This is a genomic window from Verrucomicrobium sp. (assembly GCA_028283855.1).
GTDB lineage: Bacteria > Verrucomicrobiota > Verrucomicrobiia > Methylacidiphilales > GAS474 > GAS474.
In genome coordinates this window covers 778,622-1,009,307 of the sequence record JAPWJX010000003.1, presented here as the reverse complement: position 1 = coordinate 1,009,307, position 230,686 = coordinate 778,622, and the positions used below count along the sequence as shown (strand labels likewise).

Sequence of the window (230,686 nt, the reverse complement as noted above, 5' to 3'; positions counted from 1 at the left end):
CCCGCCTGCCAGATCTCCGTGGCGCCCGCCAGGCGGAGGGCGTAGAGGAGGTGCTGGTTCACCGGCGGCGGCGTGCAGACGGCGATTTCCTTCACCCCCGCCGCCTTCGCCAGGCCGACGGTCATGAGCGCGGTGGAAACCAGCGGCGCGGTGCCGCCCGGCACGTAGACGCCGACGCGGGAAAAGGGGTGGTAGACCTCGCCGACGCGGGCCCCTTCCTTGTTTTTCAGGAAACGGGCCTTCGGACGGCCCGCCTTGGAAAAGGCGGCGATGTTCGCCAACGCGTGGCGGCAGGTCCGCGCGACGGCCGGGGCGACGCGCGGCGCGGGCGTGCGGAGGAGAAGCGTCTTGGGCGTCAGGGCCGTGCGGTCGAACTTCTTCGTCAAACGGCAGAGGGCGGCGTCGCCGCCCGTGCGGACCTCCTCCAGGATCGCGCCGACCGCCTGGGAAAGGGCCCGGGGCGGCTCGGCAAAGCGGTCCAGGTAGCCCTCGGGCAGCCGCGCTGGGGCTTTCTCGATACGCAGCTTCATTCCCACTCGATCGTGGCGGGGGGCTTGGAGGAGATGTCGTAGACGACGCGGTTGACCCCGTCGACCTCGTTGATGATCCGGGTGGAGATGCGGGCCAACAGGTCGTGCGGCAGCGGGACCCAGTCCGCCGTCATGCCGTCCTGGCTGTGGACGACGCGGACGGCGATGGTGTAGTCGTAGGTCCGCTCATCCCCCATGACGCCCACGGAGCGGACGGGGAGCAGCACGGCGAAGGCCTGCCAGACCTTGTAATACCAGCCGGAGTTCATCATCTCCTCGATGATGACAGCGTCGGCCTCCCGCAGCATGGTGAGCTTTTCCTTGTCCAGCGGGCCCAGGCAGCGCACGGCCAGGCCGGGGCCGGGGAAGGGATGGCGCCAGACGACCTCCTTCGGCAGGCCCAGCTGGCGGCCCACCTCGCGCACCTCGTCCTTGAAGAGCTGGCGCAGCGGCTCGACGAGGGCGAAGCGCATCTTCTCCGGCAATCCGCCGACGTTGTGGTGGCTCTTGATGAGGGCGGCGGGATTGTCGCCGATGGCGACGCTCTCGATCACGTCCGGGTAAAGGGTCCCCTGCCCCAGGAAGCGGGCCTTGCCGACTTTCTTGGTGGCCTGCTCGAAGACGCGGATGAACTCGGCGCCGATGATCTTCCGCTTCCGCTCCGGATCGGCGACGCCGTGGAGCTTCTTAAGGAAGCTGGCGGAGGCGTCGACGGTGGTGATCTTCAGCTTCATGTTCCGCCCGTAGAGGGACTCGACGTTCCGCCGCTCGTCCTTCCGCAGGAGGCCGTTGTCGACGAAGATGCACTGGAGCTGGGAGCCGATGGCGCGGTGGAGAAGCGCCGCGGCGACGCTGGAGTCGACGCCGCCGGAAAGGCCCAGGATGACCCGTTCCTTGCCCACCTGGCGGCGGATTTCCTCGCACGCGTGGTCGATGAAGGAGCGCATGGTCCAGTCGGCCTTGGCCTTGCAGACCTTGAAGACGAAGTTGGAGAGGATCTCCTGCCCGCGCGGGGTGTGGACCACTTCCGGGTGGAACTGGAGGCCGTAGAGGTCCCGCCGCAGGTCGGCGATGGCGGCCTGCGGCGCGTTGTGCGTCTTGGCGTAGGTGGCGAAGCCCTTCGGCAGGCGCGTCAGGTGGTCGCCGTGGCTGTTCCAGACGTCGAGCTTCTTAGGCAGGCCGGTGAAGAGCGGGCACTTTCCCGTGACGGAGATCTGGCCGCGGCCGTATTCCCGCCGCTTGCTGCGCTGGACGGAGCCGCCCAGGAACTTCCCCATGAGCTGCAGGCCGTAGCAGATGCCCAGGACCGGCACGCCCATCTCGAAGATGCGTGGGTCGGGCATGGGGGCGTGCGGGGAATAGACGCTGGACGGGCCGCCGGAGAGGATGATGCCCGCCGGCTCCAGGGCCTCCAGCGTCGCCACGGGGGTGTCGTAGCGGACGATGTCCGAGTAGACTTTCATCTCCCGGATGCGCCGGGCGATGAGCTGGGTGTATTGGGAGCCGAAGTCGAGGATGAGGATCCGGGAGGGCATCGCGCGAAAGCCTTACTTGGTGCCCATGCCGACGGACTGGACCATCTGGAAGAGCTTCCCTTCCGACTTGATGGAGGGGGCGATGATGATTTCCGTCTCCTGGAACTCGCGGATGCTGGCCGCGCCGACGTTGCCCATGCAGGTCATGATGGCGCCGACGAGGTTCTGCGAGCCGTCGTCCACCGTGGCGGGGCCGAAGAGGATCTGCTTGAGGGAGCCGGTGACGCCGACCTGGATGCGCGTGCCGCGCGGCAGGTTGGCGTGCGGGGTGGCCATGCCCCAGTGGTTGCCGCGGCCGGGGGCTTCCTCCGCGCGGGCGAAGGCGGAGCCGACCATGACGGCGTCCGAGCCGGCGGCCAGCGCCTTGCACACCTCGCCGCCGCGGGACATGCCGCCGTCGGTGATGATGGGAACGTAGCGGCCGGTCTTCTTGAAGTAGGCGTCGCGGGCGGCGGCGGAGTCGACGGTGGCGGTGACCTGCGGGACCCCGAGGCCCAGGACGCCGCGGGAGGTGCAGGCCGCGCCGGGGCCGACGCCGATGAGGACGCCGGAGACGCCGGCCTCCATCAGCTCCAGGACGACGCCGTAGGTGACGGCGTTGCCGATGATGATCGGCATCTTCACGTCCCGGGTGAAGGCGGCGAGGTCGAGGGACTTGTACTCCGAGGAGACGTGGCGGACGGTGCTGACGGTGGACTGGACGACGAAGACGTCGGCCCCGGCCTCCTGCGCGATGGCGGCGAAGCGCTCCGCCTTCTGCGGGATGGAGGAGACGGCGGCCATGACGCCGGCCTTCTTCAGCTCCTCGACGCGCTTGGAGATGAGGTGTTCCTGGATGGGGGCGGTGTAGAGCTTCTGGATCTTCTCGGTGACGTGGGCCTTGTCCTCCTTGACGATCTGTTCCAGGACCTCGTCCGGGTTCTCGTAGCGGGTCTGGACGCCTTCCAGATTGATGACGCCCAGGCCGCCCAGCTTGCCCATCTCGATGCAGAAGCGGACGTCGGTGACGCCGTCCATGGCGCTGGCCAGGATGGGGATCTTCAGCTTGAGGGGCTCCAGGCCCTGGTTGTGGCGCGGGATCTCGAAGGAGGTGTCGACCTCGTTCGGGTTGATGGTGACGTCGCCGGGGACGAGCGCGATCTCGTCGAAGCCGTAGGTGACGCGCGCCTTGCGATTAAGTCCGATCCACATGCCCATGATTGTTTTCTCCTGGTGAGGGGTTAGATGAGTTGAGTTTTCGCGGCCGGATGCTGACGCCGCAATGCGGGCAGCGGACGCGGAAAAAGGGGTCGCGAAGGACGAGAGTCTCTCCGCAGGAAGGGCACGGCCGCGCGGGAAGGGAGGCTTTTTCGAGTCGGCGGCGTTGCCATCCAAGAAAGAACCACGCGCCAAAAATCCCTGCAAGAAAAACCGCCGGATAGGCGCAAAAAAAGCCTCCCAAAGTGAGGGTCATTGCGCCTCGCCCGTGAAGTTCCAAAAGACGGTGGCCCGCCCCCATGCCAGGGGAGCGCCCGCCTTCGCCTGGAAGCGGAGGCGCCGGGCGGCGTCCAGGGCCAGGGAATCGACTTCCGCCTTCCCCGCGCTCTGCTCCACCAGGGCGTGAACGACGGCGCCGGAGGCGTCGACGGCCAGGGAAAGGACCGTCACCCCCGATTCGGCCAGGAGCCCGCCCGCGGGGGAAGGGAGGTCCCAGTCCTTCGGCGCGCGGGCGGCCAGGGATTCCCCCCAGGCGACGCGGGTTTTTCCCGCCGCCGGGAGGAACGGCACGGGGTGGAGGGAGAAGCGGAAGGAAAGGGCGGCGGGAGAGGAGGCGGCCAGGTCGGCCCGGGCCCGCTCCGGCAGGGGCGGCAGGCGGTCCGGCAGAAACTGGAGCGCCGGAGGCAGCGCCACGGTGGTGGTGCCGCCGGGAGCTTCCTCCGCCCAGATCGGCTGGGCCAGGGCCGGGTGCGTCCCGGCCAGGGAAAGGAAATCGGGCGGGTAGATGACCAGGCTGGGATCGCCGATCCGGCTCCAGAAGCCGGGGTCGCCCCGCGTGGCGGAGGGCGCGGCCTCCGCCGGGGCGATCATGAGGACGTGGCGCACGGGAAAGGCCGCCCCCTGGAGGGAGGCCTCCGGCGGCGCGGCAATGCGGACGCCGAGGAAAAGGAGGAAGTGGACGAGGGCCGCCGCGGCGACCAGGAGGCCCAGCCGGCGGCGCTCTTCCGGAACGGCCTCCAGCGCCTCCCCCAGGAAATGGAAGTACCTGGCCCGGAAGGCGGAGAAGGGCGAGGCGCTCATGAGCCGTCCGGCCGCCGGGTGGCCAGGACGACCGACCACTTCTGCGCCATGGCGCGGTTCATGATCTCGACGAGGACGCCGTTGGGCACGTCGCGGTCGGCCTTGATCATGAGGGCGCGGCCCGGGCCGGGCGCGGCGCCGTGGCCCAGCTTCTCCAGCCGCTCCTCCAGGTCGGGCATCTGGATGATCTCGTCATTGAAAAAGAGCATCGGCCGCCGGGGCTGGGCCACGCCGTTTTCGTCCGGCTGCGGGCTGCTCATGAAGACGGTGACGATCGGGCTCTGCGCGGAGACGCCGCTGCCCCACGGGCTGCGCGGCAGCTCCACCTTGATCCCCGGCTGAAGGACGAAGGAGGTGGAGAGGATGAAAAAGAAAAGAAGCAGCAGGACGACGGTGACCGCCGGGGCGGCCTCCAGAGGGCCGCGCAGGTAAGGGAGGCGACGGGGGAGCCGCATGCCGCTACTCCTGGGCGGGGGCGGGAGCCTTTTCTTCCAGCTCCGGCAGGGGGACGTTGACCCGCGTCAGGACATGGATCACTTCGATAGCGGAGCGTTCCACGTCGGCCACGATGGCGTTCATCCGGGAAACCAGGAAGTTATAGGCGAGGTAGGCCGGGATGGCGACCATGAGGCCCGCCGCGGTGGTGATGAGGGCGGCCCAAATCCCGGCGGCCAGGTCGCTGACGGCGGTGCCGCCGTTGTTGATCTCGATGAACGTCTCGATCATCCCGCTGACCGTGCCCAAAAGGCCCAGGAGCGGAGCAATCTGCCCGACGCTGGCCAGGATGCCCAGGTGGGCCTCCAGCCGGGGCAGCTGCAGATGGGCGACCTCCTTCACCACCTCCCGCAGCTCGGCGGGAGGGAGGTTCCGCGCCAGGACGGCCTGGCGGACGACGCGGACGACGGGGCCGAAGCCCTCCTCGCACCTTTCCAGGGCCTCCTGGTATTGCTGGCGGCGCAGGAGATGGGTGATGCCCAAAAGAAACTCGCCGACGGCGATCTGGCAGCGCCGGTAGTAGAGGAGCCGCTCCACCAGCACTCCGGCGGCCAGGATGCTGCAAAACAGGATCGGCCACATGAGCGGGCCGCCCTTCTGCATGATGGCAAAGAGGCCGACAGTCTCCGTCAGGGAGCCCAGGGTGGCGGGGACAGCCTCGGCCAGGAAAGGAAGGGATGCCATGGCGCCGGTCACCAGACGAAGGACTTTTCCTGCCCGACGACCAGGCCGTTCCGCAGGATGCTTAGGCACCAGCCCTCGACCGGGCCGTCCTTGTGGTATTCGTCGCCGATGACCTGGAAGATGGAGCGGACGTTCCCCTTGGCGCCGCGGTAGGAAAGGGTCTTCACCTTCACCAGGTCGTGGGAATTCTGCTGGCGGTACTCGAAACGGACGACGAAGTCGGAGGCCGGGGCGCCGTTGCGCCAGCTGATCACGTAGATCTGGCCGCGCTTGGCGTTGCGCTGCTCTTTCGTCACCGCGCCGTAGTTCCAGTATTCCTTCTCAAACTCGAGCGCGTCGTTGCGCATCGGATGGAAGTCGTCCTCATTCCGGTGGATGCGGGTGGAGTCGTTCCGCACCTCGTGGATCTTCGTCACCGTCACGTGGGGGTCGAGGGTCGAATGGCGGGCGGGAGCGGAAGCGGACGAGGGTTTCTGGACAACCGGCGCGGCCGAGGCCGGCACCGGCTCCGCCGGCGGGGGGAGAGGCGGGGTCGTGCTGCTGTCGTCGCTGCCCGGCAGCGGCGGCATGAGGGGCGGGGCGATGACGCGGGGCGTCGGCGAGCCGTCATCCTCCGCCGCACGAGCGGCGCCCAGGAAGAGGATCCCCACGGCAAGACTAAGAGAAAGGGCGCGCCAGGACATCGGAAAGGCCACTAGGGAAACGGTTTACGGCCCTTCTTTCCAGCCTTTTTTAGTCCTGGCCCCGAATGACCAGGCAAATTTCCCCCTTGGGGGGATGGGCCGTGTAATGGGCGTGGAGCGCCGCGGGCAGGCCCCGGCGGATTTCCTCGAATTTCTTGGTCAACTCCCGGGCGACGCAGACCTCCCGGTCCGGCAGGGTGCGGGCCGCCTCTTCCAGGGTGCGGACGAGCCGGTGGGGCGACTCGAAGTAGACCGAGGTGCACTCCCGCGCCGCCGCCGCGGCCAATTCCTTCTGCCGACCGCCCGACTTGACCGGCAAAAAGCCGCCGAAGTGGAAGGGCACCATCGGAAACCCCGCGCCGACCAAGGCGTGCAACACCGCCGAGGGGCCGGGGACGACCTCCACCGGCACGCCGTCCTCGATGCAGGCGCGGATGAGCCGCTCGCCCGGATCGGAGACGCCGGGCATGCCCGCGTCGCTCACCAGGGCCACCTTCTGCCCGGCGCGGAAACGCTCGCGGAACTCGGCCGTCCGTTTCGCCTCGTTAAACTGGTGGTAGCTGACCAGCGGCTTCTGGATCTCGAAATGGCGGAGGAGGTGGACGGTGTGGCGGGTGTCCTCCGCCGCGATCACGTCGGCCTCCTTCAGGATCCGCAGGGCGCGCAGCGTCATGTCCTCCAGGTTGCCGATGGGCGTGGCGACGACGTGGAGGCGGCCCGGGGAGGGCGAGGAATCACCTTGGGATTGCATGGGAGCGGACACCCGCCCATCGTGGCAGGCGCGGCGGGTGTTTCAATCCCGGGCTCGTGGCGAAATTGGCAGACGCGCCAGACTTAGGATCTGGTTCCGCAAGGAGTGGGGGTTCAAGTCCCCCCGAGCCCACGTCCGCCTGCGGCGGCGCTGGGACGGACCCGCTCTACGCGCTTTCCGCCTCGGCGCGGAGGGCTTCCAGCTCTTCCCAACGGGCGTAGGCCTGAAGGGTTTTGGCCTCCAGCGCCTCCAAATCGGCCTGGAGTCGGGGCAGGGCGGCGGGGTCTTTCTGGTACAAAACGGGATCGGCCAGCTTTTCGGTCAGCGCGGCCTGTTCGGCCTCCAGCGTGGCGATGGCCTGGGGCATTTCCTCCAGCTCCCGCTTTTCCCGGTTGAGGAATTTGCGCGCGGGCTGCTTCGCGGACGCCGGCGCGGGCGCGGGATCGGCCTTCTTTGCCGGAGCCGCGGCGGCGATCGCCCGCTGGCGCAGCCAGTCGTCGTAGCCGCCGACGTATTCGGTCACCCTCCCCTCCCCTTCAAAGATCAGGGTGCTGGTGACGACGTTATTGAGAAAGGCGCGGTCGTGGGAAACCAGGAGGAGCGTCCCGTCGTACTCGACCAGGAGCTCTTCCAGCAGTTCCAGCGTCTCCGCGTCGAGGTCGTTCGTCGGCTCGTCGAGGACCAGGACGTTGGCGGGCTGGAGGAAGAGGCGGGCCAACAGGAGCCGGTTGCGTTCGCCGCCGGAAAGGACCTTCGCCTGCATGCGGATGCGGTCGGCGGGGAAAAGGAAGTCCTGCAGGTAGCTGTGGATGTGGCGAGAGCGGCCCTGGAAGGTGACGTTTTCCGCGTCGCCCGCGACGTTCTGGGCCACGGTCTTCTCCCCGTCGATCTGCGCGCGGAGCTGGTCCAGGTAGACGACCTGGAGGTTGGTGCCGTGCTTCACCGTCCCGTCCTGGGGCTCCAATTGGCCCCAGGAGGAGCTTGAGCAGCGTGGTCTTCCCCGCGCCGTTCGGCCCGACGATGCCGATCTTGTCCCCCCGGCAAAGGGTGGAGGTGAAGCTCTGGACGACCGGGCTGCCGCCGTAGGAAAAGGAGACGTCCTGCGCCTCGATGACCTTGTAGCCGGAAGGGGTGCCGCCGGAGATGCCCAGGCGGGCGGTGCCCTCCCGCTCCCGGCGCTGGCCCCGCTCCACGCGCATCTTTTCCAGCGCGCGGACGCGGCCCTCGTTGCGGGTGCGGCGGGCCTTGACCCCCTGGCGGAGCCAGGCCTCTTCCTGGGCCAACTTCTTGTCGAAGGCGGCCCGCTGCTTTTCCTCCGCCTCAAGGGCGGCGGCCTTGCGGACTAAAAACTCGTCATACCCGCAGGACCAGCTGGTCAGCTTGCCCCGGTCGAGCTCGACGATGCGGGTGGCCAGCTTCCGCAGGAAGGCGCGGTCGTGGGTGACGAAGAAAAGGGTCGGCTTGAGGGAAAGGAGCGCCTTCTCCAGCCAAAGGATCGAGTCGAGGTCGAGGTGGTTGGTCGGCTCGTCCAAGAGGAGGACGTCGGGCTTGCCCGCCAGGGCCTTGGCCAAAAGGACGCGGCGCTTGAGCCCGCCGGAGAGGGAGGAGAAGGGGACCGTGAGGGGCAGCCCCATCGCCTCGGCCAGCTCCTCGATCCGCACGTCGCTCTCCCACTCCTCCTCGTGCCGGTCGAGGCGGAGGCCGGAGTGGATGACGTCGAAGACGGTGCCGGGGATCCCCTGCGGGACCTCCTGGTCGAGCCGCGCCACGACGGTGCCGGGAGGGCGGATCACCTCGCCCGAGTTGGGCGTCTCCTCCCCGGCCAAAAGGCGCATGAGGCTGGTCTTGCCCGCGCCGTTGCGGCCGACGAGGCAGACCCGCTCCCCCTCCTCCACCTGGAAGTCGGCCCCGTCGAGCAGCGGATGGGCCGCGTAACGGAGGACGATTTGGCGGAGTTGGAGGAGGGGCATGGCCGGAAGAGTCGCGCTGGCGTTTAGTTGCGTCCGGAACGCCCGCCGCCGAAGCGGGAGCGGCCTTGGCCGCCGGGACGCCCGCCGCCGAAGCCGCGGGGGCGCATGCCGCGCCCGCCGCCGCCGCGCTGGATCGGCTCGGCCGGGGCCAGATCGCGCTCCTCCTTGGCGTAGGGGTGGTCCTTCACCACGCGGACGGTGCGGCGGATGACCCGCTCGATGTCGCGCAGCAGGCCGCGCTCGGCGCGGTCGCAGAAGGAGATGGCCAGGCCCTCCGCCCCGGCGCGCGCCGTGCGGCCAATGCGGTGGACGTAGGATTCCGGCTCCTCCGGCAGGTCAAAGTTGACGACGAGGGCCACGCCCTTCACGTCGATGCCGCGGGCGGCGATGTCCGTCGCCACCAGGACGCGGGTCTTGCCGGAGCGGAAGTTGGCCAGCGCGCGCTCGCGGGCGCCCTGGGACTTGTTGCCGTGGATGGCTTCCGCCATCACGCCGCCATGGCCGAGCTGCTCGACGAGGCGGTTGGCCGCGTGCTTCATCCGCACGAAGACCAGGACCAGGCCCTCCGCGTTCTCCTTCAGCACGTGCTGGAGAAGGGGGAGCTTGTCCCCGCGGTCGACGAAGCAGAGCCGCTGCTCCACGCGCTCCGCGGTGGAGGAAACGGGCGCCACTTCCACCTTGCGCGGGTGGTTGAGCATCTTGTTCACCATTTCCTGGATGGCCGGGGGCATGGTGGCGGAGAAGAGGAGGGACTGCCGCTTGGCCGGGATCTGGGCCTGGATGCGCTTCACGTCATGGACAAAGCCCATGTCGAGCATGCGGTCGGCCTCGTCCAGGACGAAGATCTCGATCCCGTCGAAGCGGACGTGCCCCTGCTGCGCCAGGTCCAGGAGGCGGCCCGGCGTGGCGATGACCACGTCGACGCCGCGCTGCATGGCACGGATCTGGTTGCCGAAGCCGACGCCGCCGAAGAGGACGGTGTGGGTCAGGTTCAGGTGCTTGCCGTAGGCGGCAAAGCTCTGGCCGATCTGGCCCGCCAGCTCGCGCGTGGGGGTCAGGATGAGAACCCGCATCCGGTTGCGGCCCGCGGGCTTCGGGCTGGCCGCCAGGCGGTGAAGGATCGGCAGCGCGAAGGCCGCCGTCTTCCCCGTGCCGGTCTGCGCGCAGCCGACCAGGTCATGCCCTTCCAGCAGGATGGGGATGGCCTGCGCCTGGATGGGCGAGGGATGGGTGTAGTTTTTTTCCCGGAGGGCGCGCTGGATCGGCTCGCACAAGGCGAGGTCGGCAAAGCTGGTCTGGATCTGGGACGCGGCGGGAGCCGCGGGAGTTTCGGTCGTCATATGCGTTACTTTCTGTTTTCCAGCCCCTGCATGCGGGCACGGACAGGCTGGGGGCGCGGCGGAGCCGCGCCGGTAATTCCCGCTATTCGGGGAATCCAATGATCTTAAAAAGCCCTGAAGAATCTCTCACTGGTGAAGACAACCAAGGGGGCGGCAACTGCTGGGAACCAGGAGGAAACCGGCGGGCATCTGCCCGCGAACCAGGGTCAACTTATCCGGATTTTTCCACAGAACAAGGGAAAACTTTGAAAAACCTTCCGCTCAGATCGCCGGCCCGTCGAAATCGAGCTCGTACTTGTTGATCGTCTCGTCGTCCTTTCCCTCCTGGTCTTCCTCCCGCCGGACCTCCGGGCGCAGGGGCCGCGCGGCGGCGCGGGCATAGCGCAATCCCGCCGGGACGGCCTCCCGCCTGCCGCCGCGGAGGCGGGGCGGAAACGGAACCGGGTTGTACCCAAAGCTACATTCTGAACCAGACATTGTCAGATTCCTTATTTTCCCTTTAGCTGGCGCGATGACGAAGAAGGCCCAGAAGCCCGGCGCGCCCGCCCCGGAAGCGGCCCGGCACCAGCGCCTGACCCGCCATCAGCACGCCCAGGAGCGGGCCCAGGATTACGTGGAGGTGATCGCCGACTTGATCGAGCGCACGGGGGAAGCCCGCGCCACCGACATTGCCCGCCATTTGGGCGTCTCCCACGTCACCGTGATCCGCACGGTGGCCCGCCTCCAGCGCCGGGGCCTGGTCACCACCCGCCCCTACCGCTCCATTTTCCTGACGGAGGCGGGCCAGACCATGGCCGCCGAGTCCCGGGAGCGGCACCAGACCGTCATCCGCTTCCTCCTGGCCCTGGGCGTCCCCGCCGCAGCCGCACAGGCCGACGCGGAGGGGCTGGAGCACCACGTGAGCGCGGAGACGCTGGCCGCCTTCCGCGCCTTCCTCAAAAAACGCAAAGGGGCCTAGCCGCCCCGCTTCGCCTCCATTCCCGCCGTTCATGCCGATTTGTACTATCGGCTACATTTTGGATTAAAAGCTATTTCTTTATTCCGGTGCGTTCAGGAGCCGGGGCGCGGATGCCGGTAGAGGGTCAGCCTCCCCTCCTGGTCCTCCAGGATCGCCGTGCACGACTCGACCCAGTCCCCGTCATTGCAGTAGGTGACGGCGCCGATCTGGCGGATGCCCGCGTGGTGAATGTGGCCGCAGAGGACGGCGTCGGCCTTCTGTTGCGCGGCGTATTTGGCGATGGCCGCCTCGTAATCGCCCAGGAACTTCACCACATCCTTCACCTGATTCTTGATGTAGGCGGAGAGGGACCAATAAGGACGCCCGAAGAGGCGGCGGAAGAAGTTGAGCGGCCCGTTGAGCCGCAGGAGGACGCCGTAGAGGAAGTCTCCCACGTGGGCCAGCCAGCCCAGGTTCTGCACCACGCCGTCCAGCTCGTGCCCGTGCATGACGAAGAGCCGCCGCCCGTCCGCCAGGACGTGGACGGCCTGCGCGGCGAATTCGACGTTGCCGAAGTGGAACTCCTCCCGCTCGATGAGCGTGCCGACGAACTCGTCGTGGTTTCCCGGGATATAGACGACGCGCGTCCCTTTGCGCGCCTTGCGCAGGAGTTTCTGGATGACGTCGTTGTGCTCCTGGGGCCAGAAGCGGCGGCGGCGGAGCGCCCAGATGTCGACGATGTCGCCGACCAGGAAGAGGGTGTCGAAGTCGTGGTCGCGCAGGAATTCGAGGATGGCCCCCGCCTGACACCCGGGAGTCCCCAGGTGAAGGTCGCTGATGAAGCCGGTGCGCCACTTCATGCCGCTTCCTTATCAAGCCTGCCCGGTTTGGAAACAACAATCCGAGCGGACGGGAAAGAAAGAGAGGCGCCCCGGCCCCTTCCGGGCCCGACGCCCGTCAGGAGCCCGGCCGGTATCGCGTGAAGAGCTTCTGCCCCTGCGGGTAGAGCCCCGGGCAGCAGCCGAAGTGTTCCAGGAAGGCCTTGGTAAAGGAGCTGAGGCTGGAATAGCCGACGGCCATCGCCGCCTCCGTCACGTTCATTTCCCCGGAGCGGAGCAGCTCCCCCGCCTTCTCCACCCGCTTCAGGCGCAGGTATTTCGGGATGCTGCTGCCGGTGTGCTGGGAAAAGATGCGGCTCAGGTAAAACGGGCTGCACCCCACCTCGTCCGCCAGCATCTTGAGGGAGGGAGGATTCTCCAGGTCCCGCTCCAAAAGGAAGAGGACGCGGTCGCACCGCTCGCGGTTGACCCGCTCGTGCCGGTGGCAGAACAGCTCCTCCTGCGCCGCCGGCTCGAAGAACAGGTGGGAGATCAGCTCCGCCGCCTTCCCCTGGTACCAGACCGGCTGCGCGCCGGGAAAGACCGGCGGCTCCAAAAGGTGCATCCGCCCGGCCAGAAGGGTCGGCGGCATCGGCATCACCTCCACGAACGGCTGGGAACGGGCGGGATTTTCCAGGAAACGGCGCAGCGCCGGGCGGACATCTTCCAGCGCCTCGCCCAGCTGCCCGCGCAGGAACGGGGCGGAGAACTCGAAGGTGAAGAAACGGTGCATGGTGTCCGCCTTCCGGCGTGCCTCCACGCGGCGGCGGGTCGTCGTGTAGAAGGCGATCTGCTCCGCCCCCAGGTCGGCCTTGGCCTTGCCGTTGCGGAAGGTCGCCGCGCCGGAGAAGTTAAGGCACACCTCCAGGCTCTCCTCGTGAAAAGTGGCGTCCCAGTCAAATTCCTTGGCGGTGGAAAACTCGTGCCACTCGATGCCGAAGCCCTTTCCGGGGAAGCTGCCGTAGACCGGCTTCCACACGCCGTCGATGGCTTCCCAGCCCTCCTCATGCTCGGCGGGCGGCGGCGGTGTTGGTTCAGCTTTCACGGACAATCGAAGGTAGGCCCGAATCGGAAAAACCGCACTCCAAAAATATGCCGGACAAGAGAAAAAGCCTTGTCCCTCAAGGAGTTCCTGTAATATGGCGGCGTTTCCCGCCCACGTGGTGAAATGGCAGACACACGGGACTTAAAATCCCGAGGAGCTCAAACTCCGTGCCGGTTCGAGTCCGGCCGTGGGCATTCTCCCTACCGGCGCAGCGCGCAGGAGGCCCCTTCCGGCACGGCGGGGGCGGGCAGATGGAGCACGTCGCGCAGGGCTTCCTTCACGATCAGGGTCCGCAGGCCGTCGGTCTCCCGCGGGTTTTGGGCGAAGCCCTCCACCTTTTGCCGGACGGCGACGGCGCCTTCCTTCACCTTGTCCTGCACCCGGCCGATGAGCAGCTCCGAGGTGCCCCACAGGGCGGTGCAGGCTGCCATGATCTCCTTCCCATCCCGGACGGAGAAGAAGAGGGCGGGCAGGCGGGAAAGGGAGGAGGCGCCGCTGACGAAGTACTTCACGTTGTCGGCGTAGTTCTGGAGGCGCTCGGCGGCCTTCGGGCGGCTCTCCTGGAGTTTCTCCGCCAACTTCTCCGCCGGATAGCGCAGGAGGGCCAGGGTCCACATCGCCGTGGTGGCCATGACGGTGGCGCGCAGGGGGTTGCTCCCCGCCGTGGCCTGGGAGCGGAAGATCTCGTAATTGCTGGCCATGAAGAAGAGATAGGAGACGGAGTAGCCCAGGGCGCTCTCCGCCAGGGTCTTCTCATCGCCCTCCTTTGGCCGGAAACCTTCCGGCTTTTGGCCGTGCAGGAGGGCCTTCACATTCCCTTCCTTCAAATTCTGCCAGGCCGCGCGGGCGGCTCCGCGCGGGACCAGATACATCGTTTCCCCCACCAGGCAGATGCCCGTGGCGGCAACGGAATCGGCGTCCCGGGTAAGGGAGACGCCCAGCGTTCCCGCATAGCTAAAGAGCGCCCCCGCCTGCTCCGATCGGAGCGAGCGCAGCTTGAGCCAAGCCTGGGATGCCTTTTCAGCCAAGTCCATGAGGGGAAGCCGCCGATTCTTCCCGCACGGCTAGGACAAGGAAAGCTGAAAAAGCCCGGCGGGACCGGCCTCTCCGGGCGGCTTGGGCCGCTGGCGGACGGGGGGCTGCTCCGGCGCGGCCTCCGGCGTCGCGGAACGCAGGAAGGGGGCGCGCCGCAGTTCCGCCTTGGCTCCCGGCAGGACGGGGCGGGGAATGGGGGCGCGGTCGGCCGGATTTTCCACCGAACGCTCCCACCAACCCCGCAGGGCGGCGAGCTTTTGCAGCACCAGGCGGCCATGGAAAAACCCCTGGTCGATCTTTTCCGCCACGACGGGGTGGACGGTTTTCCCCGCCAGCAGCTCCAGGCCGATCGCGTTGCGCCGCGCCTCCGGGATCTCGTTGTAAAAGTCGCCGATGTTCAGGGACGCCTTCCGCAGGCGGGTGAGAAGGTCGGGGGAGTTCCCCGCCTTCTTTTCCTTGGCGATGCTCTCGTTGAGGATCTGAAGGGAGAGATCCTCCGCCTGGCCGGTGAAGACGGCCTTCACGTTGGCGCGCGCCAGGCGGCCGAAGAACCGGCCCAGCTGCTCCAGCTGCTCCGGCGCGGGATCCTTCCGCGCCATGCCGCCGATGTCGAAGAGCTTCACCCGGTCCGTCGCCACGTCGACCTTGCACTGCTTGCCGTGGCGGTCGTAGTCAAAGGCCTTTCCGGCCAGGATATTCTCCATCTCGAACTTGTAATAGGCCTCGGCCAGCGCCTCCTTGTAGGGGCCGGAGGGGAGGTCCTTGAAGTGGATCCCTTCCGCCTTCTCCTGGACCATGAACTCGTCCCCCACGGCGGGGATGCGCACCGCGTCGAAGGTGAAGGTGACGCCCTGCGCGGCGACCTGCCGCGCGGCGTAGAGGGAGCGGAAGTTGGCCGCCTGCTCCTTCTTCTCCGCCGCGTTGCCCAGCTCCTCGCGGATGAGGCCCTGCGCCTCGCCGACCATCTCCCGCAGCTCCCCCTGGTGGGCGCGGAGGATGGGGTGCTCCACCTTCTCCACCGTGCGGCCCATCTGGACGAAGCCGACGGCCGCCCGGGCCAGCGCCCGGGGCCGTTGCAGGAGCAGCACGCCGGAGAAGGAATCCCCGGCCTGGGGATCTACGGCGCCGCCCTGGTTGTCGAAAGTCGCCTCCATGGCCACGTTGACGGAGGCCGCGCCCAGGGCCTTCCCCAGGTGGACGATCCGCCCCTTGAGGCCCCCCGCCGCCCGGTTGATCTGCTCCCAGATCTCCCAGCGGGGCGGGCGGTCGACATTGGCCTTCAGGCCGACGAGGGCGCCCTTGATGGACGCGGGGGTGAGCGGGTGGCTCTCGATGGCCTGGCCCAGCTTCACATAGGCGGGGCCCATGTCCTGCAGGACGCCGGCCAGCACCTCGCCCGCGCTGCGGCGGGAGACGCCGTGGCTACGCTGCTCGCCCGCCATGAGCGCGCCCAGGACCACGCCGCGCTCCGTGTCGGAGCGGCAGGCCCTGTGGAAGGCCCGCAGGAGGTCCCGGGAGGCCAGCGCCTCCGGGCTCCCGCCGGGGAAGACCTGGGAAAGGATCTGCTCCGTCGCCCGGTTGAAGGCGGCCTCGCTCTTGGCGTGGTCGACCTTCGTCGGCGGGCCGACGATGATATTGCTCAGAAGCACCGCCCGCGCGCTGATGGGCAGGGCCCAGAAGCGCTTGTGCAGGGAGGCCAGGGGCAGGTGGGCGACGCCCATGACGTCCTTGGCCGTCAATTTTCCGCCGCCCAGGCCCACGTGCCCCGCCATCTTCGCCAGCGGATCGAGGCCCCCTTCCTGCAGGAGGACGCCCGCGTAACGGTGGGTGGCCGCGCCGCTGTAGCGGTTGGTGAAGAAGTCGAGCGTGGCGGAGCGGACACGCGGGTTGCGGTCGCACAGGCCGACGAGCTCGTCGACGCCGTTGATGGCCAGCCCCAGCGGGTAGACTTCCCCGCGGCTGAATTCCAGGTGGTCGCGGATGATCTTGCAGGTGGCCTCCTGCGCCTCGACGGCGACGGCCAGCTCCTCGAAAAGCTCCTTCCGGTTCCCCTCATGCCGCACCTGGAATAGGAAGGGGCGGATGCGGTCGACGAAACGGGGATGAGTGTCCAGGCCCAGGTGGCCGCGCAGGTTTTCCGCCCAGCCCTTGATGAGCCCCCCGGACAGGCGGGGATCGGCCACGGAGTTGCCCTGCAGCATGGAAAGGTAGAGCCCGTGCCGCGCGGCGAAGCTCGGCTGCGCCGCGATCGTCTCCAGCGCCGCCGTCCCCATCTTTTCCTGGAGGTGGGGCTTGTCGGCCAATAGGCCCACGCCGTCCAGCCGCCGCACCTGGGCCAGGAAACGCTCCGGGCCGACCTCCGCGAGCCGCCCTTCCGGCGATCCCTGGCGGCGCGCCTCGAACGCGCGGAAACGCTGGTCCAGGTCCTGGAGCAGGCGCGGGCTGGCCACGGAGCGGCCCGTCGGGTTCTGCATGGAAAGGCGGCCGAAGGCTTTAAGGACGCCGTCCACCTGCGGCGCGTAGGGGGAGGCGGGCGCGGTGGCCGGATCGGTCAGCTCGGCGTGCAGGGCTTCCTCCGCGATGGCCGCCGTGGTCGCGGTCGATTCCAGCACGGCCAGGAGGTCTTCCACCGGGCTTTCCGGCGCGGCGGGACCCTTGCCGGGCAGCAGGGGACGGGCCGCGTCCGGCAGCCCTTCCGCCAGGGCCTCCGCGAAGCGCGGGGGCAGCTCCCTCCCCAGGAGGGAAAGGAACTTGGCCCCCTCCCCCGGGCGGGCGGCGTTGTAACGCAGGAAGCGGAGGAACTGGAGGCGGTGCTCCGTGTCGAAGGGGCTCTCCGGCGACATGACGAAGTCGATGTACGGCTGCTGGGCGGCCCGGTATTCCGGGCCGTGATCGCCGCGCAGGTCAAAGGCGGTGCGCCCCTGCCCGCGCAGGTTTTCGGAGAAAAAGGCCAGCGCCTGGTCCTGAAATTCCTCCCGCGCCTCCTCCGGAGCGTCGGCGGGCAGGGCGGCGGAAATCCGTCCCAGCGCGGCGACGACCTGCTGGTGCGCGGCCACCCGTTCCGGAGTGGCTTCCGCCTTCCCCTTCGCCACGGGGACGCTGAAGAGGGAGGGGCGGGCGTTAAGATAATTCTCCAGGTCGCGGAAGGAGGCGACCTCCTCCAGCGGGACCAGGCGGCGGAGCGCCTCCCGGCGCTTGAAGAACGTCCCGGCGCGCAGCGGCTTTTCCCCGGCGTAGAGTTCGGGAAATTCCGGCTTCTCCGGCTGGATGCGCTGCATGGCCTGAAAGACTTCCGAGCTGTGGCGGATGACGGCGCCCTGCTTCATCTCCCCTTCCCCGTATTCCTGGAAGCGGCGGTCGCACAGGAGGCCGGTCAGCAGCGCGGCCTGGAAGACGGCGGCGTGGGCCTCCGGCTCGCCCCGCGTGGCGCGGAGGACTTCCAGCACCGGCTCCCACGGAGCGGGCAGGGGGATGGCCCCGTCGACCAATTCCGGCTTGGGAAACGCCTGGAATCCCGCCAGCTCCAGGGAAAGGCGCTCGTCCTTCTCCTCCGCCTTGAAGCATTGCTCGACTTCCTTCCACGCGGCGCCGACCTGCGCGGCGGCGGCCTTCACCGCCTCCGGGTCGCGGGCCGCCCCCAGCGCGGCGAAGCCCGCCTGCAGGTCCTTGAGCCCGCCGAGCGGCCCCGACTGCAAGCCGAGGGCCCCGAGGGCCTGCTTGTAAAAGAGGTCCTGGTCCGGGGCGGTCTGGCCCGCCTCTTGGGGATTGGTCGAGCGGATGTTCAGGTAATAATCGGCCAGGCTGTCAATGGAGGCGACGTGGGCGGCATTCTGCGGATCGAGGCCGATCTTCGGCAGCTCCTTGAGCGCGGCGTGGCGCAGATGGGCGTTCGGCTGCTCGATGTGGGCGCGGATCAGGGCCAGCTTGGCCTCCGGCGCAAGGGCGTCGAAGCCCTGTTCCTTCTTCGTCAAATCCCAGGTGCTGCGGTGGACGGCGACGGCGTGGTGGCGGAGCGTGGCTTCCGAAACGGGGTGGAGGGGATGCGGCTCCGGATAGCGCCCGGCCTGCTCCCAGTTGCCGTGGATGTGGGCGCGGATCGCCTCCACCCGGCTGGACAAGGGGCTGTGCGGGTCCAGGAAGGAATTGCGGTCCACCTCGTTGCTGTCGGCGTCCTTGTGCTTCTCCCGGTATTTTTGGACCACGGCGGCGTGGAGCCGCTCAAAGAAGACGGCGCCCTGCTCCCCCTGGTAACCGGAGGCGATCATCATGTCGATCGAGTGGAGGTCGGCGTAGTTCTCCTGCGTCCGCTCGTTGAACTTGGGGCGGTATTTCTTTTGGAAAGTGGGGTGGCCCAGCTCGTGCCCCAGGACGAAGGCCAGCTGGTCCTCGTTCTCGAAGAACTCAATCATCTTCTTCGTAAAGGCGATGTGCTGCTGCCCGTTTTCGTCGGCAAAGGTGAAGGCGTTGAGCACCGGCTCGTCGGTGATGTGGAAAATGGGCCGGAAGGAGGTCTCCGGGTCGAGGCGCAGAAGGATCCGCGTCATGTCCTCCTGGAAGGAGGGCCAGGTTTCAGCGTCCCCGGCGAAGCGGAAACGGTCGATCATGGGACGGGAGAGGTGCTCGAGGTTCTGCATGAAATCTGGGCCTGGGCCTTAGTCGCGCCGCAGCGTGCCGGCGTCCAGGAGCGCGCGGAGGACCCGCTCCGGCGGGGCGCCGCCTTCCAAGCCGTGCTCCGCGGCGGTCTGGCCAAGCCAGTCGTCGAAGTCGGGGAAGAGGGCGAAGGCCTCCCCCATCTCGTCCAGGAGCAGGTGGTAGAAATCGCGGAGACAAGCCAGCGGCGAGCGCGCGTAGAGGTCCTTTAACAGGACGGTTCCGTCCTCCAGGACGACGCGCGCACGGTAACGGGCAGCCTGTTCCGGCGTCATGGACGCGGTGGGAAGCAATTACCGCGCCAAGCGTAAAAACTTTTTACGAACCCGCCGCGGCGGCGGCCACCGGGCCGTTCCACTGGCCCGGCGCACCCTGCCGGAAGAGCCGCGCCGCGGGGTACCACGGCGTCTCGGCGCGGCCGATTCCCCAGCGCCAATCGGCGCTGAACGGCAGCAGGAGGGAAAGCGGCCGGCCCAGCGCCCCCGCCAGGTGGGCCACGGCCGAGTCGATCGAGATAACGCGGTCCAGGAGGGAGATCACGGCCGCCGTGTCGTCAAAATCGGCCAAATGCGGGCCGGCCGCCGCCACATTCCCATAGCGGGCCAGGAGGGCGGCCTCCTCCGGCGCGAGGTCCTTTTGCAGCACGACGCACTGGACGTCGGGCCGGGCCAAAAGCGGCAGGAAATCGGCCAGCCGGGCTGAGCGGTTGTGATCGTTGGCGTGTTCCGGGTTTCCCCGCCAGACCAGCCCGACGCGCGGGAAGTCCCCTTCCCCCAGCCGCGCGCGCCAGGCCGCCGCCTTCGCCGGATCGGCGGCCAGGTAAGGCGTGGCGGCGGGAATGCCGCCAAAGGCGCGGGGCAGGCTCATGAACGGGATGCGGCAGTCGGCCTCCGGCGGGTTTTCCCGCGGGCCCAGGAGCTCCATCTCCGGGAAATTGCGCGCCGCCAGCGCCCGGAGCGGCTCCGGCACCTGGAGAAAGCACCGCGCGCCGCGCGCCTGGAGCTGCGGGAAATAGCGGGCCATCTGGAAGAAATCGCCGAAACCCTGCTCGTATTGGATAAGGAGGCGCTTCCCCTCCAGCGGCGTTTCCCCCAGCCAGAGCGGCCAGGGAGAGGGATGAAGGGGGCGGATCTTTTTCCGCTCCCAGCGGCGCTCGTAAATCCGCCACCCCTCCTCCAGGCGGCCCTGGCTTAAAAAAAGGAGGCCGCGGCTCCACGCCGCCTCGACGTGGCCGGGCTGCGCGGCCAGCGCCCGCTCGTAGGAGGCCAGCGCCGCGTCGTGCCGGTTGGTTTCCTCCAGCACGGCGCCCAGATTGTGATGGGCGTCGGCAAAGGAAGGCTGGAGCGCGATGGCGCGGGCGTAGGCCGCCTCCGCTTCCGGGTAGCGGCGCAGGGCTTTGCAGGCGGAGCCCAGGTTGCTCCACGCGTCGACATAGCCCGGCCGCAGCGCCACGGCGCGCCGGCAGGCCTCCGCCGCCTCCCCGTAGCGGCGCAGCTCGTGGAGGGCGGCGCCCAGATTGTTGAGCGCCTCGGGATATTCGGGATTGAGGGCCAGCGCCTTTTGCGCCGCCTCCGCCGCGTCCAGATGGCGGCCCAGCGCCTTGAGCGCGGCGGAGCGGTTGCACCACGCCTCCGCGTAGCGGGGCGTAAAGGAGAGGGCCCGGTCGATGAAGCCCAGGCCCTTTTCCGTCTCCCCTTCCTGAAGATGGGTGACGCCCAGCAGATTGAGCGCCACCGGATGCTGCGGGGCCTGCCGGAGCACCTGCTGGTATTGCACCCGCGCGGCGGAAATCTTCCCCGCCTGATGCGCCTGGACGGCCCGCGCCAGCAGCGATTCGACGGCCTTGTTCATCAAGGCATCCAGCGTGCGCCCTCCGGGCAAAGGAGGCAAACGCGCTTTATGCATTATTTACTTTTATATAAAATGAAATTAGGTTTCCCCCCTCATGCGCCTTTCCCTCCGCTTCATCCTGCCACTGATCCTCGTTTTGGCGGCCATCGCCTACGCGCTCATTCCCGTCGTCGACCATTTCAGCGCCAAGTGGTTCGGACGCGACCTGAACGCCCGCTCCGAGCTGATCTTCAATTCCCTGGAGGACACGATCTCCTCCCTCGTGGAGACCAAGGACGCCGCCCGCATCCAAATGCTCTTCAGCCGCATGGTGCGGGACGAGCGCCTCTACGCGGCGGGCGTCTGCGATCCGGCGGGCCGCCTGCTGTACAAAACGGAAAGCTTCCCCCGGGACCTCCCGCCCGCCGACCTGCTTTCCCCCGTCCCGCACCGCGTCGTCCTGACCAGCGGCCCCCTCTACGTCTCCTCCCGCGCCCTGCAAGGCAACGAAGGGCAGGCCCTGGGCCGCCTCCTCCTGGTCCACGACATGAGCTTCATCCAGCACCGGAGCGACGACACCAAGAAGGGCATCTTCTACCTCTTCGTCGGCATCGGCCTGATCGTCTCCCTCACCACCGTGCTGGTGGCCCAGCTGAGCTGGAAGGGGTGGATCTCCGGCATGCAGGCGCTCATGCGCGGGGAGGGCCTCCTGCGGCCGGTGAGCCAGATCCGCTCCCCCGAGCTGCAGCCGATCGCCAAGGAGCTGCGCGCCCTGGTGAAGGAGCTGGAGGTGAGCCGCCACGTGCGGGACGAGAACCAGATCAACTGGAGCCCGCTGGCCCTCAAGGAAATCCTCCACAAGGAATTGGCCGGGGAGGAGATCCTCACCGTCTCCAACCGGGAGCCCTACATCCACCGGCACGGGAAGGACGGGCAGATCATCGTCCAGGTCCCGGCCAGCGGCCTGGTCACCGCGCTGGAACCGGTCATGCGCGCCTGCTCCGGCACCTGGATCGCCCACGGCAGCGGCGACGCCGACCGGGAGACCGTCGACGCCCGCGACCACGTGCGCGTCCCCCCGGAAGACCCCTTCTACTCCATCCGCCGCATCTGGCTCTCCAAGGAGGAGGAGCAGGGCTACTACTACGGCTTCGCCAACGAGGGGCTCTGGCCGCTCTGCCACATCGCCCACACGCGGCCCATCTTCCGCAGCAGCGACTGGCAGCAATACGTGCGGGTCAACGAGCGCTTTGCCGACGCGGTGGTGGAGGAAGCCCGCACGGAAAACCCCGTCATCCTGGTGCAGGACTACCACTTCGCCCTCCTGCCGGAGATGGTCCGCCGGCGCCTGCCCCGCGCCACCATCATCACCTTCTGGCACATTCCGTGGCCCAACGCCGAGTCCTTCGGCATCTGCCCGTGGCGGGAGGAGATCCTCCGCGGCCTCCTGGGCAGCAGCATCCTGGGCTTCCACACCCGCTACCACTGCAACAACTTCCTGGACTCCGTCGACCGGCTCCTGGAATCCCGCATCGACCGGGAGCACTCCACCGTCACCCTGGGCGGCCAGCTCTGCGCGGTGAACCGCTACCCCATCTCCATCGAGTGGCCGCCCCGCTGGGAGACCGCCGGGCGCTCCGTGCGGGAGTGCCGCCGCCACATCCGCAAGATGAACGGCATGGAGGAGGAACGCCTCCTGGGGATCGGCGTGGAGCGGCTCGACTACACCAAGGGCATCCAGGAGCGCTTCCTGGCCGTGGAACGCCTGCTGGAGCTGCAGCCGGAATGGATCGGCCGCTTCTCCTTCATCCAGATCGCCGCGCCCAGCCGCACCACCATCGGCCAATACCAGGCCCTCGACCAGGAGGTGCGCCAGCTGGCGGAGCGGATCAACGCCCGCTTCGGCCGCCCCGGCTACGACCCCATCGTCCTGAAAGTGGAGCACCACGACGCCCACTCCGTCTTCGAGCACTTCCGGGCCGCGGAGCTCTGCTTCGTCAGCAGCCTGCACGACGGCATGAACCTGGTGGCCAAGGAATTCGTCGCCGCGCGGAACGACGACGAGCAGGGCGTCCTCATCCTCAGCCAGTTCACCGGCGCGGCGCGGGAGCTTTCCGAGGCGCTCATCGTCAACCCCTACGACATCGACCAGTGCGCCGCCGCGCTCCACTTGGCCCTGACCATGCCCCCGCTGGAGCAGCGGGACCGCATGCAGAACATGGCCGCGCTGGTAAAGGAATTCAACGTCTACCGCTGGGCCGGCAAGATGCTCATCGACGCCGCCCGCATGCGCCAGCGCGGCAAGATCCGCACCGCCGGAGGAGAGGCCGCGGCATGATCCCGGTCTTTTCCGAAGCGGGACTGCGCATCCTCGAGTCGCTCAGCTTCACCCGCACCCTCTTCGCCTTCGACTACGACGGGACCCTCTCCCGCATCGTCGACGCCCCGGAGGACGCCGCCATGACCGCCGCCGTCGCGGAGCTGACGGAGGAGCTGGGCCGCCGCGTGCCGCTGGCCGTCGTCTCCGGGCGCAGCGTCGTCGACCTCCGCCGCCGCCTCCCCTTCGAGCCCGCCTACCTGGTGGGCAACCACGGCCTGGAGGGGGCGATGCCCAATCCCGCCCCCCTGCGCCACTTCGCCGAGCTGTGCCGCTCCTGGCGGCTGCAAATGGAGGCGTCCCTGCCGCCGGAAGAGGAGCGGGAAGGCGTGGTCCTGGAAGACAAGGCCCTCTCCCTGGCCCTCCACTACCGCCATTCCCGCCGGAAGAAAGAGGCCAAACAGCGCATCCTGGAACTATCCGCCCGACTCGACCCGCCGCCGCGCGTCATCCTGGGAAAGTGCGTCGTCAACCTGGTGGCCGAAGGAGGTCCGCACAAGGGAATCGCCCTTCAGGAACTCCTTTCCCGCAGCGGGGCCAAGGCGGCCCTCTACGTCGGGGACGACGACACGGACGAGGACGCCTTCTCCCTGGGCGATCCGCGCATCATCGGCGTCCGCATCGGTTACCGGGAATCGTCCCAGGCCCAGTTCTACATCAAGAGCCAGGCCGAAATGGCGCGCTTGCTCAAGACCCTCCTGGGCTTCATCGTGGGCCATGCAACCGGCGAACCCCTCCGGCGATAGCCAGGCCCGCGCCCTGGCGGAAATCGCCCAGGCCATCCAGCGCCTCAACAAGGCGTGCGACCAGCGCCACGGCCTGAGCATCACCCAGTGGCTGGTCCTGCGCGCCCTGGTCGACCGGCCCGCCGCCTCCCCCTTCGTTCTGGCCGCCGCCCTCGACATCCACCCCAGCACCCTCACCCCCATGCTGGCCCGGCTGGAGGGGAAGGGCTTCGTCTTCGTCGCCGAGGACCCCCGCAACCTGCGGCGGAAGATGATCTCCATCACCCGGGAAGGGCGCAGGGCCCTGGGCGCGGCCAGCGACGGGATCTCCGCCTTATTGCGCGCCAACGCCGCGCAATCCCGCCGCCTCCACGCGGTGCGGGACTGGCTCAACGCGATCCCGGGCTAGACTCCCTTGCGGACGCGCTTGGCCTTGTAAAGCTCGCCATCCGCCCGGGCCAGGAGCGTCTCCAGGTCGATCGGGCCCTCCTCCAAATCGGCGCGCTGGAAGCCGATGCTGACGGAAAGAGGGAAGGGCTTCTCCCCCTTGCGGTTGACGCCGTCGACCTCCTTTTGCAGGGAAGCGCGCAGAGCCTCCTCCGCGCCGGGCCGCGGGGAAGGAATAAGGGCGACGAACTCGTCCCCGCCCAGGCGGGCGGCCACCGCCTCGCTATCCAGACAGAGCTTGAGGATCTCCGCCGTCTTGACGATGGCGCGGTCCCCCCAGGCGTGCCCGTGCAGGTCGTTGATCTGCTTCAGCCCGTCCAGGTCGGCAAACAGGGCCAGGAAACGGCCTCCCCCGCGCTCCAACTCCTCGTGCGCCGCGCTGAGAAAGCCCCGGCGATTATATAGACCCGTCATGTCGTCGATGAGGGAGGCCTTCAACAGCACCTGCCGCTCCCGGTGCCGCTCCCGCGCGTAGCGCACGGACCGCCGCAGCAGATAGGCGGTGACGTGCTGCTTCACCAGATAGTCCTGCGCGCCGAGCTGAATCGCCTTGAGGCCCACCGCATCATCGTCCAGGGAGGTCATGACGATGATGGGAATACGGCGGTAAGCCTGGCTGGCCCGCGCCACCGTGGCCACGCCGGTGCTGTCCGGCAGAGAGAGGTCGAGCAGCATCAGCTCGAAAAGGTCGGTCTGGGAAAGCGCCAGGGCGCTCTCCAAATCGGCGCAATGCGTGAGGGCAAAGGGCAGCCGCGTCTCGGCCAGCGTTTCCTTGAGAAGGAGCAGGTCTCCCGGGTTATCCTCCACCAGGAGGATACGAAGGACGCCTTCCGGCGCCAGGGGATCGGCGGTCATGGCTGGGATAGGAACGGCCGCAGCGCCGCAGCCGCCTCCTCCAACGCGGCGCGCAGGGCGGGCCAGAGAGCGGCGGCCTCCGCAGTCCGCTCCGTCCGGGCCTCGTCCTCCAGGCGGGCGGCGGCTTCCGCCACGCGCTTGAGGCTCAGATTCAGGGCTGAGCCCTTCAGCCGGTGGGCGGCCCGCTCCAGCGCCGTCACGTCCCCGGCGGCGCAGGCCGCGTCCAAGACGGCTCCCTGCTGGGCAGCGTCTTCCAGATAAATACGGATCAATTTGGCCAAGAGGCCCTCCTTTCCGCGGCAACGCTCCAGCGCCTCGGCCCGGTCAAAGACAGTCATGCCCGATCATGTATCGCCGCCTCCCACACGCAAGAGTTTGCATTCTTACGCGCTTTCATGTTAAATCCCGGGCGGCATGAATCCCCCTCCAGTGCCGGCCACCGCGCCCGCCGGGCTCCACAATAATCCGCTCTTCCGGAATCTCATCACCATCGTCCAGTCATTGAAGGCGACCGACCTTCACCTGATCGAGGGAGAGCTGCCCGTTTTGCGCCTGGCCCGCTCCTGCCTGAGCATCCCGGAAAAACAGGCCCTGCCGATCCTGGAACACTTCGACATGCTCTGGGAAGACGTCGTCCGCAGCTCGGAGGGGCGCCACGCCTTCTCCCTGGAAAATCCGCCCCACACCATCCGCATCACCCGCTACGGCACCCGCCGACGCCGCGCGGTGGCCTTTCGCTTCCAGCCGATGGAGGTGCCCAGCCTCGACCGCCTCGGCCTCGACCACGACCTGCTCCAAGCCCTCGTCGACCCCAACCCCGGCCTGGTCCTCATCACCGGCGGCCCCTGCGCGGGCAAGACGACGACCCTGGCCAGCATCCTCAACTATCAAAGCTCCCACGGCAGCTTCCACATCCGCACCTTCGAGGACCCGATCGAGTACAAGATCCGCAGCCAGCGCTCCCTGGTCACCCAGCAGGAGCTGGGCATCGACATCGACAACTACGCCGACGCCGTGGAGCGCAGCCTGGGCCAGGACGTCAACGTCATCTCCTTTGGGGAAATCCGGGACCTGGCCACCCTCCGCGCGGCGATCAAGGCGGCCAACCTCAACATGCTCGTCTACGGCACGATCCACGCGCCGGACGTCGCCTCCGCCATCGGCCGCGTCATCGAGGAATTCCCGGAGTCCGACCGCGTCGAGGCCGCCCACAGCCTCAAGCGGTGCCTAAAGCTGGTCCTCTGCCAAAACCTCCTCATCCACTCCCCGAACAGCGACCGCGGCGCGGGCCAGGCTCTCCTGCCCTCCGTGGTCATGACCTACCAGGCCGCCCTCTTCAAGCGCCGCCGCTCCCAGGGAGCCACCCTTCCCTACGCGGCCATGATCCCGGACAAGCGCCTGCGCGAGCTGGCGGAGCTCTTCAGCCGCGGCCACCTGAGCGACGGCCTCTTCCAGCACCCGGAATTCCCCCGGGAGTAAGGGATTGTGGAAGCCGGGGGGGCTTCCGTATAGTCGCGCCGCGCTTGAAAGACTCGCTCGTCCAGCTCACCCGCTATTGGCACATCGTCCGGTTCAAGACCTACGCCAACCTCAAGCGGGACATCGACAAAACCTACCTGGGCACCCTCTGGTGGGTCCTGGAGCCGATCCTCAGCACGGCGGTATTCTACGTCGTCTTCACCCACATCATTCACAACCGGACGCCGAACATGGCGGCCTTCCTCTTCATCGGGAACGTCGTCTACAACCACTTCGCCTCCAGCATCAACGGCGGGGCCAACGCCATCGTCGGCAACGCCGGCCTCATGCAGCAGGTCCAGCTGCCGAAGAGCATCTACCCCATCATCGCCATCGCCAACCTGAGCTGGAAATTCGTCTTCTCCCTCGTCGTCGTCTTCCCGCTCTTTTGGATCCTGCACTGCCCCGTCAGCCTTCCCTACCTGGCTCTGCCGGTCCTGCTGTTCCTCCAGCTCTTCGTCGTCGTCTCCGTCAGCATGCCCCTCTCCATCCTCATGCCCTATTTCCAGGACGGGCGGACCCTCCTTAGCACCCTGCTGGGCATCATGATCTGGGTTTCCGGCGTCTTCTTCCCCCTGACCAAGGTGCCGGAAGCCTTCCGCCCCTGGTTCTACCTCAATCCCGCAGTGCCGCTCATCGAAGGCTACCGCGACATCCTCATGAACCAGAGCTGGCCCCGCTGGAGCCACTTCCTCCCTTCCCTTACCCTCTGCGCGCTGGCCCTGGCCTCCGGATTCTGGCTGATCCGGAAGCTGGGCGGCCAGATCACCAAAAGGGCGCTCTGATGCACCCGCACGACCCGGGCCACCCCGCCATCCTCCGGCTGGAAAACGTCGGCCTCAAATACCGGCTGCGCACCCCGCTGGACGGGAGCCGCGATTTCTGGGCGGTGAAAGACGTCTCCCTGGAACTGCGGCGCGGGGAAACCCTGGGCGTCCTGGGCTCCAACGGCGCGGGAAAGAGCACCCTCATGCGGCTCATCTCCGGCATCGTCGACAAGGACCGGGGTAAGATCTGGAAAGCCAAGGGCCTGCGCGTCATGCTCCTTTCCATCGGCGTCGGCTTTGAGGAAAGCCTCACCGGCCGGGAAAACGCCATCCTGGGCGGCATGCTCCTGGGCCTCCACCACCGCACCATCCTCAAGCGGCTGAAAAAGATCGAGGAGTTCTCCGAGCTGCGGGAATTCTTCGACCAGCCCGTCTACACCTACTCCTCCGGCATGCGGATGCGCCTGGGCTTTTCCGTGGCCATGGAGGTCAATCCCGACGTCCTCCTCCTGGACGAGGTCCTGGGCGTGGGCGACGTCAGCTTCGTGAAAAAATCGACCGACGCGCTGGTGGAGAAGATCCGCTCGGACATGTCGGTCATCCTCATCTCCCATTCCCCGGAGCTGATCCAGCAGCTCTGCACCCGCGCCACCTGGGTGAACCGCGGCGTCACCCAGGCCACCGGCACGGTGGAGGAGATCTCCTCCCGCTACGCCGCCTTCATGCAGCAGGGCGCATGAAGGCGCCCCTGGCGGAGCGGATCCTCTCCCTCCCCAACGCCCGCCTGGCCGGGGACGGCGCGGCCAAGCGCTACGCCTTCAACCCCTCCCTGGCCCGCTGGCGGGGAGACCTTTACCTGGCCTACCGCGCCAACGATTTCCGCGACGACGCCACCGTCCACCTTTGCCGCCTGGGCCCCGATTTTCTGCCCCTCCCCGGCAGCCACCGCCCCTTCCGCCCTGCCCTCCCGCCCGGGCAATTCATCGAGGACCCGCGACTCTTCCTCTTCCGGGAGGAGCTTTACTGCGCCTGCACCCTCCTGGGCATGCAGGGGCAGGTCCAGTCGCAGGCTCTCTGGCGGATCGACGGCGAAGGCCGCCCCCTGGCCCGCGTCCCCCTGCCCTACGGGCGCAACCACAACCTCAACGACTACGCCCCCGGCACCGCGCCCACCGGCGGGGCCTTCCACCCCTTCTCGACAGAAAAGAACTGGCAGTTCTTCGAGCACGCGGGGCAGCTCCACTTCGTCCACGCGCCCCAGCCGCACGCCGTCGTCGCCTGGGACTTGGGGGCTGGGCGGCCCGCCGCCGTCCATAAGACAAAGGCCCGCTTCCCGTGGGCCTTCGGCACGCCGCGCGGCGGCACCCCGCCCGTCCGCGTCGGGGACGAATACTTCTCCTTCCTCCACGCCCGGTACTTTCCAAAGCCGCCGCCCTTTCCCACCTTCACCGGCGCCATCTACGGGGCGACGCTCTACGCCTTCGCCGCCCATCCTCCCTTCCGGCCCACGCGGTGGGTCCCCTTCCCCTTGGTGGAGGGCGACCCTTTCGCCCCCCGCGCCCTCTTCGGCTCCGCCGTCGCCTACCCGGCGGGGGCGCTCTTCGAGGCCGGGCGTTGGATCGTCGCCTGCGGCGTGAACGACCGGGAAAGCGCCCTGGCCTTCTTCGACCACGAACGGCTCTTGCAAAAAAGCGTCCTTCTTTAGAATCTCATGCCCGCCATGAAACCCCGCTCCGCCCCGCACCAGGCCCTCGTCGGCCTCCTCGGCCGCCTCGGCGTCTGGCGGGCCAAGAAACAGCTCCTGCGCATCCGCCACGTCCTCCTCCACGGCAAGGCGGCGATGGACCACCTGCTCCTCCTCGACCGGCGGGTGCGGGAACTGCGCGAGGAACTCGACCAGGTGCGCGCTTCCAACCTGGCCGCCCGCGGCCTACCCTATCCACTCCGCTTTCCGGAAGCGGCGGAAGCCATTCTGGACGGCGGCGCCTACGCGCTCGACCCCAAAGCGGACACCAACGCCCTGCGCGCCTTGGCGGAGGCCCGCGCCTTCCACGGCCCTGGCCATGTCGCCTATGCCGGGAAAATCCCGCCCGATCACCAGGCGCTGCTGGAAGCCCTGCGCGGCCCCGGCGAGGCGATCGTCCCCCTCGACCTTCCCCATGAAATTCCGTCCGGCGGCTTCGCGCTCTTGGCCGCGTATGAAGGGGCCGCGCCCGCCGCTCGGGAAGCGCTGGCCCGGCTCGCCGCCGCCTCTCCCGGCGCGCTCTGCGTCACGGCGGGGGAGGCCCCTTCCTTCGCCCCCCGGCCTCCCTTGCTCCAGGCCGGCGCGCTCTGCGTCGGCGCGGAAGACGGGGAAACCCTGCGGCGCGGCCTGCTCCTTTTGCCAAACTACCGGCAGGACGTCCAAGGCGGGCGCCCCATCCTGCGCCGCGTGGCGGGCCGCCAGCTGGCGGCCCATTACGAGGCCTAGCCCTCCAGCTCGCCCGCGTCGTACGCGTCGATGAGCGCCTGAAAGACCGCGCGCCGCACCCGCTCGACGCCGATTCCCTCCACGCATTCGCAGGGAAGGATCGCCTCCTTCGGGTCGCGGCCGAAAAACCAGAGGCGGCAGGAATTGATGCAGTCGTCGTAGGAGACGACGTCCGCCTCCTTCCGGCCCAGGGGCACGAACTCGACGCGCGCCGTCGGCTGCATGATGTTGATCGCCCGTGCTCCCATCGCCGCGCCCATGTGGGCGGCGGCGCTGTCGGAATTGACCACCACGGCCACCTTGCCCAGGACGGCGGCGGCGGAAAGGAGAGTCGTCTTGCCGCAGAGGTTGAGCGCGCCGAAGCGCTTCTCCATCTCCTCCGCCACTCCGGCCTCCGCCTTGCCGCCGAGCGCCAGGAAGGGAATGCCCCGCTCCTGCAAGGCGGCCGCCAAGGCCAGGAAATTCTCCGAGGGCCAGCGCTTCCCCGGCCAGCCCGCGCCGGGGGCCAGGGCCACCCAGTAACGCTTGCCCCCCAGCAGCGCCTCGGCCTGCGCCGTGTCTTCCGCGGAGGGATAGAGGGCGGGCAGCCCGTCCACCTCGACGCCGATGGCCCGCAGCAGCGCCTTCGCCCGGTCGAGGACGTGCATCCGCTCGTATCGATAGGCGACCGGGTGGCTCACCATGGCCAATTCCGCATGGTCCTTCACATAGGAGAGGAACCAGCGGCCGGTCAGGAGCGCGTTGACGGAAAGGTTCAGGTAGGAGACGGCCTCCCCCTCGTCCCGCAGGTTGATCACCAGATCGAAGGGCTTGGCCGCCAGCCGGGCCAGGGCCTCCTGGTTGCGGCGGTGCTTGGCCAGGTCGAAGCGGACCCGATCCCGGTCAAGCCACTCCGGGGTAAAGGCGACGATTTCGTCGACATGAGGATTGTTCCGCAGCGCTTCGGCCGCCCAGGTCCCGACGACCGCCGTGATGCGGGCTTTCGGGAAACGCCGCCGCAGGGCGGGGAAAACGGGGGTGTGAAGGATCAGGTCGCCGATGTGGTCGGGCTTCACCACCGCGATCGAGCCGACCTCCTCCGCCGGGATCGGTTCCAGCGCGGGAATCTCCAGAACGGGCCGGATCAAGGCTGGGGCTCCCGGCGCACCTTGAGCTCCAATTCATCGATCCTGCGGAAAAGGACCTCCATCTCCCGCTGCCGCACCGCCTCATGCCGGCGGTGGAGGGCCAGGAGCTGCCGCAATCCCCGAATAAGGAGGACGTTGATGCGGTTCTGGTTACGAAGGAAGGGGCGCATCCACTTGGGGAATTTCTTGCCCACGCCGTTGGCCTGCTCGGCTTGCAGGCAGGCCATCTCCACCTTGTGCAGCCCTTCGGGGGAGGCGCCGATCTCCTGCCGGAGGCCATCGATCAGGGTGCGGATGTCGCTCATGCCCGCACGATGGCAGGTGACAAGCTTTGGCAACAAGGCGAAAATAACGGCACGCCCGTGAACGCCGCCGTCCTCCCCCTGGCCCTCATCCTCTGCCTGGCCCCGACTCCCGACTCGACCCGGGGGACGCTCCAGCTTTTCGAGCGCGCCGCGCCGCAGGAAGCCTGGCATCCCGCCGGCCCGCCGGTGCCGGTCCTTTACGGCAAGAACGGCCTGGCCTGGGGCCGTGGACTCCACCCGGAGCAGCCCGGCCTCCAAAAAAAGGAGGGGGACGGACGGACGCCGATGGGCCGCTTCGCCGTCGGCACCATTCTGGGGGACGCGCCCGCGCTCCCTTCCGGCTCCCTCTGGCCGGACTACGTGCAGAAGACGGAGCGGACCGCCTGGGTTGGCGATCCCGCCCTGCCGGGCTACAACCATCTTTATGTCCTGCCGGAGGGGGAAGCCCCGCCACCCTGGTTCGACAAGGAAAAGACCCGCCTCCACGATCCCGCGCACGAGTGGGAGGTCCTGATCGAGCACAACTACCCGGAAAGCGCCCCCGGCCTGGGCAGCGCCATTTTCTTCCATATCCGGCGCGGGCCGGACCGGCCCTCCTACGGCTGCACGGTGATGGCGCGGGAGGAGCTGGAACGGCTGGTCCGCTGGCTCGACCCGGCGAAGCACCCGCAGGTCGTCCAGCTGGACGAGGCCGATTACCGCCGCCTCTGGCAGGCGTGGGATTTGCCCGCGCCTAGGCCCTGAACGCCAGCCGGTAGATCCCGTAGGCCAGCACCGACGTCACGGGCAGGGTGAAGACCCAGGCCCAGACGATCTTGTGGACGATGCCCCACTTCACCGCGCTGAGGCGCTTGGTGGTGCCCACGCCCATGATCGCCGTGGAGATGACGTGGGTCGTGGAGACGGGGATGCCGAAGTGGCTGGCCGCGTGGATGACCGCCGCGGCGGAGGCCTCCGCCGCGAAGCCGTTGGCCGGATGGAGCTTCACCATCCGGTGGCCCAGGGTGCGGATGATCCGCCAGCCGCCGAAGGCGGTCCCCGCCGCCATGGTCAGCGCGCAGGTCAGCACCACCCACGGGGCGATGTGAAACTCCGGCGTGCGCAGGAAGGCCAGGGCGGACGGCAGATCGGCGAAGGTCCCCGCGCCGGTGGCGGCGAAGAGGCAGAGGGCGATGATCCCCATCGTCTTCTGCGCGTCGTTGGAGCCGTGGCTCCAAGCCATCATGGCGGCGCTGGCCAGCTGCGCGCGGCCGAACCACCGCTTGGCCGCCAGGGGCGTGATCCGGTGGAAGAGAAGCAGGATGGCATACATGAGAAGGAGGCCGCCCAGGAAGCCGAGCAGCGGGGAGGTGACCATCGGCACGATGACCTTCGGCCACAGCCCCGAACTCCATTTGAGAACCGACCAATCGAGCCCCGTGGCGGCCAGCGCCGCGCCGCAGAGGCCGCCGATCAGCGCGTGGCTGGAGCTGGAGGGGAGGCCCAGCCACCAGGTGAGGAGCCCCCAGAGCACGGCGGCCAGGAGGGCCGCCAGGACCACGGCGGGGGAGACGGCCCGCGCCTCCACCAGGCCGCCGCCAATCGTCGCCGCCACCGCCGTGCCGGTGAGCGCGCCGACGAGGTTGCCCGCCGCCGCCAGGAGGACGGCCTGCCGCGGGGTGAGGACCTTGGTGGAGACGACGGTGGCGATCGCGTTGGCCGCGTCGTGGAAGCCGTTGATGAACTCGAAGAGGAGCGCGGCGGCCAGGACGGCCAGGACCAGGGTCATGAGCTCTTGAGGACCACCTGGAAGACGGTGTTGCCGACGTCCCGGCAGCGGTCGATCGCCTTTTCCATCAGCTCGCAGACGTCCTTGAGGAGGATCAGCTCCTTGGCGTCGCGGTGGGCGTAGGCCTCCCGCAGCATGGCGGTGAAGAGGCGGTCGGCCTCCCCCTCCAGCTGCTGCAGGCGGCCGTGGAGGTCGCTGGCCTTCTCGATCGCCTCGCCGGAGCGCAGGAGCTGGATGAGGCGGCAGACGACCTGCGTGGCCTGCTCCAGGATCTCCGCCTGGCGCAGGAGCGACTTGTCCTTCAGCAGGCTCTCCGAGCAGAAGAGGAACCGCTCGCCGATCTTCTGCACCGTCTTGGGGATGCGGTAGAGGGATTCGGAAAGGGCCTCGATGTCCTCCCGCTCCAGCGGGGTGACGAAGGTGCGGCACAGCTCACGGGTGATCTTGCGCGTGATCTCCTTGTCCTTGTTCCGGTGGAGGGAGAACTCGGAGAGGTCGGCCTCGCTCAGCCCGCCGTCCCCGGCCTTTTGCAGCAGCTCCCGCAGGCAGCGGGCGGTGATTCCCGCCTCGTGGGCGCTGGCGTCGAGCAGGTCGAAGAACTTCTCGTCCTTCCCCAGGATCTTTTTCCAAAACGAACTCATTCTTTGTCTCCTAAGAGGCCCTTGCGGCGCATTTCCTCGACCTGCCAGGGGGCCGATTGCTGGACCAGGTCGACCATGAATTTGAGGAGGCAGACCTCCCACGCGTCGTCGACGCCCGCGATGACGGCGGCCAGGGGGTCGTCCTTCCCCTCCACGCGGAGGCGCACTTCCTCCAGCACCGCCTCCACCGGGCGGCTCACCTCGTGGGTCTGCAGCTCGTTCTTGCGGAAATGGAAGCCGTGCTGGAGGAAGGTGAAACGGGCGGCGTTCTGGCTAAGGAACGCGGCGAAGGACTCCGCCCGCTCCCCGAAGCCTTCCAGGAAAAGCTTGGAGAAATGGTGCGGGGACATGATCTGCGGGCGTTCCGCCTCGATCCGCCCCTCCCGCACGCGGGAAAGGTCGGGCCGGTCCATGTCGCCGGTGACCAGGTAGTAGTTGAGCAGGGAGCTGCCGAAGGTTTCCAGGCGGCGGCGCGGCGGGAGGACCACCCGGGTGTTCTCCAGCGCGTAGCGGAAGGTGTCTTCCGAGATCATGCGAATTTGCCCGGATTGAGGATCCCCGCCGGGTCGAGGGCCCGCTTGATGCGGGCGTGGAGGGCGCGCACCTCCGGGGAGGCCGCCGTCTTCCACCACGGCAGCTTGGCCAGACCGATGCCGTGCTCCCCCGTGATGGTGCCGTTCCAGGCCAGGATCTGGCGGAACAGCTCGTCGAGCGCCCGGCGGGAGGCCTTCTCCGCGCCGGGGCGGGACATGTCCGCCATGACGTTGACGTGGATGTTCCCGTCCCCCGCGTGGCCGAAGCAGGCCACCGGCATGCCGTAGCGCTTCTGCAGCCCGGCGGCGAAGCGGAAGAGGTCCACCAGGCGGCGGCGCGGCACCACGATATCCTGATTGAGCTTCGTCAGGCCGCTGTTCTTAAGGGAGGCGGAGTAGTTGCGCCGCATCTCCCACAGGGCCTCGCAGCCCGCCTCGTCCGGGGCCAGGCGGAGATGGCCGGGCGGGGTCTTCAGCTTTTGCAGGAGGGCGGCCAGCTCCTTGAGCTCCCCTTGCACGCTCCCCGCGCGGCCGTCGACCTCCACGAGGATCTGCGCGGCGCCGGGGGGCACCACGTCGGCGCCCAGGTAATTGCGCGCCGCCTTCAGGGTGAAGCTGTCGGCCATCTCCAGGCCGCTGGGCAGGAACCCGGCGGCAAAGATCGCCTGCACCGCCTGGGCCGCCGCGGGCGCGGAGGCGAAGGTGGCGGAAAGGCCCGCCCGCGCCTGCGGATGGGGGATGAGGCGGAGGGTCAGCTCCGTGGCGACGCCCAGGAGCCCCTCCGAGCCGACGAAGAGGCCGACCAGGTCGAAGCCCGCCTTGTTCTTCTGCGTCCGCCCGCCGACGCGGGCGACGGTGCCGTCCGCCAGGACGACCTCCAGGCCGGTGACATAATTGCGCGTGACGCCGTATTTCAGGCAGCGGGGGCCGCCCGCGTTGGTGGCGGCGTTGCCGCCCAGGGAACACTCCTTCCGGCTGGCCGGATCGGGCGGGTAGAACCAGCCCTTCTTCTTCACCAGATCCTGGAAGGAAGCCGTGAGGACGCCCGGCTGGACGCGGGCGACGCCGTCGACCAAGTCGATTTCCAAGACCTTGTTCATCCGGATGAGGGAGAGGACGATGCCGCGCCGCTGCGGCACGCACCCGCCGACGTAGCCCCGCCCCGCCCCGCGCGCGGTGACCGGGATCTTCCGCCGGTGCGCGAAGGCCAGGACCTTGGAAACTTCCGCCGTGTCGGCGGGAAAGGCGACAGCCTCCGGCGTGACGGCGGCGAACCAGGCGTCCCCGGCATGGGCGGCGAGGGTTTCGGGATCGGTCGCCACGCGGCCGGCGGGCAAAAGGCGCCGCAGGGCGGCGGTCCAGGAGGAGGAAGCCATCGGGAAGACTGATTAAACCGGAGCGCCAAAGGGGTCGCAACGATGAAAGTTGCCTTTCTCCCCCAACCCCCCATGCTGATGGGCCTTTTCCCCATTATGCCCTTTTTCAAAGCCTTCGGTTTCACTCCCAAAGACCAGCCCCTGCCGGTGGGCGCGCACGTCCCCCCCATTGCCGCCCAGGACGCCGACGGCAACCGCGTGGAGCTGGGCGAGCTGCTCCGCACCGGGATGACCTATCTCTACTTCTTCCCGAAGGCGGGCACCCCCGGCTGCATCCTGCAGGCCTGCGACCTGCGCGACGGCTTCGCCCGCCTCCAGGAAGCGGGCATCCGCGTCATCGGCGTCAGCAAGGACTCGGCGGAAGCGCAGCAGCGCTTCCGCGAAAAGCGGAGCCTCCCCTACCTCCTCCTCCCCGACACGGACGGCAAGGTCGCCCGCGCCTTCGGCGTGCCGATCGTCTTCGGCCTGGCACTGCGGCGCAGCTACCTGATCCGGGACGGCGTGGTCGTCTGGCGCGACCTGCACACCCGCGTCCGCCACCAGGTGGACGACCTCCTGGCCGCCCTGCCGAACCTGACGGCCTAGGGCGCCCCCCTTACCTCCCGGATGAAATCGGAGATCCCGCACCCCTCCTCCACGGCGCGGGTCGGCCTCTGGCTCTTTCTCCGGGGACTGGCGGCGGCCTACCTCTTCGCCTTCGCCGCCCTCATCCCGCAGGTCCTGGGGCTCCTCGGCTCCCGGGGAATCCTTCCCGCCCACGGGCTCTTTTCCTTCCTGCGGGGGGAGCTGGGCGGCTCCTCCTTCTTCGGCCTGCCCACCCTGTTCTGGCTGGGGGACGGGGACGGCCTCCTGCAGGCCGTGCCGTGGATCGGGGCGGCCCTGAGCCTTTTGCTCTTCTTCGACGTCGCCCCCATCCTCCTCCTGCCCCTCCTCTGGTTCCTCTACCTTTCCGTCGTCAACGTGGGGCAGAGCTTCTTCGCCTTCCAATGGGACGGCCTCCTCCTGGAGGCCGGGCTTCTCGCCGTCCTGGCCGTCCCCCTCCGGCTGCGGCCCCGCTTCCTCTCCCTGCCGCCGCAGCCGCCCGCCTTCGCCCTCTTCCTCCTGCGCTGGCTCCTGTTCCGCCTCATACTCCTCTCCGGCCTGGTGAAGCTGGCCAGCGGCGACCCAAGCTGGCGGGACCTCTCCGCCCTTTCCTACCACTACTTCACCCAGCCGCTGCCGACGGTGCCCGCCTGGTTCTTCTTTCACGCCCCGCTCCTCTTCCACCAGGCCTGCGCGGTCTTCGTCTTCGCCGTGGAGCTGCTCTTCGTCTGGGGCGCCTTCGGCCAGCCCTTCCTGCGCCGCCAAGCGGCGGCGGGGATCGCCGCCCTCCAGCTCTTCATCGCGCTGACGGGCAATTACGCCTTCTTCAACTGGCTCACCCTGGCCCTGACCTGCCTGCTGGTCGACGACGCCTGCTTCCTCTCCCTCTCCGGCGCCCTTCGCTCCGCCATCGTCCGCCCCTACAAGGCCATGCCGCTTTCCCCCTTCCGCAAAACCGTCCTCTACGGCCTGGGCGGCTTCCTCCTTTTCTGGAGCCTCGTCTTCTCCCTGGAGGGAGTCGGCATGGGAGGCCTTTTCCCGGACTTCGTCCGGCGGGGGGAGGAAGCGGTCCTCCCCTGGCGGAGCACGAACTTCTACGGCCTCTTCGCCGTCATGACCAAGACGCGCGGCGAGATCCTCCTGGAAGGGAGCGACGACGGCACGGACTGGAAACCCTACCGCTTCCCTGCCAAGCCGGGCGACGTCCGCCGCGCCCCCCGCTGGGTCGCCCCCTACCAGCCCCGGCTCGACTGGCAGATGTGGTTCGCCGCCCTGAGCACGGGGGACAAGACGCCCTGGTTCCGCAACTTCATGGTGCGGCTCCTTCAAGGCTCCCCCGACGTCCTCCGCCTCCTGGACGGCAATCCCTTCCCCGATCACCCGCCCCGCTACGTCCGCGCCCTCTCCTTCGACTACCGCTTCACCTCCGGCGAGGAGCGGAAGGCCACCGGCGCCTGGTGGACCGCCGAGCCGGAGGGCTGGTATTACCCCACCCTGAGCCTGGAGGCGGAGGCGCCGCCGAAATAGCCTTGCGCTCTCCGCTCCGCCCGCTTCCATCAAAGGTCCCCATGCGCCGCCTCCTGCCCCTTTTCTGCCTGCTCCTCCTGGCGGCGCGCGCCGGGGCGGCCGACCCCTTCGCCGACCCCCAGATCCTGGAAGTGCAGCAGCTCCACGACGCCGCCGTCCGGGAGGAAAAGGGCGCCGTGCCTAAGCTCCTCACCCGCCTGGAAACCCTGACCCAGGAACACCCCCAGAACGCCCTGCTCCATGCCTACCTGGGCAGCGCCTATACCTTGAAAAGCCGCGACGCCTTCCCCGGCCCGGGCAAGCTGGCCGCCCTCAAGAAAGGCCTGCAAACCATGGACGCCGCCGTGGCCGGCGCCCCGCGCGACGTCGGCGCGCGCCTCGTCCGGGCGATCAACAACTTCGAGCTGCCCGCCTTCTTCCGCCGCCGCCAGACCGCCCGGGACGACTTCACCTACCTGGTCCAGGAAATCCGGGAACCGGGCATCGGCGACGATCTCGACCTGGCCACCCGCCAGACCATCTACTATTACGCCGGCCTTTCCTTCGCCCAGGAAAAGGACCGGCCGGGCGCCCGCCAAGCCTGGCGGGACGGCCTGCAGCTCGACGCCTCCACCCCCCTCGGCCAAAAGATGGGCAAGGCCCTGGCCAAACTCGACTGACCCTTTATGAAAGCTCCCGGTGATTCCCTCCTCTCCTCCCCCGTCCTGCGCCGCCGCGTCGCCGAACTCGGCAAGGACATCAGCCGCCGCTACCAGGACAAGCCCTTGACCGTCATCGGCCTGATGAACGGGAGCATCTTCTTCCTGGTCGACCTGGTCCGCCGCCTTCCCATCGAAACCCAGGTGGAATGCTGGCGCGTCCAGAGCTACGCGGGCCGCGCCTCCAGCGGCGTCCTCAAGGGGCTGGAACACTGCCAGGCGGAGCTGAAAGGCCGCCACGCCATCATCGTCGACGACATCCTGGACACCGGCCTGACCCTGGACGCCGTCCAGCAGCACGTCCGCGACCTGGGCGCGGAAAGCGTCGAGATCTGCGTCCTCCTGCGCAAAAAGCGCCGCCGCACGGTGAAAATCCGCCCCCGCTGGGTCGGCTTCGACATCCCGGACCGCTTCGTCGTCGGCTACGGCCTGGACGACGACGGCAAATACCGCGGCCTCAACTCGATCCGCGCCCTCGATTAGGCACGGAACCGGCTTCTCTCCAAGGCCATGCCGAACCCCGAGCGCATCGCCTACTACAGCGAGAACGCCGCCCAGCTGGCCGCCCAATACGACGGCCTCGACCGGGCCAAGGTCCACCAGTCGATCCTCCACCTCTTCGAGTCGAAGGAGCCCCTGCGCATCCTCGACATCGGCTCCGGCTCCGGCGCCGACGCCAAGTGGCTGGCGGAACGCTACGGCCACCGCGTCACCGCCGTGGAACCCTCCGACCTCTTCGAGCACGCCCGGACGGCCAACGCCCACACCGGCGTCGCCTACGTCCGCGACCGCCTTCCCTCCCTTTCCAAGCTGAAGGGCCAGGAAGGCGCGTTCGACCTGGTCCTCGGCATCGCCGTCCTGCAGGAGCTGGACGCCGCCGACCGCCGCAAATCGCTCGACCGGATCGTCTCCCTGGCCAAGCCCGGCGGGAAGATCGCCCTCATGTACCCCTCGCCCCCCTCCCGCGCGGGCCAGCACCAGATCCCCGGGGAGGAAATCGACAAGGCCCTCTTCGACATCGCCCACGACCCAAAGGCCGCCCATTCCGGCCACCTCTCCCTTTCCAAATCGAGCCCCGACACGAAAGGCCGCCTGGCCGCCAACGGCGAGCCGCTCCGCTTCGAGGAACGGATCATCACCGTCTCCGCCAAAGGCCCCGGCCCTACGGGCGCCGGCCTGGGCCGCGCCGTGGAGCGGGCCTGGGAGGGGACCTCCCCCTCCAAGCCCGGCTTAGCGCCGGCGCAGGACGCGCCGGGCCGCGAACGCTAGCGGCAGCGCCAGGATCCAGTTGCCCCAGCGCAGGTAGGGCGTCGGCGCGGGACGCGGCGTCCAGCTTACCTCCCCGCTCAGGATCCCGGAGATCTCCACCTCCCGCCCGTCCGCCTCCAGCCGCGAGGCGACGCGCCCCGTCGGCTCCACCAGGGCGCTGATCCCCGTATTCCCCGCGCGGAGGAGCGGGCGGCCCGTCTCGATTGAGCGGAAAACCGCGTTGGCCAGATGCTGCGCCGCGCCGGGCGAGCCCCGGAACCACCCGTCATTGGTGATATTGATGAGAAGGTCCGGCCCCAGCCGCCCCACCCGCCGCACGTAAGCGGGGAGCGTGTCCTCATAGCAAATAAGCGGGGCCGCCGTCGTGCCGTCCGGCAACGTGAAGAGGCCCGGCCCCGGCCCGGCGGAAAAATCGATGTCGAAGGGGACCAGCCTCCGCATCACCGGCAGGTAATCGGCCAAGGGCGCGTATTCGCCGAAGGGGACCAGCCAGTGCTTGTAATAGCGCTGCGCCGGGGCCGCGGCATGCGGCGGGTAGAAGAAGGCGGCGTTAAAAAACTTCCCGTCCACCCGGTCGAGCGAGCCCAGGAGGAGGGAGAAATCGCTCCGCCGCCCCAAATTGGCCAGCGTCTGCGCGTAGACCGGCTCCACCAGCGCGGCCACGCCGACCGGCGTCTCCGGCCAGACCACCAGCTGCGGCCGCAGCGCCGCCGCCGTCTCCGTCAGCACCAGGTGCCGCTCCAGCGATTCCAGCGGCGGGAAGGGATGAACCTCATCCTGGGGCACGTTCGGCTGGATGAGGGCGAAGCGGAGCGTCTTGACCTGCTTCGCCTCCGAGGCGGGCGGCCAGATCTGCCGCGCGCCGTAGGAAAAAAGAAGGGCCACCGCCAGCATCGCCACGCCGAAGTCGGCGTGGGGGGAGAGCTTCTGCCGCTTCCCCACTTCATGATAGAAGCGGACCAGCGTCAGCGCGCCGACGACGTTGACGAAGACGACCAGCCAGGAAAGGAGCAGCACCCCGCCCAGCCGCGCCCCCTGCGCCAAAGGCAGGCTGCGCCAGAGGGCCACGCCCAGGTCGTTCCAGCCAAAGCCCGCGAAGAGCCATCCGCGCAGCCATTCGCAGACGATCCACCAGGAAGCCAGCTCCGCCGCCAGCAAAAGATTGCCCGCCGAGGTATAGGGCGGCTCCCGCCGCCACAGCCGCCGCGCCAGCGCCAGCCAGAGCGCCGGATAGAGGGCGATGTACAGCACCAGCGCCACCGTCCCGGCGACGGTCACTTCCCCGATCCACCAGAACGCCCCGCCGAAATAGAGAAGCCCCACAATGTAGCCGGGCGCCAGCTCCCGCCAGGTGAAGCACCCCGGCTTGGGCAGCCGCCCGGCGGCCAGGAGCGCCGGAATGAGGGCAATCCAAACGAGCCAACCCTGATTCCAGGGCGGAAAGGAGGCAACGAGGGCGAGGCCGCTCAGGAAAACGCCGAGGGAGGTCCAAAGCATGGGAGGTGTTTTATGGCCTGCAAACCGTCCCATTCCAAGCATACTTCCCGGCGTGTCCAAAACCCTCATCCTCGGCTGCGGCTACGTCGGCCTGGCCTTGGCCCGGCTCCTGAAAGAGCGGGGAGAGGCCGTGACCGGCTGGGTCCACCGGCCGGAAAGCGCCCGCGCCCTGGAGGAGGCGGGCATCGCCGCCTGGACCGGCGACCTGGCCGATCCCGAAGCCTGGCGCGGCCTGCCCGCCGACTTCGCCGCCGTCGTCCACTGCGCCGCCACGCGCGGCGGCGGTCCGGAGGCCTACCGCCGCGTCTACCTGGAAGGGATGCGCCGGGCGCTGGCCCACCTGCCCCACGCGCGGCCCGTCATGGTTTCCTCCACCTCCGTCTACGGCCAGAACGACGGCGCGTGGGTGGCGGAGGATTCCCCCGCCGCTCCCGCCGCCGCGACTTCCCAAATCCTCCTGGAAGCGGAAGCCGAGGCGCTGCGGCGACCCGGCGCCGTCATCCTCCGCGCGGCGGGCATCTACGGCCCGGGCCGGGGCGCCCTCCTCGAAAAATTCCGCGCGGGAACCGCCGCGATCGAGGGCGACGGCACCCGCTGGATCAACCAGATCCACCGGGACGACCTGGCGGCCGCCCTCGCCCTTCCCCTGCCCGGCGGCGTCTACAACGCCGCCGACGACGCGCCCGTCACCTACCTGGACTACTACGGCTGGCTGGCCCACCGGCTGGGAAAACCGATGCCCCCCCACGTCCCGCCCAATCCGGGCCGCAAGCGCGGCCTGACGAACAAGCGGGTCTCCAACGCCAGGCTCCGCGCCGCGGGCTGGGCGCCCCGCCACCCGACGTTCCGCGAAGGGCTGGACGCGCTCCTAAAGGACGCTTAAGTGGGGGGCATGCCCGCAGACCTGATCGACGGAAAGAAAATCGCCGAGGCGATCCACGAGGAAACCCGCGCCCGCGCCTCCGCCCTGGCCGCCCGGGGCATCCAGCCGGGCATCACCTTCATCCGCGTGGGGGAAGACCCCGCCTCCCAGGCCTACGTCCGGATGAAGCACAAGAAGGCCGACGAGCTGGGCATCGCCTCCCAGACCGTCGTCCTGCCGGAAACCACCACGGAGGCCGAGCTCCTCGCCCTCCTCGCCCGCCTCAACGGCGACCCGAAGGTCCACGGCATCCTGGTCCAGGCCCCCCTGCCGAAGCATATTTCCGAGACGGCCGTCTTCGCCGCCGTCGACCCGCGCAAGGACGTCGACGGCTTCCACCCGGTCAACGTGGGCAAGCTCCTGCTGGGCGACACGGCGGGCTTCCGCTCCTGCACCCCGGCGGGCATCCACGAGCTGCTCATCCGCAGCGGCGTGCCGACGGCGGGCGCGGAAGTCGTCGTCCTGGGCCGCGGCAACATCGTGGGCAAGCCGATGGCCGCCATCCTCCTCCAGAAAGCCCCCCACGCCGACGCCACGGTGACGGTCGTCCACTCCCGCAGCAAGAACGTGGCGGAAACCTGCCGCCGCGCCGACATCCTCATCGCCGCCATGGGCCAGGCCGAATTCGTGAAGGCCTCCATGGTGAAGCCCGGCGCCGTCGTCATCGACGTGGGCGTCAACCGCGTGGAGGACGCCGCCGACAAGCGGGGCTACCGACTGGTGGGCGACGTCGCCTTCGAGGAAGTCCGCCAGGTGGCGGGGAAAATCACGCCCAATCCCGGCGGCGTCGGCCCCATGACCATCGCCATGCTCCTTTCCAACACCGTCCGCGCGGCGGAGAACCTGGCGGCCTAGCCCCAATCCGGGCACAAAAAAAGCCGCCTCTTCAGGCGGCTCTTTTTTTGAATCCTTAGTCCTGGTACCCGTTCGGGTGCGCCAGGTGCCACTTCCACGCGCTCTCGATGATCGGCTGCAGGCGGGTGAACTTCGGCTTCCAGCCCAGCTCCTTGTTCGCCTTGTGCGCGTTGGCGACCAGGCGGGGCGGATCCCCCGGGCGGCCCTCCCGCACCACGATGGGAATCGGATGGCCGGTGACCTTGCGGGAAACGTCGACGACCTGCTGGACGGAGTAGCCCTCCCCCGTGCCCAGGTTGTAGGAGCCGCTCTTCTCCTGCTTGAGGGCCAGGATGTGGGCGGCGGCCAGGTCGATGATGTGGATGAAGTCCCGGATGCAGGTGCCGTCCGGGGTGGCGTAGTGGTCGCCGTAGATGTCGACCTGTTCCTTCTGCCCCAGGGCCACCTTCAGCACGTTGGGGATGAGGTGCGTCTCAATCCGGTGGTCTTCCCCGAATTTCTCCGAGGCGCCCGCCGCGTTGAAGTAGCGGAGGTTCACGTGGACTAGGCCATGGATCTGCTCGTACCACTTCAGCACCTGCTCAAACATCAGCTTGGAGTGGCCGTAGGGATTGATCGGCTTCTGCGGCGTCCGCTCGTCCATGGGGATCTTCTCCGGCACGCCGTAGGTGGCGCAGGTGGAGGAGAAGACCAGCTTCTTGGTCCCGGCGGCGATCATCGCGTCGATCAGGTTCAGGCCGTTGGCCAGATTGTTGACGAAATACTTGGAAGGATTCGTCATCGACTCGCCGACCAGGGCGAAGGCGGCGAAGTGCATCACGGCGTCCGGCTTGAGCCGCTCCAGGGTCTGGAAGACGAGGGCGCGGTCGCCCAGGTCCCCCTGGATAAACTCCGCCCGGGTGTCGACGGCGGAACGGTGCCCCTCCACCAGGCTGTCGAAGACGGCCACCTGATGGCCCGCGTTGAGAAGTTCTTCCGTGCAGACGCTCCCGATGTAGCCTGCCCCACCCGTGACCAAGACTTTCATAAAAGGACAGGCAGCGTAGGCGGAAAAAACCCGCCCGCCAAAAGAAAAAAGGAGGACCCGGGCGGGGTCCTCCTTTTTGTCGTTTAAGCGAAAGGCGGAAGCTATTCCTTCAGGTTCATCGCCATGAGGAACTCGATGTTGTTCTTCGTCTTCTTCAGGCGCTGCTGGAGGACTTCCATGCTTTCCACCGGAGGCACGGAGCTGAGGGCGCGGCGCAGCATGTGGATGCGCGGCATCTCGTCCGGGTGGTAGAGGAGCTCTTCCTTGCGGGTGCCGGACTTGGGAATGTTGATCGCCGGGTAGACGCGCTTGTCGATGAGGGCGCGGTCCAGGTGGATCTCCATGTTGCCGGTGCCCTTGAACTCCTCGAAGATGACCTCGTCCATCTTGGAGCCGGTGTCGACCAGCGCGGTGGCCAGGATGGTGATGCTGCCGCCTTCTTCCAGGTTGCGGGCCGCGGCGAAGAAGCGCCGGGGCTTGTGCAGCGCGTTGGCGTCGACGCCGCCGGAGAGGATCTTGCCGCTATGGGGCTGCAGGGTGTTGTAGGCGCGGGCCAGGCGGGTGATGGAGTCCAGCAGGATCACCACGTCGACGCCGTTTTCCGCCATGCGCTTGGCGCGCTCGATGGCCATTTCCGCGACCTGCACGTGGCGGTCGGGCGTCTCGTCGAAGGTGGAGGCGATGACCTCTCCCTTCACGGTCCGCTTCATGTCGGTGACTTCCTCGGGACGCTCGTCGATGAGGAGGACGACCAGGTGGGCCTCCGGATGGTTGGCCGTGATCGCGTTGGCGATCTTCTGCATGAGGACGGTCTTGCCCGTGCGCGGCGGGGCGACGATCAGGCCGCGCTGGCCGAAGCCGAGCGGGGTGATGAGGTCGACGGCGCGCATGGACAGCTCCGCGTCCTTCCCTTCCAGGAGGATGCGGCGCGTGGGGAAGAGGGGCGTCAGGTTGTCGAAGAAGATGCGGCTGCGGGACTTCTCCGGGTCGTCCTTCTCCACCTTGTCGACGCGCAGGAGGGAGAAGTAGCGCTCCTTTTCCTTGGGCGTGCGGATGGGGCCGGAGATGAGGTTGCCCCGCTTCAGGCCGTAGCGGCGGATGAGGGAGGGGGAGACGTAGACGTCCTCCGGGCAGGGGAAGTAGTTGTAGCAGGGGGAGCGGAGGAAGCCGTAGCCGTCCGGCAGGATTTCCAAGACGCCCTCGCCGGAAATGGCGCCGTTGCGCTGCGCGTTGCGGCGGAGGATCTCGAAGATCAGCTCATGCTTGCGCATGAGGCCGGGGTTCTCGATCTGGTATTCGGCGGCCTTCTCCTGCACTTCCTTGAAGGTGAGGTTCTGCAGGTCGGAAAGGTCGAGGGAGGGGCCGGGAGGCAGCGGCACGTAGGGTTCCCGCGGGGCGTGGGCATGGCCCTGGCCCTCGTGAGGGGCGGGCTGGCCCTGGCCGGCCTGGCCTTCCTGGCCGCCGCCGCCCTGGCCCTCGATCAGGGAGGGATAGTGGGCGTGCGCGTCGCCGGAGGGCTGCTGCATGGAGGGGTAATTGTCGCCCGGGCGGTAGTCGCCGTGCTGGGCGCGGCCCGGCTCCGGCGGGAGGTCCTCTTCGGCGACGTCCTGGGGGAGTCCTTCCAGCTGGGGGTTTTTGGGGCCGGAAAACTTGTTATTCCGGCGGGAGCGGCGGCGCATCATTCTCATGGAGTGGTTCAGGGTTGGGGGCGAAAGGCTAAAGCAAAGCGATCTGGGCCTTGAGGCTGGAGCGGCTCCCCTCGTTCCAGAGAACGCGGTCGCTGCGCTTGGCCTTTTCCTCGAGCGGCAGCTGGCTTTGCAGCCGCTGCTCGATCTGGAGGGGATTCAGGCCCCTTTGGGCCATCCGCTTCCACTGCGTTCCGGCCGAACAGCCGAGGCAGATGACGCGGGTGAATTCCTTTTCCAGGCCGACTTCAAACAATAGCGGGATGACGACGACGAAGCCCCCGCTGCCTGCCCCCGGGCTCTTTCCAGTGTTTGCCGGGGAGATTGTTTCGAGAAAGCGCTCCCGTTCCTGTTGCCATGCCTTGCGGATGGCGGGATGGGTGAGGGAGTTGAGCTTTTCCCGCAGGCGGGGTTCCCGGAAGACCATGTCTCCTAGGGAGCCTCGGTTAATCGTCTGGTCGGGATTCAACACTTCCCGCCCGAAGGCGTCAACGATATTCCGCCAATTTTCCGCCCCCGGCGCCATGAGCCGGTGGGCGATCTCGTCGCTCTCCACCACGGTCCAGCCGCGCTCGCGCAGGAGGAGCGCGGCGGTCGACTTGCCGCAGGCGATGCCGCCGGTCAGACCGTAGACGGGAAGACTCACGACCGCTTTCTGCCCCGGGGGTGCCCCTCCCGTCAACGCGATTTCGGGATTGCCTGCGCCCGCCGCGGCGCGGAGAATCCCGGCCCCCATGACTGCCGACCAAGCCTACGCCCATTGCACCGCCTTGGCGCGCAGCCATTATGAGAACTTCCCCGTGGGCCGCCTGGTGCCGAAGCGCCTGGCCCCCCACGTCCACGCCGTCTACGCCTTCGCCCGCCACGCCGACGACCTGGCCGACGAGGGCTACGCCGCCGACCACGACTTTGCCGACGGCAAGGCCGCCCGCCGCCTCAACCCGGAAGAGCGCCTCGAGGCCCTCGACCAGTGGGAGCGCGACCTCCTTCGCCCGGGGGAGGAAGGCCTCCACCCCATCCTGCTGGCCACCCGCCGCACCATCCAGACCCTCGACCTGCCGACGAGCCTCTTCACCGACCTCCTGAGCGCCTTCAAGCAGGACGTGGTGAAGCGCCGCTACGCCACCCACGCGGAGATCCTCGACTACTGCCGCCGCAGCGCCAACCCCGTCGGCCGCCTCGTCCTCCTCCTCCACGGCCACCGCGCGCCGGAACAGCTGGAGGCCTCCGACGCCATCTGCACCGCCCTGCAGCTGGCCAACTTCTGGCAGGACGTCTCCGTCGACCTCCTCAAGGACCGCATCTACCTGCCGGAAGAAGACCGCCAGGCCCACGGCGTGAGCGAGGAAGACCTCTTCGCCAAACGCTGCACCCCCGGCTACCGCGCCCTGCTCCGCTTCCAGGTGGAGCGGACCCACGCCCTCTTCCGCCTGGGACGCGGGCTGGCCGCCACCCTCCCCCGGCCCCTGCGCTGGGAGATCGAGCTGACCTGGCTGGGCGGCAGCCGCATCCTGGAAAAGATCGAGACCCTCGACTACGACACCCTCCACACCCGGCCGAAACTGACCAAGGGCGACGTGCCGCTCCTCCTGGGCCGCCTCCTCTTTTACTAGCCCATGAGCGAGACCGCCCAGACCGCCCCCCTCACCGCCCTGCCCGCCAGCGCCGCCATCACGGCCAAGAGCGGCTCCAACCTGGCCCTGGCCTTCCGCTGCCTGCCGCCGGAAGGCCGCCGCGCCATGGGCATCTTCTACGCCTTCTGCCGCGTCGTCGACGACGCCTCCGACTCGGAAACCCTCTCCGCCGCGGAAAAGAAGGCGGAGCTTTCCTTCTGGCGGGAGGAGATCCGCCGCGCCTACGTCGGCGAGCCCCTTTCCCCCCTGGGCCGGGAGATGGCGGAGATCATCAAGACCTACCTCATCCCGCCCGACCCGCTGGAGGAGATCCTCAACGGCGTGGAGACCGACCTGACCGTCTCCCGCCACGCCGACTTCGCCTCCCTGGAACAGTATTGCTACCGGGTGGCCAGCGCCGTGGGCCTGGTCAGCATCGAGATCTTCGGCTGCCGCGAGCCGCGCACGAAGGACTACGCCGTCGCCCTGGGCATGGCCTTCCAGCTCACCAACATCCTGCGCGACGTGAAGAAGGACGCCTCCAACGGCCGCATCTACCTGCCGCTGGACGAGCTGGCCCAATTCGGCCTCACGGAAGCCGACGTCCTCCAGGGGAACTTCACCCCCGCCATGCGGCGCTTCCTGCGCTTCCAGCGCTTCCGCGCCCGCCACTACTACGCCAAGGCCCTGCGCCTCATCGACCCCGCCGACCGCCCCCGCCTGGAGGCCGCCGAGATCATGCGGGAGGTCTACCAGACCATCCTGGACCGGCTCGACGCCGTCGACGGCGACGTCTTCACCCAGGACGTCTCCCTTTCCAAGCTGGGCAAGGCCGCCTGCATCGCCCGCGCCATCCGCCGGGAAAAGAAGGCCGAGCCTCTCCCCCCGCCGCCCAAGCGCGTGCTGGTCCTGGGCGGCGGCTTTGCCGGCATCGCCGCCGCGCTGGAGCTGCTGCGGGAGGGCCACTCCGTCACCCTCCTGGAGAGCAAGCCCGCCCTGGGCGGCCGCGCCTCCAGCTTCCGCGAGGCCCAGTCCGGCGAGGTCCTCGACACCGGCCAGCACCTCCTCATGGGCTGCTACGACGAGACGCTCGACTTCCTGGAAACCCTGGGCAGCCGGGAAAAGCTGGCCCGCCAGGACCGGCTCGACATCCCCTTCGCCAGCCCGCGCGGCTTCTCCCGCCTGCGCGCGCTGCCGCTGCCCGCCCCCTTCCACCTCTTGGGCGCCCTCTGGCGCTACCGGGAACTGGGCTGGGGCGACCGCCTGGCCGCCATCCGCCTGGCCCTGCGCCTGCGCGCCGGCCAGCGCCCCCTGCCGGAGGAAACCGCCGCCGCCTGGCTCCAGCGGTGGAAGCAGCCCGCCCGCCTCGTCACCGCCCTGTGGGAGCCCATGTGCCTGGCCGCCCTCAACCGCGGCCTGGCCGACTCCGCCGCCACCCTCCTGGCCACCGTCCTCCAGCGCGCCCTCCTGGCCTCCGGGGACGGCTCCGTCCTCATCGCCAGCCGCGTCGGCCTTTCCGAGCTGCTGGAACCGGGCGCGGAAATCCTCCACGCCTGGTGCGGGGGAGAGGTCTTCAAGGGAGCCCACGTCCAGAAGCTCCTTTTCCACGACGGCCTCTGCGTCGGCGCCGAGACGCTGGACGGGCGGACCTTCCGCGCCGACCACGTCGTCAGCGCGCTGCCCTGGTCGGCCGTCCGCTCCCTCCTTCCGGCGGCCAGCGCCACCGCGGCCCGCTGCGCCAAGATCCCGGACTCCCCCATCGTCAGCCTCCACTTCTGGCTCGACCGCCCGATCCTGGAGGAGGAGACCCTCCTCCTCGGCTTCCTCGATTCCCCGCTCCACTGGCTCTTCGACCGGCGGGAAATCACGGGGGAAACCTCCAAGCTGGGCCACGCCTACGTGGCCGTCATCAGCGCCGCCACGGCGGAAGCCGCGCAGAGCACCGCCGCCACGGAAGAAGAAGTCTTAAGGGAACTGCGCCGCTTCCTGCCGAAGGCGGTCGACGCCACCGTCACCCACCGTTTCCTCTACAAGGCGCGCGCCGCCACCTTTGCCGCCACCCCGGACGTCGAGCCCCTGCGGCCCGACGCGGCGACGGAATGGCCCGGCCTGTGGCTGGCGGGAGATTGGACCGCCACCGGCCTGCCCGGCACCCTGGAAGGGGCCGTCTGGAGCGGCCGCCGCGCGGCCCGCGCGGTCGACGCGGCTTAGTCGTTACTATTGTCCTGGGAAGCGGGCGTCTTCTTCGGCGCGGCCGCGCCGTCCATGCCCGTCAGCACCACGCGGCTCCGGCCGTCGACTTCCATCCGGTTGGCCGTACGGTAGAGGGTGATGGTGGTGCCCGTGATCGTGTCGTGATTCTGCGTCACCTGCGGGTTGCCGGTCAGGACCATCTTATCGTCGGCCAGCGTGTAGTCGGCCTGCGCGCCGGTGGCGGTGCGGGGACCCGCCTGGATTTGCACGTCGCCGCGGGCCACCAGGCGCTCCACCTTGCTGGCGGGCTGGCCGCCCGCCCCCGCCTTCTCCGTGGCGGTGGCGAAGTAAACGGTCAGCTCCCGCGTGGTCATGCGGAAATCCTTGGAGGTGACCAGGACGTTGCCGGTAAAGACCCCCTCGTGCTTCGTCTGGTCGAGGCGGAAGAGGTCGGAGGTGACGACCGTGGAACCGTCCGGCGCGGGCGCGGGAGCGGGCGCCTGGGCCAGGGCCAGGACCGGGAGAAGAAGGGAAAGAAGGAGGATGCGCATAGGATTAAGGTTGGGAAGGGGCGGGAGTAGGCGTGCCCAGGCTGATCTTGGGCAGGACGACGCGGACGCGCTGGTGCAGGAGGGCGACCTGGGTCTTTAAATCCCAGTCGACGGCGTCGGCGGTGATGCGGGCGTCGGGCCGCTCGATCTCGACCCCCTCGTGCCCGCTCAGGCGGCGCTCCACGGTCCAGAAATCGCAGCGCGGCGCGGTGATGACCGTGCCGACGCGGGTGCCGCCCGCCTCGTAGAGGTCGACCTTCAGGCCCGTGATGACGATGCGGTCCGGGGAGAGGACGCGGGCCTCTTCCCCGTTGAGGGTCGACTGGAGGTCGCCCGTCGGCCCGCGCTGCGGCATGACGAAGCCCTTTACGACCGAGCCGAGGGGCATCGAGTTGAACCCCTCGCCGGGGTTGTTCGGCATGGTGGGATTGGCCGCCCGGACGATGGAAAGGGAGGCCGCCAGGAAAGCGGCAAGGAAGGCGGCTTTTTTAGTCCCGCGCCAATTCATTGATGGCGGTGAGTTTACGCAAAAGCGGCTCCATCTGGGCAAGCGGAATCATGTTCGGCCCGTCAGAGGGGGACTTGAGCGGCTCCGGGTGGGTTTCCAGGAAGAAGCCGTCGACGCCGGCCGCCGCGGCCGCGCGCGCCAGGACGGGGACCATCGGCCCGTCGCCGCCGGTCGCCCGGCCCAGGCCGCCCGGGCGCTGGACGGAGTGGGTCGCGTCGAAGATGACGCGGTGGCCCGCGCCGCGCATCGCGGCCAGGCCGCGCATGTCGACGACGAGGTTGTGGTAGCCGAAGGTGGTGCCCCGCTCGGTGATCCAGTAGTCGGCGCAGCCGGAGCCCTTCAGCTTCTCCGCGATGAGGCCGACGTCCTCCGGGGCGAGGAACTGCCCCTTCTTCACGTTGACCGCGCGGCCGCTCTGCGCGGCGGCGACCAGCAGATCGGTCTGGCGGCAGAGGAAGGCGGGAATCTGGAGAAGGTCGACGACCTGGGCGACGGCGGGGATCTGCGCGGACTCGTGCACGTCGGTCGTCACGCGCAGGCCCAGCTTGTCCTTCACCGCCTGCAGGACGGCCAGGCCCTTTTCCATGCCCAGGCCGCGGAAGGAGTCCCCGGCGGAGCGGTTGGCCTTGTCGTAGGAGGCCTTGAAGATGAAGTCGAGGCCCAGGCGCTCGGCGATTTCCTTCAGCTGCGCGGCGATCTCCAGGGTGAGCGCCTCGCTCTCGATGACGCAGGGGCCGGAGATGAGGCGGAGGGGGGCCTTGCTCACGCGCGGATCCTTTCCAGGGCCGCCTTGACGAAGCCGGAGAAGAGCGGGTGCGGCGCGTTCGGCTGGGACTTGAACTCCGGGTGGAACTGGGAGGCGACGAACCACGGGTGGTCGGCCAGCTCGATCACTTCCACGAGCTTCCCGTCCGGCGAGGTGCCGGCGATGACCAGGCCCTTCTCCTCCATCTCCGGGCGGTATTGGTTGTTCACCTCGTAGCGGTGGCGGTGCCGCTCATGGATGGTGTCGGCGCCGTAGGCGGCGCGGGCCTTCGTCCCCTCCTTCAGCAGGCAGGGGGAGCTGCCCAGGCGCATGGTGCCGCCCTTGGTCACCACGTCCCGCTGCGCGTTCATGAGGCAGATGACGGGATCGGGCGAGCCCTCGTCGAACTCGGTGCTGTGCGCCTTGGCGCGGCCCAGGACGTTGCGGGTGAACTCGACGACGCCGATCTGGAGCCCCAGGCAGAGGCCCAGATAGGGGACCTTGTTCTCCCGGGCGAACTTGGCCGCCAGGATCTTCCCCTCCACCCCGCGCACGCCGAAGCCGCCGGGGACCAGGATGCCGTCCATCCCTTCCAGGAACTTTTCCGCCCCCTCGGACTCGATGTCCTCGGAGTCGACCTTGGTGATCTCCACCCCGCAGTCGTTGGCCGCCCCGGCGTGGACCAGGGACTCGTAGACGCTCTTGTAGGCGTCCTGGTGCTCGATGTATTTGCCGACGACGGCGATGTTCAGCTTGTTCTTCGGCGCGATGAGGCGGGCGATGAAGTTCTGCCAGTCCGTCATGTCGGCGCGGGGCAGGTCCAGCTTCAGGTGGCGGCAGACCAGCTCGTCCAGGCGCTCCCGCTCCAGCATGAGGGGCAGCTCGTAGATGCTGTGGGTGACGTCGATCTCCTCGATGACGGCCTCCTGCGGCACGTTGCAGTACATGGAGAGCTTGTGCCGCATGTCGCGGTCGATCGGGTATTCGGTGCGGCAGACCAGGACGTGGGGCTGCAGGCCGATCTCGCGCAGCTTGGCCACGCTCTGCTGGGTGGGCTTGCTCTTCAGCTCCCCGGCGGCCTTGATGTAGGGCAGCAGGGTGACGTGGAGGAACATGGCGTTCTCCGGCCCCACCTCCAGGGCGAACTGGCGGATCGCCTCCAGGAAGGGCAGCCCCTCGATGTCGCCCGTGGTGCCGCCGATCTCGGTCAGGACCACGTCGCACTTGTGGTGCTCGCCCACCTCGCGGATGCGGCGCTTGATCTCGTCGGTGACGTGGGGGATGACCTGCACCGTCTTGCCCAGGTAGTCGCCGCGGCGCTCCTTGCCCAGGACCGACTCGTAGACCTGGCCGCTGCTCAGGCTGTTGACGCGGGAAAGGCTGGAGGAGGTGAAGCGCTCGTAGTGGCCCAGGTCGAGGTCGGTTTCCGCGCCGTCGTCCAGGACGTAGACCTCCCCGTGCTGGTAGGGGCTCATGGTGCCCGGATCGACGTTCAGGTAGGGGTCGAACTTCTGCAGGGTCACCTTCAGCCCGCGCTTTTCCAGGAGGGTGCCCAGGGCCGCCATGGTGAGGCCTTTGCCCAGGGAGCTGACCACGCCGCCGGTGACGAAAATGTACTTCATGGGGGAACTGTTAGAGGAGTTTTTGGACAAGGCGCAAATCTGCGGGCGTATCGACGCCGTGACAACGCATTTTCGTCTCCACGACGCGGATGGCCATGCCGTTCTCCAGGGCGCGGAGCTGCTCCAGGGATTCGGCCTGTTCCAGGACGCCCGGCGGCAGCTTCACGAAGCGGCGGAGGGCCTCCGCCCGGAAGGCGTAGAGGCCGACGTGCCGCAGATAGCGGGGCTTGGCCTTCCCCCGGGCAAAGGGGATGGGGCTGCGGGAAAAATAGAGGGCCCGGCCCGCCGCGTCGCAGACCACCTTCACCACGTTCGGGTTGGCCAGGTCGGCCGGGTCGGTGACGGCATGCGCCAGGGTGGCGATGGGGGAACGGCCGATCCCCGCGATGAGGCGCTCGATCTCCTTCGGGTCGACGGCGGGCTCGTCCCCCTGGATGTTCACGTAGAGGTCGGCCTTGGCGCGGAGGCGGCGGGCCGCCTCGGCGATCCGGTCGGTGCCCGTCGGATGCTCGGGGGAGGTCATGACCGCCTCCCCGCCGAACCACTCCACGGCGCGGAAGATCCGCTCGTCGTCGGTCGCCACCACCACGCGGTCCGCCCGCTTGCACTTCCGGGCCTTTTCCCAAACCCATTGGATGAGGGGCTTGCCCTTGATGAGGACCAGGGGCTTTCCGGGGAAGCGGGTGGAGGCGTAGCGGGCGGGGATGACGATGACGGTTTTCATTCCTGGGAAAGGATCCATTCCACGGCGGCGCGCAGGCCGGGGGCGTCGTGGTCGGCCAGGCGGGCGGCGCGGTCCCATTCCCGGGCGTTCTCCCCCGTGCGGACCAGGACGGTGCGGCACCCGGCGTTGCGCCCGCAGAGGACGTCCCCCAGCCGGTCGCCGACGAAGTAGGAGCGCCGCAGGTCCAGGCCGTGGTCCCGCGCCGCGCGGTAGACCATCTGCGGGGAGGGCTTCCGGTCGGCGTCGGTCGCGCCGTGGCCGTAGGCGCAGTAGACCTCCTTGAAAACAAAGCCGTCCATCTGGCGGAAAAGCTCCCGGTTGACCGAGGCGACCTGCTCCACCGTGATGAGCCCCCGGCCGACGCCGGACTGGTTCGTCGCCAAAAAAATCTCGAAGCCGCGCTTCTCCAGCTCCCGCACCGCCTCTCCCGCGCCGGGGAAAACGACGACCTGGGCCGGATCCCCCAGGTAGGGAACGTTCCGCATAAGGGTGTCGTCCCGGTCGAAGAAGACCGCGCGCGGGCCGCCGCTCATGGCTGCAGGCTTTCCAGCAGCTCCTGGGGCGTCAGCGTCGCCGTGCCCAGCTTGCCGACGACCACGCCGGAAGCGTGGTTGGAGATCTCCGCCGCCTCAATGCCGGTCGCGCCCGCCGCCAGCGCCAGGGTGAAGAGGGCGATGGCCGTGTCCCCCGCGCCGGAAACGTCGAACACCTTCTGCGCCCGCGTCGGGGTGTGGTAAGGCTCGGCCTTCCCCTTCTCGAAAAGGAACATTCCCTCCTCCCCCAGGGTGATGAGGAGGTAATCGGTCTGCCAGCGCTCCCGCAGGATCGCGGCGGCGCGGTCCACGGCCGTCTTGTCATGGCCGCCCCGGTCGTCCACACCCGCGCAGGCCAAGGCCTCCAGGCGGTTCGGCTTCACCGCCGTGGCCCCCCGCCAGTCCAGCGGGTTCTTCGGATTCAGGTCGACGGTGACGATCTTCTTGTGCTCCCGCGCGGCGGCGATCGCCGCGTCGACGATCTCCTGGTCCAGCAGGCCCTTGCCGTAATCCTCGATGAGGACCGCGTCGCACAGCGGGATCTCCCGGCGCAGCGCGGCGACCACGCGCGCCTTCGCCTCCGCGGGCAGCGCCCCGATCGTCTCCCGGTCCACCCGGACGATCTGCTGCTGGCGGCCGATGATCCGCATCTTGTGCGTCGTGGGCCGGTCGGAAAGCTCCACCAGGCCGGAGACGTCGCAGCCGCCCGCCTCCAGGAGGCCGCGCAGCTGGCCGCCCGCCGGATCGGCGCCGATCGCGCCCACCACGGAAGTCCTGTGCGTGAAGGCGTCCAGGTTGCGGACCACGTTCGCCGCGCCGCCGGGGTAGAAGGAGGAGCTTTGCACCTCCACCACCGGCACCGGGGCCTCCGGCGAGATGCGGGAGACCTGCCCCCAGATGAACTCGTCGAGCATCAAGTCGCCGACGACCAGGACGCGGAGGGAGGAGAACTTCGCCAGGAGCTCCTGGCAGCGGGCAACGGAGAGGGAATTCATTGCAAGGCGTAGGGCTTTAGCATAAAGAGAACGCTTCGTCACCCGGCAGGAACAGGGAAAACAAGGGAGACGAACCGGAGCCCCCCGCCATGACCGACTTCAAAGCCGCCTGGACCCTCGTTGACGCGTCCGCGGAAGAGACCTCTCCGCTTCCCGCCCCCCTCCCGGAAGCCCTTGCCGCCGTCGCCACGCTCTTTCACAAACTGGAAGTCGAAACCGCTTCCTATCTCAATCCCGAACGCGCCCAAGGCTTCGCCAGCTTCGTCCGGGACGTCGAAAGGATCATCGCCCCCTTCCATCCCGGGCCGGAAAGCCTCCGCCAATCGATCGAAGCCGCCGCGGGCCGCCAGGAACAGCGGCGGAAATGGGAAAGCCTCCCCGCCCCCGCCTCCCTGGCCGATTCCCTCCTGGAAATGGAAACCCAGGCCCGGCCCGCCACCCTCCAGGGCGCCGTCGACCTGGCCGCCACCGGCCTGCGCGGCCTCACCGCCCACGCGGCCCGCGCCGCCGCGCCCCGGGAAACGCCCGCCCCCCTCGGCTTCGAGCAGACCTTCTCCCTCCTCCGCCCGGAACGGGAGCCGATAGAACTCTTGGCCGATTTGGATCAGGGCCTGCACGCCGCCAAGGATTCCCAACTGGGCGCCGGCGACCTGGGCGGCCTGCGCGCCCTGCGGAACGTCGGCGCCACGGCCCTGGAGGGCCTGGTCCGCCTGACCGGCACGCCCGCCGCCTCCTGGCATGAGAGGGCTCTGGAATGGCAGGTCTCCGCCGAGGAACAGCGCGCCCGGCACGGCTTCCCCGCGCCGTCCGTGGCCAGCGGCATCCTCCACGCCGCCAGCCGCATCCCCTACGCCAGGGAATACGAGAAAAGCCGCCAGGAAACCCAGGACCCGGACGTCCAGATCGCGCACTTGGGCAAAATAATCGAGGAACTGCAAACCATCTACTTTTACGCGGAGGAAACCCTGGCCCACCACGGCAGCCGGATCGCCCTCGAGCCGGCCCTGGCCCGCGACGCCAGCTTTCCGTTCCACGCCGCCCGCTTCCCCTCCCGCGACCAAATCCTGGCTCGCCCCAACGTCCAGCAATCGCTTAAGCCCCTCCCCGGCGACACCTACCAAGCCTAACCCCGCCATGACCGACTTCACCGCCGCCTGGAACCTGATCGACCAGCCCGACGTCTGGCCCTCCTCCCTGCCCGCCGCCGCGGAAGACCTGCCCCGCGCCGCCGCCGAGCGCTTCCACTACCTGGAGGCCTCCACCCTCACCAACGCCGAGGAATACACCCCCCAGCACCTCGCCCGCTTCGTCCACCAAACGGAAGAGCTGCTCAACGCCTTCTCCCCCGGCGACGTCCGCGCGCGGATCGAGGCCGCCGCCCGCGCCCAGGAGGCGGAGGAAACCCGCCAGGGCCGCCCCGTCCCCACCTCCCCCGCCGCCGCCGTCCTGGGGATGGAGAAACTGGCCGCCCACGCCGCCGGCATGGCGGGCGCGGCGGACGCCGCCCCCCTCGCCGTGGAGGACCTGGTCCAGCTGGCCGCCTCCGGCCTGCGCGCCACCGCCGCGCAGATCGAGCGCGGCCAGCCCGCCCGGCAGCCCGACGCGCTCGACTACCAGGAAACCTACGCCCACCTCCACACCCGGGAGGCGGAGGGCGACCTGGACGCCACCCTCGACGACCTGGCCGCCCTCCTGGCCCGCGCCAAGGAAGCCCAGCTCCGCGAGGGCGACCGGGGCGGCCTGGCCGCCTTGAAGGAAGCGGGCGCCGCCGCCCTGGGCCACCTGGAAAAGCTGACCGGCCAGGACCCCCGGGAACTGCACGAAGAAGCGCTGGAAGGCCACGTCTACCATGACGAGATCGAAAGCCGCTACGGCCTGCCCGCCCCCTCCGTGGCCCAGTCCGTCCTGCGCGCCGCCACCCGCATCCCCTACGCCCGGCAAAAGGAAGCCTACCGCCAGGAAAAAAGCGCGGAAGCCGCCGAGGACCCCTACTTCGCCGAGATGCTGAGGGACCAGGTCGTCAACGAGATCAAGTCGATCTACTTTTACGCCGAGGAAGCCGTGGCCGCCCACGGCCGCCTGCTGGAACCCGCGCCGGAAAAGGAAAAGCTGGCCGCGCCGTTCCCCACCCGCGCGGAACTCCTGGCCCGCCCGGACGTGAAGGAGGCGATCCACGCCTTCGACCACCCCTCCGACCCGGGCAACTTCTAGGCGATCTCGACGATCGGATAGCGGCCCAGGACGGAGAGCGCCGTCGTCGCCGGACGGAGCGCGTCGAGCGCCGCCTCGCCCGTCCCCTCGTATTCCAGGAAAAAGCGGTATTCGTCGAACCGGCCCGGGATCGGCCGGGACTGGATCATCGTCAAATTGAGGCCCTGCGCCGCCACCGCCTGCAGCGCGCCGACGAGGCTGCCCGGCGTGTGCGGCAGCTCGCAGACCAGCGCCGTGTGCGTCGCCGCCGGGCCGCCCGCCACCGGCTTTCCGATCACGTAGAACTTCGTCCGGTTCGGCACGCCCGCCTGGACGTCGGCCCGCACCGTCTCCAGCCCGTAGAGAAGGGCGGCCTGGTCGCCCGCCAGGGCGGCCGCGCCCGGCTCCTCCCACGCGCGCTTGGCCGCCAGGGAAGTGCTTTCCACCGGCACCAGCCGGGCCGCCGGGTAGTGCGCGGCCAGCCACGTCCGGGCGTGGGCCAGGGCGGCGGCGTGGGAATAGACGACGCGCACCTCCTCCCCCGCCTTCCGCGCCAGGAGCGCCAGCGCGATCGGCATCGCCAGGCACTCCCGCACCGCCGCGCCCGCGGGCAGGGCCGTGATGAGATGGTCGATGGTGTCAGGGATGACGCCGCTGGAGGCGTTCTCAATCGGCACGACGATCTGCGCCACTTCCCCAAGGGCGGCGAAGGCCTGGCCGACCAGGGAAAACGGCCGCAAGGCCGCGCCCGGAAAGCGCCGCGCGGCGGCCCGGTGGGAAAAGCTCCCCTCCTCCCCGAAGTAGCCAACCTCCGCGCTCACGCCTTCCGCTCCTTGGCCAACAGCTCGAGCGCCGCGTCGATCACCGCGCGATGGGCTTCCGCCCGCACCGCCAGGTCGAATTCCGACGGCGTCTCCACCGTGAAAACGCGCCGCGTGCCCTGCAGGTAAAGATAGGGCCCCTCCGGCAGGCCGATTTGCGCGAAAAAGGCCCGGAAGAACAGGGCGGAGGCGTCCCGGTAAATGACGCCCCGGTCGCAAGGGAACGACTCGATCGTCCGGCTCGGGTCGGGCGGGCAGTAGGGCCGCGCGGCGCGCAGCAGCCGGTGGCCCCAGCGCGCGCCGCCGGAACCCAGCTCGTAGAGATAGATGCCGCAGCCGTCGTAATCCTCATGGAGCAGCAGCCCCAGGTCAAAGGGGCGGACGCAGAGGCGGCGGAGCGCGGCGATGACCGGAGGCCGCTTGTCGAAACAGCGGTTCAGGTCCCGGCCCGCCGCGTCGGCGCGGCGGTTGGCCCGCAGGCCGGAGGGATTGACGCAGGGGACGATGGTCAGGTGGAAGCGGCGCGCCGCCGCGCGGGCCGCCGGGCTCTCCATCCAGCGCAGCAGCCCCTCCACGCCGCCCGGCTCGTCCCCGTGGATGCCGGCGGAAAGGTAGACGCGGGGGCGGTCCTGCTTGGCGGAAGCGGCGGGGCTTTGCAGCAGCTCCACCACATCCTGCCCCTCGCGGAAAAGGACCGTGCGCCGCAGGCCCAGGCGGCGGGCCGCCTCCCGGGCGCGCCGGGAAACGGTCGCCGGATCGTGGGCCAGGCGCCACCAATCGGCGGACCGGGCGGGCGGGCGCAGGACACGGACGCGCTCCTTTTTCGCCGCCGCTATTTTTGCCGCTGCCACAGCTCCTCCATCTCCTCCAGGGACATCGCGCCCACGGCCTTGCCCGCCGCGCGGGCGGCTTCCTCCACGCCGCGGAAACGGGCCTCGAATTTGGCCGAGGCGTCCCGCAGGGCCGTCTCGGCGTCGACCTTCAGGTGCCGGGCAAAGTTGACGGCGGCGAAAAGCAGGTCGCCGACCTCCTCCGCCACCCGCTCCCGGGCTTCGCCCGCGCGGAGCGCGGCGGCGATCTCCTCCAGCTCCTCGGCGATCTTCGCGCGCGGCCCCTCGGCGTCCGGCCAGTCAAAGCCGACCTGGGCGGCCTTCTTCTGCACCGCCTGGGCGCGCATGAGGGCGGGCAGGTGGCCCGGCACGCCGGCCAGGGCCCCTTCCTGCGCGCGCTCCGGCTTCTCCTGGCGCTTGATCTCCTGCCAATGCTTGAGCACCTCGCCGGAGTCGGCCGCCGCGGCGTCGCCAAAGACGTGGGGGTGGCGGCGGATCAGCTTCTCCGCGATGCCGACGGCCACGTCCCGGAAGGTGAAGTCCCCCCGCTCCGCCGCCATCTGCGCGTGGAAGGCGACATGGAGGAGCAGGTCCCCCAGCTCCTCCTGGAGCAGCGCCGGGTCGCCCGCGTCGATCGCCTCCAGGACCTCGTAGCACTCCTCCACCAGGTGCGGGCGGATGGTGGCGTGCGTCTGCTCGCGGTCCCACGGGCAGCCGTCCGGGCCGCGCAGGGCGGCCATGATCTGGACGAGCCGCTGGACGGGGTCGAGGCCGGAATCGGGAATGGGCAGGGGCATGGGGGAAAACCAGACTACTAAGGAATCTTGATGAGGTCGATCCGGGCCGGATCGGAGGTGCCGAGACCCTGGGCGTCGGCCCCCTTCACGTGGCGGGCCAGGTTGCCGATGGGAACGACCTGCGCCTGCTGCCGCCAGGCCTCCAGGCGGGGCAGGACCAGGGAGTCGATCGCCACCGGATCGGCGCTCAGATAGAGCGCCCCGGGACTGCGGGTGAACTCCGGCGCGCAGGAAGGGCCGCCCGCGTATTGGGCGATCAGCCCCTCCGTGACGTGGAGGACCGTCTTCTTGCGGAAAAGGTCGCGGTCGAGGATCTCCGCGATGGCCGGGTCGCCGTTCACCCCGTCGGCCAGAAAGCGGCGGTTGTTGTCGACGCTGCCCAAGGCCAGGGAGGAAAGGCACCCGCCGAGGCCGACCGACTCGTCGTCGATCATCACCGCCACGTTGACGATTTTCGTGCAGGTCTGGGTCAGGATCTTGGCGAAGTAGGAGCGGTTGCTCGTCTGGTCGGCCAGCTCCTGCTGGACAATCCCCTTCGGCGTCCCGTCGGAGAAGTCGTCCCCCACGGCGCCGCCCCCGGCCATGTCGGCCTGGCGGAGGAGGTCGTCCCGCGTCTTGCCGCGGAAATTAAGGTCGCCCCAGATCAGCTTGCCGGTGATCTCGTTCACGTAAAAGGCGTTCGCGTCGAAACCGGTATCCGGCACCACGTTGCGGACCAGATAGGGCCGCGTCACGTCCCGCACGGCGTAGGCGGTGGGGGCCAGGTTCGGCCCGTCCCGGTCCCAGACGATGATGTGGCCCGGCAACACCCCGGCGGCGATGAGCCCCCGCGCCATGGCGTCCACCAGGAAGGGCGGCGGCGTCACCAGGTCGTTGCCGTGGGCGGCGATCTTGATCCCCACCACGTCATTGGCCGTCACGCCCAGGGAACGCCAGCCATCGGCCTCCGTCTTTTGGCCCGTCAGGCGCAGGAACCCCTCCCGCCACATCTGGACGACGGCGGCGGGGTTCAGGGTAAAATGATTGACCGCGGAGGGCCGCTCCACCAGGACGACGCGGCTGCGGGCCCCCGGGGACGGAGGCGGAGGAGAGGCCGGAGCCGCGCCCGGGCCGGGGGAAATCTGGAGGGTCGACGCCCGCGCCCCCGTCAGGAGCACCGCGCCCAGAAAAGCCGCCCAAAAATGGAGCCCCGGTTTCATCGACGCTTTGCTTTTATGGGGAGCATCCTATCATAGCAAGCCATGGCCGCAGGCACCGATTACGATTTCAAAGCCCTCGTCGAGCAGGTGCGCCAGGCCAGCGACATCGTCGAGATCATCGGCAGCTACGTCCCCCTCAAGCCCGCGGCGGGCCGCTTCAAAGGCCTGAGCCCCTTCAACAAGGAAAAGACCCCCTCCTTCATGGTCGATCCGGGCAAGCAGCTCTTCCACTGCTTCAGCAGCAACCAGGGGGGAGACGTCTTCAACTTCCTGATGCTCTACGAGAACCTCGACTTCATGGGGGCCCTGCGCCGCCTGGGAGAGCGCGCGGGCATCGAGATCCCGGAGCGGACGGGACGCGGCGGAGGCGGCCCCGGCGGCCCCTCCAACCGGACCCTGCGGGAGGAGCTCCTGCGCCTGCACGAGGCCGTCGCCGCCTGGTGGGCGGAACAGCTCCACAAGGCCCCCGCCGCGGAGGCCGCCCGCGCCTACCTGCGGGACCGGGAAATGGGCAGCGCCCTGGCCCGCCAGTTCCAGATCGGCTACGCCCCGCCGGAATGGGACGGCACCCTTTCCTGGGCGCGGAAGAAGGGCTTCAGCCTGGAAGTCTTGGAACAGTCCGGCCTCATCGTCGCCCCGGAGGACAACCCCGGCCGCCGCTACGACCGCTTCCGCGGCCGCCTCATGTTCCCCATCTGCAGCGAGGTGGGAAAAGTCGTCGCCTTCAGCGGCCGCATCCTGGACCCGGACGCCAAGGCGGCCAAATACGTCAACTCCCCGGAAACGCCGATCTTCATGAAGAGCAAGATCCTCTTCGGCCTGGACAAGACGAAGCGGGAGATCCGCGACCAGGGCTTCGCCCTCCTCTGCGAGGGGCAGATCGACCTGATCCGCTGCGTCGAGCGCGGCTTCGGCAACGCCGTCGCCCCGCAGGGAACGGCCTTCACCGAACACCACGCCCGGCTGCTCAAACGCTTCACGGAAAAAGCCGTCATCTGCTTCGACGCCGACCGCGCCGGGGAAAAAGCCGCCTTCGGCAGCGCGGAAAAGCTGTTGGAAGAGGGCTTCGAAGTCCGCATCGCCGCCATGCCGGCGGGCGAGGACCCGGACAGCCTCCTGCGCCGCCCGGAAGGCCCCGGCATCCTCAAGGAACGGATCGCCCAGGCCCGCGACTACGCCCGCCACGTCCTGGAAACCGCCTGCCGGGCGGAGGACGTCACCTCCCCGCGCGGCCGCGGCCGCGTCGCGGAGACCATGGCAGCCGTCGTCGCCAAAGTCCCCAACGCCATCCACCGGGAACGCCTGGCCCTGGAAGTCGCCACCCGGCTGGAAGTCCCCCTGCCCGCCTTCCAGCGGGAACTCGAAAAAGCGGGCAACAAAGCCAAAACCCCGCCCCAGCCCTTCGCCGACGCGGAGGCCGCCCCCGCCGCCGACCTCCCCTTCCTGGCGGACGGGAAAGTCGCCACCCTCGCCTCCCTCTGCCTCCACCATCCGGAACTGGTCCCCACCCTCCAGCGGCAGCTCCACCCCGAATGGCTCTCCCCCTTCGAGGGAGGACGCCTCCTCCTCCAGCTCCTCACCCTCCACGGCGAGCAGGCGTGGGAAGACGAAAACGCCTTCATGACGTCCCTTCCCGGGCCGGAACGCAACTTCGTCGCCCGCCTCCTTTTGGAGCCCCTGGCGCTCCCCGCGGAATCGACGGCGGAAGACCTCCTGCTGGACGTCCTGGCCAAGCTGCGCAAGGAATACAACATCCTGCGCATGAGAACGTTGGAACAGGAGATCAAATCCGGCCTCCTCTCCCCCCCCCAGCTCCTGGAGAAGTCGAAGGAGCTGCTTGACTTGAAGCGGGCCCGCCCGTAGCTTGTCAGGCCCCATCTCCTTTTTTACCTTTTTCCTTTAACACCCCTCCTATGGCCGTCGGCAAATCCAAGAAAAAAACGGTTTCCTCCGCTCCTTCCAAAGCGAAGGCGCCCGCGAAGCCGACGAAGGCCAAGGCTACCGCCAAGCCGGTGAAAGCCGCCGCCAAACCGGCGGCCAAGCCCGCTCCCGCCAAGGCAGCCGCCAAGCCCGCCCCGGAGCCGAAAAAACTTCCCGCAAAGAAAGCCGCCGCGACCGCTCCGGCCGCCGCCTCCAAGAACGGCAAGGGCGCCTTCAAGGCCGCCGCCGCCGCTTCCGCGTCCGCCCCCTCCCACGCCCTCAGCGTCGAAGAACGGGACGCCGCCCACAAGCTGGCCACCGTCTGGGCCCAGCACCCGGAGCGCCAGGACCGCCTGCGCGACCTGGTCAAACTGGCCAAGGAGCAGGGCTACCTCACCTTCGACGACCTCAACGACGCCCTCCCGGAAAGCCTTAACCAGCCGGAGGAGATCGAGGCCGTCCTGGCCTTCCTCCGCAACCTGGAAATCGACATCATCGATTCCTCCGAGGTCGACCGCTACAAGCAGGCCGCCCCGCAGGAAGAAGAGACCCAGGAAGAGGACAAGGAAGCCAAGCTCGACATCCTGGACGACCCCGTCCGGATGTACCTCAAGCAGATGGGGCAGGTCCCCCTTCTCACCCGCGAGCAGGAAGTCGAGATCTCCAAGCGGATCGAGGACGCCGAGCTGATGGTGCAAAAGCACCTCAACCGCTTCGGCTTCATCGCCCGCGAATACCTCAATTTGGCCCGCAAGCTGGAGCACGGCCGCGAACGCTTCGACCGCGTCATCCAGGACAAGAAGATCGAAGGCCGCGAGAAGTACATGAAGGCCCTCAAGGGCCTCACCCGCAACGTGGAGGCCGCCACCGTCAAGCTGGACGCCGCCTACGCCAAGGCCTCCAAGGCCGGCGCCAGCGCCGCCCTGCGCGCCGCCGCCCAGAAGGAAATGGCCAAGCAGCAGGCCGCCCTGGAAAAGCTCTTCGTCAAATTCTTCTACAAACAGAAGGTCATCGAGGACTTCGCCGCCACCTCCGACCTCTTCTTCCAGCAGGTCGGCGAGCTGGAGGCCGAGAAAGGCCCGCCTGGAAAAGAGCCGCTCCAAGAGCAAAGAGACCGCCACCAAGCTCAAGGACATCTCCCAGCGCCTCAAGGAAATGGAAGGGCAGGCCCGCCTCCCCCTGGCCGAGTTCAAGGAACAGCACCTGGAACTCAAGGACTGGCTGCGCAAGGCCCTCCGCGCCAAAACGGAAATGGTGGAGGCCAACCTGCGCCTCGTCATCTCCATCGCCAAAAAATACACCAACCGCGGCCTCTCCTTCCTCGACCTCATCCAGGAAGGCAACATGGGCCTCATGAAGGCGGTCGAGAAATTCGAATACCGCCGCGGCTACAAATTCTCCACCTACGCCACCTGGTGGATCCGCCAGGCCATCACCCGCTCCATCGCCGACCAGGCGCGGACCATCCGCATCCCGGTCCACATGATCGAGACGATCAACAAGCTGATGCGCGTGCAGAAGCAGCTGGTCCAGGAATTCGGCCGCGAGCCGACGCCGGACGAGATCTCCGACGAGATCCAGATGCCCGTCGAGCGCGTGCGCGCCATCCTCAAGATGGCCCAGCAGCCCATTTCCCTCCAGGCCCAGGTCGGCGACAGCGACGACACCACCTTCGGGGACTTCATCGAGGACAAGTCGGCCGAGAACCCCTCGGAAATGACCGCCTACTCCCTCCTCAAGGAGAAGATCAAGCACGTCCTCCACACCCTCACGGAGCGCGAGCGCGCCGTCATCGAGCAGCGCTTCGGCCTGGTCGACGGCTACTCCCGCACCCTGGAAGAAGTCGGCCGCCAGTTCCGCGTCACCCGCGAGCGCATCCGGCAGATCGAGGCCAAGGCGCTCCGCAAGATGCGCCACCCCACCCGCCTCCGCCACCTGCACGGGTTCCTGGAAGCGGAACGCTCCTTCTAAGGCGCAAGGGGAACCCTTGGTTCCCCTTGGAATCCCTCCCGGCTGGCGCCGGACGCCAAGCGCCTATTTGCCCGGGCAGCCGCCGGGCGCGGCCATCTTTAGGCTCGCGGCGATGAGCGGCAAGGCGGCTTCCGTGAACGCCTCGGCTGATTGAGCCCGGTCGCTCCGGCTCCACTCCAGCGCCACGCCGTAGATCGCCCAGCTGGCCACCGTGGCGGCCAGCTCCGGCTTCTCCGTCCGCTTCCGCAAATCCTGCAGCAGGATCTCCCGGACCGTCTCCTTGATCTTCGCCTCCGCCACCGGCATCAGCTGGCGGCTGCCTTCCGGGCAGCGTCCGCCCAGCTCGGCCAAATAATCGCAAACCGCCAGCATCAGCCGCTGCACGCTCCCCGCGCAGCCGGTCGCCACCTCGATTTCCCGCTTCCGCAGCATTTGCCGGAAGGAATCCTCGATCAGTTCCTCCAAAAGGGCCGCCTTATCGACGAAATGGTCATAAAAGGTCGCGCGGTTCACCGTCGCCCGATCGGCGATGTCCTGGACGGTCAGCTCCTCAAACCCCTGCTCTGCCAGCAGCGCCTTCAACGCCTGCCGAAGAAGCTGGCGCGTCCGCTGAATCCGGGGATCAAGAGAGAGAGCCATTTTCCTTAGAATAACACTTGCCCTCCTTCCCGTCGAATGTAGGATAAACGACAAACGTTGCTTAAACTACTATTGTAAATTATATGTCCACCCTCCTCCACATCGATTCCAGCCCGCGCGGCGAACGTTCCATCTCCCGCCATCTGGGGGCCGACTTCGTCGCCTCATGGGAAAAGGCCCATCCCGGCAGCCAAGTGATCTACCGCGACCTGGGCCGGCAGCCCGTCCCGTATGTCGACGAGGCCTGGATCGCCGCCGCCTTCAACCCGGAAGCCACCCCGGAACAAAAGCAGGTCCTGGCCCTGTCCGAGACCCTCATCGGAGAGCTCCTGGCCGCGGACCATTACCTCTTCACCGTCCCGATGTACAATCTCTCCGTCCCCGCCGTCTTCAAGGGGTGGATCGACCAGATCGTCCGCGTCGGCAAGACCTTCTCCTTCGGCGAGAACGGCCTGGAAGGCCTTCTCAAGGGCAAAAAGGCGACCTTCATCACCGCTAGCGGCAGCGTTTTCCGGGAAGGCACCCCGTTTGCCCCCTGGAACTTCCAGGAACCCTATCTGCGGGCCATCTTCGGCTTCATCGGCGTCACCGACCTCCACTTCGTCGTCGCCGACGGGGTGAACGACGTCAATTACGGCAAAGTCGACCGGGAGACCTACCTCCAGCCCGTCCGGGCCAAGGCCCAGGAACTGGCGAGCGCCTAATCCGAATAAAAGGGCGGCGGGCGGGAAAATCCCGCCCCTTTCGGCTCCAAATAGCCGAATTATTTCCATGCCCGCCGCCCTGCCCGTCCTCCTTCTGGGGGAAGCCCACAACCGGCGCCCCCATTACGTGATCGAACGGGACGTGCTGCGCCACGTCCAAGCCGCCGGATACGACACGGTGGCCCTGGAAAAACCCATCGACTTCGAGCCGGCGCTCCATCGTTACCTGGCGTCCCCCCGTTCCGAAAAAGATTACGACGCCGTCCTGGCCTCCTGGCAGGAAATGCGGGAAGACGCCGCCTCCCGCAGCCAAAACCCGGAACAGTACCGGAACGGCTCCAACGCCCAATTCCTGAAATCCCTCTGGCTGGCGGAAGACGCGCACGACCTCGGCTACCGCGTCGCCTGCGTCGACTCTCCCCACCTGGGCCGTCTTCCCCGCCCCGGCGAGACCCAGGACGCCTGGATGCAGCGGCGCAACGAGCACATGGCCGACGCCATCGCCGCCTCCTACCGCCAGGGGCACCCAATGGTCGTGGAAACCGGCCAGATGCACCTCTTTTCCCCTCTCGGCCACTCCCTGGTGCAGGAACTCGTCCTCCGGGAAGTGCCGGTGGAAGGCTTCGACCTTCAGGGCCTTGGCTCCATCAACCCGAAGGCGCACCGCCACCCCGCCGCCCAGGGCCGGGACGTGGCGGAGTTTCTCCAGATACGGGATCTGCTGCAGAAGGCGGCCTTTGAGCGTCCCCGGCCCATCCCCGCCGTTTACCGAGGCCACCTGGAGCCGCCGCGCCGAACCGCTCGACTCCGCCCTCACGCGGGACCAGGCCCTGGGCCATGCGTTCCTCTCCTAAGCCCGTCCTCCTCCTGGGAGAGAATCACCGGAACCCCTTCCATCAGGAGATGGAAGAACGGCTCCTCCTTCCCGCCCGCCGCCAGGGCTACGACACTCTGGCGCTGGAGATGCCGGAGGAATGGGAGGCGCCCCTGCAAGACTACCTTGATTCCCCGCGCTCCGTCCTGGACGCGCGGATTTTGGAAAAGGCGCTCTGGCCGAACGAGCGCCCCCGGCCTCTGCCCGACATGAGCCCCTTCTCCGTCGCCGCCCGCGCCTTCGACCTGGGCTACCGGGTCCTCTGCGTCGATCTGCCCGACTTCCAACACCTCCCCGCCCCCTCCCGGGAGAAAGGGGAGAACCTGGCGCAGATGAACCGGCGCAACCGGCACATGGCCGGGCGCGTGGCGCGGGAAATCCGGGAAAACGGCGCCCGCGTCGTTTTCCCCACGGGGCGCTCCCATATTTTGACCCACTGGCCGGGCCGCGAACGGGAAAAAGGAACCTATGTGCCGCTGCCCGCCGCTCTGAAGGCGCTGGGCGTACCCGTCCGCGCCGCCGTCTTTCCCGGCCCCGCGGCGGAGGAAAGCCTGGCGAAGTCCCGCACCCGCGCGCAGCTCCTTTCCACGCTGGAGGAGGCGGAGGCCTTTCCCCGATTCCGCCGGGCTTCCGCGCCGCCCGCGCCGACGCGGCGGGAATCGCGCGTCCGCTAGCGGCTCACCGCGTCGACGCCCTTCGGCTCAAAGTCGTGGCCAAAGGCCTTGATGAAGGCGTTGCGGAAGACGTTCAGGAGAGACTGGATAATCGCCATTTTCGGCTGGTGGACATTGCCGCTCACGGGAATCACGGTGGCCAGCCGGTCGTGGGACTGGTTCTTGAGCAGCTCGATGAATCCGCTGACAATGCTTTCCCAGACCAGGTGGATCGGATCGCCGCTCTTGAAGTCGAGGATCTGGAGATGCTCGATCAGGGGCTTGAGATAGCCGTGGAACTCGCCGTCCTCCGACTCGATGTTGCTGTAGAGGGAGAATTTGCCCGAGTTGGCCGTGATGTTCGCGTAGGCCTTCAGAAAGTCGTTCAGCTCCGTGATGTCCAGGCTGTCGACGGAAAGCTCCATGGTGAAGCTGGGCGGCTTCGACAGAATGTTGGAGTGGACGATGGCATGAAGCCGCCCGCTCCCCTGCAGCCGCCCGTCGGCGTCGATCGTCGTCACCAGTTTCTTGGAAAGGCGCTGGCTGTTGGTCAGATTCCGCGCCTCCGCCTGCAGCTGGTCGAGCTTCATGTTCACCGGCGGATGGCTGGTATAGTTGTGGAACCAGACCTCGCCGTTGCGGAGGGTGATTTGGTCGAAGTTAAGCGGGAAGAGCTTGCTGAACTTCTCCTGCCAGGAGCCGGAGATCTCCGTCTGGTCGCCCCCCTCCGGCGTCGCCGCGACGAAGTTTATCTTCGGCCGGACGACGAGAACCTTTGCCACCAGCTTCCCGTGGAGCAGAGCCGCCCAGCGCACGGCCAAGTCGATCCGGTCGGCGGCGAAGAACGGCACGTCGACCTTGCCGTCCCGCTTCACCAGCTGGAGGTTCTCGATCGAATACGCGCCGCGCCACAGGTGGATGCCGATGTCCCCCACCACGCCGTGATAGGGGGGAATATTGTCCAGGACGTTGCTGACATACCGGTGAACGATCGTCGGCAGCGCCAGGCGGAAACCGACAAGGAGGACGACAAAAATTCCCAACGCAATCCACCACCCGCGTCCATGGCGGCGGGAACGGAACGGCGAGGCGACGGGACGTGAAAGCGTGGCGACCATGGGGGATGGCGGTTCCGTTTAAAGTCAGGGCGTGCGGCCCGCTCCCGTGATGCCGTCCGCGGGCGCCGCCGCCCCGCCGGGAGAGGCGAAGTGGTGCTCGCTCAGGGAAGGCAGGGGCGGCAATGCCGTCTGCTGCTGCCACCGGGCCACGCAGAAAAAGAAAATCAGGCCCGCGGCCAGGATCGTCCAAAAAAGGACCCGGCGCGTTTGGTAATCGAGGGGATTGCGATGGTAGATCATAAATGTCTCTCTTTTCCTTAGAGGTGCCCGAATCGTGCCAAATCCGCCGCGCCCCCGCGCAAGCCGTTTGACACAAGACAGATCCGCTCCTTTTTCTCCAAAGAGCCTCCGCTAAAAACGAATGCAAAACGCCTGATTGCGCGGCCGCTGTCAGGCATTTGCCAATTGGTTAAGGCCCATCTGGAAGAGGCTTCCCTCCGCCAAGCAGGTCAATTCCCGGTCCGCCTCGACCTCCTCCGTCAGGCTTTGCTGGAGCAATTCAGGGATGTCGCTAAAGCCAAGCCTCCGGGCAAAGGTCCGGGCCGTGCCGTAGGCGGCGATTTCATGATGCTCGATGCATTGGGCGGCGGCGATGAGCGCGGCATCGCGCACCGGCCCCGGCGCCGTTCCGGAAACCAGCTCCTCACACTCGGCGACGAGGCCCTCCATCGTCGCGCAGGGCTCGCAGGATTGCTCGATGCCCAGCTGGTGGAAGATCTCCTGGAGGCGCACCACCTGGCGGCGGGTTTCCTCTATGTGCAGCGCCAGGAAGTCCCGCAACTCCGGCGCAGTCGCCCCGGCCGCCAGCAGCGGCAGCACCGCGCAATGCTGGAGTTCGATGTCCTCCAGCTTGCGCAGCTGCCTCATGAAGAGGTCAGCCAGGGAGTGCGGCGTCACAGCCATCATAAGCTGGAGGGAGGCAGGCGGCGGCCGAACAGCAGCGAGAGGACGAAGAGCACCAGAAACACGAGGAAGAGTATCTGGGCGATCGAAACCGCCGACCCGGCGATCCCGCCGAATCCGAACACTGCCGCGACAAGCGCGATGACAAGAAAGGTGGCAGCCCATCCTAACATAAGTTTCTCCGGTTGAAGGGTTGGTTGGTGTTCCGCAAAAGGGGGGGATTAAATGTCCCCCTCCACTTCGTTTTCCCAAACAGGCTTGGTGCGGCGCTTGTCGGCTTGAGCCTCGGCCTGCTTGTCCTGTTTTTCCTGATAATCGCCGATCTTTTCCTGAACCTTGCCGGCGACGTTCTCAGCCTTGCCTTTAAAGGTCAGTCCAGGCTTCCCCGCGACTTGCCCGGCGACGTCCTTCGCCTTGCCGATAACCTGCTTCACTTGTCCTTTAAGTTGGGTGGTATTCATGGATAGGAGGGAGCCGCCATCGTGCCAGCGCCATAACCCGCTTATAATCAACAAGCGCAGGTCCCCCTCTCTCACGCAAAATGCACGGGTAGCCCCCTTGTTCTAACGAATCTGCAAGAGCGCGATCGCCGCCAAGCGGCAAGCCGCGCTCTCCCGGCGCGCGCCGACCCCGCAGCCTTTTCAAAGAGCGGAACAGGGTCTACCTTCGCGCCATGCCGGTGCAGTTCCGCGATTACTACAAGACGCTGGGCGTCTCCAAGACCGCTTCCGAGGACGAGATCAAGAGCGCCTTCCGCAAGCTGGCCCGCAAATACCACCCCGACGTAGCCAAAGACAAAACGGCCGCCGAGGAGAAGTTCAAGGAAATCAACGAGGCCTACGAGGTCCTGGGCGATGCCGAGAAGCGGCGCAAATACGACCAGCTGGGCGCCGACTGGGACCAGCCCGGCGGCGGCGTGCCGCCCCGCTACCACTACGCCCGGCCCGGCCAGGGCGGCGGCGCGGAGCACTTCGAGTTCAACTTCGGCGGCACCGGCTTCAGCGACTTCTTCGAGGCCTTCTTCGGCCGCGCCGGGGGCGGCATGCCCGGCGGCTTCGGCCGCGGCGGCGCGCAGTTCCACCCGGAGCGCGGGGAAGACATCGAGGGGGACATCCTGGTCACCCTGGAGGAGGCGATGCGCGGTTCCACCCGCCCCGTCACCGTCCGCCGCACCGATCCGCGCACCGGCGCGGAGACGACCCAGACGTTCCAGGTCCGCATCCCGCCCGGCATCCGGGAGGGGCAGCGGATCCGCCTGGCCGGCCAGGGCGACGCCGGTTCCGGCGGCGCGGGCGACCTCTACCTGAACGTCCGCCTGGCCCGCCACCCCGATTTCCGCGTCTCCGGCGACGACCTCTATTACGAGCTGCCGCTGGCCCCGTGGGAAGCCGTCCTGGGCGCCTCCGTCACCGTGCCGACGCTGGAGGGGACCGCCGCCCTCCGCATCCCGCCCGGCGCGGGCGCCGGGCAAAAGCTGCGCCTGCGCGGCCAGGGCCTGCCGAAGCGGGAGGGGAAGCGGGGCGACCTCTACGCCGTCCTGGCCATCGAGGTGCCCACGAAGGTCGACGAGGCCGAGCAGGCCCTCTGGCAGCAGCTGGCGGAACGCTCCAGCTTCCGGCCCCGGGATTAAAATCCCAGCGCGCGGAGCATCTCCGCGTGAGTGACGGGGGCTTCCTCCGGCAGGCGGTTCTTCCGCGCCTGGTAGGAAAGGCCCACGTTCGCCGCCGCCAGGACAACCAGCGCCGCCAGCACCGCGCCGCGCGCCCACGGCCTCTCCCGCAGCCGCCACAGGAGCCAGGCCGTCCCCAGCATGAAGAAGAGGACGCACCCCTCAAACCCCCGCGCGCCATACGCCGCGCCGAACCACCAGGCCCACCAGGAGGCGTTCACATACCAAGCGGCGACCAGGGAGGCGCCCCAGAGCCGCCGCACCGCGCCGCCCGTCCGCCGCGCCCACCAAAGGAACCCCGCCAAGCCCAGCAGGAGCGCCGGGGACCAGTAGAAGAGCCCGTGGAAGGGGGAAACCAGGATTTCCCACGAATGGGGGTGAAGCCAATCGAACGCCTCGCCCCGGTAGCTGTAGACCACCCAGCTGCCGAATTCCCGGCGCCACGCCCACGCCTGAAGGGCCACCGGCGCCAGGCCGCAGAGCCAGCCCGGATGAAGGGCCCGGCGGCGGCGCACGTCCCGCAGCGCCGCCCAGGCGGGAAAGAAGAGGTAGACCGCCGCCTGATAGCGGGTGATGAGCGCCAGCCCGGCAAAGAAACTCACCCCCGCGGGCAGCCAGCCGCTGGCGGAGCCTTCCTCCACCTTCAGCGCGCAGAGCGTGCAGGCCGCCAGGGCGAAGAAAAGCGTGTTGTGCGCCATGGAGAGGATCGACGTCTGATAGAGGAAAAGGAACGACCCCAGCCAGCACAGGAGGACGCCCCAGAGCGCCTCCGGATCGGGCACCCAGCGGCGGACGATCCGCCAGGAAAGCGCCAACCCCGCCAGCCCGTAGAAGAGCTGCCCCAGGTGGAGGAGGAATTGGTACAGCGGCCCGTAACCGTCGCGCGGCTGGCCGGAGACCCAGGCCAGGCCGTCAGCCAGCCGGTAGAAGGGATATTCAGCCACCGCCCAGCCCAGCCCGTATTTGTTGAGGGGATGGTCCGGCGTGCCGCGCGGGGCGGCCAGGTAACGCAGGCGCTGCGCTTCCGGCAGCGTGTGGGTCTCCGCCATGTCGCGGGAAAAGTCGAAATCCCCGCGCACCAGGGGGCCGCGCAGCCAAAAATAGTAGAAGGTATTGTCCCATCCCCAGATGGCGCTCTTGTAGGGCTTCTGAAAGAGGCAGGCCACCCGGTCCGCGAAGAAAAACAGGGCCAGAGCCAGGGAAATTCCCAAGAGAAAGCAGGTGCCCGCGCGGCGCATTGCTCCCTCGTCTAGCAGGGTTGCGCCCGGAGGGGAATTTCCTATCGTGGCTTTCGTGAAGCCGCTCGAGGTCCTCATCTTCATCATTCTCCTCCTCATGGGGGTGCCCGATCTTTGCCGCCTCCTGCGCCGCCCGGCGCTGGTCTATCCGGTCTACTTCGTCGTCGGCATGCTCCTGGGCGGCCTCTTCAGCCCGTCGACGGAGGGGCTCATCCTCCAGGTCGGCCAGTTCGGCTTCATCCTGCTGCTCTTCCTCATCGGCCTGGAGATCGACCTGCCGAAGCGCAACGAGAGCCTCGTCGCCCTCCGGCGGGCGGGACTCTGGATCGCGCTCCAATTCCCGCTCCTGGTCCTCATCGGCTGGCTCTTGAAAGGCACCATCGCGCAGAGCGCCCTCACCGCCAGCGCGCTCTGCGGCTGCTCCGTGGGCATGGCCTTCTTCGCCTGGAAAGAGTTTCCCCACCGGGACGAGGAAACGGGCCGCGGCATCCTCCTGTGGATGGTGGGGCTGGAAATCCTCTCCATCTTCCTCATCACCGGCGCCGATATCGCGGTGGAGCAGGGCTTTTCCTGGTGGGGGCTTCTCCACCTGCTGGGCACGGCCATCGCCTTCGTCCTCGTCGCCCTGACCGCGGACCACATCACGCGCGGCCTCAGCCGCCTGCTGGACTTCACCACCCGCTGGCGCGTCCACTTCATCGTGCTGCTCATCTTCACCGTCGCCGCCGTGGGGGAACGGCTGGGCCTTTCCGCGCCGAAGACGGCGTTCTGCCTGGGCCTCTTCGTCAGCCGCGCCACCCACCAGGGCCTCCAATTGGAGGATCACCTGCGCCCGATCGGGGAAAAGCTCCTCATCCCCGTCTTCTTCGTCAGCCTCGGCGCTCTCCTGCCGCCGCTGGCGTTCTTTAGCTGGACGGGGCTGTGGGCCCTCCTCTCCGCCGTCTTTCTCCTGGGCCTGCGGGAGGTCCTCTACCGCCGCGCCTGGAAGCGCGGCCTGCCCGGCGGCGGACGGAGCTTTCTCCTCGTCTGCCCCAACCTGACCCTGGCGGGCGTCGCCGCCGAAACCCTGCGGGAAACGGGGACCAGCGGGGAGCTGCTCAAGTGGCTCCTCATGACCAGCCTCCTCATGACCGTCGCCGCCATCATGCTCCTGCCCGCCGGGGAAAAGCCCGCCGCCCCGCCCCCGGAAGAGGAGGAGGAGCCCTCCATCTTCGCCATCCGCAGTTTTTGGCACCGGCGCCATCTTCCGCCTCCACCGACGCCCCTGCCTTGACGCCCGGCGGGCGGGCGGGCCATCATCCGGCCCCATGACCGTCCCCCCCGACGCGGCCGCCTCCCTGCCGCAGATCGCCCTCCTCGGCCTCGTCCAGGGCCTGGCCGAGCTCCTGCCGGTCTCCAGCTCAGCCCACGTCATCATCGCGGAAAAGCTCCTGCGCCTCGATCCCTCCAGCCCGGAGCTGACCTTCCTCCTGGTCATGCTCCACACCGGCACCATGGGCGCGGTCATCGTCTACTTCTGGAACGCCTGGCGGGAAAACTACTTCGCCAGCGCCTACCGCTTCGGCACCACGCTGGCCAACGTCTTCGTGGCCACCGCCGTCACCGGCGTCATCGGCTTCGCCCTGAAGCTCCTTATCGAAAAGGTCTTCCTCCACGCCGGGCCGGAGGGGAAGGCGGAGGTGGAGCAGCTCTTTTCCCGCCTCCCGCTCATCGCCGGGGCGCTGGCCCTGGGCGGCGTCTGGATCCTCCTTGCCGGGCTCAACCAGCGGCAGGAACGGGGCCGGGGCAAGCCCGTCGACGGCTTTTCCGCCACCTGGATCGGCGCGGCGCAGGGCCTCTGCCTGCCCTTCCGCGGCCTCTCCCGCTCCGGCGTCACCATCTCCACCGCCACCCTCGCGGGCGCGGGCAAGCGGCACGCGGAAGAATTCAGCTTCGCCCTGGCCGTGGTTCTCACCCCGCTGGCCATCGCCCACGAGCTGCGGCGGCTCCTTGCCGCGCAGGGACCGGGCCACCACCATCTGGGCCACCTGGGCAAGCTCCTCCTCCCCGGCGCCTTCGGGATGGGATGCAGCTTCATCGCCGGGCTCTTCGCCCTCTGGCTCCTCTCCCGCTGGCTTCAGGCAGGGAAATGGCACTACTTCGGCCTCTACTCCCTGACCCTCGCCGTCATCGTCGCCGGGCTGGCCGCCGCCGGCTACTAAAGGGAAACTCCAGGCGATGCCGGTTCCCTCCGCCCTCGACCTTCTCTTCCACGTCCCCTCCCTGCACGGGAACCGCATCGACGAGCCCGGCTACTGCGAGGAAAACCCCCTGGGCGGGAGCGAGACGGCCGTCGTCCGCCTGGCCGCGGCCCTGCGGCAGCTGGGCCACCGGGTGCGGGTGGAGACCGATCCCCGCGCGCTGCGCGGCGCCGCCTGCGACGCCCTGGTCTGCTGCCGGGACTGGCGCCCCGTCATGGCGGAGGACATCTCCGCCCGCCTCCGCTACTACTGGGCCCAGGACGATGCCGACCAGCCCATCCTTCTCCCCCTCAAGGAAAAACCCGAGCTGGCCGCCGCCTTCTACCGGCGCTGCAACGGCGTCGCGCTGGTCTCCGCCTACCAATTCGGCCGCTGGGTGCACGAGCTGAAGCTGCCCCCCGTGCTGGGCCCCTCCGGCCCGGCCTTCCTCACCGCCAACGGCGTCGACGGGGCCTCCGTGCTTCCCGCGGAAGCCGTCACCCCGGACCGGCCCCGCCGCGCCTATTACGCCTCCACGCCGTTCCGCGGCCTGGACCGCCTGGTCGAATCCTGGCCTCACATCCGCGCCGCCGTGCCCGACGCCGAGCTGTGGATCTTCGGCTCCCGCCGCGTCTACAAGATGGACGACACTCCGGAAGAGGCCGCCCTTTACGAGCAGGCCGCCGCCCTGCCCGGCGTCACCTGCCACGGACCCGTCGGCCAGCGCGCCCTGCGGGAAGCGGCCCGGCAGTGCCGCGTCCTGGCCTATCCCTGCACCTTCCCTGAAACCAGCTGCATCGCCGCCATGGAGGCGATGGCGGCGGGCTGCGCCGTGGTCGCCACCCACCTGGGCGCGCTGCCGGAAACCGCCTGGCGCAATCCCCTGGTCTTCCCCACGGAAGACTGGCAGGCCGCCTGGACCTTCGAAGTCTGCCGGGCCCTGGCGGACGACACCTATTACTGCGACCTGGCCATCCAGAACGTCACCACCGCCCGCTCCTTCGGCTACGGGCGCCTGGCCCGCCAGTGGGACCGCCGCATCCGCCTGGACCACGCCTTAGGCCAAATCCCTAGGTAACATTTGGGAGTTTCTCTTTCCCCCGTTCTAGCTAGTTATTGAGGATGCGGTCCTTCCGTTCCTGGAAGCATGCCTGGCCCGCGGCCACGGCGGGGACCATCGTCGTCCTCATCCTCTTTGCCGCCTATCTGGGGCAGCGCCTCGTCTGGAAGGAAAACCTCCACCGGACCGTGGCCACCCAGATGAACACCCTGGGCCGGGAAGGAACCCTGCTCTCCATCCGCCTGCGCACGAAGGCGAACGACCTCTACCTCCTCAAGTCGGTCCTGGAGGAAAGCCTGCGGCAAAAGAAAGACCCCTTCGACGCCCTGCGCCTGCCTGCGGACAAGCTCCTCTGCTCCCGCGGCTACTACGACTCGATCCGCCTGCTCAACCCGGCCGGCAAGGAAATCTTCCGCCTGAACCTGGCCCCCCGCGAAGGCCGCCCCCCGGACGCCGTCGAAGTCCCGACCTCCGGCCTGCAGGATAAGTCCTCCCGCCCCTTCTACCACGACACCCTCTCCGCGCCGCCCGGAGCGGCCGTCTACTCCACCTTCGACCTGGTGATGGAGGGCGGAAAGATCGTCCAGCCGCCCAAGCCGGCCATCCGGGTCAGCTGCCAGATCCGCCGCCCGGACGGCACCCTGCACTCCATCCTGGTGATGAATTACATGGGATCGTACATCATCCAGAATTTCGCCCACCAATCCTGGGTCCCTTTCCTGCTAAGCCCCGACGGCCAGTGGCTCCTAAGCCCCTTCAAGGACACGCCCGGCCTTCTCCTCGACCCCGCGCACCCGGCCCCCTCCGCCGCCAACTCCCACCCCGACCTGTGGGAACGCCTCCAGGAACCCGCCAACTCCGGCTGGATCTTCGCCCACGGCCGCCTTCTCTGCTACCAGCGCGTCGACCCGCTGGCCGAGCCGCTCGAATACCCCCTCATCAGCATGCCCACGGCGGGCGGCGAGCGCCTGCGCCTGACCCTCGTGGAGCAAGTCCCCGCCTCCGCCCTTTGGGAAAGCGTGGCCCCCCTGCTCCGCTCCATCTGGATCGGCGGCATCCTGGCCTGCCTGACCTTCGCCCCCCTGGGCTGGATCGGGGTCGCCTCCCTGCAGGACGCCGCCCGCACCCGGCGGCGGCTCGACCGCATCGTGCAGAACGTGCCGCACGGCATCGTCGCCCTGCGGGCGGAGCGCGACGCCGCCCGCCGCATCACCGGCCTGCGCATCATGTTCACCAACGCGGCCACCTCCCCCTTCATCGGCATGAACAACCAGGAGGCGACCGGCCGCCTGTTCACCGACGTCTTCGCGACCCCGGAATGCGCGGAGACCCAGCGCCGCTACATCGAAACGCTGGAAACGGGCGCCCCGCTTTCCTTCGAACGCCGGTATCCCACCACGCAGGGGGAGCCCCGCTGGCTCAGCGTCACCGCCGGGCGCCTGGACGCGGACAACCTCCTCATCGGCTTCGTCGACATCACCGAGCGCCGGCAGGCCGAGGAAAACCTGCGGCACAGCCGCCACCTCCTGCAGATGGCGGAATCGATCTCCAAGATCGGCGCCTGGTCCGTCGAATTTCCCGAGCAGAAGGTCAAGTGGAGCCGCCAGCTCTGCCAGATCCATGAAGTGCCGGAAAACTACGAGCCGAAGCTGGAGGAAGCCCTCGATTTCTACGCGCCGGAGCACCGGGAAACGCTCCGCGCCGCCTTCGACGCCTGCGCCATCCAGGGAAAGCCCTACCAGCTGGACCTGGAGATGGTCACCGCCGCCAAGCGCCGCATCTGGGTCCGCACCGTGGGCGAGGCCGAGTTCCACGAAGGCCGCCTGCGCCGCGTCACCGGCACCCTTCAGGACATCACGGAAAGCCGCCGCGCCCGCGCCCAGGAACAGGAGCTCATGCGCCAGGCCTTGGCCGCCGAACGGGCCAAGAGCGACTTCCTGGCCGTCATGAGCCACGAGATCCGCACCCCCATGAACGGCATCCTCGGCTTCGCCGACCAGCTGGCGGAAAAGCCCCTGGAAACGGAAGAACGGGAATACGTCCAGACAATCCAACAATGCGGCCAGGCCCTCCTGCGCATCCTGGACGACGTGCTCGACTACAGCCGCATCGAGTCCGGCCGCATGGAGATTGACCGCAACGTCTTCTCCCCCTTCGAGCTGCTGGAGGGAGTCCGCACCCTTCTTTCCTCCACCCACCGCAATCCCGACGTCCACCTGCAGCTGGAGATTGAGCCCGGCCTCCCCGCGCGCGTCTTGGGAGACAGCGGACGGCTGCGGCAAATCCTGGTCAACCTCAGCGGCAACTCCCTCAAATTCACCGAAAAGGGCTCCGTCACCCTGGGCCTCAAGCGCGCCTGCGCCCAGGAAGGGGCGCCCCCGCGCCTCATCTTCTACGTGCGGGACACCGGCATCGGCATCTCCCCGGAAAAGCTCCGCCGCATCTTCGAGCCCTTCGTGCAGGCCGATTCCAGCATCTCCCGCCGCTACGGAGGCACCGGCCTGGGGCTGGCCATCTCCGAACGGCTGGCCCGCCTCATGGGCGGCACGCTGGAAGTCGAAAGCAGCCCCGGCCATGGCTCCCTCTTCCGCTGCACCCTTCCGTTCGAGGAAGCGCCCGCCGAAAGCGACGCCCCTTCCCCGCGCCCGCTGGAGGGCCCGCTGGCGGAACAGCACCCCCTCAACATCCTGGTGGCGGAGGACGACGCCATCAACGTGAAGGTCATCAGCCTCCTCCTGCGCAAGCTCGGCTACGGCTTCCGCGTCGCCCGCAACGGGCGGGAGGCCGTGGCGCTCCACCGGGAGGAAGCGGCCGACTGCATCCTGATGGATCTCCACATGCCGGAGCAGGACGGCTTGGAAGCCGCGCTGCAAATCCGCCAGGGGGAGGAAGAGGCGGGCGGCGAGCGCCGCGCCTACATTTCCGCCCTCACCGCCGCCGTCCTTCCCGCCGAACGGGAGCGGTGCCTGCAGCAGGGTTTCGACGAATACCTGACCAAGCCCCTGCGCCAGGACATCCTGGCCGAGACGCTCCGGCGGGCCCACGCCGCCCTTTCCCGCCCCGAGGGGATGCCGGTCTAGCGGCGAGTCAGAAAGAAGAGGGCGATGCCCAGGGAGGCCACCGCAAGGAGGCCGCCCATCAGCACGACGAGGGTGACGTCCCGCGCCATCTTGTTCGGCAGGAACATCAGCTTGTGGAAATTGCTGAAGACCGACGCCTCGAACTGCTTTGCATCGTCCGTCGCCCGGGTGACGCTCTCCGTGGTCGTCGAGACGTAGACGCGGGTGTGCCGCGCGTCGTCCGCGTCAAACCGGTAGACCGGCAGGATGCGGAAGATATTGAGATACTCCCCGTTAAAGGCCGTCAGGTAATCGCTCTTCCGCAACCCCTCCCGATTCAGGAAGCGGCGGGCGATCTCGCGGGCAAAGATTTCATCCTCCCCCGGCTCCGCCTTTCCCGTGACGGCGCTGACGTAAAAACCGGCGGCCTCCCCGCGGCGGTAGAAGACGTACCAGGGCTGGCCGCCGATCATCCGCAGGTTGGCCCCGGAAAGAACCTTCCCGTCGCGCGGCAGCGCCGCCTCCGCCTGCGCGATGCCGACTTTCACCTGCCCCAGGTCGAGCGGCGGTCCGGCCGGGCCCGCCTTGGGCGGCGGCGGCTGGGTCCAGGTCATCACGGTGTGCAGGATTCCGCTGCCCGCGGAAGTGAAGACGATCAGGCTGAAAACAAGGCCGACCCAGCGGTGGAGGCGGCGGACAAGGCGGGAGTTCATAGGAAAAAGGGGCTCACCCCCGCAGCACGAAGCGGACGGGAACGTTGACGCGGTCGGAAACGGCCAGCCCGCCAAGGACGGCGGGCTGGAATTTCCAGGCACGGACGGCCTTCAGCGCCGCGCCGTCCAGGAGCGGGAAGCCGGAGGAACAGCAGACGGCGGCCTCCTTCACGCCGCCCTTCTCGTCAACCCACACGGTCAACAAGACGGTCCCCTGCTGGCGGGCGCGCCGCGCCGCCTCCGGGTAGACGGGGGGAGGATTGGAGGCGTAATCCGGGGCGGCCTGGCGGACGCCGCGCGAGGCCCGGGCCGCCTCCTTCATCCGGGGCGGCGGAGGGGCGGGCCGCTCGGCGGAAGGCATTTCATTTTCCGGCGTCGGCGGCGGGACCGGTTCCGGGGCGGCCACCAGGTCGACCTCCGCGGAGGTCGGCGCCGACCGCACGCTGTAAACGGGATGCCGCACCATCCACAGGCCCGCCCCGCAGAAGAGAAGGAGGTGCGCGGCCAGGGAAACCCCCCAGCCCGCGCGGCGGAGAAAGGCGTCGGTCATGGCCGGGGCTTCTCCGTTTCGATGGCGATTTTCGAGAGCCCCGCCTGGCGCGCGCGGTCCAGGACGGAGACGACGGCGCCGAACGGCGCGGCGGCGTCCCCGTGCAGGAAAATGCGCCCGTCCGGGTGCTCCGCCTTCATCCGGGCCAGGTTGGCGGCCAGCTCCTCCGGCGTCACGAGCCGGCGGTTCCAGGCGCAGGCCCCCTCCTTCGTGATGGAGAGAGTGACCGAGTCGTCCCGCTCCTGCGGCACGGCGGTGGCCGCGCCGGGAAGGCGGACCGGCAGCCCCTCATTCTTCACCATGGACAGGGAGACCATCATGAAGGTGGCCAGCAGGAAGAAGATGATGTCGATGAGGGGGATGATCTCGATGCGCGCGCGGCGCTGGGAGCGCAGGGGGGGCAGGTGCATGGGCTACTCCTTTCCCTGCCGCCCCAGCAGCAGCTCCAGCTGCGTGGCGGCGTCCTGCAGCTCGTGGCGGGCCTCCTCCTGGCGCGCATTCAAATAATTGAACGGGATCAAGGCCAGGATGGCGATGCCCAGGCCGAAGGCGGTGGCGATGAGCGCCTGGGCGATGCCCCCGGTGATCGCCGCCGGGGCGCTCAGCTCCTGGTTCCCCAGAAGGGCGAAGGCGTGGATCATCCCGGTGACCGTGCCCAGAAGGCCGAGGAGCGGCGCCAGCGTGATGACCGTGTCCAGGGTGGAAAGGCCCCGGTTGAAACGCTGCAGCTCCCCGTTGGCCGCGCGCAGAAGGGCGCCGGCGAGCGACTCACCGCGGTGCCGGAGCCCGTAGGCCAGGACGCGGGCGACGAAGTCGCCGCTGGCCGCGCCGCCCTCCTGCGCCTCCCCCGGCTGGTTGCGCTCCACGGCGCGGAAGAAGGCCTCGACGTCCTGCGGACGGCGCCTGCGCCTTTCCTGCCAGATGAAGAGGAGCCGGTCGGCCACCACAGCGACGGTGATGAGAGAAGTGAGAAGGAGCGGCCACATCATGGGGCCGCCTTTGAGGAAGAGGTCGATCATCGGTTTTGTTTCTGGGGGTTTTTAGAAGGCGAGCTTCACCTGGGCGGAGTAGGTCCGCTGCGGGAAGGGATGGTAGAGGTAGTATTTGTCATTGTTCAGGTTGTCGATCCCGAACGCGGCGGAAAGCTGGTCGGTGATCTTGTACTCCGCCCGCACGTCGACGACGAAGAAGCTGTCGAAGGCGCCGAAGACGTTTTCCGTGTTGTCCGTGTTGTCCAGGGTCGAGTACTGCCTGCCGCTGTACCGCAGGGCGGAGGTGAGGGCCAGCCGCTTCACCGGATGGTAGGTGACGCCCACCGTGGCCCGCCAATCGGGGACGTAGGGGACGCGCTTGCCCGCGGCGGTGGTACCCGTCGAGCTGGCGAAAGAGGGATCACTGAGGATCTCTGAGTCGACGTAGGTGACGCTTCCGAAGACGTCGACCCCCTTCACCACGTTGTCCTTCTGCACCGCCAGCTCCACACCGGTGTTGCGGATCGAATCGACGTTGGAGGTGTAGGTGTAGGGCGTCTGGCCCGCGCCGGGAAGATACCCGGTCTGGGAAATGAGCGCGTCGAAGACGTTCTCGTTGAAGAAGGAGAGGCGGACGCTCCCGTCCTTGAACTTGCGCTGCAGGGAGACTTCCTCGCTCAGCACGTTCTCCGGCTTCAGGTTTGGATTAGGCGTCGCAAAGGTCGTGCCGGTGGAGACGATCTGGTAGAGCTCCGTCACCGTGGGAAAGCGGTAGCCCTGGCCAAAGGAACTGGTCAGCTCCCACTCGTCCGACGGCGTCCAGTCCAGGGAGACTTTCGGGGAGAAGCGGACGTCCTCGATGCCCGGCTGGTTCTGCGCCGTGGAGCTGGTGACCACGCCCAGCGTGTTCTGCCGGCTGGAGAAGTTGTACCCGTTGGAGGCCTCCCAGAATTCCAGGCGGCCGCCGTAGGTCAGCTTCAGCTTCGGCGCGAAACTCCAGGCGTCCTGGGCCCAAAGGGCCTGGGTCATGGTGGAGCCCTCGCTGGAGGTGTAGAGGGCGTTGCCGGAATCCGAGCCGGTGTTCCAGGAAGACGTGCCGTAGACGGGGTTGTCCAGGCTGTATTGGTCGGCGTGGACGCCGAAGCTCACCTCGTGCGTCCCGTCGAAGAAGTCGGGGCGGTAGATCCCCTTCACATCCCCGTTGCTCCACTCCGTGCCGTCCATGCGGGTGATGGTGCCGTAGGGGGTGAAGCTTCCGCCCGTCACGCCGAAGGGATTCCGCTGGATGTCCTCCAGGTAGTAGTAGTTGGAGGCCACGACCTCCCAGTCGAACGTGTCCTTCGTGTCGGTCTTGAGGGAGATCGAGTTGGCCAGGTGGCTCTGGTCCAGCGTGTAGTTGCTCCCGGCAAACCCGCTGGCCCCGCCGAAGGTGGGCGTTCCGGCGGCGGTGTGCAGGTAGCTCTGCGCGGTCGACTGGGCGTCGTTGTTCCAAAAGTCGATCTGGTAGGTCGCCTTCACCTCCGGGGAGACGTCCCACTGCGCCTTGCCGCTGATGTCGTTCATCTGGGTGTGGAGCAGGCCTCCCGCGCCCAGGACATTGGCGGCGGCGCCCAGCTTGTTCTGGGCGGCGTAGGCGCCCGTCGTCCCCGCCGGAATCGTCGCGGAGGTGATGAAGGTGAGCGGCTGGCTGTAGCTGTTCTGGAAATTCTCCGAGACGAGCCAGGAGACCGGGCCGTTCTTGTCGCCGAAGACGACGTTGCTCTGGTCGGTCTGGTAGGTTCCCTTCGTCCCGTAGAGGCTGAAGTCCTGGAAGGCCTCCGTCTGGCTCATGTCCAGGGTCGGCTTATCCGGCATCTTCGTGGTGATGAGGAGGACGCCGCCCATCGAATTGCCCGGATACTGCGCCGCGAAGGGGCCGTAGAGAAAGTCGACGCGCTCGATCTGGTCCGGGGAGACCATTCCCCACCGGGGCGCGCCCATGGTGTTGTTGTTCGCCACCAGGGCGGAGAGCAGCACGTCGTCCCCGTAGACCAGGCTGCGGGCGCTCGAGTTGACCCCCCAGGTGCGGGTGGCCAGCGTCGGCTGCGTGTCGCCGAAGTTGCGCTTCCGCACGAAGAGGCTGGGCATGTATTTGACCGCGTCCTCCGTGTCGACGACGTTGATCCGCTCCTCCATGACGTCGCTGGCGATGCTGGCGGTCGTCTGGGGCAGGTCGTACCTTTCCTTCACGGGCGGGACGCCCGGATCGGCCGGGGCGCTCGCGTTGACGGTCACCTCGGAAAGGGTCGTGCCCGCGTTCGTTTCCGTCTGCGCGGGCTCCGGGGCATCGGCGCCCCGCGCGCTCATCACGCAGGCGCCCAGCAGGAGCGACGCTCCCAGGGCTCTGCAAAATCGGTTCCAATTCATTTCTTTCTCCCCGCGCCACTGCAAGGCGCGGTCCGGGTTGGGGGGAATATTCCGAAACGCCGCCTCAAGGCGGGCTCCGGCTTAGGGGGATCGGCGGGCGCGCGAAAACGCGCCGCTTAGGAGAAAAGGGATAAAGGAGGCGGAACCGGAGGCCGGTTCGCCCGGACCGCCGCCGCAACGGCCGCGCCACGCGGCCAGGCGAACGCCGTTCCCGGCACGGCGGGGGAAACCCCGTCCAGGCTCAGGGGAAAGGAGTCGGCCTTCTTCTTGGCGTCGGCGAAGTCGGCGGGGGCTTTCTCCTCCGCCTTCTTCGCCTGCTGCACTTTCATGCAGAGGGGGCAGAGGTGCGCGCCGTCAAAAGTCTGGGCCACGCCGCGCTCCAGGCCGCCTTCATGCGAGTATTCGACCACCATGCGCGCCCACGCGACCGACTGAAGGACGGCCCAATGGCCGCCCGCCAGCACGAAAAGCGCGAGGAAGGCGAAAGTGAATCCGAAACGGCGCAGCACGGCGCGGGAGTATTCCCCCCTTCCCGAAAAAAGGGCAAGCACTTTGATCCCCCTCAAGAGAGCGCGAGGTGGTTTTCCAGCGGGCCGCGATGGGGCTTCCAGCCAAGGAAGAGGCGCGCCTTGTCCGCGCTGATGCGGCAGTCCGATCCCAGGGCCACCGTCGCCATGAGCTCCCCCCATTCGGCCTTCGCCTCGGCCGGCGTGAGCGAGGCGGGCGCGCCCGCCAGGCCCAGCTCCCGGTGGATCGCCCGGGCGATTTCCAAGAAGGAGGAACTCCCGTTTTCCGCGAAGAAAACGGACCCGGGCTTGGCCTCCCGCAGCGCGGCGAGATACAGGTCCGCCAAGTCCTCCACGTGGACATGGCTCCAGCGATGGGCGCCGTCCCCGATATAGGAAGCCTTCCCCATCTTGCGGGCCGACCGGATCAGAAAGGGAATCTGCTTGCTCTCCTTGGCGATAAAAAGGCCGGTCCCGTAGACCATGCCGGGAACCATGACAACGCTCCGCACGCCGTCCACCGCCGCACGGAGGATGGCCGCATGGATGGCCGCGCGATTCTCGAACGGGGACCGGCTTTCAAAAGGGTAATCCTCCGTGAAGACGAACTCCCCCGCCCGCCGGTCGGCCCAATTGGCCACGATGGCGGAGCCGGACGTGTGGATGAAGGCCTTCCCGGTTCCCCTTAGAAAGGAAAGAAACATTTCGGTGACGGCCGGAGCGTCGGAGTCCGCCGTGTGGACCACCGCATCGGACTGCCCGATGGCCCCGCCGATCGCCTCCGCGGCCTGGAGATCCCCCCGCACCGGGATCATGCCCGCGGCGCGCAGCCGGGTTTCGTCCTCCTCCTTCCGCACCAGCCCCAGGACCCGGTGTCCCGCCTCCCGCAGCTTGATCGCGACGGTGCCCCCGATGTAGCCGGAGATGCCGGTGACGAACACGGTTTTCATGCGGCTGCGCCGAGCTCCAAAAGGCCGCCCTTGATTTTTCCAAGGAGGCGCGCGACCTCCCGGCGCTCCTTCGCGCCCAGGCCCGAGACGGCCGCCTCGGAAAGCCGCTTCAGCCTGCGCCGCAGGGAAAGATGGATGGCCCGCCCCTCCGGCGTCGCCCGCAGGCGCACGCTGCGGCGGTCGCTCGGATCGGCCTGCTCCGCCAGGAGCCCCTGCCCCTTCAGGGTGCGGATGATGCGGGCCAGCTGCCCCTTATCCCGCCCGGACCAGAGGACGGCGTCCCGCAGCATGGCTCCGGGCCTTTCGGCAAAGAAACCCAGCACCTTGCCCTCCATATGGCTCAGGTCGTGCGGCCCGCCGCGCAGGGCGCGGTACTGCTCGGCGCGGAAAAGATGCATCAGGGAGTGGATCAATTCAAAGACCTCCACCGCCTCGGCGCCGGCAGTTTCTTTGACATTATCAACATTAATGCTATCCATAGTGGATATTGTCAACATTATGCCCTCCCCAATGAAAGGAAATTCTCCCGCCCGCCAGCCCCGCCGCGTCGCCCACGACATTGTCGCCCGGGAAGTCCAGGTCGCCCGGGTCGAGGCCGTCAGCCCCCGCTTCCGCGCCGTCACCTTCACCGGCGAATCCCTTTCCGGCTTCGCCTCCCCCTCCTTCGACGACCACGTGAAATTCATGTTCCAGGACGCCTCCGGCCAGACCGTCCGCCGCGATTACACGCCGCGCCGCTTCGATCCGGCCTCGCGGGAGCTGACCCTGGAATTCGGCCTGCACGGGGGCGGCCTCTCCTCGTCATGGGCGCGCCAGGCGCAGCCCGGCCAGGCCGCCGTCATCGCGGGCCCCAAAGGCTCCCTCATCATTCCCGCCGATTACGAGTGGCACGTACTGGCCGGGGATTGCAGCGCCCTGCCCGCCATCAGCCGGCGCCTGGAGGAGCTGCCCCCGGGCGTCCTGACCTACGCGGTCGTGCAGCTGGACGATCCCCGCGACCAGCGCGCCTTCGCTCCCAAGGCCGGACAGATCGTCCAATGGACTTTTTCAACGGAGGAGTTCCTCTCCACGCTGCGCTCCATTCCCGCCTCCCTCCCGGGGGAGGGCTTCGTCTGGTGCGCGGGCGAGGCCTCCGCCATGCTCGCGGCGCGGCACCTCTTCCTGGAGGAGAGGGGCCTTCCGCCGGCTTCGGCGCGCATCGCCGCCTATTGGAAAAAAGACTCCGCCGGGTATCACGAGAACCTCGTCGCCCACTGACCAGCGGATGCTGGAGTTTCCAAGGTTTTCTGCCTTAATGGCCCGGGAAGGGACCACTTCAGGTAATGAAAACCAAAACGTCGCTTAAGTCCGCAGTCCTCTTTCTAATCTTACTGAGCGGAACGGCCCTCCCGGCCGCCGCCGCCCCTCCGCCGAGCGCGGAGGAAATCCTCGCCGCCTGCTCCGCGTTCTACGGGAAGCTGGAAGGATTCCAGGTTCACGTCGAATCGGCCCAGAATACGCAAAGCCCCGATCCCACGCTCGGGATCATGGCCGTCGACCGGGACAGGGGGTTCTTTTGCGCGATGGCCCGCCCCAACAAAATTGCCCTAATCGGCGCAAACGGCGCCGCCCAAGGCAACTTTTTCATCAGCGACGGCAAAACCGTCGCCACCTACAGGGCCTTCAACCACGAGTACACCTCCCATCCCGCGCCGCCGAAGCTCTCCCCCCTCGTGACAGATCACGACACCGCGGCCGTCATCAGCACCTTTCCCAACTACCTTCCTCTCCTAACCGGCGCCGATATCGCCCATGAATCCCCGCATCGCCCCGGGTGGACATACATCGGCGATGAAACGGTGGCCGGGCAGCCGGCACACCACCTGCGCGCCGTCCACGACTTTTTTACGCAGGACCTCTGGATCGCCGCAGGGGAAAAACCCCTCCTTCTCAAGGCGGCGCAGACCTCTTCGACCCCGCAGAAAGGAGCGTCCACGCCCCACACCAGCGTTTCCACCGATACGTTCTCCGGCTGGGAAACCGATCTCCCTCCTCCCGAAACCTTCGCGATTCACCGGCCCGCCGACGCGGTCGAGGGCGCCCTCTTTCCCGGCACGGAAACCGAGCCGCCCCCCGACCTGCTAAACCAGCCCGCTCCGGCCTTCGCGCTGAAAGACCTGGACGGCAACGCCGTTTCCCTCGCCTCGCTGAAAGGCCGGGTCGTCGTCCTCGACTTCGGGCCCATCCGCCATCCCATCTTCCACAAGGCGCTTCCCTACATCTACGAAAAAGCGGGCGCGCTGCAGGACAAAGGCGTCGTCTTTTACGCCGTCAACGGCTGGTTCGAGGCCGACAAGATCCGCCCCTTTCTCGAGGACAACGGGTTTTCCGTCCCCTTCCTGATCGACGCCAATCAAGCCGTCACCAAAAGCTACCTGGCGATCCCGCAGTCCCAGGTTTTCCTGATCGACCGCGAAGGAGTGATCCGGGCCATCTACAGCAACTCCCGCGCCGCCACGGAGCCCCGCTTTGAAAGCGACCTTGAAGACCTCCTTGCGGGCAAAACCCTTCCTCCACCACTGCCGCCTCGCCCCGTCCACTTCCCGGCGGACCGCGTCGTGCGCGAGGAACACAAAACATCGGTCCAGTTTCTGCCTCCAGGGAAAACCCCCGGCACCTTCGCCTTCTCTTATTCCGGCGCAGTCGCCACCCAACAGCCGGTTTTCCCCGTCACCGCCAGGGTGATAATTCCCGGCGGGAAAGCCGTCGCGACCCTTTCCGTTCCGGACGCGAATCCCTACACCCTCACCGCCGACCTGGCCCCCGGCAGCTACTGGTTTGAGCTGCTTCCCGACAAGAACTCCCCATATCTGGACGTCATCGTAAACCAGCTCTTCATCGACGGAAAAGGCGCCGCGACGACGACTCCGAACGGGCTGCCTTGGAAGGGCCAGTTCGACAGAAAAATCATCCCGCTGAATCCCGCCCCTTCAACTGTCGTGTCCGAAACGCGGCCCGTCCTGAAGTGGGAAGCGGTTCCCGGCGCCGTTCGCTACGACGTCAGCGCCTTTGCGGTCGAGCCCGGCCACTCCGAGCATCTGTTCCACCACATCAGCGCGAACGCGGCTCCGGAATACGCCTTTCCGGTCGACGTGCTGCCGAATAGAAAATACGAATGGAGCGTATGGGCCTCCGATGCGGGCCAGCGCCCGATCGCCCAGCTTACAGACTATTTCTTCACCCCCGGCGGCCCGGAGCGCTTCGCCCAGGCCAAGCCGGCCGGGCCGCAGGCCATGGTCGGGCTCCATTGCAGCCCGACCGCCCAAGGATGGCAGGTCGATATGGTTACGCCCGGCGGTCCGGCGATCACCGCAGGCGTTCTTCCCCAAGACATCCTCACTCGGGTCAACGACCAGCCCCTTCTAAACGTAAAAGCCTGGCAGGAGTTCACCGACATGATCCACAAGCTGCCGATCGGCCAGCCCGCGGCCTTTGTCCTTCTCCGGGATGGCGTAGAGAAGACCGTCCAAATTACGCCGGTGGCCAGCCTATAGGCCGGAAGGCCTGAAAAAGGGGCGACTTCCCCCTGTGAAAAAGGAAAATCGGGCTGCAGGGATTTGAACCCTGGACCTCTTGGTCCCGAACCAAGCGCGCTACCAGGCTGCGCTACAACCCGAAGGAGGGGTCAGAGTGCCCGAAGTGCGGACCGGACGCAACTAAATCTGAATGGGCAGGCCCATTTCGATGATTTGGTTGGCTGGGATGCCGAAGTAGTCCCGCGCGGGCCGGGCGTTTTGGGAGAGGATCCGGTAGAGCTCCTTCTGCCAGGGATGCATCTTCGTCTTGCCGCTCACCAGCACGGTTTCCCGGTTGAAGTAGTAGGTGGTCGCCTGCGGGTTGATCGGGATCCCCCGCCCGATGAGGGCTTGGATGAGCGCCGGGGCCTGCGGCGATTCCATGTAACCGTAGGAGGCGACGGCGCGCCAGATGCCGCCGCCCAGGTCTTCCGTGCGGAGGAAGTCGCCCGTGACGCGGGGCACCCCCTCTGTCTGGATGGTCAGGAGGATGACGGTCTTGTGCAGGCAGCGGTTGGCCTTGAGATGGTGGAGGAGGGCGATGGGCGTCCCTTTCCCCAGCGCGGACATGAAGACGGCGGTGCCGGGCACGCGCACCAGGTTGCTCTCCTGCACGTCCTGGACGATGTCCTCAATGTCCGCTCCCTGGCGCAGGATCTGGCCGACGATCTCCTGCCGCCCGCGCTTCCAGGTGATCATGATGAGGAAGACGAAGCCGCCCAGGATGAGAGGGAGCCAGCCGCCTTCCGTCAGCTTCGGCAGGTTGGAGGCAAAGAAAAGAAGGTCGACGGCGGCGAAGAAGCCGCAGAGGGAGAGGGCCTTCCAACGCGCCCATTCCCAACGGAAACGGACGACGCGGTAAAAGGCCACCGTCGTCGCCACCATGGTGCCGGTCACGGCGATGCCGTAGGCCGCCGCCAGGGCGTCGCTGGAGCCGAAGCCGATGACGATGAGGATGCAGCCGACGCCCATAAGGAAGTTGAGCATGGGCATGAAGATCTGCCCCTCCTGCTCCGCGCTGGTGTGGATGACGCCCAGGCGCGGGAAGTAGCCGAGCTGGACGGCCTGCTTCGTCAGGGAGTAGGTGCCGGAGATGAGGGCCTGGCTGGCGATGATCGTGGCGGCGATGGAAAGGAGGACCAGGAGCAGCTTCCAGTGTCCCGCCGGGACGAGGGCGAAGAAGGGGTTGGCGCCCGAGTCCGGGTGGCCGACGACCCAGGCCGCCTGGCCGAAGTAGTTCAGCGCCAGCCCGGGAAAGACGACCCAATGCCAGCCGGAGGCGATGGCGCGGCGGCCGAAGTGGCCCATGTCGGCATAGAGGGCTTCCGCGCCGGTTACCGAGAGGACGACGGCGCCGAGGAGCCCGGCCACGGGGTGATGGGCCAGGAGGGCCAACCCTTTGAGCGGATTGAGGGCGGTGAGGACGATGGGGTGGCGGACGATCTGGACCAGGCCCGTCACCGCCAGGACACCGAACCAGACGACCATGATCGGCCCGAAGTAGCCGCCGATCCGCCCCGTCCCATGCCGCTGCGCCCAAAAGAGGGTGGCCAGGATGATCACGGCGATCGGCACCGTCAGGTGCTCGAAGCCCGGACGCACGTCCTTCAGCCCCTCCGCCGCGCTCAAGACGGAGATAGCCGGGGTGATCATGCCGTCTCCGTAGAGGAGGGCCGCCCCGGCCAGGATGACCAGGACGGTCAGGGAAAGGGTCTTCACATGCTCCGGAGGCTTCGGCCGCAGGGCCAGGAGGGCAAAGATGCCGCCCTCCCCGTGATTGTCCGCCCGGGTGATGAAGGCGATGTATTTGACGTTCACGATCAGGAAAAGCGCCCAGAAGATGAGGGAGGCGCATCCCAACGCGGCCTCGATCCGGCTCTCCCCGCCCGCATGGGCCAGGCACTCCTTCATGGTATAGAGGGGGCTGGTGCCGATGTCGCCGTAGACGACGCCGAGGGCCCCGACCAGCAGGGGCCACAGACGGAAGGTCCGGTGGGGATGGGAGGACATGGGAAAGAGGTGTGCCAGAGGCGGGAATCGAACCCGCGACCAAGGGCTTATGAGTCCCCTGCTCTACCGCTGAGCTACCCTGGCATTCGGAGAACCTTAAGTGCTAAAGGGGGGCCCCTCCCCGGGCAAGCAAAAAGGGGGCGCGTTCCCGGCCAATTTTTAACGGGATTTGCGTCATTTTCCGTGTAACAAGAAAGGCCCTTCGGCGTCTTCCAAGTACTTCACCCCCTTGAATAATCCGCCGCCACCCCCGCAAGCCCTCCCCGCTCCGCCGCCGCCCAAGCGGCGGGGATGGATCTGGATCGTCCTGCTCCTCCTTTTGGGAGGCGGGGCGGCCTGGTATTTTCTGCACGGCTCCGACGCCCCCGCCAAACGCCGCCGCCACAAAATGAGCGCGGAGACTCCCTCCGTCGTCGGCATGAAGGTGACGAAGGGGGACGTTCACGTCTACCAGAACGGCCTCGGCGCGGTGACGCCCCTCTACACCGTCACCGTGCGGAGCCGCGTCGACGGGCAGCTGATGAAGATCTTCTACACGGAGGGTCAGTCCGTGAAGGAAGGCGATCCCCTGGCGGAGATCGACACCCGCCCCTACCAGGCCGCTCTGGACCAGGCCAAGGGGCAGCTGGAGCGGGACAAGGCCCTCTTGGCCAACGCCAAAGTCGACCTGGAGCGGTACAAGACCCTGTGGGCGCAGGACTCGATTCCCCAGCAGACGCTGGCCACCCAGCAGGCCACCGTGGCCCAGGACGTGGCCACCATCGCCAGCGACGAGGCCGCCGTCGAAACGGCGCAGCTCAACCTCACCTACTGCCACATCATCGCGCCGATCACCGGCCGCGTCGGCCTGCGCCTCGTCGATCCGGGCAACATGGTCCACTCCAGCGACACCAGCGGTCTTTTGGTCATCACCCAGGTGCAGCCGATCACCGTCATCTTCCCCCTGGCGGAGGACGTGCTGCCGCCCATCCTGCGCCGCTTCAACGCGCATGAGAAGCTGGTCGTCGACGCCTTCGACCGGGAGATGCGGCGGAAGCTGGCCCAGGGCTCCCTCCTCTCCATCGACAACCAGATCGACACCACCACCGGCACGCTCAAGCTGCGCGCGCTCTTTCCCAACGAGGACAACGCCCTCTTCCCCAACCAGTTCGTCAACGCCCGCCTCCTGGTGGAGCAGCATGCGGGCGCCACCCTGGCCCCCACGGCCGCCGTGCAGCGCGGGCCGCAGGGTCTCTTCGTCTACCTGGCGCAGCCGGACGGCACCGTCACCCTCCGCCCGGTCAAGACGGGCGTGACGGAGGGCGAGAACGTCGAGGTCCTCGACGGCCTCTCCCCCGGCGACACCGTGGTGACAGAGGGCGTGGACCAGCTCAAGGACGGCGGCAAGGTCAACCTGCAGCTGAAGTGAACCCCTCCCGCTTCTTCATCGAGCGGCCGGTGGCCACCACCCTGCTGATGGTGGCGGTGCTCCTGGCCGGCGGCCTCGGCTTCACCCAGCTGCCGGTCTCCGCCCTCCCGCAGGTCGACTACCCCACCATCCAGGTCCTCACGTTCTATCCCGGCGCCAGCCCGGAAGTGATGGCCTCCTCCGTCACCGCGCCGCTGGAGCGGCAATTCGGCCAGGTGCCCGGGCTCCAGCAGATGACCTCCATCAGCTCCTTCGGCAGCTCCGTCATCACCCTCCAGTTCAACCTGAACCTGAACGTCGACGTGGCTGAGCAGCAGATCCAGCAGTCGATCAACAGCGCCGGCACCTACCTCCCCGCCAACCTTCCCAACCCGCCCATCTACAGCAAGAGCAACCCCGCCGACGCGCCGATCCTCACCCTGGCCCTCACCTCCGACGTGCTGCCGCTCTCCAAGGTGGAGGATCTGGTCGACACCCGCCTCGCGCAAAAGATCTCCCAGATCTCCGGCGTGGGCCTGGTGACGCTCAGCGGCGGGCAGAAACCCGCCGTCCGCGTCCAGCTCAACCCCACCCAGCTGGCCTTCTACCGCCTGAACCTGGAAGACGTCCGCAACGCCATCTCCGCGGCCAACGTGAACGCGGCCAAGGGCAGCTTCGACGGCCCCTCCCAGACCTACCAGATCGGCGCCAACGACCAGCTCCTGGACGCCCAGAGCTACGCCGACCTGGTCATCGCCTACCGGAACAGCGCCCCCGTCCGCCTCTCCGACGTGGCGGAGGTGAAGATGGGCGCGCAGGACGTGCGGCAGGCCGCCTGGATGGACCGCACCCCGGCGGTCATCGTCAACATCCAGCGCCAGCCGGGGGCCAACGTCATCGCCGTCGTCGACCGGATCAAGCAGCTCCTGCCCAAGCTGCGCCAGACCCTCCCCGCCTCCGTCAACCTGCAGGTCCTCATCGACCGCACGACGACCATCCGCGCCTCCGTCCACGACGTCGAGTTCGAGCTCTTCCTCACCATCACCCTCGTCGTCCTCGTCATCTTCCTCTTCCTGCGCAGCGTGGCCGCCACGATCATCCCCAGCGTGGCGGTGCCCCTCTCCCTCGTCGGCACCTTCGGAGTCATGTACCTCTGCGGCTTCTCCCTCAACAACCTCTCCCTCATGGCCCTGACCATCTCCACCGGCTTCGTGGTGGACGACGCCATCGTCATGATCGAGAACATCTCCCGCTACATCGAAGAGGGGGAGTCCCCCTTCCAGGCGGCGCTGAAGGGCTCGGCGCAGATCGGCTTCACCATCGTCTCCCTGACCGTCTCCCTCATCGCCGTCCTCATCCCCCTCCTCTTCATGGGGGACATCGTCGGCCGCCTCTTCCGGGAATTCGCCATCACCCTTTCCGTCACCATCCTCGTCTCCGCCGTCGTCTCCCTCACCCTCACGCCGATGATGTGCGCCCGGCTCCTGCGCCGCGTGCCGGAGGAAAAGCAGAGCCGCTTCTACCATTGGTCGGAGCAGGCCTTCGAGCGGGTCATCGCCGCCTACGGACGGACGCTGCAATGGGTGCTGGCCCGCCAGCCCCTCACCCTCCTCGTCGCCCTGGCCACCCTGGTCCTCACCGTCGCCCTCTACGCCGTCGCGCCGAAGAGCTTCTTCCCCCTCCAGGACACCGGCGTCATCCAGGGCATCTCGGAGGCGCCCCAGTCCGTCTCCTTCCCCGCCATGACGGAGCGCCAAAAGGCCCTGGCCGACGTCATCCTGCAGGACCCCGCCGTGGAGAGCCTCTCCTCCTTCATTGGCATCGACGGCCTCAACCTGACCCTCAACAGCGGGCGCTTCCAGATCAACCTCAAGCCCCTGGACCAGCGGGACGCCTCCGCCGCGGACGTGATCGCCCGCCTGCAGGAAAAGGCCGCCCGCGTGCCCGGCATCTCCCTCTACATGCAGCCCGTGCAGGACCTGACCGTCGACGACCGGGTCAGCCGCACCGCCTACCAATACACCCTGGAAGACCCCGATCAAAAGGAGCTGAACGTCTGGGCCCCCAAGCTCCTGGCCCGCCTCCGCCAATGCCCGGAACTGCGCGACGTGGCCAGCGACCAGCTGACCGACGGGCTGCGCGCCTCCATCCAGTTCGACCGCGACACCGCCTCCCGCCTGGGGGTGAGCGCCACCACGCTGGACAACACCCTCTACGACGCCTTCGGCCAACGGCTCGTCTCCACCATGTTCACCCAGCTCAACCAATACTACGTGGTCATGGAGGTGAAGCCCGAGTTTCGCCGCGACCCCGCCGCCCTCAACCAAATTTACATCAATTCCTCCAGCTCCTCCTCCACCGGCCAGGCGGCGCAGCAGACCGGCGCCTCCTCCACCAACCCCACCGCCAACCTCTCCTCCGCCACCGCGCCCTCCCTGGCCAACCAGGCCCCCGCCTCCCTGGGCATCCCGCTGGGAGCCTTCGCCCGCTGGGACGTCCTCTCCGGTCCGCTCACCGTCAACCACCAGGGGCAATTCCCCGTCGTCACCCTTTCCTTCAACCTGGCCCCCGGCGCCGCCCTGGGCGAGGCGGTGGAGGCCATCAAGAAAGCGGAGAAGGAGATCCGCATGCCCGGCAGCATCGACGCCGCCTTCCAGGGCACCGCGCAGGCCTTCCAAAACTCCCTCAAGAACGAGCCCCTCCTCATCCTGGCCGCGCTCATCACCGTCTACATCGTCCTGGGCGTCCTCTACGAAAGCTACATCCACCCCATCACCATCCTCTCCACCCTCCCCTCCGCGGGCGTCGGCGCGATCCTGGCCCTCCTCCTCTTCCGCACGCCGCTGGGCCTGGTCGCCTTGATCGGCATCATCCTCCTCATCGGCATCGTGAAGAAGAACGCCATCATGATGGTCGACTTCGCCCTCGACGCGCAGCGCAAGGAGGGGAAATCCCCGGAGGAAGCCATCTACCAGGGCTGCCTCCTGCGCTTCCGCCCCATCATGATGACCACCCTGGCCGCCCTCTTCGGCGCGCTGCCGCTGGCCCTGGGCGGCGGCATGGGCTCCGAGCTGCGCCGCCCCCTGGGCATCACCATCATCGGCGGCCTCCTCGTCAGCCAAGTCCTGACCCTCTACACCACCCCGGTCATCTACCTCTGGTTCGACCGCCTGGCCCGCCGCCGGAAGGGGGGCGCGGCATGAACATCTCCGAGCCGTTCCTGCGGCGGCCGATCGGCACCGTCCTCCTGACCGTCGCCGCCACGCTGGCGGGGGCCGTCGCCTTCGCCACCTTGCCGGTGGCGCCGATGCCCCAGGTCGACTTCCCCACCATCAGCGTGAACGCCGGCCTTCCCGGCGCCAGCCCGGAGATCATGGCCTCCTCCGTCGCTGCGCCGTTGGAGCGCACCTTCGGCCGCATCGCGGGGGTGACGGAGATGACCTCGGACAGCTCCCTGGGCTCCTCCCGCGTCACCCTCCAGTTCGACCTGGACCGGAACATCGACGCCGCCGCGCGGGACGTCATGGCGGCGATCAACGCCGCCCGCGCCCAGCTCCCCACCAACCTCCCGAACAACCCCAGCTACCGGAAGGTCAACCCGGCCGACGCGCCGATCATGGTCCTGGCCCTCACCTCCGACACCTACACGAAGGGCCGCCTCTACGACCTGGCCTCCACCGTCCTGGCGCAGAAAATCTCCCAGCTGGAGGGCGTGGGCCAGGTGACGGTGGGCGGCAGCTCCCTGCCCGCCGTCCGCATCGAGCTGAATCCCGCCGCCCTCTACAAATACGGCATCGGCCTGGACCAGGCGCGCTCCACCCTGGCCTCCGCCAACGCGAACATCCCCAAGGGCGCCTTCGAGAACGGGAACCTCAACATGGCCATAGAGGCCAACGACCAGATCTTCCAGGCGGAGGACTACGCCCGGCTGATCCTGGCCTACACCAACGGCGCCCCCGTCCGCGTGGGAGACGTGGCGGAGGTTGTCGACTCGGTGGAAAACGTCCGCAACGCGGGCTTCGCCAACGGGAAGCCCTCCATCCTCCTCATCGTCTCCCGGGAGCCGAACGCCAACATCATCGAGACGGTCGACCGCATCCGCGCCGTCATCCCCCAGCTGAAGGCCTCCATCCCGCAGGGCATCCGCTTCGACGTCCTCATGGACCAGACGACGACCATCCGCGCCTCCGTGCACGACGTGGAGGTGACGCTCCTCCTCTCCATCCTGCTGGTCATCCTCGTCGTCTTCGTCTTCCTGCGGGACTGGCGCTCCACCCTGATCCCGGGGGTCGCGGTGCCGGTCTCCCTCGTCGCCACCTTCGGCGTGATGAAAATCCTGGGCTTCAGCCTGAACAACATCTCCCTCATGGCCCTGACCATCTCCACCGGCTTCGTGGTGGACGACGCCATCGTGGTCCTGGAAAACGTGACCCGGCACATGGAAGAAGGCCTCTCCCCTCTGGAAGCCGCCCGGAAAGGGGCCAAGGAAATCGGCTTCACCGTCCTTTCCATGAGCCTTTCCCTCGTCGCCGTCTTCATCCCGCTCCTGCTCATGGGCGGGCTGGTGGGGCGGATGTTCCGGGAATTCGCCGTCACCCTCTCCGTCGCCGTCCTCATCTCCCTCCTGGTCTCCCTGACCACCACGCCGATGATGTGCTCCCGCCTCCTCCGCCGCCCGGAGGAGGAGAAGCGGGGGCGCTTCTACCACGGGTCGGAAAGGGCCTTCACCCGCGTGGCCGACGCCTACCGCCGCTCCCTGGCCGCCGTCCTGCGGCACCCGGGCCTGACCCTCCTTTCCCTGGCCGCCACCATCGCGCTGAACTTCTACCTCTTCGGCCACCTGCCAAAGGGCTTCTTCCCGGAGCAGGACATCGGGCGGCTCTCCGGCTCGGTCGTCGCCGACCAGGGGACCTCCTTCCGCGTCATGCAGCGGATACCTGCGGCAGCTCATCGAAATCGTCAGCGCCGACCCGGCCGTCGCCTCCGTGGCGGGATTCACCGGGGGCGGCGCGGGGAACAGCGCCAACATCTTCATCACGCTCAAGCCGCGCAGCGAGCGGCCCTCGGCGGAGGAAGTCATCGACCGCCTGCGCCCCAAGCTGCAGACCATCTCCGGAGCCTCCCTCTACCTCCAGCCGCAACAGGACATCCGCGTGGGGGGACGCGGGGGAAACTCCCTCTACCAATACACCCTGGTGAGCGACGAGGTCGGCGAAGTGACCGCCTGGGCCCCGAAACTGCTGGCCGAACTCAAGCAGTCCCCCGTCCTGACCGACCCGAACAGCGACCAGCAGATCGGCGGCCGGCAGACCTACCTCACCTTCGACCGGGACACCGCCGCCCGCCTGGGCATCACGGCCAAGCAAATCGACAACACCCTCTACGGCGCCTACGGCCAGGCCCTGGTCTCCACCATGTACGCGGACAACAACCAATACCACGTGGTGATGGAAGTGGCCCCGCAATACGCCGGGGAGCCGGAAACGCTGCGCGACCTCTACGTCCGCTCTCCCGGCGGCCAGATGGTGCCCCTTTCCTCCTTCGCCCGCTATGAGACAAGCGTCGCCCCTCTGGCCATCCGGCACCAGGGGCCCTTCCCCTCCGTCACCCTTTCCTTCGGCGTCACGCGGGGGAAGTCCCTGGGCGACGCCGTGAAGGTCCTGGAAAATGCCAAGGCGAAGATCGGCTTCCCCGCCACCATCCGCGCGGGCTTCGCCGGGACGGCCCAGGCCTTCCAAAGCTCCCTGAAGGACGAGCCGATCCTCATCCTCGCCTCCCTGGGGGTCATCTACATCGTCCTGGGCATGCTCTACGAAAACACCTTCCATCCCCTCACCATCCTCTCCACCCTGCCCTCCGCCGGCGTCGGCGCTTGCCTGGCCCTCTGGGTGACGCATACCGAGCTGAGCCTCATCGCCATCATCGGCGTCATCCTCCTCATCGGCATCGTGAAGAAGAACGCCATCCTCATGATCGACTTCGCCATCACGGCGGAGCGCGACCACGGCCGCTCCCCGCGGGAGGCGATCGAGGAAGCCTGCCACCTCCGCTTCCGCCCCATCCTGATGACGACGATGGCCGCCATGCTCGGCGCCGTCCCCCTGGCCTGCGCGGCGGGCATCGGTTCCGAGCTGCGGCGGCCCCTGGGCATCGCCATCATCGGCGGCCTGGCCCTGAGCCAGCTTTTGACCCTGTACACCACCCCCGTCGTCTATCTGGCGCTCGACCGGCTGCGGCTGAGCTGGCGGCGGCGCCTGGGCCTCTCCCTGAAACCCGCGGAGGCCGCGGCATGAAGGCGCGCCTTCTTTTCCTAAGCGCCCTCCTCCTGGCGGGCTGCATGGTGGGGCCGGACTACCGCCGCCCGGATCCCCTGCCACCCGGCGCGCCGCTGCCGGAGGGGTATAAGGAAGTTCCCCCCCAGGGACAGGCCGGAGAGATCCCCTGGAAACCCGCCGCCCCCCGCGACGCCCAGCCGCGCGGAAAATGGTGGGAAATCTACGGCGATTCCGAGCTGAACGCCCTGGAGGAAAAGGTCACCCTCAACAACCAGAACATCGCCGCGGCGGAGGCCCAATACCGGCAGGCCCGCGCCGCCGTCCGCGTGGCGAACAGCGCCCTCTACCCGACGGTCAACTTCGGCCCCAGCCTGACGAACTCGCGCGGCTCCACCACCATCGGCAAGGGCGCCGCGGACAACTCCGCCCCCTCCAACACCGTCTACAACCTCCCGGTCCAGCTCACCTACGTCGTCGACGTCTGGGGCCAGGTCCGCCGCCAGGCGGAAGAAGGCGTGGCCAACGCCCAGAACGCCGCCGCCCTCCTGGAAAACGCCCGCCTCTCCTACCAGGCGGAACTGGCGCAGGACTGGTTCAGCCTCCACGGGAGCGATTCCCAGATCGCTCTCCTGCAGGACACCATCTCCTCCTACGAAAAATACCTCGTTCTGACGGAAAACCTCTACAAGAGCGGCGTCGACTCCGCCCAATCCGTCGCCCAGGCCAAGGCCCAGCTGGAGCAGGCCCGCGTCACCCTGCTGGACACGCAGCTGGCCCGGGCGCAGTACGAGCACGCCATCGCCATCCTCGTCGGCGTGCCGCCCGCGCAATTCGCCCTGCCCGCCGCCCTGTTGGCCGGCAAGCCTCCCGCCCTGCCGCCGGGCGTCCCCGCCGCGCTCCTGGAGCGCCGCCCGGACATCGCCGCGCAGGAACGGTCCGTGGCCTCCGCCAACGCCGCCATCGGCGTGGCCACCGCCGGCTACTACCCGCAGATCAACCTCAACGGCAGCGTCGGCCCGCAAAGCTCCTACGCGGAAAAACTCTTCACCTGGCCCAGCTTGGTCTGGTCGGTCGGTCCCTCCCTCCTTCAGCCCCTCTACAACGCGGGGCTAAACCACGCCCAGGTCGTCCAGGCCCGCGCCGCCTATGACGCCTCCGTGGCCACCTACCGCCAGACCGTCCTCACCGCCTTCCAGCAGGTGGAGGACGACCTGGTCGGCCTCCGCTTCCTGGAGGCGGAGGAAACGGCGGAGATGAAGGCCGTCGAGGCGGCCAACAAGTCCCTCCAGATCGCCACCAACGCCTACAAGGCGGGCACCCAGAGCTACCTGGACGTCATCGTCGCGCAGAACGTCGCCCTGACCAACCAGCAGAACGCCATCACCATCCGCAACCGGCGGATGAACACCAGCGTCCTCCTCATCCAGGCCCTGGGCGGCGGCTGGGACGCCGGGCAGCTCCCCTCCCGGCAGGAGGTCTCCACCTTGCCGAAGGAACCGGCCAAGCCTTGATGCCTGCGGGGAGATGGCCCTAAAATGGCCGGGTGTCCTTCCAGCTTACCGACCAGGAATACGAAACCGTCCGACGGCTGGTCTATGAATACAGCCGGATCGACCTGGGAGAGAAGCGCCGCGAGTTGGTCGCCGCCCGCCTGGGCAAGCGGCTAAAGGCCACCGGCCTGCCCGATTACGCCTCCTACTGCGCCTTCCTCACCTCCCCCCAGGGCGCGCAGGAGCTGACCCACCTGGTCGACGCCATCTCCACCAACCACACCTTCTTCTTCCGGGAGCTGAAGCACTTCGAGTTCCTGCGGGAGACGATCCTCCCCGCCTACGTCCAAAACGCCGCGCGGGAGGGCCTGCCTCCCGTCTTCCGCACCTGGAGCGCGGGCTGCGCCTCCGGGGAGGAGCCCTACTCCATCGCCATCTTCCTCGACCTCTTCTTCCGCAGCCACCCCCAATGGAGCTGGCAGGTGGAGGCGACCGACATCTCCACCCGCATCCTCGGCCAGGCCCTTCAGGGCATCTACCCCGCCGACCGCCTGCGGGAAGTCCAGCCGGATTGGCTCCCCGCCTATTTTCAAAAAGGAATCGGCAGCCGGGAGGGGCAATTCCGCGTGAAGGAATCTGTCCGCCGCCACGTCCTCTTCCAGCACCTAAACCTCCTGCAGGGCCCGCCTCCCTTCCCCGGCGGCCTGCCCCTCATCTGGTGCCGGAACGTGATGATCTACTTCGACCAGGCCACGCAGCAGCAGCTCCTGGAAAAGCTCTCCGACCTCCTCATGCCGGGCGGCTACCTCTTCATCGGCCACTCGGAAAGCCTGGCCGGCGTCCGGCACAACCTGCGGCCCGTCCGGCCCGCCATCTACCGGAAGGCCTAAGAAGTGAAAGTCCGCGTCCTGGTCGTCGACGACTCCGCCCTGACCCGCCGCATGGTGGCGGAGGTGCTGGAAAAGGACCCGGAGATCGAGGTCGTAGGCGCCGCCGCCGACGCCTACGAGGCGCGGGAAAAGATCGTCTCCCTGCGGCCCGACGTCCTCACCCTCGACCTGGAAATGCCGAAGATGGACGGCCTCACCTTCCTCAAGGCGCTCATGGAACACCAGCCGATGCCGGTCGTCGTCCTAAGCTCCTTCACGAAGGGGGGCTCCCAGCACGCCCTCCAGGCCCTCCAGCTCGGCGCGGTCGACGCCCTGGGCAAGCCGGGCGATCCCGCCGCCCTGGCGGAGATGGCCCCCCAGCTGGCCCGCGCCGTCCGGGACGCCGCCCTCGTCCACGTCGAAAACCTCCTGCCCCACCCCGACCGCCCCCGCATCGCCGCCCCGGCGGCGGAACCGGCGGCCTTCGACCCGCGGCAGGTCGTCCTCCTGGGCGCCTCCACCGGCGGCACGGAGGCGCTGCGGGAGATCCTCACCCGGCTGCCCCGCCGGATGCCGGGCCTCTGCGTCGTCCAGCACATCCCGGGCGGCTTCAGCCGCTCCTTCGCCGAGCGGCTCAACGGCCTCTGCGACCTCGACGTCCGCGAGGCGGCCGACGGGGACTGGGTCGAGCCCGGCGTGGCCCTTCTGGCCCCCGGCGGCTGGCACATGGAACTGCGCCGGGAAGAGGAGCGCCACCGCGTCCGCCTGACCCAGGCCGATCCGGTCTGGTACCAGCGCCCCGCCGTCGACGTCCTCTTCCACTCCGCCGCCGCCTGCGGCGCCGCGCCCCACGCCGTGGCGGCGCTCCTCACCGGCATGGGCCGGGACGGGGCGGACGGCCTCCTGGCCCTGCGGAAGGCGGGCGCCCGCACCTTCGCCCAGGACGAGGCCTCCTGCGTCGTCTTCGGCATGCCGAAGGCGGCCCTCGACCTCGGCGCGGCGGAGGAGGCCGTCTCCCTCGACGCCTTCCCCGCCCGCCTCTTCGAGGCCGTCCACCGCTCCTCCCCGCTTTCATGAGCCGGGCGGTCGTGATCGGGTCGGGCTTCGGCGGGCTGGCCGCCGCCATCCGGCTCCAGGCGCGGGGCTACCGCGTCACCCTCCTGGAAATGCGGGACCAGCCGGGCGGCCGCGCCGCCGTCTACCGGCAGGACGGCTTCACCTTCGACGCCGGGCCCACGATCCTCACCGCCCCCTTCCTGGTCGACGAGCTCTTCGCCCTGGCCGGGAAGAAAATAGCCGACCGCCTGTCCATCGTCCCCTGCGACCCGTTCTACCGGATCGTCTTTCCCGACGGCCGCCACTTCGACTACTCCGGGGACCCGGCCCGGATCGAGGCGGAGATCGCCCGCTTCGAGCCGCGCGACGTGGCGGGCTACCGCGCCTTCGTCCGCCGGGCGGAGGCGATCTTCCGGCGCGCCTTCGTCGACCTGGCCGACCAGCCCTTCACCACCTTCGGCGACATGGCGCGCGTCGCCCCCGACCTGGTGCGCCTCCGCTCCTTCGAGACGGTCCACGCCCTCGTCGCCCGGCACATCCGGCATCCCTACCTGCGGCAGGTCTTCAGCTTCCATCCCCTCCTGGTCGGCGGGAACCCCTTCCGCGTCACCTCCATCTACGCGATGATCCATTTCCTGGAACGGAAGTGGGGCGTCCACTTCGTCATGGGCGGAACCGGCGCGCTGGTGGCGGAGCTGGTCCGGCTCTTCGAGGAAATGGGCGGCGTCCTGCGGCTGGGCGCGCGCGTGGAGGAGATCCTGGTGGAAAACGGCCGCGCCGCGGGCGTCCGCCTGGCGGGCGGGGAGCGGCTCCCCGCGGAAATCGTCGTCTCCAACGCCGACGTGGCGAACACCTACCGCAAGCTCCTTCCCGCCGTCTCCCGCCGCCGCTGGACCAACCGGAAGCTGGAAAAGATGCGCTACTCCATGGGCCTCTTCGTCCTCTACTTCGGCACCGACCGGACCTACCCGGACCTGGCCCACCACACCATCGTGCTGACCCGGCGCTACCGGGAGCTATTGGAAGACATCTTCGAAAAGAAGATCCTGGCCGACGACTTTTCCCTCTACCTCCACGCGCCGACGCGGACCGACCCCTCCCTGGCCCCGCCGGGGCACGAGGCCTTCTACGTCCTCTCCCCCGTCCCCCACCTGGGCGGCAACGTCGACTGGCGGGAAAAGGCGGAGCCCTACGCGGAGGCGATCCTGGCCTCCCTGGAAACGCTCTGCCCGGACCTGCGCCGCCACGTGGTGACGCGGCGGATCGTCACGCCGCTCGACTTTGAAAAGGATTGGGACGCCTACCTGGGCTCCGCCTTCCAGTTCGAGCCGGTATTGACGCAAAGCGCCTGGTTCCGGCCGCAGAACGTCAGCCGGGAAGTGCCCGGCCTCTACTTCGCGGGCGCGGGGACCCACCCCGGCGCGGGCGTGCCGGGGGTCCTCTCCAGCGCCAAGCTGCTGGACCGCGTTATCCCGCCGCCGGCGTCGGCGCCTCTAATTTGAGGCGGGGATCGGTCTCGACCAGCTTCTCCAGGCCGTCCCACTGGACGCCGTCGATGTCGTTGAACGTCCGCAGATAGATGGCGACGAGCCGGGGCTCGAACTGGGCCAGCACCGCGTCGGCGGCCTTCTTCAGCGCCTCGGTCGAAGGCTCCGGCGGGAAATCCTCCACCATCCCCTTGCCGTCGTGCGCGATGCCCAGGGCGTCGAGCCAGGCGACGAGCAGCGGCGCGTTGCCCTCCACCAGCCAGTGGCACAGGAAGTTGAAGCCCACCTCCTCCATCTGGGGATGGGCCAGGATCCGGCCGAAGGCGGCGTGGCGCTCCGTCTTCGGCATCTCCAGCAGGAGGTTCGGGCGGAGGCCCAGGGGCTTGGAAAAGGTGTCGATGGCGCTGCGGTAGAGCTTCTTTTGCGTCTCCTGGACGCAGAGGAAAATAGCGTGCGCCTCCTCGGGGGTGAGGGCGGCCCAGGTGGAATAGGACGGCATAGGCCCCCCACTTTCCCAGGAACGGCCCCCGGCGCAATTCCTTTCGGGATTTACGGCCACCCCCTTTTGGGCCATCCTTTTCCCATGGCGGTCTGGGCTCCTTCCGACGACGACCCGCTCTTCCGGGTACAGGGACATCCCGTCCGCGTCACGGAATCCCTCCTCTTTCTTTACGTCGCCATGTGGGTGGCGCTGGCCCTCTGCCGCAGCGCCCACACGGAAGGATGGCTCGTCACCTACCTGCCCCTCTCCACCCCCGCCGTCCTGGGCCGCGGCCAGGTCTGGCAAACCCTCACCTACCCCTTCATCAACCCCCTGAGCCTTGGCTTCGCCATCGAGATGCTGATGCTCTTCTGGTTCGGCCGGGAGGTGGAGCGGGCGGTGGGCCGCCGCGCCTTCGCCTTCCTCTACGGGGGCCTGGTCTTCTTCCCTGCTCTGCTCCTCCTGGGCGCCTCCCTGGCGCTGCGTCAGCCGATCTACTACGCGGGCTCCTACAACGTCCACTTCGCCCTCTTCATCTCCTACGCCCTGCTTTTCCCGAACGGGCCCGTCTTCTTCGGCCTGGCGGCAAAGTGGGTCGCCCTCATCACCTTCTCCCTCATCGCCCTCATCGACGTGGCCGACCACCGCTGGGTCGACCTGGCCGCCCTCTCCGCGGGCGTCGGCGCGGCGGCCTTCGCCATCAAGGTCCCCTTCGTCAGCGAAATCCTGGAATGGTTCCGCCTGCGCCGCGACCGCCGCGCCTTCGCCGCGCAGCAAAAAAAGCAGGCGGAACAAAAGCTCCTGGAAGACCGCCGCCACCAGTCGATCGACCCGATCTTGGAAAAGATTTCCCGGCACGGCATCCAAAGCCTGACGCGGGAAGAGCGGCTGGTGCTGGAGCGCGCCCGGCTGGAACTGATCAAGCGGGACGCCAAGCGCTAGAACCGGCTAGTCGAAGGGCAGCAGCTCCGGCCTGCGCGGCGGCAGCGGCGCGCGCCCCGGCGCGGGCGGCTCGTAGGAGCGCAACTCCGCCCCGTCCAGCCAGACGAAGGCGAAGCCCCGCGCGTCCTTCTTCCCCAGCGCCGTGTAGGCGTACCAGCTCTTGGTGGCCAGGAAGACCGTGCCCGGAGGATCGGAGGGGTCGAGGTTGGCCACCAGCCAGTTCTTGAAGAAGAGCCGGTCCCCCGGCGCCAGGACGCCCGCGCGGATGAGCAGCTCCAGGTACGCCTGCGTCGTCTGAAGGCCGCTGCGGGCCGGATAGGGCACGCGCCCCTCCGCCAGGGCGGCGCGGATCCGGGCCACCTCCCCGCCCATCTCCCGGTAGCGGACGTGCCCCATCCGCTCCACCAGCCGGGGCATCCCCCACACGCCGGTCCCGATCAGGGCGGCGACGATGCCCAGCACCAGAAAGCGGCGGCCCAGGGGAGTCATCCTTCCACCCTTGCTCCGGCGGGCGGACGGGCCAAGCAAAATCAGCCCAGCCTCCGCAGCAGCCGCGCGCGGGCCCGGCGCGCCCGGTTCTCCACCGCCCGCGCGCTCAGGCCCAGGCGGCGGCCCGCCTCCTCCTGGGAAAGCCCCTCCAGAGCGGTGAGGACCAGCGGCTCCCGCAGCCCGGCGGGCAGGGCGGCGATCGCCGCGCGGAGGGCTTCCAGCTCCGGCTTTTCCTCCTCCATGCGGGCGGGCACCTCCCGGCCTTCCGGCAGGGCTTCGGTCCGCCGCGCCTGGCGGTAGGCCTTGCTGCGGGCGCGGTCCCGGCACAGGTTCGCCGCGATGCGGAAGAGCCAGGAAAGAAACGGCGCGCGCGGCCGGAAGCGGCCGATGTGGAAGTAGGCCCGGACAAAGGTTTCCTGCGCCAGCTCCCGCGCGTCGGCCTCGTTCCAAACGGAGCGGCGGATGAAGCGGAAGACCGCCTCCTGGTGCCGCTCCATGAGGAGGTCGAGCGCCTCGTCCCGGCCCGCCTGGAGGGCCTGGACCAGGGGCAGGTCCGGATCGCCGCTCACGGGGCGCAACAGGAAGAAAGGCCGGAGGCCGTCAGCCGGAGCAGCGCGTCATACTGCTCCGGCGTCAGCACCCCCTTCATGGCGAAGAGGTGGTCCAAGGTCGCCTGTTGCAGGTCGCCCATGGCGGCGTGGATCTTCCCCACCGCCGCGCGGACGCGCGGGGAATCCCCCCGGTCCTCCAACAGCGCGCGGGCCAGTTCCCGGTTGGCCGCCGCGATGGCCGCCGCGCCGCTTTCCCGTTGGACGGCAAAGCGGGACTCCACCGGCTCCAGCCGCCTCTCCTGCTCCGGGGTCACGTGAAGCCGCCGGTGCAGGGCGGCGTGGGAATCAGAAGCCGCCTCCCTCTGGCAGCGCCCGGTCAGCCACGCGCTGCCCGCCGCCACCAGGGCCACCAAAACCAGCAGCAGGGCGATGCGCCCGAAAACCTTCCCATTCATCGCACCCCTCCCATCCAGCCGGAAACGTCCCCCCGAAAAACCCGCAGCGCCTCGTCCGGCCCGGAAACGGGCAGAGCGGTGAGAACGCCCAACGCCGCCGCGCCCAGGAGCGCCAGCGCCGCCAAGCGGGGACGCAGGAGAGAAAGCCATCCCTCCTCCCCCCGCCGGAGCCGGATGGCCCGCCAGACGGCGGGGGAAAGAGAGGCCGGAACGGGCGCGGATTCTTCCGCCAGCTCCCGCAGGAGGGAATCGAGTTGTGCAGGATCCATGAAGGGCATTCTAAAGGAATAAACGGAATAGAAAGAGCCCAGCCCTCATTTCATTTTCACACAAATCCGCAAATCATTTGCATATTTGTTTGCAAATAAGTTGTATGTGGCCAACCCTGCGTGATGCAAGCGATTTGCGCGATTCTCACCCTCCTCCTCCTGGTCCCCGCCCTGCGCGCCGCGCAGGAAGCGGCCCCGGCCGACGCCGCCGCGGCCGGAAGCCCCACGAACGCGCCGCAGCTGGAGACGGTCACCGTCGTCGGCACGCTGGACGAGGCCCGGCAGCGGATCGTCCCCAACACCGGGGCCACGGTCTACACCGTCACCCAGGACCAGATCCAGAACCAGTCCCGCGGGGACAACGTCTCCCTAAACCAGCTCCTCCTGCGCTTCCCCGGCGTGACGCAGGACACCTCCTCCGACGGCGGGCTCCACGTCCGCGACGAGCACGGCAACGTCCAATACCGAATCAACGACGTCCTCATCCCGGAGGGAATCACCGGCTTCGGCTCGGAGTTCGACACCCGCTTCGCCGACCGCGTCGACCTCATCACCGGCTCCCTCCCCGCCCAATACGGCTTCCGCACCACCGGCATCATCGACATCCACACGAAGAGCGGCGCCTTCGACCCCGGCGGCGACGTGGAAATGTACGGCGGCAGCCATGAAACAACCCGCCCCAGCTTCGAATACGGCGGCACGCAGGGAAAATGGGACTACTACGTCTCCGGCAGCTACCTGCAGAACACCATGGGCATCGAAAACCCCTCCAACGGCACCAGCAACCCCCACGACGACACCGACCAATACCGCGGCTTCCTCTACGCCTCCTACCTCATCGACTCGACCAGCCGCCTCAGCTTCCTGGCCGGGGAATCCTACAACCACTACCAGATCCCCAGCGCCGCCGGGCAGGCCGCGGCGACCGACGGCGCGGGAAACCCCTTCCCCGGGCTCCCCGCCTTCGTCGACTCCTCCCGCCTGCAGAACACCCAGGACGAGCAGAACAACTACGAAGTCGTCGCCTACCAGAAAACGGACGGGGACTTTGACTACCAGCTGGCCCTCTTCAACCGCTACAGCAACATCTTCTACCGCCCGGACACCACCGGGAACCTCTACGTCAACGGCGTCTCCGGCAGCCAGGACCGCAGCCTCATGTCCCAGGGCCTCCAGTTCGACGGCAGCTGGCAGGTGGCGGACGACCACACCCTGCGCAGCGGCCTGATGCTCGACGCCCAGGGAGCGCAGCAGAGCAGCACCACCTACGTCTTCCCCGTCGACGGCTCCGGGGCGGCCACCGGCGGCGCCTTCGGCGTCCCCGCGGGCGACTACGAGGCGGCCTACATGTACGGCTTCTACCTGCAGGACGAATGGCGCATCACCAAGGAGCTGACCCTCAACTACGGCGGCCGCTTCGACCTCTACCAAAACGGGGAAATCCACCAGAACCAGATCAGCCCCCGCATAAACGGCACCTACCAGCTGGACACGGACACCGCCTTCCACGCCGGCTACGCCAGCTACTTCACCCCGCCCTCCCTGGAAAACGCCCCGCCGTCCGCCTCCGCCCTCTTCGCCGGGACGGACAACGCCGCCACCGACGGCCTGCCGAACGACCCCGTCAAGGCGGAGCGGGACCACTACTTCGACATCGGCGTCACCCACCGCTTCACGAAGGAATACCAGGTCGGCCTCGACGCCTACTACAAGATCGCCCAGAACCAGCTGGACGACGGCCAGTTCGGCGCCGCCCCCATCCTCACCCAGTTCAACTACCGCCGCGCGGAAATCACCGGCGTGGAACTGAGCCAGACCTACGAGCAGAAGGGCTTCTCCGCCTTCGCCAACCTGGCGGTGGAACAGGCGCGCGGCACCGGGGTCAACTCCGCCCAATCCCTCCTCTTCAGCGCGGACGACTACAACTACATCAACGCCAACTCCATCTACCTGGACCACAACCAGACCTTCACCGGCTCCGTCGGCGCCTCCTACCTCATCAACGAAACGCGCCCCTACGTCGAGATCGTCTGCGGCAGCGGCCTGCGCGCCGACCGCGTCTACGCGGACGGCTCCACCATCCCCAACGGGGACAGCATCCCCGCCTACGACAACGTCAACATCGGCTTCACCCAGACCTTCGGCTTCCTGGGCTGCAAGAACCTCAAGGCCCGCTTCGACATCGTGAACCTCTTCGACCAGGTCTACTACCTGCGGGGAGACAGCGGCGTGGGCGTCTTCAACGCCGAATACGGCGCGCGGCGCACCTTCTACGCCGGGGTCACCTACTCTTTCTAAAAAGAAGAGGGGCGCGGGGAGGGGATTTCGTTTACCCTCATGGACGGGCGCAACCCCCCGCCCGCCCAAAACGATGACCCGCCTCAAAACCCTCGCCTGGTGCAGCCTCTGCGCCTTCCTCACCCTCGCCGCCGCCCATGCCGCGCCGACCGACCAGGAACAGATCGACGCGCTCAAGAAAACCTACCCCCTGACCACCTGCCCCATTTCCGGGGAAAAGCTCGGCGGGCAGATGGGCACACCCGTCGACTACCTCTACAAGACGACCGACGCCAAGGGAAAAGAGACCGCCCGCCTGGTCCGCTTCTGCTGCAAGGGCTGCGTCTCCCAGTTCAAGGCCGACCCGAAGCCCGCGCTGGAAAAGATCGACCGGGAAGCCGCCGCCCAGGCCGCCGCCGCGACGCCCCATCCCACGCCGTGGGCCATCGGCGGGCGCGCCCCGTGCTGCGTCTCCGCCGCCGCCTGCTGCGTCCGGGACAACGGCTGCTGCCCCGGCGCCCACTAACTCCGGCACTCCCGCCGCCATGCGCGCGATGCCCCTCCTTGCGGGGGCGGCGCTGGCCTTCCTTCTGGCCGGCTGCGCCTCCGTCGATCCCGCTCCCGCCCGCCGCGCGGTGGAGGCCGACGTTTCCGCCCGCCTGGACCGGCCCATCGCCTGGGAGCAGGGCGGCCCGGACGACCGCCGGGCCGACGCCGCCTTCTCCCGCCTCCTGGCGGGCCCCCTGACCGCCGACGCGGCGGTGGAAGTCGCCCTCCTGCACAATCCGGGGCTGCGCGCCGCTTTCGAGGAGATCGGCGTCTCCCAGGCCGACCTCGTCCAGGCGGGCCTCCTCAGAAATCCCGTCTTCTTCGCCAGCGCCCGCTTCCCCGACCGTCCCCCCCTGGCGGGAGATATCGAGCTGGCCGTTACGCAGGACTTCCTCGACCTCCTCATGAAGCCCCTGCAGAAGCGCATGGCGTCCCTGGAATTGGCGGAGACCAAGGCCCGCGTCGGCCACGAGGCCCTCCAGCTCGCCGCCGACGTCCGGGCCGCCAGCGCCCGCTACCAGGCCCGCCTCCAGCAGCTCCGGCGCGTCCGCCTGGCCGCCGAAACGCTGGAAGCCGCGGGCGACCTGGCCGCCGCGCAGGAAAAGGCCGGGACGCTCAGCGAGCTGGACGCCGCCCTGCGCGCCGCCGCCGGCCAGCAGGCCGCCGCCGAGACGGCCGAGGCGGAGATCGACGCCGCGCGGGACCGGGAAGCCCTCAACCGCCTCATGGGCCTGGAGCCGGAGCGCACCGGCTGGACGATGGCCGAAACCCTGCCGCCCTTGCCCCCCACCGATCCTCCCGTGACGGCGCTGGAAGCGCGGGCCCTGCGCGAGCGGCTCGACCTGGAAGCGGCAGGCCTCCGCGTCGCCCTCCTGGAAAAGGCCCTCTCCCTCAAGAAAGGGACCGCCCTCTTGCCCGCGGGCGTCAACGTCGGCGTCGACTCGGAGCGCAACCCGGACGGCTCCCGCGTCACCGGCCCGACCCTGGAACTCCAGCTCCCCCTCTTCGACCAGGGCCAGGCCTCCGTGGCGCGGCTGGAGGCGCTCCTGCGCCAGGCGGAAGACCGGCGCGAGCGCCTCCGCGTCGACGCCGCCTCCGCCGTACGGGAGGCCTGGACGGCGATGCGGGCCAAGCGGCGGCTGGCCGAAACCTACCGCCGCACCCTCCTGCCCCAGCGGGAAAAAATCCTCCGCCTCTCCCAGGCCCAGTACAACTACATGCTGAAGAGCCCCTACGACCTCCTGGAAGCCCGGCGGGCCGAAGCGGAGACGGAGCGCCGCGCCCTGGAGCTGGAGCGGGACTACTGGATCGAGCGCGCCCGGCTCCAAGCCGCCGTGGGCGGCGGCCTGAACCCCACCCCGAAAGCCCGCTCATGAAAATGACCCGCCGCGACCTCCTGTCCGCCGCCGCCCTTTCCGGCGCGGCGGGCGCCCTGGCCTGGATGGGAAGGACGCCCCCCGCCCGCGCCGCCGCGCTGGCCGGGGAACCCGCGCCCCACGTGCCGGTCGAGACCCTCAACGGCACCTCCCTCCCCTGGACCTGGGAAGACGGCGTGAAAGTCTTCCGCCTGACCGCCGAGCCGGTCGAGCACGAGTTCGCCCCCGGCATGAAGGCCCACTGCTGGGGCTACAACGGCCGGACTCCCGGCCCCACCCTGGAGGCGGTGGAGGGCGACCGCGTCCGCATCCTGGTCACCAACCGCCTGCCGGAGCCGACGACGATCCATTGGCACGGCCTCCTGGTCCCCAACGGCATGGACGGCGTCGGCGGACTCACCCAGCCCCACATCGCGCCGGGGGAGACCTACGCCTACGAGTTCACCCTGCGGCAGCACGGCACCTTCATGTACCACCCCCACTCGGACGAGATGGTCCAGATGGCCCTGGGCATGATGGGCTTCTTCATCGTCCACCCGCAGGCTTCTCCCGAGCCTCCGGCTGACCGCGACTTCGCCTTCTTCCTCATGGAATGGGCCGTGGAGCCCGGCACCTTCACGCCCAACCCGAACGTGATGACCGACTTCAACCTCTTCACCCTCAACAGCCGCGCCTATCCCGGCACCGCGCCGATGGTCGTGCGCAAGGGCCAGCGCGTCCGCATCCGCCTGGCCAACCTGAGCATGGACAGCCACCCCCTCCACATCCACGGCCACAACTATTGGGTGACGGCCACGGACGCCGGACCCATCCCGCCCGGCGCCCGCTGGCCGGAGACCTCCGTCAGCGTCCCCGTCGGCACCACGCGCACCGTCGAGTTCACCGCCGACAATCCCGGCGACTGGGCCTTCCACTGCCACAAGGCCCACCACACCATGAACGCCATGCGGCACGACCTGCCGAACCTCATCGGCGTCGACCAGGGGGCGGTCCGGAACCTCCAGCGGCTCCTGCCGGGCTACATGCCGATGGGAAAGGACGGCATGGCCGAAATGGCCGAGATGGGCATGCCCGGCCCCGCCAACACCCTGCCGATGATGGCGGGGGAAGGGCCCTTCGGCCCCATCCAGATGGGAGGGATGTTCACCCTGCTCAAGGTGCGGGAAAACCTGGAAAGCTACGCCGACCCCGGTTGGTACGCCCACCCGCCGGGCACCGTCGCCCGAAAGGTCGGCTAAAAAAGGAAAATCGGACCGGCGAGATTTGAACTCGCGACCCCTTCCACCCCAAGGAAGTGCGCTACCAGACTGCGCTACGGCCCGTTTTTAGGAGAGGCGACCGTAGAAGATTCCCGCGCGGAGAACAAGGCGTTTCCGATTTTTTTCATATCGTGGTAGAAGAGGCCCCATGTCCGTCCGCCGATTTCGCCTGGGCCTCTATGGAGGCAGCTTCGATCCCGTCCACCAAGGCCATCTGATCCAGGCCCAGGACGCCCTGGAACAGGCCTCCCTGGACGCCGTCGTCTGGATTCCCTGCGCCCAGTCCCCCCACAAGAAGAGCGCCACGGAAGCCACCGCCGCCCAGCGCCTCACCCTCCTGGAAAAGGCGCTGGAAGACCACCCCCACTTCTGGATCTCCCGCGCGGAGATCGACCGCAAGGGGCCGTCCTACACCATCGACACCGTGGAACTCTTCCGCGACGCCCTGCCGCGCGCCGAGCTTTTCCTCCTCATCGGGGCCGACCAGCTCCCCCTCCTGGATGCCTGGCATCGCGCCAAGGAGCTGCGCCGCCTGGTCACCTTCCTCGTCTTCTCCCGGCCCGGGCACCCGCTGCGGCGGAAGCGGCGCGGCGTTATCTCCTTGCCTCGCCCCCGCGCGGTCGATATATCGGCCACAGAGATTCGCGCCCGCGTGAAGAAAGATTTGCCCATCAACCACTTGGTGCCGCCCGCCGTCGCCGCCCACATTGCCCGCCGCAGGCTCTATCGTTAGGACTCAAAATGCCTGCCACCCCTTCCGGCCTCAAACTGGCCAAGCTCTGCCGCACTTTCGCCGAGGAAAAAAAAGCCCTCGACCCCGTCCTCCTGGACCTGCGCAAGGTCTCCAGCGTCGCCGACTTCTTCCTCATCTGCTCCGCCGAGTCGGAGCCCCAGCTCAAAGCCATCGGCAACGGCCTGGAACTGATGCTGAAGAACGACTACGGCCTGCGCCCCAACGCCGTCGACGGCTTCCCCCGCAGCCACTGGGTCGTCGTCGACTACGGCGACGTCATGGTCCACGTCTTCCACGCCAATACCCGCGGCTTTTACAGCCTGGAAAAGCTCTGGGGAGACGCCCCCCGGATCGCCTAGGCTAAAGGGCCCATGGCCCGCCCCTTGTCCGAAAAATCGAGCGTGGAGCAGATCCGCGCCCGCTTCGACGCCGACGTCGAGCGCTTCTCCAACCTGGAAACCGGCCAGCAGGCCATCCCGGACGCGCCCCTGGCCATGGAGCTGATCGCCCGCGCGGCCCTGGCCGCCACGCCCCGCGCGCGGCGCGTCCTGGACATCGGCTGCGGCGCGGGAAACAACACCCTAAAACTCCTCTCCCTGCTGCCGCCGGAACGGGCCGCGGAAATGGAAATCGATCTCCTGGACCTCAGCGCCCCCATGCTGGCCCGCGCGGCAGAACGCGTCGGCCCCGCCGTGGCCCGCGTCCGCACCCACCAGGCCGACCTGCGCGCCGCCGCCCTGCCCGAGGAAGGCTTCGACGTCATCCTGGCCGCCGCCGTCCTCCACCACCTGCGGGACGACGCCGACTGGGAGGCGGCCTTCGCCCGGCTCCACCGGCTCCTGGCCCCGGGCGGCTCCCTCTGGATCACCGACATGGTTTCCCACGAAATCCCCGCCATCCAGGCCCTCATGTGGGAGCGCTACGGCGCCTATCTGGAAGGATTGGGCGGGCCCGCCTACCGGGAAAAAGTCTTCGCCTACATCGAGCAGGAAGACTCCCCCCGCCCCCTCACCTACCAGCTGGACCTGCTACGGCGCGCCGGGTTTTCCGGCGTCGAAGTCCTGCACAAAACCTCCGCCTTCGCCGCCTACGGCGCGGTCAAGAGCGGCGGCTCCTCGCCTTCTTCTTAGAAACGGGGGCCTTCCCCGCCCGCTTCTCCACACAGGCGTAGGCGGCGTGGTTATGGATGCTCTCCATATTCTCCGCCTCCACCCGGTACCAGGCGATGCGCGGGTCCCGGTTGCAGCGGACCGCCACGTTCCGCACTAGGTCCTCGACGAAAACCGGGTTGTCATACGCCTGCTCCGTCACGAACTTCTCGTCCGGCCGCTTCAACAGCGAATAAAGCGGCGCGCTGGCGGAAGCCTCCACCAACTCGATCAGCTCCTCGATCCAGACCCGCTTGGCGAAGCGGATCGTCAGCGTCACATAGCCCCGCTGATTGTGCGCCCCGCGCGCGCTGATCGCCTTGGAACAGGGGCAGAGCGTCGAGACCGGCACCACCACCGTCAGGAGGAAATCGGTCTTCTTCCCGGAAGCCGTCGCGTCAAAGCGGACGCCGTAATCGACCTGCCCCAGGGAACCCGTCACCGGCGCCTCCTTCTCCACGAAATAGGGAAACTCCACGCTCAGCCGCGCCACCTGCGCGTGCAGCCGCGCCTGCAGCTCCCGCAGCATGGGGGCGATGCTCTCCACATGGATCAGCCGCCCGTGAGCCTGGAGAATCTCCACAAAACGGCTCATGTGCGTCCCCTTGAACTCCCGCGGCAGGTCGACCGTCATCGCAAACGTGCCCACCGTGTGCTGCACGGCAAACTTCCGGTCCCGCACCTCGATCGGGTGGCGCAGCCCCTTGATTCCCACCTGGTCGATGGGGATATTCCGGTCGTCACGCTCGCCCTGGCGGTCGGTAAGAGAGGAAACGGAAGCTTTTTTCATGAAGAAAACAGGTGGGGCCGTGAAGCATCGCCAAACGCCCCCGTTTGTGCCAAGAGAATAAGCCTCCCGTGCGCCGATTCCTTTGGCTGATCCTGCTGCTGTGCTACACCGCGCCCCTCCAGGCCGCGCACGCCCCCTCGCCCGCGAGCCAAACCGTCCACATCGTCCACCGGGGAGAAACCCTCTACAGCATCGCCAAACGCTACGGCGTCCCCGTCCAAACCCTCCGCAAGGCCAACCACCTCTCCTCCAACCGCCTCCGCGTCGGCGCCCGCCTGGTCATCCCCGGCCGCCACGCCTCCGCCGCCCCCCTTCCGCCGCCCAAGGTCTATCCCCCCCTGGCCTCCTCCACCCCCGCGCCGCCCCCCGTCGCGGCAGCCGCCCCTGCGCCCCCCTTGGAAATGCGGGACAGCCCCTCGGCCCCCCACCTCCTCTTCGTCACCGGAAAAACCAAACAGCTCATCGACTCCGCCGCCGTCCGGCGCGGACGCTGGCGCTACATCGTCTTCCACCACAGCGGCACCCCCAACGGCAACGCCAAGATCTTCGACTACTTCCACAAAAACGTGCGCGGGATGCCCAACGGCCTGGCCTACCACTTCGTCATCGGCAACGGGAACGGCTCCGGCGACGGGGAGATCGAGGTCGGCAACCGCTGGCTCAAACAGCTCCAGGGAGGCCACCTGCACAGCGACGCCCTGAACGAGATCGCCATCGGCGTCTGCTTCGTCGGCGATTTCAACCGCAACCGGCCGACCAAAAAACAGATCGCGGCGGCCATCGAGCTGACCAGCTACCTAAGGGAAAAATGCGGGCCGCCCACCCTCGTCTTCAAAGCCCACCGGGAAATCAACCCCCGCCCCACCGAGTGCCCGGGAAAGCTCTTCCCCGTCGCGGCCTTCCACCGCCTCTTCGACAACGAGCAATAGGGAGAAAAAAGGAAAAGAGTGGGCGGAGAGGGATTCGAACCCACAACCAAGTGCTTAAAAGGCACCTGCTCTACCGTTGAGCTATCCGCCCGATCTGCAGCGCGGAATCCTATGCCCCTCCCGACGCCGGAGCAAATCCAAAACAAGGAGTTTGCTTGGCAGCCGCATACCTGCCGGACATGATCCCTTCCCGGAAAGCGCGCCCCCCATGTCCCGCATCCTCATCCTCCGGACCGATCACCTGGGGGACGCCATCCTGACCACCCCCCTAATCCGCTCCCTGGCCAAAGCGGGCCATGCCGTTGAGCTGGTTCTCCCGGATGCCTGGCTTCCGCTTTTTTCCGGCAACCCCCATTTGGCGGCGCTTCACGGCCTGCAAGCCGTTGCCGGAGACTGGAAGCGGCATTGGCTGCGGCTGGCCCGGTGGATCCGCTCCGGCCGTTACGACGTCCTGATTCTTCCCCATGCCCGGCCTTGGCAGCTGCCCTTGGTCTCCCTCTTCTCCGGCGTATCGTGCCGCGTGGCTATGTGGGGCGGAGTCTGGGGACGGCTTACCTTTCACCACTGCCTGCGCTCCGGCATCCTTGATCGCCCCCGCCCGTATGCCGATATTCTCCTGGATTGCGCCCGCCTCCTAGGAGCCCCCCCCCAAGGCCTTGAGAGCGAAATCTATCCCCAAAGCCCCCCGCTCGAGACGCCGCACCGCATCGCCCTTCACCCCGGCTCCGGCGGCAACGCCTGCAACTTTGGCCCCATGGATTATCAGACATTGGCGCGATGGTTCTTGGACGAAACCGATTGGGACATCGTCCTGACCGGAACAGATTCCGAGAAGAACCTCCTGGCGGAGTGGGATCCCAAACTCCTGACCCACCCCCGCCTCTCCAATCAAGTCGGCGCCCTCAGCCTGGAGGAAATGGCGCGGCTTTTGCCGACCCTCGCCCTCTTCATTTCTCCCAGCACCGGCCCCCTGCACATGGCGGCTTCCCTGGGCGTCCCCACCCTGACTCCTTTTTGCTCCCGCCCCGATGTTTCTCCCCGCGTTTGGGGCAATCCCCGCCCGAACGGCTTCTCCATGGAAGCGCCATCCGGAGCCTGCCAAGCCGTGCCCGCCGGAAGCCATTGCCGCTTTGCGGGGAAAATCGATCTGCGAGATTTCTTTGAGGCGGCCCTGCGCGCCGCAAGCCGCACGCCGGGAGCCGCATGTTAAGAAAGCTTCTGCGCTCCGCGGTGGCGTGGGGAACCCTCTCCCTGGGATTGCGGGCTCTCAACGCGCTGATCGTCCTTCCGCTTTTGGTGCGATTGACCCCCTCCACCCTGGGTATTTGGTATCTCTTCCTCAACATCCTTCCCCTCACCATCCTTTTCGACTTGGGATTCGGCCCCATCTTTGGCCGTGCCCTGACTCAAAGCGCCCACCCCGACACCCCGGGCTTCTTCGGCCACACTCCGGCCGATCTCATCCATACCGCCCGGGTCTTCTACCGCTGGATGGCCGCCGGCTGCTTCCTGAGCCTTTCGCTAGGGGGCGGCGCGTGGCTGGCATGGAAAACCGTCCCGCTCGCCCACTCCCGCACCGTTCTGCTTGCCTGGAGCCTCTTCTGCCCGGTTTTTGCCTTCACGGTCGCGCTCAATTTCCGCCGCGCGCTCTTCTTCGGCCTCAATGCGGTGCGCTCCGTGCAGCTGGCGCTGGCCGCGGGCCAAGGGATTCAAATCATCGTAACATGGTATGGGCTTTTGCACGGTTGGGGGCTCTATGCCCTGGCTGGGGGGAACACCTTGATGACCGCCACCTCCCTTCTCGTGCTGCTCTTGCTTTCCCGGCAACAGCCCGACGTCCGGAAAGCCGCCGCCCAGCCGGGCCGCTTTGAAGGCCGCATCTTTTTTTCCCTCTGGAGCGCCTCCTGGCGGGTTTTCCTCAACCTAACCGGCATTTACCTGGGATTGAACGCCTTGGTTCTGGCCGGCTCCGCCTCGCTCCCCCTGTCGACCATCGCCTCCTATGGATTGACCATGCAAATCCTCCTCCTGGGCTCCCAGGCCGCCGGGCTTTGGATGGAGGTCAAGCAACCCCTTTACGCCCCGCTTTACGCCTCCGATCTGCCCGCCCTGCGCCGCCTCTTTTTCTCCAGGCTGCGGCTTCTCCTGGCCACGATGATTTTGTTCACAACGGCACTCGCGGCGGCCGGCCCTCCCCTGCTTACCCTCATTCACGCTAAAACACCCCTCCTATCCCTCGCCCCCCTGGGGACGCTGGCGCTTTATCTTCTGCTCTATCTGCACCAATCCCAGTTTGAAAGCCTGGGCGTCTGCCTCAATCGGAACTCCTTCTTTCTTCCCCTGCTCCTCTCCGGCGCGATCAGTTGCGGGGCCGCGTTCATGCTAGCCTCCCGCTTCGGCGTTTGGGGGCTTATCCTGGGGCCATTGGCCGTCCAAGCCGCCTTCAATAACTGGTGGATCGTCGCCCAAGGCATGCGAATCATGGGCCTTGCCCCGCACCGCTATTTTCCCTGCCTCTTTTCCAACGCGGCCCTGCTTAAACCCTGATTTTTCGCCGCTACCCCAGGACGGAGACAAGCCGCTCCGCCGCCCGCGCATGGTCAAAGCTAAGCACGGCGGGCGTCAACGCCCTGCGGGGAATGCTTCCCCCAGGCGGCGCAACATCCTCTTCCGTGCGGCAATAGGGGCCAGCCTCGACCTCCTGCACGTTGCGGCTGCGGGCGAAAATCACCGGGATGGCAGCGGCATTGGCTAGATGGCGCACACCGGAATCCATCGTGAAAGCGGCGGAGCATCGCCGCAGAAAGCAATAGAGCGCCCGCAATCCCAGCTCCCCCGCTATCACGCTGTATTCCACCCCGCACCCCTTCACCACCTCGCACAGCGCCTCCCGCTCCTCCGCCGCACCGACAAAAACGGCGTGAAAACGCCGCCGATGCCGGGCCAGGCGCAGGGATTGCAGGTAATGCTCCGCCGCATATGCCTCATAAGGCCTGCGAGAAAACATGGAGCAAACAACGATCGGCGTTTTTTCCTCCAATCCAAGCCGGTGGAAAAGGGCCGCGGCGGCTTCCTCGTCGCCCGGGGCGGGAAACACTTGCGGCCGCCCGTCATGCCCCAGCGCTCGGTCCGTCAGCTGGGAAACCAGATCGCGAAAGCTCCACGCGTAGGGAGTGGGGAAGCGCATTTGGATCGGGCGGGTCAAAAGACTGGAGAATCCCTTATGAGAAAAGCCGACACGGTTCGGAACGCCCGCCGCGCAAGCGGCCAACAGATGCCGCCAATAGCTCCCCCCGTCATAGCCGATCACCACATCGGGCTCTTCCGCGCGGATTAAGTCGACCAGCTCCCGCCATGGCAGGCGGGACAATTCATCCCGCAGGGGAACCACGCCGGCCAAGAAGGGGTTGCCCCCCAAAACCTCCCGAGCGGGCCAAGGCGCGGCAAAAAACCACCGGCATTGGGGAAACGCCCGCGCCAAGTCGGGCAGGGAACCCGTGCGGTAGAGAACGTCGCCGATATGGCCGGCTCCCAGCAGCAGGCCCTTGCGCCAGCTCTCCGGCGCGGAGGGGGCTCCCGCACGCGTCTCAGCCCAGGCACGTAAAACCGGCCCCAGCGCCTCCGACGCGGCGGCCAGCCAATAGTTGCCTTTACGCTGAAAGGATTTCTTGATTAAGTGGCTCACTCCGCCGAGGAGAAGAGGATGCTCCCCTTCCGGTTTATAACGGGCCTTATTTATGCCTGCGGCGCGGCCCTGACAATCTATTTTGCCGACACGGTGGGAGAGAGCGGCCTTTCCGGATTCCTCTACTTCTCCCTCTTCGCCGGCGGCCTGCTCTGGATGATCCTGGGCTACCGGTTTTGGTGGCTGCCGCTTTTCTTCGGCCTCGGCTTTGGCGGGGTCTTCTACTTCGGGTTCAAAGTAAACACTTATGAGGCGGGCCTGGCCGCCGGAATCGCGGCCATCATTCCGGCCCTGGCCCTCAACCGCGCCCCGTTTTTTCATGGGCGCCGGGCCCCCTTCTTCCTTCTGCTGGGATTCCTCCTTTATTTGGGCGGGCACGCCTGCTGGTCCCTGCTCCGCTCCCCGCATCACGACCTTGTCTCCCTAGGCTCCATCGCCCGCTCTTATTTCAAGGCCGCCTGGGGCCCCCTATTCGTCCTGCTCTTCTACCGCTTCGGCAACACGACTCACTTCCGCTGGACCCTGTACGCCGTGGAGGCCGCCTACACATTGCGTGTCTTTTTCGGTTTGGCCGCCTTTTTCTGGCCCACCATCCTCTATCTGCCGGGCGTCAACTTCGTCTTCGCCGGTTCCGCAGGCTTAGGGGACAGCTTCGACCTGCGCTGGTCCGGCCTGGGGCTGGTGCAATTCTCCTTAGCCCTGCTCATGGAGCGACGGCGCCCCCTTCTTTTGCCGCTGCACAATTTGCTCCTTCTTTTAGGCACAGTCGCGGTCGTCGTCGGCGGCGGCCGCGTGGTCATGGCTTGCGCGCTCCTCTCCTTTCTTTTTGCCGCCTTGTATGCCCGGCGCTGGATCCTCCTCGGATTGGCCGGCTGCGTCATTGCGGGGGGCCTCCTTTGGATCAACCTCAACCCCCACATCATCGACTCCCTTCCGGAGCGCGCCCGCCGCTCCGCCTCCGGGCTCATCGTCAAGAAAGCCGCCAGCTGGGCCCAGCGGGAAAACCAAAGCAGCGACGAATGGCACCTCGGACTCCAGCAAATCGGCTATCAGCGCTGGACTCACGATCCCCGCTCCTTCCTCTTCGGCGAGGGGGCCCGCCCTTACGACTGGACCGTCTTCAAGGAGGCCGATTCCACCTGGCGCCTGCATCGCATGCTCTACGCCGCCGCCGATTCCGGCAACTACGAGTCGGGCCTCTGGAACGCTTTGGGCGTCCTGGGGCTGGTTGGAGCACTGTGCGAGCTGACCCTCTTCGGCTGGTGCTTTGTGCAGCTTTGGCGCTTGTCCGCGATCGCGTGGAGGGATGACCTGGGACGTCCCCTCGCTTTCCTCGGCTTCTGCCTGCCGCTGCAATGGTTCCTCATCTGCTACTTCCAGGGCGACCCTCCCTCTCCGGAATTGGCAGTGGCCGCCGTGGCTGTTTTTTACCTGCAGGACCGGGCGCGGGAGAGGAAGCAAAGCACGGCCTCGAGCTAACCCCCCCCATGCGCCTCCTCCTGCTCCTGCCCGATCATCCAGCCAATCCCAGGCTAGGCGGAGGAGGCGCCCTGCGCATGCAGCGCCTGGCGCGATTCCTGACCTCTCGCGGCCACTCCGTCCATTGGGTAGCCGGCTGGTTTCCCGGCTGCGAAGGGCTTCCGCCCGAACTCGGCCTGCGCATGACCTTCGTCGGCAAAGCGTCCCTCCTGCGCTCCGCGCGCTATGCGCTGGTCGTCCTGAGCCGTCTGGCTGAATTCTCCAGCGATGCGGATGTGATCGTGGAGGACTTTTCCCCTTACGCGCCCACGTTTTCTTTCTTGGCCCGGCCACCCGCGGCCCTGCAAATCCAAAACCACTTCGGCACGGCATTCCTGAGGCGCCACCCTCTTTTAAGCCCGGCGCTCTGGCTGATCGAAAAGATATACCCGCGCTTTTTCCGCCACCGGATCTTCGTCGGCACGGCGCTTCTGCGCCGCCATAAAAATCGCGGCGCCCTCATCCCTCAAGGGGTCGAAAGCACCGCCCTAACCCTGCCCTCCACTTCCGGCGACTACATCGCTTTCCTTGGGCGGCTCGACTTCAACCAAAAGGGCCTCGACCTCCTCCTGAAGGCCGCGGCGCTCACCGGACTGCCCGTGCGCATCGCCGGGCAGGGCCCCGGCCTGGAGCGCCTGCAGGCGGCGCTGTCCGGCCTACCCCACGTAAAGCACGTGGGGCACCTGGACGAGGAATCAAAGTTTCGGTTCCTCGCGGAAAGCCGCTTTGTCGTGCTCCCCTCGCGCTTTGAAGGCGAGCCCGTTTCCATGACAGAAGCGGCGGCCTGCGGCAAAGGGGTCCTCGTTTCCAACATTCCCGAGCTGGCCTACACGGTCCAAAACGGATTTGGCCAAGCCTTTCAAAAGGGGAACGCCGCGGACTTGGCCCGCCGAATGGAAGCGCTCTGGAAAAATCCGGAAATCCTGCGGGACATGGGGAAGCACGGGCGGGCATTTGCGAAAACGCGAACATGGGAGGAGATCGGCCACCAATTCGAAAGCCACCTTCTCAACCTCATTTCCCCAACCACCCCCTGGCGCCGGACGTGGCGCGGCTGGCGGCGCCTGCTTTTTCCCCGCCTGATCCTGCCCCGGCGCGGGCAGCTGCCCCTGGGGTGGGCGATCCATTACGCGCTGGCGGTTCTAGTGCTGCTTCTTTTCCCGCTGAAGGCCCTCCTGCGCGCCTGGAGGCGCAAGGACAGCGCGCCCGTTTCCCGGCGCGCCGTCTTCGTCAGCCGCGCCCACCTCGGGGACTTTCTCATGAGCGTGCCCGCGCTCCTCGCCTTCCGCGACGCCTTTCCCGGCTGCCACGTGACGGTGGCCCTCCAGCAGCGCTATCACGACTCCCTCGACCTCCACGCGGCGCTCGACGCCGTCCTGGAGCCGCCGGAGGAAAGCCTCCCCTTCCTCTCCCAGGTCCGCGCCTGGACAGCGCTCTTCCGCGCCGGGGGCTATGACACCGCCATCTTCCACCGCATCACCCGGCCCGACCTGCCCGCCCTCCTGGCCGCCTTCCTCTGCGGCATCCCGCGCCGCGTCGGCGGCGCGGACAAGGGGACCCAGGCGCTCCTGACCCACGCCTATTTTCCGGAGGGCCGGGGGCGGGTGGCCCAATACCATTTGAACCTCATCGCCGCCTTCGCGGGGACCACCGCCGGCCCCCTCCGCTGGCCGGAGCTCGTCGCGCCGGTGCCGCCGCCCCGACGCTATGACGTGGTGCTGGTTCCCTTCGCCCAGCACAGCAAGGTCTGGACGGAGGAAGGCTGGCGCGCGCTCTTTGACCACCTCCGGGCCCGGGGCCTTTCCGCCGCCCTCGTCGGCTCGGCCGGGCAGCGGGAAGCCGCCGAGGCGCTGCGCGCCGCCCACCCGGAAATCGCCAACCTCGCGGGCAAGACCGATTTGCCCGGGCTCTTCCGCCTGATCGGGGCCGCCCGGGCGGTGGCGGGCGTCGACACCGGCGCGCGGCACGTCGCCGCCGCGCTGGGCGTCCCCTGCGTCGTCCTGGGCCACGGGCGGGAACACCGCCAGCTCATGGGAGCCTATGCGCCGGGAGAGCGCTACCTGGTGACGGAGGTCCCCTGCGCCCCCTGCGGCGCGGAGCCGTGCCCGCTGGGCCACGTCGGCTGCATTCGCCGCACGCCCGCGGCGGCGGTCGTCGCGGCGCTCGACTCGCTACTGCCGCTCTGACTTCTGGAAGCCCGGCGCCGCGGCGGCGATGAATTGGCGGAGCATTTCCAGCGTCTGCACGGCGTCCTTCCCGCCGGGACGGATGGTGGAGTAGACGGAGACATAGGCCCAGCGGTGGTTGACGTGGTGAAGGATACGGTCCCAGCTGGTCAGCCAGATGCGGCGCCAGTGGCTCGGGGTTGTCACGCCGTCGCCCACGAACCAGTAAAGGTAATAGGCCGGGATTTCGATTTTCCGCCCGTCGGACAAGGCGGCGGGGTGCGTCATGGTCAGGCACATGACGCGCAGCGTCCGGCCGGAACGGAGCGGCACGGGGACGACCTGGCTGGCCCGCACGGTCCAGCCCTGGCCGGGCAGGCAGATTTCCGGCCGGTGGATGCTCCGCTTCTCCGCGCCGGCCAGGACGATGGAGCAGACGATCGAGTCCCCGGCGCCGGAGAGGTATTCCTTCCGCGCGAAGCCGGTGTCGGCGGGCAGGATGGAGAGTTCGGAGGGCGAAATGGCCTGGTCGAGGCCGAGCCAGGAGCCGACGCGGTAGGGCAGGTCGAGGACGACGCCCGCGACCGTCTGCCCGTGGGAGGCGGGAGCGAGAAGGCAAAGCGCCAGCGCCGCCGCGCCCAGGAGGGCGGCGGCGGCGATGCGCCAGAGGGGAATCGGCTCTTGGTTCATTTTTTGCGGTACCGGCGCAGCGCCCAGGCAAGGCGGGGCAGCTCCACCAAATAGCGATGCCAGACGACGCGGGGCTCCAGCAGCAGGCGGAAGACCCCCTCCAAGCCCCGGCCGGTGGCCCACCGGGGACCTCGGCGGCGGGAGCCGGTGTGGAAGGCCATGCTGGCCCCGATCATGACGACGGAGGCGCAGGACAGGGCGGCCTGATGGTCTTCCGCCCAATATTCCTGCCGGGGCATCCCCATGCCGAGGAGAAGGGCGTGGGGCCGGGCCGCCGCGATCCGCGCAAGGAGGGCCGCTTCCTCCTCCCCGCCGCGCGGGAAGAAGCCGGAATGCCAGCCGCAGACCAGGCCGGGATGGCGCGCTTCCAATTGGCGGGCGTAGGCCGCGGCGACCGCCTCCGTGTCGCCCAGGAGGAAGACCGTTTTCTTTTCCGCCGCCAGCCGCTCCAGGAGGGCGGGCAGGAAATCGGTGGGGGTGTTCCGGTGGCGGGGCGCGCCGAAGCCCCAGAGGCGGCAGAAGAGGAGGATGCCGAAACCGTCGCAAAAACAAAGGTGGCTCCGGTTAAGCAGGTCCCGGAAGCGGGGCTGCTGGAGCGCCAGGGAGAGGGCGTGCGCGTTGAGCGCGGTGAAAAGGCGCGGGGCGGGCCCGGCGGGCCGCGCAACCTCGGCGACGATCTCCGCCGCCGTCACGTCCCGGAAGGCGACCGGCCCGCAGGCAAAGGCGGGGAAAGGGATATCTTGGCCCCGGGCGGCGGAGGCCATAGGATCAAGGGATGGCGGCGCGGGATCGCTCACTGGCGGGACTCCGGGTGGCGGCATGGACGGCCTTGGGCCTGGTCCTGACCGCGCTGTTCGCCGTCTTTCCGTACACGACCAGCCACCTTAATCACCTGGTCCCCCTGGCACAAGCCGCATGGTACATGTGGACCCACTTCCCCGACTTCGAGCACGGCCTGCTCGTCGCCCCGCTGGCGGCCTTCCTGGTCTGGCAGAAGCGGGCCGTCCTGGCCGCGCTGCCCCGGCGCGGCTCCGGCTGGGGGCTGGCGGTCCTCCTTCTGGGTTTCCTGGCCTATCTTCTGGGCTACCTGGCCGACATCCAATACGTCGGCTTCTTTTCCCTGAACCTGGTGCTGGCCGGGGCGATCCTCTGGCTGGGGGGCGTCGCCTGGATGCGCGCGCTGGCCTTCCCCTGGGCGTTCCTCTTCTTCATGTGGCCGATGCCCTTTTTGGACAACCTGCTGGCCTTCCCGCTGCGGCTGGCGATGGCCCAGGCCTCCCACCTGGTGCTGGCCGCCGTGGGCGTCGACAACCTCTGCCTGGGCACGGCGATCCTTTCCGCGCCCGCGCCGGGGCATCCGGCGGGGGAACGCTTCGCCGTCGACGTGGCCGACCCGTGCAGCGGCATCCGCTCCCTCTTCGCCCTCCTCATGCTGGCGGCGCTCTACGGGCATTACGCCCTGGACCGGACGTGGAAAAAGTGGGCGCTCTTCCTGGCCGCCATCCCGCTGGCGGTGGCGGGGAACATGGCCCGCATCGTGGTCCTGGCCTTCGGCATCCTGCTGTGGGGCGCGCCCTTCGCGGTGGGGACGCTCGACCAGCCCACCTGGTTCCACATGCTGGCGGGCTACGTCGTCTTCGCCGTCGCCCTGGCGGGCATGGCGGCCTGCGCCAAGGCGCTGGCCCTTAAGGGTTCCAATCGGGCCGGAGCGCCAGGGGCGGCTGAAGCACCTCGCTCAGCACGATAGCCCGCTGCCAGGCTTCCCGCCCCTCCACCCGCAGGCGGAGGCGGGCCGGAGCGGGCGCATCGACCGTGACGGCTTCCGCCGCTTCCATCCGGCGGGCGGCCTCCTCCCATCCCTCCGGAAGCGGCGGCGCGGGCGCAGGAACGAAAACGGGCGGCGGGACCACCGCGACGCTGGAACGGACCTCCTCCCAAATCTCCCTCGCCCGGGACGGGGCGGGAGGAACCGGCCGCGCGGGGGCGGGACGGGGCGGGGGCGGCGTGGCGATCTTCCCCCGGCGCAGCCCGTTCAGGAGCTGGACCACGATGGCCACCACCAGAAAGAGGAGGCCGCCCAGCCCCCCCACATCAGCCCGCAATGGCGCGCCGCCCATGGCCTACGCCGCTCCGGGCTCCTGGGGCTTTTCCTCCCCGGCGATGCTGGCGCGCATCTGCGTGTCGGCCTGGAGGTTCTTCATCCGGTAATAGTCCATGAGGCCGAGGTTGCCGGCGCGGAAGGCCTCCGCCATGGCCAGCGGGACCTGGGCCTCCGCCTCCACGACCTTGGAGCGCATCTCCTGGACCTTGGCCCGGTTCTCCTGCTCCAGCGCCACGGCGGCGGCGCGGCGCACCTCGGCGCGGGCCTGGGCCACGCGCTTGTCGGCGTCGGCCTGCTCCGCCTGGAGCTTCGCGCCGATGTTGTCGCCCACGCTCAGGTCGGCGATGTCGATGGAGAGGATCTCGAAGGCGGTGCCGGAATCAAGGCCCTTGGCCAGCACCGTCTTGGAGATGCGGTCGGGATATTCCAGGACCTCCTTGTAGGACTCGGAGGCGCCGATGGTGGCCACGATCCCCTCGCCCACGCGGGCGATGATCGTCTCCTCCGTGGCGCCGCCGACGAAGCGGTCCAGGTTCGTGCGGACGGTGACGCGCGCCTTGGCGTTGACGGCGATGCCGTCCTTGGCCACGCCCGCGATGGCGGCGAGGCCGGAGGCGGGGTTGGGGCAGTCGATCACCTTCGGGTTCACGCTGGTGCGGACCGCCTCGAAGACGTTCTTGCCCGATCCGGCGGTGGCCAGGTCGATGGCGCAGGCCAGGTTGAAGTCGAGGGGGATGCCCGCCTTCGTCGCGGCGATGAGGGCGCGGACGACCGCCTCGATGTTTCCCCCGGCCAGGTAGTGGGTCTCCAGCTGCGCGGTGCTGATGTCGAGGCCGGAGCGGACGGCGGTGATCCGCTGGTTCACCACCAGGGAGGGCGAAATGCGCCGCAACCGCATGCCGATCAGGTTGCCGAAGGAGACGCTGGCGCCGGAGATCCAGGCGCGGATCCAGATGCCCAGGAAATTGACCAGGACGAAGGCGACGACGAGCGCCGCGACGATGGCCGCGATGAGAAGGAGGAACGTGAGGGTATCCATGAGGGGTGTTTTCTAGGGGGGTTAAAAAGTTAAACGGGCCGGACGATGACGCGGATCCCTTCCACCTGGGCGACGCGGACGCGCGCCCCGGCGGGGACGAAGGCGCCGTCGGAGACGACGTCGATCCGGCGGCCGCCGAACTGCGCGGTGCCCGCCGGGCGGAGCAAGGTCACGGCCTCCCCTTCCTCGCCCACGGCGACGTGGGCGGCCGGGCGGTCCAGCACCGGCGCGCCGACGATCGTGGCCCGTTCCAGCGAGCGGGTGAAGCCCGCGCGCGGCAGGTAACGGGCCAGGAGCGCGATGGCGCCGACGGAGAGCGCCAGGGCGGCGGTCAGCTTCCAGAGCGGGAGGCGGAGCTGCGCCAGGGTGGGGAGGGAATGGGAAGCGGGGGGCAGATCGGCCATCGCCGTCAGGATGGCGGCCAGGATGAGGAGGAGCCCCGTGGCGACGGGCACCACCAGCCCCGGCAGGAGGAACAGCTCCACGCCGACGAGCGCCGCTCCCAGGAGGAAGAACGCCGCCGGCTCATAGCCGCTGAGGCCCGCGACGTATTGGCCGAAGAAAAAGAGGAGAAAGCAGAGCGCGGAAAGGATGCCGCAGACCATCGTCCCCGGGGCCTTGAACTCCAGGTAGGCCAGGATCATCCCCGCGGAGAGGAGGATCGGCGCGATGGAAACGAGGAAGCGGGCGATCCGCTCGAAGCCGGTCGGCTTCAGCTCCACGATTTCCGCTTCCGTCCCGCCCGCCAGGGCGGCGACGGCGGCCAGGCTCGGCACCGTCCCCTCGGAAAGGAGAGGCCGGGGCGGCTGGCCGTAGCGCTTTTCCGCCTCCGTGTTGGTGAGGGTCAGGATCTTCCCCTTCGGCAGGATCTCCGTCCCGCCCACGCGCAGCCCCTCGCCCCGGTCGATCATCGCGGTGAAGACGTCGGGGTTGTGGCCGTGGCGCGCGGCGGTCGCCCGGCCCATGCCGTCCATGAAGGAGAGCATCTTCTTCTCGTAGCTCTCCGGCAGCGCCTTCACCTCGCCCGAGTCGGTGGCCAGGATCGGCGTCGCCGCGCCGATGACGGCGCCGGGCGCCATGACGATGTGCCGCGCGGAGGAGGCGATGAGGGCGCCGGCGGAGCCCGCCTTCGGGTCGACGTAGGCGTAGGTCTTTTCCTGCTGAGGGAAGCTTTCCACGGCGCGGATGACCTCCTCCATCGCATCGGCGCGGCCGCCGTAGGTGTCGAGCGCCAGGACCAGGGCGGCGGCGTGGCGGGCGGAGGCCTCCCGGACTCCCCGGCGGACCAGGGCGGCGGTCGTCGGCCCGATCTCCTCCCGCACCGGGATGACGTAGACGACCGGCGGCGCGGCCTGCGCCACCGCCAGGAGGGAAAAGAACGCCAGGAAAAGCGCGCGCAGGCCCATGTTCCCTAAATATAGGATTCCTTTCCCCGATAGACAAGGGCGACCCGCCGACCTACCGTCGTTCCCGTGACCCCGCTTTACGGCAAGCTGGCCCCGACTCTCCATCGCATTGCCGCCCAGGCACATAAGGGCGACTTTGACGACCAGGGGAAACCCTACGTGGAGCACTACGAGCGGGCCTGCAGCCACATCCGCCGCCTGGCGGCGGAGCGGGGCGTCGACAACCGGACGCTCGACCTGGCCCTCTGCGCCGCGGCGATCCACGACGTCGCCGAGGACCACGGCCTCGACCGGGGCTTCAACCTGACCTACCTGCGCCGCCGCGGCCTGCCGGAGGAGGTCCTGGAAGTCGTCACTCTCCTGACCCACGCGCCCGGCGAATCCTACGCCGACTACGCGGTGAAACTCTCCCGGCACCCTGCCGCCGCCCTGGCCAAGCTGGGCGACCTGGCCGACAACTCCGATCCCGCCCGCTCCTCCGCCAGCCCGGCGCGGCGGGAGATCTACCGCCTCACCACCGCCTTCCTGGGCGGGGAACTTTCCGAGGAAGCCTACCGTGCCGCGATGGCCCCGGCGGAAAAGCAGCGCGCCCTGGAAAAACGGGCCTTCCAGCGCGCGGCCGATGCCGGGCCGGAGGCCGCCGGAGGCCTGCCCCGGGTGCGGTAGCCAGCTTGACTTCCTTTTTCGGGCGGCCCATCTTTCCCCCCTCATGCAGCGGCTCCTTCGACTTACCGGGCCCGGCCTTCAGGCTCGGGAGTAAATCGGGGCATCCACTTTTCAGGGCCGCCGCCGCATCTCCCTTCCTCGAAGCGACCGGGTATCGCTCCCCCGTCTCTTCCACCCTTCACCCCCTTTAACACCATGATCTCCGACCCTTCCAAGAAATACCGCCCCTTCCCGCCGATCGACCTGCCGGACCGGCAATGGCCCGCGCGCACCCTCACCAAGGCCCCGCAATGGTGCAGCGTCGACCTGCGCGACGGCAACCAGGCCCTGGCCATCCCCATGGACGTGCCGCGGAAGCTGGAGCTCTTCGAGACCCTGGTGAAGATCGGCTTCAAGGAGATCGAGGTCGGCTTCCCCTCCGCCTCCCAGACGGAATACGAGTTCATGCGCCGCCTGATCGAGGAGAACCGCATCCCGGACGACGTCTCCATCCAGGTCCTCACCCAGGCGCGGGAAGACCTGATCGACCGCACCGTCCAGTCCCTCAAGGGAGCCAAGAAGGCGATCATCCACCTCTACAACTCGACCTCCCCCGCGCAGCGGAAAATCGTCTTCGGCCTGGAGAAGGCGGACATCGTGAAGATCGCCGTGCAGGGGACCCGCTTCGTCAAGGAGCGGCTGGGCGAGCTGGCGGGGACCGACGTCACCTTCCAGTATTCCCCGGAGAGCTTCTCCGCCACGGAAGTCGACTTCGCCCTGGAGGTCTGCGAGGCCGTCATGGACGTCTGGCAGCCGACACCGGAGAAGAAGATGATCCTCAACCTCCCCGACACGGTGGAGGTGGCGATGCCCAACGTCCACGCCGACCAGATCGAGTGGTTCATCCGCCACATGAAGCCGGCCAACCGCGCCGCCGCGATCATCAGCCTGCACACCCACAACGACCGGGGCACCGGCGTCGCCGCCACGGAGCTGGGCCTCCTGGCCGGGGCGCAGCGGGTGGAGGGCACCCTCTTCGGCAACGGGGAGCGGACCGGCAACCTCGACATCGTCACCGTGGCGCTGAACCTCTACATGCAGGGGATCGATCCCCGCCTCGACCTGGGCAACCTGCCGGAAGTCCGCGAGGTCTACGAGCGCTGCACCCGCATGGAGGTGCCGCCGCGCCATCCCTACAGCGGCGACCTGGTCTTCACCGCCTTCTCCGGCTCCCACCAGGACGCCATCAACAAGGGGATGAAGCTCCAGCGGGAACAGAAATTCCAGGGCTTCTGGGACGTCCCCTACCTCACCCTCGACCCGAAGGACATCGGCCGCGAATACGCCGAGATCATCCGCATCAACAGCCAGTCCGGAAAGGGCGGCGTGGCCTACGTGCTGGAGGCCGAGTTCGGCCTGGCCCTGCCGAAGCTCATGCACCGGGAATTCGGCCCCATCGCCAACGACACCGCCGACCGCCTCCAGCGGGAGATCACCCCGCAGGAGATCCACGACCTCTTCCACCAGGTCTACCTGGCGCAGCCGCAGGGCCGCCACCGGCTGGCCGAGTTCTTCGCCGAGACCGACCGCGCCACCGGCGAGACCCGGTGCGAGGCCGTCGTCGAGATCGACGGGCAGAAGAAGAGCGTCGCCGCCCGGGGCAACGGCCCCATCGCCGCCTTCATCGCCGCCCTGCCCCAGGCCGGGCTGCCCGCCGTGGAGCTGACCCACTACTCGGAGCACGCCGTCGGCCAGGGGGCCAAGGCGGAAGCGATCGCCTACATCGAGCTGAAGGTGGGGACGCGGAAGTTCTTCGGCGCGGGCCGCTCCACCAGCATCGAGCAGGCCTCCATCAAGGCCATCGTCAGCGCGCTGAACCGGGCGCTGCCGTAGAAAAAGTGCCGCGGGAGGGCCACTCCCTCCCGCCGCTACTTCAATTCGTCCTGGTCCGGCATCACCAGCGCCAGGATGCCGTAGGCGACGGCGCCGGAAAAGACGGTGAAGAGGGTCACGACGACCCACAGGATGCGCACGACCGTCGGGTCCATGTCGAAGTATTCGGCCAGGCCGCCGCAGACGCCGCAAAGCTTGCGGTCGCGGCTCTTGTACAGACGCTTGGACGGAGCGGAAGGAGTTTCTTCCATAGGTCCTACCTTATCACACCGCGTGCCGTCCCGCCAGGGCATAGCCCAGGGTGACGCTGTCGGCGAATTCCAGGCCGCCCCCGGCGGGCAGCCCCATGGCCAGCCGCGTCACGCCGACCCCGCGTTCCTTGAGGAGCGGGGCCAGGTAAAGGGCGGTGGTCTCCCCCTCCACGTCGGTGCCCAGCGCCAGGATGATCTCCTTCGGCGGAGCGGCCTCGATGCGGGAAAGAAGGGGGGCGATGCGGAGTTCCTCCGGCCCGATGCCCTCCAGCGGGGAGAGCTTCCCGCCCAGGACGTGATAGAGGCCCCGGAACGCGCCGGGCCCGGCGGCCTTCTCGAACTTCACCACGTCGTCCGCCCGCTCGACGAGGCACCAGAGGGAGGCGTCCCGCGCGGGGTCGAGGCAGATGGGGCAGAGGACCTCGCCGCCCTCTTCTTCCCGCTCCGCATAAAAGCCGCAACGGGCGCAGGGGACGATCTTTTCCGCCGCCTCCTGGATGGCGTGGGCCAGGCGCTGGCTGACGGCGGGCTTTTCCCCCAGGAGGAAGAGGGCCAGCCGCTCCGCGCTGCGCGCCCCCACGGAGGGAAGCTGCCGGAGCGCGCCGACCAGCTCCTGGAAGGTGGGCGGGTAATCGGCCAAAATTAGAACCCGGGCAAGCCCAGGCCGCCGGTCAATTTGCCCATCTCGGACGCGGCGTCCTTGCGGCCCTGCTCCAGCGCGTCGCGGACGGCGGAGAGGACCAGGTCCTCGACGATCTCGGCGTCGCCGTCTTTCAGGATGGCCGGGTCGATCTTGAGCTTGAGCAACTGGCCGTCGCCGCTGGCCGTGGCGCTCACCGCGCCGCCGCCGCTGGTACCCTGATATTCCTTGGCGGCCAGGTCAGCCTGGATCTTCTGGGCCTGGGCCTGCATCTGCTGGGCCTGCTTCATCAGTTTGGCGATATTCATAGATTTGAAATTACTTGGCGGAGACGACGCGGGCCTGGAAGAGCTCCAGCGCCTTCTTGATCTGGGGGTCGTGGAGGAATTCCTTATCCGTCAGCTTCGCCGGTTCGGCGGGTTCGGCGGCCTTGGCCGGGCCTGCCGCGGCGGCGGGAGCGGCAACGGCCTCCGTCGGCGGATCCCCGGCCAAAAAGACGAGTTTCACCGGGCGGCCCATCTCCTGCCGCAACGTGTCCTCCAGGAGCGGCAGGTTCCGGGGAGCGCAAAAGGCGGCGATCTTATGCTTCAGGTTGGAAGGCAGGGCGATTTCGACCTCGTCCCCCCGCAGAGTGACGAAGCGGGCCGTCTGGATGGCGGAAGCTTCCAGCGGGCGCTCCTGGGCGAAACGGGCGGCGGCCTTCGCCCAAGCTTGGGGCGCGTTGGCGGCGGGAGCGGGAGCCGCCGGGGCGGCCGACGCCGTGGAAGCTGGAGCCGGAACCGAAACGGCCGGCGCCCCCTCCCCCGCCAGCTGGTGCAGAAGGGTTTCCAGGGAAACCTTTTCCCGCAGCTGGGAGAGCTGGAGAAGCGCCACCTCAAAGATGACTTCCTTGCTCACCGCGTAGCGGAGGCGGCCTTCCAGGAAGGCCAGCTCCTCCAGGAGGGCCAGGACGCCGCGCGGCGTGAGGGCCTGGGAAAGCTCGGCGAAGGCGGCCTTCTCGGCGGGGGTCAAGTCGGCCTCGACAGTCGCCGGGGCGGCCTGCCAGAGGGCGAAATCGCGGAAGAAGCCGAGGAGGTCGGCGGCCAGCTTGCCCAGGTCCTTCCCGGCGGCGGCCAAGCCGCGGCCCTGTTCCAGGACGCGGCCCGCGTCCCCGGCGGCGATGGCGCGGGCCAGCTCGATGACCGGGCCCCGGCCGATGAGGCCGAACATCTCCAGGACGGCGGCCTCCGTGACGTTCTGGCCGAAGAAGCCGATAACCTGGTCGAGGGCCACCTCCGCGTCGCGCAGGCCGCCTTCGGCATAGCGGGCAATAACCTGGAGGGCGGCGTCCTCCGCCTGGGCCCCTTCCTTTTGGCAGATATGGGCCAGGTGGGCGGCGATGGCGGCGTCCGGGATGCGGCGGAAGTCGAAGCGCTGGCAGCGGGAGAGGACGGTGGCGGGGACCTTGTGCGCCTCCGTGGTGGCGAAGATGAACTTCACGTGGGCCGGGGGCTCTTCCAGCGTCTTCAGCAGGGCGTTGAAGGCCGCCTGGCTGAGCATGTGGACTTCGTCGATGATATAGACCTTGAAGTTCCCGCGCACGGGGGCGAAGCGGACGTTGTCCCGCAGATCGCGCACCTGCTCGACGCCGTTGTTGGAGGCGCCGTCGATTTCCAGCACGTCCAGGGAGCGCCCCTCGGCGATCTCCCGGCAGACTTCGTCGTTCGGGTCGAAATCGACCTTGGGGCCGCCGGGAACGTTGAGCGCCTTGGCGATGATGCGGGCGGTGGAGGTCTTTCCGGTGCCCCGGGGGCCGACCAGGAGATAGGCCTGGGCCAGGCGGCCCTGGGCGATGGCGTTGGCCAGGCTGCGGGTGATGTGCTCCTGCCCGATCACCTCCGCGAAGGTCTGCGGGCGGTACTTGCGGGCAAAGACTTGGTAGGAAGGCATGGCGGGGAAAAAGAGACCAGAAGCGGCAACAACGTCGGTCACGGTACCGTTGCTTCCTTTCGGACCTGGCGGGGTTAGCGTGCCAAGCGCTTTGCCGCTCCTGGCAAAAGACATCCTACGATCCGGGGGGCGTTTGGCAATGCCCCGCCGTTTTCTTAAGAAAAAAACGTCAGAAGGTGATGCGGAGGCCGCCGGTGATGCTTTGGGCCAGGTAATCGTCCACGCCGACCTGGGCGTCATAGCGCAGGAAGAGGACGGAACCGTTGTCGAAGACCGCGCTCAGGCCGCCGCCGACCACGGCGGAATCCCGCTGGAGCTGGCCGGTGTTCACCACCACGGAGGAGGAGCTATTGTTGGCGAAGGCCACGCCGACCACCTGGTTGTCGTCCATGATCTCATGCTGCCAGGTCACGTCGATTTCCGGCCGCAGGATCATCCGCCGCCACGTCGTCTTGATGTCATAGGCGACACGGCCGCCCAGGCTGCCGATGAGAGAGTCGACCTTTTGGTCGCCCACCGTCAGGTTAAGCGTGCCCGCGCCGGTCTGGTCGTAGCCGTTGATATTGATGTGGGTGTATTGGAGCCCGCCGATCGGGCCGTAAGTCCAGTTGCCCGCGTGGAACTTGTAGCCGGTGTCGAAGGCGACGCCGTATTGGTCTCCGTCCGGAGTGCCGTTCGCCACCAGGCCGGTGCCGGGGAGGACCGACTGGGAGGTGGCGCTGGAGAAGCCGTAGTAGCCGCGGCCGTTCACGTACCAGTCGCCATGGGTGTAGCTGCCGTAGGGGCCCATGCGGTAGCTGTTCTCGCTCAGGCGGCTGCCGTAGCTGTCCAGGCTGGCGGTGGTCCGCCCGTAGGAGCCGAAGAGACCCAGCGTCCACTCCTTCGTCAGGCGGTAATCGACGCCTGCGGTGAAGTTGAGGGTCGTCGCGTCGACGTCGGGCTGGCTGGCGTTGCCGCTCTGGCTGGCCAGGATCGCGTTGCCGGTCAGGAAGACGCCCCACCGCTGCTGCTTCTCGAACTCGATCTCGTTCACATAGTCGGGCACGTCGGCCAGGGTGGCCTCCTGCGGGATGGTGGAGTTGAAGGCGTAGAGCTGGCCCGCCACCTGGGAGAGGAGCGGGTCGTCGGCGTCGACCAGGTTCAGCCCGCTCCAGTCGATCCGGCCCCCGGCCAGCCCCATGCGGACCATGTCCAGGCGGTTGGCCAGCGTGATGCCCTGGAAGGTCAGGTCGGTCAGGGCGGTGCGGCTGATGGTCTTCACCACGTCCTGGAGCTGCGGATTGATCACCGGCACGGCGGCGTTCGTGTTCACCCCGGCTCCGGTGAAGTTCTCGTAGGAATAGGTGGCCCCGTTGATGACCAGGGTGCCGCTGTTCGGGTGGTCCTTCAGGTAGGCGTTGGCCACGGCGGCCTGCTCCGTGGTGATGCCGGTGAGATTGAGCTGCAGGTAGCTGGACGTCGGGACCTGGCCCGCCGTCACGGAGGTGTTGCCGTTGATGATGCCGTTGATCGTCGGCGAGCCGCTGATGATGACGGTGATCGCGGAATCGACCGAGCCGCCCGCCGCGATGGCGATGCCGCCGGAAGCCACGCTGATGTTGCCGCTGGTGTAGATGCTGATCGCCCCGGTAGAGCTGGCGTACATGCCGTAGAGCGTGCCGGTTCCGTCGACGTTGATCGTGCCGGTGTTGACCAGGCTGATGGTGCCGCCGCCGCCCGAATAGGCATACATGCCGTAGGCGGTGCCGCCCCGGCCGTAGACGTTCAGGGCGCCCTGGTTGCTCAGGTTGATCGGGGCCGTCCCCGCCGCCTGCGCGGCAAGGCCGTAGACCGTGCCGGTGGAGGCGGCGCTCAGGGCGCTGCCCACCGTGATGGTCCCGGTGTTCAGGACATCGATGCCGCCCGCGGATTGCGTGGCCGCGTCGACGCCGTAAAGGGTTACCGCCGCCGCGCTGGAGTCGTCCACCGCCACCTGCCCCTCATTGGTCACGCTGACAAGGGCCGCGCTCAGGCCGCCGTAGGAGCGGAGGCCCGCCGCGCCGCCTCCGTTGCCCAGGACGGTGACGGTGCCGGCCGGGGCGTTGACGGCCTGCGCCTGGCCCGTGCCGGTGCTTTGGGCCACCAGGCCCGCCGCCTCGCCCGCGCCTGCGTTGGTGACTGTCACGGCGCCCGCGTTGGTCGCCGCAACCGCCCCGCTGTCGGAGCCGAAGGCGCCCAGGCCGACGGCCCCGTCCGTGCCGGAACCGGAGCCGGTGACCGCCAGCGTCGCCGCGTTGTAAAGGCTGCCCAGGCCCGCCCCGGAGGAAACCGCGCGCATGCCGAAGGCGACGCCGCCGTTCGTGTCGAGGACCGTGACCGCGCCCAGGTTGGTCGCCACGACCGTGCCCGCGCCGCTGCCTCCGACCAGGATGCCGTCGGCCCCTCCGCCCAAACCGGCAACCTCGATCCGGCCGCCCGCCTGGTTGACGACCAGGACACTGCCCGCCCCCGCGCCCTGCGCGCTCACGCCCTGGACCAGGACCGCGCCGGCGGCGGAGGAAGAAATCACGCCGCCATTGAGAATCTGGGAGTTGCCCGTGGCCGAGGAGTGGCTCAGCGTGACACCCGCGCCGTTCGTCACGGTGATCGTGCCGCCGTTCGTCGCCCACAGGGTGCCCGCGCCGCTTAGGGCCAAGCCGTCGCTCGTGCCCGCGCCGGAAATCGTGCCGAAGTTGGTCGCCACCGCGCTGCCCCCGACGTTGGAGGAGACGACGGAGACCGCCTGGCCGTTGCTGACGGAGATGCTGGCGCCCAGGTCGTTGAGGGCCACGGCGCCGTCCGCGCCCGTGGCGGTCAGGGCGATGCCCCGGGCCGTGCCGCCGTTGGTATCGGCGGCCGTGATCGTTCCCTGGTTCTCGGCGAAGACCATGCCGCCCGCACTGCCGGCCTGGATGCCGATGGCGGAGGCCCCTGCCGAGGTGGCGGAAATAGTGCCGGTGTTGAGAATGCCCACCGTGCCGGAACCCGCCTGCTGGGCCAGGATGCCCAGGGCGCTGCCGCCGTCCGGATCGCCCGCCGAGATGGAGGCGGCGTTCGTCACCACGATATTTCCTCCGGCGCCGCTCTCCACCGCCTTGATGCCGATGCCGCCCCCGCCGCCGCCGATCGAGACGATGGCGTTGGTGGAGATAACGACCACGCCGCCCGTGCCGCTGTTCTCCGCGTCGATGCCGATGGAGACGGCGCCCGGGTCCTCCGCGGTGATGGTGCCCCCGTTGAAGACGCTCACCACGCCCGTCGCGCTGGCGTTGGTATTGTAGGCCAGGATGCCCGCCGCGCCCTGGCCCTGGACGTGAATCGTGCCCAGGTTGACCGCGCTGACGTAGCCCAGGCCGCCGTTGAGCGCCTGGATGCCATAGGAGGCGCCGTAGCCGTTGGCCCCCGTCGCCTCGTTGACCAGGTCGATGGTGCCGTTATTCGTCACCGCCACGCCGCCCGTGCCGCCCTGATTATAGGCGGAAAGGCCGTAGAGCGTCCCGTTGGTCGCCGTCACGCTGGAGGTGTTGGTCCCCTGCACGGTGCCGTTGTTGACCAGGAGGACGCCGCCCGTACCCTTGTTGATCGCCTGGATGCCGTAGGCGGCGGCAGTGGCATTGGTTTCCACCAGGGTGACGGTGTTGTCGTTGGTGAAGGCGATCTGGTTGGCGTTGTTCGTCGCGGACTGCAGGAGGTAGATGCCCGTGGCCCCGCCCGCGTTGGTCGCGCCCGCGCTGGTGACGGTGATGGCCGCGCTGTTGGCGAAGAGGAGGCCGCCCGTACCCGCGTTCTCCATGTAGACGCCGATGGTCGCGCCGCCGTCGATATCCAGGGCGCTCACGGCGGCCGTGTTGGTCACGTCGACCAGGGCCGTCGCCCCGGTGTTGCTGTCCAGGGCGCGGATGCCGATGGCCCCGCCCCCGCCGCCAATGGCGTCGACGGTGTTGGTGTTCAGCAGGTAGACGCCGCCCGTGCCGGTGGTTTCCGAATTGATGCCGACCGAGCTTTCGCCCGGGTCGGAGGCGACGATCGAGCCGGTGTTCGTCACCCGGACAGGATCGACGCTGGCCACGTAGATGCCGTAGGTGGTCTGGCCGTTGATCGTGATGGTGGAGGTGGTCTGGATGTCGCCCGCGCCCGCGCTGGCCACATAGATGCCGTAGGCTCCCGCGCCGCTGGAATTGATGTTCCCCGTGTTGACGATGTTAATGGCGCCGTAGGCGTAGACCTCGATGCCGACCGCCCCGGAGCCGGTGGAAGCCGTGGTGATGGTGCCGCTGTTGGAGAGAGTCACCGCCCCGTCGCCCATATTGGTGATGCTCAGGGCCACCGCCGAGCCGCCATTGGAATCGGTGGCCGTCAGCGCGCCGGAGTTGGTGACAAAGATGGAGCCCGTCCCCGTCGTGTTCGTGTTTTGGGCCAGAATGCCGACCGCGCCCGCGCCGCTGCCGGTGACGTTGACGGCGGCCCCGTTCGTGATGACGATGTCGCCGCCCGCCGTATCGGCGGTGGTCAGGGAGACGCCGTAGACGGCGTTGGTGGAGCCCGTCGCGGCGGCCACGACGATCGCCCCCTGGTTATTCAGAGTGATCGAGCCGTTGCCGCTGGCGTAGATGCCCGCGCCGCCGTTGCCGGTGATCGCCGCCCCGGCCTGGCCGATCTGGCCGGTGTTGAGGATGTCGATGTCGCCCGTGCCGGTGTTCTTGGCGTAGATACCGTAGGCCGCGCCGCCGTTCGTGTCGGAGGCCAGGATGGTGCCGCTGTTCGTCACGGCCACGTTGCCCGTCAGGCCGGTTTCCACCGCCTGAATGCCGATCGCGCCCGCGCCCGCGCCCCGCACGGCCAGGACGCTGGAATTGGTCACGCTCACCCCGCCGGTGCCGCGGTTTTCCGCGTCGATGGCCACGGAGGCCGCGCCGTAGTTGCTCGTCCCCGCGCCAACGGCGGCCAGGGAGATCGTGCCGCCGTTGCTCACCGCCACCGCGCCGGAGCCGCCCGCGTTCGTGGCGGAGAGGCCGTAGAGCGTGGCGCCCGCCGCGTCCGCCGTCACCACGTTGGTGCCGGTGATCGTGCCGGTGTTGGCCAGGCTGACCCCGCCCGTGCCCTGATTCGTGGCGACGACGCCGTAGCCGTTGGCGGCGGCGTTGGTCTCCACCAGGGTGATGACGTTGGCGTTCGTGTAAGAGAGAAGATTCCCGTTGGCGGCGTTACGCTGAACCAGGCGGATACCCGTGGCGCCGCCCACCGCACCGCCGCTGGAAAGGCTGCGGACGGTCAGGTCGGTGTTGTTGACCACGCTGATCGTGCCCAAGCCGCCGTTCTCCGCGTCGATGGCGACGGCGCCGGAGCCGTCGGTCGCCGTGACGCCGATCGCGCCGTCGTTGGTCACGGCCACCGCGCCCGCCGCGCTGGCGTCATAGGCCTTGATGCCGGTGACTGTCCCGCCCGTGCTGGAAACCGTGATGGCCCCGGCGGCCGCGTTGACCACCTGGACGCCGCCCGTGCCCATCCCCTCCGCGTCGATGCCGACGACCTGGTCGCTGCCCGTGCCGGTGACGGTGCTGCTATTGGTGAAGACGAGCTGGACGGCGTTGTTCGTGCTGTGCTGGACGATCTTCACCGCCGTGACCGAGCCTCCGCCAATGCCGGTGGAGGAGACGGTAATGTTCGTGCTCAGGACGCTGACTGCGCCCAGGCCCCAGCTTTCGGCGTCGATGCCGATGGCCTCGCCCCCGGCGGCGGCCACCGTGATGGCGCCCAGGTTGCTGACGGCCAGGGAGGCATCGCCCAGCTCGTAGGCGCGGATGCCGATGCCGTTGGTCACGCTCAGCGCGCCGTCGACCGTGTTCAAAATGGTGATCTGGCCCGTGCTGGCCACGCCGATGCCGACACCGCCGGCCAGGACGTTGATCGTCCCGGCGTTGGTCACCGCCGTCGAAGCCGACGCCACCGTGTTGGTGGCCAGGATGCCTGTGCCCGCGGCGTTGCTGACCGTCACGGTCCCCAGGTTGGTCGCCGCAAGCGGACCAACGCCATTCGTGTTCGCCACCTCCATGCCGACGCCGCCGCCGGAGACGGCCACCACGCCGCCCGCCCCGTTAAGCAGGGAGGCTCCGGCGGAACCGTCATTGCGGGCATAAAGGCCAATGGCGCCCGAACCCGATCCGGCCACCAGACCCAGGTTGGTCACCGTCAAGGTCCCGGAGGCGCTCTCCACGGCCCGGACGCCGATGCCGGAGCCGGTAACGGAGATAGTTCCCGAGGCCGCGTTGCTGACGCTGCCGCTGCCGGCGGAGGCGACATCGACGCCCACCCCGTCGGAAATCTGGATCAGGCCGCCGTTGGTCACCGCCACGGCGGAACCGCTGGTCGTGTTGGACACCAGCACGCCGGTGCCATTGTTGGAAGCCCCCGCCAGGAGGGAGCCTTCGTTGTCCACCAGAAGCTGCGGGGCGTTCGTGCTGTTGACGATCTTGATGCCGACACCGTTCGTGGTGAAGTTGACCGTGCCGCCCGCCGCGTTGACGACGCTGGCGTTGCCGGTCGTCCCGTTGAGCACGGCCATGCCGGTGGCGCCCGTGGCGGCGTTGATCGTCCCCGCGTTGGTCAGGAAGACGCTGTGGGCGCCAGTGTTGATCCCAGCCACGCCAATGCCCGTCCCGGTGACATTGATGACGCCGCCGGCCAGGTTCTGCGCGTAGGCCGGATTGCCCGAGCTGGCGCTATAGAGGCCCATGCCGTCGACCACGGTGATCGTCCCCGCGTTGCTCGCGTAGGCGCTGATGCCCGCCGCGGCGTTCGTCGCATAAATGCCGGTGCCGGCGCCGGACATCGTGATCGTCCCGTAATTGATGCCGACCGGGGAATTGTTCCCGGTAAAGTTCACCACCTCAATGCCGTAGCCGGTCGACTGGATCGTGCCCCCGGCGTAGTTCGCCGCCCGGACCCCCGCGCCGCCCTCGTTCTCCGCGTAGAGACCCACCGCCGTGCCGCCGTTGGTGTCGCTCACCACGATCGTGCCGCTGTTGCTGGCCTGCACGCTGTTTGTCCCGGCGGAGCCCGTGTTCACCGCCGCCACGCCGTAGGCGCCCGCCCCGCTGCCGGTCACCACGATCGAGCCCCCGTTGCTGGCCCACAGGATGCCCGCGATGGAGAGGGCCCGCAGGTTGATGCCGTAGGCCGCCTGGGTGCTGCCCGCCAGATCCTGGACGATGATCGAGCCGGTCGTTTGGTTGAGGACATAGCCGCTGCCCTGGCTGACTCCCAGGTAAATGCCGGTGGCGTTGACGCCCGCAATGGCGTTGGAGGCGGTGCCAATGAAACCCCCGTTGGTGACCGTGCTCGCCCCCGTGTAGTAGGCGCTGTTAAGGCCCTTGTTGGCCTCGATGCCATATGCCGCACCGCCGGTATTGCTGGAAAGGAGCGTGCCTTGATTGACCAGGGAGACCACCGGCCCGTTGCTTATGTCGCTCTGGCCAAAGCCGAAAAACGCGGCGCTTTCGCCCGTTCCGGCGGCCTGGACGGAGATCGTTCCGTAATTGGACTGGAGCGACGACCCATTCCAGCCGTTAAGATAGAGCCCGTAGGCGTTGCCCGCATTCGTCGCGGAAACCGTGATGCTGCCCCCGGCCAGATTCACCAGCGGCGAGCCTGTCATGCCGATCGCGCTGCCGCCGCCGATGTCCTTCACCGTGATGGCCTGGCCGTTCGTCGCGCCCGCGAGGCTGCTGCCGTTGTAATTGACGCTGGAAATGCCCGTCGCCCCGCCGCCGTTGGCCACGACGGTCAGCGCATTCGTGGCGCCCAAGTTTTCCACGTCGCTGCCACCGCCGCCGAAGTTGTAGGACGTGATGCCGATCGCCGAGCCCCCCACCTTCGTGTTGGTGACGGTGACGTTGGCCATATTCGTGACGACCTGGAGGCCCGTGCCCCCGTTCGTCGGCGCATTGGCGTAAAGGCCGATCGCCGAGGCGCCGTTGGCCGTCACCGTCACCGCGCCGTAGTTGTAGAGGGAGGCGTGGCTGCCCGCCCCATGCTCTCCGTAGATGCCGATCGCGGAACCTCCGTTGGTGTCGATCACCAGGACCGTGCCCGTGTTGGTGATCGAGGTCGCCGCATAGCCAACGGGATTGGAATTCCGGGCATAGAGGCCGTAGGCCCCGCCGCCGCTGCCGATCACCGTCACCGTCCCCGCGTTGGTGATCGCCGTGTAGCGGGTGCCGCTGTTGTCCGAAGTCTCCGCCCGCAGGCCATAGGCGGCGTTGGTGCTGCCCGCCGCGTTCTGGACGTAGACCGAGCCACCCGCCTGGTTAGTGATGGTGGCCGTTCCCGGCCCGCTGACATAGATGCCCGCGCTGCCGCTGCCGGAAATCGCATTGGTGGCAAGGCCGACCTGGCCGCTATTGACCGCGCTCAGAACGGCCGATTGGGTGCCGGAAACCTGGATGCCGTAGGCCACGCCGCCGTTCGTGTCGGAAGCCAGGATCGTCCCGGTGTTGGTGGCCTGGGCCGTCCCCCCGGCGCCCGTGGAGCTCACCCGGATGCCGATGCCCCCGCCGCCGTCGCCGATGGCCGTGATCAGGTTGGTGTTGACCGCCAGGGCAGCGCCGCCGGCGGCCGTCTCCGCGCTGATATCGATGCCGACGGAGGCCGCCCCGGGATCGGTCGCCAGGATCGTCCCGTAATTGAAGACCTTCACCGTGCTGTTGTTGGAAACGTTGGAGAGGATCGCCTGGATGCCGGTCGCCCCCGTGCCGTCGGCGACGATGGAGGCCGCGTTCGTGATGGCCAGGGAGCCCAGGCCGTCCTGCTCGCCCCGGATGCCGATGGCCGTGCCGCCGTTGCTGTCGCTGGCGGTCAGCGTGCCGGCGTTGGAGATGTTGACCAGATCGGTCCCCGCCGCGTTCGTGTTCCGCGCGTCGATGCCGACGGCGCCGACGCCGCTGCCCGTCGCCACCAGCGTGCCGCTGTTGGTCACCTGGACAGCGGCCCCGTTCGCGGCGTCCGCCGTGATGGCGGAGATGCCCACCGCCGCCGTCGTGCTGCCCGCCAGGTCCTGGACATAGATGGAGGAGCCGTTCCGCACCGTCAGAGCGCCGTTGGCCACCGCGTCGATGCCGTAGATGCCCTGACCGGCCAGCGGCGCGGCGGAAGAGCCGATCGCGTTGACGTTCACCACCGTCACCCCTCCGGAGCCGGTGCCGTCGCTGGCATAGATCCCGTAGGCCACCCCGGCCGCGTTGGTCAGAGCAATCGTGCCGCTGTTGAGGACGGAAACCCCCGCGCTGTCGTTATTCACGGCGTAGATGCCGTAATTGGCTGTGTTCGTGATCGTGCCGGTGTTCGTCGTGCCGTCGGAGCCGCCGGTGCCGGTATAGAGATTGGTGGTCAGGATGCCGGTGCCCCCCGTGCCGGTCAGAACGATGCTGCCCGCATTCGTCACGCTCATGACGCCGGTTCCCGTCTCGATGATATGGATGCCGACGCCGCTGCCCGTCACGTTGATGACGCCGCCGGCCGCATTGGTCGCCCCGACGTCGCCCGCGGAGACGACCCGGATGCCGTCGCCACTTCCCACCGTGATGACGCCGCCGTTGGTCACCGCCACCGTCGCCCCGGCCACCGTATTGGTCGCCACGATGCCGCTGCCCGATCCGGTCGTGATAATCTGGCCCTGGTTTTCCACCGTGATCGCGCGGGCCCCGTTCGTATTGATCAGGTAAATGCCCGATCCGTTGACCACGTTAAGCACGCCGGTGGATGCGTTGAGCATGCTGATCGCTCCGGTGCCGCCGTAGCTGTCCGCATACATGCCGTTGGCCCCGCTCAAAGCCGTGATGGTCCCGAAGTTGGTCATCGTCAGCGTTCCGGCGCCCGATTCCCACGCGCGCATGCCGATACCCGCGCCCGTCACGGTGATCGAACCGGTGGCCAGGTTGACCATGTTGATATCGCCCGCGGAAGTCACCGTCATCCCCGCCCCGCCGCCGCCGTCCAACGTCGAGCCGTTGGTCATCTGAATGGAAGCGGCGGCGACCGTGTTGGAGATGAAGAGGCTGCTGCCGCCCGTGCCGGTCCGGACGATGCTCCCTTCGTTATCGAGAGTCAGGACGCCGGTGCCGGAGGTGTTGTAGATCTCCATGCCGTTGCCGTTGGCCGCGGTGATCGAGGCCCCGGCCAAGTTGACCAAGCTGACGCCGCCGGTGCCGTTATTGGTTCCGGACATGCCCGCCAGCGCTCCGGAGATGCTGATCGTTCCCGCGTTCGTCGCGGAGACGAGGCCGTTGGTGCCGGTGGAGTTATTGATGACCTTGATTCCCGCGCCGCTCGATCCAGAGGCGACAATAGAAGCGGCCGCCGCATTACTCGCAGTCACAGTCCCAGAACCGGATCCGGCAAGACCAATGCCATATGCGCTAGGACCGTATACGCCCAAAGTCCCCGCATTCAGGGCATACTCATTCACCGTCCCGCTGCCGGATTCATAAATGCCAACCGTGGAATAATTGCCCGCGTTACTCACCGTCACAGTCCCCGTATTGGTCACGGAAACCAGGCCGCTGGTGCCGCCCGTCGCCCTTAAGCCCACCGTGTCCCCGAGCGCCGCGGTTTCCTGGACGAAGACCGTGCCCGCATTGCTGATCGTGACTGCGGCGCCGCTGCCGGAGGCCTCGATGCCTCGCGTGTTGCCTCCCGCGTTTTGCACCACGCTGATCGTCTGCCCGGCCTGGTTGACAACGGACACCGCGCCGGCCGACACCGCATAGATGCCGCGCACGAAATTATTCGTGTTCGTCGTACCCGCCAGATTCGTCACAGAGAGAGAGGCGCCATTGACGACCTGGGCCGTGCCCGAGCCGCCGTTGGTGGCAAAGATGCCGACGGCATCGCCGGCCATGCCATTGGTGGTGTTCGTGTTCAGCACGTTGAGAACCCCCGTGTTGCTGACCAGCACCGCGCCGGAACCGGCGCCCGTGGCGTAAATACCGTAAGCGGCGCCGCTATCGATGGCGGAGAGGTTACTCACCCCGATCGCCGCTCCGTTCGTCACATAGACGCCGCCGGAGCCGCCATTGGTGGCCTCGATGCCGTAGACGGCGTTGGTGACGTTGTTTGTCAGGACCCGCAGCGCCCCCGTGTTGGTCACGCCCACCTGGCCGGTGGCGCCCGTGCCGCGATTCAGCGCCAGGATGCCCGCGAGGCCCGAGTTCGTGCTGATGGTGGAGGGGGCGGTAACGTAGCTGTTCGTGTTCAAATAAATCGCGCCGCTGTTGGTCACATTGACCGCGCCCGCCCCGACGTTTTCCGCGTCGATGGCGGATTGGACGCCGCCAGAGCCGACAAGCTGGTTGGTGTTCAAAATCGTGACGGCACCCGCCCCGGAGTTCTGGGCCATGATGATGCCCCCGGTAGCCACGAACCAAATCTGCCCGTAATTGGTAATCACGATCGGGGCGCCGGAGGAAAGCACCCGGATGCCGGCCCCTTGCGTAGAGCCATTGGTCAGCGTGCCGGTGTTCCAGACCAGCACCCCCGGCCCCGCGGCATTCGTCGCCGCGTCGATCACGTTGATGCCCCCGAATACAGAACCGTAATTCGTGCCGATGCTCCCCGTGTTGCTTACCGTCACGGCGCCCGCGTTGCTGCTGCTGGCCCCCACATAAATGCCCCAGCGATTATAGCCCATGCCGTTCATCAGGCCGCTGTTGAAGACGCTGATCGCATTCGTTCCCGCGGCGTTGACCTGGATCCCATTTCCTGGACCGGCGATCTCGCCCGTGTTGCTGACCGTGATGGTTCCGCTCGCCGCGCCTCCGACGACCGACAGGCCCATGCTGGAGTTGCCGACCGAGGTCAGCTTCCCGCTATTGGTCACGAAGACCGTGCCGGACCCCATGTTGGAAACGCCGATTATGGAGGCGCTGTTGAAGATCGCGTTGGTGCTGACGATCGCGTTGCTCTGGCTCAACTGGGCCGTGTTGGTCAGGACGATGCCGCCCGTTCCGGAGCTATAGGCTCCCACGACCGCCGTGCTGTTATTCGTGAAGGCGTTGCTGAACGTCAGGGAGATGTTCCCCGCGTTGCTCACGGAAACCAGGCCTCCCGCGGCGTTGCTCGACGCCCCGTAGATGCCGTAGGCGTTGCCCGTATTCGTCCCCCCGGAAGCGGGCGCACTGACAACGCTGACGTTCGTCGTGTTGACCACGCTGACCGCGCCCGTGCCGGTCGTTTCCGCGTCGATGCCGGCCGCGCCCGCCACGCTGGTGTTCGTGACATTGATCAGGCCCTCGTTGCTCACCGTCACCGTGCCGGAGCCCGTTTCCTTCGCATAGACGCCGGCCGCGGAACCGCTGCCCGCGCTCACGTTGACCAGGATATTTCCGGCCGCCTGGTTATCCAGGAAGATGCCGCCCGTCCCGGCGTTGCTCGCATACATGCCCACCCCGGCGAGAGCGCTTCCACCCCAGGAAGCGGCCACGCTCAAGCTCCCCTGGTTGATGATGCGGACCAGGCCGTTAGTCCCGCTCAGGCTGCTTTGAGCATAAAGAGCGTAGCTGGAGGCATTCGGGTTGACCAGGCTGTTGGTGATGGAGCCGGTGTTGAGAAGGTCGATCGCGCCGCTGCCGGAAGCCAGGGCCTGGATGCCGTTGCCGGAGGCGTCGTTGATGACGCCGCTATTGACCACCTGGATATTGCCCGCCCCGGCGTTCTCCGCGTCGATGCCGAAGGTGACGCCGCTGCCCACCGTCAGCGGCGCCTGGATGGTGCCGGCATTGGTGACCACCACATTGCCCGTCGCCGAGCTTTGCTTGGCGATGATGCCGTAGCTGCCGTTGCCGCTGGCGGCCAGCGTGCCCGCGTTCACCACGGTCACATTGCCCGTGCCCGCGTGCTCCGCGTCGATCGCCGCGGCGCCGCCGCCCGTATTAAGGGCGGCCACACTCCCCAGGTTGCTCACCGTCAGGGCGCCGTTGCCTCCCGCCGCGTAAATGCCGTCGATGACGACGGCGCCGCTGCCCCGATTCGTGTTGGAAATCGACGCCCCGGACTGGTTGACGATCGACACGCCGCCCGTGCCCGCGTTGGAGACATAGAGGCCGTAGCCCGCCGCGGTGATATTGGTGGAAACCACGCTGAGCGCCGCCCCGTTGGTGAAGGAGAGCTGATTCGTGTTGGCCGCGTTCAGCTGCGCCAGCTGCACCGCCGCGCCAAAGACACCGGTGTTGGTGGCGTTGGAAACCGTGACGGAAATATCGGTGGTGACCACGCTGACCCCCCCCAGGCCCGCCGTCCGCGCGTCCAGGCCGATGGCGGCGCCATTCGTGTCGGATACCGCCAGGGCGGCGGCATTGCTGACCGTCACGCCGTCCACGCCGGACGCGTTGGTGTTCGCAGCGGAGATGCCGTAGGCGCTCCCGCCCTGGCCCGCCACGGAAACGGTCCCGGCATTGCTCACCAGAATGCCGCCCCCGGCCAGGGTGTCGCCGCCGACCGCCTGGATGCCGTAGATCGCGCCGGTTCCCCCGGTCACGCCCTTTAGATAGAGGGTGGAACCCGCCAGGTTGAACACGTTCACCGCGCCCGCGCCCGCGGCGTAGATCGCCGCTCCGACGCTGCTGGCCAGGGCGTTCGTCGCCACGCCGATCTTGCCCGCGTTGGTCACCGTGACCGCGCCCGTGCTGCTGGCGTTGATACCGTAGAAAGTGATGCCCGCCACGCTGCTCCCGCCGTACACGGCGCCGGACGCGCCGTTATAGACGTTCACCGCGGCGCCGGACGCGGAGATGGCGCTGCCGCCGTTGAGGCTGATGCTGGAGGTGACGGTCCCATTATTGGTCACGGTCGCCGTGCCGGAGGCGCTGCTGATCGTGATCGCCGAGCCGCCTTTCCCGGTGAAGGTGAGCGTCCCCTCATTATCGACGAAGAAACTGTTCGTCGAATTGCCCGCGATGCCGCCGCCATACCAATTGGCATAGGAGGTCATCGTTCCCGAATTGGTGATGGAAGCCGTCTGCGCGTTGACCGCATTGATTGCGTATCCGTAAGCGCCGCCATAGGCCGAAACGGTGCCCGCATTGGAGATCGTGACATCGGCCCCCGACCCGATCGCGTTATAGACGATTCCGCTCCCGGAATTGGCGCCCGCTCCGCCCCCGGAAATCGTGCCGGTATTGAGAATGGCCAGCGCCCCGGCGGCCTTGTCCACCTCCAACGCCACGCTGTTGCTTGAGCCCCAGCTCGAAATGGTCCCCGCATTGGTGACAGCCGCCGCCGCGCCGCTGGCGGAGGAGACAATATACGCGCCATACACCACCGCCGTACCGGTGTTCGACGCCGTGATCGTCGCCCCCGCCTGGTTGACGAAGGAAACCCCGCCGGTTCCCGCGTTGGAGGCGTAGAGGCCGTAACCCGTGGCCGTCCCGTTGGTTTCCAGGACGGAAAGCGTCGTCCCCGCCGTGTTGGTAAAGGCCAGCTGGTTCGTATTGGCGGCGTTGGACTGGGCCAGGCGGATGGCCGTGGCGGAGGCGGTGTTGCTCGTCTGGCCATTGGCCCCGGCGGAGATGTTGGTCGTCAAGACCAGGGTCTGGCCCAGGCCCGCGTTCTCCGCATCGATGCCGATGATCGTGGAACTGTATCCGTAGCTGGTCTGCCCCACCGCGAGCGCCGCCAGATTGCTGACCACCACGGAGCCGGTCGCTCCGGCTAGGCTCTCTTGGGCGAGAATGCCGATGTGGTTGGCGCCCGCGTTGGTATTCGCCAAGGCCGCCGTGTTGTAGACGAGCACGCCGCCCGCACCGGCGTTGATCGCCGCGATGTTCGTGCCTCCGAAGTAGCTGCCCAGGCTGAAGGCCCCGCTGTTGCTCACCTGCACGGAGGCCGTGGAGGCGGTGCTGGACTCCCAGGCGTAGATGCCGTAGCCGCTGCCGCCGCCGCCCGTGACGATATCCCCCTGATTGCTCACCCAAACGCCGCCCGAGCCGCGGTTGGCGGCGAAGATGCCGTACGTGGCCCCCGAGCCGCTGCCCGCCGTGTTCGTCAGCGCGCCGGTGTTCACCACGCTCACCAGGCCCGTCGTCCCCGTGGAGCCGTTGGTCGCCGCCAGGGCCGCCGTGTTCGTCATCGTGCTGGCGGAGTTGAAGTTGGTCGAGGCGACCTGGACCGTCCCCGTATTGCTCAGCGTGGTCGCGCCGGAACCGTTGTTGAGCGCGTAGATGCCGTAAATGCCGCCCGCCGTGTTCGTGACCGAGTTGGTGGTCGCCTGCATGAGCATGGTGACCGCGCCCGCGTTGCTGACCGCCAGGACGCCACTGCCCGTTTGCGTGGCGTAGATCCCGTACAAGGCCCCCAGCGTCAGGCTGGTGTTCGCCGTATTGGTGCCGGAAATGCCGCCTAGATTGACCAGGCTGACGCCGCCGCTTCCCGCGTTGGTCGCGTAGACGCCGTAGCCGGTCGCCGTCCCGTTCGTCTCCAGGACCGTGAGCGCGGCGCCAGCGCCGTTGGTGAAAGACAGCTGGTTCGTGTTCGCCGCGTTGGATTGCGCCAGCCTCACCGCCGTGGCGGAGTTGCTGTCGGCGCCCACGACGCTGTAAGCCGCCACCGTCACGTTAGTCGTCAGGACGCTCAGGGTTCCCAACCCCGCCGTGCTGGCATCGATGCCGACGGCGATGGTGCCGCCCGCCCCCGTATCCGTCATGGCCAGGGCGCTCGCGTTGGAGACAGAAACCGCGCTCGTGGAGGTCGTCGCACTATTGTAGGCCCTCAATCCGGTGATCGAGTCGGCATAGAAGGAGGAATCGACGAGGGTGGTGGAGCCACCCGCCAGCACCACCAAGCTGACGCCGCCGGCGCCCGCGTTGCCCGCCAGAATGCCGTAGGAAGAAAGGGTATTGCTGCGGTTGCTCACCGTCACCGTCCCGCCATTGGTGACGGAGACCAGGCCCGTGGCGCCCGTGTTGTTCTGGAGGGCGGCGATGCCGTTTCCTGATTCGCTATTGATCGAGATGCTTCCGTTATTCAGCACGGAAACGCCGCCCGTTCCCCACGTCTCCGCATCGATGCCGGATTCCACCCCGTGACCGGCGGAGGTGAGGGAGATGCTCCCGCCATTAAAAACCTGAACGGCGTTTGTGTTGTTCGTCAGGGAGCTCCACGCCTGAATGCCGGCGAAAGCCGCGCCCACAGAGTAGATGCTTTGATTGATCTGGACCGTCCCCGTGTTGCTCACCGTCAGGGTGCCGAGCCCGGCATTTTGGGCGGAGATCCCGACCATGCCGTACTGCGTGTAATTCTGGCTTTGCCCCGCCGTGAGGGTGATTGTCCCCCCGTTGCTGACGAAAAGGGCGCCCGCCCCGGAATTGTAGGCATAGAGGCCGGCCAGGTATCCGCCGGAGGTCCCCGTTCCCAGGGTGCTGTATTGGCTCAAGGAAACCGTTCCCCCGTTGACCAGGCTGATGCCGCCCGTGCCCGCGTTGGTCGCGTAGACGCCGTAGCCAGCCCCTGTGGCGTTGGTTTCCACGACGGAGAGCGTCGTCCCCGCCCCGTTGGTAAAGGCCAGCTGGTTGGTGTTGGCCGCATTGGACTGGGCCAGGCGGATGACGCTGGCGCCGCCCACCGTGTTGGTGGAGACAAAGGGGCTGATCGTGACCGTGATCGACGAGGTGTTCACCAAGCTGATCGCGCCCAAGCCCGCCGTCTTCACATCAATGGCGATGGCGCTGCCGTTAAGGAGGTTGTTGGAGGCGGTGATCGCCCCATAGTTGGTCACATTGAGGGCGGCCGTGGAGTTGGTCGCCAAATTATAGGCCTGGATCGCCGTGGCCGTCCCCGTCCCGCCCGCGGCGGTCACGCTGGCGCCGGCCGCATTCAGCACCGTGGTCGAATTCGTGCCGCGGTTCAGAACCTGGATGGCCATGCTGTTACTGCTGGCCGACGCGGTCACCGTCCCGCTATTGGTTACCGCGATGATCCCGTTGCCCGCGCCGCCCGCGTAAATGCCGACGCTTTCGATTCCGCCGGAAACCGCCACACTCCCGCCCGCCTGATTGTAGACGGCCACGCCGCCGTCTCCGGCATTCTCCGCGTCGATGCCGGTCACCGCCGCCAAATCGAGCCCGCCGACGGTGTTGGTTGCGGCATAGCTGCCCCCACCGGAAACCACCGCAATCACGCCGCTGTTGGTCACTGAAACAAGGCCGGAGGCGCCTGACTTCTTACCCAGCGCCGCGACACCATAGGCCCCCTGGTCCGTCCCGGAAGAATAGAGCGTGCCGGTATTGAGCACCGCCACGCCACCCGTGCCATAGTTCTCCGCGTCGAGGGCCAGACCGCTGTTGATATTCGTCACCACCCCGGAGTTGGTGACGGAAACCAGCCCCGTGGTGCCCGTTCCCGTGCTCGCCGCCCGGATGGCATAGCTGTGATTGGCCCCGATGACGGTCAGCGCGTTGGTGGTCTGGATGGTGACGGCGCCCGTGCCCGCCGTCTCCGCGTCCAGCCCCAGGGACAGCCCGGACGCGTTCGTCGCGTAGATGGCCGCCGCGTTGTACAGCGTCACCGCGTCCGCGCCCGCCGCATTGGTATTGAGGGCCACGATGCCGTAGGCGGTCGCGCCGTAGCCCTGGTTCGTGATGGTGCCCGTGTTGCTCACCGTCAGGCTGGCGCCGTTCGTCGCGTCCCCCGTCACCGCCAGGATTCCGTAGGAAGGCGTGGTCATGTGGACGCCGGGCCCGTTACTTACGGTGATCGCCGCCGCATTGCTCACCGTCACCGCGCCCCGGCCGATGGCGTAGATACCCACGGCGGCATTGCCGGAATTCGTCAAACCGGAATAGACGCTTAGCGCGCCCGTGTTGACCACCGCCACTCCGCCCGTGCCGTCATTCTCCGCCCAGATGCCGACGGCGGAAGCGTTGTTCGTGTCGCTCGCCGCGATGGCCCCGCTGTTGCTCACGGATACCGTGCCCGTCGCGCCCGTATTGCTGGCTCGGGCGTAAATTCCGTAGCCGCCCCCGCCGTCGCCGATGGCCGTGATCGAGTTGGTGTTGAGCACGCTCACGCCGCCCGTGCCCGCGGTCTCCGCGTCGATGCCGATGGACTGGGCCCCCGGATCGGTCGCCCTCAGGGTCCCGTAATTGAGGACCGTCACCGTGTTCGTGTTCGTCGCGCTGGTGGCCAGAGCGCGGATCGCGGTGGCGCCAGTGCCATCGACGCTGATGGAGCCGCGATTGGTGACGGCCAGAGCGCCGGATCCCAGCACGGAAGCGTCCACGCCGTAGGCGGCCGCACCAGAAAAATTGGTAACGGTCATGACGCCGCGATTGGTCACAGCCACGCTGCCGCCGTTTTGCGCGGCGGCGTAGATGCCGGTGGCCACCCCAGGAGCATTGGAATAGAGCACCAGGGTCACGGGGGTGGCCGCGTCGACCTGCACACCCCCGCTACCCGCGTTTTCGGCATCGATTCCGGTCAAGGAGGATGTGTTCAGGCCGCCCCAAGTATTGGTGACCCCGGAGCTGCCGAAGTTTGCCAGACTGATCCCCGCACCTCCCTGGGAGACGACGGAGACCAGCCCGTTGGAACCCGTGGAGGTGCTCAGGGCCATCACGCCGTAGGAGGGGTTTTTGCCGTTGGCGCCAATGGAGAGGGAGCCGCTGTTGCTGATGGTGACGGCGCCGGAGCCCTTGTTGACGGCCAGAATGGCGGTGGATGCAGGAATGCCGCTGGGAATGAGGATGGTTCCGCCCGCATTGACGATGAGGATGCCGCCGTTGCCGTCGTTCTCCGCGCTGATCCCCACGGCGCGGACGGCGGCGCCAATGCTGATGGCGCCCGTATTGCTGACGACCAGCTGCGCCGTGGAGCCCGTATTGCTTTCCAGGGCCTTGATGCCGGTGACATTGTTGCCGGTCAGCGCGATGGTCCCGGAATTATAGGCGATGACGGCCCCCAGGCCAGCGCTCTCCGCGTCGATGCCGGTGACCAGCCCGCCCGCGTTGCTTGCGACCAAGCCGCCGCTATTGCTCACGGTCAGGAGGCCCGCGTTGCTCACCGTCACCCCGTCAGCGCCCGCGGCGTTCGTGTTGAAAAGGGCGATGCCATAGGTGCTGTTGCTCGCCAGGCCCGTCACGGTGATCGTGCCGCCGTTGGATGCCTGGACCGTCCCGCCCGCGCCCGCATCGGCGGTCACCGCATAGATGCCATAGACCGCATTGGCCGCGCCCGCCTGATTCTGCACGTAGATCCCGCTGTTCGTCAGCACGCTGGCCGTCACCGCCCCGTTCCCGGAGGCGTAGATGCCATAGGCGCCGTTGCCGGAAATCGCCGCCCCGTTCGTGCCCAGCCATCCCCCGTCAATCACCGCGACCGGACCGCTGCCGGCGCCGCTGGAGGCGTAGACGCCGTAGGCCGCCCCGTTCGTGCTGGAGACGGAGGCCGTTCCCGTGTTGCTCACCGTGACCCCGTTGGTGTCGTTATTCGCCGCGTAGATGGCGTAGGTGGCGCTGAGGGTGTTGGTGATGGAGCCGGTGTTGGTGACGGTTTCCGTGCCGCCGCCGGTGGTCAGGTTGGTGGCCAGGATGCCGGTGCCGCCGGTGCCGGTCAGGATAATGGTGCCGGCGTTGGTGACCGTCATCGCCCCCGAACCGTTTTCGACGATGTGGATGCCGATGCCGATGCCCGTCACCGTGATGGTGCCGCCCGCGCTGTTCCGCGCGTCCACCGCGCCCGCGGTGACGACGGAGATGCCGTCGCCGTTCGCCACCGTGATGGCGCCGCCGTTGGTCACCGTGAGGGCGGCATTGGTCACGGAGTTGGTGACGTAGATGCCCGTGCCGCTTCCGGTGCCGGTCAGGGTGCCGTCATTGTAGGCGTAAAGGAGGCCGGAGGTGTTCGTATTGATCACCTCCATGCCGATGCCGCTGGTGAAGTCGATCAGCCCGCCCGCAATGTTCCAGGCGCCGATGGCCACACTGCTCGTCCGCTCCACCAGGATGCCGACGCCCGCCCCCGCGTGGATCGTCCCGTAATTCCGGGCCCACAGGCCGGTGGCGCCCGAATCGACCAGGCGCATGCCGACGCCCGCGCCCGTCACCGTGATGACGCCGCCCACGCCGTTGTCCAGATTCCCGCCCGTCCCGGCGTTGGTCAGCAGCATGCCGGTTCCGTTGGACACCGTGATGGAGCCCAGATTCGTCAAATTCATGGTGGCCCCCGCGACGGAATTGGAGCCATACATGCCCACGCCGTCGCCTCCGGCCAGGGTGCCCTGGTTGGTGAGATAGACGTTGGCGTTGGTATCGGTGTTGATCGCCTTTATCCCGGCGCCATTCGCGAAATTGATCGTGGCGCCGTTGCTGTTGAGGACCCGGATCGCCTGCGTGCCGGTGGTCTGGACCAGGATGCCGGTGGAGGTCCCCTGGGCGTTGACCGTGCCCAGATTGGTGATGGAGACAGGGGAGCTGCTAGTCCCGCTGCCCAGCACGTTGATGCCTGCCCCCCCGTTGGTAACGGTGATGCTGCCCGCCGCCGCATTGGTCACGCCGACGACGCCATTACCCGCCACCTGGATGCCGTTTCCGCTGCCGACCAGGATAGTCCCGCCGTTTGTGACGACCGTGCTAGCCGTCGCCCCCATGGAATTCGTCGCGTAAATTGCCGTCCCGGAACCGGAAGCCGTAATGCTGCCGTTGTTGCTGATGTAGCGCGCCGCCGCCGCGCCGCCGTTGGTGGTCAGGCTTTTGATGCCGTAGCCGCTGTCGATGGCGATCACGCCGTTGACCCCGTTTTCGACGAAGGTGTTCAGATTGCTGTTTTGACTATCCACCACAATGCCGGCCGCGCCCACGGAGGCGTTGATCGCGCCCGCGTTGCTGATGAGGAGGCTGTGCGCGCCGTTCTCCAGGGCGTTGATGCCGCTCCCGCTCCCTGCCACGGTGATGACGCCGTTGGTGTCGTTGAGTATATAGAGATAGCCCGTGCTGGTCGCGTTCATGCCCACGCCGTTGTTGGTCGCCACGATCGTGCCCAAGTTCGTCAGGACCCCGTTGGCCGCGGCCACGGTGTTGCTCAGGTAAATGCCGCTTCCGCCCGATCCCAACGCCGCCAGCGATCCGGCGTTGCGGAATGTGGCGTAACCCGTCCCCGAGGTGTTGATCACCTGGATGGCCGCTCCGTTGGAGCTGACGATGCTGCCCCCGGAACCGTTAAACACCACGCTGATGCCCGACCCCGCATTGGAAATCTGGATGCCGTTGCCTTGGGACGTGATCGCACCCCAGTTGGTCGCGGTGACGGCGCCGCTCGCTGCGGTGTTGCTATTATAAAGATAGACCGCGTAGCCCGCGGTCCCCGCGTTGGTGAGGATGCCTCCCGCCAAGTTGAAGAACGTGGAGGCCCCCGTGCCGTTGTTCTGCATGTAGACGTTGCCCGCGCCCGGGGTCAACTCGCTGACGAAGAGGGTTCCCGTGTTGCTCACCGTCACCGCGCCGGTATTGGACGCCGACGTGATCTGCGCGTTGATGGCCGTCACCCGGCTGTTGCTGCCGCCGACCGCCTGCACGTAGCCCGCGTTGGAAACTATCACGCTGCCGCTCGAACCCTGGCTCAGAGCCGTGATCGCGTGGCCCTGGTTGGTCCCCGTCCCCGTGTTTTGCACGTAGATGGAGCCGGAGGCCCCGTTCGTCACACTCACAAAAGCGTTCCCCTGGGCCAGGATGCCGGTCGCCGCCGCGCCGGAAACGGGATTGGAAGCCGTGCCGATCGACCCCCCGTTGCTCACGGAAACACCCCCCGTTCCCGCCGCCGCCGCAAAGATGCCATAGGCGTTGCCCCCGGGCGTCTGGACCAGGAGGGTGCCGGTATTATTCACGGCCAGGTTATTGGTCGAGGCGGCATTGGTATCCGCCAGGGAGATCGCGTAGCCCCCCGTGTCGCCGCCTGCCACGGAAATGGTCCCGGCGTTGGTGACCAGGTCGGTCTGGCCCGCGTTGGCGCCGCCGCTGACCGCGTTGATGCCGTAGGCCGCCGCCGTGCCGCCCGCCAGGTCCTGGACGTAAATCGCGCCGCCCGCGCGGTTGGTGACGGAGACATAGCCCGCCGCCCCGGCGTAGATGCCGCTGACGTTGACGCCGGAAAGGGCGTTGGTCGCCGTGCCGATCGACCCGGCATTGTCGACCAGGACCCCCTTGCTCCCGCCGAACTTGGCCGCGTAGATGCCCACCATCGACCCGCCCGCGCTGGATCCCAGGATCGTGCCGGAGTTGAAGGCGGAAACCGCTATCGTTCCGCCAAACACGTCGGCATCCTCCACGTCGATGCCGGTCGCCGCCGCGGTGTTCGAGCCGCTGATGAAGCCGGCGGTCTGGCCGGTCGCCGACCATTGGTTGGTCGTCGTCCAATCGGCGCCCGTGGCGTTGACCGTGATGGTGCCTGTGTTGCTCACCGTGGAGATGAGGTTGGCCGTGGAGGCGTAGATGCCCGTCGCCCGGCTGCCGCTCACGGTGAGAGCGCCCCAGTTCGTCGTATAATTACCCGCCAGCCCGACGCTCAAATTGACGATGCCGGAGGCGTTCCCCGTCGTGGAGACCACGGAAACCGCCCCGCCGTTGTAGACATTTGCCCCCGCGTAGCCGTTGGTCGCGTAGAGGCCGGTCGCCGTGGCCGTGCCCGTCACGTTGACGTTGGTATAGTTGGCCAGCGTGATGGCCCCGCCGGAAACATAATTCTGGGCGTCGAGACCGGTGACGGACTGGCCGTTGATCGTCACCACGCCGCTGTTGAGCAGCGTGGCGGCCCCGGAATAGTTCGAAGTCATCGCCTGGATCACCCGGATCGCGGAGCCGTTGGTGGAATTCACCGTCACCGCCCCGCCGTTGCTGACCCAAACCGCCCCTTGGTAGGCGGCGTTCTGCGCGTCGATGCCGTAGGCGGCGCCGCCCTGGGTATTCGTCACGTTGACCGCCCCCAGGTTCGTCACGTTCACCGCGGAATTCGTCGCCGTAGCGGAAGACTCGTACGCCTTGATGCCGGTCGTCCCGTTGGTGCCGGTGGCATTGACCACGCTGGCCGCGGAGCCGAAGAGGGCGATGCCCCCCGTGCCGTAGGTCACGGCGTTGATGCCGGTCGACGCGCCGCTGGCGTCCGTGGCCGTGACGCTCCCCGTATTCGAGATGGTGATGCCGGAGGTCCCCGCCGTGTTCGTGTTCGCCGCGTAGAGGCCGATCGCCCCGCCCGCGCCCTGGCCGGTGGCCGTGACCGTCCCCGCGTTGGAGATGAAGATGGTCCCCGTGTTGGTGTCGCTCTCCATGACGTAGATGCCCGTGGCGGGAGTGAGGCTGGTGGCTAAGGAATTGCTGGCCACGATCGTGCCCGCCGCCTGGTTGGTCACCGCCACAGCCCCTCCACTCGTGACGTAGATGCCATACATTCCCCGTCCCACCACGTTGATCTGGCCGCTGTTGAGAATGTTCAAGGCGGACTGGGCGGAAGCCTGGATGCCGTAGCCCTGGTAGGCGCTGAGGACGGAAATGGTCCCCGTATTCGTGATAAAGCCGGCATGGCTTCCCACGAAGGTTCCCAGGATGCCGGTGGGGTTGGCCAAGGTGCCGGTGTTGGTCAGGGAAATCGTCCCGGAATTCAGGACATAGGCGCTGTCCGCGCCGTTCGTGGCCAGACTTTGGGCGAGAATGCCGCGCAGCACCTCCGCGCCGGCGGAGCCGGTGATCGAGCCGGCGTTGGTGACGTTCAGGCTGTTGCTCGTGCCGCTGTCGTAGCTATAGGCCCCGATGCCGTAGAGATAGCCGTTGGTCGATGTGGAGGAGGCATCCTGGACCAGGGAAATGGTCGCTCCGTTTGAGTTGAGCACGGAGATCCCCCCGTTCCCCTGCGCGTAAACGCCGTAGCTGCCCACGCTGCCGGCGGTGAAATTCGTCAGCATGTTCGTGACCGCCACCGCGCCCTGGTTGACTACCTGGACGGCGCCCGTGCTCGACGCGACCGCGGAGAGGCCGATGGCCGTCGCGCCGCCCGTCACCGTCACGCTGCCCACCGCGCCGTTGCTGACCGTAAGCGCGTTCGTGCCGGAGCTGGCGGCCATCACCCCATAGGCAAAGGCCGCCGCATTCGACGCGGAAGCCTGGATCGTCCCCCCGTTAAAGGCGGTGAGAGAGGCGTTCCCGTTGCTCACCGCCATGCCATAGGCCGATCCGCCGGCGGAAGAGGCCGACAGGGCGCCCGTGTTGCTTGCCGTGATCGCCCCGCCGTCTCCCGTATTCGTCACGCCCAGCGCCATGGCCAATCCGGCGCCACTGCCGTTGGTGGCGGAGATCGTTCCCCCGTTGAGGATCGATTGGACGCCGCCCGTGCTGTAGGTGTCGAGCAGGTAGAGGCCGTAGGACCCGTTGGTCCCGTTCGCCGTAATGGAGGCCCCCGCCTGGTTGGTGACGGCGTCAGAAGTGTGAAAAGCCACAATGGTGACGCCGAAAGCCGGCCCCGCCGTGGCGGCGGCGGAAATGGCGCCCCCCGTCATATTCAGCATGGATACGGTCCCATTCCCGGCAGCGACGATATAGAATCCATAAGCCCCCCCGCCGGTGCTATTTGCGGAAATAGAGCCGGTGCCCAGGTTATAAATGTTCAGACTCCCCTCCAGGGAGGCGCCGACGGCGGTGCCGCCGTTGGTGGCAACCGCCGCAATCGTCCCCGCATTGCTCAATGTTCCGCCATTATTTCCCGCAAGCCACACGCCGACGGCCCCCCCGGCGCCGCTGCTTGCGCTTACAGTGGCGCCCGCCAGGTTGTTCACCAGATCGGAAATGACACCCGCATTTTTGATAGCGATGCCGTAAGCCGCGCCGGAGCCGGCCGCCACAGCCTGGATCACACCGGCATTGGTCGCCCGCATGTCGCCGTAGCTGAAGTTGTCCGTCTCGTAGACGCCATAGGCGTTTCCATTGGTGGAGAGCGCCGTCACCGTGTTGGAGGTGTAGACGGTGATGGAGGAGGTGTTGCCGAAGTAAGAGCCCGCCGGGTTGTTTTCCGCGTCGATGCCGTAGGCCGCCCCCGTCCCGATATCCTGCGCGACGATCGCCCCCAGGTTCGTGATCACCGTGGCGTCGGAATTGAGAAGGTCGGCGGTCTTGATGCCCACGGCCCCGGCGTTGGAGCTGGTCACCGCCAGGCTGCCGGCATTGCTCACCAGGATGCCGCCCCGCCCGTCGTTCTCGGCGAAAATGCCCCGGGCGGAGCCGCCCAAGACGTCCCCGGCCACGATCGCGCCGGTGTTCGTCACCGCCACCGCCGCCCCGTTCGTCGTATCCGTGTTGCTGGAGAGGGCGTAAATACCGACCCCGCCCGCGCCACCGCCCTCCGCGGTCACCGTGTTGGTATTTAGCACCACGACCCCGCCGGTGCCCGCCGTCTCCGCGTCGATGCCGTAGGCCACCGCTCCGGGGTCGAGCGCCGTGATCGTCCCGTAATTGGTCACCTTCAGCGCGCCCGTCGCGGCGCTGTTCGTCAGCAGGGCGCGGATGCCGTAGACGCCCGTCCCCTTGGCCGTCAGCGCGCCGGCATTATAGATAGTAACGGCGGCGGTTCCCCCGCTCTCCACGTCGATGGCGTAGGCCGCGCCGATGGCGTTGGTCGTCGTCGCCCGGTTGACCGCGCTGACGGCGGCCGTATTGCTCACGCTGACCGCGCCGCCTCCCGAAGCGGCGTAAAGGCCGTAAACAGCCCCATTAGTGGTCACCAAGCCGGAAACATTGGTCGCCGACAAGGCGGCCGCATTGCTCAGGCTGAGGCCCCCCGTTCCGGCATTGGACAGGTAGAGCGCGTAGCCGTTGGCCGTCCCGTTCGTCTCCATCACGGACAAGGAGCTGCCCGCCGCATTAGTGAAAGCCAGCTGGTTGGTGTTGGCCGCGTTCGACTGAGTCAAGCGGACCGCCGTGGCGGAGATATTGTAGGCATTCGTGGTGCCAATCGCGGTCACCGACACGTTGGTCGTCACGACGCTGAGCGTCCCCAGGCCCGCCGTGCCGGCATCGATGCCGACAGCCGAGGTGGCCAGGCCGCCACCGTCTGTCAGGGTCAGGGCACCCGCATTGGAAACCACCACGGACCCCGTGGAATTGGTGGCGCTGTTATAAGCCTGAATGCCGGTGATCGCGTCGGCGAAGTAAGAGGCGTCGTTGATTAATAAGGAGCTCCCGGCCAGCGTGACCACACTGACCCCGCCGGTCCCCACATTTCCTCCCACAATACCGACGGTAGAGGCGGAAGTATTGCGAACGCTGATCGCAATGCTTCCGCCGTTCGTCGCCGCGGCGAGGCCGGTGGTGCCCGCATTGCCGTTGTAGGCGAAGATGCCGTAGCTCCCCTCGCTATTGATGGAGATAGTGCCGTCATTCCGGGCGGAGGCCGCACCGGTGCCGACGCTCTCCGCGTCGACGCCGTAGAGAATGCCATGGCCGGTGGAGACCAGAGAAATGGATCCGCCATTGTAAGCTTGCGCCGCACTGGCGTTCGTTGTCGCGCTGATCTGCGCACGGACGCCATACACGTCGGCGTTGTACACGCTGGGGGTGATTTGAATCGATCCCGTGTTGCTCGCCGTCACCGCCCCCGTGCCGGAGCTCTGCCCAAAAACGCCCATCATTCCCGTCGGCTGCAGCGCGCCCGTCCCCTGCTGCGTGGCAGAAACTGAGATCGTCCCCGCATTGCTCATAAACACATTTCCCGCACCGCTATTGGTCGCGTACACACCGCTCATCAAACCGACCGTGATATTAGTGGCCAGCGTGCTGACATTGGTCACCGCAATCGCCCCGGCGTTGACGAAGCTGGTCGTGCCGGAGCCGGCATTCGTCATATAGACGCCGTAGCCCGCCTGTACCGCGTTCGTCTCCAGGGCGGAGAGGGAGCTGCCCGCCATATTGGTGAGGGCCAGCTGGTTCGTATTGGCCGTATTGGCCATGACCATCTTCACCGCCACGGCGGAACCGCCCAAGGAAGCGCCGCCGCTCTTGGCCGTCACGTTTGTCGTGAACAGGCTCAAGGCGCCCGTCCCCGCCGTCTCCGCGTCGAGGCCGATCGCCGAGCCGCCGTTGGTCGCCTGGGCCAGGACCGCGCCCAAGTTCGTCAGCGTGACCGCCGTGGTCGTATTTGTCGCTTGGTTCAGCGCCACGACGCCGGTCGCCGTGCCGCTCCCGGCCGTCACCGTCACCGCGCCTGCCGCCGTGTTCAGCACGTTCAGATACTCGTTGCCGTACTGGATGGTGCCGGAAAGGCCCGTCGCGCTGGAGCCGCTGACGGTGATCGTCCCGCTGTTCGTGAGTGTGACGCCGTTGGTGGTGGAGAGCGGGGGATAAGACTGCAATGCCGTCAGCCCGCCCGCCGCCCCCGTGCCGGAGATGATGATGGTGCCCGCATTGGTCCCCGTCATGCCCCCCAGCCCCGCGTTGGCCATGTAGATGCCCTGCACCGCGCCGCCGGTGACGGAAATGGAGCCGCTGTTGTAGGCGGCGGTATTGCCGCCGCCGTTGTTGTAGGTTTCCATCCCCTTGGCCGCCCCGCTGGTGCTGGCCACCGTGATCGTGCCGAGGTTGCTGACGGAATTAAGCCCGACGTCGCCGAAGGAGTAGATCCCCTCGACCGCGCCGGACGTGCTGGCAACATTGATGGCGCCGCCGTTCACCACGGTGCTCACCGCGTGGTTGGTCAGATACACGCCATACACCGCGCCCTGCGCGCCCACGGCGGAAAGCGAGCCCGCGTTACTGATCGTGATCGTCCCAACGGAGCGCCCCATCACGGCGATATCGGCGATCGAGCCCGTGGCGCTGCTCCCCACGTTCGTCGCCGCGATCGCCCCCGCATTGGAGACGAAGGCGCCGCCCGCCCCGTAATTGCTGACGTAAAGCCCGTAGCCGGAAGCCGTGCCGTTCGTCTCCAGAACGGAGAGCGTGCTGCCGGAAGCGTTGGTGAAGGCCATCTGACTGGCGTTAGTCATGTTCCCCAGCACCATTTTCACCGCCGTGGCGGAACTGCCGCTATTCGTCGAATTGCTGGTGGTGACGGAGACATTCGTCGTCGTTACCGTCACGGCGCCCACGCCCGCATTCTCCGCGTCGATGCCGTAAACCGCGCCCCCGTTCGTGTCGCGCACGGTCAGAACGCCGGCGTTGCTGACCGCCACGGCGCTCGTCGCCGCCGTGTTGCTTTGGATGGCCACGATGCCCCACGCGCCGCTGCCGCTGCCCGTGGCGGCGATGGCGGCGGTGTTCGTGACCGCGATGGCGCCCAGGCCCGAGCCGACCGCGTCGATGCCGTAGGAGTAGAGGCCGCTCACCGTGATCCCGCCGTCGTTATACACATTCATCGCGCCCGCCCCGCGATTCCCGGCGTAAACGCCGAAGACGCTCCCCAGCGAGGCGTCCACCGTGGAGATGGAGGCCCCGTTGGTGACCAGCACGCCGCCGCTGCCGTAGTTCTCCGCGTCAATGCCGTAAACGGTGCCGGCGGCGCTGGCGTGCCGCAGCGTGATCGCCCCGGTATTGGTGACCGCCACCAGCCCCGTCGTCCCGGTCAGATAGTCGATGGCGCGGATGCCCATGGTGCTGTAGGGAGAGCCGATGGTCTGAACGGTGTTGGTGTTGAGCACCGTCACGCCGCCGCTGCCGTAGTTGAGGGCATCGATGTCCGGCAGCGCGTTGTTCCCGGCCAAAACCGAGATGGCCCCGTAATTGGTAATGCTGACCAGCCCCGTGGAAGCGGCGTTGGTGTTGGAGGCGCGGATGGCCGCCTCATTCCCCCCGCCGCCGGTGACGCCCAGCGCGCCGCTATTCCACACGGAGACCGCGCCCTTTCCTCCGGAAACCGCCGTGATGGCGACCGAGCCCAGCCCCGTATTGCTGATCGCCCCGCTGTTGAAGACGGAAAGCGTGGCCGTGTTGCTCGCATTGTTTTCCGAAACGCGGATGCCGAAGCCGCCCGCTCCATAGGCGGTGGCCAGGGCCCAGGCATTGATCGCCGCCGTGTTGCTGACAGAAACCGCCCCCAGCCCGGAGTCGTCGGCGCTGATGCCCATCACCGACTCGAAGTTAGACGTGGCCCCGCTGCTGACCTGCCGCACGTCGATCGTCCCGCCGTTGCTGACGAAGAGGCCGGCCGAGCCGCCGCCGTTAGTAACCGCAATGGCCGTCAGGACATTGGTGCCCGTGGTATTCGTCGTCTGGACATTGGTGGCGCCAATGGCCGATCCGTTGACCAGGGAAACGCCCCCCGTCCCCGCGTTGGAAAGGTAAAGGCCGTAGCCATTGCCTGTGGCGTTGGTTTCCAGGACGCTGAGCGCGCCCCCGTTCGTGAAAGCCAGCTGGTTGGTGTTGGCCGCGCTGGACTGCACCATCTTCACCGCCGTGGCGGAGTTCGTGTAGGTGGAGGCGCCGCTGGTCACGGAAAGATTGGTGGTCAGGACCAGCACCGCCCGGCCTCCCCCGGTCTGCTCCAGATCGATGCCGACGCTGGTCGCCGTATTGGAGCCCGCCACGGAAAGCGCCCCCGTGTTGCTCACCACGATGTCGCCCGCGCTGGAATTAACGGCCGCATAGATGCCCGTTTGCCCGGAGCTCAAATTATTCGCCTGCACGGAAAGCGTGCCCGCATTGGTGATCGTGATGCCGCCCGCGCCGTTTTGTTGCGCGTAGAGGCCGTGATACCCGCCCGTGGTGATCGTGATGGTGCCGCCATTGTAAAGGGAGAGCGCGCCGCCCTGGGCGACGCCCACCACGCCCCGGACCGAGCCCGAGGCGGCCGCAATCGTGATGGCGCCGGTATTGCTCACCGCCACCGCGCCGCTCCCGCTCTCCACCGCCTGAACGCCGATTCCGCCGCTGCCGCCCGCCCCGTTCGTAATGAGAATCGTGCCGGAATTCAGCACGTTGATGCCGCCCGCCGACACGCTGGTAAGATTCACCGCATAGGGATTTCCCGCATTGACCAGGCTGATGGTGCCCGAATTGGTCACCGCCAGCGCGCCGGCCGTGCTATTCTGGTTGGCGTAAAGCGCCGTCACGTAGGTCCCATTCGTGCCTGAAATCAGATTGGTGTTCAGCACGCTGATGCCGCCCGAAGCGTAGGACGTGATGTCGACCACGTTCATCCCGCCCGCCGGCAGCGTCGCATTGACCGTCCCGTAGTTGGTGAAGGCCACCTGCCCGGAAGCCCCGCTGTCACTCAGCACCACCGCCTTCACCGCCATGGAGCCGATCTGGTTGGCCACGGACCAGGAAGGCGTCCCCGCCGACGAGGCCGTGATGGCGCCCGCGTTGGTCACCGCGACGCCGCCCGTCCCGCCGTTGGTGGCCCAGAGGCCGACGGCGCTTCCGAGGTAGTTGCCCTTGTCGATCGCGGTGATCGTCCCCGCATTGCTCACGTTCACCGCGCCGGAGGCGGCCTGCGCCAGGACGCCGGTGAGCACGCCGTTGTTGGAAAGGGTCAGCTGATTGACGCCGGTGAAGTTGGTGACCGAGCTGTTCGTCACGTCCATCGTCAGCGTGTTCGTGGTGGCGACGGTGCCCGCGTTGACCAAGGTAATCCCGCCCGTGCCCGCATTGGTCATCTGGACGCCGTAGCTGGCGCCGATCGCGTTGGTCTCCTGCACCGCCAGCGACGTGCCGGAAGCGTTCGTGAAGGCAAGCAGGTTCGTGTTGGAGGCGCTCGTCTGCGCCATGCGGACGGCGATGCCGCCGCTGTTCGTGTTCGCCGCGCTGGCGTTGGTGGAGCCCACCGTGATGCCCGCCGTCGTCACGCTCACCGAGCCCAGGCCCGCCGTGGAAGCGTCGATGCCGACGACCTTGCTGCCGGCCACCCCGCTGGCAACCAAGCTCGCCGCATTGCTCACGAAGACGGAATTGGCGGCCGCCGTTGCCCCCCCGTAGGCCTTGATGCCGGTGACCGTGATCGCCGAGCCGCCCCCATAGGTAACCGATAGCGGCCCCGCCGCCCCTTGAATGACCGACACCCCGCCGCTGCCCGCGTTCTCCGCGTCGATTCCCGTGACCCCGCCTCCCGTGATCCCGCCCGCCGCCGTCAGGCCGCCCAAATTGGCAACGGAAACCAGCCCCGTCGCCCCCGTGTTGTTGTTCTTGGCGACAATGCCGTAGACCGTCTCGCCGTTCACCGCCACGGAATTGGTGCTCAGCACCGTGACGGCGCCCGTCCCCGCCGTTTCCGCATCGATGCCGTAGGCGGCCCCGTGGGACTGGGTGTTGCTGACCTTGGTCGTGCCGTAGTTGGTCACCGTCACGGCGTTGCCGCCGGAGGCGTTCGATTCCAGCGCCAGGATGCCATAGATCGGCGTCGACAAATTGTAGACGCTGTTCCCCAGATTCGTGACGGAACCGGTATTCACCACGGAAACCGCGCCCGTGCCGGAATTGACCGCCGCCAGGGCGGCGCCCCCGTTGAAGAAGGCATCGACCCCCTGCGCGCTCACCACGGTGATCGACCCGGAATTGCTCAGGGAAACCCCCCCCGCTCCGGCCGCGTTGGTCGCATAGAGTCCGTTCACGCCGCCGAAATTCGTGCCCGAATTCGTCACCGTGCTGATGTTGGTCACCGCGATCGTCCCCGCGTTAAGGGCGCTGATGCCGCCGCCGCCCGCCGAGGAAAGATAAACGCCGTAGCCCGCCGCCGTGGCATTCGTCTCCAGAACGGAGAGCGTCGTTCCCGCCGCGTTCGTGAAGGCCAGCTGGTTGGTGTTGGCCGCATTGAGCTGCGCCAGCCGCACCGCCGTGGCGGAAAGCTTGTTCGTAATCGACGTGTTGTCCATCAATACCGCGGAGACGTTGGTCGTCGTCAGAAACGTGCTTCCCAGACCCGCGTTCTGGACGTCGATGCCGGTGGCGGCCACGTAAGAGGAGGAATTTAACACCCCCGCATTGGTAACCGTCACCGCCCCCGTCGCGTTAGTCGCAGTGCTCCAAGCCTGGATGCCGGTGGAGTTTGTTTGGGATCCAATAACGGTGAGGGCCGCACCGTTGCTCAAATTGAGCGCCCCGGTGCCCGCTTGGATAACCTGAAGCCCCGCGCCCGAATGCGTGCCGCTGACACTCAAGGCCCCCCTATTCGTGACGCTCGCAATTCCGCTGCCGCCGCCGTTAGTCACCACGATGCCGTAAGCAATGCCGTTGATGCTGGAAGTCAGCGCGGAATTATTTTCAACCGCCACATTGCCGGACGCGCCGATCGCCGAAATGGCGGCGCCCACTCCGCTTCCGTTCAATTGCAGCGTGTTGGAATTGACCACCTGCACGCCGCCGGTGCCCGCGTTGGTCGCCTGGATTCCGAATGTCCCATACACCGAAATCAGGCCCGTATTCGTGACCGTGACGGCGCCCGTCGCCGCCGCGTTCAACTCCCGGGCCAAGATCGCCGCCGCCACCGTGCTGATATTGTTCGTGCCCGAATTGACAACGGTGACGCCTCCCAGGCCGTAGTTCTCCGCGTAGATGCCGTAAGTCGCTCCGTCCCCGGAATTGGTCCCGTAGGTCAGCGTGCCGCTGTTGATGACGGAAACCAGCCCCGTGGACGCCGCGTTGCTGTTCACCGCCAGGATGTCGTAGTTGTAGGTGAAGAAGGGGTGAACGTTGCCAAGGAGCGAGCCGGTGAGGACGCCCGCGTTGGTCACGGTCGTCGCTCCGGTGCCAAAGTTCTGCGCGTAGATGCCTATCGTCCCGGCAATGCCGTTGCTAATCAGGGTCGTCTGCCCCGTGACGGTAATCGCGCCGGCGTTGCTGATGTAGACAGTCCCTCCGTTGGTATTCCCGCCCGTCCCGTAAAGGCCGACGGGGCTCTGGCTGGTTCCCGACAGGCTCGCCACCTGGCTGGCCTGGATGACTCCGGCATTCGCGATGCTGACGCCGCCCGTCCCCGCGTTGGAGGCGTAGATGCCATAGCCAACGGCGGAAGCGTTGGTTTCCATGACGGTAATGTCCCCCGTATTGGAGACGGACACCGCGGCGGAGCTAGAGCCGTTCGTATTGCTCGCCAGGATGCCGCGCAGGACGCTGGTGGCACCGCCGACCGATATCGCGGCTCCGTTGTTGATCGTGATCCCCGCGGCGCTGACGGCGTTGATTCCGCTGGCGCCCCCGCTGACGACAATCGAGGTGCCGGAAGCCGTGGTGATCGTAACCCCGTTCGTCCCGAGGCTCAGGATCGCCGCGCTGTTCGTCGAGCCGCTGTAGGAGATCGACGCCGTGCCGGTCAGGAAAATATTCGTCGTGCTGCCGTCGCCCGCGCCCTGGATGGCGTCGATGGTGCCGCTGGTCGTCGTATTCGTCGTCGATCCCGCACCGCTGTTCACCGTCTCCGTGCCGGTGCCGGTGGCGTTGCTCCAATCGGCCGCGCGCGCGTTTGTACCGCGCGCGTACATAAGGAAAATGGAGACAAGCAAGAGCATCCCCGCAAAACGCGCGCGTTTGCAGATGCGCCGAACTTCCACCGAGGCCCCTGTGTTGGAAGAAAAAGGCAGCACCTTTTTCTCAACGTAACTCACTGATTTAATGACTGTTAATGAACTTAACGGGGGGATTTAGATAAAATCTATGAAAAAGGGTGATTCTAAAGCGGTTATGATTCGAAAAGCCTATCGTATTTCCAGCGTTCCAAAAGCGATAAACGCCTTCTAAGTAATTTCCCTATAAGTGAGGAGTGAGGCAAATAAAAACATTATTTAATATTTCTCGTTAATGAAAATTAAGCAAGTGTTGTTTCGATTGCTCTTTTGATTTTTTTGGCAGATCATTTTTCTCCCCTATGACGACTAATTCTCCCCTCACGCGCACCGCCGATCGCCTTTCCAAAGAAATCCGGGCTTTTTTGGCCAAGCCGAAGCAGCTTTTGATCGGCGGGAAATGGGTTCCGGCCTCCACCGGCAAGACTTTTGCCGTCCATGACCCGGCCACGGGCGAGGAAATCGCCCAGGTCGCCGAAGGCACCGCGCCTGACGTTGACAAGGCGGTTCTCGCCGCCCGCCAAGCCTTCGAGTCCGGTCCCTGGCGGCAGATGACCGCCTCCGAGCGGGGGAAGGTGCTTTGGCGGATCGGCGATCTTATCCTCAAGCACCAGAAGGAGTTAGCCGAGTTGGAGTCCCTCGACAACGGCAAGCCCATCGCCATCTCCACCGTGGCCGACGTGCCCCTGGCCGCCGACCTCTTCCATTATATGGCGGGCTGGACGACGAAGCTGGAAGGCAGCACCATTTCCATCAGCGTCCCCTACGCGCCCGGCGCCAAATTCCACGCCTACACCCTGCGGGAGCCGGTCGGCGTCATCGCCCAGGTCATCCCCTGGAACTTCCCCCTTCTCATGGCGGCCTGGAAGCTGGGGCCGGCCTTGGCGACGGGCAACTGCGTCGTCCTCAAACCCGCCGAGCAGACCCCCCTTTCCGCCCTCTACCTGGCGGAACTGGCCCTGGAAGCGGGCCTGCCCCCGGGCGTCCTGAACGTCATCACCGGCTTCGGCGAAGCGGCCGGCGGCCCGATGGCGAGCCATCCGGGCATCGACAAGATCGCCTTTACCGGCTCCACGGAAGTCGGAAAAATCATCGTCCGCGCCGCGGCGGGCAACTTGAAGAAAGTGACCCTGGAACTGGGCGGCAAGTCCCCCGCCATCGTCTTCCCCGACGTGGCCGACGTCGACGCCGCCATCGCCGGAGCGGCCAACGCGATCTTCTTCAACCACGGCCAGTGCTGCTGCGCGGGGTCCCGCCTCTACGTGCACAAGGACCTCTTCGACCGCGTCGTCGAGGGAGTCGCGGAGCGCGCGCGGAACATCCGCCTGGGCCACGGCCTGGATCCGCAGACGGAAATGGGCCCGCTCGTGTCCAAGGAACAGCACGCGCGCGTCAACGGCTTCATCAACTCCGGCCTCAAGCAGGGCGCCTGCGCCGTCGCCGGGGCCAAGTCCCCGGAAGGGCGCGGCTACTTCGTCGCCCCCACCGTCTTCACCGACATCCGGCCCGACATGCAGATCGTGCGGGAGGAAATCTTCGGCCCCGTCGTCGTCGCCCAGCCCTTCCAGGACTTTGACGAGGTCATCGCCCAGGCCAACGACTCCGAGTTCGGCCTGGCCGCCAGCGTCTGGACGCGGGACATCTCCAAGGCCCACCGCGCCGCCGCCGCGCTCCGCGCGGGAACCGTCTGGGTGAACTGCCACAACGTCTTCGACGCGGCCATGCCCTTCGGCGGCTACAAGCAGTCCGGCTGGGGTCGGGAAATGGGGAAGGAAGTCCTTGAGCTCTACACGGAGACCAAGGCGGTCTGCGTGGCGCTCTGATCCCTTCGGAGCTGCTTGAATACAAGGGCGGCGGGCCTCCGGGTCCGCCGCCCTTTTGCTTGGAAGACTAACCCCAGATCTGCCGGTCCAGGGAGCGGAACTGGACCGCCTCGGCGATCGCCGCCTCCCCCACCGCCTCCTCGCCGCCCAGGTCGGCGATGGTGCGGGCCACCTTCAAAATCCGGTCGTAGGCGCGGGCGGAGAGCTTCAGGTCGTCCAGCGCCATGCGGAGAAACTCGCGGGAGGCCTCGTCCAGCACGCAGAATTTCTTTAGCTCCGCCGGGCCCATCTGCGCGTTGCACGCCACGCGGCGGCGGCCCTTTTCAAAGCGCCCGCGCTGCACCTCACGCGCCGCCAGGATGCGCGCGCGGATGGCGGAGGAGGGCTCCGCCGCGCCGCGCTGCTCCAGCAGCTGCTCGTGCTTCAGGGCGGGGACCTCGATGTGCAGGTCGATGCGGTCCAGAAGCGGCCCGGAAATCTTGTTGAGGTATTTCTGCACCTGCAGCGGCGTGCACTTGCCCCGCTGCGCGTCGCCGAAGCCGCCCGTGGGCGTCGGATTCATCGCCGCCACCAGCATGAACTGGGCGGGAAAGGTGAGCGTGCCCGCCGCGCGGGAGATGGTGACGTGGCCGTCCTCCAGCGGCTGCCGCAGGACTTCCAGCGCGCTCCGCTTGAACTCCGGCAGCTCGTCCAGGAAGAGAACGCCGTGGTGGGCCAGGCTCACTTCCCCCGGGGAAGGGTTGGAGGAGCCGCCGATCAGCCCCACGTCGGAAATGGTGTGGTGCGGCGCGCGGAAGGCCCGGCGGCGCAGGACCGGCTGCCCCGGCGGGAGGAGCCCGGCGACGGAGTGGATCTTCGTCGCCTCGATCGCCTCCTCCAGGGAGAGCGGGGGGAAGATGGAGGGGATCCGCTTGGCCAGCATCGACTTACCGCTGCCCGGCGGGCCGATCATGAGCAGGTTGTGCCCGCCCGCCACGGCGATCTCGATCGCCCGCTTGGCACTCTCCTGTCCCTTCACCTCGGCGAAATCGAACTCGTGCCATTCCTCTCCCGCGGCGGCGTCCGCCGGCAGGGCGGCCGGCGCGGGCGCGGCCGTCCCCGCCAGAAGCTCCGCCGCCTGGCGCAGCGTGCCCACGGGATAGATCTCCACGCCGGAGACGAGGGCCGCCTCCGCCGCGTTGGCCAGGGGGACCATGACCGCCCGGCGTCCCTGGCGGCGCGCCTCCAGGACGGTGGGCAGCACGCCGCGCACCTGGCGGACCTCCCCGGAAAGGGCCAGCTCGCCGACGATGAGAAAGGCGTCCAGGTCGGGCGGCGCCGCCGTCCCCAGCTGGTCGGTGGCGGCCAGGAGGCCCAGGGCCATCGGCAGGTCAAAGCTGGGGCCCTCCTTGCGGATGTCGGCGGGGGCCAGGTTGATCGTCGTGCGGCCCAGGGGGTTCTTGTAGCCCGAGTTTTGCAGGGCGGTGTAGACCCGGTGGCAGCTCTCGCGGACCGCCGCGTCCGGCAGGCCGACGACCTTCGTGTCGTAGTCGCCCCAGGTGTTGTTGACCTCCACCTCGACGCCCACGGCCTCCACGCCCCAGACGGCGGCGGAATGAATCTTGGCCAGCACGGTGCCGAAATTAGTGCTTTGCCGCAAAAAAGCGAGGGCGCGTTGCGCCCCGCTTTGCTACGCTCCTCCCCTTCCATGACCGCCGCCGCCCCCATCCCCGCCCTGACGATCAACGAGATCTTCCACAGCATCCAGGGGGAAAGCACCTTCGCCGGGCGGCCCTGCGTCTTCATCCGCCTCACCGCGTGCGACCTGCGCTGCACCTACTGCGACACCGAGTACGCCTTCTACGAGGGGAAGAAGCAGCCCCTCGCCGCCATCCTGGAAAAGGTCGCCGCCTACGGCTGTCCGCTGGTGGAGGTGACCGGCGGGGAGCCGCTCCTGCAAAAGAACGTCCACCCCCTCATGACCGCCCTGGCCGACGCGGGCTACACCGTCCTCCTGGAAACGAGCGGCGCGCATGACATCGCCCCCGTCGACCCCCGCGTCCACCGGATCATGGACCTCAAATGCCCCTCCAGCGGCGAATCGGGCCGGAACCTGGCCGCCAACCTCGCCCACCTCGGCCCCCGGGACGAGGTGAAATTCGTCGTCGGCACGATGGAGGACTACGCCTGGGCGAAGGAGCAGCTCGCCGCGGGCGACTGGCCGGGCCGCGTCGCCTCCGTCCTCTTTTCCCCCGTCTGGGGGAAGATCGACCTGCAGGCGCTGGCGGAAACGATCGTGGCCGACAACCTGGCCGCCCTCTACCCGGTCCGCCTCCAGGTGCAGCTTCACAAGATCATTTGGGATCCCAGCACCCGGGGCGTCTAAATGCGTCTCCGCGTCATCTACACCCCCGCCCAGATCGCCGCCTTCCGCCCGGGGTCGGAAGAGGCCTGCGCCGTCGTCGACCAGCTCCGCGCCACCTCCACCCAGGTCACCGCGCTGGCCGCCGGGGCCGCCTCCATCCTGGCCGTGCGGACCGTGGAGGAAGCCCGCGCCCTCCGGCAGCGGCTGCCCGGCGCCCTCCTGGCGGGGGAGCGCAAGGGCATCCCCCTGGAAGGCTTCGACCTGGGCAACTCCCCGCGGGAGATGACGGCGGAACGCGTCGCGGGCCGCACGATCGTCCACACCACCACCAACGGCACCGTCGCCCTCCTGGCCTGCGCCGGGGCGCGGGCGATCCACGCCGCCAGCTTCCTGAACCTCTCCGCCGTCGCCGCCGCGCTGGCGGGAGAAGAGGAAGTCGCCCTCCTCTGCGCGGGGACGGAGGCTGACTTCTCCCTGGAAGACGCCCTCGTCGTCTCTGCCCTGGCGGAGCGGCTCCAGCCCGCCCACCCCGCCGCCGCGCTCTGGCGCGCGTGGGGCGCCGATCCGGCCGCCTTCCTGCGCCGCACGGTCAACGGCCGCCGTCTTCAAACCCTCGGCCTGGGGGAGGACATCGGCGCCACCCTGCCCATCGACCGCTTCGCCCTTGTCCCCCGGGGCGAGGTCGAGGACCATGCCGGGCTGCGCGCCGTCCGCCTCACCGCATGAAAAAGACCCTTTCCCCCGCGGCCGACCGCGTCTTCCTGGAACCCGACATCCTCCGCCCCCTTTCCTGGGAGGAACTTTTCCGCAACCCGGAGCAGGTCATCCTCGACCTCGGGGCCGGGGACGGCGGCTTCACCCTGGCCTACGCGCGCCAGCGGCCCGCGGCGGGCGTCCTGGCCGTGGAGCGCCTCCTAGGCCGGGCGCGGAAGATCGCCCGCCGCGCCGCGCGGCCGGGGGAGGAGACGCCGAACGTCCGCGTCCTGCGGCTGGAATCGGCCTACGTCCTGGAACGGCTCTGCCCGCCCGCGTCGGTCGACGAGATCCACCTCCTCTTCCCCGATCCCTGGCCGAAACGCCGCCACCACGAGCGGCGCACCCTGCAGCTTCCCTTCCTGGCCGCCGCCGCGCGCGTGCTGAAGCCGGGCGGCCTCTTCCGCTTCGTCACGGACGATCCGCCCTACGCCGAGCACGGCCGGGAGGTCTGCGCCGCCGCGCCCGGCTACGCGCCGGGGGCGTCCGATTGGGATTTCCCGCAGACCGACTTCGAGGCGGCCTTCCGCGCCGAAGGGAAGCCGATCCACACCGTCCTGCTGCGGAAGGCCTAAGGCCGGCAGCTATTCGGAATCAGGCCGGCGGGGCGGGCGGCTTCTGGTGGGCCGTCGGGTTGATGTTGATCTGCCGGGCCTGGGGCAGTGCGTCGGGATAGTTGTCCCGCAGGTAGGTCAAGAGCCGCTCCCGGATCCAGTATTGCAGGTCGGCCCCATTCGCCACCGGGCCGCTGGCGATGACGCGCAGCTCCATGCTCACCGCGTCCGAGCCCGTCACGTGCATGGCGTAGGTCTGGCCGTCCCACCACTTGGCCTCCTTCAGCCACTCCCCCATCAGCCGCCGCAGCTCCTCCACCGGCGCGGTGAAGTCGACGCGGATAAACACCGTGGCCAACTGGGTATCGCCCCGGCTCCAATTCTGGAAGGGCTGCTGGATGAAAAAGTTGATCGGCACGACCAGGCGTCGCAGATCCCAGGTGCGGACGACGACGAAGGTAAAGGTGATCTCCTCGATGAAGCCGAATTCCCCCTGCACGATCACGCGGTCCCCCAGGCGGATCGGCTGGGTGAAGGCGATCTGCAGGCCCGCGAAAAGCGTGGACAGGCTCTGGTTGGCCGCGAAGGTCAGCGCCAGCGCGCCCAGGCCCGCGGAGGCCAGGAGCGACTTGCCCACCGTCCGCACCTCCTGGAAAAGCATGAGGATGCCGGCCAGGACGAGCAGCCAGACGAAGACGACGGCGAACTTCCGCAGGATGCGGACGCGCGTCTGCACGCCCGCCGAGTCGTAGCTGGCCGGATCCTGCAGGTCGACGCGGGCCAGGATCGTCTTTTCCCCGACCAGGATGGCGCGGTTGCAGATCACGCCCACGGCCAGGATGGAGCCCATGGCCAACGCCAGGCGCAGCAGGGAAAGGACGTGCGGCGGCACCGCCGTCACCTGCAGGAGCACCGCCAGCCCGATGAGCGGGATGAAGGTGCGCAGCGACATGATGACCACGGGGAAGAGGAAGTCGTCCAGCGCGCTGGGCGTGTGGGCGGCGCGATGGGCCAGCCGGTCCTCCACCAGGGAAACCATCCGGTAAAGGAACCAGAAGAAGGAGATGATGAGCCCCAGGTGCCAGAAATAGCCGCGCAGGTGGGGCGACATCGCCGCCTCCCACTGCGGCGCAATCCAATGCAGCAGCAGGGGCAGGCCGAAGAAAGCCCCGTAATACCAAATGGCGAACTGGAGCGGCGCGGAGACGGCGGAAAGGAGGTAATTCCAGATCGTCCGCTCCCCCGGCTCCGCCACCACGGCGGGCTTGGCGCGGCGGTTGATCGTCCAGACAAGGAGGGAAACCAGGACCGTTCCGGCCAGCAGGATAAGGCCCAGGACGGTTTGGGAGGGATGCCAATGATTCATAACAGACTCTTGAAAAAGATTTACCCCGCGATGTCGTGTGAATGGGATCTTTCGACCATTTTATGTTTAGGAATGAAGCGGCTGTTTGAAGTCCGCCTTCCAGTGAAGGCCCGGCGTCGGTTCAACCACGCTAAGGCTTCTTCATTTGTTAACTTATCGGCAGAGAGACATGCACTCCAAGCACGGGCACCGCAGGGTAAAGGGTGCGGCGGCGGGAAGGGCGACGCCTTCCCGGGCCAAAGTTTCCGAAAACTGGTAAAGAACGGGGTGCCCGGCTATTCGCGAAATTCGCAACCCAAGGCGCCGCGCAAGGAGGCGCGCAGGGTCTCCTGCCAGCCGTTCACTTCCTTGTCCGTCAACGTTCGGTCCTTGAGGCGATAAGTCAAGGCGTAGGCCAAAGATTTTTTGTCGGCGGCGATCTTCTCCCCCTTCGCGTCCTCGAAGACGTCGAAGAGGCGGAGGTCCTCCAGCGCCCCGGCGGCGGAAGAGGCGTCCAGGATCGCGCGGCGGACCGCCTCCTGGGGCACATCCCGCTTCACCACCACCGCCACGTCCCGCCGGACGGCGGGGAAGGTGGGCAGGCCTTGGAAGAGGCGCGGCGCCTCGGCGTGGCGCAGCCAGCCCTCCGCGTGATATTCGGCGTAGAAGGCCTTCGCCTTCAAATCGTGCCGCTTCGCGGCGGCCGTGGGGACGGGGCCGCGCTCCAGGCGCGTGGCGTCGCCCAGGCCCGCCTCGGCCTCCAGGAAATCGCCGATGCCCTTCAGGTCATAGAAATCGGCCGCGCGCTCCCGCGCCGTCCAGGTGGCGGGCTCCGCCCCCAGGCAGAGAAGGCCCAGCCGGGTCTCCTCCACGATCTTCCCCTCCCGCCGGACGTAGACGCGGCCCAGCTCGAAGAGGCGCAGGGAGGCGTTCCCCTTCGCCACGTTCCGCGCGGCGACGGCCAGGAGGCCCTCCCGCAGATTCGGGCGCAGGTGGGTGAACTGCGCGTTGATCGGGTTGGCCACCTCCAGCGCCTCCGGCGCGTCGGCGTAGTGGGCGGCCTCGCCCATCGCCTCCGTCAGGCACTCCTGCCAGCCGCGCGCGGCCAGGGCGGCGCGCAGGCGGGCGGCCTTGTCGTGGACGCGGTCGGCCTCGCTCTCCGGCACCCAGCCCAGGCTGACCCGGCCCGGCAGGTCGGCCAGGCCGCGCAGGCGGGCGACTTCCTCGATCAAATCGATTTCCGCTTCCAGGTCGTGCCGGAAGGAGGGCGGCTGCCAGCCCTCCGCCCGCTTCTCCACGCCCAGGCTGCCCAGGAGCCGCTCCGTCTCCGCCGCCGCCACCGGCGCGCCGAGAACGCGGTCCAGCCGCTCCGCGCGGAGCGTGATGGGGACGCGCCCGGCGGGCGGATTGCCCGCCACGACGGAAGCCCCGGCGATGCGCGCCCCGCACAGTTCCTGCAGGAGGGCGATCGCCCGGTCCCGCGCGGCGAAGACCCCGGCGGGATCGACCCGGCGCTCATAGCGGTAGGCGGCGTCGGTCAGGATGCCCAGGCGGCGGCCGCTGGCGCGGACCCGGCCCGGCACGAACCAGGCGGCCTCCAGGGCGACGGTCGTCGTCGCGTCGGAAACACCGCTCTCCTTCCCGCCGATCACGCCCGCGAGGGCGTGGGGCTTCGCCTCATCGGCGATGACGAGGTCCCCGGCGGCCAAAGCGTAGGTCTGGTCGTCCAGGGCGGCCAAAATCTCTCCCGCCCGCGCGGAGCGGACGGCAATCTTCTTGCCGGAAAGCTTCGCCGCGTCGAACGCGTGGAGCGGCTGCCCCATTTCCCAGAGGACGAAGTTGGTGATGTCGACGACGTTGTTGATCGGCCGGTGGCCGGTGGCGGCGATCTTCTCCTGGAGCCACGCCGGGCTGGGGCCGACCTTGACCCCTTCCAGCACCGTGACCGAATAGAGCGGGCAGCCTTCGTCTTCCAGCGCCACCGCCCAGCCGGAGGCCTCCTGCGGCCAGGAAAGGGCGGGAGCGGCGGGCGGCGCCTTTAGCGTGCCGCACCCCAGCGCGGCCAATTCCCGCGCCAGGCCGCGGTAGGAAAGGAGGTCGGGCCGGTTCGGCGTCACCTCGACATCGATGAACGTGTCGGGCGGACAGACGGCGGAAAAAGGCCCGAAGGGCGTGCCCGCGGGAAGAATGAAGAGCCCCTCGGCGTCCTCCGCCAGGTTCAGCTCCTTGGCCGAGCACATCATGCCCTGGGAAAGCTCGCCGCGCAGCTTGCTCTCCTTGATGACGAAGTCGCCGGGCAGGCGCGCGCCGGGGAGGGCCAGCGGCACCCGGTCGCCCACGTTGAAATTCTTGGCCCCGCAGACGATCTGCCGCTCTTCCGTGCCGGTGGAAACCTTGCAAAGCCGGAGCCGGTCGGCGTTCGGGTGCTGGACGAAGCTCAAGACCTCGCCGACGACGAGGTTCGGGTCGTCGACGCCGTGCTTCTCGATCCCCTCCACCTCCGTGCCGCCCTGCGTGAGGCGCTCGGCGAGCGCGTCGACCGGGAGGGCGATCTCGATGTAGTCCTGGAGCCAGCGGAGCGAGAATTTCATGGGAGCCGCCTAGAATAAGGCGGCCCCATCGGGAATCAAGCCCGTCAACCGGAGGGCGGGAGTCCAGAGGGAGGGCCTTCCCTCCCTCTGCGTCTTGATCAGTCCTCGATCCCCCGCAGCTTGGAAAGGCTGTGGAAGTCGTCCAGGGCGGTGACGTCCCCCTTCACCTCGCCGCCGGCGGCGATTTCCTTGAGGAGGCGGCGCATGATCTTGCCGGAGCGGGTCTTCGGCAGCGCCTCGGCGAAGCGGACCTCGTCCGGGCGGGCAATGGGGCCGATCTGCCGGCCCACGTGCTGCCGCAGCGCGTCGGCCAGATCGGGCGCCGGGACGATGCCCGACTTCACGGTGACGAAGACGACGACGCCCTGCCCCTTCAGCGGGTCGGGACGGCCGACGGCCGCCGCCTCCGCCACCTGGGGATGGGTGACCAGGGCGCTCTCGATCTCCGAGGTGCCCAGCCGGTGGCCGGAGACGTTCAGTACGTCGTCGATCCGGCCGACGATCCAGAAGTAGCCGTCCTTGTCCCGCCGCGCGCCGTCGCCGGTGAAGTAGGCGCCGGGCACTTCCTTCCAGTAGGCGTCGGCGTAGCGCTGGTCGTCGCCGTGGATGGTGCGGAGCATGGAGGGCCAGGGGCGGCGGATGACGAGCTTGCCGCCCTTGCCGGGGGGCACGTCCTTGCCCTGCTCGTCGACGACGGCGGCCTCCACGCCGAAGAAGGGGAGGCCCGCCGCGCCCGGTTTCATCGGCACGCCGGGCAGGGGCAGGATCATGTGGCTGCCGGTCTCCGTCTGCCACCAGGTGTCGACGATCGGGCAGCGCTTGCCGCCGATCTTCTCGTAGAACCAGATCCAGGCCTCGGGATTGATCGGCTCGCCGACGGTGCCCAGGACGCGCAGGGAGGAGAGGTCGTGCTTCGCCGGCCACTCGTCCCCCCACTTGATGCAGGCGCGGATGGCGGTGGGGGCGGTGTAGAGGATGTCGACTTGGTATTTCTCGACGATTTCCCAGAAGCGGTCGGGCTGGGGATGGTTGGGCGCCCCTTCGTAGAGGAGGGAGGTGCCGCCGTTGGCCAAAATGCCGTAGACGACGTAGCTGTGCCCGGTGATCCAGCCGACGTCGGCGGTGCAGAAGAAGAGGTCCCCTTCCCGCAGGTCGAAGGCCCAGCGGGTGGTGAGCAGCGCCCCCAGGAGGTAGCCGCCGGTGGTGTGGAGGATCCCCTTCGGCTTCCCGGTGGAGCCGCTGGTGTAGAGGATGAAGAGGGGGTGCTCGCTGTCCAGGGGCACGGGCGGGCAATCGGCGGAGACGGTCTTCGCCTCCTCATGCCACCAGAGGTCGCGGCCCGGCTGCATGGCCATCTCCGCGCCGGTCCGGCGGACGACGAGGACGGTCTTCACCCCCGTCTGGCCGGAAGCGAGGGCCTGGTCCACGGTCCCCTTAAGGCCGACGGCCGCGCCGCGCCGGTAGCCGCCGTCGGCGGTGACGACGATCTTGGCCCCGCAGTCGGCGATGCGGTCCCGCACCGCCTCCGCGCTGAAGCCGCCGAAGACGACGCTGTGGACCGCGCCGATGCGGGCGCAGGCCAGCATGGCCACGGCCGCCTCCGGGATCATGGGCAGGTAGATGACGACGCGGTCCCCCGCGCGGACGCCGTGCTTCTTCAGCACGTTGGCGAAGAAGCAGACCTCCCGGTGGAGCTGGCGGTAGGTGAGGGTGCGGGAATCGCCCGGCTCCCCTTCCCAGATGAGGGCGGCCTGCTGGCCGCGGCCCGCCTCGATATGGCGGTCGATGCAGTTGTAGGAGACGTTCAGCTTGCCGCCGACGAACCATTTGGCGTGCGGCGCCTTCCACTGGAGGACCTTCTTGAAAGGCTTTGCCCAGGAAAGCTCAGCGGCCTGCTTTTTCCAGAACTTCTCCGGGTCGCGGAGGGACTGCTTGTAGAGTTTTTCGTATGCGGCGCGGCCGGAGAGGCGCGCTTTCTTGAGGAAGGGGGCGGCAGGGCGGAAAACCCGCTTTTCCTGGAGCACCGAGTCGATGGAGGACGACATAGTCGTCCCTCGAATCTGCGCCACCCAGGCGATTCTGACAATTAAAACTAGTTGTTTCCCGCTCCAGGCACGAAAAAACCGGCGAGACCGAAGTCCTGCCGGTTTTTTTGTGCTTCAGGCCGTGCCCTTAACTCAGAGGCTCTCGCCCAGCTGGAAGCGGGAGAAGCGGCGGACGACGATGTTTTCACCCAATTCCGCGATCTTGGCGGCGATCAGGTCGCGGACCACCACGTTGGGGTCCTTGATGAAGCCCTGCTCCAGGAGGCAGACCGTGGCGAAGTATTTGTCGAGCTTGCCGGAGACGATTTTCTCGACGACGTTCTCGGGCTTGCCTTTGACGGTCTCGGCGGCGACTTCCTTTTCCTTGTCGATCTCCGCCTGGGGCACCTCTTCCCGGCTGACGTAGCGGGGGGAGGCGGCGGCGACTTGCAGGGTCAGGTCCTTGACCAGCTCGCGGAAGGCCGGGGTGCGGGCGACGAAGTCGGTCTCGCAATTGATCTCGATGAGGACGCCGACCTTCTCGCCGGCGTGGATGTAGGAGCCGATGACGCCGTCCTTGGCCTCGCGGCCGGCCTTCTTGGCGGCTCCGGCGGAGCCCTTCTTGCGCAGCCAGACTTCGGCCGCTTCCAGGTCGCCCTTGGTTTCCAGCAGGGCCTTCTTGCAGTCCATCATGCCGGCGCCGGTCTGGTCACGCAGCTTCTTGACGAGTTCGGGGGCGATTTCAACAGCGCTCATAGGGAAAAGATAGGGGTGGGGGTTTGGAAAACGAACGGCGGGCGGCCCACTTTTTGGGGACGCCCGCCGAGGTCTAGAGGGTTACAGACTTAGGCGGAGACGCCGGTCATGGCCACTTCGTCGGCGGGGGCCGCGGAGCGGGCCAGATCCTGGTCCTTCTCCTCGGAGCCGGCGGGGGTCACGCCGCGGCGGGCCTTGCCTTCGATGATGGCGTCGTTGAGGGACTCCAGCATCACGCGGATGGAGCGGATGGCGTCGTCATTACCCGCGATGGGATAGTCGGCCAGTTCCGGATCGGCATTGGTGTCGACGATGGCGACGATGGGAATCTTCAGACGGCGGGCTTCCTGGACGGCGATGCCTTCATGGACCATGTCGACGATGACGAGGGCCGCGGGCGGCTTGTCGAGATCCTTGAGGCCGTCGAGGTTGCGGTGGAGCTTGACGCTCTCGCGCTTGAGGGCGGCCAGCTCCTTCTTGTGCATCTTGTCGAAGCCGCCGCTCTTCTCCAGCTCGTCGATGGCGCGCATGCGGGCGACCGACTTGCGGATGGTGGTCAGATTGGTCAGGGTGCCGCCGAGCCAGCGCTCCGCGACGTAGCAGGAACCGCTGCGCTGGGCCAGGTCCTGGACGACCTGCTGGGCCTGCTTCTTGCAGCCGACGAAGAGGACTTTCTTCCCCTCGGCGGAGAGCTCGCGCAGGAAATTGGCGGCGACTTCCAGCTGCTTGGCCGACTGGTTGAGGTCGATCACGTAGATGCCGTTGCGGGCCTCGAAGATGAAGGGCTTCATCTTGGGGTTCCACCGCTGCGTGCGGTGGCCGAAGTGCACCCCGGCTTCCATTAACTCTTTGACGTCGACCTTTGCCATATCCAGTAATCCTGCCATTTGTTTTAGCGGTTCATTTCCTATATCGAAAGCTTGTTTCCTACGCCGATTCGGGGCGCGGAAAGGTTGACCGTAGGGACTTTGTACGCATTGGCAAGGAGAAATTCGCGAGCCGATCGGCCCGGGCGATCGGGAATTGACTCCCGGGTGGCCTGGATTAAGCTTCCCCCTGATTTGAACCCCGCCCGATGACGCCGCACCCCCCGACGCCTTCCGCCTTTCTGCGGGTATTTTTTACGCTTTTTGCCTTATATTCAGGAGTTTGCGTTGCCCGCGCCGACGTTTCCGAGCCGGACGCGGCGGCCCCCGCCTTCCCCTGGCATCGCCACATCGTCACCACCGTTTTCTGGATCGGCGCCGACCCAAACCACCTGACCGCCACGCAGAATTTCTCCAGCGCCTGGGATGCCCAGTGGATCAAGACCTACGGCGGCACCGACGCCCCCGACCGCCACGCCGGGCTCCTGCCGAAGCGCTTTGCCCCCACGGAGAACCCCTTCTACGTCGCCCTCCCCTTCAACGACGTCTCCAACCCCGACCTGGCCCGGAAATACGTCCCCTGGTACTCGGCCGTCCTGCATAACGACCACCCTTACGTCTCCCAGTGCAAGGGCCGCTGGGTCCAGATCCGCGGCGGCGACGGGCACATCGCCTACGCCCAATGGCAGGACGTCGGCCCCCTGCGGACCGACCACGCCGCCTACGTCTTCGGTTCCGACCGGCCCCGGGACTTTACCCGCGCGGGCCTCGACATCTCCCCCGCCGTCCGCGACTACCTGGGCCTCTCCGACAAGGAAGAGACCGACTGGCGCTTCGTCGAGGACGCCGACGTCCCCGCCGGCCCCTGGCGGACCTATGCCGAGCAAGCCGTCATCTACGCCGCCCTGAAGGCCAAGGAACGCCAGCTGGCGACCGACTGGCGCCCCGCCCCGAAACAGCCGCAGGCGGTGGAGCTGGACACGGCGGAGTAGCCGCTCCCCCCCCTCCGGCTCTCTCCGGGCTTCGCCGCGGTTTTTACAGACGCAAAGGGGGCCTCAGCCCCCTTTGGATCCCGGAAAGTTAGGCCTCCGGCTGTCTTTAGACTGTTTTGGGATTGCCATTGCCATGGCCGCCGCCTAAAGGTTTCGTCCCCTTATTGGGAATTCCTATGTTTCTTGCCGCTGTTGCCGCCGCCTCGACCTCCGCGCCCGAGCACGCCGGGGGCCTGCCGATGGCCGCCCCCATCCTGTTCCACCTTGGCCCCCTGGTCATCACCAACTCGATGCTGGTGGCCTGGATCGTCGCCGCGCTCCTGATCATCGGCGCGCAGCTGGCCACCCGCAAGATCAAGGCCGTCCCCTCCGGCGCGCAGAACCTGGCCGAGTGGGTCGTCGAAAGCCTCCTTTCCTTCCTGACCGACATCCTGGGCGCCGCCCTGGCCAAGCGCACCTTCTGGTTCCTGGCCACCCTCTTCGTCTTCATCCTGGGGCTCAACTGGTTCGGCCTCCTGCCGGGCGTCGGCACCATCGGCTACGGCGAGGGGGAGCACTGGTACCACCTGGAAATGGTCCGCCCCTTCCTGCGCGGCGCCAACGCCGACCTGAACCTCCCCCTGGCCATGTCCCTGGTCTTCTTCGTCCTCTGGACCTACTGGGCATTCGCCACCAACGGCCCCGCCGGCGTGGCCAAGCACATCTTCGGCTCCAAGGGCGACTTCGCCGGCATCGTGGGCCTCCTCATGGCCCTCGTCTTCCTGGCCGTCGGCGTGCTGGAAGTCATCTCCATCCTGATCCGCCCCATCGCCCTGACCTTCCGTCTCTACGGCAACGTCTACGGCGGCGAGGTCATGATCGACGCCATGATGAGCGTCGTCCCCTGGCTCTCCTGGCTGATCCCCCTGCCCTTCTATTTCTACGAGCTGCTGGTCGGCGCCGTCCAGGCGCTGGTCTTCTGCCTCCTCTGCGCCGTCTTCATCGCCATGATGTGCCGGCACGACGACGAGCACGCCACCGAGGAGGGCGGCCACCACTAAGAGAACCCCTTTGTCCTCCCCGGACTGCGTAAAAGCCGCGGCGGGAAGGCCAACCCCAAACAACCATCCAACACAGAAACCCATGATCGCTCCCTTCCTCTCGGAAATCACCGGCAACCTCCACGCGGGCCTCGCCCTTCTCGGCGTCGCCATCGGCATCGGCCTCGTCGGCGCCAAGTTCGTCGAGTCCGTCGGCCGCAATCCCGGCGCCCGCAACACCGTCCTCGTCTTCGCGATCCTTTCCATCGCGCTCGTCGAGTCCATCTTCTTCTACGCGCTCTTCCTCGTTAAGTAACCAAGAGTAACTAGAACCCGGGCGGCCCGGCTCATCCGGGCTTGGGCCGCCCTCTTCTTCCCCTCCTCCTCACCCATGATCCCCACCTCCCTCTTCCTGGCCCAGGCCCAGGCCGAGCCCGGCATCGTCAGCGGCCTCGCCGGCACCTTCTACAGCATGGGCGTCGACGGACCGCGCCTCCTCTCCCAGATTTTCCTCTTCGTCATCGTCGCGCTCTGCCTCAAGCGCTTCGCCTACCAGCCCATCCTCGCCATCCTCGAGCAGCGCCAGGCCACCATCAAGGAAAGCCTGGAGAACGCCGCCCGCGTGAAGGAAGAGCTGGCCGCCGCCCAGACCCAGCGCGCCGCCCTGCTGGCCGAAGCCAACGAGAAAGCCAACGCCATCGTCGCCGAGGCCAAGCAGATCGCCGACCTCCAGTCCCAGAAACAGCAGCAGGAAACCGCCCGCCAAATCGAGGCGAGCCTGGCCGCCGCCCGCGCCGCCACCGAGCAGGAGCGCGAGCGCATGCTGCGCGAGCTGCGCGGCGAAGTCCTGCGCCTGGTCGTCGACGCCACCGGCCGCGCCACCGGCAAAGTCCTCACCGCCGACGACCAGAAGCGCATCCAGGACGAGACCCTGGCCGCCACGTCCCGGAACTAAAGACCCCCACCCCGACCTTCCCATGCGCATCGACCGCGAAGCCCGCCGCGAGGCCCGCAAGCTCTACCGCTCCTGCCTGGAGAACGGGCGGCTCTCCGAGGCCCTCCTGCGCGCCGTCATCGGCAAGGTCGCGGAAGAAAAGCCCCGCGGCTACCTGGCCATCCTCCACCGGCTCAAGAAACTGGCGGAGATCGAAGTCGCCCAGCGCACCCACACCGTCGAGTCCGCCGTCGAGCTGCCGGACAAAGGCGCCTCCCTCCTCAAAGGCCTGGAAGAGCGCTTCGGCGCCCCCCTGGCCGTCGAATACAAGGTCGATCCCACCCTCCTGGGCGGCGTCCGCCTCCGCGTGGGCAGCCAGCTGTGGGACGGCTCCGTCCGCCAGCGCCTCCGCGCCCTCACCCTTTCCTAAACCCCTTTTAATCTAACCGAACCCTACTCCTCCCTATGAGCTCCCTCCTCCAAGACATCGAAGCGCAGATCGCCGGCCTGAAGACCGACGTGGCCCCAAGGCTCCGTCGGCACCATCCGGGAAGTGATGGACGGCGTGCTCAAGATCGAAGGCCTCGGCAACGTGGCCATGAACGAGCTGATCGAATTCACCGGCGCCAAGCGCAACGAGGACGGCGCCCAATACGCCGTCGTGCTCAACATGGAAGAGACCGAAGTCGGCGCCATCGTCCTGGGCGACTTCAGCGGCATCCGCGCGGGCGACGAAGTCCGCGCCACCGGCAAGCTCCTCCAGGTCCCCGTGGGCAAGGAACTCCTCGGCCGCGTCGTCGACTCCCTGGGCCAGCCCATCGACGGCAAGGGCCCCATCGCCGCCGGCGCCGCCTACCCGGTGGAAAAAATCGCCCCCGGCATCATCAAGCGCCGCTCCGTCTCCCAGCCCGTGCAGACCGGCATCATGGCCATCGACGCCATGATCCCCATCGGCCGCGGCCAGCGCGAGCTCATCATCGGCGACCGCGCCACCGGCAAGACCACCATCGCCATCGACACGATGATCAACCAGGCGCAGATCAACCGCGCCCAGGAGGGCAAGCCCGGCTTCCGCCCCATCTACTCCATCTACGTCGGCGTCGGCCAGAAAAACTCCAACATCGCCCGCGTCATCGAGGCCCTCACCAAGGCCGACGCGCTGAAATACACCATCATCGTCTCCGCCTCCGCCTCGGAAAGCGCCACCAACCAGTATCTGGCCCCCTTCGCCGGCGCCGCCATGGGCGAATGGTTCATGGATAACGGGATGGACGCCCTCATCGTCTTCGACGACCTCTCCAAGCACGCCGTGGCCTACCGCCAGGTCTCCCTGGTCCTGAAGCGCCCCTCCGGCCGCGAAGCCTACCCGGGCGACGTCTTCTACCTCCACTCCCGCCTCCTGGAGCGCTCCGCGCGCCTCTCCGAGAAAGCCGGCGACGGCTCCCTCACCGCCCTGCCCATCATCGAGACGCAGGCCGGCGACGTCTCCGCCTACATCCCGACGAACGTCATCTCCATCACCGACGGCCAGATCTACCTGGAAACCGACCTCTTCTACCAAGGCATCCGCCCGGCCGTCTCCGTCGGCCTCTCCGTCTCCCGCGTCGGTTCCGCCGCGCAGATCAAGGCCATCAAGCAGGTCGCCGGCAAGCTCAAGCTCGACCTGGCCCAGTTCCGCGAGCTGGCCGCCTTCGCCCAGTTCGGCAGCGACCTGGACGCCGCCACCAAGGCCAAACTCGACCGCGGCGCCCGCATCGTCGAAATCTTCAAGCAGCCCGCCTACAGCCCCTACCCCGTCGAGGTGCAGGTGGCCATCCTCTGGGCCGTGCAGAACAACTACTTCGACGCCGTCCCCGTCGACAAGGTGAAGGACGCCCAGAACAAGCTCGCCGAACAGCTCAAGCTGCGCCACGAGACCCTCCTGGCCGCCATCCGCGACAAGGCCGCCATCGACGACGCCACCGCCGCCCAGCTGAAGGAAGCCGTCTCCGCCTGGGCGGAGAGCGTCAAAGCCTGACCTCAAGCCCAATCCCCTCCCGGTCTAACCCCGCCCCATGGCCAACACCCGCGACATCCGCCGGCGCATCAAGTCGGTCAAGAACACCGCCCAGATCACCAAGGCGATGCAGATGGTCGCCGCCACCAAGATGCGGCGGTCCCAGACGCGCGCCTTGGCCGGCCGCCCCTACGCCGAGCGGCTGGAGCGCGTCGCCTCCCACCTGAGCGAGCAGGTCATCGGGGTTTCCCACCCCCTGCTAACCCCCCGCCCGGTCAAGAAGCGCGCCGTCCTCCTCCTCTCCACCGACCGCGGCCTCTGCGGCTCCCTCAACACAAACCTCTTCCGCGAAGTCATCCACCACGACAAGGCGGAGAACGTCTACGTCACCATCGGCCGCAAGGGGCGCCAGCTCGTCCCCCGCCTGAAGCACTCCGGCGGGCAGGGCAAGGCCAACCTCCTGGCCGACTTCGAGGTCAAAGACAACTTCGCCTTCGCGGAGACCAAGGCCGTCGCCCAATTCCTCATCGACCGCTACCTGGCCGGGGAGATCGACGCCGTCGACGTCGCCTACAACCACTTCGTCAACGCCCTGACGCAGAAGCCCGTCATCGCGCCGCTCCTGCCCATCGGCCGCCTCCCTGAGGCCGAACCGGCCCCCGTCTCCGGCGAGCACGCCGTCTACCTGTGCGAGCCCCCGGCGGAAGACCTCCTCCACGGGTTCCTGCCCTTCGTCGTCCACTTCCAGGTCTACCAGTATCTGCTGGACGCCCGCGCTTCCGAGCACAGCGCCCGCATGGTCGCCATGAAAAACGCCACGGAAAACGCCAAGACCCTGGTAAAGGACCTGACCCTGGAATACAACAAGGCCCGCCAGGCCGCCATCACCACCGAGCTGCTGGAAATCACCACCGCCCAGCTCGCCATCAGTTAACCCCTTTCCAACACACAGCCCCCTCCACTTCATGAACAAAGGTAAAATCGTCCAGATCATCGGCCCGGTGGTCGACGTCGAATTCAGCGACAGCCAAATCCCCGGCATCTACGAAGCGCTCGAAATCCAGCACGGCCCCGAGGGCAAGCTCGTCTTCGAAGTGCAGCAGCACATCGGCGAAGGCTGGGTCCGCGCCATCGCCATGTCCTCCACGGAAGGCCTCAAGCGCGGCATGGAAGTGACCGCCACCGGCGCCCCCATCAGCGTCCCCGTGGGCGAGGGGATCCTGGGCCGCATCTTCAACGTTTTAGGTGATCCCATTGATGAGCGCGGCCCCATCCAGGCCACCAAACGCTACCCCATCCACCGCGCCGCCCCCAAGCTGGTCGACCAGAACACCAGCGCCTCCATCCTGGAAACGGGCATCAAGGTCATCGACCTCATCTGCCCCTTCACCAAGGGCGGCAAAGTCGGCGCCTTCGGCGGCGCGGGCGTCGGCAAGACCGTCGTCATCATGGAGCTGATCAACAACATCGCCAAGGGGCACGGCGGCTACTCCGTCTTCGCCGGCGTCGGCGAGCGCACCCGCGAGGGCAACGATCTTTATCATGAAATGGCCGAGTCAAAGGTCATCAACCTCGACAAGATCGAGGAATCGAAGGTCGCCCTGGTCTACGGCCAGATGAACGAGCCGCCGGGCGCCCGCCTCCGCGTCGCCCTCTCCGGCCTGGCCATGGCGGAATACTTCCGCGACGAAAAAAACCAGGACGTCCTCCTCTTCGTCGACAACATCTTCCGCTTCTCCCAGGCGGGCGCGGAAGTCTCCGCGCTGCTGGGCCGCACCCCCAGCGCCGTCGGCTACCAGCCCACCCTGGCGTCCGAGATGGGCGACCTGCAGGAGCGCATCACCTCCACGAAGAACGGCTCCATCACCTCCTTCCAGGCGGTCTACGTGCCGGCGGACGACTTGACCGACCCCGCGCCGGCCAACACCTTCGCCCACCTGGACTCCACCATCGTGCTGGAGCGCTCCATCGCCGAGCTGGGCATCTACCCGGCCGTCGACCCGCTGGCCTCCACCTCCAAGGCGCTCTCCCCCGACATCGTCGGCGAGGAACACTACGCGGTCGCCCGCGGCGTGCAGAAGATCCTTCAGCGCTACAAGGAACTGCAGGACATCATCGCCATCCTGGGCATGGACGAGCTTTCCGCCGAGGACAAGCTCCTGGTCTACCGCGCGCGCAAGATCCAGCGCTTCCTCTCCCAGCCGTTCCACGTGGCCGAAATCTTCACCGGCACCAAGGGCGAGTACGTGCCCATCTCCGAGACCGTCCGCGGCTTCAAGGAGATCCTCGAGGGCAAGCACGACGACGTGCCGGAGAGCAACTTCTACATGAAGGGCAAGATCGACGCGATCCGGGCCTAAGCCCCGGATCCCGTCCCTTCCCTCCATCTGGATATGGCCACCCTCCGCCTGGAAATCGTGACCCCGGAAACCCGCGTCTTCGCGGGCGACGTGGAGAGCGTCCTCCTCCCCGGCGTGGAAGGGGACCTGGGCATCCTGCCCCAGCACGCCCCCCTCCTCACCCAGCTGGCCCCCGGCGAGCTGGCCTACGTGGAAAAGGGCGTCTCCCACACCCTGGCCGTCGGCCACGGGTTCGCGGAAGTGACCGGCACGGAAGTCTCCATCCTGACCGACCTGGCCGTCCGGGAGGCCGACATCGACGAAAAGCTCGTCGCCGAGGCCCTCCAGCGCGCCGAGGAAGCCCTCCGCAACCGCTCCCTGGTCGGCGAGGAACTGGAAGCCACCGAGGCCTCCATCGCCCGCTCCCTGGCCCAGCTCAAGCTCAAGCGCCGCCGCCACCCGGGCAACGCCGCCATCCGCTAAGGCCTCGTCACCCTTCAAAAAGGCCCGCCCGGCACCCGCCGCGCGGGCCTTTTCTTTGCCCGCGCCGCCCTTCAATAGCCGAATTACTGGTACCGCCATGACCTTTAAAGAACTCGAAGCCGCCCTGGGCGAACCCCTCGTCCGGAAGGACTGGAAACAATTCGTCCATGAGGACGGCCAGCCCGGCGGCTGGTTTGAAAAAGGCCAGGGCGTCACCGTCGACCCCACGGCGGAAATCGACCTCACCGCCGTCGTCCGCGGACCGGGCACCACCATCGGCCGCTTCGTCATCCTCGGCCCCGGCGTCCTCGTCGAGGACCGCGCCCGGATCGAGCACGGCCCCGTCCTTTCCGAAGGCGCCCAAGTCAGCGGCCCCTTCTACATCACCGGCCGGAAGACCGAGCTGGTCGGCCCCGACGTGAAAGTCTGGTGGAACGCGGCGCCGGAATTACGCGCGGAAGACGCCGACACCGCCAAGCTCACAAACGTCACCGCCCGGGACAGCGCCCACATCTCCGGCCGCGTCCTTTTGACCGAAGTCCTCGCCCAGGACGGCTCCACCATTTCCGGCCCGCACGGGGAAGGCACCGCCACCCGCCTCTACGGGGCCAACCTGACCCAGGGCTCCACCGCCGGCGAGGGGGCCACCGTGATCAATTCCGACCTCGTGGCCTCCACCGCCTCCGGTTTCGGCACCCAGGTCATCGAGTCCCATCTAAACCAGGCCGTCGCCCCCGTCGGCCAGCAGACGAAGGACGCCGTCCTCGACAACTCTCCCAAGCCGCCCGCGCCCCGTCCCACCGTCCTCATCCTGGCCCAGCGCCCGGGAGCGGAAGGGGAGGAAGGCTTTGAGGAAGGCGGCTACGCCCAGAATGGCGAGGAAGAAGAGGCCGCCCCGTCCTTCGTCCCGCGCCGCCGCGCGCGCCCCCACCTTTCCCATACCGGCTTCCGCCGGTGCAGCCACCGCCCCACCGCCCACCCCGAAACCCCCGGCCAGGAAAAGACATGACCTTCCGGGAACTCGAAGCCGCCTGCGGCGAATCCCTCGCCCCCGCCCAGTGGCGGGAACACGCCAACGCCGACGGCACCCGCGGCTGGTACGGGGAAGGCGCCGCCGTCGATCCCACCGCCCATATTGACCCCTCCTCCATCGTGCGCGGAGAGGGGACCGAAATCGGCCGCCGCGCCGTCATCGGCCCGGACGTCGTCGTCGAAAACGGCGCGCGGATCGCGGACGGAGCCGTCCTGCGGGACGGCGTGGAAATCGCCGGCCCCGTGACCATCAGCGGCGCGGAAACCCTCATCACCGGCCCGGACACCCGCGTCTGGTGGCTGGCCGCCCTGGCCGCCCGCCAGGATGAGAACGAGCGCGCCGAGATCATCGACTCGGAAATCTCCGGCGGCACCCACATCTCCGGCCGCGTCGCCATCGGCATCTCCACGATCAAGGACGGCTCCCGCATCAAAGGGGACCACGACTTCGGCACCGAGCGGACCGAGATCGTCGACTGCCGCCTGGCCGACGCCACCGTCCCTCCCGGCCTCCATCTCCTGAGCGAAGAATACGGCCCCAGCCACGCGGGCGGGGAAAACGAGCCCGCGCCCCAGCCCGCGCAGGTCTTCCTCCTTCTCCGCCGGGACGGGAGCGAGGAGGCGGTCACGCCGCCCCCGCGCCGCCACGCCCCGCACGCCGGATTCCAGCGCTGCAGCCATCGCGGGGACGTGCTGCCCTTCCGCCGCGACGGGCAGGAAAAGCACTAGGCCTGCGCCAGCGCCGCCTCGAAATCGGCCAGCAGGTCCTCCCAGTCCTCGATCCCCAGGGAGATCCGGACCAGCCCCTCCGTCACGCCGCCCCGGTCCAGGTCTTCCGCCTTCCAGGCGGAGTGCGTCGTGCTGCGCGGGTGGCAGGCCAGCGTCTCCACGCCGCCCAGAGAGACGGCGTTGCGCGCCAATTTGAGCGCGCGCAGGAAGTCGAACGCCGCCCGCTTTCCCCCCTTCAGGTCGATGGAGAAGACGCCGCCCGGATGGCCGCACTGCGCGGCGGCGATCCGCTTCTGCTCCGCCTCGTCGAAATAAAGGGGGTAGTAGACGCGCGCGATCTTCGCGTGGCCGTGGAGCGCCCGCGCGATCTTCTCCGCGTTCTCCGCCTGCCGCTGCATGCGCAGGGAAACCGTCGGCAGCCGGGTTTCCAAAATCCAGCACTCGTCCGGCTGCAGAATCGTGCCGAAGAGGCTCCGCTTGGACCGGATCTTCGCCATGAGGGCCGGGTCCTTCGCCAACGCCACGCCGCCGATCAGGTCGCTGAAGCCGCCCAGGTACTTCGTCGCCGAATAGAGCGCCAGGTCGGCCCCCAGCGCCAGCGGATGCTGGAAAGTCGGGCCCAGGAAGGTGTTGTCCACCATGACGAGGGGGCGGTCCTCCCGGGCCGCCGCCGCGCGCGCCGCCGCGGCGATGTCGGTCATGACCAGGGTCGGGTTGGCCGGGGTCTCGATGAGGACGACCTTCAGCCGGGGCGTCTCCGCGATCGCCCGCGCCAGCTCCTCCGTCCGGCCCGCCTCCACCGCCGTGCTCCCCACGCCAAAGGGGGCCAGGAAGCCGCTCAGCAGCGTCTGCGTCGCCCCGTAGAGGGGGACGGTGTAGAGAATGTGGCCCCCCGGCTGCACGACGGCCAGGAGCGCCGTCACGATCGCCGACATGCCGGAATTGAAGACCGCCGCCGCCCGCGCCTCCGGCTCCAGGGAGATGACCCGCTCCTCCAGGATCTGCGCGTTGGGATGGTTGAAGCGGGAATAAATAAGGTCGAGGTTCTCCCCCGGCTCCGGCTGGACGCGCCCCCCTTGGACGGCAAAAGCCCGCTCCGCCGCCTCCGGGCTGGAAAAGACGTAGGTGGAGCTGCGGAAGACCGCGGGCCGGGCCGAGCCGACGGAGAGCTTCGGGTCGAAACCCCGCGTCACCACGTCGGTCTCCGGGCGCAGGGGGGAAGAGGAACTCATTGGGAGCGAAGATGCTCCTAAACGGCAACGGGTGCAACCTTGCAGCGCTCCATGGAAATGGTATGTTCCTACACCTCTTACTATGGCCTTCGAACTACCTCCCCTGCCTTACCCGAAAGAAGCGCTCGAACCCCACATCGACGCGCAGACGATGGAAATCCATCACGACAAGCACCACGGGACTTACGTCACCAACTTGAACAAGGCCCTGGCGGGCCGCGGCGACCTGGAAAACCGCCCCTTGGAGTGGCTCCTGGGCAACCTGGATTCCCTCCCCGCCGAGATCCGCACCGCCGTCCGCAACAACGGCGGCGGCCACTCCAACCACAGCATTTTCTGGAAAACCCTGGCCCCCAAGGCGGGCGGCGAGCCGACGGGCAAGATCGGCGAGGAGATCCGCAGCACCTTCGGCAGCTTCGACGCCTTCAAGGAAAAGATGGAAACCGCCGGCCTGGGCCGCTTCGGCAGCGGCTGGTCGTGGCTGGCGTTGAAAGGCTCCCAGCTGGAAGTCTTCTCCCTCCCCAACCAAGACAGCCCCTACATGGAAAGCGCCGTCCCCCTCTTCGGCATCGACGTGTGGGAACACGCCTACTACCTGAAATACCAGAACCGCCGCGCCGATTACCTCAAGGGCATCTGGAACGTGGTGAACTGGACCGCCGTGGGCGAGCTTTACGCCCAGGCCCGCACCGCCGCCGGACACTAACCGGCCCCCGGAAAAAGACGTAAAAAAACCCGGCCTGGAAAACCAGGCCGGGTTTTTTCGTAGCAGTCGAGGGAAAGGGGCTACTTCCGCTCCCGGTGCAGGGTGTGGCGGCCCAGGAAGCGGTTATACTTCTTGAGCTCGATCTTCTCCTGCGTCAGCTTCTTGTTCTTCGTCGAACAATAGCGGGAGGCGGGCTTGCCTTCAGCTTTCGCCTCGGTGCATTCTAGGATGATATGTTCCCTGGGCATTTGGGAGAACGTAGGGACTTCGACCGAAAGGTCAAGTACACCTTCCTGGCCTTCCTTTTAGCCTTTCCCCTCTCCCTGCGGGCCGCCGAGCCCTCCGTCCTGGCCCGTCCGCCCCTTTCGGACACAGGCCTGATCCGGGAGGATATCCTGGCCGGCGACGGATCAGAAGTATCTGATGGAAAACTAGTTGAGGCCACCTACATCGGCCGCTATCCCGACGGGAAATCCTTCGACCGCGCCCACGCCAAAGAGCCCTTCCGCTTTGTCCAGGGAGTCAGCCGCCTGCTGCCCGGGTGGACATTGGGGATCGCCGGGATGCGGGAAGGCGGGCGGCGGATCGTCACCGTTCCGCCCATCCTGGCCTACGGGAAAGACGGCGTGGAAGGCCTCATCCCCCCGGAAAGCACCCTGGTCTACGAGATCCGCATCCTTTCCGTGAAATAGGCGGACGCTTGCCAAGCGGATGCGGGATTCTACCATGACCCGATGTCTCGATCGCCGGCCACCGCTCTGCAGGAGCAGACCAAAATCACCCTGACGCAGGAACAGCAGACCGACCTCGACCAGAAGGTCCTGCACGCCATCGCCCAATCCCAAAAACACCTCCTGGGCCTCCAGAAAGAAGACGGCCACTGGCGGGGGGAACTAGTCGTCGATATCACCCTGACGGCCAACTACATCCTCTACATGCACTGGATGGGGGAGGTCGACTACGAGAAACAGGCCAAGTGCGTCCGCCACATCCTGAAAGACCGGCTCCCGGACGGCGGCTGGAATATCTACCCCGGCGGCCCGGCGGAAGTAAACGCCACCGTCGTCGGCTACCTGGCCCTCAAACTCTCCGGGTTCACCCCGGACGAGCCGGAAATGGAGCGCGCCCGCAACGTCATCCTCCGCCTGGGCGGCATCCCCGCCTGCAACACCTACACCAAGCTGAACCTGGCCATCCTGGGCCTCTTCCCCTGGCACCACCTGCCGATCATCCCCGCGGAGATCATCCTCCTGCCCAACTGGCTCTACTTCAACATCTACGAGATGTCCTCCTGGAGCCGGGCCATGGTCGTCCCCCTCTCCCTCATCAACCATTACAAGCCCACGCGCCACCTGCCGGAAGACAAGCAGCTCCACGAGCTCTTCCCTTACGGCACGGAACACCGCAACTTCCGCCTGCCCTGGAGCAAGAAAGTCGTCTCCTGGCAGAACTTCTTCCTGGCCTGGGACGTCTTCCTAAAATTCGTCGACTCCCTGCCCTGGCGCCCCTTCCGCAACGCCGCCCTCAAGAAAGCGGAGGCATGGCTCCTCGCCCGCAACCAGGAAGGCTCCGACGGCCTGGCCGCCATCTACCCGGCCATGATGTACACCATCATCGCCCTGAAGGCCATGGGCTACACCGACGAAAACTCCCTCATCAAGCGGGTCAAGCACGAGTTCGACCGCCTCCACGTCAGCGACAAGGAGAAGAACGACTTCCGCATCGAGCCCTGCTTCTCCCCCGTCTGGGACACGGCGATCACCGCCGTCGCCCTGGCCGAGTCCGGCATCCCCGCCGACGCCCCCGAGCTGCGCAAAGCCGCCCAATGGCTCCTGGCCCGCGAAGTCCGCCACCGCGGCGACTGGGCCGTGAAAAACCCCCACCCGGAAAACAGCGGCTGGGCCTTCGAATACAACAACGTCTACTACCCCGACGTCGACGACACCTTCAAAGTCCTCCTGGCCCTCAGCCACATCGAGACGGAAGACGAAGCCGCCAAGAAAAAGGTCATCGACCGCGCCCTGCGCTGGGCCATCAGCTTCCAGTGCAAGAGCGGCGGCTGGGCCTCCTTCGACAAAGACGTCACCAAGCGCTGGCTGGAAGACGTCCCCTTCTCCGACCACAACGCCATCCTCGACCCCCCGTGCAGCGACATCACCTGCCGCGGCCTGGAACTCTTCGGCCGCCTGGGCCTGAAGCGCAGCGAGAAATTCATCCGCCGCGCCATCGAATTCGTCCGCAACACCCAGGACGGGGACGGCTCCTGGTACGGCCGCTGGGGCGTCAACTACATCTACGGCACCTGGCTCGTCCTGCGCGGCCTCCACGCCATCGGCGAGGACATGAACCAGGACTGGATCCTGCGCGGCCGGGACTGGATGGAATCCTGCCAGAACCCCGACGGCGGCTGGGGCGAAACCCCCGCCTCCTACGACGACCCCCACCTCAAAGGCCAAGGCCCCAGCACCGCCTCCCAGACCGCCTGGGCCCTCATGGCCATCCTCGCCTGCGGCGACGCCAACCGCGCCAGCATCAAGCGCGGCTTGGAATACCTGGCCTCCACCCAGCAGCCCAACGGCGAGTGGAAGGAAGAACTCATCACCGGCACCGGCTTCCCCCGCGTCTTCTACCTCCGCTACGACATGTACCGGAACAACTGGCCCCTCCTAGCCCTGGCCACCTACAAAAAACTGCGCGGCGAACAGATCAAGAAAGCCGAGGCATGGGCCGCCTCCGCCCTCTCCCTGGCCGAATACCGCCGCCAGCGCGACCTCAACCTGGAAACCGAGGCGGCATGATCGGCGTCGCCTTCGCCCTGGAACACGAGGCCGCCGGCGTCCACGCCCGCATGAAGCGCGTGGAAAAATTCCGCCTGGGAGAAGTCCCCTGCCGCACCGGCACCCTCGGCGGCGTCCCCATCCTCACCGCCATCCTGGGCATGGGAGCGGAAACCGCCGTCCGGCGCGCCGGCATCCTTTTGGACGAAATGAGCCTGCGCCTCCTCATCCTCCCCGGCTACGGCGGCGCCCTCTCCCCCGAACTGCGGCGCCCCTCCGTCCACATCGCCACCAACTACCTCTCCCCCCAGGTCTCCGACTGGGCCTCCAAACTCCCCCAGGCCACCCCGGCCAAACTCTACAGCTCCGCCGAAGTCGTCTGCACCCCGCAGGAACGCCAGGCCCTCGTCGACCAGGGCTACCAGGTCGTCGACATGGAAACGGCCGTCGTCGCCGGCGTCTGCGCCGCCCACAACGTCCCCCTCCTCCCCTTCCGCGTCATCTCCGACGAAGCCGCCGAAGTCCTCCCCAGCGGCGCCCTGGCCGCCTCCTTCGACCTGGAAACGCAAAAACCCCGCGTCCTGCGCCTCCTGGCCTACCTGGCCCGCCACCCCGGGGAAGCCAAGCCCTTCTTCCAACTCGTCGGCCACCTGGGCGTCGCCCGCAAGGCCCTCACCGAAGCCGTCGAGCAGGTGCTCGCTTAACCGAACCTTTTGAGGTAACGTAACTCCATGTCCGCGCCTGAAGTCCTCCTCACCGAAGCCGCCGCCGCCCAGATCCGGGAACGCGTCGGCGCCGACGCCGCCAAAGGCCTCCGCCTCTTCGTCACCGGCGGCGGCTGCTCCGGCATGCAGTATGAGATGGCCCTGGCCTCCAAGGAGCCCGGCGACAAGGAATTCGACCAGCACGGCACCAAGCTCTTCGTCGACGAAAAGAGCCTCCTGTGGCTGGAAGGCTCCACCATCGACTATCAAGGCGGCCTGAGCGGCGCCGGGTTCCGCATCCAGAACCCGAACGCCAAAGCCACCTGCGGCTGCGGCACCTCCTTCTCCGCGTAAGGCCTTCAAGGGCCAGGCGGAGATTCCTCCTTTCCTCCCCGCGCGCCGTGGGCTAAGAACGGCCCATGACTTTTGACGACGTGCTGCTCGATGCGGAGGAAAAGATGACGAAGGCCATCGAATTCGTGAAGACCGAGTTCAACGGCGTCCGCACCGGCAAGGCCTCCCCCGACCTGGTCAACAACCTGACCGTCAACGCCTACGGCTCCCACATGAAGCTGAAGGAAGTCGCCGCCGTCACCACGCCCGACGCCCGCCTGGTCCTCATCCAGCCCTGGGACGCCGGCACGGTCGACGCCATCCGCCAAGCCATCGAGGAATCGAAGCTCGGCATCATGCCGCTGGTCGACGGGAAGGTCATCCGCCTCCCCATCCCGCCCCTTTCAGAGGAGCGCCGCCAGGACCTGGTGAAGTCGATCGGCAAGATGGCGGAAGAAGGCCGCGTCGCCCTGCGCGGCGTCCGCCGCCACGCCCTGGACGAGCTGAAGAAGCTCCAGAAGGACGGCAAGCTGACCGAGGACGACCTGAAGTCCGGCGAAAAAGAAGTCCAGAAGCTCACCGACCAATACGGCGAGGAGATCGAAAAGGCCTTCTCCGCCAAGGAAGCCGAGCTGCTGAAGGTCTAGCCGCCCGGCTCAGGCAAAGTGGTCGAGCAGGTCGTGCCCGCCGTGCCGGAATCCCCCGGCGATGGCGCGGGTGACGTAGCGCTTGGCCTCCGCCACCGCCTCCTTTAACTCCATCCCCAACGCCAGCTGCGCCGCGATCGCGGCGGAGAGGGTGCAGCCGGTCCCGTGCGGATCCCGACCCGGCACGCGGGGCTGGGAAAAGAGGGTGATCTCCCCGCCCGCGCAGAGGACGTCGACCGCCTCCTCCCCCTGAAAGTGCCCCCCCTTCACCAGGAAGGGGACGCCGTATTTCTCCGCCAGGCGCTCCGCGGCCTCCCGCAGCGCGTCGGCATCGGCGATTTCCGTGCCCAACAGCCGCTCCGCTTCCTTCCGGTTGGGGGTCACCAGGGCGGCGCGGGGCAGAATGGCCGCCTCCAGCGCGGCCACCGCGTCCGGCTCCAAAAGAGCGGTGCCGCTGCTGGAAACCATGACGGGATCGACGACCAGGGGCTTGGAGGAAAGGTAGATTTCCAGGGTCCCGGCCACCGCCTCGATGATGGCGCGGGAATAGAGCATGCCGGTCTTCACGGCGCGCAGGGGCAGCCCTTCGGCGGCCAGCTGGGCCTGCTCCGCCACGCGCTCCGGCGGCAGGGGGGCGATGGAGGCCACGCGCCCCGCGTGCTCCGCCACGGCGCAGGTGATGGCGGTGGCTCCGTAGACCCCGCAGGCGGCAAAGGTTTTCAGGTCGGCTTGGATTCCCGCCCCTCCGCTGGAGTCGGAACCGGCGATAGTGAGGGCGGCGGGGGGGAGCGTGCGGGTCTTGATCATTTTAGGATAAGAGATTTATAATCCGCCGCGTGATGACGGCAATCCGGGAACTCGCCGACCTGCGGGTCACGCTCGACAAGCTTGAGCGCAGCCCCATGGGCCATTTGCCCGGCACGCCGGAGGGCTCCTTCGCCTTCACCTACCATATCACGATCCACAACGACACGGCCGAGACGGTGACGATCAAGGCGCGCAAGTGGGTCCTGCAGGACGGGGAGGGGCGGATCTCCGCCTACGAGGGGGACGGCGTCGTGGGGGCTTTCCCCAAGCTGGAGCCCGGGGAGCGGTTCCACTATCACAGCTATCACCTGGTCACCGCCAGCAGCAGCGCCGAGGGGGCCTACCTGGGCGTCAACGAACAGGGAGAGCCGGTCCTGGCCCGCATTCCCCGTTTTCAGATGGACGTTCCGGACGCCGTTTAAACGGCTCCGAAAAACGTACTAAGTACTTGCCGGGCGCGGACTTTGCGCTAATTATCAATATCCGTTAACTGATGAAGGCTTCTCTGGCCACGATCCCCGGCACCCTCGCCCCCAATTTTACCGTCTTGGGGGCGATTCTGAACCGAACCCACGCGCTTTGAAAAAGAGCGCCCGCCGCCGCCCGCTCCCCTAGGGGCCCGGCCGCCGGGATCCGAACCGAGACACCAGGCCCCCCTCCCTCCATGAAGGGGCCCTGTTCCCGAAAAAGGCCTCCCTCCGTTAACGCCCAAAGAAAATGAACTCAGACTACTCCCCCCGCTCCGGTTCGCGCCGTCCGCGCCGCCGTGGCGGTCGGTCCAATGGCGGCCGCCCCCGTAGCGGCGAGCGCCGTGGCGAACGCAGCAACCGCGAAGAGACCCACAACGGCCAGGCCCGCCCCTCCGGCGGCCTCTTTGACAAGATCAAAGGGTTCTTCGGCCTCGGCAAAGGAAAGAAGCAGAGCCAAAGCCAGGGCGAACAGCGCCCCAGCGGCGAGCGCTCCACCCACCCGACCGTCCGGCGCGCCGAAGAGCAGCGCAACGGCCAGCGGGCGGAACGCGCCGAGCGCCCGGCCCGCCAGCACGCCCCCAAGCCGGAGCTGGAAGCCGCCAACCCGGACGCGGTGACCAACCCCCGCCTCTACATCGGCAACCTCTCCTATGACACGGCGGAGAGCGACCTCTTCGACCTCTTCGGGAAGAGCGGCACGGTGAAGAACGTGGAGCTGGTCCGCGACCGCCGCACGAACCGCTCGAAGGGCTTCGGCTTCGTCGAGATGGCCGACATCGAGACGGCCAAGAAGGCCGTGGTGGCGATCCACCGCTCCGAGTTCATGGGCCGCCAGATCGTCGTCAGCGGCGCCAAGAGCGAGCGCCGGGAAACCCCCGCCGTCGAGCCCGAGCCGCAGCAGCCCGAGGAGCCCCAGGCTCCCCAGGCCGAGTAAGGCTTCCCGCCCGCAAAGCGGAAAAGGCCGCGTCCCGAAAGGGGCGCGGCCTTTTTTCTTGGGGCACCCAGCCCCTGACTACTGGGCCGAGCGGCGGGTGAGAAAGTCGGGCGTCTTGCAGCCGGGCTGGCGGGCGCGGGCGCCGAACCAATCGGAAAAGAGGGCCTCCCGCTTATCCTCCAGAGCGCGGCGCTCCATCTGCGGGCGCAGGGAGACGGCCAGGGCGGAGGCGGCCGGGTCCCGCTTTTCCAGGAAGAGGAGGAAGCCCCCCTCCGGCGTCGGCACCCAGGGGCTGACCTGGCCGGGGGCCATGGAAAGGGAGACGGTCAGGGCGTTGAGGAAGGCGAAGTCGCCGCTCTTGCGGGCGGCCTCCACGGGGACGAAGGCGGGCAGCGCCTCCACGGCGGGCCGGGGGCCGGGGCTCAGGCTCTTCTCCGCCTTCTCCAGCGCGGTGGACCAGGGCTGGCCGGCGGCCAAATTGGCCCGCAGGGCGGCGGAAAGGGCCTGGCCGCGGGCCTGGGCCAGCTCCAGCGCGCGGCGCTCGCGCAGGGCCTTCTCCGCGATCAGGCGGCTCTTCTCCGGCGGCAGCGGCACGCTCGGCTCCAGGCGGACGAGCTGAAGGACGTAGTAGCCGTGGTCGGTCTCCACGGCGTCGCTCACCGGCACGTCGGCGGTCAGGTCGAAGGCGGCGCGGTTGAAGGAGAGGCTGGGCGGGAACCCGGCGGGCGCCTCGGAGCGGGCGAAGGGCTGCGTCGCCGTCACGGAAAGCTTTTGCGCGGCGGCCAGGGCGCGGAAGGCCGCCGGATCGCCCTTGGCCTTGTCGAGGGCGGCGACGGAGAATTCCGACGCGCGGGCGCCCAGCTGCCGCTTGGCCGCATCCTTCTCCTTGCCGGAAAGGCGCTCCTCCGCCGGAGTAAGGAGGAAGGGCGCCACCGCCACGACGCGCCGCTCCAGCGTGCGGTAGGCGGGATTGGCCTCATGATCCTGCGCTTCGCGGTCGGCGTCGGCCAGGGTGACGGAGACCTGCCCGGCGAAGTCGGCGGCGCGGAAGCGGACGGCGACGGCGTGGGCCGCGCCCAGGCGGGAGGAGACCAGCCGGTCCACCTCGCCCGGCGTCAGGGCGGCGGGCGCGGAGACGGACTGGATCACCTTGTCGATGAGGAGGTTCTCCCGGAGGATTTCCTGGAAGCGGTCCTCAGTGATGCCCCGGCTGGCGGCCAAGCCCTTGGCGAAGGCGTCGTAGGCGGCGGGATCGTATTTGCCGTCCTTGCGCAGGAAGGGAAGGCTCTGGATGAAGTCCCCCAGCTCCGCGTCGGTCACCGCAATGTGCATCCGCTCCGCGGAGGCCAGGAGGAGCAGGCGCTGCCAGGCCATCCGATCGACGACGGCGGTCGTCTCCTCGCCGCCGGGCAGGTCGGCGCCCCGCTGGAACATAAGGAGGAGGTAGGCTCCCTCCTGCGCCTGGCGGAATTCGTCGACGCCGACGCCGTGGCCGTCGATCCGGCCCAGCGTGCTGTGCCCCAGCCCCTGCAAGGTGGGCAGCTGGAAGAAGACGAGGAAGGAAAGGCTGATGAGGCCCAGGATGATCGCCATGAGAACCGGCGACTGGCGGCGGAGAATCGTGAGCATGGGAGGCGTAGGTTGGCAAAGCCCTCCGGAGTTGTAAATGGTTCCCCGCCCCTTTAATAAAGACGGATGGGCACCCTGGTTCAGCGGCTTTTCCGGATCAAAAGCGTCACCTCCCTCCAGGCGGAAGCCTCCGGAGAGCACCCCCTGAAGCGCGCCCTGGGGCCGCTCCACCTTATTTTCCTGGGCGTCGGCTGCGCCATCGGCACCGGCATCTTCGTCCTCACCGGCACGGTGGCGGCGCAGAACGCGGGGCCGGGCATCATCCTCTCCTTCGTCCTGGCGGGCACCGCCTCCCTCTTCGCCGCCCTCTGCTACAGCGAGTTCGCCTCCCTGGTCCCCGTGGCCGGGAGCGCCTACACCTACAGCTACGCCACACTGGGGGAGATCGTGGCCTGGATCATCGGCTGGAACCTGATCCTGGAATACGCGGTGGGCGGCATCTGCGTCTCCATCGGCTGGTCCGGCTACGTCGTCTCCCTCCTGGACCAGCTGGGCCTCCATCTGCCCGCCACCCTCACCGCCGCGCGCGGCACGCCCGTCGTCCTGGCGGATGGCACCCACGCCGCCGCCCTCCTCAACATCCCGGCCGTCTTCATCACCGCCGCCGTCACCGCCATCCTCATCGTGGGGATCAAGGAATCGGCCCGCTTCAACAACGCCATCGTGCTGGTGAAGCTGGCCGTCATCCTCCTCTTCATCTTCGGCGCGGCGCACGCCGTCGTCCCGGCCCACTGGCACCCCTTCATCCCGCCAAACACCGGCCTGCCGGAACACTTCGGCTGGACGGGCGTCGTCGCCGGGGCGGGAATCGTCTTCTTCGCCTACGTCGGCTTCGACGCCGTCACCACCGCCGCGCAGGAGTCGAAGAACCCGCAGCGGGACATGCCGATCGGGCTCCTGGGCTCGCTCCTGGTCATCACCGTCCTCTACATCGCGGTGGCGGCGGTCGCCACCGGCGTCGTTCCCTACCAGGACCTGGACGTCCCCGCCCCCATCGCCGACGCGGCCAGCCGCGCGGGCATCGGCTGGATGGCCACCCTCATCAAGATCGGCGCCATCGCGGGCCTTTCCTCCGTCATCCTGGTCCTCCTCCTGGGCCAATCCCGCGTCCTCTGGAACATGGCGCGGGACGGGCTGCTCCCCCCCTTCGTCAGCCGGGTTCACCCGCGCTTCCAGACCCCCTGGATCACCACGCTGCTCACCGGCCTGGGCGTCGCCGTCTTCTCCGCCCTCTTCACCGTGCGGGAAGCCGGGGCGCTCTGCTCCATCGGCACGCTGCTGGCCTTCACCATCGTGAACGTCGCCGTCCTGGTCCTGCGGATCAAGGAGCCCCACCACAAGCGGGCCTTCAAGACGCCGCTGGTCTGGATCGTCGCGCCGCTCGGCGCGCTCTCCTCCCTCTATCTGATGATCGCCCTGCCCTGGGTGACGTGGATGCGGCTGATCGTCTGGAGCGCCGTCGGCGTGGCCATCTACCTGGCCTACGGCATCCGCCACAGCAAGCTGGCCAAAAAAACCTAAATGGAAAGGGCCTTGCCGTTGTCCTTCGGCCCCAGGTCCAGGAGGAACGGCGCCGCGCGCTTCACCCACTCCTCCGGCGAAGGATAGGAGCCGGCTCCGCCGCCCCAGCAGGAACGGAGCATCTCCGTGTCGATGACCCCCGGATTGACCGCCACGGCGGCCACGCCCTTGGAACAACCTTGCAGCTCCTGCGCCAAGGCGCGGGTCAGCCCTTCGATCGCCCACTTCGTCGCGCAATAGGGGGCGACCTCCGGCGAGGTGGAACGGCCCCAGCCGGAACTGAAATTGGCCACCACGCCCTTCCCCGCCTTCAGCATCGCCGGGACGGCGTGGCGGATGACGTTGGCCGTGCCGTTGACATTCACGCGCGTGAGCGCCTCGAACTCCGCCGCGCTGACCTCCCAGAGCGGCGCGGGCTGGTTCATGAGGGCGGCGTTGTTGAGGACCAGGTCGGGCGCGCCGTGTTCCGCCAGCGCCCGCCGGATCCAGGAGGAAACCTGCGTGTCGTCCCCCACATCGACGCCGGCGACGGAATGAGGCGCGCCCAGCTCCCCCGCCAACTCGGCGACTTTGGCCTGGTCCCGCCCGCAGCCGGCCACGGTGTGGCCCAGCGTGGCGAAAGCCCCCGCCAAGGCGCGGCCCAGGCCGCGCGTGGCGCCGGTAAGGAAGATGACCTTCGCCATGACGCTACGCTTTGGCGTAGACCTCGGCGCCGGTTTCCTGGAACTCGCCCGCCTTTTCGGCCAGGCCCTTTTGCAGGGCTTCCTCGGCGGTGTAGCCGTTTTCCTCCGCGTAGCGGCGGACATCCTCCGTGATCTTCATCGAGCAGAACTGCGGGCCGCACATGGAGCAGAAGTGGGCCTGCTTGGCCCCATCCTGGGGCAGCGTCTCGTCGTGATAGGAACGGGCCGTGACGGGATCGAGGGAAAGGTTGAACTGGTCCTCCCAGCGGAACTCGAAGCGGGCCTTGGAGAGGGCGTTGTCCCGCTCCTGGGCGCCGGGGAAGCCCTTGGCCAGATCGGCGGCATGGGCGGCGATCTTGTAGGCGATGACGCCGGCCTTCACGTCCTCCTTGTCCGGCAGGCCCAGGTGCTCCTTCGGCGTGACGTAGCAGAGCATCGCGCAGCCGAACCAGCCGATCATCGCCGCGCCGATGGCGCTGGTGAGATGGTCGTAGCCGGGGGCGATGTCCGTGGTGAGCGGTCCCAGGGTGTAGAAGGGCGCCTCATGGCAGTGCTTGAGCTGCAGGTCCATGTTCTCCTTGATAAGCTGCATGGAGACATGGCCCGGGCCCTCGATCATGGTCTGGACATCGTGCTTCCAGGCGATCTGGGTCAGCTCGCCCAGGGTTTCCAGCTCGCCCAGCTGCGCGTCGTCGTTGGCGTCGGCCACCGCGCCCGGACGCAGGCCGTCGCCCAGGGAGAAGCTGACGTCGTAGGCCTTCATGATCTCGCAAATCTCCTCGAAATGGGTGTAGAGGAAGTTCTCCTTGTGGTGGGCCAGGCACCACTTGGCCAAAATCGAGCCGCCGCGGCTGACGATGCCGCACTGGCGGCGGGCCGTCCACGGCACGTAGCGCAGAAGGACGCCCGCGTGGATGGTGAAGTAGTCGACGCCCTGCTCCGCCTGCTCGATCAAGGTGTCCCGGTAGATTTCCCAGGTCAGCTCCTCCGCCTTGCCGCCAACCTTTTCCAAGGCCTGGTAGATCGGCACGGTGCCGATGGGCACGGGGCTGTTGCGCAGGATCCATTCCCGGGTCTCATGGATGTTCTTCCCGGTGGAGAGGTCCATGGTGGTGTCCGCGCCCCAGAGGATGCCCCAGGTGAGCTTTTCCACCTCTTCCTCGATGGAGGAGGCGACGGCGGAGTTGCCGATGTTGGCGTTGATCTTCACGCGGAAGTTGCGGCCGATGATCATCGGCTCGCTCTCCGGGTGGTTGATGTTCGCCGGGATGATGGCGCGGCCCCGGGCCACCTCGTCCCGGACGAATTCCGGGGTGATGACCTTCGGGATGGAGGCGCCCCAGGACTGGCCGGCGTGGGCCAAGTTCAGGCTGCGGCGGTCGCCGCTCTGGGTGGCCTGGACGGCCTTGAATTCCCGGCCCAGGTTCTCCCGGATGGCGATGTATTCCATCTCCGGGGTGATGATCCCCTTCCGGGCATAGTGCATCTGGCTGACGTTGGCGCCCGCCTTGGCGCGGCGGGGCTGGCGATGGCCCTGGAAGATGTCCAGGCGGCCCCGGCCTTCCTTCGCCTGCGCGCCGGCCGCGTGGGTTTCGGAGAGGTAGCCGTTGTCGCGCGGCTGGACGCGGCGGCCCTCGTAGACCTCGGTGTCGCCCCGGGCCTCGATCCACCGCTGGCGCAGGGAGGGGAGCCCCTTGCGGACATCGACCGCCGCGTCGGCGTCGGTATAGAGGCCGGAAGTGTCGTAGACGCGGACAGCGGCGTTCGGCTCCAGCTCGCCCTTGAAGTTGCGGGTGGCGGAAAGGGAGACCTCGCGCAGCGGGACGCGGATGTCGGGCGCGCTGCCGGTGACGTAGATCTTCTTGGAATTGGGGAGGAGCCCCGCGTAGGAGGTGCCGTTTTGCTTGCTCATGTCGTCGTTTCCTTTTTTTGCGGCGCAAGGAAAAGACGGGGACGCAGGGCGTCTTCTTCTCCCTCCGCCGGCATTATCCGGATCAGGTTCTCGGGTCGCAGCACACGCCGCCTCTCAGCCTTTTGGGCTCCCCGTCTTTCCAGGCTAGCACACGGGGGAACGGGAGCGAGGAATTTATGAACCGGCGGGAGGCTCGTACCGGGTCGAATAGCCCTGGTTGGCCGGGGGACGGAGAGCGTTGGGGTAATTCCAATCGGTCTTGATGTCGACCGTGACCTGCTTGATGCGCTTATAGACCCCATACGGATCTTCGATGCCGATGAAGCGGTCGTAGACCGGCACGCCCTTTGCGTTCGTCTGGCCGGAAAAAGCCCGAATCGATCCCACGCCGAGAATCTTTTCGACAGGATTCACGGTCACGTCCAGTTCCTGAATGCGGTCGTAATCGAGCGCCTTGAAATCGATGCCAAAGACGCCGGAGCGGATCAAGAGTCGCCGGTTCGTAAAGGCATAGCGGACGTTTCCCACCACCAGGCAAAGCCAGGCCATATAGCCGATGCTTCCCCAACAGGGGAAAAGGTGCAGGGCAAAGAACGGGATCGCCGCCCCCGCCATCGCCCCGGTCCCTCCAGACATATGGCGGATAAAACCAAAGTAATCAAAAGCCCCCCAGGCAAGCCCGATGAGCAGAAAGGGAACGCCCTGCAGGAGAAAGGGAAGCGCCGTGGGAGCACCCGTCCACAGCACCTCCTCCTTTTCATCGATGATTTTCGAAAAATCCGGATCGCCCAACATTCGCCCTCCTTTTCTTGTTCGCCTCAGCGTAGGGAACCCATCGCGATCAGGGCAAACCCTGGGCACGAAAAAAGCGCGCCCTCTTGCGGGGACGCGCTTTCTTGTGGCGAGCCTTCGGTTACCCGAGGGCCTGGGCCAGCTCCAGCTTGGAGCGCTCGGCGGCGGCCGCCTCGTCCCCTTCGCGCTTCTCGCGGAAGATGACGGGCTCGCCGACCGGCTCGCCCAGCTCGATCAGGTTGATCGAGCGGTGGGTGATGAAGCCCGTGCCGGCCGGGATCAGGTGGCCCATGATGATGTTCTCCTTGAAGCCGCGGAGGTTGTCGATCTTGCCCAGGGTGGCCGCATCAGTGAGGACGCGGGTGGTGTCCTGGAAGCTGGCGGCGGAGATGAAGCTCTCCGTCTCCAGCGAGGCCTTGGTGATGCCCAGGAGGACGGGGGACGCCTCCGCGGGCTTGCCGCCCTTCTCCTCGATCTCGCGGTTCTCCTCCTCGAAGTCGAGGCGGTCGATCTGCTCGCCCCAGAGGAAGCCGGTGTCGCCCGGATCGGTGATCTTCACCTTGCGCAGCATCTGGCGGACGATGATCTCGATGTGCTTGTCGTTGATCTCGACGCCCTGGAGGCGGTAGACCTCCTGCACCTCGTTGAGCAGGTATTCCTGCAGGTCCTGCGGCCCGCAGACTTCCAGCACTTCGTGCGGGACGACGGGGCCTTCGGTGAGCTGCTGGCCCTTCTTGACCGAGTCGCCCTTGTAGACGATGAGGTGCTTGGAGAGCGGGATGAGGTGCTCTTCTTCCGCGCCGGTCTGGGGATCGCGGATGATGAGGCGCTTCTTGCCGCGGGCGATGCCGGCGTCCTCGATGACGCCGTCGATCTTGGCGATCTCGGCGGCATCCTTCGGACGGCGCGCCTCGAACAGCTCGGCGACGCGGGGCAGACCACCGGTGATGTCCTTGGTCTTGACGACCTTGCGCGGGGTCTTGGCCAAACGCTGGCCGGCCTCGACCTTCTGGCCCGCCTTCACCTCGACGTGGGCGCCGGAGGGGATGGAGTAGGAGGCCAGGATCTCCTTCTTGTCGCCCAGGACGACGATCTGCGGGTGCAGGTCTTCCTTGTGGTCGATGATGACGGTGCCGACCTGCTTGGTGGCGTCGTCCAGCTCGCGCTTCATCGTGACCCCTTCGATGATGTCGTGGAACTCGATGGTTCCCGCCTTCTCGGTGAGGATGGGGACGTTGTAGGGATCCCATTGGACGAAGATCTGGCCCTTCTTCACCTTCTCGCCTTCGGCGACGGAGATGATGGAGCCGATCGCCACGGTGTAGCTTTCCAGCTCGCGGCCTTCCTCGTCCTGGACCATGACGGTGCCGTTCTTGTTCAGAACGACGTACTGGCCTTCGGTGGAGCGGACGACGCGCAGCTCGTTGAACTTGAGCGCGCCGTCGTTCTTCGCCTTGATCTGGGGCTGCTTGAAGATCTGGGACGCGGTGCCGCCGATGTGGAAGGTACGCATCGTCAGCTGGGTGCCGGGCTCGCCGATGGACTGGGCGGCAATGACGCCCACGGCCTCGCCGAGCTTGGAAACCTGGTTGGTGGCCAGGTTCAAGCCGTAGCAGAGGGCGCAGATGCCGGCCTTCGTCTCGCAGGTGAGGACGGAGCGGATCTTGACCCGCTCGGTCCCGATGCGCTCGATGGCATTGGCCTTGGCCTCGTCGATCAGCTCGTTGGCGCGGACGATCGGCTTGCGGCTGACGGGGTCGTTGATGTCGTCGCAGGAGACGCGGCCGTAGATACGGTCGGCCAGGCGGACGATTTCCTCGTCGCCCTCGTAGATCGCCTTGACCCAGATGCCGTTGACGGTGCCGCAATCGGGCTCGGTGACGATGACGTCCTGCGCCACGTCGTGGAGCTTGCGGGTCATGTAACCGGCGTCGGCGGTCTTCAGCGCGGTGTCGGCCAGACCCTTGCGGGCGCCGTGCGTGCTGATGAAGTACTCGAGCACCGAGAGGCCTTCGCGGAAGTTCGAGACGATCGGACGCTCGATGATGTCGCCGGAGGGCTTGGCCATGAGGCCGCGGATGCCCGCGAGCTGGCGGACCTGCTGGCGGTTACCACGGGCGCCGGAGTCGACCATCATGTAGAGGGGGTTGTACTCCTTGCGGCCCAGGTTGTAGTCCAGGGTGCGGAACATGACGCTGGCGATTTCGTCGGTCGCCTGGGTCCAGAGGTCGACGATCTTGTTGTAGCGCTCGCCGTCCGTGATGGCGCCGGAGCGGTACTGTTTCTCGACGACGCTGATCTGCTCGTAGGCGCGCCCGATGACCTTGTTCTTCTCCTCGGGGATGATCATGTCATCGATGCCGATGGAGATGCCGGCGCGGGTGGCCTGGGTGAAGCCGAGTTCCTTGAGCTTGTCGAGGCTCTCGACGGTCGCCTCCCGGCCGCCCACCTGGTAGGCGCGCAGGATGATCTCGGAGAGCTGCTTCTTGCCCGCCGTCTTGTTGTAGTAGCCAAGACCCTGGGGCCAGATCTGGTTGAAGAGGACGCGACCGGCGGTGGTCTCGATCATCTTCTTCTCCTTGTCGCCGTAGACGGTGCCTTCGACGCCGTAGTCCGGGTTCTTGAGGAGGATCAGCTCGTGGGTGCCGATGACCTTGTCGGCATGGGCGAAGAGGACTTCGTCGATGTCGCCGAAGAGGGGCAGGCGCTTCTTTTCCTTGTCCTTGTCCGCGGCCTGCTGGCCGGGGATGCGGCGCGGGCCCTGCGTCAGGTAGTAGCAGCCCAGGGTGATGTCCTGGGACGGCGTGGTGATCGGGCGGCCGCTGGAGGGGGAGAAGATGTTGTTGGTCGCCAGCATGAGGAGGCGGGCCTCCAGCTGGGCCTCGACCGACAACGGGACGTGCACGGCCATCTGGTCGCCGTCGAAGTCGGCGTTGTAGGCGGTACAGACCAGCGGGTGAACGCGGATCGCCTCGCCTTCGATGAGCTTCGGCTCGAACGCCTGGATGGAGAGGCGGTGGAGCGTGGGGGCGCGGTTGAGGAGGACCGAGTGGCCCTTGGTGACGTCCTCAAGGATGTCCCAGACCACGGATTCCTGGCGCTCGATCATCTTCTTGGCGCTGCGGACGGTGTGGACGTAGCCCATCTCGCGCAGGCGGCGGATGATGAACGGCTCGAAGAGGACGAGGGCCATCTTCTTCGGCAGGCCGCACTGGGAGAGCTTCAGGTCGGGCCCGATGACGATGACGGAGCGGCCGGAGTAGTCGACGCGCTTTCCGAGCAGGTTCATGCGGAAACGGCCGGTCTTGCCCTTGAGCATGTCGGAAAGGGACTTCAAGGGGCGGTTGCCGGCGCCCGTGACGGCGCGGCCGTGGCGGCCGTTGTCGAAGAGGGCGTCGACGGCCTCCTGCAGCATGCGCTTCTCATTCCGGATGATGACGTCGGGGGTCTTCAGCTGGAGAAGGTTCCGCAGACGGTTGTTCCGGTTGATGACGCGGCGGTAGAGGTCGTTCAGGTCGGAGGTGGCGAAGCGGCCGCCTTCGAGGGGAACGAGGGGACGCAGGTCGGGCGGAATGACGGGGAGGACTTCCAGGATCATCCACTCCGGACGCGCGCCGGAGCTGATGAAGCCCTGCAGCAGCTTGAGGCGCTTGGCCAGCTTCTTGCGGGTCTGCTTGCTCTTGGTCGCGGTCAAAGCCTCGGCGATCTCCTGGGTCAGGGAGCCCAGGTCGATGCTCTTGAGGACGTCGCGGATGGCCTCGGCGCCCATGCGGGCGGTGAAGCTGCCCTCGCCGTATTGCTGCAGGGCCTCGCGGTACTGCTGCTCGGAGAGGAGCTGCTTGGCCTCCAGCGGGGTGGAGCCGGCCTCGATGACGAGGTAGTCCTCGTAATAGATCACGCGCTCCAGCTCGCGGGCGGTCATGTCCATGACCAGGCCCAGGCGGCTGGGCATGCACTTGAAGAACCAAATGTGGGAGACGGGCACGGCCAGCTCGATGTGGCCCATGCGCTCGCGGCGGACGCGGACGAGGGTGACCTCAACGCCGCAACGGTCGCAGATGACGCCCTTGTACTTGATGCGCTTGTATTTGCCGCAGGCGCACTCGTAATCCTTGGTCGGGCCGAAGATCCGCTCGCAGAACAGGCCGCCTTTTTCCGGCTTGAAGGTGCGGTAGTTGATCGTTTCGGGGTTCTTGACCTCGCCGCGGCTCCAGGCGCTGATCGTCTCCGGGGAGGCGATGGAAATGCCGACCTGGTCAAAGCCGATGGCGCGCTCCAAACCGAGGACTTCGCGTGCTGCTACAGTCTCTTTGCTCATTTAGTTAGGTCTCTTGTGTAGAGGTGAATGTGTCTTGTGTAATTTGCTTTGCTTAGGCTAGGCGGCGGCGGGCTCTTCTCCCAGAAGGGGACGCGGAGCGGGCGCCTCGGGCTCGGCCAGGCCGCCCGAACGGGCGCCGACCTTCACGTCGAGGCAGAGGCTCTGCATTTCCTTGATGAGAACGTTGAACGACTCCGGCGTGCCCGCTTCCAGGGTGTTGTCACCCTTGACGATGCTCTCGTAGATGCGGGTGCGGCCCGTGACGTCGTCCGACTTGACGGTGAGCAGCTCCTGGAGGGTGTAGGCGGCGCCGTAGGCTTCCATGGCCCAGACCTCCATTTCGCCGAAGCGCTGGCCGCCGTATTGGGCCTTGCCGCCCAGCGGCTGCTGGGTGACGAGGGAATACGGCCCGACGGCGCGGGCGTGGATCTTGTCCGCCACCATGTGGCCCAGCTTGAGCATGTAGATGATGCCCACGACGACGCGCTGGTCAAAGCGCTCGCCGCTGCGGCCGTCGTAGAGGTAGCTCTTGCCGTCCTCGTCGTAGCCGGCCTCCTTCAGGTAGGCGCGGATCTGCTTTTCCTTGATGCCGTCGAAGACCGGGGTGGCCACCTTGAAGCCGAGCGCGCGCGCGGCGATGCCGAGGTGGGTTTCCAGAACCTGTCCGACGTTCATGCGGGAAGGCACGCCGAGGGGGTTGAGAACGATCTCGACCGGGGTGCCGTCCGGCAGGAAGGGCATGTCCTCTTCCGGCACGATGCGGGCGACGACGCCCTTGTTGCCGTGGCGGCCCGCCATCTTGTCGCCGACGGAGATCTTGCGCTTGCTGGCGACGTAGACCTTCACCTGCTTGATGATGCCGGGATCGACTTCGTCGCCGCTCTCGACCTGGTCGAGCTCGACGTCCTTGTCGTTCTTGAGCTGCTCGAACTTGCTCTCGAAGCTCTGGATGATCTCCATGATCTTGATGCGGATCGGGCTCGGATCGATCTCGATGTGGTCGTAGACCGAGGCGAGCTTGCGCAGCAGCGTCTTGGTGATCTTGCGGTTGGCCGGGATGATGATCTCGCCCGTCTCCGCGTTGACGACGTCGAGGGGGATCTTCTCGTTAAGCAGGATGTTGGAGAGGGCCTGGGTGAGCTCTTCGAGCAGCTCGGCCTCCTTGGTGACGTAGCGGCCTTCGATCTCCTTGCCCTTCTGCTTGGCTTCCGTGGGCGTCATCTTCTGGCGCTGCACGGTGACGTTGCCGCTGGTCACCTTGATGTCCATGACGATGCCGTAGGTGCCGGAGGGGACGCGCAGGGAGGAATCCTTCACGTCGGCCGCCTTGTCGCCGAAGATGGCGCGCAGGAGGCGCTCCTCGGGAGCCAGCTCGGTCTCGCTCTTGGGGGTGATCTTGCCGACGAGGATGTCGCCCGGCTTCACTTCCGCGCCGATGCGGATGACGCCGTCCGGCCCGAGGTTCTTCAGGGCCTCGTCGCCGACGTTGGGGATGTCCCGGGTGATTTCCTCGGGCCCCAGCTTCGTGTCGCGGGCGCTGATCTCGAACTCGTCGATGTGGATGGAGGTGTAGCCGTCTTCCTTGACCACCTTCTCGGAGATCAGGATGGCGTCCTCGAAGTTGTAGCCGTTCCACGGCATGAACGCGACGAGGACGTTGCGGCCCAGGGCCAGCTCACCCTTGTCGGTGCAGGGACCGTCGGCCAGGACCTGGCCGGCGGCGACCTTGTCGCCGCTGCGGACGATGGGCTTCTGGTTGACGCAGGTGCCGGCGTTCGAGCGCATGAACTTGCGCAGCTCGTAGACGCAGACGCCGTTCTCGGGGTCGTGCTTGAGCTTCTTCTTGCCCTCGGGCATCTCGCCGTCGCGGGTGACGACGATCTGGTGGCCGGAGGCCGAGGCGACCTTGCCGGAAATGTCGGAGACGATGACGGCCTGGGTGTCGCGGGCCACCTTGGCTTCCATGCCCGTGCCGACCACGGGGGAGTCGGTCACGATTAATGGAACACCTTGCCTCTGCATGTTGGAGCCCATGAGCGCGCGGTTCGCGTCGTCATGCTCCAGGAAGGGGATCAGGCTGGCCGCCACGGAGACGAGCTGCTTGGGCGAGACGTCCATGTAGCTGACGCGCTCCGGCTCGACCTCGAGGAACTCGCCCTTGAAGCGGACGGAGACTTTCTTCTCGGTGAGGTGGCCCTTCTCGTCGAGGCCGGAATTGGCCATCGCGACGATGTAGTTTTCCTCCTGGTCGGCGGCGAGGTAGTCGACCTGGCCGGTGACGCGGCCGTTGGTGACCTTCCGGTAGGGAGTCTCGATGAAGCCGAACTCGTTGACGCGCGCGAAGCACGACATGGAGGCGATGAGGCCGATGTTCGGGCCTTCCGGCGTCTCGATCGGACAGATGCGGCCGTAGTGGGACGGGTGAACGTCACGCACCTCGAAGCCGGCGCGGTCGCGGGAGAGACCGCCGGGCCCAAGGGCCGAGAGACGCCGCTTGTGCGTCAGCTCGGAGAGCGGATTCGTCTGGTCCATCAGCTGGGAGAGCTGGCTGCGGGAGAAGAAGTCGCGGATGGTCGCGGAGAGCGCCTTCGGGTTGATGAGCTTCTGCGGCGTCATGCCCTCGGTGTTCACGTCGAAGAGGGTCATGCGCTCCTTCACCAGGCGCTCGGTGCGGGCCAGGCCTGTCCTGCACTGGTTGGCCAGCAGCTCGCCCACGGTGCGGACGCGGCGGCTGCCCAGGTGATCGATGTCGTCGATCGCGCCGTCGCCGCGGCGCAGCTTGATGATGTACTGGGTGGCGGCGATGACGTCCTCATTGGCCAGGACGCGGGTGTCCAGGTCGACGGTGAGGCCGAGCTTCTGGTTGATCTTGTAGCGGCCGACGCGGGAAAGATCGTAGCGCTTGTTGTCGAAGAAGAGGCGCTTGAGCAGGATCTTGGCGTTGGGGACGGTCGGCGGATCGCCGGGGCGGAGGCGGCGGTAGATTTCCTTCAGCGCCTCGTCGGTGTCGCGCGCGGTGTCCTTCTTGAGGCACTTGATGATGGTGTCGTCGTCCTTGATGTCGACGGCGCGGACGGTCTTGGTGCCCAGCTCCAGGATCTGGCGCACGACGCCCTTGGTCAGCGGCTCGAAGGCGCGGGCGACGACCTGGTCCTGGTTCGCGCTGTCGCGGATCTCCGCGATGAGCACCTTGGTGCCGATGCGGGAGTCGTCGATGTCGGCAGTGAGCTTCAGGTCCTCGATGGGGTAGAAGAGGGAGATGATCTCCTCGTCCGTGTTGTAGCCGAGGGCGCGCAGGAGGGTGGTGATGAGGAATTTCCGGCGGCGCTTGCGGCGGTCCAGGTGGACGTAGAGCAGGTCGGTGGTGTCGAAGGTGACCTCCATCCAGGTGCCGCGGTCGGGAATGATGCGGTAGGAGTAGAGGAGCTTGCCGTTGGTGTGGACGCTCGACTCGAAGCAGATGCCGGGGGAGCGGTGCAGCTGGCTGACGATGACGCGCTCGGCGCCGTTGATGATGAAGTTGCCCTGCGTGGTCATCATGGGCAGCTCGCCCATGTAAACGCGCTCTTCTTTGGCGGAGCTCTCCTCGCGGAGGCGGAAAGTGATGTAGAGAGGGGCGGCGAAGGTCTGGCTCTCGCGGATGCACTCCAGCGCGGGCATCTTCGGCTCACCGATCTCGTAGGAGGCGAATTCCAGCTTGATCTTCCCGTCGTAGCTTTCAATGGGGAAAACCTCGGCGAAGACGGCCTGCAGGCCTTCGGAACGGCGCTTGTTGGGGGCGACTTCGGTCTGGAGGAAATCGGCGTAGGACTTGAGCTGGTGCTCGATGAGGTTGGGGATGTCGATGGTTTCGTCGATCTTCCCGAAATTGATCCGCTCTACCGCTTTCTTGCTGCTCATGTTTTTTAAAAACTGCTTTGTCGTTTAATTCTAGGTTAACGAATCCGTCAACACCGCCCGCCACCCCTTGAGGAAAAGGCTCCCCCGCCTCTGGGGCGGGGGAGCTTTTCTTTCAGGTCAATCCCGGGGGAACCTGCCCCCGAATCGGGATTACTTGATTTCGACCTTGGCGCCGGCCGCCTCGATCTTCTTCTTGATCTCGTCGGCTTCTTCCTTGGTCACGCCCTCTTTGAGGGGCTTGGGAGCGCTCTCAACGAGAGCCTTGGCCTCGGCGAGGCCCAGGCCCGCGACGGCGGCGCGGACTTCCTTGATGACGCCAATCTTATTGGCGCCGGCGTCGGTCAGGATGACGTCGAAGGAGGTCTTGGCCTCGGCGGGAGCCGCGGCGGCGCCGGCGGCGGGAGCGGCCGCGACGGCCACGGGGGCCGCGGCGGAGACGCCCCACTTCTCTTCGAGCTGCTTGACGAGGTCAGCGGCTTCCAGAACGGTGAGGCCGCTGAGCTGATCGACGATCGTAGCGAGATTTGCTGCCATAATCTTATTTTCCTTTTTTCTTTTTGTTGTCCCGCCTAGCGCCACGCACCCGCGCGGCAATTACCCCCGAAGGGCTTCGGGGCTAGGACTGAGAACGTTTTTCTTTGCCCTTGCCGGAGGAAGGGGAAAGGCGAACGCCCTCCCCGTCTTCCATCCGGAAATCTTAGTTGCCCTCCTTGTCGGCGTGGGCCTTGAGGACCTGCGCCAGCTGCTGGGCGGGCGTGTTGAGCACGCGCGCCAGCTGCGTGGCGGGAGTCTGGAGGAGCGCCAGAAGCTGGGCCAGGAGGACTTCCCGGGAGGGGAGGTCGGCCAGGGCCAGGATCTGCTTGGCGTCCAGCACGTTGCGGTCCAGGATGCCGGCCTTGATGGCGGGCAGCTTGAACTCGGCGCTGAAGTTCTTGATCAGCTTGGCGGCGCCGGCCACGTCGCCGTCGCCGAAGACGATGGCGGTCTGGCCCTTGAGGGCGCCTTCCAGGCCGGTCACGCCGGCGTCCTTCAGGACACGGGTCAGGAAGGTGTTCTTGACGACGCGGCATTCCGCGCCGGCCTGGCGCAGGCGGCCGCGGAGGTCGCTGAACTGGGAAACCTTCAGCCCGGTGTAGTCGGTGACGATGAGGTAAGGCGTGGCGTCGACCTTCGTCTTGAGCTCATCGACGATGAATTGCTTTTCGGTGCGCATGGTGGGGACTCTGGTTTGTTGGGGATTAACCGCGCAGGAACGGGGTGATGTCCACGGTGATGCCCGGGGAGAACGTGGTGGCCAGGGTGGCGCGCTGGATGTAGCGGCCCTTGGCGCTGCTGGGGCGGGCCTTGGCGACGGCGTCGATGACGGCTTTGCCGTTGGCTTCCAGCTGCTCCGGGGTGAAGGAGGACTTGCCCACGATGGAGTGGACGTTGCCGGACTTATCGAGCTTGAACTCGATGCGGCCCGCCTTGCACTCGCGGACGGCCTTGGCCGTGTCGTCGGTGACGGTGCCGGTGCGCGGGTTGGGCATCAGGCCGCGGGGCCCGAGGACCTTGCCGAGCTTGCGGACTTCACCCATGGCGTCCGGGGTGGCGACGGCGACGTCGAAATCCTGGAAGCCCTCGGCGACCTTCTTGACCAGCTCCTCGAAGCCGACGATGTCGGCGCCGGCTTCCTTGGCCGCTTCGGCCGCCGCGCCTTTGGCGAAGACGAGGACGCGGACGTTCTTGCCGGAGCCGTGGGGCAGGGCGACGGTGCCGCGCACCATCTGGTCGCTCTGTTTCGGGTCGACGCCCAGACGGAAGGCGAGGTCGACGGTCTCGTCGGTCTTGCCCTTCGGGAGGGACTTGATGAGTTCGACCGCTTCCGTCAGGGAGTAGGTCTTCGTCGCGTCGACGAGCTTCGCCGCCGCTTCATAACGCTTGCTGCGCTTGTTGGCCATGTGTGTGTTTTCCTGGTGGTGCGAGCGGACCCCGGTGACGGGGCCCTCCCACGGGTTGTTTTCTTAAATTCTAGTCGTTGTCGATGATCTCGATGCCCATGTTGCGGGCGGTGCCGGCGATCATGCGGAAGGCCGCCTCGTCGCTGTTCGCGTTGAGGTCCTTGCGCTTGATCTTGACGATCTCCATCACCTGCTTGCGGGTCACCTTGCCGACCTTGACGCGGTTCGGCTCCTTGGAGCCGCTGGCCAGGTTGGCCAGCTTCTTGAGGAGGACCGCGGCGGGCGGGCTCTTCGTGATGAAGGTGAAGGACTTGTCCTTGTAGATGGAGATGACGACCGGGAGGATGTTCCCGGCGTCCTTCTGCGTGGCGGCGTTGAACTCCTTGCAGAAGCCCATGATGTTGACGCCGTGCTGGCCGAGGGCCGGACCGACGGGGGGGGCGGGATTGGCCTGACCGGCCGGGATTTGGAGGCGAACGATCGCCGTGACTTCTTTACCCATAAGATACTCTGTGTGTGTTGTGTTGGATTAAGCGGACTTTTCGACCTGCCAGTATTCGAGTTCCACGGGGGTGGAACGGCCGAACATGCTGACGGAGACGCGCAGCTTGCCGCGCTCGGGATCGATCTCCTCGATGATGCCCTCGGAATTGAGGAAGGGGCCGTCGCCGACCTTGACCTTGTCGCCCACGTTGAAGGCGACGCGGGGCTGGACCTTCTCCTCCCGCTCGCGCATCTGGCGCAGCATGGCCTCGATCTGCTCGGAGGGCATGGGGAGGGGATTGTCACCGTCGGCAAAGCCGATGATGCCGGGGGTCTCGCGGACGAAGTACCAGGAGCGGTCGATCAGCTTGGATTCGCCGTCGCGCAGGGCCATGTTGAGGAAAACGTAGCCGGGATAGAGCTTCCGCTCGGTCTCCACGCGCTTGCCGCGGCGGACTTCCGAGACGCGCTCGATGGGGATGACAACCTCGAAGATGAGGTCGGAGATCTCCTCCGTCTTGATGCGCTGCTCAATGTTCTTCTTCACCTTCCCCTCCTGGCCGGAGAGGCAGTGCAGGGCGTACCACTGGCCCTGAGTGGCCGGGGTCTGGTCCGTGCCGGATTCGGAAGAGGGGATCGCCGTGTCGTTCATGAAAGGGTTAGGCGTGAGAGTGGGTGAAGAGGCCGATGACGTGAACCAGGAGGAAATCCCAGCTGGTCACGAAGGCGGCCAGGAAAAGGGCGGAAATGGCGACGATCATGGTGGCGTCGATCAGTTCCTTGTATTTCCGCGGGCCCTGCTCCTGGGGGTTCCAGGGCCAGCTGCACTTTTGCAGCTCGGCCTTCGTCTCCCCGGCGAAGCGGACGATGCCCGCGCCGTGGCGCACCAAAATCCAGAGAGCGAGCCCCAGGCCGATGGCCAGGAGCCCCCACTGGAAGAACGTGAGCCCGGAGAGGGGGGAAAGCAGGTCGCGGAACATGTTAAGTCAGAGAAGAAAAGCCTTCAGAAAGCCAACCAAAGCCGGAAACGCGCTCCCCAGGGCAGGAGGGACTCGAACCCCCAACCGACGGTTTTGGAGACCGCTACTCTACCAATTGAGCTACTGCCCTAAAGGGGCGCGCGCTCCGGCTTCGGATGATTTGGACCGATCTAAAGGCTTAGTGAGTTCTCCGGTTTAGGCGATGATCTCGGAGACGCGGCCCGCACCGACGGTGCGGCCACCCTCGCGGATCGCGAAGCGGACGGTCTTCTCGAGCGCGATGGGGGAGATCAGCTCCACCTCGATCTCGATGTTGTCGCCGGGCATGACCATCTCCACGCCTTCCTTCAGCTTCACGCTGCCGGTCACGTCCGTGGTGCGGAAGTAGAACTGCGGGCGGTAGTTGGCGAAGAACGGAGTGTGGCGGCCGCCTTCTTCCTTGGTCAGGATGTAGACGTTGGCCTTGAACTTCGTGTGCGGGGTGATGGAGCCGACCTTGGCGATGACCTGGCCGCGCTCGATGTCTTCCTTCTTGACGCCGCGGAGGAGCAGGCCGACGTTGTCGCCCGCTTCGGCGGTGTCGAGGAGCTTGCGGAACATTTCAATGTCGGTGACGGTGGTCTTGGCCGTCGGCTTCAGGCCGACGATCTCGACTTCCTCCATCTTCTTGAGGATGCCGCGCTCGACACGGCCGGTGGCGACGGTGCCGCGGCCTTCGATGTTGAACACGTCTTCCACGGACATCAGGAAGGGCTGATCTTTCGGACGCTCGGGGATGGGGATGTAGCTGTCGACGGCTTCCATGAGGGCCATGATCTGGGCTTCGCCTTCGGCGTCGCCTTCCAGGGCCTTGAGGGCGGAACCGCGGACGATGGGGATCTTGTCGCCGGGGAACTCGTACTGGGTGAGCAGCTCGCGGACTTCGAGCTCGACGAGGTCGAGGAGCTCCTTGTCGTCGACCATGTCACACTTGTTCAGGAAGACGACCAGGGAGGGAACGCCGACCTGGCGGGCCAGGAGGATGTGCTCACGGGTCTGGGGCATCGGGCCGTCCGCGGCGGAGACGACGAGGATCGCGCCGTCCATCTGCGCGGCGCCGGTGATCATGTTCTTGACGTAGTCGGCGTGGCCGGGGCAGTCGACGTGCGCGTAGTGGCGCTTCTCGGTCTGGTACTCCTGGTGGGAGGTGTTGATGGTGATGCCGCGCTCCTTTTCTTCGGGAGCGTTGTCGATGTCGTCGTATTTGCGCGCTTCGGCCAGGCCCTTCTTGGCCAGGACGGTGGTGATAGCGGCGGTGAGGGTGGTCTTGCCGTGGTCAACGTGGCCGATCGTGCCGATGTTGACGTGCGGTTTCGTGCGAGCGAAGGCTTCTTTAGCCATTTTTGCTTACTCCTGAGTTTTAGGTTATTGGAAGGGCGGTCACCCGCTCTTCCGGTTTCGTTTCTCTTTTTTCTGCTGTTTTCTTTTTTCTCCCGCTCGCGCGGGCCGACACTGACTACTGCAAAATTCTTTTTGCCGGGCCGAGCCCATGACCGGGCTTGAACCGGTGACCTCGTCCTTACCAAGGACGTGCTCTGCCAACTGAGCTACATGGGCGGCGCGGGCACTTCCCCCGAACGGCAAGCGGCGCTTCGTTTTATCTTCCTTCCCGGCCGAGACCGAAAAAGACGACGAAGCCCCGCTCCTTGGTCCATCCATTCTGGACCCTTGAAAAGGGCCCGCACCAGAGTACCAAGAATTCAGGGGAGCCATCGATTTCAGCAAAAACCCCCGTACAGTCAACGGATTTTTGAAAATTTATTAGAAAAATACGTACAAAGTCGAAAAGCCGCCGTCCCGTCACCTCCCGTACACCCCGAAATCACAAGGCCGCCCCGGCAGCGCCACATGTCTCCGATAGGCTCCATTCCGACCCCAAAACCATGAAATCGACCTCCGGACTGAAAAACGTCGCCCTTGGCCGCCTTCCCCTGCTCCTGGAGGCGGACGTCCGCCCCCTCGCCTTCCCCCCGGCTCCTTGCCGGGCGCGGCAGCCCCATCGGGCGCTCACGCGGCCATCGCCCGGCCTGGAGCAGGCCTTAGCAGCTCACTATCAACGGGATATCTAATCCCGCTTCTTTTCCGCCCGCACCTCCACCGTGCCGTCCGCCAGGCGGACGGTGAGCGGCTGCGGGGGCCGGACCTCGGCGGCCTTGCGGACGAGCTTCCCCTTTTCGTCGAACACCAGCGCGTAGCCGCGCGCCAGCGTCGCCTCCGGGCCCAGGGCGCGGAGGCGCGCCTCCCAGAGGGCCAGCTCCCGCCGCTTGCGCGCGACGACAGCCTTGGGCGAGGCGGCCTTTTGCCGCGCGGCCAGGACGGCCAGGCGCTGCCGCCGCTCCGCCGCCGTCCGGCGCAGCACGGCGGCCAGCTCTTCCCGCAGGTCGTCAAGCCGCTGGCTGAGGCGGGCCAGGATCCGGCCCGGCTCGCGGAAGAGCGGGCTTTCCTTCAGCCGCCGCCACCGCTCCCGCTCCCAGGCCAGACGCTGGCGGACGGCCCGCTCCAGGCGGCGCTGGTGGAGTTCCACCTCGTCCCGCCACTCCTTCCACTCGCGGACCAGCAGCTCGGCCGCCGCGCTGGGCGTCGGCGCGCGCAGGTCGGCGACGAAGTCGGCGATGGTGAAGTCCGTCTCGTGGCCCACGGCGGAGATCGTCGGCAGGGCGCAGGCGGCCAGCGCGCGGGCGACCGCCTCCTCGTTGAACGCCCACAGATCTTCCAGGCTCCCGCCGCCGCGCGCGACGACGAGGAGGTCGACCGCGCCCTCCGCCGAGAAGGCGGCGACGGCGGCGGCGATCTCCTCCGCCGCGCCCTCCCCCTGCACGCGGACGCCCCGCACCACGATGCGGACGCCCGGCGCGCGGCGCTTCAAGATGCGGCAAAAATCCTGGATCACCGCGCCCTGGAGGGAGGTGACGAGGCCGACCGACTCCGGAAAAACGGGCAGCGGCTTCTTCCGCTCCGCCTCGAAAAGGCCCTCCGCCAAAAGGCGCGCCTTCAGCGCCTCGAACCGCTCCTGCAGGGTGCCCCGGCCTTCGGGCCGGACCTCGAAGACCTGGATCTGGTATTGGCCGCGCGCCTCGTAAACGGTGATGCGGCCCCGGACGCGGACGGCCTGGCCGTCCCGCAGCGGCGCGGCCAGGCGGAGCGCGTCGGTGCGGAAGAGGACGGCGGCGATCATCCCCTCCTCGTCCTTCAACGTGAAATAGAGGTGGCCGGAGCCGGGATTGCGGAGGTTGGAAATCTCCCCCCGCACCCAGACCTCCCCCAGCTCCGCTTCCAACGCGGCGCGGATGCGGCGGGTGACCTGGCCGACGGTGAGCGCCGCCATCTCCTTCGGCGGGGGCGGCGTGGGGAGCGCGCTGGACCAGAGATCGAGTTCGTCGCTCATGACGCGGCGGCCAATTGCGCCAGCACGGCGGGGTAGAGGCGGTGCTCCGCCTCCTGGATGCGGGCGTGGAGAGTCTCCGCCGTGTCGCCGGGCAGGACGGGAACCCGCTCCTGGCCCAGGATCGCGCCGCCGTCGATCTCCGCGTTCACCTCGTGAACGGTGCAGCCCGCCTCCGGAACGCCGGCGGCCAGGGCCTGCTTCCAGGCTTCCAGCCCCTTGAACGCGGGCAAAAGGGAGGGGTGAATATTGACGATCCGCTTCGGGAAAGCGCGCAAGAGGGGCTCCTTCACCACCCGCATGTAACCGGCCAGGACGACCCACTCCACCTCGTACCGGCGCAGGAGGGCGACGAGGGCCTCTTCCAGCTCCGGCTCCAGCTTCGTCTTGAAGCGGCTGGGAGGCAGCGCCTCCGCGGGGAGGCCGAAGGCGCGGGCGTGGTCGAGGATGCCCGCCTCCGCCCTGTCGGAAACGACGACGGCGACCTCCGCCGGCAGGCGCCCGTCCAGGATCGCCCGCTGGACGGCGACGAAGTTGCTCCCTTTGCCGGAACCGAGGACGCCAAGCCGCATTCCCTTGGAGTTAACGGCCCCGGGGCGATTTGGCAACGCCCCCCGCGTTTTCCCCTCGCCTCGTCTCTTAAACGGATTAAATTGCATTGATGTCCTTTCGCCGTTCCCGCGCCTTCACCCTCATCGAACTCCTCATCGTCATAACGATCATCGCCATCCTGGCGGGCCTCGCCTTCCCGGCGATGGAGACGGCGATGACCGGGGCGAAGAAGACCCAGGCGGGCGCGATGATCGCCAACCTGAAGACCGCCCTGACCGCCTTCTACACGGAATACGGCTACTGGCCGAGCAGCACCCAGAACGCCTCCTCCGACAGCCAGCTCCTCCCCACCGACGCCTACCTCATCCTGGCCGCCAAGGAAGGCAACGCCGACCCGCAAAACACCCGCCAGATCCCCTTCCTGACCTTCAGCGCGCGCGACGTCTACCCCAACCCCCTCCCCGCCGGAGGCCGCGCCAAGGGCCTGGCCGACCCGTGGTCGGCCGCCCTCCACAACTACACGGCGCAGAACTACCAGATCTGGATCGACACCTCCTACGACAACCAAGTCGCCGTGCCCGCCCCGTGGAGCCAGTCCCTGGACACCGGCGTGGCCATCTGGGATCCGGGTCCGCCGCGCAGCGGCCAGGTGAACACGAACACCAACACCATGATCAAGAGCTGGTGAAGACGCTTCCCCTTTCCTCGCGGCGCAGCTTCACCCTGGTGGAGCTGCTGGTGGTCATGGGCCTCATCGGCATCCTCGCCGCCATGACGCTGGGAGCGGCCGACTACCTCGACACGAAGGGCAAGTCGACCCGCGCCCAGGGGGAGATCGCGGCTTTCGAAGCGGCGCTGGAACGCTACAAGAACGACAACGGCACCTACCCCCCGACCGACCCGATCGCCTCGTCCGACAACCACTACGTGACGAACCAGACGTCCTATCTGCCCAACGCGCGGGCGCTCTACCAGAGCCTCTCCGGCGTCACCAACGACGCCACGAACAGCCCGCCCGCCGGCCCCGTCTACTTCGAGTTCAAGGCCAGCCAGATCCGCACCGCGCCGCGCCCCTTCTACGCCGCCGACCCGTGGGGGGAACCCTACGGCTTCGCCACCGCCGCCGCGCCGAACGGGGGGACGAACAACCTCCTCTACAATATCGGCTTCTGCGACATCTGGAGCGCCGCCGGACAGACCCGCAAGGGGGCCAAGCTCGACACGAATTCCTGGATCAACAATTGGTCCCGCCGCTAGCGGACCCGTTCCCGCCCCCTCTCCGGCTCCGCCCCGGCGCGGCGGCCGCGGGAGAGGGAGGCCAGCGCCTCCCGCCCTTCCCTTTGCCGCAGCGCGTGGACCTGCGGCTCCATCGCGTCCCAGACCGGCGGCTGGCCCACGTTGCGGCCCCACATGTTGTCCCCCAGGTCGAAGTGCCACCACTCGTCCTTGTTGTTGGTGAAGCCCGCCTCCCGCATGAGGTGAAAGAGCGCGCGCCGATTCTCCCGCACCCGCTCCCAGCGCTGCGGCGTGAAGCCGGAGGCCGGGTCGTGTGCCGCCTCGAAGTGGCGGGTGACGGAGACGTCATCCGGCTGGTCGAAGCGGGAGCCGAAGTCCCAGAGCTTCCCGTCCGGCCCGGCGATCCCCAGGTCGACCGCGCCGCCGCTGTTGTGCGGCAGGACGCGGGAGTAATCGTAGGGATTGGCGACGAACTGCCGCGTCGCGCGAAAGAGGGCCTCGTCGTCATAGCCGGGATTGGCCTCCGCGATCTCCCCCCAGATGCGGGAGAAGAGCGCGCGCTGCGTCTCCCGGCTGCGGAAGGCGTCGAAGATGACCAAGCGGCACCCTTCCGGCAGCCGTGCGGCGACGCCTTCCAGCCGGATCTTGAGCGCCTCCCGGATGTAGGCGCGGTCCTGATGCCCGGCCAGGTCCTGCTCCCGGTAGGCGTTGACGATTTGAAAGCCCGGTCCCTCCTCCAAGACGGCGACGCCCGCATGGCGCCGGAGGAACTCCGGCGTGGCGGGGTCGAGCGAGTAAACCGTTTCGATCGGCGTTTCGATCGGCGTTTCGATCGGCTTCTGGGGGGCGCTCATCTCTCTTCCTCTCCCAAGCAGGACCCGTGCCTCGAGACCTGGGGCCTGAGGCCTATTGCCTAGGCCCCGGCGAAGCTGGTCAGCTCGAACTCGTTTCCCGCCGGATCGGCCAGGACGCAGCTTTGTCCGTCCGGATGGTCAGGCAGGTCGACGACGAGACGGGCACCCAGCGCCAAGGCCTTCTCCTTCAACCGATCCCGCTCGGCCGCCGCGACCTGGAAGACCGGGACCCCGTTGGCCGCGTCCGGCGCGCAGGCGAAACCCTCCATCCGCAGCAGGCCGAAGTTGAGCCCGCCCACGCGGAATTCGACCCAGGCCGGAGACTCCTTGTGCGGCGCGACGCCAAGCAGCGTGGCCCAAAAAGCGGATGCCCGCTCCAGGTCGGCGATCTTGAAGTAGACGGTGCGGACCTTCACGAAACGAGCCACTCCAGGATCGCCTTCTGGACGTGGAGGCGGTTCTCCGCCTGGTCGAAGATGTCCTGGGCGCGCGCTTCCAGCACCTCCTCCGTGATCTCCTTGCCCCGGTAGGCGGGCAGGCAGTGGAGGACGAGGGCGTCCGGCTTGGCCGCGGCGAGCAGCGCCGCGTTGATCTGGTAGGGGGCGAAGTCGCGCAGCCGCTTTTCCGCCTCCGCCTCCATGCCCATGGAGATCCAGACGTCGGTGTAAAGGAGGTCGGCCCCGGCGGCGGCCTCCTGCGGGGAGGCGGTGGAGAAGACGCGCGGGTTCTGCACCGGGCACTCGTACCCGGCGGGCGCGGCGCAAACCAGGTCGAAGCCGAACAGCTCCGCCGCGTAGGCCCAGGAGCGGCCCATGTTGCACGCGGCGTCGCCGATGAAGGCGACGCGCTTGCCCGCGATGGAACCCCGCTTTTCCTCGAAGGTGAAGATGTCGGTCAAGACCTGGCAGGGATGCTCGTCGTCCGTCAGGGCGTTGACGGTGGGGATCTTTCCGTAGGCGGCAAAGTCCTCCACGTCCGCCTGGGCGAAGGTGCGGATGACCGCGCCGTGGACCATCCGGCCCAGGACGCGCGCGGTGTCGCGGATCGGCTCGCCCCGGCCCAGCTGGATGTCGTTGGCGGAAAGGAAGAGGGAAGTGCCGCCCAGCTCCCGGATGGCCGACCTCGAAGGAGACGCGCGTGCGCGTCGACGACTTGGAGAAGAGGAGCGCCCAGGTCTGGCCCAGGAGCGGCCCGGAGGGGGCGGCCCCGGCGGCGCGGACCGCCTTGTGGTGGGCGGCGCGCTGGACGATGTGGCGCGCGGCCGCGCCGGAGAAACCCTGGAGGCCGAGGAGATGCTTCATAGGTGGAATTCGGTGCCGATGCCGGCGTCGGTGAAGATTTCGAGGAGGAGGGCATGGGGCGTCCCGCCGTTGAGGAAGTGGACCTTGCCGACGCCGCGCTCCAGTGCGCCGACCGCGCCGTCGACCTTGGGGATCATCCCGCCGGCGATGACGCCCTCCGCCTTTAGCCGGGCGACGGCGGCGGGGTCGAGGGCGGGAATCGTGGATGCCGGGTCGGCGGCGTCGCGCAGGACGCCGTTGACGTCGGTCAGGTAGATCAGCTTTTCCGCGCGGAGGGCCACGGCGACCTCGCACGCCGCCGTGTCGGCGTTGATATTGTAGATCCCCCCCTTCCGGCCCACGGCCAGGGGGGAGATGACGGGGACGACCTCCGCCGCCACGCGGCGGCGCAGCGGCGGGGCGACGACGCGCGTCACGTCGCCGACGAAGCCGAGGTCGACCGCCTTGCCGTCCTTCCGGTAGGCGAGCTTCCTGGCGCGGAGCACTTCCTTGCCGGAGAGGGCTTCCGCCTTGCCGCCCAGGGCCTGGATGCGGCGGGCGATGCCCGGGCCGATCTCCCGCGCCAGGGTGCGGTCGATCGCGGCGATGGCGTCCGCGCCGGTGACGCGCAGGCCGTCGATGAAATGGGAGCCGACCCCCTCCTGCTGGAGGGCGCGGGTGATCGCCTTGCCGCCGCCGTGGACCAGGACGGGATTGATGCCGACCGCCTCCAGGAGGACGACGTCCCGCAGGACGGCGTCGACGCGCGCCTCGTCCTCCATGGCGGAGCCGCCGTATTTGATGACGAAGGTGGAGCCGCGGAAACGCTGAAGGTAGGGGAGCGCCTCCTGGAAGGCCGAGACCCGGTCGGCGGGGTTCATCTACTCGCCCTTGTTCAGGGTGACGTATTCCTCGGTCAGGTCGGTGGTGAGGAAGGTGTGCTCCCCGGGACCGAGGTGGAGATGGATGGTGATGGCGAAGCGGGGCCGGGAGACGACCTTCTTGAGCCGCGCCGGGGAGACGCGGCTGCGCTGGCCGTTCACGGCGGCCTGGACGCCGTCGTAGAAGATCTCGACCATTTCCTCCCGCACCTTGGCGCCGGAGTAGCCCAGGGCGTCCATGATGCGGCCCCAGTTGGGGTCCTCGCCGCACCAGGAGCACTTCACCAGGGTGGAGGTGCCCACGGCGACGGCGGCGCGCTGCGCGTCGTGCGCGCTGGCCGCCCCCTTGACGATGATCTCGACGACCTTGCTGGTCCCCTCCCCGTCCTCGACGATGAGGCGGGCGAGTTCCCGCATGACGTGGCGCAGGGCCTGGCGAAAGAGGGAATACTGCGGGTGGTGGCGCGTCAGCTTGGCGTTGCGGGCCCGGCCGTTGGCCAGGAGGATGACGGTGTCGTTGGTGGAGGTGTCGCCGTCGACGGAGATGCGGTTGAACGACTGCCCGGCGCAGTCCTCCAGGCAGCGGCGGAGGGCCTGCCGCTCGATCCGCGCGTCGGTGGTGAGGAAGCAGAGCATCGTCGCCATGTCGGGATGGATCATCCCGGCGCCCTTGGCCATGCCGCCGATGGTGACGGGGTGGCCGTCGATCTCGACGCGGACGGCGCAGTGCTTGGCAAAGGTGTCGGTGGTCATGATCGCCTCCGCCGCCTTCAGCGCGGTGCGGGGGGAGGCGTCCAGCTTGGCGGCGGCGGCCTTCACGCCGCGCCGCAGGGCGGGCATGGGCAGCGGCACGCCGATGCGGCCGGTGGAGCAGACCAGGATTTCCCGCGCCTTGCAGCCCAGGGCGGCGGCCACGGCTTCCGTGGTCTCCTTGGCGTCCCGCAGGCCGGCGATGCCGGTGCAGGCGTTGGCGCAGCCCGCGTTGGCGACGATGGCGCGGATCTTCCCGGAGCGGGCGTGGGCCATGGAGACTTTCACCGGCGCGGCTTTCACCTGGTTGGTGGTGAAGAGGGCGGCGGCCTCCGCCGGCTCGTCGGAGACGACGAGGGCGACGTCCCGGTTGCGGCCCTTCTTGATGCCTGCGGCGACGCCCGCCGCGCGGAATCCGGCGGCCGAGGTGACGCCGCCGCCGGGGATGGAAACGATCGGAGAAACCATGGGAAGCTTTCCGTACTAACTGCGCCGCCCGCTAAAGCAATCCCTCTTCCTCCGGGAAGCCGAGCCGCAGGTTGAGGGCCTGGATGCCCTGGCCCGCGGTTCCCTTCACCAGGTTGTCGATGGCGGAGAAGAGGAGGAGGCGGCCGGTCCGCGCGTCAACGCGCACGGCGACCTCGGCGAAGTTGGTCCCCGCCACGCGGCGCACTTCCGGCAGCGCGCCGCCCGGCAACACGCGGACGAAGGGCTTGCCCGCGTAGAAGGCCTCGTAGAGGGACTGGGCGCCGGCCTGGGAAAGCGGCTTGGCCAGCCGCGCGGAGACGGTCGCCGCGATGCCGCGCCGCAGCGGGGCCAGGTGGGGGGTGAAGGTGAGCGCGACGGAGCGGCCCGCCAGGAGGCCGAGTTCCTGCTCGATCTCGCTCAGGTGCCGGTGGCCGGTGACGCCGTAGGGGCGGAGGTTCTCGTCGATCTCCCCGAAGAGGTAGGGCAGCTCGACTTTCTTTCCCGCCCCGGTGACGCCGCTGATCGCGCTGGCGGCCAGGGTGTCGAGGTCGAGGAGCCCGGCCTGCACCGCCGGGGCCAGGGCCAGGAGGAGCGCGGTGGGGTAGCAGCCGGGCGCGGCGAAGAAATCGGCCTTGGCGCACGCCTCCGCGTGCAGCTCCGGCAGGGCGTAGACGGCCTGGCCGAGCAGCTCCGGCGCGGGATGGTCCTGGCCGTAGAACTCCTTGTAAACGGCGGCGTCCCGCAGGCGGAAGTCGGCGGAAAGGTCGACGACCGTCTTCCCCGCGCGGCGCAGGGGCACGGCGTAGGAGGCGGAGACGCCGTGAGGCAGGGCCAGGAAGAAAATCTCGGCGCGCCCGGCGACCGCCTCGGGGGAAAGGTCCTCGAAGAGGAGGTCGCGGGAGCGGGTGAGGCCGCCGACCACGTCCCCCGCCCGTTGCCCGGCGAATTGCCGGGACGTGAGGGCGGCGAGACGGAGCCGCGGATGGCGGGCCAGGAGACGGACGGCCTCTTCCCCGGCGTAACCGGAGGCGCCGATGATGGCTGTGTCCATGGCCCTTCGAATAACCCTAAGGGACGCCCCCGAAATGGGCGCGCCCCAAATTGGCAAAGCGCGGGATTAGCGCTTGGAGAACTGGAACCGCTTGCGCGCGCCGGGCTGGCCGGACTTCTTGCGCTCCTTCATGCGGGAGTCGCGGCTGAGGGCGCCGGCCTTCTTCAGGACGGGGCGGTACTCGGCGTTGAACTCGACGAGGGCGCGGGCGATCGCCAGGGCGAGGGCTCCGGCCTGGCCGTTGATGCCGCCGCCGGCAGCCTTGACCACGATGTCGAACTTCTTGGCGACGCCTTCAACCAGATTGAGGGGCTTCACCGCCTCGATGCGGGAGGTGGTGGTGGTAAAGTAGTCGTTCAGCTCGCGGCCGTTGATCTGGATGAGGCCCGTGCCGGGGGTGAGCTTGATGGTGGCCATGGCGGTCTTGCGACGGCCCGTGGTCTGGATAGGGGAGGCGGAGGCCATAAATTTCTTTGTATTAAGGCTTTATTAAGGCTTTGGTAGATTAGCTGACGGAGGTCGAAACGGGCTGCTGCGCGGCGTGCGGGTGCTCCGCGCCGGCGTAGACCTTCAACTTCTTGATGACGGCGCGGCCCAGGCGGTTGTGCGGGATCATGCCGCGGACGGCGGTCTCGATCAGCAGCTCGGGGCGGCGCTCGCGGCGGCGCTGGGGCGTCTCGGACTTGTGGCCGCCCATGTAGCCGGAGAAGCTGGTGTACTGCTTCTGGGTTTCCTTGTTGCCGGTGAAGCGGGCCTGCTTGGCGTTGATGACGACGACGAAGTCGCCGGTGTCGACGTGGGGCGTGAAGGCAGCCTTGTGCTTGCCGCGGAGGAGAACGGCGGCTTTCTCGGCGACGCGGCCGACGACCTGATTGGAGGCGTCGATGACATACCACTTGCGCTGGATTTCGGACGCCTTAGCACTGAACGTTTTCATAAATGGGAAGGGCGAAACTATGGAGATGACCCCCTCCTGTCAACGAATTTGTACGTATCCCGATGGAAAAAGGCTTGGGGCAGGCTCTTAGGACTCGCCCCGGCGCCTTCCCCCTGCTTAACTGACCCTCCTTTATGAGCACCCGGACCAAGCCCCGCGCGGCCGCCGCCGCCCCCAAGCGCCTTTCCCCCCGCATGAGCGGGGCCGACGTCCTGGTCGCCGCGCTGGAACGGGAAGGGGTCGACACCCTCTTCGCCTACCCCGGCGGGGCCAGCATGCTCCTCCACCAGTCCCTGACGCGCTCCAAGAAGATCCGCACCATCCTGCCCCGGCACGAGCAGGGCGGCGTCTTCATGGCGGGCGGCTACGCCCGCGCCACGGGCAAGGTCGGCGTCTGCATGGCCACCTCCGGCCCCGGCGCCACGAACCTGCTCACCGGCATCGCCGACGCCTACATGGATTCCGTCCCCCTCGTCGCCATCACCGGGCAGGTGAAGCGGGACATGATCGGCAAGGGCGCCTTCCAGGAAACCGACGTCTTCGGCATGACGCTGCCGATCGTGAAGCACAACTACCTGGTGATGGACGTGCACGACATCCCCCGCGTGGTGAAGGAGGCCTTCCACATCGCCTCCACCGGGCGGCCCGGCCCCGTCCTCATCGACATGCCGAAGGACGTCCAGCAGGCCCTCTGCCAGCCCGTCTTCCCGGACACCCTGACCCTGCGCGGCTTCCCGAAGCCGCCCCAGGCGGACAAGCTGGCCCTGCAGGAGATCCTGGGCCTGATCGAGCAGGCGGAGCGCCCCGTCCTCTACGTCGGCGGCGGCATCATCACCTCCAACGCGGCGGCCGATCTCAAGAAATTCGCCGAGGCGACGCACATCCCCGTCACCACCACGCTGATGGGCATCGGCGCCTTCCCGGAGACCCATCCCCTTTCCCTCAAATGGCTGGGCATGCACGGCACCGTCTACGCCAACTACGCCGTGGACGAGTGCGACCTGCTCCTCTCCCTGGGCGTCCGCTTTGACGACCGCGTCACCGGCAACGTGGAGGCCTTCGCCAAGCGCGCCACCATCGTCCACCTGGACGTGGACAATTCCGAGATCAACAAGAACAAGCACGTCCAGCTCCCCATCCTCAGCGACGTCCGCTACGCCCTGCGCACGCTCAACCAGATGATCGCCCGCGAGGGCCGCAAGCGGAAGACCTTCCCCGCCTGGCAGAAGAAGATCGACGGCTGGAAGAAGAAATATCCCCTCCGCTACCGCCGCCCGGAGACGAAGACCATCATGCCCCAGCAAGTGCTGCAGGAGCTTTACATCCTCACCAAGGGGGAGGCCATCGTCACCACCGGCGTCGGCCAGCACCAGATGTGGGCCGGGCAGTTCTACGACTTCGCCCACCCGCGCAGCTTCCTCACCTCGGCGGGCCTCGGCTCCATGGGCTTCGGCTACCCGGCGGCCCTGGGCGCCAAGGTCGCCTTCCCGAAGCGGGAAGTCATCGACGTCGACGGCGACGGCAGCTTCCTCATGAACGTGCAGGAGCTGGCCACCGCCGTGGCGGAGAACATCCCGGCCAAGGCCATCATCCTCAACAACCAGCACCTGGGCATGGTCGTGCAGTGGGAGGACCGCTTTTTCTCCAGCAACCGCGGCCACACCTTCCTGGGCGACCCGGCCGACCCGCAAAAAATCTACCCCGACTATCTCCCCATCTGCGCGGGCTTCGGCGTCCCCGCCGAGCGCGTCAGCAAGCCGGAAGAGCTGCGCCCCGCCCTCAAGCGGATGCTGGCGGCAAAGGGCCCCTACCTCCTGGACGTCATGGTCCCCTACACGGAGCACGTCCTGCCCATGATTCCGGCCGGCGGCACCGCGCGGGACATCATCATCGAGCCGATGGTCGACGGGAAGGGCGCGCTGGAAGGCGACATCCCGGGCTAGGGCGCCCGGTTTGGAATTTTACTTCGTCCGGTCGGGAGAGCGGTCGGCGTCTTTCCCGCCGTCCAAAGAAAGGCGCTGCACGCCACCCTCGGCAAAAATGCTGAGGGTCTGCGCCTTCTCGGCCGAGCGCGCGGGCGCCTCGATCGCGGCGATGGCCTGGTGGACGATGGCGTCAAAGGCCTGGTCCAGCTCGCTCCCCTGGCGGTAATCGGCGGGGACGACGGTTTCCGTAAGCCCGGCGGCGCGGAGCGTTTCCGCCTTCTTCTTGGCCGGCTCGCTGCCCGGCTCGTGGACGGCGATGAACTTGCCCCCCTTCAAAAGCGTCTCCTGCGCGGCCCAGTCGTCCGTGTTCCCGTCGCCAAAGGTGATGAGGAGGACCTTCCGCTTCGCGTGCTGCCCCTCGGCGCGGGCGGCGACGAAGTCGTTCGCCCCCGTCGGCGAGGCGGCAAAGGGATTCTGCGCCAGGGCGTGGGGCATCACGCCCCGCTCGATGGCGGCCAGCACCTCCACCTTCTGCAGCGGCTCCAGCGGCTTGCGGAAGCCGACCAGGGCGTCCTGCGGCTTGGAAGGATCGGGCGGGACCACCCCCTCGTCGTTAAAATTGAACTGGGAAGCGTAGATCGCGTCGGCCACGCGGCCGGAAGGCGTCTGGGCCAAAAGCTCCCGGATGCCGGTGGAGGCGATGGCGTTGCGGACGTGGACAGTGCCGGGATAGGCCGCCTCCAGCTCCGCCTTCTTGCGGAGGACAAACTCCGCCGCGCCAGGGTATTCCGGGTGCTGGGGCCCGTAAGCCTCCAGGAGCGTGCGGGTAATCGGCGCTTCCAGCCGGTTGGAGAAATCGGTGACCGTCTTGCAGAAGGAGACGCCGACGCCGTAACCCTTCTTCCCGTTCTCGACGTAGGAGGGGTAGAGCTCCTTGGCGGGCTCCCGCCCCAAAAACTTGGTGAAACTGTCCGTCGTATCGGGACCGATCGTCTTGTCGTAATCCCGGACGATCCAGACTTCCAAGGGAATGGGGGCGCTGCTCATTCCCAAATAATTCGGCTATTGCC

At 67.6% G+C, this 230,686-nt stretch carries 188 protein-coding genes, 8 tRNA genes, 1 other RNA gene, 4 pseudogenes and 1 riboswitch (1 of these 202 only partly in view); of the genes and pseudogenes, 87 read left to right on the top strand and 114 right to left on the bottom strand.

What is annotated here, in order from left to right; translation table 11 throughout:
- The 8 genes from hisD to rsmI form a co-directional block, all read right to left on the bottom strand.
- Positions 1-530, bottom strand: partial view of a histidinol dehydrogenase gene (gene hisD / locus PW734_06085; GenBank protein ID MDE1170764.1) — the beginning only. The gene continues 727 nt to the left of window position 1, outside the view; only the first 530 of its 1,257 coding nucleotides appear in the window; its start codon is at positions 528-530; its stop codon lies beyond the left edge, outside the window.
- Entirely contained in the window at positions 527-2,065 is a 1,539-nt protein-coding gene (guaA, locus tag PW734_06080) for a glutamine-hydrolyzing GMP synthase (GenBank protein MDE1170763.1), read from the bottom strand. Before guaA ends, hisD begins: the two co-directional genes overlap by 4 nt.
- 12 nt (positions 2,066-2,077) lie before the next feature.
- The gene (locus PW734_06075) at positions 2,078-3,262 is read right to left on the bottom strand and encodes a GuaB3 family IMP dehydrogenase-related protein (GenBank protein ID MDE1170762.1); all 1,185 of its coding nucleotides are present in this window, start codon (positions 3,260-3,262) and stop codon (positions 2,078-2,080) included.
- A gap of 252 nt (positions 3,263-3,514) precedes the next feature.
- Complete coding sequence (locus PW734_06070; GenBank protein ID MDE1170761.1) at positions 3,515-4,342, bottom strand: energy transducer TonB; 828 nt, start codon at positions 4,340-4,342, stop codon at positions 3,515-3,517.
- Entirely contained in the window at positions 4,339-4,797 is a 459-nt protein-coding gene (locus PW734_06065) for a biopolymer transporter ExbD (GenBank protein MDE1170760.1), read from the bottom strand. The genes PW734_06070 and PW734_06065 overlap by 4 nt, the downstream gene beginning before the upstream one ends.
- A 4-nt stretch (positions 4,798-4,801) precedes the next feature.
- Complete coding sequence (locus tag PW734_06060; protein ID MDE1170759.1) at positions 4,802-5,521, bottom strand: MotA/TolQ/ExbB proton channel family protein; 720 nt, start codon at positions 5,519-5,521, stop codon at positions 4,802-4,804.
- Between the two features lie 8 nt (positions 5,522-5,529).
- On the bottom strand, positions 5,530-6,171 hold the full coding sequence (locus PW734_06055) for a hypothetical protein (GenBank protein MDE1170758.1): 642 nt from the start codon (positions 6,169-6,171) through the stop codon (positions 5,530-5,532).
- 82 nt (positions 6,172-6,253) lie between these two features.
- Positions 6,254-6,955, bottom strand: a complete 702-nt coding sequence (rsmI, locus tag PW734_06050) for a 16S rRNA (cytidine(1402)-2'-O)-methyltransferase (GenBank protein ID MDE1170757.1) — start codon at positions 6,953-6,955, stop codon at positions 6,254-6,256.
- A 50-nt stretch (positions 6,956-7,005) separates the two neighbouring features.
- Here rsmI and PW734_06045 point away from each other — a divergent pair.
- A tRNA-Leu gene (locus PW734_06045) sits at positions 7,006-7,087 on the top strand.
- Positions 7,088-7,121: 34 nt separating this feature from the next.
- Here the strand turns inward: PW734_06045 and PW734_06040 are convergent.
- The 4 genes from PW734_06040 to PW734_06025 form a co-directional block, all read right to left on the bottom strand.
- Complete coding sequence (locus tag PW734_06040) at positions 7,122-7,478, bottom strand: hypothetical protein (GenBank protein MDE1170756.1); 357 nt, start codon at positions 7,476-7,478, stop codon at positions 7,122-7,124.
- Positions 7,479-7,518: 40 nt separating this feature from the next.
- Positions 7,519-8,925, bottom strand: coding sequence for an ATP-binding cassette domain-containing protein (locus PW734_06035; GenBank protein ID MDE1170755.1), 1,407 nt, complete (start codon positions 8,923-8,925; stop codon positions 7,519-7,521).
- 23 nt (positions 8,926-8,948) lie between these two features.
- On the bottom strand, positions 8,949-10,265 hold the full coding sequence (locus tag PW734_06030) for a DEAD/DEAH box helicase (GenBank protein ID MDE1170754.1): 1,317 nt from the start codon (positions 10,263-10,265) through the stop codon (positions 8,949-8,951).
- Positions 10,266-10,526: 261 nt separating this feature from the next.
- Positions 10,527-10,652, bottom strand: a complete 126-nt coding sequence (locus PW734_06025) for a hypothetical protein (protein ID MDE1170753.1) — start codon at positions 10,650-10,652, stop codon at positions 10,527-10,529.
- Positions 10,653-10,776: 124 nt separating this feature from the next.
- Here PW734_06025 and mntR point away from each other — a divergent pair, with 124 nt between their 5' ends.
- Positions 10,777-11,223 (top strand): manganese-binding transcriptional regulator MntR, encoded by a 447-nt coding sequence (gene mntR / locus PW734_06020; GenBank protein MDE1170752.1) that lies wholly within the window; start codon positions 10,777-10,779, stop codon positions 11,221-11,223.
- A 92-nt stretch (positions 11,224-11,315) separates the two neighbouring features.
- Here mntR and PW734_06015 read toward each other — a convergent pair whose 3' ends face one another.
- Positions 11,316-12,062: a UDP-2,3-diacylglucosamine diphosphatase gene (locus tag PW734_06015; protein ID MDE1170751.1), complete on the bottom strand. Its 747-nt coding sequence runs from the start codon at positions 12,060-12,062 to the stop codon at positions 11,316-11,318.
- Between the two features lie 97 nt (positions 12,063-12,159).
- The gene (locus PW734_06010; GenBank protein MDE1170750.1) at positions 12,160-13,125 is read right to left on the bottom strand and encodes an AraC family transcriptional regulator; all 966 of its coding nucleotides are present in this window, start codon (positions 13,123-13,125) and stop codon (positions 12,160-12,162) included.
- Between the two features lie 109 nt (positions 13,126-13,234).
- Between PW734_06010 and PW734_06005 the strand changes: the two genes are divergently transcribed.
- Positions 13,235-13,319 (top strand) — tRNA-Leu (locus PW734_06005).
- 6 nt (positions 13,320-13,325) lie between these two features.
- On the opposite strand, the gene PW734_06000 is transcribed toward PW734_06005, so the two are convergent.
- The 4 genes from PW734_06000 to PW734_05985 are packed head-to-tail and all read right to left on the bottom strand — an operon-like array spanning position 13,326 to position 20,661.
- Positions 13,326-14,159: a hypothetical protein gene (locus PW734_06000; protein ID MDE1170749.1), complete on the bottom strand. Its 834-nt coding sequence runs from the start codon at positions 14,157-14,159 to the stop codon at positions 13,326-13,328.
- A 30-nt stretch (positions 14,160-14,189) separates the two neighbouring features.
- Positions 14,190-18,794: a M48 family metallopeptidase gene (locus tag PW734_05995; GenBank protein ID MDE1170748.1), complete on the bottom strand. Its 4,605-nt coding sequence runs from the start codon at positions 18,792-18,794 to the stop codon at positions 14,190-14,192.
- A gap of 18 nt (positions 18,795-18,812) precedes the next feature.
- Positions 18,813-19,085 (bottom strand): hypothetical protein, encoded by a 273-nt coding sequence (locus tag PW734_05990; GenBank protein ID MDE1170747.1) that lies wholly within the window; start codon positions 19,083-19,085, stop codon positions 18,813-18,815.
- A gap of 43 nt (positions 19,086-19,128) precedes the next feature.
- A complete protein-coding gene (locus PW734_05985) occupies positions 19,129-20,661 on the bottom strand; it encodes a tetratricopeptide repeat-containing glycosyltransferase family protein (protein ID MDE1170746.1) in 1,533 nt (510 codons plus the stop codon).
- A gap of 94 nt (positions 20,662-20,755) precedes the next feature.
- On the opposite strand from PW734_05985, the gene PW734_05980 reads away from it, so the two are divergent.
- From PW734_05980 to PW734_05970, 3 genes are read left to right on the top strand one after another with little or no spacing between them, the layout of a single operon-like run.
- Positions 20,756-22,978, top strand: coding sequence for a trehalose-6-phosphate synthase (locus PW734_05980; GenBank protein MDE1170745.1), 2,223 nt, complete (start codon positions 20,756-20,758; stop codon positions 22,976-22,978).
- Positions 22,975-23,763 carry a trehalose-phosphatase gene (otsB, locus tag PW734_05975; protein ID MDE1170744.1) on the top strand — a complete coding sequence of 263 codons (789 nt, stop codon included), beginning with the start codon at positions 22,975-22,977 and terminating at the stop codon, positions 23,761-23,763. Before PW734_05980 ends, otsB begins: the two co-directional genes overlap by 4 nt.
- Entirely contained in the window at positions 23,735-24,151 is a 417-nt protein-coding gene (locus PW734_05970) for a MarR family transcriptional regulator (protein ID MDE1170743.1), read from the top strand. The genes otsB and PW734_05970 overlap by 29 nt, the downstream gene beginning before the upstream one ends.
- Here the strand turns inward: PW734_05970 and PW734_05965 are convergent.
- Both PW734_05965 and PW734_05960 read right to left on the bottom strand, forming a co-directional pair.
- The gene (locus PW734_05965; protein ID MDE1170742.1) at positions 24,148-25,044 is read right to left on the bottom strand and encodes a GGDEF domain-containing response regulator; all 897 of its coding nucleotides are present in this window, start codon (positions 25,042-25,044) and stop codon (positions 24,148-24,150) included. The genes PW734_05970 and PW734_05965 overlap by 4 nt on opposite strands.
- A complete protein-coding gene (locus PW734_05960; GenBank protein MDE1170741.1) occupies positions 25,041-25,382 on the bottom strand; it encodes an Hpt domain-containing protein in 342 nt (113 codons plus the stop codon). Before PW734_05960 ends, PW734_05965 begins: the two co-directional genes overlap by 4 nt.
- 76 nt (positions 25,383-25,458) lie before the next feature.
- Between PW734_05960 and PW734_05955 the strand changes: the two genes are divergently transcribed.
- From PW734_05955 to PW734_05935, 5 genes are read left to right on the top strand one after another with little or no spacing between them, the layout of a single operon-like run.
- On the top strand, positions 25,459-26,523 hold the full coding sequence (locus PW734_05955) for an ATPase, T2SS/T4P/T4SS family (GenBank protein ID MDE1170740.1): 1,065 nt from the start codon (positions 25,459-25,461) through the stop codon (positions 26,521-26,523).
- A 44-nt stretch (positions 26,524-26,567) separates the two neighbouring features.
- The gene (locus tag PW734_05950; GenBank protein MDE1170739.1) at positions 26,568-27,347 is read left to right on the top strand and encodes an ABC transporter permease; all 780 of its coding nucleotides are present in this window, start codon (positions 26,568-26,570) and stop codon (positions 27,345-27,347) included.
- Complete coding sequence (locus PW734_05945; protein MDE1170738.1) at positions 27,347-28,069, top strand: ABC transporter ATP-binding protein; 723 nt, start codon at positions 27,347-27,349, stop codon at positions 28,067-28,069. Before PW734_05950 ends, PW734_05945 begins: the two co-directional genes overlap by 1 nt.
- Positions 28,066-29,034 (top strand): hypothetical protein, encoded by a 969-nt coding sequence (locus PW734_05940; GenBank protein ID MDE1170737.1) that lies wholly within the window; start codon positions 28,066-28,068, stop codon positions 29,032-29,034. The genes PW734_05945 and PW734_05940 overlap by 4 nt, the downstream gene beginning before the upstream one ends.
- Before the next feature lie 15 nt (positions 29,035-29,049).
- Positions 29,050-29,799, top strand: a complete 750-nt coding sequence (locus PW734_05935) for a hypothetical protein (protein MDE1170736.1) — start codon at positions 29,050-29,052, stop codon at positions 29,797-29,799.
- On the opposite strand, the gene PW734_05930 is transcribed toward PW734_05935, so the two are convergent.
- Both PW734_05930 and PW734_05925 read right to left on the bottom strand, forming a co-directional pair.
- Entirely contained in the window at positions 29,796-30,926 is a 1,131-nt protein-coding gene (locus tag PW734_05930; GenBank protein ID MDE1170735.1) for a glycosyltransferase family 9 protein, read from the bottom strand. The two genes, PW734_05935 and PW734_05930, sit on opposite strands and share 4 nt — an antisense overlap.
- Complete coding sequence (locus PW734_05925) at positions 30,923-31,231, bottom strand: hypothetical protein (GenBank protein ID MDE1170734.1); 309 nt, start codon at positions 31,229-31,231, stop codon at positions 30,923-30,925. The genes PW734_05930 and PW734_05925 overlap by 4 nt, the downstream gene beginning before the upstream one ends.
- A 57-nt stretch (positions 31,232-31,288) precedes the next feature.
- Here PW734_05925 and PW734_05920 point away from each other — a divergent pair, with 57 nt between their 5' ends.
- Entirely contained in the window at positions 31,289-31,975 is a 687-nt protein-coding gene (locus tag PW734_05920; protein MDE1170733.1) for a L,D-transpeptidase family protein, read from the top strand.
- On the opposite strand, the gene PW734_05915 is transcribed toward PW734_05920, so the two are convergent.
- The 4 genes from PW734_05915 to PW734_05900 are packed head-to-tail and all read right to left on the bottom strand — an operon-like array spanning position 31,965 to position 35,549.
- A complete protein-coding gene (locus PW734_05915) occupies positions 31,965-32,999 on the bottom strand; it encodes an inorganic phosphate transporter (GenBank protein ID MDE1170732.1) in 1,035 nt (344 codons plus the stop codon). The genes PW734_05920 and PW734_05915 overlap by 11 nt on opposite strands.
- Positions 32,996-33,640, bottom strand: coding sequence for a DUF47 family protein (locus PW734_05910; protein MDE1170731.1), 645 nt, complete (start codon positions 33,638-33,640; stop codon positions 32,996-32,998). Before PW734_05910 ends, PW734_05915 begins: the two co-directional genes overlap by 4 nt.
- On the bottom strand, positions 33,637-34,173 hold the full coding sequence (locus PW734_05905) for a hypothetical protein (GenBank protein ID MDE1170730.1): 537 nt from the start codon (positions 34,171-34,173) through the stop codon (positions 33,637-33,639). The genes PW734_05910 and PW734_05905 overlap by 4 nt, the downstream gene beginning before the upstream one ends.
- Positions 34,170-35,549, bottom strand: a complete 1,380-nt coding sequence (locus PW734_05900) for an FAD-linked oxidase C-terminal domain-containing protein (GenBank protein MDE1170729.1) — start codon at positions 35,547-35,549, stop codon at positions 34,170-34,172. The genes PW734_05905 and PW734_05900 overlap by 4 nt, the downstream gene beginning before the upstream one ends.
- Positions 35,550-35,645: 96 nt before the next feature.
- On the opposite strand from PW734_05900, the gene PW734_05895 reads away from it, so the two are divergent.
- From PW734_05895 to PW734_05875, 5 genes are read left to right on the top strand one after another with little or no spacing between them, the layout of a single operon-like run.
- Positions 35,646-36,134: a peroxiredoxin gene (locus tag PW734_05895; GenBank protein ID MDE1170728.1), complete on the top strand. Its 489-nt coding sequence runs from the start codon at positions 35,646-35,648 to the stop codon at positions 36,132-36,134.
- 21 nt (positions 36,135-36,155) lie between these two features.
- Positions 36,156-37,658, top strand: coding sequence for a lipase maturation factor family protein (locus PW734_05890; protein ID MDE1170727.1), 1,503 nt, complete (start codon positions 36,156-36,158; stop codon positions 37,656-37,658).
- A 41-nt stretch (positions 37,659-37,699) separates the two neighbouring features.
- Complete coding sequence (locus tag PW734_05885; protein MDE1170726.1) at positions 37,700-38,317, top strand: hypothetical protein; 618 nt, start codon at positions 37,700-37,702, stop codon at positions 38,315-38,317.
- 6 nt (positions 38,318-38,323) lie between these two features.
- Complete coding sequence (locus PW734_05880; protein ID MDE1170725.1) at positions 38,324-38,839, top strand: phosphoribosyltransferase family protein; 516 nt, start codon at positions 38,324-38,326, stop codon at positions 38,837-38,839.
- A gap of 27 nt (positions 38,840-38,866) precedes the next feature.
- Positions 38,867-39,625: a methyltransferase domain-containing protein gene (locus PW734_05875; GenBank protein MDE1170724.1), complete on the top strand. Its 759-nt coding sequence runs from the start codon at positions 38,867-38,869 to the stop codon at positions 39,623-39,625.
- On the opposite strand, the gene lnt is transcribed toward PW734_05875, so the two are convergent.
- The gene (lnt, locus tag PW734_05870) at positions 39,587-41,122 is read right to left on the bottom strand and encodes an apolipoprotein N-acyltransferase (GenBank protein MDE1170723.1); all 1,536 of its coding nucleotides are present in this window, start codon (positions 41,120-41,122) and stop codon (positions 39,587-39,589) included. The genes PW734_05875 and lnt overlap by 39 nt on opposite strands.
- A gap of 52 nt (positions 41,123-41,174) precedes the next feature.
- On the opposite strand from lnt, the gene PW734_05865 reads away from it, so the two are divergent.
- Both PW734_05865 and PW734_05860 read left to right on the top strand, forming a co-directional pair.
- The gene (locus PW734_05865; GenBank protein ID MDE1170722.1) at positions 41,175-42,005 is read left to right on the top strand and encodes an NAD-dependent epimerase/dehydratase family protein; all 831 of its coding nucleotides are present in this window, start codon (positions 41,175-41,177) and stop codon (positions 42,003-42,005) included.
- Between the two features lie 9 nt (positions 42,006-42,014).
- Positions 42,015-42,899 (top strand): tetrahydrofolate dehydrogenase/cyclohydrolase catalytic domain-containing protein, encoded by an 885-nt coding sequence (locus PW734_05860; protein ID MDE1170721.1) that lies wholly within the window; start codon positions 42,015-42,017, stop codon positions 42,897-42,899.
- Between the two features lie 55 nt (positions 42,900-42,954).
- On the opposite strand, the gene galE is transcribed toward PW734_05860, so the two are convergent.
- From galE to coaE, 3 genes are all read right to left on the bottom strand, one after another.
- Complete coding sequence (gene galE, locus PW734_05855; protein ID MDE1170720.1) at positions 42,955-43,926, bottom strand: UDP-glucose 4-epimerase GalE; 972 nt, start codon at positions 43,924-43,926, stop codon at positions 42,955-42,957.
- A 101-nt stretch (positions 43,927-44,027) separates the two neighbouring features.
- A complete protein-coding gene (rho, locus tag PW734_05850; GenBank protein MDE1170719.1) occupies positions 44,028-45,266 on the bottom strand; it encodes a transcription termination factor Rho in 1,239 nt (412 codons plus the stop codon).
- 376 nt (positions 45,267-45,642) lie between these two features.
- Entirely contained in the window at positions 45,643-46,257 is a 615-nt protein-coding gene (coaE, locus tag PW734_05845) for a dephospho-CoA kinase (protein MDE1170718.1), read from the bottom strand.
- Between the two features lie 88 nt (positions 46,258-46,345).
- Here coaE and hpnC point away from each other — a divergent pair, with 88 nt between their 5' ends.
- Both hpnC and hpnE read left to right on the top strand, forming a co-directional pair.
- Positions 46,346-47,224: a squalene synthase HpnC gene (hpnC, locus tag PW734_05840; GenBank protein MDE1170717.1), complete on the top strand. Its 879-nt coding sequence runs from the start codon at positions 46,346-46,348 to the stop codon at positions 47,222-47,224.
- A 3-nt stretch (positions 47,225-47,227) separates the two neighbouring features.
- A complete protein-coding gene (gene hpnE, locus PW734_05835) occupies positions 47,228-49,435 on the top strand; it encodes a hydroxysqualene dehydroxylase HpnE (GenBank protein MDE1170716.1) in 2,208 nt (735 codons plus the stop codon).
- Here hpnE and PW734_05830 read toward each other — a convergent pair.
- Genes PW734_05830 through PW734_05800 form a run of 7 tightly spaced genes read right to left on the bottom strand, consistent with a single transcriptional unit; the run spans position 49,432 to position 55,095 of the window.
- Positions 49,432-49,968 (bottom strand): LptA/OstA family protein, encoded by a 537-nt coding sequence (locus tag PW734_05830; GenBank protein MDE1170715.1) that lies wholly within the window; start codon positions 49,966-49,968, stop codon positions 49,432-49,434. The genes hpnE and PW734_05830 overlap by 4 nt on opposite strands.
- Before the next feature lie 4 nt (positions 49,969-49,972).
- Positions 49,973-50,476: a hypothetical protein gene (locus tag PW734_05825; GenBank protein MDE1170714.1), complete on the bottom strand. Its 504-nt coding sequence runs from the start codon at positions 50,474-50,476 to the stop codon at positions 49,973-49,975.
- Entirely contained in the window at positions 50,457-51,242 is a 786-nt protein-coding gene (gene kdsA / locus PW734_05820; GenBank protein MDE1170713.1) for a 3-deoxy-8-phosphooctulonate synthase, read from the bottom strand. Before kdsA ends, PW734_05825 begins: the two co-directional genes overlap by 20 nt.
- Positions 51,239-52,843 carry a CTP synthase gene (locus PW734_05815; GenBank protein ID MDE1170712.1) on the bottom strand — a complete coding sequence of 535 codons (1,605 nt, stop codon included), beginning with the start codon at positions 52,841-52,843 and terminating at the stop codon, positions 51,239-51,241. The genes kdsA and PW734_05815 overlap by 4 nt, the downstream gene beginning before the upstream one ends.
- Positions 52,844-52,853: 10 nt before the next feature.
- Positions 52,854-53,567: a 3-deoxy-manno-octulosonate cytidylyltransferase gene (gene kdsB, locus PW734_05810; protein ID MDE1170711.1), complete on the bottom strand. Its 714-nt coding sequence runs from the start codon at positions 53,565-53,567 to the stop codon at positions 52,854-52,856.
- Positions 53,564-54,100, bottom strand: a complete 537-nt coding sequence (locus PW734_05805; protein MDE1170710.1) for an HAD-IIIA family hydrolase — start codon at positions 54,098-54,100, stop codon at positions 53,564-53,566. The genes kdsB and PW734_05805 overlap by 4 nt, the downstream gene beginning before the upstream one ends.
- Positions 54,097-55,095 (bottom strand): PfkB family carbohydrate kinase, encoded by a 999-nt coding sequence (locus tag PW734_05800; GenBank protein MDE1170709.1) that lies wholly within the window; start codon positions 55,093-55,095, stop codon positions 54,097-54,099. Before PW734_05800 ends, PW734_05805 begins: the two co-directional genes overlap by 4 nt.
- Before the next feature lie 89 nt (positions 55,096-55,184).
- Between PW734_05800 and PW734_05795 the strand changes: the two genes are divergently transcribed.
- Together PW734_05795 and PW734_05790 are read left to right on the top strand one after the other, a co-directional pair.
- On the top strand, positions 55,185-56,222 hold the full coding sequence (locus tag PW734_05795; GenBank protein MDE1170708.1) for a hypothetical protein: 1,038 nt from the start codon (positions 55,185-55,187) through the stop codon (positions 56,220-56,222).
- Positions 56,223-56,229: 7 nt separating this feature from the next.
- On the top strand, positions 56,230-57,306 hold the full coding sequence (locus PW734_05790; GenBank protein MDE1170707.1) for a hypothetical protein: 1,077 nt from the start codon (positions 56,230-56,232) through the stop codon (positions 57,304-57,306).
- On the opposite strand, the gene PW734_05785 is transcribed toward PW734_05790, so the two are convergent.
- Genes PW734_05785 through PW734_05770 form a run of 4 tightly spaced genes read right to left on the bottom strand, consistent with a single transcriptional unit; the run spans position 57,303 to position 60,932 of the window.
- Complete coding sequence (locus PW734_05785) at positions 57,303-58,106, bottom strand: prephenate dehydratase domain-containing protein (protein MDE1170706.1); 804 nt, start codon at positions 58,104-58,106, stop codon at positions 57,303-57,305. The genes PW734_05790 and PW734_05785 overlap by 4 nt on opposite strands.
- Positions 58,103-58,957: a M14 family metallocarboxypeptidase gene (locus PW734_05780; GenBank protein MDE1170705.1), complete on the bottom strand. Its 855-nt coding sequence runs from the start codon at positions 58,955-58,957 to the stop codon at positions 58,103-58,105. The genes PW734_05785 and PW734_05780 overlap by 4 nt, the downstream gene beginning before the upstream one ends.
- Positions 58,939-59,733 carry a nucleoside triphosphate pyrophosphohydrolase gene (gene mazG, locus PW734_05775; GenBank protein MDE1170704.1) on the bottom strand — a complete coding sequence of 265 codons (795 nt, stop codon included), beginning with the start codon at positions 59,731-59,733 and terminating at the stop codon, positions 58,939-58,941. Before mazG ends, PW734_05780 begins: the two co-directional genes overlap by 19 nt.
- A gap of 17 nt (positions 59,734-59,750) precedes the next feature.
- Positions 59,751-60,932, bottom strand: a complete 1,182-nt coding sequence (locus tag PW734_05770) for a DUF362 domain-containing protein (GenBank protein MDE1170703.1) — start codon at positions 60,930-60,932, stop codon at positions 59,751-59,753.
- 42 nt (positions 60,933-60,974) lie between these two features.
- On the opposite strand from PW734_05770, the gene dnaG reads away from it, so the two are divergent.
- From dnaG to rpoD, 3 genes and pseudogenes are all read left to right on the top strand, one after another.
- The gene (gene dnaG, locus PW734_05765) at positions 60,975-62,795 is read left to right on the top strand and encodes a DNA primase (GenBank protein MDE1170702.1); all 1,821 of its coding nucleotides are present in this window, start codon (positions 60,975-60,977) and stop codon (positions 62,793-62,795) included.
- Between the two features lie 50 nt (positions 62,796-62,845).
- Positions 62,846-63,490, top strand: a pseudogene (locus PW734_05760) (RNA polymerase sigma factor region1.1 domain-containing protein).
- A gap of 508 nt (positions 63,491-63,998) precedes the next feature.
- Positions 63,999-64,823: pseudogene (rpoD, locus tag PW734_05755) on the top strand (RNA polymerase sigma factor RpoD).
- A 63-nt stretch (positions 64,824-64,886) separates the two neighbouring features.
- Here rpoD and PW734_05750 read toward each other — a convergent pair.
- On the bottom strand, positions 64,887-65,462 hold the full coding sequence (locus PW734_05750) for a TetR/AcrR family transcriptional regulator (GenBank protein ID MDE1170701.1): 576 nt from the start codon (positions 65,460-65,462) through the stop codon (positions 64,887-64,889).
- 83 nt (positions 65,463-65,545) lie between these two features.
- Between PW734_05750 and PW734_05745 the strand changes: the two genes are divergently transcribed.
- The 3 genes from PW734_05745 to PW734_05735 all read left to right on the top strand — a co-directional run bounded on the left by PW734_05745 (position 65,546) and on the right by PW734_05735 (position 67,714).
- On the top strand, positions 65,546-66,166 hold the full coding sequence (locus PW734_05745; GenBank protein ID MDE1170700.1) for an FMN-dependent NADH-azoreductase: 621 nt from the start codon (positions 65,546-65,548) through the stop codon (positions 66,164-66,166).
- Positions 66,167-66,233: 67 nt separating this feature from the next.
- Positions 66,234-67,253: a hypothetical protein gene (locus tag PW734_05740; protein ID MDE1170699.1), complete on the top strand. Its 1,020-nt coding sequence runs from the start codon at positions 66,234-66,236 to the stop codon at positions 67,251-67,253.
- On the top strand, positions 67,250-67,714 hold the full coding sequence (locus PW734_05735; protein MDE1170698.1) for a hypothetical protein: 465 nt from the start codon (positions 67,250-67,252) through the stop codon (positions 67,712-67,714). The genes PW734_05740 and PW734_05735 overlap by 4 nt, the downstream gene beginning before the upstream one ends.
- Here the strand turns inward: PW734_05735 and PW734_05730 are convergent.
- The 5 genes from PW734_05730 to PW734_05710 form a co-directional block, all read right to left on the bottom strand.
- The gene (locus tag PW734_05730; protein MDE1170697.1) at positions 67,711-68,811 is read right to left on the bottom strand and encodes a DUF748 domain-containing protein; all 1,101 of its coding nucleotides are present in this window, start codon (positions 68,809-68,811) and stop codon (positions 67,711-67,713) included. The genes PW734_05735 and PW734_05730 overlap by 4 nt on opposite strands.
- 24 nt (positions 68,812-68,835) lie before the next feature.
- Positions 68,836-69,051 carry a hypothetical protein gene (locus PW734_05725; protein MDE1170696.1) on the bottom strand — a complete coding sequence of 72 codons (216 nt, stop codon included), beginning with the start codon at positions 69,049-69,051 and terminating at the stop codon, positions 68,836-68,838.
- A 150-nt stretch (positions 69,052-69,201) separates the two neighbouring features.
- The gene (locus PW734_05720; GenBank protein ID MDE1170695.1) at positions 69,202-69,708 is read right to left on the bottom strand and encodes a DUF892 family protein; all 507 of its coding nucleotides are present in this window, start codon (positions 69,706-69,708) and stop codon (positions 69,202-69,204) included.
- A gap of 5 nt (positions 69,709-69,713) precedes the next feature.
- Complete coding sequence (locus PW734_05715; GenBank protein ID MDE1170694.1) at positions 69,714-69,887, bottom strand: DUF1328 domain-containing protein; 174 nt, start codon at positions 69,885-69,887, stop codon at positions 69,714-69,716.
- Between the two features lie 48 nt (positions 69,888-69,935).
- On the bottom strand, positions 69,936-70,175 hold the full coding sequence (locus PW734_05710; protein MDE1170693.1) for a CsbD family protein: 240 nt from the start codon (positions 70,173-70,175) through the stop codon (positions 69,936-69,938).
- Between the two features lie 212 nt (positions 70,176-70,387).
- Here PW734_05710 and PW734_05705 point away from each other — a divergent pair, with 212 nt between their 5' ends.
- Positions 70,388-71,344: a J domain-containing protein gene (locus tag PW734_05705; protein ID MDE1170692.1), complete on the top strand. Its 957-nt coding sequence runs from the start codon at positions 70,388-70,390 to the stop codon at positions 71,342-71,344.
- Here PW734_05705 and PW734_05700 read toward each other — a convergent pair.
- Positions 71,341-72,621, bottom strand: a complete 1,281-nt coding sequence (locus PW734_05700; protein ID MDE1170691.1) for a hypothetical protein — start codon at positions 72,619-72,621, stop codon at positions 71,341-71,343. The two genes, PW734_05705 and PW734_05700, sit on opposite strands and share 4 nt — an antisense overlap.
- 55 nt (positions 72,622-72,676) lie before the next feature.
- Between PW734_05700 and PW734_05695 the strand changes: the two genes are divergently transcribed.
- The 4 genes from PW734_05695 to PW734_05680 are packed head-to-tail and all read left to right on the top strand — an operon-like array spanning position 72,677 to position 78,980.
- On the top strand, positions 72,677-73,894 hold the full coding sequence (locus PW734_05695) for a cation:proton antiporter (protein ID MDE1170690.1): 1,218 nt from the start codon (positions 72,677-72,679) through the stop codon (positions 73,892-73,894).
- A gap of 34 nt (positions 73,895-73,928) precedes the next feature.
- Positions 73,929-74,822 carry an undecaprenyl-diphosphate phosphatase gene (locus tag PW734_05690; protein ID MDE1170689.1) on the top strand — a complete coding sequence of 298 codons (894 nt, stop codon included), beginning with the start codon at positions 73,929-73,931 and terminating at the stop codon, positions 74,820-74,822.
- A gap of 16 nt (positions 74,823-74,838) precedes the next feature.
- On the top strand, positions 74,839-75,918 hold the full coding sequence (locus PW734_05685) for a glycosyltransferase family 4 protein (protein ID MDE1170688.1): 1,080 nt from the start codon (positions 74,839-74,841) through the stop codon (positions 75,916-75,918).
- Between the two features lie 44 nt (positions 75,919-75,962).
- Positions 75,963-78,980, top strand: coding sequence for an ATP-binding protein (locus PW734_05680; protein MDE1170687.1), 3,018 nt, complete (start codon positions 75,963-75,965; stop codon positions 78,978-78,980).
- Here PW734_05680 and PW734_05675 read toward each other — a convergent pair.
- The 8 genes from PW734_05675 to PW734_05640 all read right to left on the bottom strand — a co-directional run bounded on the left by PW734_05675 (position 78,977) and on the right by PW734_05640 (position 85,534).
- Positions 78,977-79,672, bottom strand: coding sequence for a PepSY domain-containing protein (locus PW734_05675; protein MDE1170686.1), 696 nt, complete (start codon positions 79,670-79,672; stop codon positions 78,977-78,979). The two genes, PW734_05680 and PW734_05675, sit on opposite strands and share 4 nt — an antisense overlap.
- A 13-nt stretch (positions 79,673-79,685) precedes the next feature.
- Positions 79,686-80,222 (bottom strand): energy transducer TonB, encoded by a 537-nt coding sequence (locus PW734_05670; protein ID MDE1170685.1) that lies wholly within the window; start codon positions 80,220-80,222, stop codon positions 79,686-79,688.
- On the bottom strand, positions 80,219-80,632 hold the full coding sequence (locus PW734_05665; protein MDE1170684.1) for a biopolymer transporter ExbD: 414 nt from the start codon (positions 80,630-80,632) through the stop codon (positions 80,219-80,221). Before PW734_05665 ends, PW734_05670 begins: the two co-directional genes overlap by 4 nt.
- 3 nt (positions 80,633-80,635) lie before the next feature.
- Positions 80,636-81,241 carry a MotA/TolQ/ExbB proton channel family protein gene (locus PW734_05660; protein ID MDE1170683.1) on the bottom strand — a complete coding sequence of 202 codons (606 nt, stop codon included), beginning with the start codon at positions 81,239-81,241 and terminating at the stop codon, positions 80,636-80,638.
- A 21-nt stretch (positions 81,242-81,262) separates the two neighbouring features.
- A complete protein-coding gene (locus PW734_05655) occupies positions 81,263-83,599 on the bottom strand; it encodes a TonB-dependent receptor (GenBank protein ID MDE1170682.1) in 2,337 nt (778 codons plus the stop codon).
- A gap of 116 nt (positions 83,600-83,715) precedes the next feature.
- On the bottom strand, positions 83,716-84,150 hold the full coding sequence (locus tag PW734_05650) for a hypothetical protein (GenBank protein MDE1170681.1): 435 nt from the start codon (positions 84,148-84,150) through the stop codon (positions 83,716-83,718).
- Between the two features lie 11 nt (positions 84,151-84,161).
- Positions 84,162-85,055, bottom strand: coding sequence for an NAD-dependent epimerase/dehydratase family protein (locus PW734_05645; protein ID MDE1170680.1), 894 nt, complete (start codon positions 85,053-85,055; stop codon positions 84,162-84,164).
- A complete protein-coding gene (locus tag PW734_05640; GenBank protein ID MDE1170679.1) occupies positions 85,052-85,534 on the bottom strand; it encodes a winged helix DNA-binding protein in 483 nt (160 codons plus the stop codon). The genes PW734_05645 and PW734_05640 overlap by 4 nt, the downstream gene beginning before the upstream one ends.
- Positions 85,535-85,565: 31 nt before the next feature.
- On the opposite strand from PW734_05640, the gene PW734_05635 reads away from it, so the two are divergent.
- Positions 85,566-86,312: a siderophore-interacting protein gene (locus PW734_05635; protein MDE1170678.1), complete on the top strand. Its 747-nt coding sequence runs from the start codon at positions 85,566-85,568 to the stop codon at positions 86,310-86,312.
- A gap of 65 nt (positions 86,313-86,377) precedes the next feature.
- Positions 86,378-88,588, top strand: a complete 2,211-nt coding sequence (locus PW734_05630) for a DUF2092 domain-containing protein (protein MDE1170677.1) — start codon at positions 86,378-86,380, stop codon at positions 88,586-88,588.
- 48 nt (positions 88,589-88,636) lie between these two features.
- On the opposite strand, the gene PW734_05625 is transcribed toward PW734_05630, so the two are convergent.
- The 3 genes from PW734_05625 to PW734_05615 all read right to left on the bottom strand — a co-directional run bounded on the left by PW734_05625 (position 88,637) and on the right by PW734_05615 (position 90,703).
- Positions 88,637-88,710 (bottom strand) — tRNA-Pro (locus PW734_05625).
- A gap of 40 nt (positions 88,711-88,750) precedes the next feature.
- Entirely contained in the window at positions 88,751-90,619 is a 1,869-nt protein-coding gene (locus PW734_05620) for a KUP/HAK/KT family potassium transporter (GenBank protein ID MDE1170676.1), read from the bottom strand.
- A gap of 12 nt (positions 90,620-90,631) precedes the next feature.
- Positions 90,632-90,703: transfer RNA gene (locus PW734_05615), tRNA-Met, on the bottom strand.
- Positions 90,704-90,848: 145 nt separating this feature from the next.
- Between PW734_05615 and PW734_05610 the strand changes: the two genes are divergently transcribed.
- The 8 genes and pseudogenes from PW734_05610 to PW734_05575 all read left to right on the top strand — a co-directional run bounded on the left by PW734_05610 (position 90,849) and on the right by PW734_05575 (position 103,198).
- Positions 90,849-92,027, top strand: a complete 1,179-nt coding sequence (locus tag PW734_05610; GenBank protein MDE1170675.1) for an MdtA/MuxA family multidrug efflux RND transporter periplasmic adaptor subunit — start codon at positions 90,849-90,851, stop codon at positions 92,025-92,027.
- Positions 92,024-95,209, top strand: coding sequence for an efflux RND transporter permease subunit (locus PW734_05605; GenBank protein ID MDE1170674.1), 3,186 nt, complete (start codon positions 92,024-92,026; stop codon positions 95,207-95,209). Before PW734_05610 ends, PW734_05605 begins: the two co-directional genes overlap by 4 nt.
- A pseudogene (locus PW734_05600) lies at positions 95,206-96,882 on the top strand (efflux RND transporter permease subunit). Before PW734_05605 ends, PW734_05600 begins: the two are co-directional and overlap by 4 nt.
- Positions 96,883-96,991: 109 nt before the next feature.
- Positions 96,992-98,299: an efflux RND transporter permease subunit gene (locus tag PW734_05595; GenBank protein MDE1170673.1), complete on the top strand. Its 1,308-nt coding sequence runs from the start codon at positions 96,992-96,994 to the stop codon at positions 98,297-98,299.
- Positions 98,296-99,792: an efflux transporter outer membrane subunit gene (locus tag PW734_05590; GenBank protein ID MDE1170672.1), complete on the top strand. Its 1,497-nt coding sequence runs from the start codon at positions 98,296-98,298 to the stop codon at positions 99,790-99,792. The genes PW734_05595 and PW734_05590 overlap by 4 nt, the downstream gene beginning before the upstream one ends.
- Positions 99,793-99,824: 32 nt before the next feature.
- The gene (locus PW734_05585) at positions 99,825-100,661 is read left to right on the top strand and encodes a protein-glutamate O-methyltransferase CheR (protein MDE1170671.1); all 837 of its coding nucleotides are present in this window, start codon (positions 99,825-99,827) and stop codon (positions 100,659-100,661) included.
- A 3-nt stretch (positions 100,662-100,664) separates the two neighbouring features.
- Positions 100,665-101,717: a chemotaxis response regulator protein-glutamate methylesterase gene (locus PW734_05580; GenBank protein MDE1170670.1), complete on the top strand. Its 1,053-nt coding sequence runs from the start codon at positions 100,665-100,667 to the stop codon at positions 101,715-101,717.
- Complete coding sequence (locus PW734_05575) at positions 101,714-103,198, top strand: phytoene desaturase (GenBank protein ID MDE1170669.1); 1,485 nt, start codon at positions 101,714-101,716, stop codon at positions 103,196-103,198. The genes PW734_05580 and PW734_05575 overlap by 4 nt, the downstream gene beginning before the upstream one ends.
- On the opposite strand, the gene PW734_05570 is transcribed toward PW734_05575, so the two are convergent.
- Positions 103,164-103,682 carry a hypothetical protein gene (locus tag PW734_05570; GenBank protein ID MDE1170668.1) on the bottom strand — a complete coding sequence of 173 codons (519 nt, stop codon included), beginning with the start codon at positions 103,680-103,682 and terminating at the stop codon, positions 103,164-103,166. The two genes, PW734_05575 and PW734_05570, sit on opposite strands and share 35 nt — an antisense overlap.
- A gap of 84 nt (positions 103,683-103,766) precedes the next feature.
- Here PW734_05570 and PW734_05565 point away from each other — a divergent pair, with 84 nt between their 5' ends.
- Positions 103,767-104,606 (top strand): rhomboid family intramembrane serine protease, encoded by an 840-nt coding sequence (locus tag PW734_05565; GenBank protein MDE1170667.1) that lies wholly within the window; start codon positions 103,767-103,769, stop codon positions 104,604-104,606.
- A gap of 6 nt (positions 104,607-104,612) precedes the next feature.
- Here the strand turns inward: PW734_05565 and PW734_05560 are convergent, their stop codons facing one another.
- Genes PW734_05560 through PW734_05545 form a run of 4 tightly spaced genes read right to left on the bottom strand, consistent with a single transcriptional unit; the run spans position 104,613 to position 106,370 of the window.
- A complete protein-coding gene (locus tag PW734_05560) occupies positions 104,613-105,095 on the bottom strand; it encodes a hypothetical protein (GenBank protein ID MDE1170666.1) in 483 nt (160 codons plus the stop codon).
- A gap of 41 nt (positions 105,096-105,136) precedes the next feature.
- Positions 105,137-105,664, bottom strand: coding sequence for an RNA polymerase sigma factor (locus PW734_05555; GenBank protein MDE1170665.1), 528 nt, complete (start codon positions 105,662-105,664; stop codon positions 105,137-105,139).
- Positions 105,661-106,101 (bottom strand): periplasmic heavy metal sensor, encoded by a 441-nt coding sequence (locus tag PW734_05550; protein MDE1170664.1) that lies wholly within the window; start codon positions 106,099-106,101, stop codon positions 105,661-105,663. Before PW734_05550 ends, PW734_05555 begins: the two co-directional genes overlap by 4 nt.
- Entirely contained in the window at positions 106,098-106,370 is a 273-nt protein-coding gene (locus PW734_05545; GenBank protein ID MDE1170663.1) for a hypothetical protein, read from the bottom strand. Before PW734_05545 ends, PW734_05550 begins: the two co-directional genes overlap by 4 nt.
- A gap of 123 nt (positions 106,371-106,493) precedes the next feature.
- Here PW734_05545 and PW734_05540 point away from each other — a divergent pair, with 123 nt between their 5' ends.
- From PW734_05540 to PW734_05525, 4 genes are all read left to right on the top strand, one after another.
- Positions 106,494-108,668 (top strand): TonB-dependent receptor, encoded by a 2,175-nt coding sequence (locus PW734_05540; protein MDE1170662.1) that lies wholly within the window; start codon positions 106,494-106,496, stop codon positions 108,666-108,668.
- A 73-nt stretch (positions 108,669-108,741) separates the two neighbouring features.
- Positions 108,742-109,173 carry a hypothetical protein gene (locus PW734_05535; protein MDE1170661.1) on the top strand — a complete coding sequence of 144 codons (432 nt, stop codon included), beginning with the start codon at positions 108,742-108,744 and terminating at the stop codon, positions 109,171-109,173.
- 19 nt (positions 109,174-109,192) lie between these two features.
- Positions 109,193-110,572, top strand: coding sequence for a TolC family protein (locus tag PW734_05530; GenBank protein MDE1170660.1), 1,380 nt, complete (start codon positions 109,193-109,195; stop codon positions 110,570-110,572).
- A complete protein-coding gene (locus PW734_05525) occupies positions 110,569-111,810 on the top strand; it encodes a copper oxidase (protein MDE1170659.1) in 1,242 nt (413 codons plus the stop codon). Before PW734_05530 ends, PW734_05525 begins: the two co-directional genes overlap by 4 nt.
- A gap of 10 nt (positions 111,811-111,820) precedes the next feature.
- On the opposite strand, the gene PW734_05520 is transcribed toward PW734_05525, so the two are convergent.
- Positions 111,821-111,894: transfer RNA gene (locus PW734_05520), tRNA-Pro, on the bottom strand.
- A gap of 85 nt (positions 111,895-111,979) precedes the next feature.
- Between PW734_05520 and nadD the strand changes: the two genes are divergently transcribed.
- From nadD to PW734_05505, 3 genes are read left to right on the top strand one after another with little or no spacing between them, the layout of a single operon-like run.
- Positions 111,980-112,564: a nicotinate-nucleotide adenylyltransferase gene (nadD, locus tag PW734_05515; protein MDE1170658.1), complete on the top strand. Its 585-nt coding sequence runs from the start codon at positions 111,980-111,982 to the stop codon at positions 112,562-112,564.
- Positions 112,565-112,572: 8 nt separating this feature from the next.
- Complete coding sequence (gene rsfS / locus PW734_05510) at positions 112,573-112,923, top strand: ribosome silencing factor (GenBank protein ID MDE1170657.1); 351 nt, start codon at positions 112,573-112,575, stop codon at positions 112,921-112,923.
- 12 nt (positions 112,924-112,935) lie between these two features.
- A complete protein-coding gene (locus tag PW734_05505) occupies positions 112,936-113,694 on the top strand; it encodes a class I SAM-dependent methyltransferase (GenBank protein MDE1170656.1) in 759 nt (252 codons plus the stop codon).
- Here the strand turns inward: PW734_05505 and folE2 are convergent.
- The gene (gene folE2 / locus PW734_05500) at positions 113,663-114,502 is read right to left on the bottom strand and encodes a GTP cyclohydrolase FolE2 (protein ID MDE1170655.1); all 840 of its coding nucleotides are present in this window, start codon (positions 114,500-114,502) and stop codon (positions 113,663-113,665) included. The genes PW734_05505 and folE2 overlap by 32 nt on opposite strands.
- A gap of 68 nt (positions 114,503-114,570) precedes the next feature.
- Here folE2 and PW734_05495 point away from each other — a divergent pair, with 68 nt between their 5' ends.
- Positions 114,571-115,431, top strand: a complete 861-nt coding sequence (locus PW734_05495; GenBank protein MDE1170654.1) for an N-acetylmuramoyl-L-alanine amidase — start codon at positions 114,571-114,573, stop codon at positions 115,429-115,431.
- A 19-nt stretch (positions 115,432-115,450) separates the two neighbouring features.
- Here PW734_05495 and PW734_05490 read toward each other — a convergent pair.
- Positions 115,451-115,522: transfer RNA gene (locus tag PW734_05490), tRNA-Lys, on the bottom strand.
- A 117-nt stretch (positions 115,523-115,639) separates the two neighbouring features.
- Here PW734_05490 and PW734_05485 point away from each other — a divergent pair.
- Positions 115,640-116,641 carry a glycosyltransferase family 9 protein gene (locus tag PW734_05485; protein ID MDE1170653.1) on the top strand — a complete coding sequence of 334 codons (1,002 nt, stop codon included), beginning with the start codon at positions 115,640-115,642 and terminating at the stop codon, positions 116,639-116,641.
- Positions 116,635-117,978 carry a hypothetical protein gene (locus PW734_05480; protein ID MDE1170652.1) on the top strand — a complete coding sequence of 448 codons (1,344 nt, stop codon included), beginning with the start codon at positions 116,635-116,637 and terminating at the stop codon, positions 117,976-117,978. The genes PW734_05485 and PW734_05480 overlap by 7 nt, the downstream gene beginning before the upstream one ends.
- 10 nt (positions 117,979-117,988) lie before the next feature.
- On the opposite strand, the gene PW734_05475 is transcribed toward PW734_05480, so the two are convergent.
- Positions 117,989-119,116, bottom strand: a complete 1,128-nt coding sequence (locus PW734_05475; protein MDE1170651.1) for a glycosyltransferase family 9 protein — start codon at positions 119,114-119,116, stop codon at positions 117,989-117,991.
- On the opposite strand from PW734_05475, the gene PW734_05470 reads away from it, so the two are divergent.
- Together PW734_05470 and PW734_05465 are read left to right on the top strand one after the other, a co-directional pair.
- Positions 119,108-120,595, top strand: a complete 1,488-nt coding sequence (locus PW734_05470; GenBank protein ID MDE1170650.1) for a hypothetical protein — start codon at positions 119,108-119,110, stop codon at positions 120,593-120,595. The genes PW734_05475 and PW734_05470 overlap by 9 nt on opposite strands.
- Before the next feature lie 8 nt (positions 120,596-120,603).
- Complete coding sequence (locus PW734_05465; GenBank protein MDE1170649.1) at positions 120,604-122,820, top strand: glycosyltransferase family 9 protein; 2,217 nt, start codon at positions 120,604-120,606, stop codon at positions 122,818-122,820.
- Here the strand turns inward: PW734_05465 and PW734_05460 are convergent.
- Positions 122,806-123,489, bottom strand: coding sequence for an EpsI family protein (locus PW734_05460; protein MDE1170648.1), 684 nt, complete (start codon positions 123,487-123,489; stop codon positions 122,806-122,808). The two genes, PW734_05465 and PW734_05460, sit on opposite strands and share 15 nt — an antisense overlap.
- Positions 123,486-124,253, bottom strand: coding sequence for a WecB/TagA/CpsF family glycosyltransferase (locus PW734_05455; protein ID MDE1170647.1), 768 nt, complete (start codon positions 124,251-124,253; stop codon positions 123,486-123,488). The genes PW734_05460 and PW734_05455 overlap by 4 nt, the downstream gene beginning before the upstream one ends.
- A 47-nt stretch (positions 124,254-124,300) precedes the next feature.
- On the opposite strand from PW734_05455, the gene PW734_05450 reads away from it, so the two are divergent.
- Positions 124,301-125,236 carry an exosortase/archaeosortase family protein gene (locus tag PW734_05450; protein MDE1170646.1) on the top strand — a complete coding sequence of 312 codons (936 nt, stop codon included), beginning with the start codon at positions 124,301-124,303 and terminating at the stop codon, positions 125,234-125,236.
- On the opposite strand, the gene PW734_05445 is transcribed toward PW734_05450, so the two are convergent.
- Genes PW734_05445 through PW734_05435 form a run of 3 tightly spaced genes read right to left on the bottom strand, consistent with a single transcriptional unit; the run spans position 125,175 to position 128,035 of the window.
- Entirely contained in the window at positions 125,175-125,606 is a 432-nt protein-coding gene (locus PW734_05445) for a hypothetical protein (protein MDE1170645.1), read from the bottom strand. The two genes, PW734_05450 and PW734_05445, sit on opposite strands and share 62 nt — an antisense overlap.
- A 3-nt stretch (positions 125,607-125,609) precedes the next feature.
- Positions 125,610-126,629 carry a flotillin-like protein FloA gene (gene floA / locus PW734_05440; GenBank protein ID MDE1170644.1) on the bottom strand — a complete coding sequence of 340 codons (1,020 nt, stop codon included), beginning with the start codon at positions 126,627-126,629 and terminating at the stop codon, positions 125,610-125,612.
- Between the two features lie 29 nt (positions 126,630-126,658).
- On the bottom strand, positions 126,659-128,035 hold the full coding sequence (locus PW734_05435) for an NfeD family protein (protein MDE1170643.1): 1,377 nt from the start codon (positions 128,033-128,035) through the stop codon (positions 126,659-126,661).
- A 66-nt stretch (positions 128,036-128,101) separates the two neighbouring features.
- Here PW734_05435 and PW734_05430 point away from each other — a divergent pair, with 66 nt between their 5' ends.
- Both PW734_05430 and leuA read left to right on the top strand, forming a co-directional pair.
- A complete protein-coding gene (locus PW734_05430; protein ID MDE1170642.1) occupies positions 128,102-128,701 on the top strand; it encodes an HD domain-containing protein in 600 nt (199 codons plus the stop codon).
- A 195-nt stretch (positions 128,702-128,896) separates the two neighbouring features.
- Positions 128,897-130,573, top strand: a complete 1,677-nt coding sequence (gene leuA, locus PW734_05425; protein ID MDE1170641.1) for a 2-isopropylmalate synthase — start codon at positions 128,897-128,899, stop codon at positions 130,571-130,573.
- Positions 130,574-130,608: 35 nt separating this feature from the next.
- Here leuA and PW734_05420 read toward each other — a convergent pair whose 3' ends face one another.
- The 6 genes from PW734_05420 to PW734_05395 form a co-directional block, all read right to left on the bottom strand.
- Positions 130,609-130,824, bottom strand: coding sequence for a PspC domain-containing protein (locus PW734_05420; GenBank protein MDE1170640.1), 216 nt, complete (start codon positions 130,822-130,824; stop codon positions 130,609-130,611).
- Between the two features lie 13 nt (positions 130,825-130,837).
- The gene (gene recR, locus PW734_05415) at positions 130,838-131,464 is read right to left on the bottom strand and encodes a recombination mediator RecR (protein ID MDE1170639.1); all 627 of its coding nucleotides are present in this window, start codon (positions 131,462-131,464) and stop codon (positions 130,838-130,840) included.
- A gap of 2 nt (positions 131,465-131,466) precedes the next feature.
- On the bottom strand, positions 131,467-131,772 hold the full coding sequence (locus PW734_05410; protein MDE1170638.1) for a YbaB/EbfC family nucleoid-associated protein: 306 nt from the start codon (positions 131,770-131,772) through the stop codon (positions 131,467-131,469).
- A gap of 10 nt (positions 131,773-131,782) precedes the next feature.
- The gene (gene dnaX / locus PW734_05405; protein ID MDE1170637.1) at positions 131,783-133,393 is read right to left on the bottom strand and encodes a DNA polymerase III subunit gamma/tau; all 1,611 of its coding nucleotides are present in this window, start codon (positions 133,391-133,393) and stop codon (positions 131,783-131,785) included.
- An 11-nt stretch (positions 133,394-133,404) separates the two neighbouring features.
- An RNA gene (gene ffs / locus PW734_05400) (signal recognition particle sRNA small type) lies at positions 133,405-133,499 on the bottom strand.
- 63 nt (positions 133,500-133,562) lie between these two features.
- The gene (locus PW734_05395; GenBank protein MDE1170636.1) at positions 133,563-166,832 is read right to left on the bottom strand and encodes a hypothetical protein; all 33,270 of its coding nucleotides are present in this window, start codon (positions 166,830-166,832) and stop codon (positions 133,563-133,565) included.
- A 383-nt stretch (positions 166,833-167,215) separates the two neighbouring features.
- Here PW734_05395 and PW734_05390 point away from each other — a divergent pair, with 383 nt between their 5' ends.
- Positions 167,216-168,736, top strand: a complete 1,521-nt coding sequence (locus PW734_05390; protein MDE1170635.1) for an aldehyde dehydrogenase family protein — start codon at positions 167,216-167,218, stop codon at positions 168,734-168,736.
- Between the two features lie 67 nt (positions 168,737-168,803).
- Here PW734_05390 and PW734_05385 read toward each other — a convergent pair whose 3' ends face one another.
- Entirely contained in the window at positions 168,804-170,348 is a 1,545-nt protein-coding gene (locus tag PW734_05385) for a YifB family Mg chelatase-like AAA ATPase (protein ID MDE1170634.1), read from the bottom strand.
- Between the two features lie 75 nt (positions 170,349-170,423).
- On the opposite strand from PW734_05385, the gene PW734_05380 reads away from it, so the two are divergent.
- The 3 genes from PW734_05380 to PW734_05370 are packed head-to-tail and all read left to right on the top strand — an operon-like array spanning position 170,424 to position 172,408.
- On the top strand, positions 170,424-171,101 hold the full coding sequence (locus PW734_05380; protein MDE1170633.1) for a radical SAM protein: 678 nt from the start codon (positions 170,424-170,426) through the stop codon (positions 171,099-171,101).
- On the top strand, positions 171,102-171,806 hold the full coding sequence (locus tag PW734_05375) for a 2-phosphosulfolactate phosphatase (protein ID MDE1170632.1): 705 nt from the start codon (positions 171,102-171,104) through the stop codon (positions 171,804-171,806).
- The gene (locus tag PW734_05370; GenBank protein MDE1170631.1) at positions 171,803-172,408 is read left to right on the top strand and encodes a tRNA (guanosine(46)-N7)-methyltransferase TrmB; all 606 of its coding nucleotides are present in this window, start codon (positions 171,803-171,805) and stop codon (positions 172,406-172,408) included. Before PW734_05375 ends, PW734_05370 begins: the two co-directional genes overlap by 4 nt.
- A 19-nt stretch (positions 172,409-172,427) precedes the next feature.
- On the opposite strand, the gene PW734_05365 is transcribed toward PW734_05370, so the two are convergent.
- The 5 genes from PW734_05365 to rpsB form a co-directional block, all read right to left on the bottom strand.
- Complete coding sequence (locus tag PW734_05365) at positions 172,428-173,753, bottom strand: mechanosensitive ion channel (GenBank protein MDE1170630.1); 1,326 nt, start codon at positions 173,751-173,753, stop codon at positions 172,428-172,430.
- Between the two features lie 275 nt (positions 173,754-174,028).
- Complete coding sequence (gene pheT / locus PW734_05360) at positions 174,029-176,323, bottom strand: phenylalanine--tRNA ligase subunit beta (protein MDE1170629.1); 2,295 nt, start codon at positions 176,321-176,323, stop codon at positions 174,029-174,031.
- A 98-nt stretch (positions 176,324-176,421) separates the two neighbouring features.
- Complete coding sequence (gene acs, locus PW734_05355; GenBank protein MDE1170628.1) at positions 176,422-178,368, bottom strand: acetate--CoA ligase; 1,947 nt, start codon at positions 178,366-178,368, stop codon at positions 176,422-176,424.
- A gap of 132 nt (positions 178,369-178,500) precedes the next feature.
- Positions 178,501-179,103: a translation elongation factor Ts gene (gene tsf / locus PW734_05350; protein ID MDE1170627.1), complete on the bottom strand. Its 603-nt coding sequence runs from the start codon at positions 179,101-179,103 to the stop codon at positions 178,501-178,503.
- A gap of 89 nt (positions 179,104-179,192) precedes the next feature.
- Positions 179,193-179,972 (bottom strand): 30S ribosomal protein S2, encoded by a 780-nt coding sequence (gene rpsB / locus PW734_05345; protein ID MDE1170626.1) that lies wholly within the window; start codon positions 179,970-179,972, stop codon positions 179,193-179,195.
- 206 nt (positions 179,973-180,178) lie between these two features.
- Between rpsB and PW734_05340 the strand changes: the two genes are divergently transcribed.
- The 11 genes from PW734_05340 (at position 180,179) to PW734_05290 (ending at position 189,493) form a co-directional block, all read left to right on the top strand.
- On the top strand, positions 180,179-180,961 hold the full coding sequence (locus PW734_05340; protein MDE1170625.1) for a hypothetical protein: 783 nt from the start codon (positions 180,179-180,181) through the stop codon (positions 180,959-180,961).
- 176 nt (positions 180,962-181,137) lie between these two features.
- Positions 181,138-182,001 (top strand): F0F1 ATP synthase subunit A, encoded by an 864-nt coding sequence (locus tag PW734_05335; protein ID MDE1170624.1) that lies wholly within the window; start codon positions 181,138-181,140, stop codon positions 181,999-182,001.
- A gap of 82 nt (positions 182,002-182,083) precedes the next feature.
- The gene (locus PW734_05330; GenBank protein MDE1170623.1) at positions 182,084-182,296 is read left to right on the top strand and encodes an ATP synthase F0 subunit C; all 213 of its coding nucleotides are present in this window, start codon (positions 182,084-182,086) and stop codon (positions 182,294-182,296) included.
- Positions 182,297-182,371: 75 nt separating this feature from the next.
- Entirely contained in the window at positions 182,372-182,935 is a 564-nt protein-coding gene (gene atpF / locus PW734_05325) for a F0F1 ATP synthase subunit B (GenBank protein ID MDE1170622.1), read from the top strand.
- 22 nt (positions 182,936-182,957) lie between these two features.
- Entirely contained in the window at positions 182,958-183,344 is a 387-nt protein-coding gene (locus PW734_05320; GenBank protein ID MDE1170621.1) for a F0F1 ATP synthase subunit delta, read from the top strand.
- Between the two features lie 126 nt (positions 183,345-183,470).
- Complete coding sequence (gene atpA / locus PW734_05315; protein ID MDE1170620.1) at positions 183,471-184,931, top strand: F0F1 ATP synthase subunit alpha; 1,461 nt, start codon at positions 183,471-183,473, stop codon at positions 184,929-184,931.
- A 37-nt stretch (positions 184,932-184,968) separates the two neighbouring features.
- A complete protein-coding gene (atpG, locus tag PW734_05310; protein ID MDE1170619.1) occupies positions 184,969-185,844 on the top strand; it encodes an ATP synthase F1 subunit gamma in 876 nt (291 codons plus the stop codon).
- A gap of 31 nt (positions 185,845-185,875) precedes the next feature.
- Complete coding sequence (gene atpD / locus PW734_05305; protein ID MDE1170618.1) at positions 185,876-187,270, top strand: F0F1 ATP synthase subunit beta; 1,395 nt, start codon at positions 185,876-185,878, stop codon at positions 187,268-187,270.
- A 33-nt stretch (positions 187,271-187,303) separates the two neighbouring features.
- A complete protein-coding gene (atpC, locus tag PW734_05300) occupies positions 187,304-187,732 on the top strand; it encodes an ATP synthase F1 subunit epsilon (GenBank protein ID MDE1170617.1) in 429 nt (142 codons plus the stop codon).
- 97 nt (positions 187,733-187,829) lie between these two features.
- Positions 187,830-188,741: a hypothetical protein gene (locus PW734_05295; GenBank protein MDE1170616.1), complete on the top strand. Its 912-nt coding sequence runs from the start codon at positions 187,830-187,832 to the stop codon at positions 188,739-188,741.
- Positions 188,738-189,493, top strand: coding sequence for a hypothetical protein (locus tag PW734_05290; protein MDE1170615.1), 756 nt, complete (start codon positions 188,738-188,740; stop codon positions 189,491-189,493). Before PW734_05295 ends, PW734_05290 begins: the two co-directional genes overlap by 4 nt.
- Here PW734_05290 and PW734_05285 read toward each other — a convergent pair.
- Positions 189,490-190,725: a PLP-dependent transferase gene (locus tag PW734_05285; protein ID MDE1170614.1), complete on the bottom strand. Its 1,236-nt coding sequence runs from the start codon at positions 190,723-190,725 to the stop codon at positions 189,490-189,492. The genes PW734_05290 and PW734_05285 overlap by 4 nt on opposite strands.
- Before the next feature lie 82 nt (positions 190,726-190,807).
- Here PW734_05285 and PW734_05280 point away from each other — a divergent pair, with 82 nt between their 5' ends.
- Positions 190,808-191,431, top strand: coding sequence for a superoxide dismutase (locus PW734_05280; protein ID MDE1170613.1), 624 nt, complete (start codon positions 190,808-190,810; stop codon positions 191,429-191,431).
- An 80-nt stretch (positions 191,432-191,511) separates the two neighbouring features.
- Here PW734_05280 and rpmG read toward each other — a convergent pair whose 3' ends face one another.
- Entirely contained in the window at positions 191,512-191,679 is a 168-nt protein-coding gene (rpmG, locus tag PW734_05275) for a 50S ribosomal protein L33 (protein ID MDE1170612.1), read from the bottom strand.
- On the opposite strand from rpmG, the gene PW734_05270 reads away from it, so the two are divergent.
- The 5 genes from PW734_05270 to frr all read left to right on the top strand — a co-directional run bounded on the left by PW734_05270 (position 191,680) and on the right by frr (position 195,892).
- Positions 191,680-192,123: an FKBP-type peptidyl-prolyl cis-trans isomerase gene (locus PW734_05270; protein MDE1170611.1), complete on the top strand. Its 444-nt coding sequence runs from the start codon at positions 191,680-191,682 to the stop codon at positions 192,121-192,123.
- A 42-nt stretch (positions 192,124-192,165) separates the two neighbouring features.
- Positions 192,166-194,229, top strand: coding sequence for a squalene--hopene cyclase (gene shc, locus PW734_05265; GenBank protein MDE1170610.1), 2,064 nt, complete (start codon positions 192,166-192,168; stop codon positions 194,227-194,229).
- Positions 194,226-194,912 carry a hypothetical protein gene (locus tag PW734_05260; protein MDE1170609.1) on the top strand — a complete coding sequence of 229 codons (687 nt, stop codon included), beginning with the start codon at positions 194,226-194,228 and terminating at the stop codon, positions 194,910-194,912. The genes shc and PW734_05260 overlap by 4 nt, the downstream gene beginning before the upstream one ends.
- 27 nt (positions 194,913-194,939) lie before the next feature.
- Positions 194,940-195,266: an iron-sulfur cluster assembly accessory protein gene (locus tag PW734_05255; protein ID MDE1170608.1), complete on the top strand. Its 327-nt coding sequence runs from the start codon at positions 194,940-194,942 to the stop codon at positions 195,264-195,266.
- Between the two features lie 65 nt (positions 195,267-195,331).
- The gene (frr, locus tag PW734_05250) at positions 195,332-195,892 is read left to right on the top strand and encodes a ribosome recycling factor (protein MDE1170607.1); all 561 of its coding nucleotides are present in this window, start codon (positions 195,332-195,334) and stop codon (positions 195,890-195,892) included.
- Positions 195,893-195,901: 9 nt separating this feature from the next.
- On the opposite strand, the gene thiD is transcribed toward frr, so the two are convergent.
- Positions 195,902-196,699: a bifunctional hydroxymethylpyrimidine kinase/phosphomethylpyrimidine kinase gene (gene thiD, locus PW734_05245; GenBank protein ID MDE1170606.1), complete on the bottom strand. Its 798-nt coding sequence runs from the start codon at positions 196,697-196,699 to the stop codon at positions 195,902-195,904.
- Between the two features lie 32 nt (positions 196,700-196,731).
- Between thiD and PW734_05240 the strand changes: the two genes are divergently transcribed.
- Positions 196,732-197,121 (top strand): ApaG domain, encoded by a 390-nt coding sequence (locus tag PW734_05240; protein MDE1170605.1) that lies wholly within the window; start codon positions 196,732-196,734, stop codon positions 197,119-197,121.
- 295 nt (positions 197,122-197,416) lie between these two features.
- Complete coding sequence (locus tag PW734_05235; protein MDE1170604.1) at positions 197,417-198,103, top strand: hypothetical protein; 687 nt, start codon at positions 197,417-197,419, stop codon at positions 198,101-198,103.
- 78 nt (positions 198,104-198,181) lie between these two features.
- Here PW734_05235 and PW734_05230 read toward each other — a convergent pair whose 3' ends face one another.
- Positions 198,182-199,732: a SurA N-terminal domain-containing protein gene (locus PW734_05230; protein MDE1170603.1), complete on the bottom strand. Its 1,551-nt coding sequence runs from the start codon at positions 199,730-199,732 to the stop codon at positions 198,182-198,184.
- Between the two features lie 66 nt (positions 199,733-199,798).
- Here PW734_05230 and PW734_05225 point away from each other — a divergent pair, with 66 nt between their 5' ends.
- Complete coding sequence (locus PW734_05225; GenBank protein MDE1170602.1) at positions 199,799-201,253, top strand: amino acid permease; 1,455 nt, start codon at positions 199,799-199,801, stop codon at positions 201,251-201,253.
- On the opposite strand, the gene PW734_05220 is transcribed toward PW734_05225, so the two are convergent.
- The 16 genes from PW734_05220 to purN all read right to left on the bottom strand — a co-directional run bounded on the left by PW734_05220 (position 201,250) and on the right by purN (position 220,254).
- Positions 201,250-201,936, bottom strand: coding sequence for an SDR family NAD(P)-dependent oxidoreductase (locus PW734_05220; GenBank protein ID MDE1170601.1), 687 nt, complete (start codon positions 201,934-201,936; stop codon positions 201,250-201,252). The two genes, PW734_05225 and PW734_05220, sit on opposite strands and share 4 nt — an antisense overlap.
- Before the next feature lie 4 nt (positions 201,937-201,940).
- A complete protein-coding gene (gene thiC, locus PW734_05215) occupies positions 201,941-203,848 on the bottom strand; it encodes a phosphomethylpyrimidine synthase ThiC (GenBank protein ID MDE1170600.1) in 1,908 nt (635 codons plus the stop codon).
- 59 nt (positions 203,849-203,907) lie between these two features.
- Positions 203,908-203,982: riboswitch (TPP riboswitch) on the bottom strand.
- A gap of 40 nt (positions 203,983-204,022) precedes the next feature.
- The gene (locus PW734_05210; protein ID MDE1170599.1) at positions 204,023-204,643 is read right to left on the bottom strand and encodes a PH domain-containing protein; all 621 of its coding nucleotides are present in this window, start codon (positions 204,641-204,643) and stop codon (positions 204,023-204,025) included.
- Positions 204,644-204,761: 118 nt separating this feature from the next.
- A complete protein-coding gene (rpoC, locus tag PW734_05205; GenBank protein MDE1170598.1) occupies positions 204,762-208,958 on the bottom strand; it encodes a DNA-directed RNA polymerase subunit beta' in 4,197 nt (1,398 codons plus the stop codon).
- A 57-nt stretch (positions 208,959-209,015) separates the two neighbouring features.
- On the bottom strand, positions 209,016-212,858 hold the full coding sequence (gene rpoB / locus PW734_05200) for a DNA-directed RNA polymerase subunit beta (GenBank protein ID MDE1170597.1): 3,843 nt from the start codon (positions 212,856-212,858) through the stop codon (positions 209,016-209,018).
- Between the two features lie 150 nt (positions 212,859-213,008).
- Positions 213,009-213,392, bottom strand: a complete 384-nt coding sequence (gene rplL, locus PW734_05195; protein MDE1170596.1) for a 50S ribosomal protein L7/L12 — start codon at positions 213,390-213,392, stop codon at positions 213,009-213,011.
- A gap of 163 nt (positions 213,393-213,555) precedes the next feature.
- On the bottom strand, positions 213,556-214,071 hold the full coding sequence (gene rplJ / locus PW734_05190; GenBank protein MDE1170595.1) for a 50S ribosomal protein L10: 516 nt from the start codon (positions 214,069-214,071) through the stop codon (positions 213,556-213,558).
- Positions 214,072-214,096: 25 nt separating this feature from the next.
- Positions 214,097-214,798 carry a 50S ribosomal protein L1 gene (gene rplA, locus PW734_05185; protein ID MDE1170594.1) on the bottom strand — a complete coding sequence of 234 codons (702 nt, stop codon included), beginning with the start codon at positions 214,796-214,798 and terminating at the stop codon, positions 214,097-214,099.
- Positions 214,799-214,868: 70 nt separating this feature from the next.
- On the bottom strand, positions 214,869-215,300 hold the full coding sequence (gene rplK / locus PW734_05180; protein ID MDE1170593.1) for a 50S ribosomal protein L11: 432 nt from the start codon (positions 215,298-215,300) through the stop codon (positions 214,869-214,871).
- 27 nt (positions 215,301-215,327) lie between these two features.
- Positions 215,328-215,933 (bottom strand): transcription termination/antitermination protein NusG, encoded by a 606-nt coding sequence (nusG, locus tag PW734_05175; GenBank protein ID MDE1170592.1) that lies wholly within the window; start codon positions 215,931-215,933, stop codon positions 215,328-215,330.
- Between the two features lie 7 nt (positions 215,934-215,940).
- Positions 215,941-216,261 carry a preprotein translocase subunit SecE gene (locus PW734_05170; GenBank protein MDE1170591.1) on the bottom strand — a complete coding sequence of 107 codons (321 nt, stop codon included), beginning with the start codon at positions 216,259-216,261 and terminating at the stop codon, positions 215,941-215,943.
- 57 nt (positions 216,262-216,318) lie between these two features.
- Positions 216,319-216,391 (bottom strand) — tRNA-Trp (locus PW734_05165).
- A gap of 65 nt (positions 216,392-216,456) precedes the next feature.
- Entirely contained in the window at positions 216,457-217,641 is a 1,185-nt protein-coding gene (gene tuf / locus PW734_05160) for an elongation factor Tu (GenBank protein ID MDE1170590.1), read from the bottom strand.
- 143 nt (positions 217,642-217,784) lie between these two features.
- Positions 217,785-217,857: transfer RNA gene (locus tag PW734_05155), tRNA-Thr, on the bottom strand.
- A gap of 508 nt (positions 217,858-218,365) precedes the next feature.
- On the bottom strand, positions 218,366-219,685 hold the full coding sequence (gene xseA, locus PW734_05150; protein MDE1170589.1) for an exodeoxyribonuclease VII large subunit: 1,320 nt from the start codon (positions 219,683-219,685) through the stop codon (positions 218,366-218,368).
- Positions 219,682-220,254 carry a phosphoribosylglycinamide formyltransferase gene (gene purN / locus PW734_05145; GenBank protein ID MDE1170588.1) on the bottom strand — a complete coding sequence of 191 codons (573 nt, stop codon included), beginning with the start codon at positions 220,252-220,254 and terminating at the stop codon, positions 219,682-219,684. The genes xseA and purN overlap by 4 nt, the downstream gene beginning before the upstream one ends.
- Before the next feature lie 89 nt (positions 220,255-220,343).
- Here purN and PW734_05140 point away from each other — a divergent pair, with 89 nt between their 5' ends.
- A complete protein-coding gene (locus PW734_05140) occupies positions 220,344-220,922 on the top strand; it encodes a type II secretion system protein (protein ID MDE1170587.1) in 579 nt (192 codons plus the stop codon).
- Positions 220,919-221,491 carry a prepilin-type N-terminal cleavage/methylation domain-containing protein gene (locus PW734_05135; protein MDE1170586.1) on the top strand — a complete coding sequence of 191 codons (573 nt, stop codon included), beginning with the start codon at positions 220,919-220,921 and terminating at the stop codon, positions 221,489-221,491. Before PW734_05140 ends, PW734_05135 begins: the two co-directional genes overlap by 4 nt.
- Here the strand turns inward: PW734_05135 and PW734_05130 are convergent.
- The 8 genes and pseudogenes from PW734_05130 to rplM form a co-directional block, all read right to left on the bottom strand.
- Positions 221,488-222,324: a M15 family metallopeptidase gene (locus PW734_05130; GenBank protein MDE1170585.1), complete on the bottom strand. Its 837-nt coding sequence runs from the start codon at positions 222,322-222,324 to the stop codon at positions 221,488-221,490. The two genes, PW734_05135 and PW734_05130, sit on opposite strands and share 4 nt — an antisense overlap.
- A 59-nt stretch (positions 222,325-222,383) precedes the next feature.
- Positions 222,384-222,740 carry a VOC family protein gene (locus PW734_05125; protein MDE1170584.1) on the bottom strand — a complete coding sequence of 119 codons (357 nt, stop codon included), beginning with the start codon at positions 222,738-222,740 and terminating at the stop codon, positions 222,384-222,386.
- Positions 222,737-223,625: pseudogene (gene argF / locus PW734_05120) on the bottom strand (ornithine carbamoyltransferase). Before argF ends, PW734_05125 begins: the two are co-directional and overlap by 4 nt.
- Positions 223,622-224,485, bottom strand: coding sequence for an acetylglutamate kinase (gene argB, locus PW734_05115; GenBank protein MDE1170583.1), 864 nt, complete (start codon positions 224,483-224,485; stop codon positions 223,622-223,624). Before argB ends, argF begins: the two are co-directional and overlap by 4 nt.
- Positions 224,486-225,703, bottom strand: a complete 1,218-nt coding sequence (argJ, locus tag PW734_05110) for a bifunctional glutamate N-acetyltransferase/amino-acid acetyltransferase ArgJ (protein ID MDE1170582.1) — start codon at positions 225,701-225,703, stop codon at positions 224,486-224,488.
- A gap of 31 nt (positions 225,704-225,734) precedes the next feature.
- Positions 225,735-226,754: an N-acetyl-gamma-glutamyl-phosphate reductase gene (argC, locus tag PW734_05105; GenBank protein MDE1170581.1), complete on the bottom strand. Its 1,020-nt coding sequence runs from the start codon at positions 226,752-226,754 to the stop codon at positions 225,735-225,737.
- Positions 226,755-226,820: 66 nt separating this feature from the next.
- The gene (rpsI, locus tag PW734_05100; protein MDE1170580.1) at positions 226,821-227,219 is read right to left on the bottom strand and encodes a 30S ribosomal protein S9; all 399 of its coding nucleotides are present in this window, start codon (positions 227,217-227,219) and stop codon (positions 226,821-226,823) included.
- A 40-nt stretch (positions 227,220-227,259) separates the two neighbouring features.
- A complete protein-coding gene (gene rplM / locus PW734_05095) occupies positions 227,260-227,691 on the bottom strand; it encodes a 50S ribosomal protein L13 (GenBank protein MDE1170579.1) in 432 nt (143 codons plus the stop codon).
- Positions 227,692-227,825: 134 nt separating this feature from the next.
- On the opposite strand from rplM, the gene ilvB reads away from it, so the two are divergent.
- Positions 227,826-229,634, top strand: a complete 1,809-nt coding sequence (gene ilvB, locus PW734_05090) for a biosynthetic-type acetolactate synthase large subunit (protein MDE1170578.1) — start codon at positions 227,826-227,828, stop codon at positions 229,632-229,634.
- 18 nt (positions 229,635-229,652) lie between these two features.
- Here ilvB and PW734_05085 read toward each other — a convergent pair whose 3' ends face one another.
- Complete coding sequence (locus tag PW734_05085) at positions 229,653-230,663, bottom strand: hypothetical protein (protein MDE1170577.1); 1,011 nt, start codon at positions 230,661-230,663, stop codon at positions 229,653-229,655.
- Positions 230,664-230,686 lie beyond the last annotated feature (23 nt).

Bases quoted from the DNA above. Each gene is read 5' to 3' on its own strand.
- guaA (MDE1170763.1), bottom strand. From the start codon at position 2,065: ATGCCCTCCCGGATCCTCATCCTCGACTTCGGCTCCCAATACACCCAG.
- PW734_06075 (MDE1170762.1), bottom strand. From the start codon at position 3,262: ATGGGCATGTGGATCGGACTTAATCGCAAGGCGCGCGTCACCTACGGC.
- PW734_06070 (MDE1170761.1), bottom strand. From the start codon at position 4,342: ATGAGCGCCTCGCCCTTCTCCGCCTTCCGGGCCAGGTACTTCCATTTC.
- PW734_06065 (MDE1170760.1), bottom strand. From the start codon at position 4,797: ATGCGGCTCCCCCGTCGCCTCCCTTACCTGCGCGGCCCTCTGGAGGCC.
- PW734_06060 (MDE1170759.1), bottom strand. From the start codon at position 5,521: ATGGCATCCCTTCCTTTCCTGGCCGAGGCTGTCCCCGCCACCCTGGGC.
- rsmI (MDE1170757.1), bottom strand. From the start codon at position 6,955: ATGCAATCCCAAGGTGATTCCTCGCCCTCCCCGGGCCGCCTCCACGTC.
- PW734_06035 (MDE1170755.1), bottom strand. From the start codon at position 8,925: ATGCCCCTCCTCCAACTCCGCCAAATCGTCCTCCGTTACGCGGCCCAT.
- PW734_06030 (MDE1170754.1), bottom strand. From the start codon at position 10,265: ATGACGACCGAAACTCCCGCGGCTCCCGCCGCGTCCCAGATCCAGACC.
- mntR (MDE1170752.1), top strand. From the start codon at position 10,777: ATGACGAAGAAGGCCCAGAAGCCCGGCGCGCCCGCCCCGGAAGCGGCC.
- PW734_06015 (MDE1170751.1), bottom strand. From the start codon at position 12,062: ATGAAGTGGCGCACCGGCTTCATCAGCGACCTTCACCTGGGGACTCCC.
- PW734_06000 (MDE1170749.1), bottom strand. From the start codon at position 14,159: ATGGACTTGGCTGAAAAGGCATCCCAGGCTTGGCTCAAGCTGCGCTCG.
- PW734_05995 (MDE1170748.1), bottom strand. From the start codon at position 18,794: ATGCAGAACCTCGAGCACCTCTCCCGTCCCATGATCGACCGTTTCCGC.
- PW734_05990 (MDE1170747.1), bottom strand. From the start codon at position 19,085: ATGACGCCGGAACAGGCTGCCCGTTACCGTGCGCGCGTCGTCCTGGAG.
- PW734_05985 (MDE1170746.1), bottom strand. From the start codon at position 20,661: ATGAACAAGGCCGTCGAATCGCTGCTGGCGCGGGCCGTCCAGGCGCAT.
- PW734_05980 (MDE1170745.1), top strand. From the start codon at position 20,756: ATGCGCCTTTCCCTCCGCTTCATCCTGCCACTGATCCTCGTTTTGGCG.
- otsB (MDE1170744.1), top strand. From the start codon at position 22,975: ATGATCCCGGTCTTTTCCGAAGCGGGACTGCGCATCCTCGAGTCGCTC.
- PW734_05970 (MDE1170743.1), top strand. From the start codon at position 23,735: ATGCAACCGGCGAACCCCTCCGGCGATAGCCAGGCCCGCGCCCTGGCG.
- PW734_05965 (MDE1170742.1), bottom strand. From the start codon at position 25,044: ATGACCGCCGATCCCCTGGCGCCGGAAGGCGTCCTTCGTATCCTCCTG.
- PW734_05960 (MDE1170741.1), bottom strand. From the start codon at position 25,382: ATGACTGTCTTTGACCGGGCCGAGGCGCTGGAGCGTTGCCGCGGAAAG.
- PW734_05955 (MDE1170740.1), top strand. From the start codon at position 25,459: ATGAATCCCCCTCCAGTGCCGGCCACCGCGCCCGCCGGGCTCCACAAT.
- PW734_05945 (MDE1170738.1), top strand. From the start codon at position 27,347: ATGCACCCGCACGACCCGGGCCACCCCGCCATCCTCCGGCTGGAAAAC.
- PW734_05940 (MDE1170737.1), top strand. From the start codon at position 28,066: ATGAAGGCGCCCCTGGCGGAGCGGATCCTCTCCCTCCCCAACGCCCGC.
- PW734_05935 (MDE1170736.1), top strand. From the start codon at position 29,050: ATGAAACCCCGCTCCGCCCCGCACCAGGCCCTCGTCGGCCTCCTCGGC.
- PW734_05925 (MDE1170734.1), bottom strand. From the start codon at position 31,231: ATGAGCGACATCCGCACCCTGATCGATGGCCTCCGGCAGGAGATCGGC.
- PW734_05915 (MDE1170732.1), bottom strand. From the start codon at position 32,999: ATGACCCTGGTCCTGGCCGTCCTGGCCGCCGCGCTCCTCTTCGAGTTC.
- PW734_05910 (MDE1170731.1), bottom strand. From the start codon at position 33,640: ATGAGTTCGTTTTGGAAAAAGATCCTGGGGAAGGACGAGAAGTTCTTC.
- PW734_05905 (MDE1170730.1), bottom strand. From the start codon at position 34,173: ATGATCTCGGAAGACACCTTCCGCTACGCGCTGGAGAACACCCGGGTG.
- PW734_05900 (MDE1170729.1), bottom strand. From the start codon at position 35,549: ATGGCTTCCTCCTCCTGGACCGCCGCCCTGCGGCGCCTTTTGCCCGCC.
- PW734_05895 (MDE1170728.1), top strand. From the start codon at position 35,646: ATGCCCTTTTTCAAAGCCTTCGGTTTCACTCCCAAAGACCAGCCCCTG.
- PW734_05890 (MDE1170727.1), top strand. From the start codon at position 36,156: ATGAAATCGGAGATCCCGCACCCCTCCTCCACGGCGCGGGTCGGCCTC.
- PW734_05885 (MDE1170726.1), top strand. From the start codon at position 37,700: ATGCGCCGCCTCCTGCCCCTTTTCTGCCTGCTCCTCCTGGCGGCGCGC.
- PW734_05880 (MDE1170725.1), top strand. From the start codon at position 38,324: ATGAAAGCTCCCGGTGATTCCCTCCTCTCCTCCCCCGTCCTGCGCCGC.
- PW734_05875 (MDE1170724.1), top strand. From the start codon at position 38,867: ATGCCGAACCCCGAGCGCATCGCCTACTACAGCGAGAACGCCGCCCAG.
- lnt (MDE1170723.1), bottom strand. From the start codon at position 41,122: ATGCTTTGGACCTCCCTCGGCGTTTTCCTGAGCGGCCTCGCCCTCGTT.
- PW734_05860 (MDE1170721.1), top strand. From the start codon at position 42,015: ATGCCCGCAGACCTGATCGACGGAAAGAAAATCGCCGAGGCGATCCAC.
- galE (MDE1170720.1), bottom strand. From the start codon at position 43,926: ATGAAAGTCTTGGTCACGGGTGGGGCAGGCTACATCGGGAGCGTCTGC.
- hpnC (MDE1170717.1), top strand. From the start codon at position 46,346: ATGACTGCCGACCAAGCCTACGCCCATTGCACCGCCTTGGCGCGCAGC.
- hpnE (MDE1170716.1), top strand. From the start codon at position 47,228: ATGAGCGAGACCGCCCAGACCGCCCCCCTCACCGCCCTGCCCGCCAGC.
- PW734_05830 (MDE1170715.1), bottom strand. From the start codon at position 49,968: ATGCGCATCCTCCTTCTTTCCCTTCTTCTCCCGGTCCTGGCCCTGGCC.
- PW734_05825 (MDE1170714.1), bottom strand. From the start codon at position 50,476: ATGAATTGGCGCGGGACTAAAAAAGCCGCCTTCCTTGCCGCTTTCCTG.
- PW734_05815 (MDE1170712.1), bottom strand. From the start codon at position 52,843: ATGAAGTACATTTTCGTCACCGGCGGCGTGGTCAGCTCCCTGGGCAAA.
- kdsB (MDE1170711.1), bottom strand. From the start codon at position 53,567: ATGAAAACCGTCATCGTCATCCCCGCCCGCTACGCCTCCACCCGCTTC.
- PW734_05805 (MDE1170710.1), bottom strand. From the start codon at position 54,100: ATGAGCGGCGGCCCGCGCGCGGTCTTCTTCGACCGGGACGACACCCTT.
- PW734_05800 (MDE1170709.1), bottom strand. From the start codon at position 55,095: ATGAATTCCCTCTCCGTTGCCCGCTGCCAGGAGCTCCTGGCGAAGTTC.
- PW734_05795 (MDE1170708.1), top strand. From the start codon at position 55,185: ATGACCGACTTCAAAGCCGCCTGGACCCTCGTTGACGCGTCCGCGGAA.
- PW734_05790 (MDE1170707.1), top strand. From the start codon at position 56,230: ATGACCGACTTCACCGCCGCCTGGAACCTGATCGACCAGCCCGACGTC.
- mazG (MDE1170704.1), bottom strand. From the start codon at position 59,733: ATGCCCCTGCCCATTCCCGATTCCGGCCTCGACCCCGTCCAGCGGCTC.
- PW734_05770 (MDE1170703.1), bottom strand. From the start codon at position 60,932: ATGAAACCGGGGCTCCATTTTTGGGCGGCTTTTCTGGGCGCGGTGCTC.
- dnaG (MDE1170702.1), top strand. From the start codon at position 60,975: ATGGCCGCAGGCACCGATTACGATTTCAAAGCCCTCGTCGAGCAGGTG.
- PW734_05750 (MDE1170701.1), bottom strand. From the start codon at position 65,462: ATGGCTCTCTCTCTTGATCCCCGGATTCAGCGGACGCGCCAGCTTCTT.
- PW734_05745 (MDE1170700.1), top strand. From the start codon at position 65,546: ATGTCCACCCTCCTCCACATCGATTCCAGCCCGCGCGGCGAACGTTCC.
- PW734_05740 (MDE1170699.1), top strand. From the start codon at position 66,234: ATGCCCGCCGCCCTGCCCGTCCTCCTTCTGGGGGAAGCCCACAACCGG.
- PW734_05735 (MDE1170698.1), top strand. From the start codon at position 67,250: ATGAGCCCCTTCTCCGTCGCCGCCCGCGCCTTCGACCTGGGCTACCGG.
- PW734_05730 (MDE1170697.1), bottom strand. From the start codon at position 68,811: ATGGTCGCCACGCTTTCACGTCCCGTCGCCTCGCCGTTCCGTTCCCGC.
- PW734_05725 (MDE1170696.1), bottom strand. From the start codon at position 69,051: ATGATCTACCATCGCAATCCCCTCGATTACCAAACGCGCCGGGTCCTT.
- PW734_05715 (MDE1170694.1), bottom strand. From the start codon at position 69,887: ATGTTAGGATGGGCTGCCACCTTTCTTGTCATCGCGCTTGTCGCGGCA.
- PW734_05710 (MDE1170693.1), bottom strand. From the start codon at position 70,175: ATGAATACCACCCAACTTAAAGGACAAGTGAAGCAGGTTATCGGCAAG.
- PW734_05705 (MDE1170692.1), top strand. From the start codon at position 70,388: ATGCCGGTGCAGTTCCGCGATTACTACAAGACGCTGGGCGTCTCCAAG.
- PW734_05700 (MDE1170691.1), bottom strand. From the start codon at position 72,621: ATGCGCCGCGCGGGCACCTGCTTTCTCTTGGGAATTTCCCTGGCTCTG.
- PW734_05690 (MDE1170689.1), top strand. From the start codon at position 73,929: ATGACCGTCCCCCCCGACGCGGCCGCCTCCCTGCCGCAGATCGCCCTC.
- PW734_05685 (MDE1170688.1), top strand. From the start codon at position 74,839: ATGCCGGTTCCCTCCGCCCTCGACCTTCTCTTCCACGTCCCCTCCCTG.
- PW734_05680 (MDE1170687.1), top strand. From the start codon at position 75,963: ATGCGGTCCTTCCGTTCCTGGAAGCATGCCTGGCCCGCGGCCACGGCG.
- PW734_05675 (MDE1170686.1), bottom strand. From the start codon at position 79,672: ATGAACTCCCGCCTTGTCCGCCGCCTCCACCGCTGGGTCGGCCTTGTT.
- PW734_05670 (MDE1170685.1), bottom strand. From the start codon at position 80,222: ATGACCGACGCCTTTCTCCGCCGCGCGGGCTGGGGGGTTTCCCTGGCC.
- PW734_05665 (MDE1170684.1), bottom strand. From the start codon at position 80,632: ATGCACCTGCCCCCCCTGCGCTCCCAGCGCCGCGCGCGCATCGAGATC.
- PW734_05660 (MDE1170683.1), bottom strand. From the start codon at position 81,241: ATGATCGACCTCTTCCTCAAAGGCGGCCCCATGATGTGGCCGCTCCTT.
- PW734_05655 (MDE1170682.1), bottom strand. From the start codon at position 83,599: ATGAATTGGAACCGATTTTGCAGAGCCCTGGGAGCGTCGCTCCTGCTG.
- PW734_05645 (MDE1170680.1), bottom strand. From the start codon at position 85,055: ATGAAAACCGTGTTCGTCACCGGCATCTCCGGCTACATCGGGGGCACC.
- PW734_05640 (MDE1170679.1), bottom strand. From the start codon at position 85,534: ATGGATAGCATTAATGTTGATAATGTCAAAGAAACTGCCGGCGCCGAG.
- PW734_05635 (MDE1170678.1), top strand. From the start codon at position 85,566: ATGAAAGGAAATTCTCCCGCCCGCCAGCCCCGCCGCGTCGCCCACGAC.
- PW734_05630 (MDE1170677.1), top strand. From the start codon at position 86,378: ATGAAAACCAAAACGTCGCTTAAGTCCGCAGTCCTCTTTCTAATCTTA.
- PW734_05620 (MDE1170676.1), bottom strand. From the start codon at position 90,619: ATGTCCTCCCATCCCCACCGGACCTTCCGTCTGTGGCCCCTGCTGGTC.
- PW734_05590 (MDE1170672.1), top strand. From the start codon at position 98,296: ATGAAGGCGCGCCTTCTTTTCCTAAGCGCCCTCCTCCTGGCGGGCTGC.
- PW734_05575 (MDE1170669.1), top strand. From the start codon at position 101,714: ATGAGCCGGGCGGTCGTGATCGGGTCGGGCTTCGGCGGGCTGGCCGCC.
- PW734_05570 (MDE1170668.1), bottom strand. From the start codon at position 103,682: ATGCCGTCCTATTCCACCTGGGCCGCCCTCACCCCCGAGGAGGCGCAC.
- PW734_05565 (MDE1170667.1), top strand. From the start codon at position 103,767: ATGGCGGTCTGGGCTCCTTCCGACGACGACCCGCTCTTCCGGGTACAG.
- PW734_05560 (MDE1170666.1), bottom strand. From the start codon at position 105,095: ATGACTCCCCTGGGCCGCCGCTTTCTGGTGCTGGGCATCGTCGCCGCC.
- PW734_05550 (MDE1170664.1), bottom strand. From the start codon at position 106,101: ATGAATGGGAAGGTTTTCGGGCGCATCGCCCTGCTGCTGGTTTTGGTG.
- PW734_05545 (MDE1170663.1), bottom strand. From the start codon at position 106,370: ATGGATCCTGCACAACTCGATTCCCTCCTGCGGGAGCTGGCGGAAGAA.
- PW734_05540 (MDE1170662.1), top strand. From the start codon at position 106,494: ATGCAAGCGATTTGCGCGATTCTCACCCTCCTCCTCCTGGTCCCCGCC.
- PW734_05535 (MDE1170661.1), top strand. From the start codon at position 108,742: ATGACCCGCCTCAAAACCCTCGCCTGGTGCAGCCTCTGCGCCTTCCTC.
- PW734_05530 (MDE1170660.1), top strand. From the start codon at position 109,193: ATGCGCGCGATGCCCCTCCTTGCGGGGGCGGCGCTGGCCTTCCTTCTG.
- PW734_05525 (MDE1170659.1), top strand. From the start codon at position 110,569: ATGAAAATGACCCGCCGCGACCTCCTGTCCGCCGCCGCCCTTTCCGGC.
- nadD (MDE1170658.1), top strand. From the start codon at position 111,980: ATGTCCGTCCGCCGATTTCGCCTGGGCCTCTATGGAGGCAGCTTCGAT.
- rsfS (MDE1170657.1), top strand. From the start codon at position 112,573: ATGCCTGCCACCCCTTCCGGCCTCAAACTGGCCAAGCTCTGCCGCACT.
- PW734_05505 (MDE1170656.1), top strand. From the start codon at position 112,936: ATGGCCCGCCCCTTGTCCGAAAAATCGAGCGTGGAGCAGATCCGCGCC.
- folE2 (MDE1170655.1), bottom strand. From the start codon at position 114,502: ATGAAAAAAGCTTCCGTTTCCTCTCTTACCGACCGCCAGGGCGAGCGT.
- PW734_05485 (MDE1170653.1), top strand. From the start codon at position 115,640: ATGTCCCGCATCCTCATCCTCCGGACCGATCACCTGGGGGACGCCATC.
- PW734_05480 (MDE1170652.1), top strand. From the start codon at position 116,635: ATGTTAAGAAAGCTTCTGCGCTCCGCGGTGGCGTGGGGAACCCTCTCC.
- PW734_05465 (MDE1170649.1), top strand. From the start codon at position 120,604: ATGCGCCTCCTCCTGCTCCTGCCCGATCATCCAGCCAATCCCAGGCTA.
- PW734_05460 (MDE1170648.1), bottom strand. From the start codon at position 123,489: ATGAACCAAGAGCCGATTCCCCTCTGGCGCATCGCCGCCGCCGCCCTC.
- PW734_05455 (MDE1170647.1), bottom strand. From the start codon at position 124,253: ATGGCCTCCGCCGCCCGGGGCCAAGATATCCCTTTCCCCGCCTTTGCC.
- PW734_05445 (MDE1170645.1), bottom strand. From the start codon at position 125,606: ATGGGCGGCGCGCCATTGCGGGCTGATGTGGGGGGGCTGGGCGGCCTC.
- floA (MDE1170644.1), bottom strand. From the start codon at position 126,629: ATGGATACCCTCACGTTCCTCCTTCTCATCGCGGCCATCGTCGCGGCG.
- PW734_05435 (MDE1170643.1), bottom strand. From the start codon at position 128,035: ATGGGCCTGCGCGCGCTTTTCCTGGCGTTCTTTTCCCTCCTGGCGGTG.
- leuA (MDE1170641.1), top strand. From the start codon at position 128,897: ATGATCTCCGACCCTTCCAAGAAATACCGCCCCTTCCCGCCGATCGAC.
- PW734_05420 (MDE1170640.1), bottom strand. From the start codon at position 130,824: ATGGAAGAAACTCCTTCCGCTCCGTCCAAGCGTCTGTACAAGAGCCGC.
- PW734_05410 (MDE1170638.1), bottom strand. From the start codon at position 131,772: ATGAATATCGCCAAACTGATGAAGCAGGCCCAGCAGATGCAGGCCCAG.
- dnaX (MDE1170637.1), bottom strand. From the start codon at position 133,393: ATGCCTTCCTACCAAGTCTTTGCCCGCAAGTACCGCCCGCAGACCTTC.
- PW734_05395 (MDE1170636.1), bottom strand. From the start codon at position 166,832: ATGTACGCGCGCGGTACAAACGCGCGCGCGGCCGATTGGAGCAACGCC.
- PW734_05390 (MDE1170635.1), top strand. From the start codon at position 167,216: ATGACGACTAATTCTCCCCTCACGCGCACCGCCGATCGCCTTTCCAAA.
- PW734_05380 (MDE1170633.1), top strand. From the start codon at position 170,424: ATGACCGCCGCCGCCCCCATCCCCGCCCTGACGATCAACGAGATCTTC.
- PW734_05375 (MDE1170632.1), top strand. From the start codon at position 171,102: ATGCGTCTCCGCGTCATCTACACCCCCGCCCAGATCGCCGCCTTCCGC.
- PW734_05370 (MDE1170631.1), top strand. From the start codon at position 171,803: ATGAAAAAGACCCTTTCCCCCGCGGCCGACCGCGTCTTCCTGGAACCC.
- PW734_05365 (MDE1170630.1), bottom strand. From the start codon at position 173,753: ATGAATCATTGGCATCCCTCCCAAACCGTCCTGGGCCTTATCCTGCTG.
- pheT (MDE1170629.1), bottom strand. From the start codon at position 176,323: ATGAAATTCTCGCTCCGCTGGCTCCAGGACTACATCGAGATCGCCCTC.
- acs (MDE1170628.1), bottom strand. From the start codon at position 178,368: ATGTCGTCCTCCATCGACTCGGTGCTCCAGGAAAAGCGGGTTTTCCGC.
- tsf (MDE1170627.1), bottom strand. From the start codon at position 179,103: ATGAGCGCTGTTGAAATCGCCCCCGAACTCGTCAAGAAGCTGCGTGAC.
- rpsB (MDE1170626.1), bottom strand. From the start codon at position 179,972: ATGGCAAAGGTCGACGTCAAAGAGTTAATGGAAGCCGGGGTGCACTTC.
- PW734_05340 (MDE1170625.1), top strand. From the start codon at position 180,179: ATGACGCCGCACCCCCCGACGCCTTCCGCCTTTCTGCGGGTATTTTTT.
- PW734_05335 (MDE1170624.1), top strand. From the start codon at position 181,138: ATGTTTCTTGCCGCTGTTGCCGCCGCCTCGACCTCCGCGCCCGAGCAC.
- PW734_05330 (MDE1170623.1), top strand. From the start codon at position 182,084: ATGATCGCTCCCTTCCTCTCGGAAATCACCGGCAACCTCCACGCGGGC.
- atpF (MDE1170622.1), top strand. From the start codon at position 182,372: ATGATCCCCACCTCCCTCTTCCTGGCCCAGGCCCAGGCCGAGCCCGGC.
- PW734_05320 (MDE1170621.1), top strand. From the start codon at position 182,958: ATGCGCATCGACCGCGAAGCCCGCCGCGAGGCCCGCAAGCTCTACCGC.
- atpA (MDE1170620.1), top strand. From the start codon at position 183,471: ATGGACGGCGTGCTCAAGATCGAAGGCCTCGGCAACGTGGCCATGAAC.
- atpG (MDE1170619.1), top strand. From the start codon at position 184,969: ATGGCCAACACCCGCGACATCCGCCGGCGCATCAAGTCGGTCAAGAAC.
- atpD (MDE1170618.1), top strand. From the start codon at position 185,876: ATGAACAAAGGTAAAATCGTCCAGATCATCGGCCCGGTGGTCGACGTC.
- atpC (MDE1170617.1), top strand. From the start codon at position 187,304: ATGGCCACCCTCCGCCTGGAAATCGTGACCCCGGAAACCCGCGTCTTC.
- PW734_05295 (MDE1170616.1), top strand. From the start codon at position 187,830: ATGACCTTTAAAGAACTCGAAGCCGCCCTGGGCGAACCCCTCGTCCGG.
- PW734_05290 (MDE1170615.1), top strand. From the start codon at position 188,738: ATGACCTTCCGGGAACTCGAAGCCGCCTGCGGCGAATCCCTCGCCCCC.
- PW734_05285 (MDE1170614.1), bottom strand. From the start codon at position 190,725: ATGAGTTCCTCTTCCCCCCTGCGCCCGGAGACCGACGTGGTGACGCGG.
- PW734_05280 (MDE1170613.1), top strand. From the start codon at position 190,808: ATGGCCTTCGAACTACCTCCCCTGCCTTACCCGAAAGAAGCGCTCGAA.
- rpmG (MDE1170612.1), bottom strand. From the start codon at position 191,679: ATGCCCAGGGAACATATCATCCTAGAATGCACCGAGGCGAAAGCTGAA.
- shc (MDE1170610.1), top strand. From the start codon at position 192,166: ATGTCTCGATCGCCGGCCACCGCTCTGCAGGAGCAGACCAAAATCACC.
- PW734_05260 (MDE1170609.1), top strand. From the start codon at position 194,226: ATGATCGGCGTCGCCTTCGCCCTGGAACACGAGGCCGCCGGCGTCCAC.
- PW734_05255 (MDE1170608.1), top strand. From the start codon at position 194,940: ATGTCCGCGCCTGAAGTCCTCCTCACCGAAGCCGCCGCCGCCCAGATC.
- frr (MDE1170607.1), top strand. From the start codon at position 195,332: ATGACTTTTGACGACGTGCTGCTCGATGCGGAGGAAAAGATGACGAAG.
- thiD (MDE1170606.1), bottom strand. From the start codon at position 196,699: ATGATCAAGACCCGCACGCTCCCCCCCGCCGCCCTCACTATCGCCGGT.
- PW734_05240 (MDE1170605.1), top strand. From the start codon at position 196,732: ATGACGGCAATCCGGGAACTCGCCGACCTGCGGGTCACGCTCGACAAG.
- PW734_05235 (MDE1170604.1), top strand. From the start codon at position 197,417: ATGAACTCAGACTACTCCCCCCGCTCCGGTTCGCGCCGTCCGCGCCGC.
- PW734_05230 (MDE1170603.1), bottom strand. From the start codon at position 199,732: ATGCTCACGATTCTCCGCCGCCAGTCGCCGGTTCTCATGGCGATCATC.
- PW734_05225 (MDE1170602.1), top strand. From the start codon at position 199,799: ATGGGCACCCTGGTTCAGCGGCTTTTCCGGATCAAAAGCGTCACCTCC.
- PW734_05220 (MDE1170601.1), bottom strand. From the start codon at position 201,936: ATGGCGAAGGTCATCTTCCTTACCGGCGCCACGCGCGGCCTGGGCCGC.
- thiC (MDE1170600.1), bottom strand. From the start codon at position 203,848: ATGAGCAAGCAAAACGGCACCTCCTACGCGGGGCTCCTCCCCAATTCC.
- PW734_05210 (MDE1170599.1), bottom strand. From the start codon at position 204,643: ATGTTGGGCGATCCGGATTTTTCGAAAATCATCGATGAAAAGGAGGAG.
- rpoC (MDE1170598.1), bottom strand. From the start codon at position 208,958: ATGAGCAAAGAGACTGTAGCAGCACGCGAAGTCCTCGGTTTGGAGCGC.
- rpoB (MDE1170597.1), bottom strand. From the start codon at position 212,858: ATGAGCAGCAAGAAAGCGGTAGAGCGGATCAATTTCGGGAAGATCGAC.
- rplL (MDE1170596.1), bottom strand. From the start codon at position 213,392: ATGGCAGCAAATCTCGCTACGATCGTCGATCAGCTCAGCGGCCTCACC.
- rplJ (MDE1170595.1), bottom strand. From the start codon at position 214,071: ATGCGCACCGAAAAGCAATTCATCGTCGATGAGCTCAAGACGAAGGTC.
- rplA (MDE1170594.1), bottom strand. From the start codon at position 214,798: ATGGCCAACAAGCGCAGCAAGCGTTATGAAGCGGCGGCGAAGCTCGTC.
- rplK (MDE1170593.1), bottom strand. From the start codon at position 215,300: ATGGGTAAAGAAGTCACGGCGATCGTTCGCCTCCAAATCCCGGCCGGT.
- nusG (MDE1170592.1), bottom strand. From the start codon at position 215,933: ATGAACGACACGGCGATCCCCTCTTCCGAATCCGGCACGGACCAGACC.
- PW734_05170 (MDE1170591.1), bottom strand. From the start codon at position 216,261: ATGTTCCGCGACCTGCTTTCCCCCCTCTCCGGGCTCACGTTCTTCCAG.
- tuf (MDE1170590.1), bottom strand. From the start codon at position 217,641: ATGGCTAAAGAAGCCTTCGCTCGCACGAAACCGCACGTCAACATCGGC.
- xseA (MDE1170589.1), bottom strand. From the start codon at position 219,685: ATGAGCGACGAACTCGATCTCTGGTCCAGCGCGCTCCCCACGCCGCCC.
- purN (MDE1170588.1), bottom strand. From the start codon at position 220,254: ATGCGGCTTGGCGTCCTCGGTTCCGGCAAAGGGAGCAACTTCGTCGCC.
- PW734_05140 (MDE1170587.1), top strand. From the start codon at position 220,344: ATGTCCTTTCGCCGTTCCCGCGCCTTCACCCTCATCGAACTCCTCATC.
- PW734_05130 (MDE1170585.1), bottom strand. From the start codon at position 222,324: ATGAGCGCCCCCCAGAAGCCGATCGAAACGCCGATCGAAACGCCGATC.
- argB (MDE1170583.1), bottom strand. From the start codon at position 224,485: ATGAACCCCGCCGACCGGGTCTCGGCCTTCCAGGAGGCGCTCCCCTAC.
- argJ (MDE1170582.1), bottom strand. From the start codon at position 225,703: ATGGTTTCTCCGATCGTTTCCATCCCCGGCGGCGGCGTCACCTCGGCC.
- argC (MDE1170581.1), bottom strand. From the start codon at position 226,754: ATGGACACAGCCATCATCGGCGCCTCCGGTTACGCCGGGGAAGAGGCC.
- rpsI (MDE1170580.1), bottom strand. From the start codon at position 227,219: ATGGCCTCCGCCTCCCCTATCCAGACCACGGGCCGTCGCAAGACCGCC.
- rplM (MDE1170579.1), bottom strand. From the start codon at position 227,691: ATGAAAACGTTCAGTGCTAAGGCGTCCGAAATCCAGCGCAAGTGGTAT.
- ilvB (MDE1170578.1), top strand. From the start codon at position 227,826: ATGAGCACCCGGACCAAGCCCCGCGCGGCCGCCGCCGCCCCCAAGCGC.
- PW734_05085 (MDE1170577.1), bottom strand. From the start codon at position 230,663: ATGAGCAGCGCCCCCATTCCCTTGGAAGTCTGGATCGTCCGGGATTAC.